This is a genomic window from Vibrio sp. H11, from assembly GCF_004804295.1.
In the GTDB taxonomy this organism is placed as follows: domain Bacteria; phylum Pseudomonadota; class Gammaproteobacteria; order Enterobacterales; family Vibrionaceae; genus Vibrio; species Vibrio ostreae.
Window position 1 is genome coordinate 57,672 of sequence record NZ_SSHN01000004.1, and the last position, 230,686, is coordinate 288,357.

193 protein-coding genes, 1 tRNA gene, 1 pseudogene, 1 riboswitch and 1 other annotated feature (1 of these 197 running past the window's edge) are annotated in these 230,686 nt (G+C 49.3%); of the genes and pseudogenes, 92 read left to right on the forward strand and 103 right to left on the reverse strand.

Annotation, left to right across the window (positions count from 1 at the left end; genetic code table 11):
- From E6C74_RS07375 to E6C74_RS07395, 5 genes are all read left to right on the forward strand, one after another.
- Positions 1-590, forward strand: the 3' portion of a protein-coding gene (locus tag E6C74_RS07375; protein WP_168796994.1) for a DUF2786 domain-containing protein. The gene continues 94 nt to the left of window position 1, outside the view; 590 of the gene's 684 nt are visible here — the last part of the coding sequence; its start codon lies off the left edge, out of view; the stop codon is at positions 588-590.
- 186 nt (positions 591-776) lie between these two features.
- Positions 777-1,445 carry an OmpA family protein gene (locus tag E6C74_RS07380; protein WP_136484068.1) on the forward strand — a complete coding sequence of 223 codons (669 nt, stop codon included), beginning with the start codon at positions 777-779 and terminating at the stop codon, positions 1,443-1,445.
- 226 nt (positions 1,446-1,671) lie between these two features.
- Positions 1,672-2,700: an SEL1-like repeat protein gene (locus E6C74_RS07385; protein ID WP_136484069.1), complete on the forward strand. Its 1,029-nt coding sequence runs from the start codon at positions 1,672-1,674 to the stop codon at positions 2,698-2,700.
- Between the two features lie 142 nt (positions 2,701-2,842).
- Positions 2,843-3,037: a hypothetical protein gene (locus E6C74_RS07390; RefSeq protein WP_136484070.1), complete on the forward strand. Its 195-nt coding sequence runs from the start codon at positions 2,843-2,845 to the stop codon at positions 3,035-3,037.
- A 420-nt stretch (positions 3,038-3,457) separates the two neighbouring features.
- Entirely contained in the window at positions 3,458-3,853 is a 396-nt protein-coding gene (locus tag E6C74_RS07395; RefSeq protein ID WP_136484071.1) for a SulA-like leucine-rich domain-containing protein, read from the forward strand.
- A 272-nt stretch (positions 3,854-4,125) separates the two neighbouring features.
- Here E6C74_RS07395 and E6C74_RS07400 read toward each other — a convergent pair whose 3' ends face one another.
- Complete coding sequence (locus E6C74_RS07400) at positions 4,126-4,539, reverse strand: hypothetical protein (RefSeq protein ID WP_031817702.1); 414 nt, start codon at positions 4,537-4,539, stop codon at positions 4,126-4,128.
- A gap of 149 nt (positions 4,540-4,688) precedes the next feature.
- Here E6C74_RS07400 and E6C74_RS07405 point away from each other — a divergent pair.
- Positions 4,689-5,887 (forward strand): annotated as a pseudogene (locus tag E6C74_RS07405) (IS4 family transposase).
- 129 nt (positions 5,888-6,016) lie between these two features.
- Here the strand turns inward: E6C74_RS07405 and E6C74_RS07410 are convergent.
- The 3 genes from E6C74_RS07410 to E6C74_RS07420 form a co-directional block, all read right to left on the reverse strand.
- Positions 6,017-6,472, reverse strand: coding sequence for a GNAT family N-acetyltransferase (locus E6C74_RS07410; RefSeq protein WP_136484388.1), 456 nt, complete (start codon positions 6,470-6,472; stop codon positions 6,017-6,019).
- A gap of 84 nt (positions 6,473-6,556) precedes the next feature.
- Positions 6,557-7,579 carry a hypothetical protein gene (locus E6C74_RS07415; protein WP_136484072.1) on the reverse strand — a complete coding sequence of 341 codons (1,023 nt, stop codon included), beginning with the start codon at positions 7,577-7,579 and terminating at the stop codon, positions 6,557-6,559.
- A gap of 645 nt (positions 7,580-8,224) precedes the next feature.
- Entirely contained in the window at positions 8,225-8,704 is a 480-nt protein-coding gene (locus E6C74_RS07420; RefSeq protein WP_020329986.1) for a DUF1456 family protein, read from the reverse strand.
- Between the two features lie 437 nt (positions 8,705-9,141).
- On the opposite strand from E6C74_RS07420, the gene E6C74_RS07425 reads away from it, so the two are divergent.
- A complete protein-coding gene (locus E6C74_RS07425) occupies positions 9,142-9,600 on the forward strand; it encodes a MerR family transcriptional regulator (protein ID WP_240798147.1) in 459 nt (152 codons plus the stop codon).
- A gap of 84 nt (positions 9,601-9,684) precedes the next feature.
- Positions 9,685-10,611 (forward strand): SDR family oxidoreductase, encoded by a 927-nt coding sequence (locus E6C74_RS07430; protein WP_136484073.1) that lies wholly within the window; start codon positions 9,685-9,687, stop codon positions 10,609-10,611.
- A gap of 285 nt (positions 10,612-10,896) precedes the next feature.
- Here the strand turns inward: E6C74_RS07430 and alsE are convergent, their stop codons facing one another.
- The 10 genes from alsE to E6C74_RS07480 all read right to left on the reverse strand — a co-directional run bounded on the left by alsE (position 10,897) and on the right by E6C74_RS07480 (position 20,714).
- On the reverse strand, positions 10,897-11,589 hold the full coding sequence (alsE, locus tag E6C74_RS07435; RefSeq protein WP_136484074.1) for a D-allulose 6-phosphate 3-epimerase: 693 nt from the start codon (positions 11,587-11,589) through the stop codon (positions 10,897-10,899).
- Positions 11,590-11,706: 117 nt separating this feature from the next.
- Positions 11,707-12,813 (reverse strand): PTS fructose transporter subunit IIC, encoded by a 1,107-nt coding sequence (locus tag E6C74_RS07440; RefSeq protein ID WP_136484075.1) that lies wholly within the window; start codon positions 12,811-12,813, stop codon positions 11,707-11,709.
- Between the two features lie 43 nt (positions 12,814-12,856).
- Positions 12,857-13,171: a PTS fructose transporter subunit IIB gene (locus tag E6C74_RS07445; protein ID WP_240798148.1), complete on the reverse strand. Its 315-nt coding sequence runs from the start codon at positions 13,169-13,171 to the stop codon at positions 12,857-12,859.
- A 64-nt stretch (positions 13,172-13,235) separates the two neighbouring features.
- The gene (locus tag E6C74_RS07450; RefSeq protein ID WP_136484076.1) at positions 13,236-13,700 is read right to left on the reverse strand and encodes a PTS sugar transporter subunit IIA; all 465 of its coding nucleotides are present in this window, start codon (positions 13,698-13,700) and stop codon (positions 13,236-13,238) included.
- Positions 13,701-13,723: 23 nt separating this feature from the next.
- Positions 13,724-15,289 carry a transcription antiterminator gene (locus E6C74_RS07455; RefSeq protein WP_136484077.1) on the reverse strand — a complete coding sequence of 522 codons (1,566 nt, stop codon included), beginning with the start codon at positions 15,287-15,289 and terminating at the stop codon, positions 13,724-13,726.
- A gap of 410 nt (positions 15,290-15,699) precedes the next feature.
- Positions 15,700-16,629, reverse strand: coding sequence for an isoaspartyl peptidase/L-asparaginase (locus tag E6C74_RS07460; RefSeq protein WP_136484078.1), 930 nt, complete (start codon positions 16,627-16,629; stop codon positions 15,700-15,702).
- 8 nt (positions 16,630-16,637) lie between these two features.
- A complete protein-coding gene (locus E6C74_RS07465; RefSeq protein WP_136484079.1) occupies positions 16,638-17,372 on the reverse strand; it encodes an amino acid ABC transporter ATP-binding protein in 735 nt (244 codons plus the stop codon).
- Positions 17,373-17,391: 19 nt separating this feature from the next.
- On the reverse strand, positions 17,392-18,477 hold the full coding sequence (locus E6C74_RS07470) for an amino acid ABC transporter permease (RefSeq protein ID WP_136484080.1): 1,086 nt from the start codon (positions 18,475-18,477) through the stop codon (positions 17,392-17,394).
- Positions 18,478-18,479: 2 nt separating this feature from the next.
- Positions 18,480-19,628, reverse strand: a complete 1,149-nt coding sequence (locus tag E6C74_RS07475; protein ID WP_136484081.1) for an ABC transporter permease subunit — start codon at positions 19,626-19,628, stop codon at positions 18,480-18,482.
- 63 nt (positions 19,629-19,691) lie between these two features.
- Positions 19,692-20,714 carry an amino acid ABC transporter substrate-binding protein gene (locus tag E6C74_RS07480; protein ID WP_136484082.1) on the reverse strand — a complete coding sequence of 341 codons (1,023 nt, stop codon included), beginning with the start codon at positions 20,712-20,714 and terminating at the stop codon, positions 19,692-19,694.
- Positions 20,715-20,879: 165 nt separating this feature from the next.
- Between E6C74_RS07480 and E6C74_RS07485 the strand changes: the two genes are divergently transcribed.
- From E6C74_RS07485 to E6C74_RS07495, 3 genes are all read left to right on the forward strand, one after another.
- Positions 20,880-21,785: a LysR family transcriptional regulator gene (locus tag E6C74_RS07485; protein WP_136484083.1), complete on the forward strand. Its 906-nt coding sequence runs from the start codon at positions 20,880-20,882 to the stop codon at positions 21,783-21,785.
- Between the two features lie 258 nt (positions 21,786-22,043).
- Positions 22,044-23,015, forward strand: a complete 972-nt coding sequence (locus E6C74_RS07490; RefSeq protein WP_136484084.1) for a ParB/Srx family N-terminal domain-containing protein — start codon at positions 22,044-22,046, stop codon at positions 23,013-23,015.
- A gap of 394 nt (positions 23,016-23,409) precedes the next feature.
- Positions 23,410-24,513 carry a phosphoribosylaminoimidazolesuccinocarboxamide synthase gene (locus tag E6C74_RS07495; protein WP_136484085.1) on the forward strand — a complete coding sequence of 368 codons (1,104 nt, stop codon included), beginning with the start codon at positions 23,410-23,412 and terminating at the stop codon, positions 24,511-24,513.
- Positions 24,514-24,606: 93 nt separating this feature from the next.
- On the opposite strand, the gene E6C74_RS07500 is transcribed toward E6C74_RS07495, so the two are convergent.
- Complete coding sequence (locus E6C74_RS07500; protein ID WP_136484086.1) at positions 24,607-24,984, reverse strand: transporter; 378 nt, start codon at positions 24,982-24,984, stop codon at positions 24,607-24,609.
- Between the two features lie 207 nt (positions 24,985-25,191).
- On the reverse strand, positions 25,192-27,540 hold the full coding sequence (locus E6C74_RS07505; RefSeq protein WP_136484087.1) for a helicase-related protein: 2,349 nt from the start codon (positions 27,538-27,540) through the stop codon (positions 25,192-25,194).
- Positions 27,541-27,759: 219 nt separating this feature from the next.
- On the opposite strand from E6C74_RS07505, the gene E6C74_RS07510 reads away from it, so the two are divergent.
- From E6C74_RS07510 to E6C74_RS07525, 4 genes are all read left to right on the forward strand, one after another.
- Positions 27,760-29,448, forward strand: a complete 1,689-nt coding sequence (locus E6C74_RS07510) for an NAD-dependent malic enzyme (RefSeq protein ID WP_136484088.1) — start codon at positions 27,760-27,762, stop codon at positions 29,446-29,448.
- Positions 29,449-29,584: 136 nt separating this feature from the next.
- Entirely contained in the window at positions 29,585-29,908 is a 324-nt protein-coding gene (locus tag E6C74_RS07515) for a DUF3392 domain-containing protein (RefSeq protein ID WP_168796980.1), read from the forward strand.
- Positions 29,881-30,720, forward strand: coding sequence for an ElyC/SanA/YdcF family protein (locus tag E6C74_RS07520; RefSeq protein WP_168796981.1), 840 nt, complete (start codon positions 29,881-29,883; stop codon positions 30,718-30,720). Before E6C74_RS07515 ends, E6C74_RS07520 begins: the two co-directional genes overlap by 28 nt.
- A 123-nt stretch (positions 30,721-30,843) precedes the next feature.
- Positions 30,844-31,674, forward strand: a complete 831-nt coding sequence (locus E6C74_RS07525) for a DUF2797 domain-containing protein (protein WP_136484090.1) — start codon at positions 30,844-30,846, stop codon at positions 31,672-31,674.
- A gap of 91 nt (positions 31,675-31,765) precedes the next feature.
- Here the strand turns inward: E6C74_RS07525 and E6C74_RS07530 are convergent, their stop codons facing one another.
- The 4 genes from E6C74_RS07530 to E6C74_RS07545 all read right to left on the reverse strand — a co-directional run bounded on the left by E6C74_RS07530 (position 31,766) and on the right by E6C74_RS07545 (position 35,060).
- Complete coding sequence (locus tag E6C74_RS07530) at positions 31,766-32,419, reverse strand: 2OG-Fe dioxygenase family protein (RefSeq protein ID WP_136484392.1); 654 nt, start codon at positions 32,417-32,419, stop codon at positions 31,766-31,768.
- 531 nt (positions 32,420-32,950) lie between these two features.
- Positions 32,951-34,144: a sugar efflux transporter gene (locus E6C74_RS07535; protein ID WP_136484091.1), complete on the reverse strand. Its 1,194-nt coding sequence runs from the start codon at positions 34,142-34,144 to the stop codon at positions 32,951-32,953.
- Between the two features lie 134 nt (positions 34,145-34,278).
- Entirely contained in the window at positions 34,279-34,680 is a 402-nt protein-coding gene (locus tag E6C74_RS07540) for an ACT domain-containing protein (RefSeq protein ID WP_136484092.1), read from the reverse strand.
- 38 nt (positions 34,681-34,718) lie between these two features.
- Positions 34,719-35,060 carry a DUF4144 family protein gene (locus tag E6C74_RS07545; protein ID WP_136484093.1) on the reverse strand — a complete coding sequence of 114 codons (342 nt, stop codon included), beginning with the start codon at positions 35,058-35,060 and terminating at the stop codon, positions 34,719-34,721.
- A 375-nt stretch (positions 35,061-35,435) separates the two neighbouring features.
- Between E6C74_RS07545 and trxB the strand changes: the two genes are divergently transcribed.
- From trxB to cydC, 3 genes are all read left to right on the forward strand, one after another.
- Positions 35,436-36,395, forward strand: a complete 960-nt coding sequence (gene trxB, locus E6C74_RS07550; RefSeq protein ID WP_136484094.1) for a thioredoxin-disulfide reductase — start codon at positions 35,436-35,438, stop codon at positions 36,393-36,395.
- Between the two features lie 123 nt (positions 36,396-36,518).
- Entirely contained in the window at positions 36,519-38,306 is a 1,788-nt protein-coding gene (gene cydD / locus E6C74_RS07555; protein ID WP_136484095.1) for a cysteine/glutathione ABC transporter permease/ATP-binding protein CydD, read from the forward strand.
- Positions 38,299-40,020 (forward strand): cysteine/glutathione ABC transporter ATP-binding protein/permease CydC, encoded by a 1,722-nt coding sequence (cydC, locus tag E6C74_RS07560; RefSeq protein ID WP_136484096.1) that lies wholly within the window; start codon positions 38,299-38,301, stop codon positions 40,018-40,020. Before cydD ends, cydC begins: the two co-directional genes overlap by 8 nt.
- A gap of 216 nt (positions 40,021-40,236) precedes the next feature.
- Here the strand turns inward: cydC and rluB are convergent, their stop codons facing one another.
- The 3 genes from rluB to E6C74_RS07575 all read right to left on the reverse strand — a co-directional run bounded on the left by rluB (position 40,237) and on the right by E6C74_RS07575 (position 42,791).
- Entirely contained in the window at positions 40,237-41,175 is a 939-nt protein-coding gene (gene rluB / locus E6C74_RS07565; RefSeq protein WP_136484097.1) for a 23S rRNA pseudouridine(2605) synthase RluB, read from the reverse strand.
- Positions 41,176-41,295: 120 nt separating this feature from the next.
- Positions 41,296-41,916, reverse strand: a complete 621-nt coding sequence (locus E6C74_RS07570) for an L-threonylcarbamoyladenylate synthase (protein ID WP_136484098.1) — start codon at positions 41,914-41,916, stop codon at positions 41,296-41,298.
- The gene (locus E6C74_RS07575; RefSeq protein ID WP_136484099.1) at positions 41,913-42,791 is read right to left on the reverse strand and encodes a PHP domain-containing protein; all 879 of its coding nucleotides are present in this window, start codon (positions 42,789-42,791) and stop codon (positions 41,913-41,915) included. The genes E6C74_RS07570 and E6C74_RS07575 overlap by 4 nt, the downstream gene beginning before the upstream one ends.
- 93 nt (positions 42,792-42,884) lie before the next feature.
- Here E6C74_RS07575 and E6C74_RS21265 point away from each other — a divergent pair, with 93 nt between their 5' ends.
- From E6C74_RS21265 to E6C74_RS07640, 13 genes are all read left to right on the forward strand, one after another.
- Positions 42,885-42,974 carry a Trp operon leader peptide gene (locus E6C74_RS21265; RefSeq protein ID WP_136484100.1) on the forward strand — a complete coding sequence of 30 codons (90 nt, stop codon included), beginning with the start codon at positions 42,885-42,887 and terminating at the stop codon, positions 42,972-42,974.
- Positions 42,942-43,044: a sequence feature (Trp leader region), on the forward strand. Its footprint overlaps the gene before it by 33 nt.
- Before the next feature lie 103 nt (positions 43,045-43,147).
- Complete coding sequence (locus E6C74_RS07585) at positions 43,148-44,713, forward strand: anthranilate synthase component 1 (protein ID WP_136484101.1); 1,566 nt, start codon at positions 43,148-43,150, stop codon at positions 44,711-44,713.
- A gap of 11 nt (positions 44,714-44,724) precedes the next feature.
- Complete coding sequence (locus E6C74_RS07590; protein WP_136484102.1) at positions 44,725-45,327, forward strand: aminodeoxychorismate/anthranilate synthase component II; 603 nt, start codon at positions 44,725-44,727, stop codon at positions 45,325-45,327.
- 134 nt (positions 45,328-45,461) lie between these two features.
- Positions 45,462-46,460, forward strand: a complete 999-nt coding sequence (trpD, locus tag E6C74_RS07595) for an anthranilate phosphoribosyltransferase (protein WP_136484103.1) — start codon at positions 45,462-45,464, stop codon at positions 46,458-46,460.
- A 7-nt stretch (positions 46,461-46,467) separates the two neighbouring features.
- Positions 46,468-47,919, forward strand: a complete 1,452-nt coding sequence (gene trpCF / locus E6C74_RS07600) for a bifunctional indole-3-glycerol-phosphate synthase TrpC/phosphoribosylanthranilate isomerase TrpF (protein ID WP_136484104.1) — start codon at positions 46,468-46,470, stop codon at positions 47,917-47,919.
- Positions 47,920-47,968: 49 nt separating this feature from the next.
- On the forward strand, positions 47,969-49,159 hold the full coding sequence (gene trpB / locus E6C74_RS07605) for a tryptophan synthase subunit beta (protein ID WP_136484105.1): 1,191 nt from the start codon (positions 47,969-47,971) through the stop codon (positions 49,157-49,159).
- Positions 49,159-49,965 (forward strand): tryptophan synthase subunit alpha, encoded by an 807-nt coding sequence (trpA, locus tag E6C74_RS07610; RefSeq protein WP_136484106.1) that lies wholly within the window; start codon positions 49,159-49,161, stop codon positions 49,963-49,965. Before trpB ends, trpA begins: the two co-directional genes overlap by 1 nt.
- A 320-nt stretch (positions 49,966-50,285) precedes the next feature.
- Positions 50,286-51,548 (forward strand): dicarboxylate/amino acid:cation symporter, encoded by a 1,263-nt coding sequence (locus E6C74_RS07615; RefSeq protein WP_136484107.1) that lies wholly within the window; start codon positions 50,286-50,288, stop codon positions 51,546-51,548.
- A 166-nt stretch (positions 51,549-51,714) separates the two neighbouring features.
- Complete coding sequence (locus E6C74_RS07620) at positions 51,715-51,945, forward strand: phage protein GemA/Gp16 family protein (RefSeq protein WP_136484108.1); 231 nt, start codon at positions 51,715-51,717, stop codon at positions 51,943-51,945.
- A 107-nt stretch (positions 51,946-52,052) separates the two neighbouring features.
- Positions 52,053-52,598, forward strand: a complete 546-nt coding sequence (locus E6C74_RS07625; RefSeq protein WP_136484109.1) for a septation protein A — start codon at positions 52,053-52,055, stop codon at positions 52,596-52,598.
- 114 nt (positions 52,599-52,712) lie between these two features.
- On the forward strand, positions 52,713-53,114 hold the full coding sequence (gene yciA, locus E6C74_RS07630) for an acyl-CoA thioester hydrolase YciA (protein ID WP_136484110.1): 402 nt from the start codon (positions 52,713-52,715) through the stop codon (positions 53,112-53,114).
- Positions 53,115-53,224: 110 nt separating this feature from the next.
- Complete coding sequence (locus E6C74_RS07635; protein ID WP_136484111.1) at positions 53,225-53,521, forward strand: YciI family protein; 297 nt, start codon at positions 53,225-53,227, stop codon at positions 53,519-53,521.
- 1 nt (position 53,522) lies between these two features.
- Complete coding sequence (locus E6C74_RS07640; protein ID WP_136484112.1) at positions 53,523-53,912, forward strand: GspS/AspS pilotin family protein; 390 nt, start codon at positions 53,523-53,525, stop codon at positions 53,910-53,912.
- A 60-nt stretch (positions 53,913-53,972) separates the two neighbouring features.
- Here E6C74_RS07640 and E6C74_RS07645 read toward each other — a convergent pair whose 3' ends face one another.
- On the reverse strand, positions 53,973-55,895 hold the full coding sequence (locus E6C74_RS07645) for a methyl-accepting chemotaxis protein (RefSeq protein WP_136484113.1): 1,923 nt from the start codon (positions 55,893-55,895) through the stop codon (positions 53,973-53,975).
- Between the two features lie 393 nt (positions 55,896-56,288).
- On the opposite strand from E6C74_RS07645, the gene metR reads away from it, so the two are divergent.
- A complete protein-coding gene (gene metR / locus E6C74_RS07650; RefSeq protein WP_136484114.1) occupies positions 56,289-57,200 on the forward strand; it encodes an HTH-type transcriptional regulator MetR in 912 nt (303 codons plus the stop codon).
- Between the two features lie 58 nt (positions 57,201-57,258).
- Here the strand turns inward: metR and E6C74_RS07655 are convergent, their stop codons facing one another.
- Both E6C74_RS07655 and E6C74_RS07660 read right to left on the reverse strand, forming a co-directional pair.
- Entirely contained in the window at positions 57,259-57,462 is a 204-nt protein-coding gene (locus E6C74_RS07655; RefSeq protein ID WP_168796995.1) for a DUF4250 domain-containing protein, read from the reverse strand.
- A 230-nt stretch (positions 57,463-57,692) separates the two neighbouring features.
- Complete coding sequence (locus E6C74_RS07660) at positions 57,693-58,373, reverse strand: hypothetical protein (protein WP_136484116.1); 681 nt, start codon at positions 58,371-58,373, stop codon at positions 57,693-57,695.
- A gap of 377 nt (positions 58,374-58,750) precedes the next feature.
- Between E6C74_RS07660 and E6C74_RS07665 the strand changes: the two genes are divergently transcribed.
- The gene (locus E6C74_RS07665; RefSeq protein WP_136484117.1) at positions 58,751-60,280 is read left to right on the forward strand and encodes an EAL domain-containing protein; all 1,530 of its coding nucleotides are present in this window, start codon (positions 58,751-58,753) and stop codon (positions 60,278-60,280) included.
- A 175-nt stretch (positions 60,281-60,455) separates the two neighbouring features.
- On the opposite strand, the gene E6C74_RS07670 is transcribed toward E6C74_RS07665, so the two are convergent.
- The 4 genes from E6C74_RS07670 to E6C74_RS07685 form a co-directional block, all read right to left on the reverse strand.
- On the reverse strand, positions 60,456-61,154 hold the full coding sequence (locus E6C74_RS07670) for an aspartate/glutamate racemase family protein (protein WP_136484118.1): 699 nt from the start codon (positions 61,152-61,154) through the stop codon (positions 60,456-60,458).
- Positions 61,155-61,241: 87 nt separating this feature from the next.
- Entirely contained in the window at positions 61,242-62,549 is a 1,308-nt protein-coding gene (locus tag E6C74_RS07675) for a TRAP transporter large permease (RefSeq protein ID WP_206208390.1), read from the reverse strand.
- A 17-nt stretch (positions 62,550-62,566) separates the two neighbouring features.
- Positions 62,567-63,052, reverse strand: a complete 486-nt coding sequence (locus tag E6C74_RS07680; protein ID WP_136484119.1) for a TRAP transporter small permease subunit — start codon at positions 63,050-63,052, stop codon at positions 62,567-62,569.
- Positions 63,053-63,179: 127 nt separating this feature from the next.
- Entirely contained in the window at positions 63,180-64,163 is a 984-nt protein-coding gene (locus tag E6C74_RS07685; RefSeq protein ID WP_136484120.1) for a DctP family TRAP transporter solute-binding subunit, read from the reverse strand.
- A gap of 487 nt (positions 64,164-64,650) precedes the next feature.
- Between E6C74_RS07685 and E6C74_RS07690 the strand changes: the two genes are divergently transcribed.
- The 5 genes from E6C74_RS07690 to codA all read left to right on the forward strand — a co-directional run bounded on the left by E6C74_RS07690 (position 64,651) and on the right by codA (position 69,536).
- The gene (locus E6C74_RS07690) at positions 64,651-65,160 is read left to right on the forward strand and encodes a GNAT family N-acetyltransferase (RefSeq protein WP_136484121.1); all 510 of its coding nucleotides are present in this window, start codon (positions 64,651-64,653) and stop codon (positions 65,158-65,160) included.
- Between the two features lie 125 nt (positions 65,161-65,285).
- Positions 65,286-65,453, forward strand: a complete 168-nt coding sequence (locus tag E6C74_RS21065) for an entericidin EcnAB (protein WP_206208391.1) — start codon at positions 65,286-65,288, stop codon at positions 65,451-65,453.
- A gap of 369 nt (positions 65,454-65,822) precedes the next feature.
- Entirely contained in the window at positions 65,823-67,082 is a 1,260-nt protein-coding gene (gene codB / locus E6C74_RS07700) for a cytosine permease (protein WP_136484122.1), read from the forward strand.
- A 1-nt stretch (position 67,083) separates the two neighbouring features.
- Positions 67,084-68,277 (forward strand): PucR family transcriptional regulator, encoded by a 1,194-nt coding sequence (locus E6C74_RS07705; protein WP_136484123.1) that lies wholly within the window; start codon positions 67,084-67,086, stop codon positions 68,275-68,277.
- An 11-nt stretch (positions 68,278-68,288) separates the two neighbouring features.
- A complete protein-coding gene (codA, locus tag E6C74_RS07710; protein WP_136484124.1) occupies positions 68,289-69,536 on the forward strand; it encodes a cytosine deaminase in 1,248 nt (415 codons plus the stop codon).
- Positions 69,537-69,588: 52 nt separating this feature from the next.
- Here the strand turns inward: codA and E6C74_RS07715 are convergent, their stop codons facing one another.
- Positions 69,589-71,175: a glycoside hydrolase family 68 protein gene (locus E6C74_RS07715; protein WP_136484125.1), complete on the reverse strand. Its 1,587-nt coding sequence runs from the start codon at positions 71,173-71,175 to the stop codon at positions 69,589-69,591.
- 180 nt (positions 71,176-71,355) lie between these two features.
- Positions 71,356-71,441: riboswitch (cyclic di-GMP riboswitch) on the reverse strand.
- 938 nt (positions 71,442-72,379) lie between these two features.
- Between E6C74_RS07715 and E6C74_RS07720 the strand changes: the two genes are divergently transcribed.
- The 4 genes from E6C74_RS07720 to E6C74_RS07735 all read left to right on the forward strand — a co-directional run bounded on the left by E6C74_RS07720 (position 72,380) and on the right by E6C74_RS07735 (position 78,159).
- The gene (locus E6C74_RS07720) at positions 72,380-74,725 is read left to right on the forward strand and encodes a YgiQ family radical SAM protein (RefSeq protein WP_136484126.1); all 2,346 of its coding nucleotides are present in this window, start codon (positions 72,380-72,382) and stop codon (positions 74,723-74,725) included.
- A gap of 447 nt (positions 74,726-75,172) precedes the next feature.
- Positions 75,173-76,567 (forward strand): MFS transporter, encoded by a 1,395-nt coding sequence (locus E6C74_RS07725; protein WP_136484127.1) that lies wholly within the window; start codon positions 75,173-75,175, stop codon positions 76,565-76,567.
- 10 nt (positions 76,568-76,577) lie between these two features.
- The gene (locus tag E6C74_RS07730) at positions 76,578-77,516 is read left to right on the forward strand and encodes a glycoside hydrolase family 43 protein (protein ID WP_136484128.1); all 939 of its coding nucleotides are present in this window, start codon (positions 76,578-76,580) and stop codon (positions 77,514-77,516) included.
- A gap of 73 nt (positions 77,517-77,589) precedes the next feature.
- Complete coding sequence (locus E6C74_RS07735; protein WP_168796982.1) at positions 77,590-78,159, forward strand: sugar O-acetyltransferase; 570 nt, start codon at positions 77,590-77,592, stop codon at positions 78,157-78,159.
- 130 nt (positions 78,160-78,289) lie between these two features.
- Here E6C74_RS07735 and serC read toward each other — a convergent pair whose 3' ends face one another.
- On the reverse strand, positions 78,290-79,384 hold the full coding sequence (serC, locus tag E6C74_RS07740; protein ID WP_168796983.1) for a 3-phosphoserine/phosphohydroxythreonine transaminase: 1,095 nt from the start codon (positions 79,382-79,384) through the stop codon (positions 78,290-78,292).
- A gap of 122 nt (positions 79,385-79,506) precedes the next feature.
- The gene (locus E6C74_RS07745) at positions 79,507-80,775 is read right to left on the reverse strand and encodes a DUF945 family protein (RefSeq protein WP_136484130.1); all 1,269 of its coding nucleotides are present in this window, start codon (positions 80,773-80,775) and stop codon (positions 79,507-79,509) included.
- Between the two features lie 217 nt (positions 80,776-80,992).
- Between E6C74_RS07745 and E6C74_RS07750 the strand changes: the two genes are divergently transcribed.
- The 3 genes from E6C74_RS07750 to E6C74_RS07760 all read left to right on the forward strand — a co-directional run bounded on the left by E6C74_RS07750 (position 80,993) and on the right by E6C74_RS07760 (position 84,344).
- Positions 80,993-82,912 (forward strand): ATP-binding protein, encoded by a 1,920-nt coding sequence (locus E6C74_RS07750; protein ID WP_136484131.1) that lies wholly within the window; start codon positions 80,993-80,995, stop codon positions 82,910-82,912.
- 128 nt (positions 82,913-83,040) lie between these two features.
- Positions 83,041-83,538 (forward strand): response regulator, encoded by a 498-nt coding sequence (locus E6C74_RS07755; protein WP_136484132.1) that lies wholly within the window; start codon positions 83,041-83,043, stop codon positions 83,536-83,538.
- A 257-nt stretch (positions 83,539-83,795) separates the two neighbouring features.
- Complete coding sequence (locus E6C74_RS07760) at positions 83,796-84,344, forward strand: hypothetical protein (RefSeq protein WP_136484133.1); 549 nt, start codon at positions 83,796-83,798, stop codon at positions 84,342-84,344.
- Positions 84,345-84,443: 99 nt separating this feature from the next.
- Here the strand turns inward: E6C74_RS07760 and E6C74_RS07765 are convergent, their stop codons facing one another.
- On the reverse strand, positions 84,444-85,028 hold the full coding sequence (locus tag E6C74_RS07765; protein WP_136484134.1) for a TfoX/Sxy family DNA transformation protein: 585 nt from the start codon (positions 85,026-85,028) through the stop codon (positions 84,444-84,446).
- Between the two features lie 363 nt (positions 85,029-85,391).
- Between E6C74_RS07765 and E6C74_RS07770 the strand changes: the two genes are divergently transcribed.
- The 7 genes from E6C74_RS07770 (at position 85,392) to E6C74_RS07800 (ending at position 93,281) form a co-directional block, all read left to right on the forward strand.
- A complete protein-coding gene (locus E6C74_RS07770; RefSeq protein ID WP_136484135.1) occupies positions 85,392-86,312 on the forward strand; it encodes an HDOD domain-containing protein in 921 nt (306 codons plus the stop codon).
- A 20-nt stretch (positions 86,313-86,332) separates the two neighbouring features.
- Positions 86,333-87,238, forward strand: a complete 906-nt coding sequence (locus E6C74_RS07775; RefSeq protein WP_136484136.1) for a lysine exporter LysO family protein — start codon at positions 86,333-86,335, stop codon at positions 87,236-87,238.
- A 160-nt stretch (positions 87,239-87,398) separates the two neighbouring features.
- Entirely contained in the window at positions 87,399-87,911 is a 513-nt protein-coding gene (locus E6C74_RS07780) for a hypothetical protein (protein ID WP_136484137.1), read from the forward strand.
- Positions 87,912-88,052: 141 nt separating this feature from the next.
- Positions 88,053-89,696 carry a pyridoxal-dependent aspartate 1-decarboxylase PanP gene (panP, locus tag E6C74_RS07785; protein WP_136484138.1) on the forward strand — a complete coding sequence of 548 codons (1,644 nt, stop codon included), beginning with the start codon at positions 88,053-88,055 and terminating at the stop codon, positions 89,694-89,696.
- A gap of 305 nt (positions 89,697-90,001) precedes the next feature.
- Complete coding sequence (locus E6C74_RS07790) at positions 90,002-90,856, forward strand: MurR/RpiR family transcriptional regulator (RefSeq protein WP_136484139.1); 855 nt, start codon at positions 90,002-90,004, stop codon at positions 90,854-90,856.
- Positions 90,857-91,147: 291 nt separating this feature from the next.
- Positions 91,148-91,411 (forward strand): GrxA family glutaredoxin, encoded by a 264-nt coding sequence (locus tag E6C74_RS07795; RefSeq protein ID WP_136484140.1) that lies wholly within the window; start codon positions 91,148-91,150, stop codon positions 91,409-91,411.
- Positions 91,412-91,598: 187 nt separating this feature from the next.
- Entirely contained in the window at positions 91,599-93,281 is a 1,683-nt protein-coding gene (locus tag E6C74_RS07800; protein ID WP_136484141.1) for an aspartate:alanine antiporter, read from the forward strand.
- Between the two features lie 274 nt (positions 93,282-93,555).
- On the opposite strand, the gene fabV is transcribed toward E6C74_RS07800, so the two are convergent.
- The 3 genes from fabV to E6C74_RS07815 all read right to left on the reverse strand — a co-directional run bounded on the left by fabV (position 93,556) and on the right by E6C74_RS07815 (position 98,046).
- Complete coding sequence (gene fabV, locus E6C74_RS07805; RefSeq protein WP_136484142.1) at positions 93,556-94,758, reverse strand: enoyl-ACP reductase FabV; 1,203 nt, start codon at positions 94,756-94,758, stop codon at positions 93,556-93,558.
- A gap of 240 nt (positions 94,759-94,998) precedes the next feature.
- Entirely contained in the window at positions 94,999-97,281 is a 2,283-nt protein-coding gene (locus tag E6C74_RS07810) for an acyl-CoA dehydrogenase (protein ID WP_136484143.1), read from the reverse strand.
- A 138-nt stretch (positions 97,282-97,419) separates the two neighbouring features.
- The gene (locus E6C74_RS07815; protein ID WP_136484144.1) at positions 97,420-98,046 is read right to left on the reverse strand and encodes a TetR/AcrR family transcriptional regulator; all 627 of its coding nucleotides are present in this window, start codon (positions 98,044-98,046) and stop codon (positions 97,420-97,422) included.
- A gap of 445 nt (positions 98,047-98,491) precedes the next feature.
- Between E6C74_RS07815 and E6C74_RS07820 the strand changes: the two genes are divergently transcribed.
- A complete protein-coding gene (locus E6C74_RS07820; RefSeq protein ID WP_136484145.1) occupies positions 98,492-99,433 on the forward strand; it encodes a 1-aminocyclopropane-1-carboxylate deaminase/D-cysteine desulfhydrase in 942 nt (313 codons plus the stop codon).
- Positions 99,434-99,559: 126 nt separating this feature from the next.
- Positions 99,560-99,850 carry a DUF1496 domain-containing protein gene (locus E6C74_RS07825; RefSeq protein WP_240798149.1) on the forward strand — a complete coding sequence of 97 codons (291 nt, stop codon included), beginning with the start codon at positions 99,560-99,562 and terminating at the stop codon, positions 99,848-99,850.
- Between the two features lie 13 nt (positions 99,851-99,863).
- On the opposite strand, the gene E6C74_RS07830 is transcribed toward E6C74_RS07825, so the two are convergent.
- Positions 99,864-101,312, reverse strand: a complete 1,449-nt coding sequence (locus tag E6C74_RS07830) for an NAD-dependent succinate-semialdehyde dehydrogenase (RefSeq protein ID WP_136484146.1) — start codon at positions 101,310-101,312, stop codon at positions 99,864-99,866.
- 302 nt (positions 101,313-101,614) lie between these two features.
- Positions 101,615-102,595: a DHH family phosphoesterase gene (locus E6C74_RS07835; RefSeq protein ID WP_136484147.1), complete on the reverse strand. Its 981-nt coding sequence runs from the start codon at positions 102,593-102,595 to the stop codon at positions 101,615-101,617.
- Between the two features lie 546 nt (positions 102,596-103,141).
- Between E6C74_RS07835 and fdhA the strand changes: the two genes are divergently transcribed.
- Positions 103,142-104,344, forward strand: a complete 1,203-nt coding sequence (gene fdhA / locus E6C74_RS07840) for a formaldehyde dehydrogenase, glutathione-independent (protein ID WP_136484148.1) — start codon at positions 103,142-103,144, stop codon at positions 104,342-104,344.
- 437 nt (positions 104,345-104,781) lie between these two features.
- On the opposite strand, the gene nhaC is transcribed toward fdhA, so the two are convergent.
- A complete protein-coding gene (gene nhaC / locus E6C74_RS07845; protein WP_136484149.1) occupies positions 104,782-106,365 on the reverse strand; it encodes a Na+/H+ antiporter NhaC in 1,584 nt (527 codons plus the stop codon).
- A gap of 754 nt (positions 106,366-107,119) precedes the next feature.
- Between nhaC and E6C74_RS07850 the strand changes: the two genes are divergently transcribed.
- Genes E6C74_RS07850 through E6C74_RS07860 form a run of 3 tightly spaced genes read left to right on the forward strand, consistent with a single transcriptional unit; the run spans position 107,120 to position 110,997 of the window.
- Positions 107,120-107,851 carry a response regulator gene (locus E6C74_RS07850; protein ID WP_136484150.1) on the forward strand — a complete coding sequence of 244 codons (732 nt, stop codon included), beginning with the start codon at positions 107,120-107,122 and terminating at the stop codon, positions 107,849-107,851.
- A gap of 10 nt (positions 107,852-107,861) precedes the next feature.
- Positions 107,862-108,653 carry a transporter substrate-binding domain-containing protein gene (locus E6C74_RS07855; protein WP_136484151.1) on the forward strand — a complete coding sequence of 264 codons (792 nt, stop codon included), beginning with the start codon at positions 107,862-107,864 and terminating at the stop codon, positions 108,651-108,653.
- Entirely contained in the window at positions 108,646-110,997 is a 2,352-nt protein-coding gene (locus tag E6C74_RS07860; protein ID WP_136484152.1) for an ATP-binding protein, read from the forward strand. Before E6C74_RS07855 ends, E6C74_RS07860 begins: the two co-directional genes overlap by 8 nt.
- A gap of 200 nt (positions 110,998-111,197) precedes the next feature.
- Here the strand turns inward: E6C74_RS07860 and E6C74_RS07865 are convergent, their stop codons facing one another.
- From E6C74_RS07865 to E6C74_RS07880, 4 genes are all read right to left on the reverse strand, one after another.
- On the reverse strand, positions 111,198-112,556 hold the full coding sequence (locus tag E6C74_RS07865; RefSeq protein ID WP_136484153.1) for a SidA/IucD/PvdA family monooxygenase: 1,359 nt from the start codon (positions 112,554-112,556) through the stop codon (positions 111,198-111,200).
- 10 nt (positions 112,557-112,566) lie between these two features.
- Positions 112,567-115,242, reverse strand: a complete 2,676-nt coding sequence (locus E6C74_RS07870) for a GNAT family N-acetyltransferase (protein WP_168796984.1) — start codon at positions 115,240-115,242, stop codon at positions 112,567-112,569.
- A 308-nt stretch (positions 115,243-115,550) separates the two neighbouring features.
- Positions 115,551-117,740 carry a TonB-dependent receptor gene (locus E6C74_RS07875; protein ID WP_136484155.1) on the reverse strand — a complete coding sequence of 730 codons (2,190 nt, stop codon included), beginning with the start codon at positions 117,738-117,740 and terminating at the stop codon, positions 115,551-115,553.
- A gap of 20 nt (positions 117,741-117,760) precedes the next feature.
- Positions 117,761-118,954 carry an MFS transporter gene (locus tag E6C74_RS07880; RefSeq protein WP_136484156.1) on the reverse strand — a complete coding sequence of 398 codons (1,194 nt, stop codon included), beginning with the start codon at positions 118,952-118,954 and terminating at the stop codon, positions 117,761-117,763.
- A gap of 181 nt (positions 118,955-119,135) precedes the next feature.
- Between E6C74_RS07880 and E6C74_RS07885 the strand changes: the two genes are divergently transcribed.
- Positions 119,136-120,851, forward strand: coding sequence for an IucA/IucC family protein (locus E6C74_RS07885; protein WP_136484157.1), 1,716 nt, complete (start codon positions 119,136-119,138; stop codon positions 120,849-120,851).
- A gap of 311 nt (positions 120,852-121,162) precedes the next feature.
- On the opposite strand, the gene E6C74_RS07890 is transcribed toward E6C74_RS07885, so the two are convergent.
- A complete protein-coding gene (locus E6C74_RS07890; RefSeq protein ID WP_136484158.1) occupies positions 121,163-121,627 on the reverse strand; it encodes a MarR family transcriptional regulator in 465 nt (154 codons plus the stop codon).
- A gap of 394 nt (positions 121,628-122,021) precedes the next feature.
- Here E6C74_RS07890 and E6C74_RS07895 point away from each other — a divergent pair, with 394 nt between their 5' ends.
- On the forward strand, positions 122,022-122,216 hold the full coding sequence (locus E6C74_RS07895; protein WP_136484159.1) for a hypothetical protein: 195 nt from the start codon (positions 122,022-122,024) through the stop codon (positions 122,214-122,216).
- 188 nt (positions 122,217-122,404) lie between these two features.
- Here E6C74_RS07895 and E6C74_RS07900 read toward each other — a convergent pair whose 3' ends face one another.
- The 4 genes from E6C74_RS07900 to E6C74_RS07915 form a co-directional block, all read right to left on the reverse strand.
- On the reverse strand, positions 122,405-122,548 hold the full coding sequence (locus tag E6C74_RS07900) for a DUF2474 domain-containing protein (protein ID WP_136484160.1): 144 nt from the start codon (positions 122,546-122,548) through the stop codon (positions 122,405-122,407).
- 18 nt (positions 122,549-122,566) lie between these two features.
- Entirely contained in the window at positions 122,567-123,574 is a 1,008-nt protein-coding gene (gene cydB / locus E6C74_RS07905) for a cytochrome d ubiquinol oxidase subunit II (RefSeq protein ID WP_136484161.1), read from the reverse strand.
- Between the two features lies 1 nt (position 123,575).
- On the reverse strand, positions 123,576-124,991 hold the full coding sequence (locus tag E6C74_RS07910; RefSeq protein ID WP_136484162.1) for a cytochrome ubiquinol oxidase subunit I: 1,416 nt from the start codon (positions 124,989-124,991) through the stop codon (positions 123,576-123,578).
- Positions 124,992-125,455: 464 nt separating this feature from the next.
- A complete protein-coding gene (locus E6C74_RS07915; protein WP_136484163.1) occupies positions 125,456-126,361 on the reverse strand; it encodes a YeeE/YedE thiosulfate transporter family protein in 906 nt (301 codons plus the stop codon).
- Positions 126,362-126,614: 253 nt separating this feature from the next.
- On the opposite strand from E6C74_RS07915, the gene E6C74_RS07920 reads away from it, so the two are divergent.
- A complete protein-coding gene (locus tag E6C74_RS07920; protein WP_136484164.1) occupies positions 126,615-128,651 on the forward strand; it encodes a DNA phosphorothioation-associated putative methyltransferase in 2,037 nt (678 codons plus the stop codon).
- Here E6C74_RS07920 and E6C74_RS07925 read toward each other — a convergent pair.
- Positions 128,644-129,447 carry a restriction endonuclease gene (locus E6C74_RS07925; protein ID WP_136484165.1) on the reverse strand — a complete coding sequence of 268 codons (804 nt, stop codon included), beginning with the start codon at positions 129,445-129,447 and terminating at the stop codon, positions 128,644-128,646. The genes E6C74_RS07920 and E6C74_RS07925 overlap by 8 nt on opposite strands.
- Positions 129,448-129,453: 6 nt before the next feature.
- Positions 129,454-130,578: a cysteine desulfurase DndA gene (gene dndA, locus E6C74_RS07930; RefSeq protein ID WP_136484166.1), complete on the reverse strand. Its 1,125-nt coding sequence runs from the start codon at positions 130,576-130,578 to the stop codon at positions 129,454-129,456.
- Between the two features lie 114 nt (positions 130,579-130,692).
- Between dndA and dndB the strand changes: the two genes are divergently transcribed.
- The 4 genes from dndB to dndE are packed head-to-tail and all read left to right on the forward strand — an operon-like array spanning position 130,693 to position 136,104.
- Positions 130,693-131,787, forward strand: coding sequence for a DNA sulfur modification protein DndB (gene dndB, locus E6C74_RS07935; protein ID WP_136484167.1), 1,095 nt, complete (start codon positions 130,693-130,695; stop codon positions 131,785-131,787).
- A gap of 20 nt (positions 131,788-131,807) precedes the next feature.
- Complete coding sequence (gene dndC, locus E6C74_RS07940; RefSeq protein ID WP_136484168.1) at positions 131,808-133,769, forward strand: DNA phosphorothioation system sulfurtransferase DndC; 1,962 nt, start codon at positions 131,808-131,810, stop codon at positions 133,767-133,769.
- Positions 133,769-135,739 (forward strand): DNA sulfur modification protein DndD, encoded by a 1,971-nt coding sequence (gene dndD / locus E6C74_RS07945; protein ID WP_136484169.1) that lies wholly within the window; start codon positions 133,769-133,771, stop codon positions 135,737-135,739. The genes dndC and dndD overlap by 1 nt, the downstream gene beginning before the upstream one ends.
- A complete protein-coding gene (gene dndE, locus E6C74_RS07950; RefSeq protein WP_136484170.1) occupies positions 135,736-136,104 on the forward strand; it encodes a DNA sulfur modification protein DndE in 369 nt (122 codons plus the stop codon). The genes dndD and dndE overlap by 4 nt, the downstream gene beginning before the upstream one ends.
- Before the next feature lie 45 nt (positions 136,105-136,149).
- On the opposite strand, the gene E6C74_RS07955 is transcribed toward dndE, so the two are convergent.
- The 7 genes from E6C74_RS07955 to E6C74_RS07985 form a co-directional block, all read right to left on the reverse strand.
- Entirely contained in the window at positions 136,150-138,024 is a 1,875-nt protein-coding gene (locus E6C74_RS07955; RefSeq protein ID WP_136484171.1) for a DUF262 domain-containing protein, read from the reverse strand.
- A 240-nt stretch (positions 138,025-138,264) separates the two neighbouring features.
- Positions 138,265-143,403 carry a DNA phosphorothioation-dependent restriction protein DptH gene (dptH, locus tag E6C74_RS07960; RefSeq protein ID WP_136484172.1) on the reverse strand — a complete coding sequence of 1,713 codons (5,139 nt, stop codon included), beginning with the start codon at positions 143,401-143,403 and terminating at the stop codon, positions 138,265-138,267.
- Positions 143,384-144,724, reverse strand: a complete 1,341-nt coding sequence (gene dptG, locus E6C74_RS07965; RefSeq protein WP_136484173.1) for a DNA phosphorothioation-dependent restriction protein DptG — start codon at positions 144,722-144,724, stop codon at positions 143,384-143,386. Before dptG ends, dptH begins: the two co-directional genes overlap by 20 nt.
- A gap of 1 nt (position 144,725) precedes the next feature.
- On the reverse strand, positions 144,726-146,321 hold the full coding sequence (gene dptF, locus E6C74_RS07970; RefSeq protein ID WP_136484174.1) for a DNA phosphorothioation-dependent restriction protein DptF: 1,596 nt from the start codon (positions 146,319-146,321) through the stop codon (positions 144,726-144,728).
- A gap of 351 nt (positions 146,322-146,672) precedes the next feature.
- Positions 146,673-146,760, reverse strand: a tRNA-Ser gene (locus E6C74_RS07975).
- Positions 146,761-146,896: 136 nt separating this feature from the next.
- Positions 146,897-147,346: an L-alanine exporter AlaE gene (locus tag E6C74_RS07980; RefSeq protein WP_136484175.1), complete on the reverse strand. Its 450-nt coding sequence runs from the start codon at positions 147,344-147,346 to the stop codon at positions 146,897-146,899.
- A 237-nt stretch (positions 147,347-147,583) separates the two neighbouring features.
- Entirely contained in the window at positions 147,584-150,007 is a 2,424-nt protein-coding gene (locus E6C74_RS07985; RefSeq protein ID WP_206208393.1) for a hybrid sensor histidine kinase/response regulator, read from the reverse strand.
- Positions 150,008-150,222: 215 nt separating this feature from the next.
- Between E6C74_RS07985 and E6C74_RS07990 the strand changes: the two genes are divergently transcribed.
- Positions 150,223-150,792, forward strand: coding sequence for a UPF0149 family protein (locus E6C74_RS07990; protein WP_136484176.1), 570 nt, complete (start codon positions 150,223-150,225; stop codon positions 150,790-150,792).
- A 165-nt stretch (positions 150,793-150,957) separates the two neighbouring features.
- On the opposite strand, the gene nadA is transcribed toward E6C74_RS07990, so the two are convergent.
- The 17 genes from nadA to cysS all read right to left on the reverse strand — a co-directional run bounded on the left by nadA (position 150,958) and on the right by cysS (position 166,257).
- Complete coding sequence (gene nadA / locus E6C74_RS07995; RefSeq protein WP_136484177.1) at positions 150,958-152,019, reverse strand: quinolinate synthase NadA; 1,062 nt, start codon at positions 152,017-152,019, stop codon at positions 150,958-150,960.
- Positions 152,020-152,187: 168 nt separating this feature from the next.
- Positions 152,188-152,964 carry a tol-pal system protein YbgF gene (ybgF, locus tag E6C74_RS08000; RefSeq protein ID WP_136484397.1) on the reverse strand — a complete coding sequence of 259 codons (777 nt, stop codon included), beginning with the start codon at positions 152,962-152,964 and terminating at the stop codon, positions 152,188-152,190.
- Between the two features lie 18 nt (positions 152,965-152,982).
- Positions 152,983-153,522: a peptidoglycan-associated lipoprotein Pal gene (gene pal / locus E6C74_RS08005; protein ID WP_136484178.1), complete on the reverse strand. Its 540-nt coding sequence runs from the start codon at positions 153,520-153,522 to the stop codon at positions 152,983-152,985.
- A gap of 31 nt (positions 153,523-153,553) precedes the next feature.
- Positions 153,554-154,906: a Tol-Pal system beta propeller repeat protein TolB gene (gene tolB, locus E6C74_RS08010; protein WP_136484179.1), complete on the reverse strand. Its 1,353-nt coding sequence runs from the start codon at positions 154,904-154,906 to the stop codon at positions 153,554-153,556.
- Between the two features lie 12 nt (positions 154,907-154,918).
- Positions 154,919-156,019, reverse strand: a complete 1,101-nt coding sequence (gene tolA, locus E6C74_RS08015) for a cell envelope integrity protein TolA (RefSeq protein WP_136484180.1) — start codon at positions 156,017-156,019, stop codon at positions 154,919-154,921.
- A 14-nt stretch (positions 156,020-156,033) separates the two neighbouring features.
- Entirely contained in the window at positions 156,034-156,477 is a 444-nt protein-coding gene (gene tolR / locus E6C74_RS08020) for a protein TolR (protein WP_136484181.1), read from the reverse strand.
- A 3-nt stretch (positions 156,478-156,480) separates the two neighbouring features.
- Complete coding sequence (gene tolQ / locus E6C74_RS08025; RefSeq protein WP_136484182.1) at positions 156,481-157,164, reverse strand: protein TolQ; 684 nt, start codon at positions 157,162-157,164, stop codon at positions 156,481-156,483.
- Positions 157,154-157,561: a tol-pal system-associated acyl-CoA thioesterase gene (ybgC, locus tag E6C74_RS08030; protein WP_136484183.1), complete on the reverse strand. Its 408-nt coding sequence runs from the start codon at positions 157,559-157,561 to the stop codon at positions 157,154-157,156. The genes tolQ and ybgC overlap by 11 nt, the downstream gene beginning before the upstream one ends.
- A 191-nt stretch (positions 157,562-157,752) precedes the next feature.
- Complete coding sequence (gene ybgE / locus E6C74_RS08035; RefSeq protein WP_136484184.1) at positions 157,753-158,055, reverse strand: cyd operon protein YbgE; 303 nt, start codon at positions 158,053-158,055, stop codon at positions 157,753-157,755.
- Complete coding sequence (cydX, locus tag E6C74_RS08040) at positions 158,048-158,155, reverse strand: cytochrome bd-I oxidase subunit CydX (RefSeq protein ID WP_000270284.1); 108 nt, start codon at positions 158,153-158,155, stop codon at positions 158,048-158,050. The genes ybgE and cydX overlap by 8 nt, the downstream gene beginning before the upstream one ends.
- 12 nt (positions 158,156-158,167) lie before the next feature.
- The gene (gene cydB / locus E6C74_RS08045; RefSeq protein WP_136484185.1) at positions 158,168-159,304 is read right to left on the reverse strand and encodes a cytochrome d ubiquinol oxidase subunit II; all 1,137 of its coding nucleotides are present in this window, start codon (positions 159,302-159,304) and stop codon (positions 158,168-158,170) included.
- A 17-nt stretch (positions 159,305-159,321) separates the two neighbouring features.
- On the reverse strand, positions 159,322-160,908 hold the full coding sequence (gene cydA / locus E6C74_RS08050) for a cytochrome ubiquinol oxidase subunit I (RefSeq protein ID WP_168796985.1): 1,587 nt from the start codon (positions 160,906-160,908) through the stop codon (positions 159,322-159,324).
- Between the two features lie 460 nt (positions 160,909-161,368).
- Complete coding sequence (gene ruvB / locus E6C74_RS08055) at positions 161,369-162,373, reverse strand: Holliday junction branch migration DNA helicase RuvB (protein WP_136484187.1); 1,005 nt, start codon at positions 162,371-162,373, stop codon at positions 161,369-161,371.
- Positions 162,374-162,491: 118 nt separating this feature from the next.
- Positions 162,492-163,109 carry a Holliday junction branch migration protein RuvA gene (ruvA, locus tag E6C74_RS08060; protein WP_136484188.1) on the reverse strand — a complete coding sequence of 206 codons (618 nt, stop codon included), beginning with the start codon at positions 163,107-163,109 and terminating at the stop codon, positions 162,492-162,494.
- Between the two features lie 127 nt (positions 163,110-163,236).
- On the reverse strand, positions 163,237-163,758 hold the full coding sequence (gene ruvC, locus E6C74_RS08065; RefSeq protein ID WP_136484189.1) for a crossover junction endodeoxyribonuclease RuvC: 522 nt from the start codon (positions 163,756-163,758) through the stop codon (positions 163,237-163,239).
- Positions 163,759-163,772: 14 nt separating this feature from the next.
- On the reverse strand, positions 163,773-164,522 hold the full coding sequence (locus tag E6C74_RS08070) for a YebC/PmpR family DNA-binding transcriptional regulator (protein ID WP_136484190.1): 750 nt from the start codon (positions 164,520-164,522) through the stop codon (positions 163,773-163,775).
- A gap of 352 nt (positions 164,523-164,874) precedes the next feature.
- Entirely contained in the window at positions 164,875-166,257 is a 1,383-nt protein-coding gene (gene cysS, locus E6C74_RS08075; protein WP_136484191.1) for a cysteine--tRNA ligase, read from the reverse strand.
- 145 nt (positions 166,258-166,402) lie between these two features.
- On the opposite strand from cysS, the gene E6C74_RS08080 reads away from it, so the two are divergent.
- The 4 genes from E6C74_RS08080 (at position 166,403) to E6C74_RS08095 (ending at position 169,611) form a co-directional block, all read left to right on the forward strand.
- Positions 166,403-166,897 carry a peptidylprolyl isomerase gene (locus E6C74_RS08080; protein ID WP_136484192.1) on the forward strand — a complete coding sequence of 165 codons (495 nt, stop codon included), beginning with the start codon at positions 166,403-166,405 and terminating at the stop codon, positions 166,895-166,897.
- A 42-nt stretch (positions 166,898-166,939) separates the two neighbouring features.
- A complete protein-coding gene (gene lpxH / locus E6C74_RS08085; RefSeq protein WP_136484193.1) occupies positions 166,940-167,677 on the forward strand; it encodes a UDP-2,3-diacylglucosamine diphosphatase in 738 nt (245 codons plus the stop codon).
- Between the two features lie 154 nt (positions 167,678-167,831).
- Positions 167,832-169,049, forward strand: a complete 1,218-nt coding sequence (locus E6C74_RS08090; protein ID WP_136484194.1) for an EAL and HDOD domain-containing protein — start codon at positions 167,832-167,834, stop codon at positions 169,047-169,049.
- A gap of 94 nt (positions 169,050-169,143) precedes the next feature.
- A complete protein-coding gene (locus tag E6C74_RS08095) occupies positions 169,144-169,611 on the forward strand; it encodes a YchJ family protein (RefSeq protein WP_136484195.1) in 468 nt (155 codons plus the stop codon).
- A gap of 79 nt (positions 169,612-169,690) precedes the next feature.
- Here the strand turns inward: E6C74_RS08095 and E6C74_RS08100 are convergent, their stop codons facing one another.
- Both E6C74_RS08100 and E6C74_RS08105 read right to left on the reverse strand, forming a co-directional pair.
- Positions 169,691-170,407 carry a DUF2057 family protein gene (locus E6C74_RS08100; protein WP_168796986.1) on the reverse strand — a complete coding sequence of 239 codons (717 nt, stop codon included), beginning with the start codon at positions 170,405-170,407 and terminating at the stop codon, positions 169,691-169,693.
- A gap of 63 nt (positions 170,408-170,470) precedes the next feature.
- Positions 170,471-171,418, reverse strand: a complete 948-nt coding sequence (locus E6C74_RS08105; RefSeq protein ID WP_136484197.1) for a porin — start codon at positions 171,416-171,418, stop codon at positions 170,471-170,473.
- A gap of 512 nt (positions 171,419-171,930) precedes the next feature.
- On the opposite strand from E6C74_RS08105, the gene dinG reads away from it, so the two are divergent.
- The 3 genes from dinG to rsmS all read left to right on the forward strand — a co-directional run bounded on the left by dinG (position 171,931) and on the right by rsmS (position 174,854).
- Complete coding sequence (gene dinG / locus E6C74_RS08110) at positions 171,931-174,006, forward strand: ATP-dependent DNA helicase DinG (RefSeq protein ID WP_136484198.1); 2,076 nt, start codon at positions 171,931-171,933, stop codon at positions 174,004-174,006.
- Between the two features lie 135 nt (positions 174,007-174,141).
- Positions 174,142-174,690: a primosomal replication protein gene (locus E6C74_RS08115; RefSeq protein ID WP_136484199.1), complete on the forward strand. Its 549-nt coding sequence runs from the start codon at positions 174,142-174,144 to the stop codon at positions 174,688-174,690.
- The gene (gene rsmS / locus E6C74_RS08120; protein ID WP_136484200.1) at positions 174,690-174,854 is read left to right on the forward strand and encodes a pleiotropic regulatory protein RsmS; all 165 of its coding nucleotides are present in this window, start codon (positions 174,690-174,692) and stop codon (positions 174,852-174,854) included. Before E6C74_RS08115 ends, rsmS begins: the two co-directional genes overlap by 1 nt.
- 153 nt (positions 174,855-175,007) lie before the next feature.
- Here the strand turns inward: rsmS and E6C74_RS08125 are convergent, their stop codons facing one another.
- Positions 175,008-176,021: an NAD(P)-dependent alcohol dehydrogenase gene (locus E6C74_RS08125; protein ID WP_136484201.1), complete on the reverse strand. Its 1,014-nt coding sequence runs from the start codon at positions 176,019-176,021 to the stop codon at positions 175,008-175,010.
- 247 nt (positions 176,022-176,268) lie between these two features.
- On the opposite strand from E6C74_RS08125, the gene xthA reads away from it, so the two are divergent.
- Positions 176,269-177,078 (forward strand): exodeoxyribonuclease III, encoded by an 810-nt coding sequence (xthA, locus tag E6C74_RS08130; RefSeq protein ID WP_136484202.1) that lies wholly within the window; start codon positions 176,269-176,271, stop codon positions 177,076-177,078.
- A gap of 95 nt (positions 177,079-177,173) precedes the next feature.
- Here xthA and E6C74_RS08135 read toward each other — a convergent pair whose 3' ends face one another.
- The 4 genes from E6C74_RS08135 to E6C74_RS08150 all read right to left on the reverse strand — a co-directional run bounded on the left by E6C74_RS08135 (position 177,174) and on the right by E6C74_RS08150 (position 180,507).
- Positions 177,174-177,851: an ABC transporter permease gene (locus E6C74_RS08135; protein ID WP_136484203.1), complete on the reverse strand. Its 678-nt coding sequence runs from the start codon at positions 177,849-177,851 to the stop codon at positions 177,174-177,176.
- Between the two features lie 2 nt (positions 177,852-177,853).
- The gene (locus tag E6C74_RS08140) at positions 177,854-178,594 is read right to left on the reverse strand and encodes an ABC transporter permease (RefSeq protein ID WP_136484204.1); all 741 of its coding nucleotides are present in this window, start codon (positions 178,592-178,594) and stop codon (positions 177,854-177,856) included.
- A gap of 219 nt (positions 178,595-178,813) precedes the next feature.
- Positions 178,814-179,590, reverse strand: coding sequence for an ABC transporter substrate-binding protein (locus tag E6C74_RS08145; protein WP_168796987.1), 777 nt, complete (start codon positions 179,588-179,590; stop codon positions 178,814-178,816).
- Between the two features lie 146 nt (positions 179,591-179,736).
- Positions 179,737-180,507: an ABC transporter ATP-binding protein gene (locus tag E6C74_RS08150; protein ID WP_136484206.1), complete on the reverse strand. Its 771-nt coding sequence runs from the start codon at positions 180,505-180,507 to the stop codon at positions 179,737-179,739.
- A gap of 605 nt (positions 180,508-181,112) precedes the next feature.
- Here E6C74_RS08150 and E6C74_RS08155 point away from each other — a divergent pair.
- The 5 genes from E6C74_RS08155 to E6C74_RS08175 all read left to right on the forward strand — a co-directional run bounded on the left by E6C74_RS08155 (position 181,113) and on the right by E6C74_RS08175 (position 187,799).
- A complete protein-coding gene (locus E6C74_RS08155; RefSeq protein WP_136484207.1) occupies positions 181,113-182,657 on the forward strand; it encodes a DUF3360 family protein in 1,545 nt (514 codons plus the stop codon).
- A gap of 375 nt (positions 182,658-183,032) precedes the next feature.
- Positions 183,033-185,309 (forward strand): formate C-acetyltransferase, encoded by a 2,277-nt coding sequence (gene pflB, locus E6C74_RS08160; RefSeq protein ID WP_136484208.1) that lies wholly within the window; start codon positions 183,033-183,035, stop codon positions 185,307-185,309.
- A gap of 305 nt (positions 185,310-185,614) precedes the next feature.
- Positions 185,615-186,355: a pyruvate formate lyase 1-activating protein gene (gene pflA, locus E6C74_RS08165; RefSeq protein ID WP_136484209.1), complete on the forward strand. Its 741-nt coding sequence runs from the start codon at positions 185,615-185,617 to the stop codon at positions 186,353-186,355.
- An 87-nt stretch (positions 186,356-186,442) separates the two neighbouring features.
- Entirely contained in the window at positions 186,443-187,084 is a 642-nt protein-coding gene (locus E6C74_RS08170; RefSeq protein WP_240798156.1) for a hypothetical protein, read from the forward strand.
- 214 nt (positions 187,085-187,298) lie between these two features.
- Positions 187,299-187,799, forward strand: a complete 501-nt coding sequence (locus tag E6C74_RS08175; RefSeq protein ID WP_136484211.1) for a YfbU family protein — start codon at positions 187,299-187,301, stop codon at positions 187,797-187,799.
- 91 nt (positions 187,800-187,890) lie between these two features.
- On the opposite strand, the gene E6C74_RS08180 is transcribed toward E6C74_RS08175, so the two are convergent.
- On the reverse strand, positions 187,891-188,646 hold the full coding sequence (locus E6C74_RS08180) for a MipA/OmpV family protein (protein WP_136484212.1): 756 nt from the start codon (positions 188,644-188,646) through the stop codon (positions 187,891-187,893).
- A gap of 356 nt (positions 188,647-189,002) precedes the next feature.
- On the opposite strand from E6C74_RS08180, the gene E6C74_RS08185 reads away from it, so the two are divergent.
- The 3 genes from E6C74_RS08185 to E6C74_RS08195 all read left to right on the forward strand — a co-directional run bounded on the left by E6C74_RS08185 (position 189,003) and on the right by E6C74_RS08195 (position 193,933).
- The gene (locus E6C74_RS08185) at positions 189,003-190,937 is read left to right on the forward strand and encodes a PrkA family serine protein kinase (RefSeq protein WP_136484213.1); all 1,935 of its coding nucleotides are present in this window, start codon (positions 189,003-189,005) and stop codon (positions 190,935-190,937) included.
- Between the two features lie 167 nt (positions 190,938-191,104).
- Positions 191,105-192,373 carry a YeaH/YhbH family protein gene (locus tag E6C74_RS08190; protein WP_136484214.1) on the forward strand — a complete coding sequence of 423 codons (1,269 nt, stop codon included), beginning with the start codon at positions 191,105-191,107 and terminating at the stop codon, positions 192,371-192,373.
- 12 nt (positions 192,374-192,385) lie between these two features.
- A complete protein-coding gene (locus tag E6C74_RS08195; RefSeq protein WP_136484215.1) occupies positions 192,386-193,933 on the forward strand; it encodes a SpoVR family protein in 1,548 nt (515 codons plus the stop codon).
- Positions 193,934-194,056: 123 nt separating this feature from the next.
- Here the strand turns inward: E6C74_RS08195 and kdsB are convergent, their stop codons facing one another.
- Genes kdsB through E6C74_RS08220 form a run of 5 tightly spaced genes read right to left on the reverse strand, consistent with a single transcriptional unit; the run spans position 194,057 to position 200,029 of the window.
- A complete protein-coding gene (kdsB, locus tag E6C74_RS08200; RefSeq protein WP_136484216.1) occupies positions 194,057-194,803 on the reverse strand; it encodes a 3-deoxy-manno-octulosonate cytidylyltransferase in 747 nt (248 codons plus the stop codon).
- Positions 194,803-194,982 carry a Trm112 family protein gene (locus E6C74_RS08205; protein ID WP_136484217.1) on the reverse strand — a complete coding sequence of 60 codons (180 nt, stop codon included), beginning with the start codon at positions 194,980-194,982 and terminating at the stop codon, positions 194,803-194,805. Before E6C74_RS08205 ends, kdsB begins: the two co-directional genes overlap by 1 nt.
- Positions 194,963-195,970: a tetraacyldisaccharide 4'-kinase gene (gene lpxK, locus E6C74_RS08210; RefSeq protein ID WP_136484218.1), complete on the reverse strand. Its 1,008-nt coding sequence runs from the start codon at positions 195,968-195,970 to the stop codon at positions 194,963-194,965. Before lpxK ends, E6C74_RS08205 begins: the two co-directional genes overlap by 20 nt.
- Positions 195,971-195,991: 21 nt before the next feature.
- Positions 195,992-197,743 (reverse strand): lipid A ABC transporter ATP-binding protein/permease MsbA, encoded by a 1,752-nt coding sequence (msbA, locus tag E6C74_RS08215; RefSeq protein WP_136484219.1) that lies wholly within the window; start codon positions 197,741-197,743, stop codon positions 195,992-195,994.
- A gap of 33 nt (positions 197,744-197,776) precedes the next feature.
- A complete protein-coding gene (locus E6C74_RS08220; RefSeq protein WP_136484220.1) occupies positions 197,777-200,029 on the reverse strand; it encodes a DNA internalization-related competence protein ComEC/Rec2 in 2,253 nt (750 codons plus the stop codon).
- A gap of 8 nt (positions 200,030-200,037) precedes the next feature.
- On the opposite strand from E6C74_RS08220, the gene E6C74_RS08225 reads away from it, so the two are divergent.
- On the forward strand, positions 200,038-200,568 hold the full coding sequence (locus E6C74_RS08225; RefSeq protein WP_136484221.1) for a DUF2062 domain-containing protein: 531 nt from the start codon (positions 200,038-200,040) through the stop codon (positions 200,566-200,568).
- Positions 200,569-200,808: 240 nt separating this feature from the next.
- Here the strand turns inward: E6C74_RS08225 and lolE are convergent, their stop codons facing one another.
- Genes lolE through lolC form a run of 3 tightly spaced genes read right to left on the reverse strand, consistent with a single transcriptional unit; the run spans position 200,809 to position 203,941 of the window.
- The gene (lolE, locus tag E6C74_RS08230) at positions 200,809-202,053 is read right to left on the reverse strand and encodes a lipoprotein-releasing ABC transporter permease subunit LolE (RefSeq protein ID WP_136484222.1); all 1,245 of its coding nucleotides are present in this window, start codon (positions 202,051-202,053) and stop codon (positions 200,809-200,811) included.
- Positions 202,054-202,740 carry a lipoprotein-releasing ABC transporter ATP-binding protein LolD gene (gene lolD, locus E6C74_RS08235; protein ID WP_136484223.1) on the reverse strand — a complete coding sequence of 229 codons (687 nt, stop codon included), beginning with the start codon at positions 202,738-202,740 and terminating at the stop codon, positions 202,054-202,056.
- Positions 202,733-203,941 (reverse strand): lipoprotein-releasing ABC transporter permease subunit LolC, encoded by a 1,209-nt coding sequence (lolC, locus tag E6C74_RS08240; RefSeq protein WP_168796988.1) that lies wholly within the window; start codon positions 203,939-203,941, stop codon positions 202,733-202,735. The genes lolD and lolC overlap by 8 nt, the downstream gene beginning before the upstream one ends.
- A 175-nt stretch (positions 203,942-204,116) precedes the next feature.
- Here lolC and E6C74_RS08245 point away from each other — a divergent pair, with 175 nt between their 5' ends.
- From E6C74_RS08245 to E6C74_RS08260, 4 genes are all read left to right on the forward strand, one after another.
- Entirely contained in the window at positions 204,117-204,686 is a 570-nt protein-coding gene (locus E6C74_RS08245; protein ID WP_136484225.1) for a PilZ domain-containing protein, read from the forward strand.
- An 8-nt stretch (positions 204,687-204,694) separates the two neighbouring features.
- A complete protein-coding gene (gene mfd, locus E6C74_RS08250; protein WP_136484226.1) occupies positions 204,695-208,156 on the forward strand; it encodes a transcription-repair coupling factor in 3,462 nt (1,153 codons plus the stop codon).
- Positions 208,157-208,226: 70 nt separating this feature from the next.
- Positions 208,227-209,003: a peptidoglycan binding protein CsiV gene (locus E6C74_RS08255; RefSeq protein WP_136484227.1), complete on the forward strand. Its 777-nt coding sequence runs from the start codon at positions 208,227-208,229 to the stop codon at positions 209,001-209,003.
- Positions 209,004-209,066: 63 nt separating this feature from the next.
- On the forward strand, positions 209,067-209,603 hold the full coding sequence (locus E6C74_RS08260; RefSeq protein WP_136484228.1) for a GNAT family protein: 537 nt from the start codon (positions 209,067-209,069) through the stop codon (positions 209,601-209,603).
- Positions 209,604-209,725: 122 nt separating this feature from the next.
- Here E6C74_RS08260 and E6C74_RS08265 read toward each other — a convergent pair whose 3' ends face one another.
- From E6C74_RS08265 to hinT, 7 genes are all read right to left on the reverse strand, one after another.
- Positions 209,726-211,015 (reverse strand): NAD(P)/FAD-dependent oxidoreductase, encoded by a 1,290-nt coding sequence (locus E6C74_RS08265; protein ID WP_136484229.1) that lies wholly within the window; start codon positions 211,013-211,015, stop codon positions 209,726-209,728.
- Between the two features lie 353 nt (positions 211,016-211,368).
- Positions 211,369-211,908, reverse strand: coding sequence for an alpha/beta hydrolase YcfP (gene ycfP / locus E6C74_RS08270; protein WP_136484230.1), 540 nt, complete (start codon positions 211,906-211,908; stop codon positions 211,369-211,371).
- A gap of 130 nt (positions 211,909-212,038) precedes the next feature.
- Positions 212,039-212,890, reverse strand: a complete 852-nt coding sequence (locus E6C74_RS08275) for a phosphotransferase (protein ID WP_136484231.1) — start codon at positions 212,888-212,890, stop codon at positions 212,039-212,041.
- Positions 212,891-212,930: 40 nt separating this feature from the next.
- Positions 212,931-213,521 carry a penicillin-binding protein activator LpoB gene (gene lpoB / locus E6C74_RS08280; RefSeq protein ID WP_136484232.1) on the reverse strand — a complete coding sequence of 197 codons (591 nt, stop codon included), beginning with the start codon at positions 213,519-213,521 and terminating at the stop codon, positions 212,931-212,933.
- Between the two features lie 28 nt (positions 213,522-213,549).
- Positions 213,550-213,939 carry a YcfL family protein gene (locus tag E6C74_RS08285; protein ID WP_136484233.1) on the reverse strand — a complete coding sequence of 130 codons (390 nt, stop codon included), beginning with the start codon at positions 213,937-213,939 and terminating at the stop codon, positions 213,550-213,552.
- Positions 213,939-215,288, reverse strand: coding sequence for a hypothetical protein (locus E6C74_RS08290; RefSeq protein WP_240798157.1), 1,350 nt, complete (start codon positions 215,286-215,288; stop codon positions 213,939-213,941). Before E6C74_RS08290 ends, E6C74_RS08285 begins: the two co-directional genes overlap by 1 nt.
- 103 nt (positions 215,289-215,391) lie before the next feature.
- A complete protein-coding gene (gene hinT, locus E6C74_RS08295; RefSeq protein WP_136484235.1) occupies positions 215,392-215,742 on the reverse strand; it encodes a purine nucleoside phosphoramidase in 351 nt (116 codons plus the stop codon).
- Between the two features lie 253 nt (positions 215,743-215,995).
- Here hinT and E6C74_RS08300 point away from each other — a divergent pair, with 253 nt between their 5' ends.
- Both E6C74_RS08300 and E6C74_RS08305 read left to right on the forward strand, forming a co-directional pair.
- Positions 215,996-217,987 (forward strand): methyl-accepting chemotaxis protein, encoded by a 1,992-nt coding sequence (locus E6C74_RS08300; protein WP_136484236.1) that lies wholly within the window; start codon positions 215,996-215,998, stop codon positions 217,985-217,987.
- A 175-nt stretch (positions 217,988-218,162) separates the two neighbouring features.
- Entirely contained in the window at positions 218,163-219,323 is a 1,161-nt protein-coding gene (locus E6C74_RS08305; RefSeq protein ID WP_136484237.1) for a DUF1887 family protein, read from the forward strand.
- Between the two features lie 113 nt (positions 219,324-219,436).
- Here E6C74_RS08305 and fadR read toward each other — a convergent pair whose 3' ends face one another.
- Positions 219,437-220,276: a fatty acid metabolism transcriptional regulator FadR gene (fadR, locus tag E6C74_RS08310; RefSeq protein WP_136484238.1), complete on the reverse strand. Its 840-nt coding sequence runs from the start codon at positions 220,274-220,276 to the stop codon at positions 219,437-219,439.
- A 667-nt stretch (positions 220,277-220,943) separates the two neighbouring features.
- Here fadR and nhaB point away from each other — a divergent pair.
- Together nhaB and dsbB are read left to right on the forward strand one after the other, a co-directional pair.
- Positions 220,944-222,536 carry a Na(+)/H(+) antiporter NhaB gene (gene nhaB / locus E6C74_RS08315; RefSeq protein ID WP_136484239.1) on the forward strand — a complete coding sequence of 531 codons (1,593 nt, stop codon included), beginning with the start codon at positions 220,944-220,946 and terminating at the stop codon, positions 222,534-222,536.
- A gap of 82 nt (positions 222,537-222,618) precedes the next feature.
- A complete protein-coding gene (dsbB, locus tag E6C74_RS08320) occupies positions 222,619-223,140 on the forward strand; it encodes a disulfide bond formation protein DsbB (protein WP_136484240.1) in 522 nt (173 codons plus the stop codon).
- Between the two features lie 107 nt (positions 223,141-223,247).
- Here dsbB and E6C74_RS08325 read toward each other — a convergent pair whose 3' ends face one another.
- Positions 223,248-226,253: a DNA translocase FtsK gene (locus E6C74_RS08325; RefSeq protein WP_136484241.1), complete on the reverse strand. Its 3,006-nt coding sequence runs from the start codon at positions 226,251-226,253 to the stop codon at positions 223,248-223,250.
- 183 nt (positions 226,254-226,436) lie between these two features.
- Complete coding sequence (gene lrp, locus E6C74_RS08330; protein WP_004726475.1) at positions 226,437-226,931, reverse strand: leucine-responsive transcriptional regulator Lrp; 495 nt, start codon at positions 226,929-226,931, stop codon at positions 226,437-226,439.
- 155 nt (positions 226,932-227,086) lie between these two features.
- Between lrp and ald the strand changes: the two genes are divergently transcribed.
- On the forward strand, positions 227,087-228,211 hold the full coding sequence (ald, locus tag E6C74_RS08335) for an alanine dehydrogenase (protein ID WP_136484242.1): 1,125 nt from the start codon (positions 227,087-227,089) through the stop codon (positions 228,209-228,211).
- A 135-nt stretch (positions 228,212-228,346) separates the two neighbouring features.
- On the opposite strand, the gene E6C74_RS08340 is transcribed toward ald, so the two are convergent.
- Positions 228,347-229,534, reverse strand: coding sequence for a methyltransferase (locus tag E6C74_RS08340; protein WP_136484243.1), 1,188 nt, complete (start codon positions 229,532-229,534; stop codon positions 228,347-228,349).
- Between the two features lie 167 nt (positions 229,535-229,701).
- A complete protein-coding gene (cysB, locus tag E6C74_RS08345) occupies positions 229,702-230,676 on the reverse strand; it encodes an HTH-type transcriptional regulator CysB (RefSeq protein ID WP_136484244.1) in 975 nt (324 codons plus the stop codon).
- Positions 230,677-230,686: the final 10 nt, after the last annotated feature.

A 230,686-nucleotide genomic window follows, 5' to 3' on the forward strand; every position in this document is an offset into this window, starting at 1 on the left:
CGCACCGGCTGATGCTCAAGTATGGTCTGGATAAAGATGACATCGAGTTCATCAAAATGGGCAAAACCCAGTCCACCCACCTGCTGCCAGCCTCCATCTCATCCGCCATCTTGCGCGTGATCCGCGGCATCAATACCAAATTTGGCGTAGAAGCCGTGCTGCTTAACCATAAAGGCTTGAAACGAGTTGAATTTATCGGCGAAGCAGACCGGGCGATTTTTGCCGCTTTCGCCTTTGATATCATCTATCGGGAAATGAACGAGCAAACCGGGCAATTTCGTAACAGTTTTGCCGGTAGCGGCACACCAAATACCGAAGTCCAGCGCCGGGTAAACTCCTTTTTGTCCGGCTGGGTAGAAGGTGCGCTAGAGAAGCTGCCAGAGATAGCGCCAGACGATGAATCAGCCAACAAAATCAATAACTATATTGATAAAGAGTTTCAAAACATCGACCGGGAAACCTTCAAGCAACAGCTGCGGGAAGCCATGAAGAATCTGACTGAAGATTACGAAGTCGGACTTAAAAAAGGACGCCGGGTATCTGTAAGCCGTCCGATTGATGGTGGCCAGGCGCCGAAACTCCTTAAGTAAACGAATTTGAATCGACCGGCGGCCGATATGATTAAGCCGCTAATCGATAAGTTACTCAGTTGAATACGGTATTTAAGTAAATCCTAAGTCAAGAGTGAGTAAATTCGTCTATGCTTGCATTGACGTATGATCACTTTTTTCGTTTATTGCAATCCGGAAAACTGAATAACTCACGGAGATGAAGTTGTGAAAAAAATTACATTGGCTCTTGCAGTGTTAATTGCACTTTCTGGTTGTGCCGCCACACAACGCCAAAATGCGACCACGGGTGAAAACGAAACTAACTCAACCACCAAAGGGGCACTGTTAGGTGCGCTGGCAGGTGCTGCGGTTGGTTTAGCATCTGGTGATGACGCTAAAGAGCGACGCCAGAGAGCGCTGATCGGCGCGGCAGGCGGTGCTGCTGTCGGTGGTGGTGTTGGTTACTACTTTGACCAGCAAGAAGAAGCGCTGCGCCAGGAACTATTGAACTCAGGTGTTCAGGTACAGCGTGTAGGCGAAAACCAGCTACTGCTGCGCATGGAAAACGGCATCGGATTCCAGACCAACTCTTACCAGCTTGACTCTTCTATCCACAACACACTACGTGGCGTGGCACGCATTTTGGTTGAATACCCGGATACCAGCCTGGTGATTGATGGCCATACCGACAGCACAGGCAGCGACACCACCAACCAGGTTCTGTCTGAGCGTCGTGCTGAGTCCGTACGTTCATTCCTGTTGTCTCAGGGCGTAGCGGCAGGTCGTGCGGTAGCGCGTGGTAATGGTGAACGCTACCCGTTATGCAGCAACAGCACAGCAGATGGCCGTGCATGTAACCGCCGTGTAGAGATTCAAATCTTACCGCTGAAATGATTTAATAGGCGGGTGAGCAACGAATTGCACCATTCTGCCTGAATCGTTTAGTCGATACCCGTATGGATGTAGCCCGGCCTCAGTGCCGGGCTTTTTTGTTTTGTGGTGTGCCGTCCGCAATGTATTGACACATTGGCGGAGTATCATGACCACTTCTGATATCCCGGCCAGTTGCATACCGTCGCTCACACGCAATTCACATCATGATAAAGGGAAACCAACCACAATGAAGAAAGCGCTTCAGGCATGGATAATCACATTGGGGTTACTGCTCTCAAGCCAGGCTGTGGCTGATCCTTCCGAGCTGATCCAACTGGCGAATCAAGGGGATCGCGCAGCACAATACCAACTAGGGGTCGATTATCAAACCGGCCACAACTTAACCATCAATCTGAACGATGCATTTTACTGGTTTCAGCAAGCGGCGCAGCAAGGTCATCCGCAAGCCATGCAGCAACTCGCCAACGCTTACCAGCACGGATTAGGCACCGAAGCCGATACGACTCAGGCGTTGTACTGGCTGACGCGCCAACTGCTCAGCGGTGACAGCAACGCAGCCATGGCCATCGGACAGCTTTATGAAAGCCTTGACAGCTCCCCTGCCCCGTCAGCGATGGCAGAGCTGTGGTATCACAGTCTGGCTGACCAGAATCCACAGGCAGAGCAGCGCTACAGCGCCATTTTGCAACAGCAGTTTGACCAGCAGCGTGCCCGCCAGGTCGCGTCAATTGAGCAACTCGAGAGTGCCATCAACCAAACCACTGCAGCCGCACAGAACCAAAACTCCACTCAGTCCGCCCCACAAACGCCAAGCCTGATGAGCGACTATCTGTTTGTCGTACTGTGCATTGTGGTTTTGATCGCGGGTCTATCCGTCTACCGCTACGTCAAAAAATCCAACAAACAGCAGACCCAGCACCAGAATTCACTCAATGAAAGCCTATCCCAGAAAGACAACCTGCTTAAACAGCAAAAGCGCCAGTTGGACACGCTGTATCATCAGTTGAAGAAGATGCAAAACCATCAGCTCCGTCAGACTCAGGATCAAAAGCTGCACCTGGCCTGCGCGATGTTTGGATTTGCACCGGGACAGTTACCAGAAGAGCGGCAAATCAAAATTCGTTACAAACAATTGTCGAAAATTTATCATCCGGATATGAAAGGCAGTGAAGAGGAAATGAAGCGTCTTAACGGCGCGATGAAGGTGCTCATCAATGAAGTTAATAAATCGTTAAATAAAGTTTCATCCAACTGATATAAAACCCTCAAAGCCCCAATTACGCTTGACTACGCAATCGATTACTCTCTCAATATTTACAACAAACGGTTAACAGGCAAGCCTGTGATATGCGATAATTCTGCGCGAATTTGGCACCTGCTTCAGGTGAGGAGACAACATGTTCACTATCTACGGTATTTGCGATTGGTGTAAAAAACCAAATCAGTTGACCAAACTCGAGTATCTCGACGGCAAAACCAATCACGCTTGTGAAAACTGTAATGACTTTGCTCGCATGGACGTAAGACAATTTAATATTGCCGAGCAAGCACAGCGTGAACGTCTGGCCAGCCAAAACGCAAACCGACCATAAACCCGATAAAAGCGCCAGGACGGCGCTTTTTTGATCGCGCGATTCATCCCCTGCAGTACACACGCTTATACCAACGCCAATACTAACCACTGTATAACAACTCGTATCCATCTCTGCCCCGTCACTTAGGCGCAGCCGTTGTTCATATACAGCTAACCGCCAGTACTGGATAGAAACTACTGTATAAGCCCACTGTTCATGCGCTAAAAAGTTAGTTAGATAGATCACAGAAAATCACACTAATCAGCGACTTTACCCCAGCATTCAAATATTTAATTTATGATTAAAAATCAGTTATTTATATTTAATCATTTAAAGAAAAAGACAAAATAAGGTCAATTTTCCATCAAATCTAAACTTGATCAGCACGATATTTAGGGATACTGTATAGACATACAGCATGTATGAAAGGACAGTGTTATGCTTCATGTAGATTTCGATACCACACGTTTTGGCACCCAAACTTACACGACCGATAGCTACCGCCCGGTAAGCGTTAATCAGGACATGATGTCCCGCCTGGCGCAGCTTTCACAGCAGCAACAATGGATTTTGTACACCGCGCAATGCCCGCGCCCTCAATACGATGCCCTCGCCGCCCATCAGGTGCAGTGCGGAAAAATCATTCATATGAAACCCTCACAATCCCAATCTGAGCTGGAGATCGTGATGAAAGCGATTCAGTCCGGCAATGCGAGCGCCATCGTCGCCTCCGGCGCGATCGATTTCGTCAACCAAAAACTGCTGCAACAGCTGGCTCGTGATCACCAGTGTGAAGTGTTTTTCTTGCACCGTACGCAGCACCATTTTCATTAACTTCTTATGTGAGTACTCACGGTGATTTTGCGCAATACACAGCAAATTTGAAGCGGGCAGCCGTATGTCCCGCTTAGATTTGGAGTCTGCTTTTTCACTGGATTTAGGTGAATCCACCTGCACCACAAACCTAATTTCCGTCCTAGTTTTTTGCCCTATGTATGAGTTCAAAACTGGCGCTCTAGCGCACTTTTGGACAGAAGTGTTTTAGACCAGATGCTCTAAAGCGTTTCAGTCACATTAGAAAAGTACGTTGATTCCTTGATCGTTTGTTAAGCGTTTTTCTCAGCGATCACCAACAAACTGTCTGTATACGAATAGCCGTAACCATACCCGTAACTAGCGCCACCTTTCACGCTTTCAGTTTCACTCAATACACGCTTTGAACTCGATATACCTTGTGCCTGATACTTGTACGCATAATCACCAGAGATTACTGGAGTAATCATTTTTACACTAAAACCGTCATGATTTAGGCTTTCAATTGCTTTCTGTAAATCTGCTGCTAACCGCTCTGAGTCAACGATACAATCCGAGTAACCAGTCTGCTCCCATTTCTTTTCTTTACGATAAATATCCTTTTCACCACCGAAGAAGCCGGCTTTTTTCTCACCGGTAGGCACTTTGACCATGACTTCTTTACCAACAGGTACAAAATAACTTTTAACTAATACTACTTTTTCCATATTTCCCTCTGACGCTTAACGCCCTGTTCTTACGAATCCCCTCATAATTTCTATATAAAACAATGAGTAGACGCACATCGCTCATTCTGATCTAATGAATTTCGCCAAAAACACACCTGATTAAATGGATTTAATAGGGAGCCCTAACGATGCGCGACATTCAAATTCTACAGCAAACTCTCGAGAATCAATGCCCTGACATTCACAAAAAACGACTGAGATCTCTGATGCTTGCAACCAAAACTGTACTCGACGGCTCTGATCTCACATTGACCAAAATTGGGCGCGCACTCGACACCGATACCACCGTAATCATGCGATTAAACGCATCGACCGATTGCTCGGTAATCGCAACCTACACCGTGAAAAAGACACCATTTATAAGTGGCATGCGTCCTTTATTACCCGTGCCAACCCTTTTCCTGTGGTGCTCGTTGATTGGTCAGATGTTCGCGAGCAGCTACGTTATATGACATTGCGCGCTTCAGTTGCCGTTAAAGGTCGAGCCGCCACGCTTTATGAGCAGGCGTTTGAATACAAAAACTACAACTCTCCAAAGATCCATCAATACTTTCTCGATAAGCTTCAAACGCTCCTGCCCGAAGGCTGCACTCCCATCATTGTCTCGGATGCTGGATTTAGAAATACATGGTTTCGGCAAGTCGCCAACAAAGGTTGGTTCTGGTTGGGACGCGTACGTGGCGAAGTCTCGATCAAATGTGGTGATGCCCTTTGGCTATGGAACAAGACCTTCTATCCTCAGGAAACTGACAAACCGCAGTTTTTAGGGGAAAGCCAATTAGCACGGCGTTCGCCGCTTACATGCTTTGCCTATTTATACAAGAGCCAACCTAAAGGCAGAAACCCCCATCGACACAGCCGAACCTGCCAAAAGCATTCAGCAGGAAAAGTATTCCACAGAGGTGCAAAAGAGCCCTGGCTTCTAGTAACAAACCTCCCCAATCAGGTATTGAATGGCGTTAAAATCACTCGCTTATACGCCAAAAAAATGCAGATTGAAGAGTCGTTTCGAGATCTAAAAAGCCCCGCTTACGGATTGGCACTGCGCCACAATCGAACTCGCTGTACGAATCGTATCGATATCCTACTCCTCATGGCGCTAATGGCAGAAATCATCATGTGGTGGAATGGCTTAATCGCCATGCAAGCTCAATGGCATTATGACTTCCAAGCCAACACTATCAAACATCGCCGAGTACTATCCATCCCTAGATTGGGTAAAGAGGTACGTTGTCATCGAAGATACCAAATAAAAGGGTCCCAATATCATTGGGCTATGATGGAATATCAACGTCTCACACACACTTGTGGCTTAGGTGAATTATGAGGGGATCCGCCAGCGCCCTGTTAAGGGGTGAACAACGCCACCACCTAACCTAAGCTATTATGCCGTAAACACTAAATTTGAAGTAGAAGCAAAAATGCCAAGCGTTGAGAATCCCTTTTAAATTGCTTGTTATGAGGCAACTTGAAGCGACAAAGAAAGGAAGTTTTCATCGCATTCAGTCACCTTATAGCCGAGAGATTCGTAAAACCTTACCGCTGACTCATTTCTAGTGAAGCTTGATAAGGTTACGTGACTACGCCCTTGATCTCGCGCTCTTTTGTGAATCATATTCATGACGCTTTCACCCAATTTTTGATTTTGAAATTCTGGGAACACAATGAGTAAATGTACATGAAGTGCATTATCGTAAGGCTTGAAGCATAGCATTCCAACTCGCGTCTCATGCAGGTAAACCCAGTGAAACCAATGCGGCTCATAGTCACTTTGTAAACGATTGACCTGAAACTCATCACACCAACCAAAGACGGCATCAACATGCGAATAAAGCCCCTGTTTCACAACAGAAAACAGACTTTCAAATTCATCACTTTCTATTTGTATTAGCTGAATATCCATATGCCTCATAACGATTAGCTCAGTAGCCGAGCTCTGGCGCGTCATTTTGCTCTGCAAAATGCGTGACATTGCGAGGTCTAATGCAGCGCCTTGTTAGGCGCTTGCAAAGTCCCGTGACAGCATTTGAGACGCTGTCGACGCATTGTATTTTCCCAATCCTTTTAGTTGTTTAGTTATTTCTTGTGCCTCTTGATGGAATTGACCAAGCATGTCCTTTAAAGTTTCAAGCTTTGAAGTATCTAGAACCATTTTTACAGCAGTTCCTTTATAGTGAAAGCCGAGGTCTACATGATGCTTGCCGGAATCATCTAGAAGAATCCCATGATCACCACTACAAATGAAAAACTCACCTCCGTTCCGGCATAAGCGATTTGTCATATACAACCCATACCCTGAGTTACGCCAAGGATCATTCTTATCAACCCTAGCGCCTTTATAACTTTTACTCGATATTTCTGGCATTAACACTTGTTGGATAGCATCTGCATCACATGAAACCTCTACGAATGGGTTTTGAGAGATAGAAGCTTTTAAACCGATTCCAGCGTCCAATATTGCCACCTCAACTTTTTCATATTGAGGCCAATATTGAGCGCAATAGGCAACTTGCTTTGACCCGCTATGTTCCACAACATTTCTAACAATTTCTCGAATAGAATATGTTAGTGCGTCAACTAGATTTCCACTTTCTTGCTGAGAAAGAATTTTAGCTAGTTCCTCAGACCTACTCTCTACGATGTCTTGCTCTGGCTTCCATTCTTTATTCGCTTCATCTCTGATACTTTGGGTTCTATAAATAGTTATAGGCAGGTAAGTTTTATTTCCCGTGGCTTCCCCTGGTGCTTTACCAAAATCCAAGCCAAAAGCTTTGAAGAACCCCATATGCCCCACATAAGATTTAGAGTCGTAATTCCTATAAAATACTTCCACTTGTCTATTATCTACTTCAAACGAGCGGAGGCGTCGAGCTACGAATAACATTGAGAAAGGTTCTACCCTTCCCATATGTGAAAAGTCAATTATTACTTCATCTTCTTCAGCCGAAGAATCTAAATCTGCACAAAAATCTAATATTGAGTCAATGGAGCAGCAATTTGGATAATATAAAGTTTTCATAACCAACGTCCTTGTACCTTTGATGTGAATTGGCGCCTAACAGTGCTTTTTCAGCAGACACTGTCTGTATAATATTTTCAGAAAATATAGACACGATATCAGCAACATACTGTTCTAACTGTCTTTATAATCCTTGCACCCACAAATTACAGAACATGTCTGTATAATCATAATTGCTCAACTAGACTCATAATCTGCTATTAGTAAATGTAGGTCAAGAACTGGCATGAGAAAGTGGTCAGGAATTGGATGCTGAATGATTTTAGGGCAAATTCGTGTTACCAATGGCGTCAGTCGTGACTCTGCACGCATGACCAAAAGTATGGAAAAACTCTATATACGTGGCCAGTTTTAGTTAATCACTACAAGATGTCTGGAACATCTTGACCAGAATAGTGGCCCCTAACTGGCTTAAGGTTTTAGCTTGGGTTTATCTTGGTAGGGTCATAGGGGGGCGGTGTGTGTCTTGATTCTAAAAGCCGACCAGATTTCAGCGTGGTTTGATAGGTATCTACTTGAAGAAAGACAAAGAGTAGACGTGATTGTGAAGCTCTAATATCGATCTTTAGCATGATAAAAGCGAGTAGCCAAATAAAATGGTTCTCGCTTTTTTAATCAATTACCACGTTCGATTCGAGATAAAAATTACCCAGTAAACTCTTCAGAATCGGGACGATTGGTAAACTGCACACCATTTAAGAAGTCGCACAGCAGTTGATCTTCACACTGTTTGTAGTTTTTGTTGTTTGGCTTGCGGAAATACGCACCAATTTCGTATTTACTCAAACTAGTACCAACCACTTCTAATACGTCCAACACATCTTCTGCTTTCATGTCTAGCGCAATGCGCAGCTTCATGAGAATCATGTTGTTGGTCAACGTGACTTCTGGCTTAGGTTGCTCGCCGTCTTTTTTTCCTCGCTTGAGGTTAATAAAGCCATTTAAGAATACCGCTAACTCTTGATCCTTCATCTTAACGCAAGATTTGTCGCTTTCATCTTTTAACCAGTTTGCCACTTTATCGTGAGCCACAGTGACTTCGGCCTGCCCGAAAGCTTTCATTATCTGCGCGTTTTTAAGGTTTAACGCGTGTTGGATACGACGTAAAATTTCGTTGTTAGTCACTAGGGATTCCTAAAATGAGTTCTAAGGGTGAATAAAAATCCATCAATGACATGCGATCTGTGGGTGTCTTTATTCAATAGCGTAGTTGACGGTGACTCTAACAGAGAACACGTTTCTTCGGTAGGTTAAAAAATAGAAATAAGACGGCCTATTCGAACTAGTTGGCTAAGTTGGTAAGACTCCACTTTCATAGACACTATGCTGATTAGAAGAAGTAGGTCAAACCACATCACTGTTATTTGTCAGGTAGAAGGTTACTGGCAAAGAATGGGGCAAAATCCATTTAGGTAAGTAACTGAAACCACTCCGCTAAGGCAAAAAATCAGGACGATTTTTTAGGTTTTCGGCGGCGGGAACGCCTAAAACCGTTCCACGCCTAGCCACCAGCGCAACGAAATTGTGTTAGTGTTGTTGCAGGCAATCACAGCACGAAGAGCATGATGAATATAGGTGAACTAGCAAAAAGAACCGGTTTAACTGCATCCAAGATCCGCTTTTACGAAAAGATTGGGTTACTCAAAACCGTGAAACGTAAAGCCAACGGTTATCGAACCTACCCGCCTGAAGCGGTGATGGTGCTGGATATGATTACCACCGGACAGCAAGCCGGATTCAGCCTGGATGAGTTACGCACTCTGCTGCCCGGCGACTTATCGCAATGGGACCACCATCAACTGCTCGGTACGTTACAGCAGAAAGTGAAAGAGCTGGAAGACATCGAACAAAAGATCGCTCATAACAAGGCAAAATTACTGGCCGTGCTGAATGAAATCGAAGCCAAACCACAAGACATGGACTGCGCGCAAAATGCCGAGCGCGTGATGTCCCAGTTTGGCTGGGATATATTAACCCCCCATGCCACTTGCCCCGACGCCGCCAAATACAAATCATCCTGAGCAACATGCAACTTCGCCTTGACCTTAAACTAAGCTTTAATCTTACGATGCTGACTAAAGAATGCACATCAGGAGAAATCATCTATGCAAACCATTTTGGGAGCAAACGGGCAGATTGGCCGGGAACTGGCACTCAGTTTAAAACGCGACTACACCAGCCACATTCGCTTAGTCAGCCGACGTCCGCAGAAAGTGAACGAAAGCGATGAACTGGTTCAGGCCGATCTGCTCGATGCACAGCAAACCAGCGATGCGGTTAAAGGCTCAGAGATTGTCTATCTGACTGCCGGGTTACCTATGGATACGCAGTTATGGATAGAGCAATGGCCGGTTCTGATGAGTAATGTTATTGCAGCATGCCAAACTCACAACGCAAAACTGGTTTACTTTGATAATACTTATATGTATCCGCAAACCAGTACTCCACAGGCAGAAGATGCACCGTTTGTACCGAATGGCGGTAAAGGCAAAGTACGCGCTCAGATCACGACGATGCTACTGGACGCTATGCAACGTGGGTCGATCAACGCTGTCATTTGCCGCGCCCCCGAGTTTTACGGACCGGGCAAAACGCAGAGTATCACGAACTCAACCGTGATTGATGCGCTGTCAGCGGGCAAGCCGGCCAAAGTATTTTTACGTGACGATGTCAAACGCAGCCTGATTTTCACGCCGGACGCCAGCCGGGCGATGGCGCTGATCGGGAATACGCCTGATGCTTACGGTCAGACCTGGCATTTACCTTGTGACGATAATCGGCTCACCTATCGTCAGTTCATCGAACTGGCGGCCGGCATTTTCAACGTGCAACCGAAGTACCGGGTGCTGAAACGCTGGCAGTTATGGCTGGCGGGTAAATTCAACCCCACGGTCAGAGACGCGGCAGAACTGCTGCCTCGTTATCAGACGGATAATATTTTTGTATCGGATAAGTTCAAACGCCGCTTCCCGGACTTTGCAGTCACGACGTTTGCCCAGGGGTTAACCACCATCAGGGATGAACGACAATAATCTTAGCCATGAGCCAGCCGTCAGGCTAGCTTGTTTGAATCATTCATCATTGCTCGGAAAGTAATACGGACAGTGGCTGAGGCGCATGTTGAGCTCGCAACGGCTCCAGAGTAACAAACGCCCCTTCAATTGTTTTTCCTTTAATCCACATAACGTTCCTATTGTGCTTATCACTCGTGTTTAGTCCGCTGGCAACCAGCGTACGATGAGTTGTAGCCATAAAGACAAGGAGAGCATCCGCAGATGCTCTCCTTTTATATCGCGGCGCTATGACGGCACGCTCAATCAGGCAAATTTTTCGCCGGTTGCCTGTTCAAACTCCGTTACCATCATCTCCCACGAGCTGTGGATATTATCAGCCAGGTTAAACAACCCGCTGCGCCCAATCACATAAATGTCCGGCTTGGCATCGTGAATCACTTTCCAGTGCTTCTTGTTGGTCGATCCATCCATCTCAATCTGATACTGGTAACCATACTCTTCACGCAGTTGACGCAGTTCGGTAATTTTATCCAGCATATTGACCAGGAAGCGCTGACCAGCAAAGCCAGGATCGACCGTCATCACTGTAACTTTGTCCAGCAGATCGATATACGGCAGAATCTCACTAACCGGTGTCTCCGGGTTTAAGATGATACCTGCCTTTAGACCCGCATCATGGATTTGGTCAATCAGTCTGAAAGCGATGCCATTGACGCGCTCAGCAGGCATGCAAATGACCTCACATCGAATATCAATCAGTTGCTGCACCCAGAATGACGGATCCGTCACCATCAAATGGGCGGACATCTCTTTATTAGTCAGCTTGCGGGTTTGTTCAATAAACCACGGCGATAAGCTGAGGTTAGGCACAAAATGGCCATCCATAATATCAATATGGAATGAATCGACATGGTCGTTTAAAAAAGTAATCTGCTCTTTGAACTGATCCAGGTCCATCGTCATTAACGATGGCGAAATATTAATATGTTCACTCATGGTTATATAATCCGTTCGTTAAAGAAAAGATAATCTGTTTTTCAGGGTGCAGAGACCCATCGACCGAAAAATTAATTAAGGCCGTTAAATAAACCGGATTGAAAGTTAAAAAGATATTTAGCTGATTTTTATATCGTCTAGGTCGATATCTTCCTCTTCATCATCGTTATTTATAACAACGTCACGAGGAACATCTTTCTTGATTAGCGCATAAACCGTGCCGGTCACTAGTATATTGACGACCAGCGCCATAATACCGGCCATGGGATTGGACATGGTCGGAATCATAAAAATGCCGCCGAAAGGTACTGTTGCGTCCGCACCGTAAACCATGGTCACCGCACCACCACAAGCACCGCCGATGGCCGCCGCAGAGATACCGCGCACAATATCATTCATCACGATAGGTATTGACCCCTCAACAATGTTCACCACGCCCATCGGTACCGCCGATTTTAAAGTTTCGATTTCTTCATTGTTATAAATGTTCTTGCGCAGAAGTTTACTAATGAAGTACGCCAGTCCGAAGCCGATAGGTGTGGCCGTATTGACTAACTGCAGTGCAGTAATCGGCTCGTTGATACCCTGCGCCTGAAGCGTGAGTACGAAGGCAAAACAGGTTTTATTGATCGGTCCGCCAAAATCCAGGATGCACAGAGCACCAATCACTGCGCCCAATACCAGATTGGATGATGTCCCCATGCTTCTCAGGAAACCGGTCAGGGTATCGGTGAAGATGCCAATTGGCGTGCCGACGATATAGACCATAATTAAGCCACTGATCACCGAGGCAAAAAACGGCACAATCAGTGTCGGCATTAAGCCTCTGGCCCAACTCGGCACTTTGACATTTTTAATGATACCCAGCGCGATATAACCGGCAATATAACCACCCAGAATCCCGCCAATAAAACCAGCAGAAATGGTATTTGCCGCAAGGCCGACCACAAAACCTGGTGCGATGCCGGGTTTACCCGCAATTGAGCCGGCAATACCACAGGCAATCACAACGGGTAACAGTCCGAGCGCTTTGGCCCCCATGGTCGCCATTGACGTCCACAAATCAAACTCACCCAGTACCAAGGCGTCCTGAGGCTTGCCTCCCATCGCCATGCCGATGGCAATAATAAAGCCGGCACCACAGACAATCGGAATCAAAAACGAGATAGCGGTCAGCAGATGACCTTTAGGGTTAGCTGCTCTCCAGATGTCCTTTATACTCATAGATAAAACCCTCTGTTTGTTATTGTAATTCGTCTGGCTGAAATTACTCCGTCACTAACTGCTGGAGTTTTTCGATAAGCTTGTTAGGCGATTTAATAGCGACTTCTGTGGACACTTTAACGACTTTTTTTCCGGCAAATCGTTCTTCACCGGTGACATTAACATCGGCGGCTAACAGCACAATATCCGCTTGGGCAATATCTTCATCGGTCAATTTATTTTCGATACCGATCGTCCCCTGAGTTTCAATTTTTACGTTATTTCCCGCTTTTTTAGCGGCTAATTCAATTTTCTTTTGCGCAATATACGTGTGAGCAATACCGACAGTGCATGCGGTAATTCCTACAATATTCATCATTAACCTCGACAAGTTTATTTTTGGTTTAAACCACTAACGGATAGTTGAAAATAAATGAAAACCGTTATTCCGTTACCGTTTCCGGATTAAACAGCTCAACGATTTTTTGCGGATCTTGTTCTTGCAGCAACTGCTCGATGATCTCTTCATCTGCCAATGCGCTTGAAACTTGCGATAACAGACGAATATGCGTGGTATTCTGGTCAACCATGCGAACAGCAAACAAGATAATGCAGCGAATGTCACTGCCATCCATGGTTTCCCAAGGGATGTCGTTCTGGGTACGGCCAATCGCCAACGTAGTCTGGCGTACCGCCTCAGATTTACCATGTGGAATCGCAATGTGGTTTTCAAAACCGGTTGAGCCTTGTTCCTCGCGCAACCATACATCGCGGACAAAATGCTCTTTATCAATCACAGCCCCATCGTCAACCAATAAATCGGTCAGTTCTTCAATCGCTTCTTTTTTGGTTGTAGCCACCATGTTTAATTTGATGTGCTTTACGCTGAGTACTTTTGAAATGTCCATAAATCACCTTCGATATCCTGGGATTAAGATTGAGTAACGTTGTATACATCGCTTGCGAGATGTAGCTTTTCTGTTATGAGTTTTTCTGTAATTCGCTGCAGATCTGCATCGTTGAGAAACGCAGTGACATACACCACCGGAGTGTCAATTTCTGCCACATGAACCGTCGAGATAATCAGATCAGGCGCGAGTTTCTGATTGACGCTTTGTAAGTGGCTCGATGGCACCGTCGCCACGATTTCCCAATCGGGAAATGCCCGTACAATGCGGCTTTTGAGCAGGTGTGACGTCCCTACCCCGGTTGAACACACCAGTAATACGCGCTTGTGCGTGATCTGGCGTTCAATGGCAGCCTGAAAATGGACCGCCAGATAACCGACTTCATCATCAGAAACGGCCGCTGATATATCAGTGGTAAACACATCATTCACCGCAATACGAGTCAAATGATAGACATCCGCCAGCTCATTTTTAATTTCATCTAGCAGTGGATTACGAATAATAATTTGATAATGAAGACGGTTTATCAGCGGACGTATATGCACTTCCATGCCATCCAATAACTGTTTATCTGCAGCCAGATCAATATTAATCAGCTGCGAGAATCGTGTGACCAGTTGTAGGGAAATATCCCGTGCCTGATAACTGCATAATTCAGTATGCAATACACTGTTGTTTTGATTTTCAGACACCAATATTCCTGATGAAATAATGTACTGGTAAATAAACCACACCTCATTTTCCGGTAAAGATAAATCGATGTGCTGCTCGATTTTATCCACCATTTTACCCGCCACCCTGAATGCTGAATCCTTAGGATGCTGGCGCGCTTCATAGCATGGATTTCCCAGTAAATTACCCTTGATACGCCGGTGCATCATGATCAATATATGGGTGAAAATATTGATGTAGTAAGGTTCACCTAACGGATAGGCAAGATCTTCTTCCATGTCCTGTAGCAGAGCCTGAACAAACCCCACCTCGCCTTCGCCAAAATAGTGAACCAAGGCTTTATAGCTGCCCGGGTCAAGTCTTGAATGGTTCACCAAACCGGGATCCTGATGGTTGATTAGCCCGTTAATCAATGCCGCCATGGCCTGACGCACACTGTTCTCATCACCTTGAATTCGAGTGCCGCTTTGGCTGCGAATCAGTTCAAGCCCAAGTGGTGTGATCCAGTCTTCGATAACCTTTAAATCATTGACGATTGACGCATTGCTGATGTGGTGGCGCTCGGAAAGCTTGTTAATTGACGTTTCTTTAGGGGTTTCACTCAATAACCATGAGGCAATTTTTATCCGCCGCGCATGGCCCAGAACACCGTCGGAATCTTCATTGTCATCACTCAGTTGCAACTCCAGTTGCAACAGGTCGGCGGTACTCTCAGCCACCAGCAAAACACCAGCACCTACTTTTTTATCGATTTGCACGTTCAAATCAGCCAGGTAGGCCGTAATAATATTCAGGTCACGCTGGATAGTTTTTGTCGACACACCAAGTTGTTCTGCCAGATTGAATAAAGTGACGTATTCCCGATGTTGTAGCAGGAATCGTAATAATCGATGTTGTCGAGAGGTAATCATTTTCATTTTTTACCTTGAGTTACAGATCAAATTAGTAAGTGTGACTATTTTTAGTATTTATTTTTATCTGAGTGTTTATGCATCCTATGATGTTCAATCTAATGAGAATGTTCTAACACCACAATACTAAATAGTGTCCATAAGACGGGACAAAGGACAAACACGCAAGCATTGAATCAAGATAACGAATGAGGCGGAAGAAAAAGTATAAAGAGGAGGGAAACTGGCTTAAGAAGCACGTATTTTAAGACAATTCTATTTAACAAGATAAATAGATCACAAATTTAAAAGTTTATTAACTGAGCCATTTAAAACAGATCAGAGGGAAATAGCAAAAGATAGGGTGCCGAAGATGCCACTCCCGGTAAAAGGTAAAGTGGCATCGTTCAGGCTGAGCTCAGCGAGGTGCGAGTGACTTATTCGTATATCTTCGATTGTGCCGGCTGATTGGCGCGGCCCCAGCCACGGTACATGCCCTCGGTATTAAATGGCAGCGTCAACTGACCTTGGCTGTCGACCGCAATGACCCCGCCACTGCCACCGGTACTGGGTAGATCGTTAAATACAACGTGGTTGGCGGCTTGCTCCAGGCTCTCTCCGGCTAACGCCATACGTGAGGAAATATTGTAGCCCACAACGTGGCGGAGAAAATGTTCACCGTGGCCGGTTGCAGAAACCGCGCAAGTCTGGTTATTGGCATAAGTGCCGGCACCAATGACCGGAGAGTCGCCGATACGACCGTACTGTTTATTGGTAATACCGCCGGTTGATGTCGCTGCCGCCAGATTGCCGTGTTTATCTTTTGCGACCGCGCCGACCGTACCGTATTTGTAGTCGTTATCGGTCGGCTCCAGAATCACTTCCTGCACAAGCAGTGCAGACTGCAGTTGCTGATAACGCATCTCGGTCGAGAAATAGCTGTTATCAACCTGAGCCAGCCCCAGATCGCGGGCAAACTGCTCCGCCCCGTCACCACCTAAATAAACATGCGGGGATTTGTCCATGACAGCACGCGCCACATCGATCGGATTCGGGCTGAAACGGATACCGGACACCGCGCCGGCATCCAGCGTCTTGCCGCACATAATGGAGGCGTCCAGCTCATGTTTGCCCTGATGATTGAACACCGCGCCTTTGCCCGCGTTAAACCAGGTGCAATCTTCTAACCGGTTAACCGCCGCCTGAACGACATCAAGCGCATCCGCGCCTTGCTCAAGGCTGGCTAATCCCTCTTCAATAATGGCTTTAAGCACGCCTTCAATTTCAAGCTCCTGCTCGGGAGTCAACTTCCCTTTCGACATCGCTCCGGCACCACCATGAATGGCGATGGAATATTCGTTGGACATAAACTTCCTTAGTGGTGAATCAACTGATTTAAAAATTCGCGCGTACGTGGCGACTCAGGCGCAGAGAAAAAGGCTTCGGGATTGTTTTCTTCGACAATCTGGCCCTGGTCCATAAAGATGACGCGGTCAGCGACCCGGCGCGCAAAGCCCATTTCATGGGTCACACACAGCATGGTCATACCTTCGCTGGCCAGGTCGGTCATCACATCCAGAACTTCAGAAATCATCTCCGGGTCTAAGGCCGATGTCGGCTCATCAAACAGCATCACTTGCGGGTTCATACACAGCGCACGGGCAATCGCGACACGCTGTTGCTGTCCGCCGGACAACTGGCTTGGGTATTTATTCGCCTGCTCTTTAATTTTGACCTTATTCAGCAGCCCTAACGCGATTTCAATCGCCACTTCTTCTTTCACCCCAAGGTTGGAGGTCTGCGGCAATACACAGTTTTCCAGCACAGTAAGATGCGGAAACAGATTAAAGGACTGGAAACACATCCCGACTTGTTTACGCAGAGCAATCAACTCTTTCGGCGTGTCACTCACTTCCTGTCCAAATACGTTTAGTGCGCCTGACTGGTGTTTCTCCAGTTGGTTGATACAACGAATCAGCGTTGACTTGCCGGACCCGGATGGGCCGCAGATCACGATGCGCTCACCTTTTTTCACGCTTAAGTTGATATCGCGTAACGCGTGGTAGGAGTCGTACCACTTGTTGAGATTTTTTATGTTGATGACTTCCATGACATTCTCCTGATGAGCGTTATTTCAAGCGGCGTTCCAGATGCGCTGCGTATTGGGAAAGAGAAAAACAACAGATAAAGAAAAAGACCGCTAAAAATGCGTACATTTCATTTTCTAATCCAACCCATTTCGCGTTGGATAAGGTGCTTGAAGCAACACCGACAATATCTAGCACACCGACAATCATGACCAGTGTGGTCTCTTTTAAAATGCCGACAAAGTGATTGAGCAATGATGGAATCGAGTTCTTCAGGACTTGCGGCAGAATGATCTGCCCCATCATTTTCCAGTAACCAAAACCAAGCGCCTGTGCCGCTTCAAACTGTCCCTGCGGAATCGACTGCAGGCCGCCGCGAATGGTTTCCGCCATATACGCAGCAGTGAACAGAACAAGTACCGAGACAACGCGCAGTAATACGTCAAACTCCTGGCCGGGAGGTAAGAAAAGCTGAATCATCAGTGATGCCATAAACAGCAGCGTGATGACCGGTACTGAGCGCACCAATTCGATATAAGCCACACTGAGCCAATGAATCACCGGGCGTTGAGAACGTCGGCCCAGCGCCAGCAAAATGCCCAGCGGAAGCGCGAACACCATGCCAAAAATAGCCAGGAACAGCGTCAGCATGATGCCGGCAAATTTGGTGGTCGAAATCGTTTCAAGGCCAAACGTGCCGCCTTTTAACAGCATCCACATCGCAAAAGGCAACACGGCGATGTAGCACAGCATCACCCGTTTGTTAAAACGCTTGATGTACAGCATGGGAATCGCGATAGCCGCCAGTCCGAAGGCCACATCCACGCGCCACTGCTGAGCGTCCGGATACATACCGTAGGTGAACAACTCAATCCGGTTGATGACCGGCAGCCAGCATGCGCCTGCTGAGGTACAGTCTGCTTGTGAGGACCCCACAAACGTAGCGCTGAAAATAAACCAGTTCAGCAGTGTCGGCACCAACCACAACACAAACATCAGCCCGACGACCGTGAGCAGTGTGTTAAAGGCGGATGAGAATAAGTTTTTCCGGCACCAGGTTTTCCAGTCTGATTTCATCACAATGGCCGGACGTGGTTCGATATATTGCATGATATTTTCACTTTGCATGATCACTTCCCTATCGCAACATGTGAGTTATACCAGTTCATCAGCACACTGGTGACCAGACTGAATACACAGTAGGTTCCCATCACAATCAAAATACATTCAATCGCTTGCCCGGTATTATTCAGAGTGGTGCCGCCGGTTGAAGAGACCAGCTCCATAAAGCCGATGACTACGCCTAACGAGGAGTTTTTGATGATGTTGAGATACACGCTGGTGATCTGCGGAATCATAGGGTAAACGGCTTGCGGGACAATCAGTTTCCACATAATCGCCGAGTCATTGAATCCGAGCGCTTTGCCCGCTTCGTGCTGACCTTTGGCGATGGACTGAATGCAGCCGCGCACAATTTCAGCGATGTAACTGGCGCTGTATACCGCCAGAGCAATCCAGAGTGCCACCAGCTCAGGGATGACGATCATGCCGCCACGAAAGTTAAAGCCGGTCAGTTTTGGCGCGCTAAATTCCATATTTCCCAGTGCGATAGCCACAATCAGAACCAGCAAAGGCGGCAATACAATGATCGCCAGCAAACGCGGCCACAAGACCGGGTGAAAGCCGGTCCATCTGACCTGACTGACCACACGACGGCGGTACAGAAATGCCAGCAGGCATGAGAGCAGCAGCGCGCAAAAGACATAACCGCCCCAGCCCTGCAACGACAAATGAGGGATTGCCAAACCACGGTTCGAGAGGTAAACATCATCGAAGATCTGAATGCTGCTACGCACCGGCGGCAGGCTCAAAAACAGCGCGTACCACCACACAAGCTGGACCACTAAAGGCACATTACGGATGAACTCAACGTACGTGCGGCTGAGTTTACTGATCACCCAGTTATTCGACACCCGGCCAACACCGATGATAAAACCGAGAATGGTGGCTGAAATAATGCTTAAAAAGGAAACAAGCAGAGTGTTAGCCACACCGACGTAATACGCCTGGAGATAAGTATCATTCTGGTCGTAATCGAGCAGGCTGAAGGAAATATCGTAGCCGGCGCGCTCATGCAGAAAATCAAATCCTGTGGTGATACCGAGCTTGGCGATATTCTCCGAGGCGTTGGTGCCCAGATATAAAAATAGTAGCGTGACGGTAATTAACAGCAGGGCTTGCTGCCCCCAGCCAATTAACGTCCCTTTGGTGAGTTTCATTACATTTCTCTCCTATCCGTGGATGGTCAGCCCGCGCAAACGCAGGCTGACATGACGATGTGATTAACGGAAAGGAGGGGCATACATCAAGCCGCCTTCGGTATACAAGGCGTTTGCACCACGTTCAAATTTCAGTTGTGAGTTCTGCCCGACATGGCGCGCGAAGATCTCGCCGTAGTTGCCGGTCGCCTCGATCGCTTTCAAAGCCCAGTCCTGGCTCAGGCCCAAATCTGTACCTAGGCTGCCTTCCGTACCGAGCAGACGTTTGATGCCCGGCTTGTTGGTTGTTTTGGCCAGCTTGGCCGCATTGGCCTGGGTCACATTGAGCTCTTCCGCTTCAATCAGTGCGTTCCCCACCATGGTAACGATGTCGCGCCATTCGTTTTCACCCTGTTTCACATACGGGCCGAGTGGCTCTTTGGAGATAACCTCAGGAAGAATCATGTGTTCATCCGGATTTTTAAACAGCGTGCGGCGCGCAGCCAGGCCGGTCACATCATTGGTCAGCGCGTCACAACGCCCTTTCTGATAAGCAGCGTAAAGCTCTTCGGTTTTTTCAAACACCACCGAACGGTAAGTCAGCCCTTTTGAGCCAAAGTAATCCGCCAGGTTGTGTTCAGAAGTGGTGCCAGGCGATAAGCAGAAGGTTGCGCCATCCAGTTCCGTGGCCGATTTCACTCCCAGCGATTTACGCACCATAAAGCCCTGGCCGTCATAGAACCAGATTGTAGTGAAGTCAGCCCCGAGTTTTGCATCACGTGATACAGTCCAGGTCGTCGAGCGGGAAAGGATGTCAATTTCGCCGGATGCCAGCGAGGTGAAGCGGTTTTTCGACGTGGTGGTAATGAACTCGACTTTGTCCGGCGAACCCAACACAGCAGCCGAGACTGCACGGCAGTAGTCCACGTCCATCCCGGTCCACTTGCCCTGGTCATTAATGTACGAGAAACCCATTTTGTCGCTGGAAATGCCACATTTCAGGCTGCCCCGTTCAATGATGTCGTCTTTAAGATTGGCATAGCTGTGCGTCGCAACGCTGCTGGCCAGCAGCCCAGAAACAATCATGGCTAACGTATTCAGTTTCATATTAAGTCCTTTTATTACTCAGCTTGCGCTGACAGTCCGAATCAGATTCGTTGTTCACATAGTGACAACATAGGCGTTTACATGGGTCAATTGAAAGGATTTAATGTCTCGTATTTTGCATAGGTTATGCAAAAATTCGATAACAGGTTCAAATGGAGACAGGCAATGAACATTCGCTGGTTAAAGGATTTTATCACACTCGCAGACTGCCAGAAATTTTCGTTGGCGGCCCAGCTAAACGCCTCGTCCCAGGCGGCATTCAGCAGAAGAATTCAGCAATTAGAACAACACCTTAATGTAGAATTATTCGACCGAAGCCAAACACCGATCCGGCTAACACCCGAAGGAAAGAGGCTCTATCCGATCGCGGCTGAAATGGTACAAATGGCAGACAGATGCGAGGAAATGGTCGCCAACAAGCCCAACCCGATGACGATTGCATCTTTGCATACTCTCGCCTGTAACTTTTTCCCCCAATGGTTTACCCGGGTATTAAGCCAGATGACCAGCCCTATGGTCACCAGTATCGATTCAGGCGTGCGCTCCGTGACCGGTTATCAGGCGGCTTTACAGTCTCAAAGAGCGGATTGTCTGCTGTTCTATCGCGGCTCTGGCGAGACCAAGTATTTCGAATCGGATGAATTTGAAGTGGTTAAGTTAGTTGATGATGCGCTTATCTGGGTATGCGGAGCTTCCTTTCCTGTCGAGCGGCTCGAGGACAGTCTCATTCCTCACCTCACGTATGCGCCCTCCTCACAGTTGCAGGAACTCTCGCTTCCGTTGTTCAGTAAAACGCCGCAAGCGAAAAAGCTGTCTGTCGTGTTCCAGTCAACGATTTCTGAGTCACTGCTGCCGATGGCGATTCATGGTAATGGCGTGGCTTGTGTGCCCCGCTCTGTTGCCAGCGAACATATTAGCCAAGGTCATCTTGTGCACATTTGGACGGAATACAGCGAACCGCTCGAAATTATTCTGATTCGTCTGCACGATTCAAAAAAACCGCATCCTTACATCAAAGAGTTTTTTGATACCGCAAAAATGATTTCGCACCAGGAGACACAGCAGGATTAGCCGCCACTATCAGTTCGTATCGCAAACAGAGACCAGCCATGAATCCGGATACGGGCCACGTTATAAACCGGATACAGCCATTCGGTTTCGGCGGTCTCCCCGCGTACACGCTGCAGGGCAAGTGCACGTCCAGAGTATGGTCATATATAACCTCGCACCTTGATACACTCTCAGCACTCAATGAAATAATCCCGACACTTTACTGCAATAGACTCTCATTAATTTATTCGTTTACTTTCCAGAAAAACCGAGAACCCTATGAATCACAAAGTCATTGTTACCGCCCTTGGTGCCTTGAGCCTGTTCATCCTGCCGGCACACGCCAGCAATGTAAGCGAAGGCAATGTAAGCGAAGGCGATGTCATCAGCGTCACTTTACACCAATTGAAACCCACGCAACCTTCCGTCGGGTACGATCAAATCATGTATAAACTTGGCCGCTACCAGTTTGACCGGGAGAAAATGTTTGATGAGATCTGTGAAGCCAATGGTCAGAAAGGGGTAAAAAGCATTCAAGACAATGCCCAACCGAATGTACCTGCCACGTTCAAGTGCGAGTCAGAAGTCGGAACCCGTAAAAAAGACATGAAGACCATAGTGATTGCCCCAAATGGCGAATACTTTTTAACGGACGGCCACCACACCTTCAACGTCTTTTACCAGATGCCTCAGGGCGGCCCTGATTTCAATATCCATGTCACGGTAGATAAAGATTACCGTGATTTAAAAAACATGGATGAGTTCTGGAAGGCGATGGTAAAGGATGGCAACACCTGGCTATTTGACCAAAACGATCAGGCCATCACTTATCAGCAGCTCCCTACATCCCTTGGACTGAGTAACTTTGCCAATGATCCGTATCGTTCACTGATGTACTTTACCCGGGATATCAGCTGGGATAAGCCACCGCAACCTGTGCCATTTTTGGAGTTTTACTGGTCTAAACAACTACGCAAAGAGGTCAATACCGCCGCCTTCGATTTAAACTCAACGGACGGTTACGCCAAAGCAGTCACCCGTGTGAGCGAACAGATACTGACGATGAAAAGCAGCAATGTGGGTGGATCTAACCGCAGCGTGAAAGAGATGGGACAGTTTGACCAGTTCAGCCAAAAAGGCTTCGATAAACTGTTCAAAAAAGGCGGCAAAATCGACTACATGCTGCGCTATAAAAACGCTTTAGGCTCAAATACCCACAGCAAAGAGTTAGCGGAAACCGCGGCCCATTAGGCTGTAAACGGGCCTGGCTTATAGGCTTGGTTCACTCCCCCCCCTCAATACCAACCTATGTCTTGGTATTGAGGGGGAACAGCAGAAAAGGCGCACGATGGCAGGTGTTGTGGGTGAACGCTGGGTTAAAGCAGCACATACCATTCAGCTGAGCTGAGATAAATGGTAAAACCGGAGCGGCGATGCGATACAAATTCAATCTCCCCGCTCGGCTGAACCCAGAATCACCGCATAATATAAACACTATCCTCGGCAAATCAGGCAAACGTTTGCTTTTTCTCTGGCGACAGAAAATAGTTCTGGTATGATGCGCTCAGTATTCGATATCTCATCCCGTTTTTACGCTACGGATATCTTCTCTCAACGACGTTTGAAACAAGATAGGAATGTCTAAATGAGCCTTGCTGACCAAGTTCTTGCCGTCAATGACGACCTCCCGATCCGCACCAACCAGCCGGTACACAGTGGTAAAGTCCGCTCTGTTTACTGGTTAACCGAACAAGACAGCCGTCGCCTGATCAAAGAGAAAGGCTACAACGTGGCTGAAGATGCGCCGCTGGCGATCATGGTCATCAGTGATCGTATCTCAGCGTTTGACTGTATCTGGCATGCCGAAGGTGGTGTGCAGGGCGTTCCGGGCAAAGGCGCGGCGCTGAACGCAATCTCTAATCACTGGTTTAAACTGTTTAAAGACAACGGCCTGGCTGACAGCCACATTCTTGATATTCCTCATCCGTTTGTCTGGATCGTACAAAAAGCCAAACCTATCAAGATTGAAGCGATTTGCCGTCAGTACATCACAGGTTCCATGTGGCGTGCTTATTCCAAGGGCGAACGTGAGTTCTGTGGTATTGAACTGCCGGAAGGTCTGGAAAAAGATAAAGCACTGCCAGAACTGCTGATGACTCCGTCGACCAAAGGCATTCTGAAAGGCATTCCGGGCGTGCCGGAAGCGGACGATGTCAACATCACCCGTAAGAACATTGAAGACAACTTTGCGGCATTCAACTTCAGCAAAGCGTCAGACATCGCGCTGTACGAAAAACTGCTGAAAGAAGGTTTCGGCGTGATCAGCAATGCGCTGCAGGCGATCGACCAGATTTTTGTCGATACCAAATTTGAATTTGGTTACGTCAACGATGCCAACGGCGTTGAAAAACTGATCTACATGGACGAAGTGGGCACGCCTGATTCATCACGTATCTGGGATGCGAAAGAGTATCAGGCCGGTAACATCGTCGAAAACTCGAAAGAAGGTTTCCGTCAGTTCCTGCTCAACTATTTCCCGGATCCGGATATCCTGCTGAACAAAGAGCGTATGCCGGAGCGAGAAGCACTGGCGCGTGATAACGCTCTGCCGCTGGAAGCACTGATGGATATCTCACGCACCTACCTTGGTATTGCCGAGAAGATTGTCGGTCATAAGATTGAGCTGAGCAGCAATCCGAAACAGGAAATCATCGACGTACTGAACAAAGAGTACGGCCTTATCGACTGAGTGCTGAGCAGCGTCAGGTGAAAGATAAAAAACGGGGCCGATCATCGGCCCCGTTTTGTTTTACCCGTTGGCACTGAAAGCCTTCATCGTCACTTAAAGCGTAATAATGAACTCTTCCGGTGCGGTGGCTTTGATTTCAGCCTCGCCGCGCGCCTGGATGGCATTAATCTGCTCCGGTTCGAGCGAATAAGGCATCACTAATTTCAGTTCCTGAATCCCTTCCAGCTTGGCCAGTTTGACCAGAGTGACCAGATTGGATTCATCACTGCGACGGCTCGATAAGCGCTGCAGTGCCATTTCCCATAATCGCTCTTCATGGCTTTTGCCATCTCTGACCGTATCGTGCCATACGGTTCCGAATACAGGGGCGAATGAAACCAGGGCATCGGAAAACGTCCATTTTTTCGTGCAGGATGTGCCCAGGAAACTGGTGTAATCAAACACGACAGAGATTCGATTTGTGTTCGCCATTCTGTCCTCCGGCAGCTTTGGTTTCTCTTAACATCATCATATGCCGGATTTCTTATATAGCAATGCGATATATAAAAACGTTCTTTTATGCATCGTCTTCAACACTTAGTGCTATATAAAAATCAAAATGGTAACAATATTTGATCAAAGACAATAAACTCTCACTCCGCTTGGTTAATATTTCAGGCCGCTAACAAAATGGGGCGCTCAGACGATATCCACAATGCGGCTTGCTTTCTTAAACTGTACCTTGTAACCGGGCCACCGTGGCAGTTCCCAGCGTTTGGGCAGGGTTTTACGTAACCCGTTTTTGTATACCACATGGATAAGCTTACGTTTAATGTAATACTCCACGGTGAGATTCAAATCACCCAACTGAAGTTCAAACGGGTACGATTGTGCGAACTCATCCAGCTCCCAGTACGGTATGCCTTCAAACGGCAAATCGTCGGCCTCAAATAGTGCCAAATCGTCCGCGCTTTCCACACCAAGCGTTTCCAGTTGCTGTGCAAACCACTGTTCGAAGGTAAGATCATGATGCTGACTGGTGTTGGGATCCAGGCCGAGTTCGACATAGAGTTTCCACCAGGAAATCTGCTGCTGGCGCAAAGTAGCGAAACCGGGCAGGCACTCACCGGCCACCACCGCATCAACCAGAGGTTTGAGGGCCAGCTCACCGCTCGCTTCGACCATGCGGCTGGCGACCACGCGTCCGGCATAAACCAGGTTGAGCACAGTCTTTAACTGATGCTGTTCCTGCACGGTATCGGCCTGCTGCCACTCCCCCAGCTTAAGCTCTTCAATCACGGTAAAGGAAAGCGGCATCATCACGGTGGCGAGAGTCAGCGTCTGTTTTACCCCACGCCCGGGCAGGCTGTGCTGATCGAGCACCAGAGCCGCCTGTGCGCTGGCAGGCAGGCGACTGTGACGGCCGCACATCACTTCCATCCGGCCATTTGCCAACGCTTCGGTGCGGCGTTCGCGGCGCACAAACAGCAGCTCCGGATGCAAAGCGGCAATCGCACGCGCCAGATCGGGCTGTTGATAGCGGGAAGCGACGTCTAAGTCCGGTAGCTGGTAGATATCGCGCATCTGCTGCGCCAGTCCGCGCGCTTCGCGCAGCGCTTCTGCATCCGGGTTGACGCCGGCAAATGACGCACCACGCACCAATTGGATCAGTAGATGAGCGTCGCAGCCCAGCGGTTCATCCCGCGCCAGTTGCTCTAGCTGCTCTTCACTGCCTGATAGCGTATACAAGCTGGCCGGTACCGCTAATGCCGCCGTCAGGTCAACCATGGCTTCTTTGAGTGCCTTGGGTGCAATACGCGCCACCAGGTCGGCATATAAGGCATCGACCGGCAACGGAGCCAGCTGACGGCCATGTTCGGTAATCTTGCCCTCATCATCAAGCGCTCCCATGCCGGTGAGCCTGTCGCGCGCCTGAAGCAAGGTTTTATCCGGCAGAGTTTCGAGAAACTCAATCTGGTCCAGCTGTACACCACAACTGGCAGCGGCCAGCATCGCTTCGGTCAGGTCTTCGCGCTGCAATTGTGGCGGCGTCACCGCATCCAGAGCCGCGTGCTGGCCGTATAAACGAATCGCCCGCCCCTGCATCACACGTCCGGCACGTCCGGCGCGCTGCTTGGCGCTGGCCTCGGAGATGGATTTGAGCACCAGCGCTGTGCGGCCATTACGTTGTTCATTGCGCCGCTCCAGTCCGCTGTCAATCACACAAGCAATATTGGGGATAGTGAGGGAGGTTTCTGCCACGTTGGTGGCCAGCACCACCTTCTGACGCGATTGCGGATTAAGCGCCAAGTGACGCTCACTATCGCTGACCGAGGCATGCAGAGGCACCACCAGCAGATCATTGTGGCTGCCAAGCAACTGCTGGCACTGCTGAATCTCTTTTCGCCCCGGCAGAAATACCAGAATATCCGCGTCCGTCTGCTGCAAGGCGGCCAGCACTTCCTGTTTAACCCGAATAGCGAGATCCCGGCTGTCCGGCAGTTGGCGGCTCTCTGTAGCGCGGTATTCAATATTGACGTCATACACTCGCCCGCTGGCCTGCAGCCGCTCGGCAGCCAGATAGGATGTAAGACGCTGTGCTTGCAGGGTCGCTGAAGTAATGACCAGGCGATGAGACGCGCTTTGCTTGAGCAGCGCAACCAGTAAGTCCGTATCCCAGCGCCGTTCGTGAAACTCATCCACCATAATGGTCTCAAAGCGGACCAGCCGATCTTGTGCAAACCAACGCAGCGCGACACCCGGCGTTACAAACACGACCGACGAGGCGTCACTAAAACGGTTTTCCAGTTTGATCGCGTAACCAATCGACGCTCCGACTTTCTCCTCGCGTTGCCCGGCGAGAAATTCAGCCAGCGATGTACAGGCGATGCGGCGCGGCTCGATGACCAGTACCCGGCCTTTTTCTGCCGCCCAAACAGGCAAACGGGTTGATTTACCTGAGCCAGTTTCCGCTTCAACCACCAAATCGTGATCGTTGAGCTGAGTCAGAAAAGTGGCTTTTAGCGTATCTATTGGTAATGAGTGCATAGTTAAACAAAAAACGTGAGTGAATAAGGATACTTATCAGATTGAATATGGCCTGCACCACATCAAAGCAGTGTTAACTGGCTATTTCTGACCTGTAATGAAAATATTGCTTATTTTTAGCAGAATAATCGCCTGATGGAGGCCGGTTGTCTATTTACAAGGTGCTGGCTAAGCCGTTATCATTTTTAAGTTTCCCGTTCATCCCTACAAAGGTCGAAAATGAATAACGACAAACGTCCGCTATATATCCCTTATGCCGGCCCAGCTCTTATGGGTACCCCTCTTTTAAACAAAGGCAGTGCATTTTCCGCTGAAGAGCGCGCCTCATTTAACCTTGAAGGGCTTCTGCCTGAAGCCACGGAAACAATACAGGAACAAGTCGTTCGTGCCTACCAGCAATATCGCAGCTTTGAAAGCGATATGGACAAGCACATCTACCTGCGCAACATCCAGGATACAAACGAAACCTTATTCTACCGTCTGGTACAAAACCACATCACAGAGATGATGCCGATCATCTACACACCGACCGTTGGTGCTGCATGTGAAAACTTCTCTAACATTTACCGCCGTGGCCGTGGCCTGTTCATCTCTTACGCCAACCGTGACCGTATCGATGATCTGCTGAACAACGCAGCCAACCACAACGTCAAAGTGATCGTTGTGACCGACGGCGAACGTATTCTTGGTCTGGGTGACCAGGGGATCGGCGGTATGGGTATTCCAATCGGTAAACTGTCGCTGTACACCGCGTGTGGCGGCATCAGCCCGGCTTACACTCTGCCTATCGTGCTCGATGTCGGTACTAACAACCCGCAACGTCTGGCTGACCCTATGTACATGGGCTGGCGTCATCCGCGTATTACCGGCGCTGAATACGATGCGTTCGTGGAAGATTTCATCCAGGCAGTGCAACACCGCTGGCCGGAAGCACTGATCCAGTTCGAAGATTTCGCACAGAAAAACGCGATGCCGCTGCTGGAGCGCTACAAGAACCGCATCTGTTGTTTCAACGATGACATTCAGGGCACTGCGGCCGTCACGGTAGGTTCTCTGCTGGCTGCATGTCGCGCGGCAGGCAGCAAACTGTCTGAGCAGCGTATCACCTTCCTGGGCGCTGGCTCGGCTGGTTGTGGTATTGCTGAAGCGATTATCGCGCAAATGGTCTCAGAAGGTATTTCAGACGAGCAGGCACGCTCTCAGGTTTACATGGTTGATCGTTGGGGTCTGCTGGAAGAGGGCATGATTAACCTGCTCGACTTCCAACAACGTCTGGTACAGAAGAAAGCCAACATCGCCGAGTGGACCACTGAAGGCAGCGGTTACTCACTGCTGGACGTCGTCCGTCAAGCAAAACCAACGGTTCTGATTGGTGTATCCGGTGCGCCTGGCCTGTTCAGTGAAGATGTGATTAAAGAGATGCATCAGCACTGCCCGCGCCCGATTATCTTCCCGCTGTCTAACCCGACCAGCCGTGTTGAAGCGACACCAAGCGACATCATTCGCTGGACCAATGGTGAAGCGCTGGTTGCGACCGGCAGCCCGTTCGATCCTGTGATCAACGAAGGTAAGACTTACCCTATCGCTCAATGTAACAACAGCTACATCTTCCCGGGTATCGGCCTGGGCGTACTGGCGGTTGGCGCAAAGCGTGTTACCGACGAAATGCTGATGGAATCAAGCCGTGCTCTGGCACTGTGTTCTCCGCTGGCGATTAATGGTCACGGCCCGCTGTTGCCGCCTCTGGAATCTATCCATTCGGTATCGAAGAAGATTGCTTTTGCGGTTGCGAAGAAAGCCATTGAGCAAGGTGTTGCGCTGGAAATCACAGATGAAGCACTGGAAGTAGCCATTGACCAGCACTTCTGGCAACCTGTTTACCGTCGCTATAAGCGTACATCGTTCTAATCAGAACGCTGACAGCACCCTAATCTCTCATGCTGACTGAGCATGGTTAAGTCGCGGCACTGTGAATTGCATCCTTTTGCATACCATAGTGCCGCGATTTTTTCCGTCACAGGGATCATTAAAGACAGATACGGATATGATGAGTTTTTTCGCCCCGGCCGGGCATTACATCGCGCCCTACCTCAGTGAAATTTCTACCGCACTGATCGCCTGCTTGCTGGTGATGTGTGGCGGTGAAATCAACGCCCTGCTGCGCCGTCTGCTGCGCAACCAGCACTTTATCGTGCGTACCGTAATTTTTATTATGATTAACGCGTTTGGTTATGGATTAATCATAATTAAAGCAAGCCCTTACCTGACTCGGACACTTTCTGATTTAGAGCAAGGCATGATGTTTGCCATTATTTTCATCAGCTTTGTTGTAATTGGCCTATGGGCACAAAGAAACCGTCAAATTTAAACCCCAGAGTCATCCTGACTCGCTGCACAACCCTGCTGCGTCGCATGCGGTGGCGTGTGTGGCTGCGCCGCGCCCTGCTCAGCCTGCTGGCCGGTGTTGTATTAATCTTCTCAATTGACCGTTGGGTGAGTTGGCAAGCCAGCGATAAAATCATTAATGATATTACCCAGGTTCCTAAGTTTCAGGTAGCGGTGGTGCTCGGCACCAGCAAGTACCTGGGACGCACGCTTAACGATTACTACACGCACCGCATTAGCGCTGCGATTGAGCTTTACCAGCAGGGCAAAGTGAACGGCTTTCTGCTCAGCGGTGACAATGCTCATCGCTCGTATAATGAGCCGTGGACTATGAAGCGCGATCTGCTCAAAGCCGGCGTACCGGATCAGCAGATTTATCTCGATTACGCCGGGTTCCGTACTCTCGACTCGATCGTACGCGCCAAACGGATTTTCGATACTGATGATTTTCTGATCATCACCCAGCGTTTCCACTGCGAACGGGCACTGTTTATTGCCGAGCACCATGACATTCATGCCAAGTGTCTTGCCGTCGCCGGCCCGTCGAATCACTCTGGCTTCCAGGTGCGTCTGCGCGAAGTGTTTGCCCGCACCAAGGCGTTTTTTGATCTGTATATCTTCGATACCCAGCCAAAATTCCTCGGCCCGAAAGAGCCGATCGAGATACAGGATCCCGCGCAGCCGCCGCAAACCACAGTTTCAGCTGCAGAAACCAGCGCGGACTCCGCCGCGGACGGTGCGGCTCAGTCCGCGACAGATACCGTTCCCTCATCAGCCACAGACAGCGCGCGATAGCAGACACACTGCCGCCTACCCGCTGTTTTCTGATAAACTATCCTAAGAGCTGGGCGCCGCAGGCCGATGCTGACCTTAGCGAGCGCTCAGCCAATAATAAATACATCAACCAAGAGTAATGTCATGTCACTAATCGCAACCGGCGTACTGGATAAAATGCGCGCCGATTTAGATGGAGTTGTCTCGTACCGACTGCCAGTCGGTGATGCCGAAGTCGATCTTAACCCTTTGATCGGCCACACCATCACTTTGCAACACACCGGCAATATCTACTGCTGTTCATGCGGGAAAAAAACCAAAAAGAGTTACTCGCAGGGTCACTGCTTTGTGTGCATGAAAAAGCTGGCCAGCTGCGACATGTGTATCATGAAGCCTGAAACCTGCCACTTTGACCAGGGCACCTGCCGCGAACCGGACTGGGCACTGAGCCATTGTATGGTTGACCATTACGTCTACCTCTCGAACACCTCAAGCCTGAAGGTCGGCATCACCCGCCATACCCAGATCCCGACGCGCTGGATTGACCAAGGGGCCACACAGGGCCTGCCGCTGTATAAAGTTAAAACCCGTCAGATTTCCGGCTTGTTGGAAGTAGAACTGGCGCAGCACATCGCCGACAAAACCAACTGGCGTACCCTGCTGAAAGGCGATGGTGAACCACTGCCGCTGGAAGAGCGCGCAGCCGAGCTGAAACCTTTGCTGGCAGATAAAATCGCCGAGCTGAAACAGCGCTTTGGTGATGATGCGATTGTCGAAGTGAGTGATGCGCCAACTGAACTGGCTTATCCGGTTGAAGCGCACCCGACCAAGATCACCTCGCACAATTTTGACAAAGAGCCGCTGGTCAGCGGCGTGCTGCAAGGCATCAAAGGACAATACCTGATCCTCGATACCGGCGTGATTAACATTCGCAAATTCACCTCATACGAAGTCGAAGTGAGCAGCGACGTCTGACTGAGCTATTGAGCCAATGACAAGGTGAGCTGTCGAGTAATCAGCAAGGGCCCGCGAACGGGCCCTTGTTATTCGTCCCGATCCCCACAGTTCATGAACGTAGCGCGCATCGCCCCTGCTTTGCCGTCAGCACGAACAAATCCATGTGGCCGCGGTTGTCATTACAGGCTCGAATCGGCTGAGCATTGTGCCACAACTGGTTATCCGCCAGCATCGCAATTTCACCATTGCTCAACACTTTACGGAAGAAAGGCTCTTCATCACAATTCTGGTACAGCAGAATATCTCCGCCCTCGATGTTATGACGATCGATAGCCACAATAGCGATGTGATCGAACCCGTCCTGATGGACACCTTCAGGCGCTACTTGCGTTTCCTGGTACACGGTCGCGATGCGAATCTGATGAATCTCAATCTCCTGACCATCCGGTAAACCATTGGCCGCCACAAACAGTGCACACATTTCCCGCATGCCCTCACTGTCTAATGTAGCCGCAAGAACTGGTTCAAACTGACGGGCGATATTGCCTTGAAAGTGATTAAATTTGTCGGTCTGCATGAACTCATTTTTACCAGTATCAACCACCTGACCAGCGATAAAATTGATCACTGAGTAACGGCGCAGACGGTACTGTCCGTCCGCATGAGCGGTATGAGGCAAATCGACAAAAGAGGGAGCCAGCTGGCTCACTGAGTTAAGACTTAATTTGGTTATATGTAGCGTATTCTGGTGAGAATGTAACATCATCGACTCCATGAGGAATATACATTGATCAGCGAGTGAATTAACAAATATTTCACAACCAAGAATACGCAATCATGTCGTAAGATCAACTTTAAACAATAAATAAAACCAATATATTAAATAAATTAACATTATTAACTAATATACAAGGAAATATTAGCATTTAGGACCAATTTAGCGGTATCGATAGCTAAGAAAGCAAAGCTTTTCACCAATAAAATAATAAATCAATATTAATCAGTAATATAAATAAGATCAGACTTTATTAACCAATATTATTCCGTTTACGACTTTCGATTAGCACTGCAGAATTAAATTCTGCACAAATCGCAATATAACCACACATCATCAGATCAATCAGAATAAAACACTGTTTGGGGCTCGGCGCAGCCGCTTCGGGATACGCGCTCCGGGGTAAGCACAGCGACTCGGAGGATAAACGCAACCGCCGGGATGACCAGGGATAAAAAAGCCCGGCACAACCGGCCGGGCTTGAGGTCACCCGCTTCTCAACCGGGCGATCGACAAAATTTACTCGGTCTGCGTTTGCGCTTGCTCGCCGCCGACCCGCTTCTCAAACCCGCTCATCACCACAAAGGCCAGCACGATACTCAGCAGGCAAAGCAAAAATGGCGCTTTGAAACCAAAATACTGCGACACCAGCCCCATACAGCTCGTCCCCAGCATGGTACCGACTAACATCGCGTTGGTGTAAAACGCCGATGCTTTACCGATATTTTTGCCGGCATAGTCCTGCATCAACGTCACGCCGAGACCGGCAAAAATACCGAAAAACAGGCCGTTTAGCAGTTGCAGTGCCAAAATAGTCCAGACCGAGGAGCTAAAATAAACCGAGACATAATAGACCATGGCGCACACAAAGGCGGCCTTCATAATCCATAATTTACCTACTTTCACGGCCCATCCGGCCACCAGCAGCATGACCGGGATTTCCACTGCCGCGGCCGCTCCCATCAACCAGCCCGGATAAGCCGTCGACAAGCCAAGATCTTTGGTAAGATACAACGGCATAGTGTTGATATAAGCGCTGTTGGCCATGTTGGCCAGTAACATCACCGCGCCCAACATCCAGACCTCATAACCCAGCCGGCTGTCAGCGACAGCACCCGTTTTGCTCTGTTGCTGATGATCCTCTTGCTCTGGCTTGGGCTGCTGCAAAACCAAAGTCACCCATATCATCACCAGTACCGCGATCAGCGCAGAAGTGCGAAAGTTGGCGGCAAAACCAAGCTGGTCGACTGAGAGAAATGCCAATGGCGGGCCAAACACCCACAACATGGAAACCGATGAACGCATTTGTGAGTTGAGCTTAGTGCTGTTTTTACCACTCGCGTCAGCGTAATGACGAATGATGGTCAGGATCAACGGAATCGATGACGAGGCGAACGGCATCAGCAAACACCCGACCAGTAACGCCTGCCAGAATTCGCTGGCCACAGAAAACCCTAACGCCGCAGCCACAATCCCCGTCAGAGAGATCAGCAGCAACCGTTTACCCGGAACCCCTTTGTCAATCAGCCCGGTCATTTTCTGACTGACCAGTACCGTCATTAAAGCCGTCAGCGTAGTATAAATACCAATATACGCAGGCTCGGTGTGCAGCCCACTGACCAGAAACAGACTCATGACCGGTAACACCAGCGCGAACGCCAGCGCTGTAATGCCATTGGTTAAAAACAGCACCACGGTTTGGTTTTTTAACAACTGAGTATCCTTTGCGCTTAGCTGCGCGGTTAATGACGCCAACCGAGATGGTTCGCGCTTTATTAGTCAGGCAGTAAATTGGGGGGCAGACGGTAAATTATGTGTCGAACGGTAAACCATGCTCGGTTGAGCATTTACCTCTCTGATGACAAAGCCTGCAATGCCGCTAAAGCCTGCCCGGCCTGATGCGCCGGAACAAAAATATGGTCATGATAATAGGCCGCAATGATATTGGCACTGATCCCGCGCTGCGCCAGACAAGATGCCACCGCCGCGGTTAACCCGACCGCTTCCAGGCTGGAATGAACCGAGAGTGAAATCTGACGAAAGCAGCTTTCCACCGGCCAACCCTGTTGCTCAGCCTGCGCTTTACTGACCAGCAGCGTCAGACCTTCCCTTTCACGAATCATCGCCACAGGCTCCAAGCCGACATAATCTGCCATTTGACCCGCCACTGTACAGAAGACCATCTCACCGTTTAATAGTTCAGGTTGCATACTACGCAGCAGTTCATCGAGTGCGGTGATACCGGTCATATTAGGTTCCTGTCTGGTCAGTACGGCTCTGTCGCTATTCAGAATGCCATCGCTTTAACGGCTTGCTCGACGGTAGGGAAATAAATTTTGGTCACACATACCTGAGCAGCAGCAAACTCATGAGCCTGAATTAACTGACACACTTGTTCCGCACCATAGCGCTTACCGGTCGGGCGCAATTCAATGTCTTGTGCGCTGTTCGCGCAACTCACAATGGCCGCACAACTCACAATGGCAAAGCTCTGACCACAACAATCAATCACATGATCGCCCTCACCGACGATCATGTCTGCACATTCTTCAATAAATTGCTGCTCGGAGGCGAGATAAAGCAGTTCATCATCACCGTCTAGTTTGAGCAGCGCAGGCCATTTTATCATGGGTACACTCCGCTTAGCATCAGCGCCAAACATACGCCTGATTACAACAGCTGTGCAAGTAATAACTCAACCTCCGTGCGTTACTGACAACAGCAACGATGAAAACCAAGGACTTACCACGCGCCGCAGTTCACCATCGATAACGTTGACTGGCAACAAATCCAGCGTAGGTTAACAATTACTCACTAAAATGCAGAACCGGACCACTTGGGCAAAAAAACGACAACCCTATTGAATTTAAACATATTTTGCTAAGCATCAAGTTCTATCTAATAACGATTAATTACAGTTACGATGCCCCTTTATGCTTTTATTACCGTCCCAGATTTCCTACAATCGTTGCAATTTACTGAGCACTTCTAAAGTGGAGCAATCATGAGCGACGTGAAACATTGCAAACTTCTTATTCTGGGTTCGGGCCCTGCAGGCTACACGGCAGCCGTGTACGCAGCGCGCGCTAACCTTAACCCTGTTCTGGTAACAGGTATGCAGCAAGGTGGTCAGTTGACCACAACGACTGAAGTCGAAAACTGGCCGGGCGATGCAGAAGGCCTGACCGGCCCTGCTCTGATGGACCGTATGAAAGAACACGCCGAACGTTTTGAAACTGAAATCGTGTTTGACCACATCAACCAGGTTGATTTTTCACAGCGCCCTTTCCGCCTTAAAGGCGACAGCAGCGAATACACTTGTGATGCACTGATCATCTCGACCGGCGCATCAGCCAAGTACCTGGGTCTGGAATCAGAGCAAGCTTTCCAGGGCCGCGGCGTCTCTGCGTGTGCAACCTGTGACGGTTTCTTTTACCGTAACCAGAAAGTTGCCGTAGTCGGCGGCGGTAACACAGCAGTAGAAGAAGCGCTTTACCTGTCGAACATCGCCAGCGAAGTGCACCTGATTCACCGCCGTGACACGTTCCGCGCGGAAAAAATCCTGATTAACCGTCTGATGGATAAAGTGGAAAGCGGCAACATCGTGCTGCACACCAACCGTACTCTGGAAGAAGTGCTGGGCGACGACATGGGTGTCACCGGTGTGCGCCTGAAAGACACTCAGTCAGAACAGACGGAAGAATTTGATGTTATGGGTACCTTCATCGCCATCGGCCACCAGCCAAATACGGCGATTTTCGAAGGTCAGCTGGAAATGAAAGACGGCTACATCGTGGTTAAATCGGGTCTGGAAGGCAACGCAACCCAAACCAGCATCGAAGGTGTGTTTGCCGCGGGCGACGTGATGGATCACAACTACCGTCAGGCGATTACTTCAGCCGGAACCGGTTGTATGGCTGCACTGGATGCAGAGCGTTTCCTGGACGGTTTGAACGACAAATAATTACAAGATTATTTTTCAGTTTTGACAAGTTAGCAGCAAACCCGGTGGTATATCCACCGGGTTTTCTTTTGTATACTAGCCCACTTTCAAAATCATAAGAATTCAAGATAAGCCTTCAAGTATATGGATAAGAAAAAGCAACGGAGCTTGAATATCTGGCTCAAACAGCAGAGCAAACTGGCCAAGCGCTGGTTAATGCTGGCTATTGGGCTAGGCGTATTATCCAGTGTGTTTTTGCTCGCGCAAGCCGCTCTGCTCGCCTCGGTATTACATCAGCTCATCATTCAACATGTCGACAAGTATGAGTTAGTCCCCTACTTTGCGGGACTGATCGTCATCATTGCAATACGCGCCGCGTGCTCCTGGGGCCGCGAACTGGCTGGCTTTCGTGCCGGCAAAGAGATCCGGATCTACATCCGGCAACTGATTTTCGACAAACTGCGCACCCTTGGGCCTGCCTATATTAAAGGCAAACCGGCGGGTGCCTGGGCGACGCTGACCCTGGAACAGGTCGAAAATATGCATGACTTCTTTGCCCGCTACCTGCCGCAAATGTCCTTGTCTGTGCTGATCCCGTTTGTGATTCTTGTCGTGGTATTCCCGGTCAACTGGGCTGCGGGTTTGATCTTCCTGATCACCGCGCCATTGGTGCCGCTGTTTATGGCACTGGTCGGTATTAAAGCGGCCGACGCAGGGCGCAAAAACTTCAAAGCGCTGCAGCGCCTGTCCGGCCATTTTTACGACCGCCTGCAATCAATGACCACCATTCGTCTGTTTGACCGCACTGCTGCGGAAACCGAGCAGATGCGGGGCGCTTCGGAAGTATTCCGTAAGCGTACGATGGATGTGTTGCGGATAGCGTTTCTCTCCTCCGCTGTACTGGAGTTTTTCACTTCGGTTTCTATCGCCATTACCGCGGTTTACTTTGGTTTCAGCTTCATCGGTGAACTGGACTTTGGCTACTACGGCGCTGGTGTGACCCTGTTTGCCGGTATTTTCATTCTGGTGCTGGCACCGGAATTTTATCAACCGCTGCGCGATCTGGGTACGTTCTACCATGCCAGACAGCAAGCCGTTGGCGCCGCTGAAAGCATCGTCGAGTTTCTTGATATCGACGTCAGCAAAGTCCAATCCGGCTCTGCGCAAATGCAGGATGCGGATGATGTCGAAATCATTGCCACTGATCTGCAGGTGTTCAGCCCCGAAGGTCAGCGCCTGGTTGGTCCGGTCTCATTCCGCCTCAATCGCGGCGAGACAACCGCCCTGGTCGGCCCGAGTGGTGCCGGTAAAACCAGCCTGATTAACGCGCTTCTCGGTTTTATGCCTTATGACGGCAGCCTGACCATCAACGGCACCGAGCTTAGTCAGCTTGATCACGCCAGCTGGCGTAAACACATCAGCTGGGTCGGTCAGAACCCGCTACTGGTACACGGCACCATTCGTGAAAACATTACCCTCGGCAAATCCAACATCAGTGACAACCAGGTGCAAGAGGTACTTGAGCACTCCTTTGCCGCTGAGTTTGTCAACAAACAGGGCCTGGATTACCCGATCAGCGACCGCTCCGGAGGCCTGTCAGTCGGTCAGGCTCAACGTCTTGCTCTGGCGCGTGCGATGCTGCAACAAGGCCGCTTCTGGCTGCTGGATGAACCTACCGCCAGTCTGGATGCCCGCAGTGAGCAACTGGTAATGCAAGGTCTGACTCAACAAATCACCCACAAAACCGCGCTGCTGGTGACACACCAGTTACTGCCACTGCAATCTGTCAGTCAGATTCTGGTGATGCAGGATGGCGCCCTGGTCCAGGCCGGCGATTTTACTGCGCTGAGCCAGCAACCAGGACTGTTTGCCGATATGCTGGCGTCTAACCAGGCGCTGCACGAAGCCGATAAGGGGAACTTAGATGCGTGATTTATTACCCTACCTGAAACTGTATAAAAAGCACTGGTTTGGTCTGACGCTGGGCATGCTGCTTGGCCTCGCCACTCTGGGCGCGTCTATCGGCCTGCTTACCCTGTCCGGCTGGTTCTTGTCCGCCGCTGCGGTGGCCGGCCTGACCGTTGCGCGCGAAACCTTTAACTACATGCTGCCCGGCGCATTTGTGCGTGGTTTTGCAATGGGCCGTACTGCCGGCCGCTGGGGTGAGCGCGTGGTCAGCCACAACGCCACGTTTAAGCTGCTGACCGATCTGCGCATCTTTTTCTTCCAGAAACTGGCGCCAATGATCCCGGGCCGCGTGTCTAACCTGCGCGATGCGGATCTGCTCAACCGTCTGGTGGCAGATATCGATGCGATGGACCATGTTTACCTGCGCCTTATCAGCCCGGTCACCATTGGTGTACTCGGTGTAGCCGGCCTGACCGCGTTAATCTGCTGGTTTGATCAAACCCTTGGCCTGACGCTGGGCGCCATCCTGCTGCTTCTGCTGCTGACCTGGCCGGTGCTGTTTTACAAACTGGGTAAACGCAATGGTGCCGAGCTGACCCAAAATAAAGCCGACATGCGTGTCGCGACCCTGGACTGGCTGCAAGGTTACAGCGAACTGACCATCTTTGGCGCTGAAGCACGCTATCGCGCAGCGATTTACACCGCACAGGAAAAACTGCTGGCTAACCAGAAACTCAACGCCAGCTTTAACGGCCTGGCCTCTGCCCTGCTGATGCTGGCTAACGGCTGGACTCTGGTCCTGATGCTATGGCTCGCCGCAGACGGCGTTAACGGTCAGGCACCGGATCCTATGATTGCGCTAGTGGTATTCGCGACGATGGCCAGTGTTGAGCTGCTGATGCCGATTGCCGGAGCGTTCCAATATCTGGGCCAAACCCTGACTTCAGCGCGTCGTCTTAATGAGGTGATTTTAGCCGAACCGGATGTGGTATTCCCAACGGACACTACCCGCCACTCGGGCCAGTTTGATATCGCGTTTGATAACATCGGCTTTGCGTACAACGACAGCGAGCAGCCAGTCCTGCGTGATGTCAGCCTGACCATTCCGGCCGGCCACAAAACCGCCATCGTCGGTCAGACGGGCTCGGGTAAATCGACCCTGATCCAGCTGCTGTGCCGCTACTGGGATGTACAGCAAGGTGAAGTCCGCATTGCCGGAACCCGACTGCAAGACTGGAATGAAAGCGACCTGCGCGCGGCGATCAGCGTGGTCAGCCAGCGCGTTGATATCCTGAACGGCACGCTACGTGACAATTTGATCATGGCCAAACCGGATGCCGATGATGCCCTGCTGCGTGAAACTCTGCAACGAGTCGGCCTTGGTAAACTGCTTGATGCTCCGGGATTGGATGCCTGGCTGGGTGACGCGGGTCGTCAGCTGTCCGGGGGTGAAAAACGCCGTATCGGTATCGCCCGTGCACTGCTGCACAACGGCCCGATTCTGCTGCTTGATGAGCCAACCGAAGGTCTCGACAAGCAGACCGAAAAGCAAATCATGGCGCTGTTTGAGTCGCACTTTACCAACAAAACGGTCATCTTCATCACCCACCGTCTGGTGGAACTGGAAAAGATGGATACCATTTGCCTGATTGAACAGGGCGAGATTGTCGAGCATGGCAACCATCATCAGTTGCTGGCCGAGCAAGGCCGTTACTTCCAGCTCAATCAGACGCTGTAACCTAAACCGTATCAGTGCTGCTTAACCTCAGCCCCGCTTATCCGCGGGGCTTTTTCTTGCCTGAACAACGCCAGTCTTAAAACGATCCAGCGGCAGTAAAATAATCCAACGGCAATAAAAAACCCGAGCATGGCCCGGGCTTTGCTATTCAATATGTTTTATCACTGCTGCTGTCATCAGGTTACGATTAACCAGACTCAGACCAGAGCGGCTGACTTAACGGCCTTTACGTGGTTCACTGGCTGCTTTACCGCGAGAGCCACCCTCTTTACGACGAGAGTTGGCACGACCGCCGGCTGGTGTGCTGACGCGCTCTTCATGGCGACGAACTGCACGACGAATCTTCTGGCTGCGTGAACGCTCACGTTTACGAGAAGTGTTGTCTTTCGACAGATCCAGCATAGTGCTGTTTTCCGGCTTCAGTTCGACCAACTCACGCAGATAGTTAACGTCTTTCAGTGACAGTTCCATCCAGCCGCCACGAGGCAGTTTTTTATCCAAGAAGATGTCACCGTAGCGCACACGCTTCAGTCGGCTTACTGTCGTTTCCTGTGATTCCCACAGACGACGAACTTCACGGTTACGGCCTTCGTTGATCACCACGTAGAACGTATGGTTCATGCCTTCACCGCCAGCGTAGACTACGTCTTCAAAACGAGCCATACCATCGTCCAGCTCAACGCCGCGTACCAGGTTGCGTACTTTGTCTTCAGTCACATCACCGAACACACGCACCAGATACTCACGTTCAACCTGACGACTTGGGTGCATCAGACGGTTTGCCAGCTCACCATCAGTGGTAAACAGCAGCAGACCCGAGGTGTTGGCATCCAGACGGCCCACCGAAATCCAGCGCGAGCCACGAATTTTTGGTAGACGATCAAACACCGTACGACGACCTTCCGGGTCGTGACGGGTACAAAGTTCACCTTCCGGCTTGTAGTAAGCCAGAACGCGACATACAACTTCTTCCTGCGCTTTAGCTGACACAACGTGTCCGTCTATACGCACGATGGCGTTTTCATCATCCAGGCGTTCGCCCAGGACAGCTACCTTGCCATTAACACTTACGCGCCCAGCTCGGATCAGAGCTTCCAACTCACGACGAGAACCATGACCAGCACGTGCTAAAACCTTTTGTAACTTTTCGCTCATTTATCTACCTATGATGTCGTCTTCTCAGACGTCGAATAACAAGATGCGACCTCAAAATCGCGGTCGCGTATTATCGCAAAAAATCCGCGAAAAAGCATCTTTTTATTAGCGCCTGTTCGATTACTCAAATGGTGTCGGATCGCCCGCACCTAAACGCACCACTTGCATTTCATCTTCGCTGAAATCAATCACTGTGGTTGGTTGTTCGCCCAGATAGCCGCCGGCCAGAATGACATCAACCGCATGCTCAAGGCGATCGCGAATCTCTTCCGGATCCGATTCCGTGGTTTGGTTACCCGGCAGAATCAGCGAAGTGGACATCAGCGGCTCACCCAGTGCCTCCAGCAGATCCAGCGCGATCTTATTGTCTGGCACGCGGATACCTATCGTCTTACGCTTTGCATTCATCAGGCGACGCGGCACTTCTTTGGTGCCCTTAAAAATAAAGGTGTAGGGACCCGGCGTGTTGTTCTTCAGCAGGCGGAAAGCCGTGTTATCAACGCGTGCATATAAAGATAGCTCAGATAAATCGCGGCACAGCAGAGTAAAATTATGTTTGTCGTCCAGACGGCGGATCTGACAGATACGCTCCAGGGCATGTTTATTTTCTAACTGGCAACCCAGCGCATAACCGGAATCGGTCGGGTATACGATGACACCGCCATTGCGAATAATTGCTACCGCCTGATTGATCAAACGGGTCTGTGGATTCTCAGGATGCACATAAAAAAACTGGCTCATTGTGATACCTCATCATTGAGTCTCTCGACTGGATGTTTGGAAAGATTGGTCCAATCTTTCCAAACAGGTTCTACTCCGGAAGGCAACCAAAGATTGCGCCCTAATTCCATCCACGGGGACGGGTAATGAAAGTCGCTGCCTTGAGAAGCTAATAGATTGTATTGTATCGCATAATCGGCAAGATTGCGTTTTTCTTGCGGCGCTTGTTGTGGCTGAGCCACTTCCATCGCATCGCCACCCGCTTCACTGAACGCCTCGATAAGGCGTTTCAGCCATTTCGTGGTCAGATCGTAACGGGCCGGATGGGCCAGCACCGCCTGGCCGCCGGCAGCATGGATAGCATCAATCGCGTCCTTCATTGTACACCAGTTCGGTGGCACATAACCGGGATTGTTGCGGGTCAGATATTTTTTAAATACCTGCTGCATATTCTTCACATAGCCGGCATCCACCAGCCATTTGGCAAAATGGGCACGCGTGATCGGCGCATCGCCGGCAATGGCTTGCACTTCTTCTAAAACACCTTCACGGGTCGCCTTTTCCAGACGCTCGGCAATCATTTCCGCCCGCGCCACGCGGTGCGCTTTTTGCGCTTCAATTAAACGCAGCAGCTCCGGCGTTTGGATATCGATATTCAGGCCGACAATATGAATGTCTTTGTTTTGCCACACGGTCGAGAATTCAATCCCGTTGATCAGGGTAATCGCATGTTGCCGGGACTGAATATACTCACGTGCCGGTTGCAGTGAATCGACCGTATCGTGGTCAGTGATCGCCAGCACATCGATGTTAAATTCAACCGCTCTTTCAATCAGTTGCTCGAAACTCAGACGACCATCAGATGCCGTGGTGTGACTGTGTAGGTCAATTTTCATAATTTTTTTAATTTGCCGGTTATTTGGGCTTGACTTTCGACCTTCGCACTAGTTTACTAGTACACAAATACGAGAGCACAGTTTAAGGTTCCCATGTTACTAGAAATTACAGCAAACCATAATCCCCAATTCAGCCCTACTGTTGCAGCGCTAAACTGGTGGCACACTTGGACAAGTTCTTAGTGGGCTCGCGTATACCTGTCTGACAGGAAACGTCTTTCAAGAAGCCCGCTGACTTAGCGGGCTTTTTATTTTATTTTTCATTATATTATTCGTCGGGTTTCGCTCCATACATCAGTCTGCATTACAGCGAACAAACCCAACCGGCAAACGCAAAATTCAGATAAGGAGGTCTTGTGAACAAGGCCATTGAAATCAAAAATCGCGCAACCATTGAAGTACTGAATACGACGTTGCCCTACACCCAGGATCCAACCGCACTGTTTCACGCTTTGTGTGACGGTAAAACAGACTGCCTGTTGCTGGAATCTGCCGAAATCGACTCAAAACAAAACCTGAAAAGCCTGCTGTTGGTTGATGCCGCTGCACGCATCATCTGTTACGGCCACGAAGTAACCTTTCAGGCATTAAGTGATAACGGCCGTGCTCTGATCGACGTTCTGGCGCAAAACGTTGTGGCAGACATCCCGAGCCAGCGCAGCGAGTCAACCCTGACGCTGACGTTTACCACACCATGCGATACATTAGATGAAGATTCGCGCCTGCGTGAAGCGTCATCATTTGATGCGCTGCGCCTGGTGCAGCACAGCTTTGATCTGAGCGATAAAGATAAATACGCGCTCTTCCTTGGTGGTCTGTTTGCTTACGATATGGTGGCAAACTTTGAACCACTCGGTGAAGTCGCGGCAATCAACGACTGTCCGGATTACGTGTTCTATGTGTCTGAGAACCTGATGATCATCGACCACCAGACCGCGACCTGCCAGTTACAGGCAACGGCGTTTACCTCTGACAGTGCCGTCAAAGCAACGCTGCGTGCCCGTCAGGAAGAAATCAAAGCGCAAACGTCGCAGAACCTGACTCTGCCGCAGGCCACTAAGCTGCCAAACGTTGAACTGACCACTAATATTGAAGACGCACACTTCTGCGATATCGTGCGCGATCTGAAAGATCACGTGATTAAAGGCGATATTTTCCAGGTCGTCCCATCACGCCGTTTCTTCCTGCCTTGCCCTTCCCCTCTGGCCGCTTACCAGCGCCTGAAAGAGAGCAATCCGAGCCCGTACATGTTCTACATGCAGGATGAACGCTTCACCCTGTTCGGTGCTTCACCGGAGAGCGCGCTGAAATACGCAACAGACACCAACCAGATTGAAATCTACCCGATCGCCGGTACCCGCCCGCGCGGTAAAAATGCGGATGGTTCGATTAACTTCGATCTCGACAGCCGTCTGGAACTGGAACTGCGCTGCGACAAGAAAGAGAACGCCGAACATATGATGCTGGTTGACTTGGCCCGTAATGATGTGGCGCGTATTGCCGAAGCCGGCAGCCGTCACGTGGCGGACCTGCTCAAAGTTGATCGCTACAGCCACGTGATGCACCTCGTTTCCCGCGTAGTTGGCCAACTGCGCAGTGACTTGGATGCCCTGCACGCTTACCAGGCCTGCATGAACATGGGCACCCTGACCGGCGCGCCGAAAATCCGCGCCATGCAGCTGATTCGTGATGTTGAGAAAGAACGCCGTGGCAGCTACGGCGGCGCGGTGGGTTACTTGACTGGTGAAGGTGATTTAGACACCTGTATCGTCATTCGCTCTGCGTTTGTTGAAAACGGTATTGCTCAGGTTCAGGCTGGTGCGGGCGTGGTGTATGACTCTGACCCACAATCAGAAGCCGATGAAACCCGAGGCAAAGCTCAGGCGGTGATTTCCGCGATTCAATTTGCACACCAGGCGTAAGGAGACTCAACATGACGCAAACAACTCAAACCGCCAATATCGTTTTTATCGATAACTTTGACTCTTTTACCTACAACCTGGTTGATCAATTCCGTTCTCTTGGCCATCAAGTGACCATCTACCGTAATCACATCCCGGCCGATGTGATTGAGCAGGCGGTGGCCAAACTCGACAACCCAGTCGTGGTTCTGTCACCAGGTCCGGGGGCGCCATCGGACGCGGGTTCCATGCCGGAAATCCTGCAACGCCTGAAAGGCAAAGTACCGATGATCGGTATTTGTCTCGGACACCAGGCTATGGTGGAAGCCTACGGCGGCGTTGTGGCTGGTGCCGGTGAAATCGTACACGGTAAAGTTTCTATGATGGAGCATAACCAGCACCCGATTTATCAGGGGCTGCCTTCTCCGCTGGCCATTGCCCGTTATCACTCTCTGGTTGCGACCGAAGTGCCGGACAGCCTGACCGTCACCGCTGAAGTGGATGGCCTGGCGATGTCGATCGTCAATGATGCCGACAAACTGTGCGGTTTCCAGTTCCACCCGGAATCCATCATGACCACTCAGGGTGCGACTCTGCTCGCGAACGCGATTAACTGGGCGATGGATAAAGCATAACGACGTCCCTTTCATTTGACGTCAGACCCAATTCGCAGACGACAGATCCGGCGCGAACACGACAGACAAAAGATTAACCGCTCGCTGAATAACTGATATACATCAACGAGCTGGCAGGATACGGAGAGAAAGCAATGCAAGCGATCATTAATAAGCTGTATGAACAGCAGGCGCTGACTCAGGATGAGAGCCAGGCACTATTTGACTACATTATCCGTGGTGAGTGTGAGCAACCTCTGATGGCTGCCGCGCTGACCGCACTGAAAATCAAAGGTGAAACACCAGACGAAATCGTCGGTGCAGTACGCGCCTTGGTAGCGAATGCCAGCCCCTTCCCACGCCCGGATTATGACTTTGCCGACATCGTCGGTACCGGTGGCGACGGCGCTAACACCATCAACATTTCAACCACCTCAGCGTTCGTTGCGGCAGCTTGTGGGGTCAAAGTGGCCAAACACGGCAACCGCGGCGTATCGAGCAAATCCGGTTCATCGGATCTGCTCAGCGCATTTGGTATCAACATGGAAATGAGCGCACAGAATACCCGTCAGGCTCTGGACGATCTCGGCGTCGCCTTCCTGTTTGCGCCGCAATATCACGGTGGCTTCCGCCATGCGGCACCAGTGCGTCAGAGCATGAAAACCCGCACCATTTTCAACATTCTCGGCCCGCTGATTAACCCGGCTCGCCCGAATATCCAACTAATGGGCGTATACAGCCCAGAATTGGTTCGTCCTATCGCCGAAACCATGGTACAAATGGGTCTGAAACGAGCCGCTGTGGTTCATGGTTCAGGATTGGACGAAGTGGCAATTCATGGAGAGACACTGGTTGCCGAAATCAAAGATGGTAAAATTGTCGAGTACACCCTTACGCCGCGAGACTTTGGCCTGGACAGCTACCCGCTGCAAGCCATTGAAGGTGGCGATCCACAGGAAAACCGCCTCATCATCGAAAACATTCTGACTGGCAAGGGGACATCTGCTCAGGTCGCCGCAGTGGCGGTGAACGTTGCCCTGTTGCTGCGCATGTTTGGCTTTGAAGATTTGAAAGCCAACGCACAACAAGCCATTGATGTCATGAACTCAGGCAAAGCGTTTGATCTGGTACAACAACTAGCAGAGCGAGGTTAATCCCCTGATGTCTGAACAAAACGTGTCTGAACAGAACAAAGCACACACCCCATCATCCGGACAATTGTCTGAGCACATTTCGGTGCACAATGCCCAGATGGCCGAAGTACTGGCAAAAATCGTCACTGACAAAGTGACCTGGGTTGCTGAGCGCAAAGCCTCACAACCACTGGAAACCTTCAAATCTCTGCTGACTGCTTCCGATCGTAGCTTCTACGATGCGCTCAGCGGCGACAACACCGTATTCATTCTGGAATGCAAAAAAGCATCGCCATCGAAGGGATTGATTCGTCAGCATTTCGATCTGGACTACATCGCGTCAGTCTACAACCAGTACGCGAATGCCATCTCTGTACTGACTGATGAGAAGTACTTTCAGGGCAGTTTTGACTTCCTGCCACGCGTGCGTGCCCAGGTTTCCCAGCCAGTGCTGTGCAAAGATTTCATGATCGACACTTACCAGGTTTATCTTGCTCGTCACTACGGCGCCGATGCTATTCTGCTGATGTTATCTGTACTGGATGACGACACTTACCGTGAGCTGGCTAACGTGGCTCACGAGCTGGGCATGGGCGTGCTGACAGAAGTCAGCAACGATGAAGAGCTGGAGCGCGCCGTGGCACTACAGGCACGAGTTATCGGTATCAACAACCGAAACCTGCGCGATTTGACGACGGATCTTAACCGTACCAAACAAATGGCACCGAAATTGCCAAAAGGTACCACAGTGATTTCCGAGTCCGGTATCTACACTCACCAGCAAGTACGTGACCTGTCCCGCTTCGCCAATGGCTTCTTGATCGGCAGCTCACTGATGAGTCAGGACAATGTTGAACTGGCCGTACGTAAAGTGGTGCTGGGTGAAAACAAAGTATGTGGGCTGACTCATGCCGACGACGCGGTGAAAGCGTATCAGGCTGGCGCGGCATTTGGTGGTCTGATTTTTGTGGAAAAATCGAAACGCTACGTTGATATCGAGACCGCACGTATGACCATGAGCGGTGCGCCGCTGCAATACGTGGGTGTGTTCCAGAATCACAGTATCGATGCTGTCGTTGATATCGCAACTGACCTGGGTCTGTTTGCCGTCCAACTGCACGGTGATGAAGACCAGGCTTATGTCGATGAACTCAACGCCCGTCTGCCGGAGCAGACTGAAGTATGGAAGGCGTACGGCATCGAAGACACGTTACCAGCCATGCTGAATAACGTCGATCGTCACTTGCTTGATGCCAAAGTGGGCAACCAGAGTGGCGGCACCGGCCGTGTGTTTGACTGGAACCTGATCGACAACCCACAACGCATTATGCTGGCCGGCGGCCTTAATCCGGACAATGTCAAACAAGCGGCCCAGCTGGGCTGCCTCGGTCTGGACCTCAACTCAGGAGTTGAGAGCGAGCCGGGTAAAAAAGACATGGCCAAACTGCGCCAGGCATTCAACGAAATCCGTAATTACTAATTGACCATAACCATAAATCGCAAGAAACGGTTATTGAAGGAATAAGATCATGGCAAAATTAAACGCCTACTTTGGCGAATACGGTGGTCAGTTTGTACCACAAATCCTGGTTCCGGCACTCGACCAGCTGGAACAGGCTTTTATCGACGCACAGGAAGATCCTGAATTTCGTTCTGAATTTATGTCCCTGCTGCAAGAGTATGCGGGTCGTCCGACCGCGCTGACTCTGACGCAAAACATCACCAAGGGTACCAAAACCAAGCTGTACCTGAAGCGCGAAGATCTGCTGCACGGCGGCGCGCACAAAACCAACCAGGTACTGGGTCAGGCTCTGCTGGCTAAACGCATGGGAAAAACGGAAATCATTGCAGAGACAGGGGCAGGTCAGCACGGCGTTGCCACCGCTCTGGCTTGTGCGCTGATGGGGCTGAAATGCCGCGTTTACATGGGGGCGAAAGACGTCGAGCGCCAAAGCCCGAACGTATTCCGTATGCGCCTGATGGGAGCGGAAGTGATCCCGGTTCATTCCGGTTCCGCAACGCTGAAAGATGCGTGTAACGAAGCGCTGCGTGACTGGTCTGGCAGCTACGAAACTGCGCACTACCTGCTGGGTACTGCCGCAGGCCCTCACCCGTTTCCGACTATCGTACGTGAATTTCAGCGCATTATCGGTGAAGAAACCAAGAACCAAATCCTGGCGCGTGAAGGGCGTCTGCCGGATGCAGTGATTGCCTGTGTCGGCGGCGGTTCAAACGCTATCGGTATGTTCGCCGATTTCATCGAAGAAGAGTCAGTGCGCCTGATTGGTGTTGAACCAGCGGGTAAAGGTATTGATACCGACATGCACGGCGCGCCGCTGAAACACGGTAAAACTGGCATTTACTTCGGCATGAAAGCACCGATGATGCAGGACGAAGACGGTCAGATTGAAGAGTCTTACTCTGTGTCTGCTGGTCTGGACTTCCCGTCAGTCGGCCCGCAGCATGCGCACCTGAACGCGATTGGCCGCGCCGAATACGAAAGCATTACCGATGATGAAGCGCTGGAAGCGTTCCAGAAACTGGCCCGCAATGAAGGCATCATCCCTGCGCTGGAGTCTTCGCATGCACTGGCTCAGGCAGTGAAAATGGCGTACGCCGAACCTGAAAAAGAACAATTGCTGGTGGTTAACCTTTCCGGCCGTGGTGACAAAGATATCTTCACCGTATTGAAGATTTTAGAAGAAAAAGGAGAGATCTAATGGACCGCTATCAATCGCTATTCCAGCGTCTGGCTGACAACAAACAGGGGGCTTTCGTTCCGTTTGTCACCATCGGCGATCCGAATCCGGAGCAATCACTGCGTATCATGCAAACGCTGGTCGAATCAGGTGCTGATGCTCTGGAACTGGGTATCCCGTTCTCTGACCCTTTGGCGGACGGTCCGACCATTCAGGGCGCAAATATTCGTGCTCTGGACGCCCAAACGACTCCGAGTGTCTGCTTTGAGCTGATTGGTAAAATCCGTGCTCAGTATCCGGAACTGCCAATTGGCCTGCTGATGTATGCGAACCTGGTTTACGCACGTGGTGTTGACAACTTCTACCAACGTTGCCAGCAAGCGGGCATCGATTCGGTGTTGGTGGCGGACGTCCCGACCAACGAAAGTGAAGAATTTGTCGCAGCGGCAAATAAATACGGTATCAAGCCAATTTTCATCGCACCGCCGACAGCGAGTGATGAAACATTGCAATCGGTAGCCAAACTCGGTGGTGGTTACACTTACCTGCTGTCTCGTGCCGGTGTCACCGGTACCGAAACTAAAGCTAAGATGCCGGTCCTGACTCAGCTGGAAAAACTCAACCAGTATAATGCGCCACCCTCTCTGCTTGGCTTTGGCATTTCCGAACCGGAGCAGGTTAAACAGGCTATCGCTTCCGGCGCAGCCGGCGCTATCTCGGGTTCAGCCGTGGTAAAAATTATCGAGACCAACCAGGGTGACGATGAGAAAATGTTAACAGAGTTAGCACAATTCACCCGTAATATGAAAGCAGCAACTTATCGGTAAATGCTGTTAAGATAAGTGTTTGGTTTCTTACTCATGTCAGAAACCAAACACTTTACTAACAAGTCCCCGTTTTATTCCTTCCTTATACTGTGCTAGTTCATTGACATTTCACTTACTTAAAACTTCAAAGCAAACGTTTTCGTGTGCTTAAAAATCCTACTCACGTCAATAAAATAGTTGTTTGATGCCAAATTCCCCCTGATTACATATTGCCAATTGTGACAGGAACGTGTAAAAAGCGGGAACAATACAATTATCCACTGAATATATTATGCACAGAGGGTAATACTGGATATTTCAATATTGTTAGCACAGAGGTTATGGAAGTGTTAAAAGAAAAGAACTTATTAAGCAACATCGGCGTTCAGGTCGTGATTGCGATGATCCTGGGTACTGCAATCGGTGCCACCATGGGTCAAGACGCCGCAATGTTTGCACCTCTGGGTGCCATTTTCATTAATTTAATCAAAATGCTGGTGATCCCACTGGTCGCCGTTGCCCTGATTTCAGGTGCAGCCGGTCTGGGTGACAGCCAGTCCGCAGGTAAAGTCGGCTTCGTAACTCTGGGTTACTTTGCTGTGACTTCAGCGCTGGCGGTAGCTCTGGCTCTGGTAATGGGTGCCGTATTCCAACCAGGTCTAGGCATTGATGTCTCCGGCGTGGAAGGCATGTTCTCTTCTGAATATGCATCAAAAGGTGAACTACCAACTTTCTGGGCCACCATCATTGGTATGATCCCAACCAACGTTTTCCAGTCACTGAATGATGCGAACATCCTGCAGATTCTGGTCTTCTGCCTGTTCCTGGGCGTAGCGATTTCTAAGCAGCCAAAGAACAAACGTGAGCCAGTGATCAATGGCGTAAATACTCTTGTTGATGCCATGGTATGGATGATCAACAAGGTCATGATTATCGCCCCTATCGGTGTATTTGGCCTGATGGCTGAAGCCGTGGGTACATTCGGTTTCGGCGCACTGATGGTGGTGTTCAAGCTGTTTGTTGTGTACGTAGCCGCTATACTGATCTTCGGTTTCGTGGTTTACCCGCTGATGATCCAACTGTTCACTAAGACTTCAGCGAAGAACTTCATCAAAGCGATGAAGAAACCGCAAGCCGTGGCACTGTCTACTGCATCATCAATGGCCACTCTGCCAGTAACGATGGACACCGTTGAAAACGAACTGGGTGTGCGTAACTCTACCGCGTCATTCGTATTGCCTCTGGGCGCAACCATCAATATGTCCGGTAACGCGATTTACTACGGTCTGGTTGCTGTCTTCTTCGCACAACTGTTCCATATTGACTTGAGCATGGGCGCTTACGTTGCGATCATCGTCACTGCAACTCTGGGCGCTGTTGGTCAGGCAGGTGTACCGGGTCCGTCATTCCTGGTTGTTGCTGTACTGCTAGCGGCAGGTATTCCAATCGAAGGTCTGCCACTGCTGTTCGCTCTGGACCGTATCTTCGATATGATCCGTACTGCGCTGAACATCACTGGTGACGCCGCGTGTGCGGTTATCGTTGATGCTCTGATCAAAGAAGAAGCAGAAGCTGAAAAAGAGTACCAGAATCAGGAAGCATAATTCTGATTGAGCGGGCACTGCACCGACAAAATTGCCAAAGCCACTCTTCGGAGTGGCTTTTTCATATCTGCTATTTTCTCCTGACCGTTGCACCTTTTACGTCACCCGCACGTAGAAAACTTTGAAACCAGACTTCGCCTGAGTGGCTTTACTAAGGAGGTCTGCCATGACCATGCAACGCCACTGCTATTATGCTCTGATTCACCAAGGTATCGAAACCCTGCTGCACGAGCGATTCGGAGCCAGCGACAATAGTGCCTACCATCAAACCTTACGTGACATGACCGGTAAGTCGAGCTGTTTTAACTTGTCCGATGACGAGTTGGAGCAACTGGTCGAAAACCTGAGCAATGAAGGCTACTTGCACAACGCTCAAGCACTCTCCTGCCAGTTGTAACCAAGCGCAAACGCCGACAAATTTGTTTCAAATTATCATTTAATGTTTAGCTGGCGGTCTTAATTCGTTAGACTGTCAGCAAGCTACTATTCGGACGTATCGACACCATGAAACAATTGCTCGACTTTATCCCACTGATCATCTTTTTTGCCCTGTTCAAGTTCTATGACATCTATGTCGCCACCGGCGCACTTATTGCCGCAACGGCAGTGCAGATAGTGGTGACTTACTTCCTGTTTAAGAAAGTGGAAAAAATGCAGATCATCACCTTTTTGTTGGTGGCGGTTTTTGGTGGCATGACCATCTTCCTGCACGATGATAACTTCATCAAATGGAAAGTAACTATTGTCTACATGATTTTCGCGCTGGGACTGACGATCAGCCATTTAATGGGCAAATCAGCGATTAAAGGCATGCTGGGCAAAGAAATCACTCTGCCGGAAGCGGTATGGAGCAAGGTAAACTGGGCCTGGGTGGGTTTCTTCTCTGTGTGTGCGGTCCTCAATATTTACATCGCGTACCAGCTGCCGCTCGACACCTGGGTCAACTTTAAAGTGTTCGGCCTGCTGGCGGCGACTTTTGCTTACACTCTGCTGACCGGTGTCTATATTTATAAGCACCTGCCTAAAGAGCAGAACAACTCTGGCGAGTAAAACAGCAAACAGTGCCCGAAAGGTGAATCACTGATACTTTTGTTGTTATAATTCCTATTATTGTTGTTACAGCGACCTATACGGTCGCTGTTTTGTTTATTGCGGATATCAAGAATGAATCAGGAAGTACACTCACCGAAGGGCCAGATGCTGCTCAGAACCCTGGCAATGCCAGCCGATACCAACGCAAACGGCGATATTTTTGGTGGCTGGATTATGTCTCAGCTCGATTTGGCCGGCGGCATTCTGGCCAAAGAAATCTCCTGCGGACGTATCGTTACTGTGTCGGTGTCGAGCATTACCTTTAAGAAACCGGTCCGGGTGGGCGACGTCGTCTGTTGCTACGGCGAATGCACCAAAATAGGCCGTACATCGATGTCAATTAATCTGGAAGTATGGGTAAAACCTGTCAAAGAAAACGGAGTATTGGACCGTTTTCAAGTCTGCGAAGCGACGTTTAACTACGTGGCCATTGATGCCGATGGCCGTCCACGTCCGATTAAGCCAGGCAAATAATCAAAAAATCTGTTTTTTGCCCTTTAAAACTCAATCTGTTTCAGTACATTAGTATCTCTGACCTAATTTAGGTATACACTTACCGATAAGCAACTTATAAGGAAATTAATATGTGGTACGTCATCTTCTCACAAGATGTTGAAAACTCGCTGGAGAAACGTATGAGTGTTCGCCCGGCTCACCTTGAGCGACTGACAACTCTCCAGGATGAAGGCCGCTTGTTAACAGCAGGTCCGATGCCAGCGATCGATTCAGATAATCCCGGTGAGGCAGGATTCACGGGGTCAACTGTGATCGCAGAGTTCAATTCACTGGATGACGCCAAAGCCTGGGCAGATGCAGATCCTTATGTAACTGCCGGTGTTTATGCTAACGTTATCGTGAAACCATTCAAAAAAGTATTCTGATATGAAAAAATCATCCTTTGGTCTGGCGCTGATCAGCCTGGCGTTACTGGCCGGTTGCAGCTCAACGGCTGAACGTGAAAAAAATCTGGAACTGCTGGCCGCGAATCGCGCCAGTATTCTGAGTGCAGAGTTGCCACTTGAACTCGGTCCGCTGAATATTATGCGTGCCAGCTCCACAGGCAGTATGATTGAGATGATGATGGTCTATAACATCGACCATCCGAAAGCCAAACCGGCCAGCCAGGTGCTGCAAAACAGCATTCACAGCTTCTGCAATGACAAAGACATCCGTGCCAATCTGGATGTTGGTCTAAGCTACCGGATTAAGATGCGCAATACGCGCGGTCAGCTGATGATTGACCAAACGGTGACTGAAAAAGATTGTCCATAGAATACAGGAGGCCTGAGCCTCCTTTTTTATCTGTCGGTTAACGTATTTGCAGGTTAACCATCAAAGCTTAAAGCGGCTGATGGTCGAGACGATCTGCTGGTTGACCTGAGTGATGTCACTCATACCCGCCAGAGTGCGTGACCCAATCTCATCCAGCTCGGTGACAATCTGGTTGAGCTCGTTCATACTCTCGCTGACACCATGCGTGACGCTGCTCTGTTCCTCCGCTGCGGTCGCAATCTGAGTGCTGAGGTCGTTGATGTCGTCAATGTAGCTTGCCATTGTTTCCAGGCTGTCAGCAACGTTCTGTGAACTGCTGGCCGTGTCGTGACAACGCTGCTTGGTTTTACTCATTGCATCAACCACAACCTGGTTGCCCTGCAATAAACGGCCAATCGCATTCTCGATTTCCTGAGTACTGTCTTTGGTGCGGTTAGCCAGATTGCGCACTTCATCCGCAACTACGGCAAAACCACGCCCCTGCTCACCAGCTCGCGCCGCTTCTATGGCCGCATTCAGCGCCAGCAGATTGGTTTGTTCTGCAATTTCGCCAATCACAGTCAGAACCGAATGAATACTCTGAGTTTCTTCACTCATGCTGCGCACACTGTCGACCGTCATGTCCACGTCTTTAATCAGTGCATCCACAGTCGCCAGTGAACGAGCCATAATCTGACGTGACTCAACACTGGTATGGTTAGCCTGCTGGGTAATATTGGACGTGTTGGCAGCGTCCGACGCGGTTGAACCGGCGGTCGCATTCATTTCTTCCAGCGCGGTGACGATCTGCTCAGTCTCAACAACGTGATGGCGCAGCTTGTCGGCGTTACGCTGTGACAATGTCTCGACCGAACCGACGTTCGACTGCAGCGTTTGTGAAGCCTGCTTGATCTCCAGCATCATACTTTGTAACTGGCTGATGAAGTTGTTCACACCCTGAGCTATCTGACCAAGCTCATCTTGTGATTTCACCTCAAGACGTTGGGTCAAATCGCCATTGCCGCTCGACAGGCTGTGGATGGTCTGTTTGAGCGATAAAATCGGACGGTACAGCATCTGAATCACCAGATAAGCAATCAACACGCTGACCAGGGTAGCGACCAGGCCTATCACAATCGCAGAGTGCTTAGAGTCGGTAAGATTGGCAAAAGCGATACCCTTACTTTGTCCAATCACAAAGTACCAGTTTTTATTAGCCACTTTAATCTGGCTTGAGTAAAAGATTTTGTCTTCACCGTTCAGTTGGTACTCCTGCACGCTGTGCTCAGAACCAATAATGCTCTTAGCTGCACCTTTAAACCAGTCGCTTTCCAGAGTCTTGTCACCGGGTTTTAGCGCGCTATTTTGTGAAGACGCAAGCACCGTACCATCATGGTTGATGATCATGGCAGCACTGCCGGCCAGATCGGTCGATTGTTCCACCAGCTTGTTGAGAAAACCCAGTTTCATGTCGACACCCAACATGCCATCCTGAGTTCGCTGCACAATACTGACCCAGTAAGTGTTCGGATCAGCGGAATCCGGATACGGATCCGTCAGTGAAGGGGTCATCGACTGACGTCCTTCCTTGTAGTAACTCATGGTGCGAATATCACCATTGAATTTATGTCCGGGCCATGCATCGGTAATCTGGTTCCAGTAGGCATCACCGTTGGATTCAAAGCCGATAAAAGAGCTGCCGGTCGCCAGCGTGGTGGCAAACAGCTCGGTCAGATCGATGTAATCCTGCGCCGAATTACCCGGATAAGGCTGATCTTTATACAGCTCGCCTATTCCTTTCACCGCCGTGATTTTTTCCTGAATGAAGGTCTGCACCAGGTTGGCTTTATCCTGGGTGTAGATCTCGCCGCTGCGGGTGATCATTGCACTAATCACTTCCGATTCCTTCAGGTAGGAGATGGTACTGGATATCGCGACTGATGCCGCGACCAAGGCCATGACCGAAACAAGAAGGATTTGTTTAAGTCCGAATGATTTTGTCATATTACTGCTTTCCCTAAGAGTGCTGAACAGTGGAAATACTCCTTATCCACCATGTGTCATATTATCGTTGCTTTATTGACCTTGGCAGAATAGCATTCGTTACCGCCATATTGAATAACAAAAGGTGGCTTCAATGAGGCCTCTCGCTTTTTTATGTAACACGGTGACTCCCTCACACGACAGATTAGGTGTATACAGACCAAAGTCCGCTCACTGAACACCCTCACCGTAAAATGAACCCTCGCTTTGATATTCAACTTGTTTATTAAAATAATTCATGGTGAACTACTCCTACTTTAAGTTTATTTAGATTAAATAGACGTCTAGATGTTTACACACCTATAGAAACGGCGTAAATTCAAAAATATAATTCCAAGTTGGACTAGGCAACTCATGATAGAACTCAAGCACCTGCGTACACTGGTATCACTGCGGGACACTGGTTCGCTGACTTCCACGGCTACAGCGCTGCATTTAACCCAGTCTGCCCTATCGCATCAGATTAAAGATCTCGAAGCCCGCATCGGCGGACAGCTGTTTCTGCGTAAGACCCGTCCGGTGCGCTTTACCTCCGAAGGAGAAATCTTACTTAAACTGGCCGATGAGGTACTCCCTAAACTCGCCAAAGCAGAAAATGAGCTGGCCAGTCTGAAAGAAGATGTGAACGGACGCCTGCACATGGCGATCGAATGCCACTCTTGTTTTCAGTGGCTGATGCCTGCTTTGCGTGAATATCAGATTGCCTGGCCAAGTGTGGCACTGGATTTCTCATCCGGTTTCGGCTTTGAACCTCTGCCAGCCCTGCTGGCCGGTGAGTTGGACCTGGTGATTACTTCCGATATTCTGCCGCGTTCCGAAGTGCATTATGAGCCGCTGTTCGATTTCGAAATGCGTTTGGTGACGGCAACAAATCATCCGCTGGCGGAAAAAGAGTTCATTACACCACAAGATTTAGCCGGACAAACCATGCTCAGCTATCCGGTGCAAAAACAGCGCCTCGACGTGGTGAAACATTTTCTGCAGCCAGCAGGTATTGAGCCGGCCAAATGGAAACAAGCCGATAATACGCTGATGCTGGTTCAGATGGTCTCGGCCGGACTTGGCGTGGCGGCATTACCAAACTGGGCCATCAGTGAGTTTTCGCGCCAAGGTCTGGTTACCAGTAAACCACTTGGTAAAGGACTATGGCGCCGCTTGTTTGCCGCAACCCGTAACAGTGAGAAAGATAAACGTTATCTGCAGGCCTTTTTTGCGACTGCCCGTCAGCAATGCAAAAGCCACCTTGATGGCATCAAGATGGCCTGACTGGATACATTTGCCAATGGGCCTGCTCTTAAGCAGGCCCATTGATTGACTCGCTGCCCTAGCTAGTGCCGGCACATTTAAACTGATTGGTCAGCGGATCGTACTGAAATCCGAGAGCGCTCAGTTTGTCGACCATATGATCCACATCCATTTCATAAGTGGTCACCAACTCGTCAAGGCTGTCACATTCAAGACGTAACTTTTCATTGACGATTCCCAACAGAATGGCACTGTCTAACTTACCGGCATTACTCAAATCCATCATGGTGCTCCTCAGGTTACAGGACGATAGGACGCGCAGACCTGCAGGTCGGCTTCAACCAGGTTAATTGGTCATGTCATACAACGCCCTTTCTCCGTATAAGCTTAGAACGAAATCCCGACCTGCGGGGTGAATTTACACCCCCTGACGGAGAGCAGAGTGGCGCAGCAAAAACAAAAAGCGCCCGAAGGCGCTTTCTCAATATCTCTCACTTTTCATCCAGGACCCTATTACATCAGGTAAAGGCCGTGGAAACCGGTCGATGCCGCAAGAATCATAACCTGAGCCACAGCAAGCTGCACTTTATCAACCGTCTTTGACATCATGATATGCCAACTCCAGACTATGATACCGGCAACCAACAGTGCAAAACTGACAAGCAATGGCTGAGTCATGGCATACAAGCTGTCACTATCGAGACTGTGCGCATAAGGCACGATGCATAACGTGGTTAACATGGCAGAAAGAATACCAGCCACGGGCAGAATACGATGGAAAGCCTGTAAACGAGTTCGGGCAATGGTCATCAGCAGGTGACCGAACATCGCCCCCAATAGCGCAACCATGGTCAGCAGAGAGAGCGCAGCCGACCAGCTGTGCGCGTCTCCCAGCAAAATTGCCACGTAAGCAATCGCCAGTCCATCAGCCAGATACAGCACCCACATCGGCCCGCTGTCACGGGTTTTCTTGGTCTGAACCTGAGAATAAAAATAGAAAAGCGCAGCAACAATCAAAAAGGCTTCGATTTTAATTGAAGTGACAGCCAACCAAAGTACAGCAATGGCCGGTAGTACTTTATGAATGCGTCCGCGCTGTCCGGGGCAGATGTCCCCTTTAACTAAAACCAGCGTCAGCAAAATTTGTGCACCCAGTAACATAGGCGCAAACACAGTGAGTAGTGAATACAACATAAACCCAACCATCAATGGCGTAAAATCTGGCGCTGATGATATCAAAACCTGCCCTGTCGTGCCTACTGTTGACTGCTTTTGGTTGGTAATTCATCGGCCCTATTGACGGCCCGGCCATTAGCCGCACAGTTTAAGCCGAACTATTGCAATATAAATATTTACCCTCTTGGCGCTATACCGCTATAGAGACGCAGCGCCAAACATAATTTTAAATCATTAATTGCCGTCGTCACATGGAGATTCGTGTTGAGTTGAGCTTTAATAGAAGCACAGATTTCAGGTACACTATCATGTTGTAGCACAAATAAATTGTGTTATAAGCTAGGCAGTAGTCCGGTATTGAGCCTTTAACTTGTTGTCTTGCAGGAATAAACCATTTGTCTACAGCCACTTTAAGCAGTTATCGTCTGTCCAGAATAAAAAAAGCCCGGTTCTACACTGGCTTACTCTTTATTGTCCTGACACTGTCTTCCTTTGTTGCCGCCTACCAATGGGTTACCTATCAATTAGCCGAACAAGCCAGAGCTGAAATCCGTAATGTGATTGAACAAATAGACCAGTTGTTTATCCAGTTGGATAAGATAAGCCGAGATATCAGCGCATACCCGGATCAGGATTGTGCCTCGCTGCAGCCAGTTTTGTTACGCGAAATGCTCAAAATCCCCGGCGGACTCTCGGCGACAAAAAGTCAGCCTCAAGGCTACTGTCATTCAATGCAAGGTAGCCTGGCTGCACTACCTTTGACCATGCAGGGACCTTCGATTGAACTCACAAACGGTATGCTCGAAGCTGAATCTGTACTGTATCGGACTGATGGAATGTTGTATGAGGTTTCCGAGCGCTACTTTCTGTCCCTGCTCGATATTAATCCGGCCTTTATTAAACCTTCGCTACTGATCAATCACAGGAGTGTACTGAGTCTGGATCAAAACAGCGCTCTGGTCAGAGGAGGAATACTCAAGTCGAATCTCTACGACTATAGTTTGCAGTTCAACTACGACAGCAACATGTATCACTGGCGGATAATCAAGCAGGTAACTTACTATCTGCTGATCCCTCTGATGCTGTATGTGTTTGCCAGTTTCAGGATCTATCGTTTTTTGTGTCAGCCGGCATGGCTGGCCGGAGAGCTGGCTTCGGGCATCGCCCACCAACAATTTAAACCTTACATCCAGCCTATTTTTGATAGTGGCGGGCGCATGGTGGGCGGTGAAATTCTGGTGCGCTGGCACCACCCGACGCGTGGAATTGTTGGTCCGTACGAGTTCATTTCTATTATCGAACGTGGCGGGCTGTCACAAAAGCTGACCGAGGCGCTGCTCGAACAGACTGCGACGCATCTTGCCCCGGTAGCCAAACAGCTTCCGGACAATTTCCATATCGCATTCAACATCAGCGCCGAGCAGTTAATCAACGATAAAATCGTCCAAAGCTGCCAGCGTTTTCGCCAGCTGATGAATGCCCCGCATATCAACCTGGTGCTGGAACTGACTGAACGTGAGCAGGCCTTTCAGGTAGCCGAGGTCATGGACACCTACCAGGTCCTGAAAAATGAACATGTCCGCATCTCAATTGATGATTTCGGTACCGGCCATTCGAGTCTGCTCTATCTGCAGATGTTTCAGGCCGATTACCTGAAAATAGACAAGAGTTTTATCGACTTGATTGGTGAGAATGAGCTGTCCAATCACATTGTCAATAACGTACTGGATCTCGCCCGGCGCCTGAATATCCCGACGGTTGCCGAAGGAGTGGAACGTAACGACCAGCTGGACTACCTCACTGTGCATGGTGTCGATTATTTCCAGGGTTACCTGTTCAGTAAGCCGGTAAGCATGGAAACCTTTATTGAGCATTACTGCGCTGAACAGGCGAGTGAGACAAAACCACTACATGACGATATTTAAATCGACCGGGAGCAGGAAGAGGTATTTTCGGGTGCATCCGGTATGGATGCCTGATTGTGCCTCACCTTGAGCAGCATGAAAAATCCGCATGCAGCTCTTTTGGCCCGGGTCGGCTGTTCCCAGGCTGAACTGGCGACACTAACCTCAATAATCTATTGTCCTCTCCCCGCCCCATCTAATCCTCAGACAATGCGAACTGCACCGCCTGTTCAGCGTGAATGCGGGTCGTATCGTACAACGGAACCGCTGTATGCGCTTGCTGTACCAACAGCGCGATTTCCGTACACCCCAAAATCACCGCTTGCGCGCCCCGGCGCTGCAAATCCTCGATAACCGTCAGATACTGCTGACGTGAATCGGGATTTATTTTACCCAGACACAACTCCTGATATATCACCTGATGGACGATGTCACGTTGTTCTGCATCAGGAATTAATACATCAATAGCAAAATTGTCGCGCAACCGGCTGCGATAGAAATCCTGTTCCATAGTAAAACGGGTACCGAGCAGCCCTACCCGGCTGACACCATCTTTGATCAGCTGCTGCGCCGTAGCATCCGCAATATGCAGGATCGGGATATCGATATGGGCTTCAATTTCAGCGGCGACTTTATGCATCGTATTGGTGCAGATCAGTAAGAAATCGGCTCCGCCCGCCTGAACCGACATCGCCGCCTCGGTCAACAGTTGTGCCGTCTCCGACCACTTCCCCTGATGCTGAAGTTTTTCAATCGGATCAAAATTAACACTATGCAGGCAAATTTTGGCAGAGTTCAGTCCGCCCAGCCGCTCTTTCACTCCCTGATTGATTGCGCTGTAGTAACTGACCGTGGATTCCCAACTCATGCCACCTAACATACCGATGGTTTTCATCTCCCTTTCCTCTCCTGACGTAGTCGCTTGCAAATAGAAACAGCGAAATTAAAGTACAAACAACAAAATTAGAGTAAAACAACGAAATTAAAGTAAAAACAACGAAATTTGCGGGAACCAGACTAACAGGCACAGGCCAAAAATTGAAACCAGCAAGAACGGAATCACCCCTCTGGCGATAGAAGCAAGTGAGCAGTTGGTAATATTGGCAGCCACAAACAGGTTGATACCAACCGGCGGCGTAATCAGCCCAATCGACAACGCTGTCATCAGCAGGACACCGAACCAGGTCAAATCAATATTCAGCTCACGTACCACAGGCAAAAAGATCGGTAGGGTGATATACATGATAGTCACCGCGTCCATAAACATGCCCACTGTCAGCAAAATAGCCAGAATCACAAATAAAATCATCTGGGGATTTTCGCTGATGGTCAGCATCACTTCGGAGTAATCAATCACCAGCCCGTCTATCTCAATCACCCAGCCAAACAGGCCGGCAAAGGCGACCACGATCATCACTACCGCAGATGAACACGCGGAATGGGCAAATGCGGCATAAATCTGTTTGAGATTAATGGTGCGATAAATCAGGCTGCCGACAATAATGGCATACACAGAAGCAATGATGGCGGCTTCGGTCGGGGTAAATATACCGCCGTAAATGCCGCCGAGAATCAGTACCGGCGTAAATAAGCCCCAAAAAGCGTGGGTAAACGCCTGGTAAAGACGCTGCAGATAAGTACCTTCCTGATTGTTGGCAACACGCAGTGAAATGGCCTGATCCGCCTCTGAATCTGCCTGATAATGGCGCGACAACGGCAACATGAGCAGCATCAAGCAGCCCAGCAGAATACCCGGCACTATCGTGGCCAGAAACAAATCACTGATCGACGTCTCGGCAATCACACCGTAAATGACCAGCCCGATCGAAGGCGGAATGATCAGCGATAACGCGGCTCCGGTCGATACCAGCCCAGCGGCAAACGGTTTACTGTAGCCGTCTTCGACCATGCCTTTAATAATAAGCGGACCTATAGCAGCAACAGAAGCCGGACCGGAACCGCTCACCGACCCCCAGAACAGACACACAACCGTACCAACCAGCCCCATATTGCCGGGCAGTTTTTCAACCAGTACCCGGAAAAACAGAATCATCCTTTCGGCAATACCGCTGATGCCCATGATGTTGCCGGCCAGAATGAAAAAGGGAATCGCCAGCAAGGTATACTTTGAGCTGCTGGCAATGACTAAATCGGCCACCATATCGAGGCCGAAGTCCATCTGCCACATGGCAAACAACGCAGACAGCCCTAAACAAAACGCCACTGGCACACCAAAGATGATCAGAGCGAAGAACAAAATGATCATCTGGCTCCCAACAGATATATCCACAACTACCACCTTATTTTTTAATTCGTATGCCGCTTTAACTGGGTAAACAACCACTCAATCTGACGAATGATCATCAGAACAAACGCCAGAGGCAGGATGGTTGTGTAGTACCAGGCTTTAATCTGAAGTGCACTGGTGAGAGTTTGCGATTGGTATTGGTTCATCAACAGATCGACCATGTAATACAGCATCACCACCAGGGTAAAGACAATCGCGCCGCTAATAGCGACCTGAAGCAGCTTGCGAACACTTGGAGTGACCTTATCGATCAGAAAATCAACCGAAAGCAGTTGGCTGCGCTTAATGGCAATAGCGGTACCAAACAGAGTCAGAGCCACCATACCGTTGATGACAATCTCTTGAGTTGAAGCTAAGGAATAGTTGGTAAAGGTACGCACGATGACATTAGCAAAACCCAGTACCAGCATAACCACGAAAATCATTACGCAGATGGTTTCTTCTAATTGCCGCCATGCTTTGTTGAACAGTTTGGCTGTAGTCATTTTATATTTTTAATCGAGTATGAATGAGTATGAAAGACTTGCATGGAGTGGGATGACAGGGCCTGTTGAACAGCTGAGACAAGGCTCAGGCAGGCAGATCGCGGGTTCAACAGCCCCTGCAGGCTAATTAGCCCTCAAATAAGCCGACAATATCTGTACCGACTTTTTCTTTCCACTTATTGTAAGAAGGTTTGGTTTTTTGACGGAACGCGTCGATCTGCTCCGGCGTCAGCTCCATCACATGCATATTGTTGTCACGCAGCACCTGAACACCATCGGCGGTTTTCTGGCGAGAAATCTCTCTTTGATATTGCATCGCTTCTTGCGCCGCCTTGGATACTTTCTGCTGCGTCTCTGCATCCAGGCTGTCCCAGACTTTGCGGCTTACCGCCAGGAAAATCGGGTCATAAGAGTAGTGCCACAAGGTGATGTTGTTCTGAATTTCATACAAACGCTGCGGAACAATAATCGCGCCTACCGGGTTTTCCTGACCATCCACAACCCCCTGCTGCAGAGCCGGGAAAGTTTCAGCCCACTGGATTTGTTGCGGGTTAGCGCCCAAATCCGTAAACACATCAATATACATAGGGCCGGCAACACGCACTGACATACCTTGCAGATCGTCCGGCGATTTAACCGCTTTCACGCTGTTGGTCAGTTCGCGAAAACCATTCTCACCCCAGGCCAGAATAATAATATTTTTATCCAGCGCGATTTGTTCGATCTTTTTACCGCCCGGGCCATTAATCGCGTCATCGACAGCTTTATAGTCATCAAATAAGTAAGGCAGCGAGAATACTGCCATTTCCGGAATTAATGGCGTCACGTTAATAGCAGAAGTCAGGACAAAATCGATTTTGTTTGCACCCAGCATTTCTGCCTGCTTGATTTGATCACCACCGGTCAGGACCGAGTTCGGAAAAATGCGCACCTTCATATCACCGTCAGTTGCTTCAGAAAGCAACTCGTTAAACTTTTCCGCTCCTTCCTGCCAGGTCGTGGTATTCGAAACGTTGTGTGATAAACGGTAGGTCTTAGCCTGGACAGAAAAACCAATCGTTGAGCAGGCAAATAAAATGCTGAAGCATTTTATGGCAAGGCGTGAATACATAATAACATCCCTATTATTGAGCTTTTTAATATTAAATTAATGGTAATAATGAGGTATTTTCGATAGATAAGGATATAAGTGTCAATCAGGGAACCTGAATTCTGTGAAGTAATATAACTTGTAAATCAAACTGTTAAAGCAATCAAAGCTTATATTATGTTGCCTTTATTCTGAAATTAAAAACAACATTGTATACAAATTTAGATTGGTGATATTTAAATTTGCAAATGAAGCAATAAGCCCGTATTTATATCGAAATTCTCTATGCAACTCCCAGCCGGGTTCAAATGGGAAAACCGGACCCTATCTGTACGCACAGCAGACACCGTTAGCGCACGATATCTTCATTGCATCACACCTTTATTGCGTAACAAACGGTTAAATCAAACAATGACTACCCTGCATTATCTATTTGGTTTAATGTATAACGCCTTTTCACGCAGTTCGCTCTGCTCTGATAGCTGAGTAAAAAAGACCCCAACCCAGTATGAATATCGTCAGCGTTGATAGTAGTAACCAGTATATTTATCTTAATTTAGCCCAGGCTTACGAAGCAGAATTTTCGCAGATCATGCAAAAGAAACCGGATGAGCACGGACGTTTCGGCCTCGACACCGAAATAGGCGGTGTGGTCAGCGGTTATCTGCTTTTTATCAACGGAATCCCGGCCGGTCATTGTGCGATTGCCGAAGAAACAGACGGCCATTTTGAAGTGTGTGACTTTTATGTGGTGCCCTACTTCCGTGGCCGGCAGACCGGCCAGCGTTTTATCACCAAGTTGTTCGAAGACTTGGGGGGGCGCTGGGAAATAAAACAGGTCGCAGGAGCCGAGCACGCCATTCATTTCTGGCGTAAAGTGATCAGCCACTATACGCGTGGCCACTTTACAGAAGATGTATTCGATGACCCGAAATGGGGTATGGTTACCCGCCAGCGTTTTGATCATCAGCAGTCATTCACTGCTCACCGTGAACGATCACGCGCAGCACTGGCGTGATGCAACATCGCATTGCTTCGACATAGTTCTGACACAGTCATAGCGCAATTTGGTAATACCCGTATTACTCTTTAAGCAATTTATTGTTATTTTATCTTCCATATTGATAATTTAAGGAATAAGCCATGAAAACTGCACTGACTGCCATCACTCTGGCTCTGCTGCTAAGCGGCTGCGCAGAAACCTGGAAAGGCGTGAAACAAGACTCTTCTACTATCTGGAATGAGACCAAAGAAGCGACTCAGGCCGGGGTACAAAACACGAAAGAAGCCATTCACGAAGCCACCGAATAACCTCGCCAGCCGGTAATCCAATACCGGCTTTTTATTGTCGGTAATTGCTGATCTGACAGTCACTCAATAGTGTCTCACATCGCTCACCACTCATGGCGTCATGTTGTGCACTCGGCCTACCCAGCCACATCACCAGCTCGCACCAAAATGACTCTTTTTCACCTTGGTGGTGCAAATTCAACGCATTATGCTTCTCAGCTCAAAATATCAACCCAAGCCACAATCTCGCAATGTGTGCAAATGGTACAGTTATCCGTGCTACTAGTGTCCCTTGCGCACAGTGCAAACCGAAGTGGGGACTGCTTACGGGTTTTGGCACAAATGTTGTTTTGAATCGGGAGTTAAACATCAATTCAAGGAATGAATGTTATGAATACGACAAGTGATTATCCGTTAAGTGCTGTACCCGCCGACCAGCGTAAGGGAATGTGGTCAATGATGTCAGTATTGCTCGGCTTTACCTTTTTTACTTCCACTATGTGGGCCGGCGGTACACTGGGCAGCGCGTTTAGTTTTTATGAGATGTTGGCCATCATCCTGATTGGCAACGCTTTACTGGGCATCTACGCGGCGGCCCTGGCTTATATTGCCTGCAAGACTGGTCTCAATACCGTGTTACTCGGACGCTACAGCTTCGGCTTGAATGGCAGTAAGCTGTCCGATTTTGTGCTCGGCTTCACCCAGATAGGCTGGTATGCATGGGGCACAGCAACGATCGCTTTAATTCTGGTCAAGCTGCTCGAGCTGCCAGAATCCTGGACCGTACCGTTGATGGTTGTGTTTGGTTTTGGCTTTTGTATCAGTGCTTCCATCGGCTACAAAGCGCTCGAGCTGCTATCAAAAATTTCTGTACCGGCGATGCTGTTTTTCATTGGCCTGAGTTTTTACAAAGGTTTGATCGATGTCGGCGGCATCGGTGAACTCATCAGCAAGCAACCAAGCGACAGCATGCCGGTAGCCGCAGCCATTACTCTGGTGTTTGGCACTTTTGTCAGCGGCGGCACTCAGGCCACCAACTGGAGCCGTTTTGCCAAAAACGGCAAGGTCGCCGTGCTCACGACCCTGGCCGCTTTCTTTGTCGGTAACGGCCTGATGGTGTTTGTCGGCGCATTCGGCGCATCGATTTATCAGCAGTCGGACATTGTCGATGTTCTGGTGTCACAAGGCTTTATGCTGGCTGCAGTATTGATGCTGTTTACCAATATCTGGACCACTCAGGACAACACTATTTATAACTTTGCGGCGGCAGGCTGTAACATTCTGCGCACCGACAAACGTCGCCTCATCACCTGGATTGGCGCCGCTATCGGTACCGCTATGGCGATCATGGGGATGTATAATATGCTGATCCCTTTCCTGATCCTGCTCGGTACCTTTATCCCGCCGATTGGCGCCATCATCATGACCGATTTCTGGGTCAAATACCGTACGCAAATGCCGGATTTAGCCACCGCTAACCTGCCACAATACAATTGGTCAGGTCTTTTGGCTTACGCTATCGGCTCCGGCTGCGCTTATTTCTCGCCTTGGGTCGCACCGCTGGTCGGCATTCTGGTCTCCGCCGCAAGCTATACCCTTTTGTTGTCGCTGTCGGGAGCTAAACAACGCGCGATGCAGAGTGCACAGTAAGATGGTCACCATTGAGTCATTAGCGTGTATTCCCGGTCTGGAGCCTTTGCAGCTCCGGGCCGGGCAACAAGGCCGGCACAATATCATCCGCTGGCCCTACGTCGCAGAAAATGCAGATATCAAAGACTGGATCGAAGGCGGCGAGCTTATCTTCGTGACCGGTTTAAACTGGAACTGGCAAGCCAATGATTTTATCCAGCTGATTACGACTGCAAAAGCGAGAAATGCCAGCGGTCTGGTACTGCTGACTCACTCTCCTTATTTGGATGAGATACCACACAACGTTTTGGCATTCGCCGACCAGTGCGGCTTTCCCGTGATTGAGCAGCCATGGGCACTGCCCATGGTCAAAGTCACCGAACTGCTGTCGAATGCGATCATCATGACCGATCTGCAACACAAGTCGACCCGCTGGCTGATTCAACACCTGCTGGAATCGGCCGTGCCATCAGACATGACGTTGCTCAAAGCCAGCGAGCACGGCATAGAGGTTCACAGAATCTGGTCTGTAGCGGTCATTAACCCGGCTTCGAATCAGACCAGCGATCTGATACGCAGCCAGCATTTAATCAGCCAGTTCCTGGCTGATTTTAGCGGCGCTCTCCCCGTACTCGAATATCACCAGGGCTGGCTGGCGTGTCTGCCACTTACCTCCAACAGCCCCGACACTCTTACGGTGTGGCAACAACTGGCACAGTATCTTGCCCGTCAGGGGATTGATTGCCATATTGGCCTGAGCGAAGCCAGAACGCTGCGCAGCCTGCGTCAGGCGGTGTTACAAGCGCGGCAAAGTGCCGATTTCAGTGCCGCCCATCAGGGGTATCCGGTAGTCCACTATAACAGCCTTGGCATCGCGCAAATTTTCAGTCGCCTTGAGGACCCGCAATTTCTGGCTGACTTTTGCAAGCAACACTTGGGCGGACTGTATGGCGATCAAGACAAACAGAATCAGTTACTCAAACACACGCTAAGCTGCTATCTCGACCACCTGGGATCGCTGCGCCAAACCGCCGCTCACCTCAATATTCATCGTAATACGCTCAGCAACCGGCTAAGTAAGATAGAGCAACTAACCGATCTGAGCCTCAACAATGCCCAGCAAAGGTTGAGTATCCAATCCGCACTGATCGCAGAACGTCTGCTGTTGTCATCGGTAACCAATACGCAGCCATCGGCTGACAAATTGCACTTTTGAAGGAAGGAACCATGATTATTATTAACGCCAGCCTGAGAGGCAAACAAGGACTGTACAGCTTAGAATGTGAACAGGGCCAGTTTACCGCTATCACACCGCAATCAGGCATGATCAGTGACGCCCGGGCTGAGATTGATGCGGCAGGTAACCTACTGTGCGCCCCTTTCGTTGAACCTCATATTCACCTGGACGCAGTACTGACCGCCGGGCAACCCAACTGGAACATGAGCGGAACGCTGTTTGAAGGCATTGAGCGCTGGGCGGAACGTAAGCCGATGCTGAGCCGGGAAGATGTGCAGTCGCGGGTACTGAAAACCATTGAACTGCTGCTGGAAAATGGCATTCAGCATATTCGTACGCACGTCGATGTGACGGACCCTGATTTAGTGGCTCTGAAGGCCATTAACGAATTACGCCCGCAGCTGGCGCCTTTTATTGATTTGCAAATCGTGGCCTTTCCGCAGGAGGGAATCCTGTCCTACCCTAACGGCACCGAGTTGATGAAAAAAGCCCTTGAACACGGTGCGGATGTTATCGGTGGTATTCCCCATTTTGAATTCACGCGCGAATATGGCGTGCAGTCGGTGGAATGGTTAATGGATCTGGCGCAAAAACACGACAAACTGGTTGATGTGCATTGTGATGAAATCGATGATGAAGCATCACGTTTCCTCGAAGTGTTGGCAACCGTGGCACTGGAAAAAAATATGGGCGAACGGGTCACCGCCAGTCACACCACGGCCATGCACTCTTACAACAACGCATACTGCTCTAAGCTATTCCGCCTGCTCAAGAAATCAAAGATTAACTTTATTTCCTGTCCGACAGAAAGCATCCACTTACAAGGTCGCTTTGATACCTATCCGAAACGACGCGGCATCACACGGGTAAAAGAAATTCGCGCGGCCGGTATGAACATCTGTTTTGGCGAAGATTCCATTCAGGATCCCTGGTATCCGGTCGGAAACGGTAAGCTGCTACGTGTACTCGATTCCGGGCTGCATTCCTGCCATATGATGGGCTATGAAGACCTGGCAACCGCGCTGGATTTAATCACCGATAACGGCGCCAAAGCGCTGCATATCTCAGATCGCTACGGTATTGAGGTGGGTAAACCGGCCAACTTTATTGTCCTGCAAGGCAGCAATGATGTAGAAGTGATTCAGAAACAGGGTGAGGTGCTGTATTCGGTGCGTTACGGTGAGATCCTGATTGCCCGCCAACCGGCCCTCCTGACTCATCGCGTGGCACTGACCTGATAAAAAGCCTTGCGGTGCACTCTCCGCAAGGCTTGATTCAGAACGCTGCTAATTATTTGCCGTGGCGGCCATGAATACCACTCGGATTGACGTCGCGATTGGCCGGAATATCGGCCCAACCGCCCAGACCATCTCCATACAGGCCGTAGGTATAATCCACTTCTGAACTGTCACCGTCGATCAGTATTTTTACCGTTGGTGCCAAGGTACCGCCGCGGCGGAAGTTTTCTTTAAAGCCCACCGTATCAATAAACGACTGCACCAACCCATCAGGCATCACATAGTGAGAATAAGACTGAAAATGTCCAGCTGGCTGGTTGTAGTCCGGATCGTAAGGGGTGCCCGGATAGAAGTTCAGGTTGGTCGGATTACCCAACACCAGGCCAGAGCCCTGGTTCATGGGTTGATAATCACTGCGGATACCGTTGCCGACAAAGCCATATACTCCTTCCGGTCCCGTAATGCCATTGGCAAAAGTGGTACTGTGGCTGATAGTAAACAGATAATATTTACCATCTTTTTGCACGATTTGCGGACGCTCAGTCTGGTCGGTCACACAGTTGGCGGACAGGATCGGCGGCAGGAATTCCCATTCCGTCAGATCATCGTTCGTCGCGCGTGCCAGTCCTATGTTACCAATCTGATAAGTGGCACCGGAGGCATTCACCTCGCGCGGCGTTTCGGCGTACGGGTCACCAATCTGATACCCCAGGTCTTCCTCAGTACACTTCGCTTCACCACGTTTCATCGCTGAATTACCTTCAAACACCATAAATGTCTCACCTGGATGTGCCGGATCAGTGAAGGTAAACGGATCACGGAAGTTAAAGTAGGGGTTCTGTTCAGCGGTCTGGTAATATGTACCGTCTGCTTCCAGCAGCGTAGTCACCTTTTTGAAACCGGTGAACTTCACTCCGTTTTTGTTCGCATGGATTTTACCGACACTCAGGGCAATACGCGGATCGTAGGGTTTGATATCGTTCCCATTTTCATCTCGATAAAAGGCCACGTCGGTGAAAAACAGTTTTACCTCACCGCCGCGGAAAATACGCGCCGAGCCGGACCATTGTGTTTGATGACTGAAAGACTGATCCTCAAAAATTTGCCCGGTCACCCCTTCATCAAAGATCTGTCCACCATAGGTCCAGCCGCCGTTTGCCGGACGATCTTCATCCGGAATGCCCGCCGGACGGTAAAAATAGCCAATGCGGGCGTAGACGTGACGATCATCAAAACCCAAGCTACGATCAGCCACCAGTGAAAAGATCACCTCCTGGCCATTGATACTATATTGGTTACCATCCTCATCCGTTAACGGCCATGAATCCCACACCCAAACCTGCTCATTGGACATATCCGGAAAATCGAGCGGAATAGGTGGCATGGTGTACTCTTCTGGCATGGAGTTTTCACGTGATAATGCCAAAGGATCAGACATCCGCTTAATCTGGCGAGCATCAGCACGAGTCCACTTAGCGGTAAAATCGCTATCTGGTGCATAAGCTTGCTGAGTGTGTGCTGTGGGCTCAGGACCAGGTTGAAGCTGCGCTGCTAAAGCGGATTGGCCGGCTCCAGCAAGCAGTAACCCCAGCATAATATGTGACACCGGCATGACCGGTTTTCGACTGTTTGTACTCATTATTTACCTCTGCTTGTTTAACATTGTTATCTGTTTTCTTTCCAGAGATAGTGACCACAACTTGGTTTATCTTTTCATCTAAATATCTTTCGAGAACGTTCCCAATTTTTGGCAACAAGTTACCTATCTCGGGTAGCCCCTTCGTATAGGTTCGAAACAAATAGAAATCGTAGATACACAACTGGCGGTCCCGCTATCTTAGGAAAATATCCGTTAGACCGGAGACTTTGCGTCACCTCCTTTCGAAGGCTTTGCCTTTACAATCGTCGACAGCTCAAAGAAGAGAGCGTATTGACTGGACTCAGACAGCGCGTGCTGACTAAGTAACGGGAGCATATCCGGAGAATGTTACAAAACAAGCCGCCATAACTAAAACTTACCCAAGCCTGACCGTGAGCCAACATAACAAGCAAGAAGGTAACTTTTTGATTTGGTGGTCAAACCTGATTAAGTAAGTTGTGGTACCGGTCTCAAGGCCACCAGTTGCATCCGATTCATAGCGCCGTATCACAACCAGGGTATTTGGCGAACAAATGACCTTAACATGACACAAAGTAAATAATTACCCACTTTGAAGTTGCACAAGTACGCAAACGACTTCGGACTCCAAACGATCAGCGAACCATACGATGGATGAACTTCTACGAGACACTGGCCCCCGCAGCCCATGGTCCAGCCAATCGAATGAGTGACCGAACCATGATACTCAGTCCGGCCTTCCGCCTGCGTTTGCTCTATGTTGCGCTGCCGTTTTACTGGCATATATCCGGCACACTTGCTGTTGATATGCGCCAGAATGAATATGAACTGTTGTGTTTATTAACAACAGAAACAGAGCGACTTCGCTGAGAACGTGATACACTCCAGCGCTATTTTGTCTGGCGTCTTTTTTCACCTGCTATTATTGCAAGATTGAGGAAAGAAGATTTCCATTCAGACCGGTTTGAGCACAGGTTGAACAAGCCTGCTCTAAGCCAGCCAACAGAGCTGACAGCGGATGTCTTCGGCTCTCAACACGCGCAATGTATGCGGCCAGGAGTGGTCGTCAGTGACTGTTTCAGACCATTCGGGTTACAAACAGATCGGCGCGGAAAGAATTTCGGGCGTTGAGTGTGCGACCACACAACACAGGCACAAAGCCATATTACAACCATGGTCATGCAGCCGCTCAGCCCTTAGCGTAAAGTGAGCACGTTTTAAACATATGAATACACCAAAGATTAACGAATACAAAAAGTACTGGGCCGAATGTTTTGGCACAGCGCCTTTCCTTCCCACCTCACGTCAAGAGATGGATGCTCTGGGTTGGGACAGTTGTGACATCATCATCGTGACCGGTGATGCGTATGTTGATCACCCAAGTTTTGGTATGGCGATCATTGGCCGTTTGCTGGAATCCCAGGGCTTTCGGGTTGGTATCATTACTCAGCCGGAATGGCAGAACAAAGAGGCCTTCACCAGTCTGGGTAAACCGAACCTGTTCTTCGGTATCACTGCCGGCAACATGGACTCGATGATCAACCGCTACACCTCAGATAAAAAGCTGCGTCATGACGATGCCTATACTCCGAATAATGAGGGGGGCAAACGTCCGGACCGCGCCACTCTGGTGTATTCACAGCGTTGTCGTGAAGCCTATAAAGATGTGCCTATTGTACTGGGCGGCATCGAAGCCAGCCTGCGTCGTGTCGCGCATTACGACTACTGGTCAGATAAGATCCGTCGTTCAGTGCTGTTTGATGCCAAAGCCGACATCCTGCTGTTTGGTAACGCCGAGCGAGCGCTGGTCGAAGTCGCCCATCGTCTGGCGAATGGCGAAAATATTGCTGACATGACCAATGTGCGCGGCACCGCCGTGAACCTGCCGGCTGCACCGGAAGGTTACACCGTGATCGACTCATCACGGATTGATAAGCCAAGCAAACCGTTTGTGCCGACCAACCCGTACGAAGTTGAAACCCAGTGCGAAACCAATAAGAAAGAAGAAGTCGAAGCCAAGCCGATTACCATTCGTCCGTCGCGCCACGATGCTAAAACCACCGCGGTGCGTCTGCCATCGTACGAAAAACTGCAAAACGACCGTATTCTGTACGCGCACGCCAGCCGTGTTCTGCATCTGGAAACCAACCCGTATTCCGGCCGCGCCCTGCTGCAGAGCCATGGCAACCGTGAACTGTGGGTTAACCAGGCACCTATCCCGCTGACGACAGAAGAGATGGACTTTGTGTTTGGCCTGCCTTACGCACGGGTTCCGCACCCGATGTATGGCAAAGCAAAAATTCCGGCTTACGATATGATCAAGACCTCAGTCAACATCATGCGTGGCTGTTTTGGTGGCTGCTCTTTCTGTTCGATTACCGAGCACGAAGGACGAATCATCCAGAACCGTTCGCAAGAGTCGATCATTAACGAAGTCAAAGAGATTCGTGACAAAGTACCGGGCTTTACCGGCACCATTTCCGACTTGGGTGGTCCAACGGCTAACATGTACCGTCTGGGCTGTTCTGATCCAAAAGCGGAGGCAAACTGTCGCCGTCCGTCGTGTGTGTTCCCGGGTATCTGTCATAAACTCAATACCGACCACAAACACACCATCGACCTGTACCGTGAAGCACGTAAAGTTGAAGGTGTGAAGAAGATCTTGATCGCGTCCGGGGTACGGTATGACCTGGCAATCGAATCACCAGAATACGTTAAAGAGCTGGTGACGCACCACGTCGGTGGTTATCTAAAGATTGCGCCGGAGCATACTGAAAAATCACCGCTTGATCTGATGATGAAACCGGGCATGGGTACTTATGACCGCTTTAAAGAGATGTTCGAGAAGTTCAGTGCCGAAGCGGGTAAGAAACAGTACCTGATCCCTTACTTCATTTCTGCTCACCCGGGCACCAAAGATGAAGATATGCTCAACCTGGCATTGTGGCTGAAACAGAACAACTTTGAGTGTGACCAGGTACAGAACTTCTACCCGTCACCGATGTGTAACGCAACCGCGATGTATCACTCAGAAGTGAACCCGCTGAAACGAGTGAAGTACAAGAAACGTGAAGACATTACGGTACCGAAAGGTGAGCGTCAGCGTCGCCTGCATAAAGCTCTGCTGCGTTACCACGACCCGCTCAACTGGCCTTTGATCCGTGAAGCACTGATCGACATGGGTAAAAAACACCTGATCGGTGACAAACCAAGTTGTCTGGTACCGGCCGAAGACAGTGACCGCAGCACGCCGGCTCAACGCCGTAAATCAGGCCGCCACGGTGCCAACCGCTTTGCCACCAAGCATACCAAGTCACAGCCAGGCTTCGATGCACTGCGCGGCGACCAACCCAAAGGTCAACGCAAAGGCGGAAAGGCCGCAGGACAGGGGCAGCAAGGCGGCCCAGGCAAACAAGATGGTTCAAATAAGCAAGGTGGAGCCGGTAAACAAGGTGGCCGTAACCAGGCACCAAATGGTAAAACAAGCGGCAACCGCGGTCAGGGTAACAACCCAACCCGTGCCCGTGGTAAAGACCAGTCTCAGGGACGCAGCGGGCAGCGTGCTAACTGATACCGGTACCCCTGGTTAACCCAAACTACCGCCAACGGTGGTAGTTTGGGGATGTAATCGAAAGCCGCCGCCCTGGCGGCTTTATTATTGTCTTTCACTCCCCCGTGAGAAGTTTATTCACGCCTTCTCTCTACCTAATAAAACGTTATTTCATCTGGCGTTTTTAAGACTCTTTGTCTTTATTTCCCTGCTGTAACTACAGACGGCCAAAATAGCCATAACCGCACTTTTAATATATTAATCACTAAGAAACAAATGCTTATAAACAGTACGACTATTACTCTTTGATAGCACTTCATTGAGAAAATAGCCTGTTTAGTCATAACCAGATTAGCTAAAAATATGTACAAAAATGCTGCATACCTGGATATTTGAGACTTATAACAGTACCAGAACGCTATGCCCATTACATTATTCATCAGTTGTAAATCAACGGATGAAAATACAATGTATAAATATAAGCTGCCTGTATTAGAAAAAGTGGGATTTGGTGCCGGTGATATGGCCGTCAACGTGGTCATCTCTTCGATGATGTTGATCATCACCTTTTTCTACACCGATATCTTTGGGATCAAACCCCAGGATCTCGCCCTGCTGTTCATCGTAGTACGCCTGATTGATGCGGTCACTGATCCGTTAATGGGCATGCTGACCGATAAAATTCATACTCGCTGGGGTCGCTACCGGCCCTATCTGCTGTTTCTTTCTGTACCGTTCGGTTTATCGGTGTATCTGGCTTTCAGTACCCCGGATGCCGACTACAACAGTAAACTCATCTACGCCTACGCGACCTACATTCTGGTCACGATTATGTTTACCGCGGTGACGATTCCTTACATCTCGCTCATTAGCGTACTAACGGACGATCCAAAAGAGCGCCTGTCTGCCAACGGTTACCGGCTGTTTTTTGCCAAGATTGCCGCGTTTCTGGTCACCATTATCGTGCCGCAACTGTCCGAATTCTGGGGGCAAGACAATATCCAGCTCGGCTACCAATATGCGATGGGACTGATGGGATTGATGGGCACACTACTGTTCCTGTTCTGCTTTATGACCACCAAAGAACGGATTGAGCACAAGGTGGAGCAGCGCAGTTTCACTCAGCAGGTCAAATTGCTGGTCAGTAACGACCAATGGCTGGTGCTGTGCGCTGTGTGCGTCACTGGTACGGTGGGTTATGTGATACGCGGCTCTGTTGCCGCCTATTACGCCAAGTATTATCTGGGGGGCGATGCCGGTACGATTTCAGCCTTTCTGGCGACTGGTGTGGTAGCGGCAATTCTGGCCATGGTCGCCTCGACCTGGATCACCAAACGCTACTGTAAAATTAAGCTGTTCCGCTACAGCCAGATTGCCGTACTGTTGATCAGCGCCCTGCTCTATCTGCTGGTTGGGCGCGGCGATTTTGCCTTGGCGTTCATGCTCTATTTCCTGCTCTCATTTGTGGTGGATTTGCATGCGCCGGTATTCTGGTCGGCGATTGCCGAAGCGGTCGATTATGGCACCTACAAAACCGGCCAGCGCGTTTCCGGCCTCGCCTTTGGCGGAATTTCTTTCTGTCAGAAATTTGGTATGGGCATTGCCGGCGCCATCGTCGGCTGGCTGCTGACCACGTTCAACTATGTCCCTAACCAGGATCAATCGGACTATACCCTGACCGGCATCGCCCTGATGCTGACGGTCATTCCCGGTCTGTTCCACTTTTTGATGGGCGCGTTAATGTTCAAGTACAAAGTCACCGATCGTTTCTACCACTCGATGACCGCAACCAATATTCTCGAGCAGGATGAAAACCTCAGTACGGTTACTCCGGATAAGCCACTGAAAGGTCTCACTCATTAAGGTTCACATTATGCAAACCCTGACTAATCCAATCATTGAGCAGCGGGCCGACCCGCATATCTACCGCCACAGTGACGGTTACTATTATTTCACTGCGTCCGTGCCTGAATATGACCGGATTGAAATTCGCCGCGCGCGTTCCATTGCCGAACTCGCCACCAGCAATGAACTTATTGATGCGTGGCACAAACCGTCCAGCGGCCCTTACAGCGACCTGATCTGGGCGCCTGAACTGCATTATATTAATGACTGCTGGTATGTTTACTTCGCCGCCGCGCCGTCACGGGAGATAGTCGACGGCCTGTTCCAGCACCGCATGTACGCTATTTCAAACCGCAACGCCAACCCCATTAGCGACAACTGGGTGTTTGAAGGGCAGATTGAGACCGGAATGGATACCTTTTGCCTGGATGCAACCGCGTTTTCTCATCGCGGACACAACTACTACGTCTGGGCGCAGAAAGAGAATGGCATTGGCGGTAATTCCAATCTGTATATCGCCGAACTGGAAACACCTTTGCTACTCAAGACTCCGCCGCAGCGGTTAAGTATCCCCGAGTTTGACTGGGAACAACGTGGCTTCTGGGTCAATGAAGGCCCTTCAGTACTGCACCGCCACGGTAAGTTCTGGATGACCTATTCGGCCAGCGCGACAGATGAAAACTACTGCATGGGCCTGCTCTGGGCCGATGAAGAGAGTGACTTACTCGACCCTGCCAGCTGGCATAAGTCTACCCAGCCGGTCTTTGCCACCAACTGGCACCTCAAGGTGTATGGACCGGGTCACAACAGCTTTACTCAGGATGAGCACGGTAACGATTTATTGGTCTATCACGCCCGCGATTACACCGACATTGAGGGTGACCCGCTCTGGGATCCCAACCGCCACACCCGGGTTAAAGTGCTTGAATGGCAGGATGGTCAGCCACATTTTGGCGATGCCGTCTAAGTCATGAACATGCCCGGCAGGCCCCTGCCGGGCGGGCTAACTAGTAACAGAACCACTTCAGACAGGAGTCCTGATGAGTGCACTGCAACAAATGCGCGCCGGTGAGCGCTACTGGATTAATGATCCCGAACTGATTGAGATCCGCGATACCACACGGGATTTAGCCGCCGAATATAACCAGTTGCCCCGAAGTGCCCGTGAACAGCAACGTACGATTTTGCAGCGCCTGTTTGCAGCGATTGGCGACGATGTGCATTTCGAAAAACAGATCAATATCGATTACGGCATCAATACCACGATTGGCAGCCATGTCTTTATCAATTTCAACTTCACGCTGCTCGATTGCGCCCCGGTTACCATCGGTGACCACGTATTTATTGGCCCGAACGTGCAGGTTTATACCGCTCATCACCCGCTCGACCGTGCCAGCCGCGACCAACATATCGGCTGGGCCGAGCCGATTACTATCGGCAGCCATGTCTGGATCGGCGGCAACTGTGTGATCATGCCCGGCGTATCGATAGGTGACGGTGCGGTGATCGGCGCGGGCAGTGTCGTCACCCGCGATATTCCCGCGAATACACTGGCGTTTGGTCATCCGTGCCGGGTGCAAAAGAGCATTACACAGACTGACACGCCCTAGAGCTGCCCGCCAAACCATTCCCTCGGGTCTAAAACGGGGCAATTGCCAGGCACAAAAAAAACCCGGTGAAATCACCGGGTTTTGCATGAGAGTAACTCAGTCACAACCGAGCTGCCATTGTTCAACAAGCTTAGGCGTATTTCGCTTCAAACTCTTGCATAAAGTCTACCAGCGCCTGCACACCTTCAAGTGGCATTGCGTTGTAGATAGAGGCGCGCATACCGCCAACCGCACGGTGGCCTTTCAAAGAGGTCAAACCACGTGCTTCAGCCAGCTCCAGGAAGGTGGCGTCCAGTTCTGGTTTCGCCAGTTGGAATGGTACGTTCATCAGAGAACGGTTATCCGGGTGGATATCGTTACGGTAGAACGGAGAAGCATCAATTTGTCCGTACAGCAGCGCCGCTTTGGCACGGTTAGTCTTTTCAATCGCCGCCACACCGCCGTTCTCTTTCAGCCATTTGAACACCTGACCAGACAGGTACCAGGCGTAGGTTGGTGGCGTATTGAACATAGAATCCTGCTCCGCCAGCAGCGTGTAGTTCAGAATGCTTGGCAGCGTTTGCTGCGCAACACCCAGCAGATCGTCACGTACGATGGCAATACAGATGCCTGCCGGACCGATGTTCTTCTGTGCACCTGCGTAGATCACGCCATATTTAGAAACGTCGATCTCACGGGACAGAATCGTTGAAGACATGTCTGCCACGATTGGCTTATCAGTCACAGGCAGGTCGTTAATTTCAATACCGTCGATAGTCTCGTTCGGGCAGAAGTGAACGTATGCGGAGTCCGAATCAATGTTCCACTCGCTCGCTGGCAGAATACCGGTTTTGCCGTCTTTAACGATTTTTGCGTCGAAAACGTCCGGTGTACAGTATTTGTCCGCTTCTTTTACTGCGCTTGCAGCCCAGTATCCACCGTCGATGTAAGTCGCTTTAGTCTTGTCACCCAGCAGGTTCTGCGGCACAGCAGCAAACTGCGCGCGCGCACCACCCTGACAGAACAACACCTTGTAGTTGTCCGGGATATTCAGTAAATCGCGCAAATCCTGTTCCGCTTCCTCTGCGACCTTGATAAAAGGTTTGCTGCGGTGGCTGATTTCCATCACTGAAACACCCATGTTGTTCCAGTTAACAAATTCAGCCTGTGCTTTTTGCATTACAGCTTTGGGTAACGCTGCTGGGCCAGCACTAAAGTTAAAGACAGTGTCCGTGATCGGCTCCATGTGTTCTTTGCTCCTGCTATCGAAAATTAGTGTGATTAATACCACTTTTTTAGCTGGATAAAAAGTGAGAAAAGAGGTCTTAAGACCTCTTTTCGTTAATAAGCACAAAATTCCTTTCGCTACTAACCTTGTTGCATCATCAAAGTCATAAATAATGCCACCAGCGGGACTTTCGTGCCGTTGGAAAATTGCAGATTACCGTCTTTCACATCCGCTTTTAACTGATAACCTTTATCATCCTGAGTCGCCATTTCCATCACAACCAACTCATCTGCTCCCTGCTGTATCATCGGATATGCCGCCGCAAGTTGATTAGAAACGGACGATTCCAGATGCCCGGTGAGCGCGGACAGCACGATACCGGGATCCTGCATCACATTGTCCGTCCCTTCAGGAATAGACAAACTCCAGCTGGAAGTAAACTCGCCTTCGCCCAGAGATGCAGACAGCTTGTCCATCGTCAAACGAAAGCCTTTAGAAAATAAGGTGTCCAGATATGGCATCGCCTGTCCCATCGCTTCATGGGTCATTTCAGGATAGCTTTGGTAAATATTCGACAGTTGCTCAAACGAATCACTGTCAACATCCGCCAGAGTAAAATCAAGCTGCACATCACGCAGAATGTTGTCCTGATTGACCACCTGGCCGATATTCACCACATGCTGGCTGCTGAAACGCTGAGTAGCCTCATCTAACGTTGAAGTGAACTGGTAACTGGCTTTGTCAGCACTGAATGGCGTCGTGCCATCAATATCTGTGGTGGTCAGCGCATCCAGAGTCAGGCTCTGTTTACCGATCCAGAAACCTTTGATTTGCTTGCCCTGTCCGTCAATACGCAGATGGCTGAGCTGGGCTTTTTCCCCATTGGTAAAGTCCATATCAATCGATGGAACAGAGAGTGAATAAGTCAGCTCACCCAAGCGGGTTGCACTGCCCTCCAGCACCGCCGGAGTCAGAGAAATGGTGAACGGCGTTTCACCTTGATTCTGGTAATGCCAGTTGTCACTCTCCACTTTAAAACGGGTATTGCCGTTTAAGCTAGTCGTGCTGGTGATGGTAAGCGGTAACTCGGGATACTCAGGAAAATCCGACACCGCCGTTAAACTTATCAGCCCATGGGAGATTTCACTGTCCAGTAAAAATTGGGCCGGAATACCCTGTTCGGCCAGTTGCGCTTTCAACTGAGGATCAAGAATGGTGTAGCGGGTTTCAACATGGGAAGAAAGATAGCCGCGATCATAACTGACCAGTTCAGCCGTCACCTGTTCGTTACTGAAATGAGCAATACCATCGGTGATGACATTTTGTCCAATCTGACCGACTGCCAGTGGCCAGCACAGTACCAGGACGACCGCGCCACCCACTGCGCCCATGCGTTTTATCGTATTCATGTGTTCGGGATTCCTTATTGTTTGGCTCAGTCTACCGTAGATGCCCAAAGGACGAAACAGTAACAGCTGCCTGTCAGAAACGAGTAAGCAAAGTATGAAGTAAATCAGGGAATTGGTTGCCTTTGTGTCAGGATTTTTTGACTTCTAACCAGGCTCGCAAATTTGGTGGCTAAAGCCTGATAAAGTCATGGATAGTGATAGCCCGTGCGAGAGTCTTGTGAACCGATATGCCCTGCTCTGTTTAGACAACAATCCGCTCAGCGTGCAACACTGGCGTAACGAGCTGAGCGTGTTCGCCAGCCGCTTTGATGTGCTGAGCGCGGCTTCTTTGCAGCAAGCTCATCAGATCCTCGAGCAGGTTGAGCAACACCATCAGGTCGTAGCTCTGGTGGTGGCCAGTCATCATTCTGCTGTGGACGGTGCCGACTTTCTTATCCAGTTAGATAAGATGCCGCACACTCGTAACGCCCGCAAAATACTCATCAGCAGTGGCCTGGATATTCAGGCAATCGTTAATGCCGTCAATGAAGGCAGGCTCGATTACTGTCTGACCGAGCCACTGGCGGATAACCTGCTGCGCAAAACCGTGCAACAGGAACTCACCACCTATCTGCTCGACCACGATAGCGACAACGTGCTCACTTATAGCAGTGTGCTGGACCAGTCGCGTATTCTGCGTACTCATATCGACAATAAGATGCGCAGTTACCGCGAGGGCTTCATCAGTGATTATCATCAGATGTCAGATATGGAACTGGCCGAGCAAGTGATTGGTGCCCTGTACCAGTTTTTTGAACACAATGACGAGACTCGCGCCTGTCGTACTTACTCGGCCCAACACCTGCTGACGGAAGAAGGCAGCGAAAACCGTTTTTTATGGTTCATTACCTCAGGCGAAGTCGCGCTGTACAAAAAAGATGACCAGGGCCAGCAGCGAGAAGTCGTGCGACATCCGAAAGGCAATATTGTCGGCGGCATGTCTTTTGTCACCGGTGAACCCTCGTTTTCAACCGCCATCACACTGACGCAGACCGAAGTGATCAAACTCGACAGAAGCGTATTTGCCAAAGTAATGCACTCCGACACCCGTCTGCTGCCGTTGTTCACCAATTTACTGTTACGCCATTTTAACCGCCGGTTGCAGCGCAGTATCACCACTAAAATCACACTGCAAAAAACGCTGGAGTCGCTGGAAAGTGCCCATCAACAATTGATAGAGCGTGAAAAAATGGCCATGCTGGGCCAACTGGTGGCCGGTGTCGCCCATGAGCTGAACAACCCCGTCGCCGCCATACTGCGCGGCGCAGAAGCGCTGGCCCGTAACATTGAATCGATTGTTGAACACTCCCGCCATCTGCCCATCGACCATCACGGCGCGCAATTGTTACGCCAGGCGCTGCGGGTCAACCCGCTCTCAACGGCGGAGGTACGCGCGAAAGCGCAGGCTCTGGAGACGCGTATCCAGCACAGGTTACTGGCTAAAAAGCTGGTCACTCTCGGGCTGGATGCAGACCAGGCCATAATCACCGTGGCACAGCAGGATGCAGAGCAAGCCTTGCAACTGGTCAGCGAGCTGGAAAGTTACCACCTCGCCGGGAGCAATTTACGCTCAATTACCGTCTGCTCGCAACGGATTGCCGATATGGTCAAAAGCCTCAAGGGTTATGCCCGCCCGGACGATGAAACCTTTCATCTGGTCGATATTCATGAAGGACTGGAAGATACCCTGGTGATCTTTGAAAACCGGCTCAAAATGCACCGGGTAGAGAAAGAATACGCAGAGTTGCCCCTTGTTCGCTGTCAGCCGATCGCTTTGCAACAGATCTGGACTAATCTTATCGCCAATGCGATTGACGCCCTGCCGGAGCGCGGCACACTTCATATACGAACCAGGCTGGCCGTTAAAGAGGACAAAACCTACGTGGTGGTCAGTATTACCGATGATGGCTGTGGCATCCCAGCACCATTGCGGGACAAAATTTTTGCTCTCAATTTCACCACCAAACGCGAAGGCAATTTTGGCCTGGGGATCGGTTTATCGGTCTGTCAGCAAATCGCCCTGCAGCATCAGGGCTGGATTGAGGTCGACAGTAAGATTAACGCCTATACCTCAATGAGCTTATGGCTACCGTTATAGTTTTAACGGTGCCCTGGTGATTTTTCGGTATACGATGAGTTTGCAGCTAACACTCTGACTCAGTAAATACTACAGCCACATACCGTCACGCTGACCACGCATCAGGATTAAGTATTAAGGAGAACAACATGAATAAATACATGATTTTATGTGTTGATGATGAAAGAGAAGTGCTGGATAGCGTGGTACAGGATCTTGACTGTTTCGAGCAGGATTTTGTACTGGAAGCTGCCGAGTCGGTCAGTGAAGCAAGACAGGTTATTGACGATTATTGTCAGCAGGATATTCATCTGGCACTGATTCTGTGCGACCACATTATGCCCGAGCAAACCGGGATTCAGTTTTTGATCGAGATGAACCAGAATCCGGATACGGCCGCAACCCGCAAGGTACTGCTGACCGGTCAGGCCGGACTGGAAGATACCATTGAGGCGGTCAACCATGCCAGCCTTGATTTCTATGTTGCTAAACCCTGGCAGGGTGACCAGTTGCGCCAGATGGTCAAAGATCAACTGACCCAGTACATCATCGACCATGAAACGGATTTGATGGCTTGGGTACAAATTCTGGATGCCGAGAAGATCCTCAATGCCATGGCAGCAAAACGCACCACTTTTGGAGAGTAAGCATCCAATCTCACCAATAAACTGCAAATTTGGCTGTCGAGTCAGACAATAAACACAAAAGTTTCATATATTTGGCATTTAAATTGCTTATTTTTTACCTGAACGACAAAACAATGACATTTTTCGGTAGAGCTCGGCAACACCGTGAATTATGATGTCGACACTTTTAGAGCTTGGTTATCTTGCAAGGCATTACGTTTATATGACCTCACCGTTGACCATGGAATTAATCATAAAGAGATAGGTTTATCGTGATTATGCGTAAAACAATCATTGCATCAGCACTTCTTCTTGCTTCAGCCCATTCAATGGCTGCGGTCAATCCTAACAGCCCGGCCGTGATGAGTAACTTCAGCTACGACTACGTTGAAGCGCGCATCGGCGCGAGCCCGGTTACCTATGGTGCGGCAATCAGCACTTCTATTCACCCTAATGCTCACATTATCGGCCGTGTGGATTCTGAGTTCGAAGACGACTACGACGCAGCCGCTGGTTTCGGCTTCCACGCGCCAATCAACAACTGGGCTGACTTCACTGGTGAGATGCTGTTCCGCATTCATGATGACGAATCTCGCAGCAGCGCGGATACCGGTATGGAACTCAACCTTGGCGTACGCCAGTGGCTTGGTCCGCAACTGGAAGTGGGGGGTAAAGCCGGTTACGTTTCTATTGATGATAACGACGACTGGATTGGTTCGGTTTACGGTCGTTTCCACTCAACAGAGCTGTTTTCTATCGGCGCTGAAGCCCGCTTCAACGATGCGTACGGCGACCAACTGATGTTTACCGCTCGTTTCAAATACTAAACAGCACTCTGCGCACTGCCGACAACTGTACGTAAAGCTGGCGTCGTATATTTGTGTCAAAAAAACCGAGGCTTGCCTCGGTTTTTTTGGGTTTGAACGTCACTGCCGACAACTGTCGAGCAACTGGCGTTTACGCGGTTCCTGGAGCAGTTCCCAATGCACTCCTTCGATAGCGCCAGCAAACTTCCACAGCAGACTGACATCCAGATCATTGCCGTAAATATCGCGGACTTTATTAAAGACCTTTGGCGCTCCCAGATCAACGAAAGTCGCCACGTCCTTGATGCCCGCTTTTTTTACCATGCGCTCCAGTCTGAAATGCATATTCGGCATATCTCTTAAACGCTTCACTTCACCCTGGTTCTGGCGACAGCGCGATGCCACTGCATACTCAATCGAACGATGGATCAAATCGTCAAGGCAAGCCTTCTCAGCACGGTATAAATCCGTCACGTCATAATAATTAACTGTCGCCGTGGTCTGCTTTTTTATATGACGGAATTTTTCACATCCTAAAGCCAGAAACTCATCATCCAACACACAGCTGCCACGAATAAACAAGCGCCCTTGTGCCAATAATGCAAACATTGAGTTATGCCGGAACAATCCTGTACCACCGAACATGGAACGCTTCTCCAACGGACCAAATTGATTGAGGAATGAGATGTATCTGTTTGTACTCATTGTGGTAACACCTTCTTATTGAATGAATAAAGAGGTCACCAGACAGCAATAAATAGTATCGGCTAGCCAACCGATTAAAGTGCAAAGTCCATTTATCGAACGTTTGCTTATATTTTCCTTTATCATAATGAACTGACAAAAAATAATACCATACGAAATTCACAGCAATTTATTCTCAAGTTGGCAAAAAAGAGATATGCATCACGGCGCATTAAATCTCATACTTTTGCAGTAACTTACCGGGGAAAATGCACAACAGATCATCGAAATGCTCATAAACGGTGAATTTGTACTTGATATGAGTTGCGTATATTTGTCACCACTTTGTAGAATGGGGTTCACTAAAACGATTAATAATTAAAAATGAATCATCTATCTTTTTTTTGGCTTCCGGAAAACCGCCACAAACTCATTGAAGGGCTAGAAAGTGAGTTCGCACAGATGGTTAAAAATTCCATCAGTACCGGTAAGATCTCCTTACCACCGATTCCTGAGGTGGTAGTGAAAATTCAGAAACTGTGCACGTTAGAATCGACAGGTATATCTGACGTGGCCGACTGTCTGACCGATGACCCAGGCCTGGCGGCTATTGTGATCAGGGTTGCAAACTCTGTGGTCTTTAATCGCCGCAATATTACCTGCAACGATTTGTTCACTGCGGTATCACGCCTTGGCATTATGCGGGTTCGTGACATTGTCACAGCTCAGGCAATAGAACAGCTCAAGCACTCCATCAATCTGAGCAAAGAATGCAATGCCATGCTGGTCAACAGCGCTTCGGTATCCCGTGAATTGGGCGCAACCATGGTCATAGTGGTGCAAAGTTTTAAAGCGCTCGAGCCGGGACGTTACACCTATCTTGAGCAGGAAAAAGCACTCTTGGTTGGCCTGCTGGCGGATATCGGCCTGTTCTGCCTGGTGAATGAGTACTACCTCTATCTGGAGAGCGGCAACTATCTTGATCAGGATATCGCGCTGCAAATTTTCCAATCCAGTTGTTCTCAGACCAGTAAACAAGTGCTTAACCATTGGGGATTCGATCGTGATTTCCTTGAAGTGGCCTGTAATCAGTCGCTGATTCAGCATGAAGAAGAAGTGAGTTATCTCGATGTCGCTCGCATCGCCCACCATCTGTTGCTGTACAGAAAGCAAGACGATGCGTATGACGAGCATGAAGTCGAGATCAACGCTACTGGTGCCGAAGTACTGTTTGAACTCAGCAACCTGAGCGAACTCGATTTTAAAGACAAACTCAGTGCGGTAATCAACGCCAGCGGTTTCTGACCCCGACTTTTGAGGATTTTATGATTTCAGGGATGCTGTTTATCTTTGCCCCGCTTGTCGTGGGCTATCTGTTTAGCGTGCGCAATAAAAACTGGCTCAATAAGCTCAATCAGGTGACGTCTAACCTGGTCTATATCATGCTGTTTCTGATGGGACTGAGCTTAGCGGCTCTGGACAACCTAGGCGACAATCTGCAACTGATCATTAAGTTTGTCAGTGTCTTTTTCGTGGCTCTCGGGGCGGCTAATTTGCTCTTCCTGCCGCTGATTGATCGCTTCATGCCACTCCAGACCGACTCTTCCCACAGCCAGTTGCCTCTTTCAAGCATGGCGCTGGAATCACTTAAACTGATTGTGGTTGTCGGTGGAGGCCTGTTATTGGGCGTAGTGCTGAATCTGAACTTGCCCTGGGTCGACAATGCGATGGAATGGTGTTTATCGCTGCTACTGTTTTTTATTGGTATCCAGCTGCGCAACTGCGGCCTGACACTGGGACAAATCCTGATTAACAAGCTCGGAATGATGATTGCGGCCGTCATGATTATCACCAGTTGGCTGGGTGGCTTAGTGGCGGCATTGGTACTCGACATTCCCGTTTATAAAGCGCTGGCAATGGCGTCAGGTTTTGGCTGGTATTCGCTGGCCGGCATTCTGATGGGTGATGCATTTGGGCCGGTCTATGGCGGCGCGTCATTCCTGATCGAGTTAATGCGTGAACTGGTTTCTCTGGTGATGATCCCGATGCTGATTGGGCGTAAACCGTGCACCACTATCGGCTATGCTGGCGCCACGTCCATGGACTTCACTTTGCCGCTAATCCAGACCACCGGTGGTGTACGATGTGTGCCAGTCGCTATCGTTAGCGGCTTTATACTCAGCGTGTTAGTTCCGGTATTGATGCTTTTCTTTGTGTCACTTGCAGGCTAGATCGCAGGAATAGTGTTACTTATCTTATACAATGGGCATCTTTTACAGTAGACCATCTTACATAGCAACGGCCTACGGTGAAATGAGCAATCCAAACTGGACGTAAACCTGTAGCTCCCTAAGCGAAAGGGAGGTCGATACAAGTCAGAAAGGAACTTTTATGAAACGCTTTCTTGTCACTCTGCTGTTATCAGCCGGTTCGATGAGCGCCGCAGCAGCGGACAATTCGTGCTTTGCGCAAAAGTATGACGCCTACATTGATGCTTCCCTGACGTGGTATACCGACCTGGCTGAGATGACAACACAAAAGTATCCAGATTTAGCGGAAGTCAGCCAATGGTTCCTGCAAGGTCGTAAGCACCATTTTGAACTCAATCGCGCCGCTGTTCACTACTACCTTGAGCACGATCCGTCCAAAGTTGCCACCGGGCAACCGGTCGAAGCCTGGCTGCAGCTAGAGCAACAGGATGTCAAAGTCCTCGCTTCGCGTAGTGATGAACTGGGTCAAATCGCGAAAACGACGTTTGATGATCGCCAGGCAGAACCACATGCCAAGAACTACGAGCTGCGTTCTGCTTTTGCCGATTTACTCAGCCATCCGAAACAGATTGAATCTGCGCTCGACAAATACAATCAGGCGATAGCCAAAACTGAGCAGATCACCTGTAACTAATTTACCTGTAACTTATCCCGCATGGCTATCATGACGGGTATCCGGGCACAGTCACCAACCGAATAAACACGGGACAAGAGTCCCGTTTTCGTTTAGATTGTTGTACTTAAAATCGGAAGATGAAACTTAAAACGACGCTGTATGGTATCTGAACACAAAACCGCAAATGCGAACTTTGAATCTTTACTTCGCATATTTACGGTGCCAGAAGGGCCGGACTCAACACTGACCCGCATCGAAGAAGAGCTCTCCCGCAATCTGAATCAGTTTTTGCGTGAACACATAGTGGCCGAAGAAAAGCCGCTCAAGCAGATCGAAAAAGATTTCTGTGATGCGCGTATTCCTGATGAACCTGTCTTTGTCTCAGACCATACCCAGCATCTGCTTGATACTCTGGTGGCACAGTCAGTACACACCGCCTCACCCAGCTTTATCGGTCATATGACATCGGCACTGCCCTACTTCATGATGCCGCTGTCCAAGATCATGATTGCCCTTAACCAGAATCTGGTCAAAATCGAAACCTCCAAAGCCTTTACCCCATTGGAACGGCAAGTGTTGGGCATGCTGCACCGCCTGATCTACGGTAACGATGACAGCTTCTATCAACAGTGGATGCACAGTGCTGAGCACTCACTCGGCGCATTTTGCTCAGGGGGCACGATTGCCAACATTACCGCGTTATGGGTAGCCCGTAACAGTGCACTCAAAGCCGATGGTGATTTCCACGGCGTTGAAAAAGAAGGCCTGTTTAAGGCGATGCGTCACTACAATTATGACGGTCTGGCGATTCTGGTGTCTGAACGTGGTCACTATTCACTCAAGAAAGCGGCGGATGTACTCGGGATTGGCCAGGACGGCCTGGTTTTAGTCCGTACCGATGAGCACAACCGGATCTGCCCGGACGATCTGCAGGCTAAAATCACCGAGTTAAAAGCGCGCAACATCAAACCGTTTGCCGTTGTCGGCGTCGCCGGCACCACTGAAACCGGTAATATTGATCCCCTGCAGGCGATTGCCCGCATCTGTCAGCAAGAGCAGTGCCATTTCCACGTTGACGCCGCCTGGGGTGGCGCCACTCTGATGTCGGGGAATTACCGCCATCTTCTGGATGGAATCGAACTGGCTGACTCAGTGACCATTGATGCCCATAAGCAGCTTTATATCCCGATGGGAGCCGGCATGGTGCTGTTTAAAGATCCGCACGCGATGAACTCGATTGAACACCACGCGCAGTATATTTTGCGTAAAGGCTCCAAAGATCTCGGCAGTCACACCCTAGAAGGTTCGCGCTCTGGCATCGCGATGCTGGTGTATGCCAGTATGCACATCATCAGCCGTGCCGGTTATGAACTGCTGATTGATCAGAGCATTGCCAAAGCCCGCTATTTTGCTGATCTGATTCGTGCACAAGCCGATTTTGAGCTGGTTTCACAACCTGAATTATGCCTGTTGACCTACCGCTATCTGCCGCAGCAGGTCAAGACAGCGATGCACCAAGCAGACAGCTCGCAACGTGCGCAATTAAATGCACTATTGAATGAACTGACCAAGTTTATTCAGAAAAAACAACGTGAAACCGGCAAGTCCTTTGTTTCACGTACCCGTTTGAATCCGATTTGTTGGGATAAGCTTGATACCATCGTTTTTCGTGTCGTACTTGCTAATCCACTGACAACAAACGAAATTCTACACTCGGTCCTGGAAGAGCAAAGAGAAATTGCAACTCTGGCACCACTTCTGATGGGCAGAATTGAGCGTTTAACGCAACAAATTCTGGCATAACCTGCTCGGAGAGAATTACAGCAAACTGAAAATTTATTTCGTTTTGCTGTAATTCACATATCAAGACGATGCGTCTCGTTCGTATTTTGGATAAGTTTCGCGCCTAAAGCTGTAGTTTTTATGAAATTTAGTTTGAGGCTTGTCATATTCTCATCATTTGATACGTCGTTTCATTTCTGGATTATCCCTGCTTAGGTTTATACTCATCCCATGGCGTTGGTAAATGGGCTTTTGGAAACGATTATTTCCCTCCCCCTTAATGGTTACCTTACCAACGAGTTGTTCTCTACGCCCGCGTGAACACTATGAATACATTAGAAAAAATTCAAAAGAACCTGGAAAATTTTAGCAAGTCGGAACGTAAAGTAGCGGAAGTTATTATGGCTTCTCCGCAGACTGCCATTCATTCGAGCATAGCCACCCTTGCTAAGATGGCGGATGTCAGTGAGCCTACCGTTAACCGCTTCTGCCGTCGCCTGGACACCAAAGGCTTCCCCGATTTTAAATTGCATCTGGCTCAGAGCCTGGCAAACGGTACCCCTTATGTGAACCGTAACGTCGAGGAAGATGATGGTCCGGATGCATACACTCATAAAATCTTCGAATCGACTATGGCGTGTCTGGATGTGGCGAAAAACAGCCTGGATCCGATGCAGATTAACCGTGCCGTCGATTTGCTGACACAGGCGAAACGTATCTCATTCTTTGGTCTTGGCGCCTCTTCTGCCGTGGCTCGTGATGCACAAAACAAGTTTATTCGCTTTAATATTCCGATTACCTGTTTTGAAGATGTGGTGATGCAACGTATGAGTTGTATTAACTGCACCGACAACGATGTGATCGTGCTGATTTCACACACCGGCCGGACCAAAAGCCTGGTTGAAGTGGCGAATCTGGGGCGTGAAAACGGCGCAACCGTGATTGCCATTACCGCCAAGGAATCACCATTAGACCGAGCCAGTTCGCTGTCTATCTGTCTCGATGTGCCGGAAGACACCGATGTGTATATGCCAATGGCAAGTCGCGTGGTGCAGATGACCGTTATCGATGTCCTGGCGACCGGGTTTACCCTGCGCCGCGGCTCTGGTTTCCGTGAAAACCTGAAACGAGTCAAAGAAGTGCTGAAAGATTCGCGCTACGACAAATTGTCCAGTATCTGATAACGCACTCGCCTACTGAACAAAAAACGGATCACAATGTGATCCGTTTTTTTATTGTCATTCAAATATTGTCGCAACGAGTCTTCACCAAAAATAATCCGGACTGCTGTCATAAACTGCAACATGCGACCTCCCTTAGTTCACACACCTCACCACAACGATGACACTTTGTACGGCTCTGGGCGCAAATCGCACCGATAGCTTTTACCTATTAAAAGAACAGGTAATTGCCGCTTTATTTTCTATGTTGGATCGGGCATAGTGACGTCAATCGAAACAAAGGAGAAAGCTATGTTCGTAGTGATTTTTGGTCGCCCTGGTTGCCCATATTGTGTTCGTGCGAAAGAGCACGCTGATACGCTGAAAGAGAAACGTGACGACTTCAACTACCGTTATGTTGATATCCACGCTGAAGGCATCACCAAAGCTGATCTGGAAAAAACCGTTGGTAAACCAGTAGAGACTGTGCCACAGATCTTCATCGACCAAGAGCACATTGGTGGTTGCACTGAGTTTGAAGCTTACGCAAAAGAAAACCTGGGTCTGTTCGACTAATTGGTCAATGATGTGACGACAGTACTAATACATGAGAGCCCGCTGCACTGCCAGCGGGCTTTTTTCATAAATAGTTATTTCATAGAACTGTAAAACCTTAAAATTTTCACTTAATTTTTTAATTAATTACGCTACAATCCGCATAATTTAACTACACCCCTCTTCCGCGCTTGAATTGAGCTAAATTGTGAACATCGACGTCGTACTTTTGCTAGACCAAAACCCTATTCTTCTCATCTTTGTTGTTCTGGCCATAGGCCTTGCTTTTGGCAAAATCCGCTTTGGCAGCCTGCAGTTAGGTAACTCTATCGGTGTATTGATCACGTCGTTGATCATGGGACACCTCGGTTTCTCCTTCAATGCAGAAGCCCTTACCATTGGCTTTATGCTGTTTATCTACTGCGTCGGTATTGAAGCTGGCCCCAACTTTTTCAGTATTTTCTTTCGTGACGGCAAACATTACCTCATTTTAAGTCTGGTTGTGCTTATTACGGCGACCGTGCTGACCTACCTGGCCAATCATTACCTGAATCTCGATTTAGGCCTGGCAGCCGGTATGATGGCCGGAGCCCTGACTTCCACTCCGGTGCTGGTTGGCGCGCAGGATGCTCTGAACTCGGGTTTGTCGTCCGTGCCGCGTAACCTGGATATTTCTCTGGTACTGGAAAATGTCTCGGTCGGCTATGCAATGGCGTATTTGATCGGCCTTATCAGTATGATCATGTTCGCGAAACTGCTGCCGAACCTGCAAAAACAGAACCTGTCTGATTCTGCCCAGCAAATCGCTCAGGAACGCGGCCTGGGTGGCAGCGGACAACGTAAAGTATACCTGCCGATCATTCGTGCCTACCGGGTCGGGCCGGAACTGGTGCAATGGGTCGACGGACGTAATCTGCGCGAACTGGGCATTTATCGTCAGACCGGTTGTTACATCGAGCGTATCCGACGTAACGGCATTCTCGCCCACCCTGATGGTGATGCGATTTTGCAGGAAGGCGACGAAATTGCCCTGGTGGGTTTCCCGGACAGTCACGCCAGACTGGAACCCAGTTTTCGTAACGGCAAAGAGGTGTTCGACCGTAACCTGCTTGACCTGCGTGTGGTAGAAGAAGAAATCGTTGTCAAAAGCGATACCATTGCCAGCAAGCGCCTGTCTGATCTGAACCTGTCTGAGGATGGCTGTTTCCTTAACCGCGTAGTACGGGCTCAAATCGAAATGCCGATGGACCTGGATATCGTGCTGGCCAAAGGCGATGTTCTGCAGGTCAGTGGTGAACGCAGCCGCGTTAAAGGCCTGGCAGACAAAATCGGTTTTATCTCGATTCACAGTCAGATGGCGGACCTGCTGGCATTCTGCAGCTTCTTTATTCTGGGTATTCTGTTTGGTCTGGTCACCATGACCTTCGGCCAGGTCTCATTCAGTCTGGGTAACGCGGTCGGTCTTCTGCTGGCCGGAATCACGCTGGGCTTTTTACGTGCCAATCACCCGACCTTTGGCTACGTACCGCAAGGTGCACTGAATATGGTCAAAGATTTAGGTCTGATGATCTTTATGGTCGGTATTGGCCTGAGCGCCGGTGGGCGCATGTTTGAACACTTGTCCGAAGTCGGCCCCCAGGTGATCGGCCTGGCCTTTGTGGTCAGTGTGCTGCCGGTTGTCTTCGCTTATCTGGTGGGCGCACACATTCTGAAAATGAACCGTGCGCTGCTGTTTGGCGCTATCATTGGCGCACGTACGTGTGCACCGGCGATGGACATTGTCAATGATTACGCCAAATCCACCATTCCGGCGCTGGGCTATGCGGGTACTTATGCGATTGCCAATATTCTGATGACGCTGGCGGGTACTCTGCTCATTCTACTTAGTTAACAGATTTAACTCATAAAACGACAAGCGTCGCCATCGAGCGGCGCTTTTTTATATCGGTCAGAACAAGCGCGTTGATTTTATCTTTTCCAGATCACCAGAGCGCTTATCGGTACGCAAGCTCAACGATAACTCTCATTAACGATAACTCTCATTGACCATAAATCTCATAGACCGTTAAATCGCAATAGCCGTAAATCGCAGAGACAAAAAAAGGCGCTGAAGCAATCAGCGCCTTTGGCGAGTTATCTGGTTATCGATGTATCAAACCATACAATTAGATATCGATAACGTCGAATTCAACCTGTGGGTTTACGTCAGCATCGTAATCAACGCCTTCGATACCGAAACCGAACAGTTGCAGGAACTCTTCTTTATATGCTTCGTAATCGGTCAGCTCTTTCAGATTCTCTGTCGTAATCTGTGGCCACAAATCACGACAGTGTTGCTGAACGTCTTCACGCAGTTCCCAGTCATCCAGGCGCAGACGGTTCTTGTCGTCTGTTTCTGGCTTGCTGGCGTCGTCTTTGTACAGACGCTGGCTGAACATGCGGTAGATCTGCTCCATACAACCTTCATGGATGCCTTCTTCACGCATTTTCTTGAATACCATCGCGATGTACAGTGGCATCACAGGAATTGCCGAACTTGCCTGAGTCACAACTGACTTAAGCACTGCCACGTTTGCCGTGCCGCCTTTCGCTGCCAGTTTATCGTTCAGAGCGGCTGATGCACGGTCCAGGTCCATTTTGGCACGGCCCAGAGCGCCGTCCCAGTAGATTGGCCAAGTCAGTTCAGTACCGATGTAGCTGTAAGCAACGGTTTTGCAACCTTCTGCCAGCACGCCAGCTTCATCCAGGGCCTGCATCCACAGTTCCCAGTCCTGACCGCCCATTACAGTGATGGTGTCTTCGATTTCCTGCTCTGTCGCCGGCTCTACACTTGCTTCGATGATGACATCTTTGTTGGTGTCAACCGCAGTAGAAGTGTAAGTTTCGCCGATAGGTTTCAGTGCTGAACGTACCAGCTCGCCAGTTTCAGGCAGCTTACGTACTGGCGATGCCAGTGAGTAGACGACCAGGTCAATCTGACCCAGATCTTCTTTAATCAGTTCGATCGCTTTCTGTTTAGCTTCGTTCGAGAACGCATCGCCGTTCAGGCTTTTTGCATACAGACCTTCTTCATGCGCCAGCTTATCGAAAGCTGCTGCATTGTAGAAACCTGCTGTGCCTGGCTTCTTCTCAGTACCTGGTTTTTCAAAAAACACACCGATGGTGGCTGCACCGCCGCCAAATGCCGCAGCGATACGTGAAGACAAACCATAACCACTTGAAGAGCCGACAACAAGCACACGCTTAGGCGCGTTCTTGATTGGACCTTGTGCTTTAGTGTAAGCAATTTGTTCTTTTACATTAGCTTCACAACCCACTGGGTGCGTTGTTGTACAGATAAATCCGCGAATTTTAGGTTTGATGATCATATTCAACTTCCTTCAAAAATCTCCGCTAGGATAAAAGTTTCGCCCGCAGATCGCATCCTATTTCTGTCAAAATGGCGGTATTTTATAAGTGGTTGGATCACTGTGTGGCGTTTTTTAACCCACGCACCCCGTAATTTGGCCATGATAGATGGTCAGCCAAGCGCGAATCCGGGTTAACCTGCCAGAAAAAAGAAGGCTTCCTGTCAGAAGCCTTACTGTTGATTATCCCGCTGAGCAATCTCAGGCCACGTGATTAAGCTTAAGCTTACCACTGGTGTGGGTCAAAACCTCGGACAGGTCATGACTGAAGTGATCGACCTGAATGGCTTGATAACGCAGTTTATCGGCAGCGACAATCGCATCCACTTCATCCTGACTCAGCACGCCCGCGTCAAGGGCCTGCTGCAATCGTTCAGTGAGCGGGCCTTTGCGGGCCACTTTGCCCTCTTTCACGCCCTTGTTGAGCTTACGTTCCAGCCCCTGCACGCCATAGAGCTGCAAAAATGCCCGTTCCATCAAACCAACGCTGTCATCAGGATCTGCTCCGATATAACACAAATGGGTCAGACGATCGCGATGCGCTCCCGGCGTCATCAAGCTCTGCGCGATTTGAGTCGTCAACTCATCACCCGGTGGCTGGAAGTGATTACCGAGCGGGAACAGCAGCCCCTTCATCACCCGACCAACCGACTTGATTGGATAATTACGGTAAGCATCATTGAGTGACTTCGCCGCATGGTGCAAACAGTATTGCATCGCAAAATGGACATAGTTCAGATCCGCCTGCTGCCGTCCTTCATCTTCATAGCGTTTTAGTACCGCCGATGCCATATACAAGTAACTCAGGCCATCGCCCAAACGGGCCGAAATCATCTCTTTGCGTTTCAGTTCACCGCCCAGGGTCAGCATGGCAAAATCAGCACTAACGGCCAGAGCCCGGCTCAGGCGTGTCATGTGACGGTAATAGTGCTTGGTTTCGCCACTCATATCGGCACGGATGAAACGTGAGCCGGTCAAAGCGGCGCCCAGCGCCCCAAAGGTGTTTCTGGCCGCATGGCCAATATGTTTAAACAGCAGCTTATCGAACTCTTTCGCTCCCTGCTCCTGATCAGGATTGGCAGCGGCAGCCATCTCTTGCAGCACATACGGGTGGCAACGCGTCGCACCCTGACCGAAAATCATTAGGTTGCGGGTCAGGATATTGGCCCCTTCCACAGTAATTGCAACCGGTATGCCCAGGTAGTGCGTCGCGAGATAGTTCATCGGGCCGTCCTGAATCGCGCGGCCGGCATGGATGTCCATCGCATCGTTCAGAATGCTGCGGCCAATCTCAGTCATATGATACTTGGCAATCGCGGTCACGATGCCGGGCTTTTCTTTCATGTCCAGCGACGTGGTCGTCAAAGTACGGGTGGCTTCCAGCAGGTAAGTCAGGCCGCCGATACGCCCCAGCGCCTCTTCAACCCCTTCAAACTTACCGATCGGCATGCCGAACTGCTTACGCACATAAGCATAAGCACCGGTAGTGCGCGAAGTCAGGTGACCAATCGCGGTGCCCAGCGCCGGCAGTGAAATACCGCGCCCGGCCGATAAACATTCCACCAGCATACGCCAGCCTTTACCGGCGTAGTCAACTCCACCAATCAACCACTCCATCGGAATAAACACATCCTGACCACGCGTCGGGCCGTTCATAAACGCCAAGCCAATCGGGTCGTGACGTTCGCCAATTTCGACCCCGTCATGATCCGCAGGAATCAACGCACAGGTAATGCCAATATCTTGTTTATCACCCAGCAGGTTGTCCGGGTCGTACATCTTAAATGCCAGCCCCAGCACAGTTGCCACTGGTGCCAACGTGATGTAACGCTTATTCCAGTTAAGACGCACACCCAGTACCTCTTTACCTTCATGCTTGCCGTAACACACGATGCCCTGGTCGGGAATACCGCCTGCGTCTGAGCCTGCTTCCGGCCCGGTCAGTGCAAAGCAGGGAATATCAGTACCGTCTGCCAGGCGCGGTAACCAGTAATCTTTTTGCTCCTGAGTACCATAGTGCGACAGCAGCTCACCCGGGCCGAGTGAGTTCGGCACCATCACAGTCACCGCGGTACTGATACTTCTGGTGGCGATACGCGACACTATGGTCGAGTTAGCCAATGCAGAAAACTGACGACCACCGAATTTCTTGGCAATAATCAGTGAGAAGAAGCGCTCTTTACGCAGATACTGCCATACCTCCGGCGGTAAATCGCGGTCCTGTTTGATGATTTTATGGTCATCAAGCATAGCAAGCAGTGTTTCGAGTTCATTGTCCATGAACGACTGCTCTTCTTCACTCAGGGTTGGCTTGGGATAATGGTGCAGCTTTTTGAAATCTGGTTTACCAGAAAACAATTCCCCGTCCCACCAGACACTACCGGCTTCCATCGCCTCTTTCTCTGTTTCAGAGAGCGGTGGCAGCACTTGCCTGAACAGTTTGAAAGCGGGGTCGCTTATCCATTTTCTTCGTAGAGAGCACATAGTTCAGATCCTTTTGTTCACTGGTCTTTTAAACTGATTGTGTTTACTTAATACGTAAACTTATTATGTTTTGCTTTGTGTTAGGCTGAGGTTCTCCGACCTTTAACCTTCGGTTAGTTTGTCTCGGACAAGTCACCCTTATCCGGCCGCCATACCAGCCGCAAGATACGGAATAATCTGGTCGACCATCACCTTGGCATCGACCTGAGTACCAAAATCATTCTCGGCAATCTCAGTCAGCGCCTGACTCGATGCCATCGTGAATACACAGGTCCCCAGAGTGAAATGTAGCCGCCAGAACAGGGTTTCACGGGTCAACTGCGGATTGGCTTTTAACACCGACTGGGTAAACAGTGTGAGTACGTCGTCATAACGGGTAGTGATAAACCAACGTAAATGGCCTTGCACATCGGTGTAACCGCGTCCAATCAGCAGCATAAAACGGCTGGTACCATTCGGACGTAACTCGTTCAGCGCCCGGAGCGGACTGCGCAGCGACTCAAATACATCCGCCATCTTATACTCATCGCGCAGATTGAGCGTGATCAGTGCATCCTTGACGGCCGGCATAAACGCTTCCAGATAACGGTTCAGTACTGCCCGCACCAACGTTTTCTTATCCCCAAAGTGATAATTGACCGAAGCCAGATTCACGTTGGCCTTGCTGGTTATCGTTCGTAGCGACGTATCATTAAAGCCGTGCTCAGCAAACAGGCCTTCCGCTACATCGAGTATTTTTTCCTTGGTACTACTTCTTGGTGCCATTACTAACCCACTTACCCAAAACGTTAATCACTTGTATAAAACATCTGTTTGAAAATATACTCCGCACATTGAGGGTTAACAAGTAATTAACATCACACTTTTCAATAATGGTCAGACCAGACAGTATTCATTCGGTGTAATAGCTTGTCCCGACTCGCATTTTGAAAAATGTGAATTTTTTTTCTCTTTATTGGGAACTCTTTTTATGGGGCCCGGTCTGAATTATCGTAGTTGACAGAGTTTTAAAAGTTTTACAGATCGTCGAACTGTCTGTGGTACTGACAGCTATACCTATGCTGCTTTTTCTTATTAACTCCTATGTTTGTATCAGCCCAAAACGACCTTGTTTTGGGCTTTTTTTCGCTCCGGATTCAGGGCACACTGGGCACCCATTTGCCAAAACCCCATGTTTGCCACAGCGCATTTTTTGCTGAGACCGAATGTTATGAAACTTGCCGACAGTCCCGTTACCGTCCATCAGTTTGATGAATTTCCCTTTCATCTCAAGCGTGACGATCAGCTTCACGCACAGTTCAGCGGGAACAAAGCACGTAAATTTATGCCCTTGCTGGATCAGGCATTACCTAACATTCAGACCTTAATCTGTTACGGTTCCGCGCAAGCCAACTCGCTCTATTCACTGGCCGCTCTGGCCAATCTGCGCGGCTGGCAGCTGGAGTTTTATGTAGACCACGTACCGGGCTGGCTGAAACAGAACCCGAACGGCAACTATCGTGCAGCGCTGGCGCTGGGCGCACAAATCATCGAAACCCGCGCGCTGAGTGACTTACCCCCCAAACAATACATTGACCAATATCGCCACCCGGACAGTCACTGCCTGATGTTGGAAGAAGGTGGCCGCAGCCCAATCGCAAAACAAGGGGTGACGGCACTGGCTAACGAGCTGATCAACTGGATTGCCCGGCAACCAGAGCAGCCATGGCGAGTTGCGCTGCCCTCGGGGACCGGGACAACGGCGCTCTATCTGCATCAGACATTAGCACCGCATGGGATTGAAGTGGTGACCTGCCCGTGTGTCGGCGATCAAGACTATCTGCTTGAGCAGTTTGACCAGCTCATCGGGCAAACCCAACCTATCGCTCACAACCAAACTCCGGCTGAGCGCTACCCAACCATCATCAGCCCTTCATCCAAACATCATTTTGGTCGCCTATATGCAGAGGATTACCGGATTTGGCGGCAGTTACGTGCCCAAACTGAAGTGGAATTCGATTTGCTTTACGACCCTTTGATGTGGCGTTTATTACGGCACTGGCTGCCAACGCAGCCTGATAAGTCACTGCTGTATATTCATCAGGGCGGATTGCTGGGCAATGAGAGTATGCTCGCACGTTATCAGCGTCAGTTTGGTCATTCGCTGGCTTGAGCTTAAGCTGCAAGTATGGCGGTGCAGGGCTGGGTGGTGCTACAAATCAGGCCGCTACTTATCTCACCGGCAGAGGCGCGCAGGCAATGACGCACAGACAGCTATCGGGTTTAAACGGAGAATACAATGAATCATAAACTCATCATGGCACAAGCCATAGCGCTGCTTAGCAGTACGCTGAATTCCGCTGCGGCGCAAGCCAACAGCATTTCCGTCAGCACGCCAAAACCGGCCATCGTGCTTGATGGCGGTGACATGGGTAAACGGGTCTGCTACTACGAAGATAAAGCCTATTCGGAGGGCGCGGTACTGCAGGTCGGAGAAGTGTATATGTTGTGTCAGCGGGCCAGTCAGATTGAAACCAACGGCCCGCTGAAATGGCGAGTGTTTAAGGCGCCGGAAACGAAAACGCCCTAAACAGCTCTGAGGGTTACAGACCACCCATCAGGGTATATTTCATTTCCAGGTACTCTTCCATCCCCTGGCGTGCGCCTTCACGGCCCAAACCGGATTCTTTCACGCCACCAAATGGCGCCAGCGTGGTTGAGATCAGCCCTTCGTTAATGCCGACGATACCGCTTTCCAGTGCTTCACTCATGCGCCAAGCACGCGCCAGGTTCTGAGTGTAGCAATAAGCGGCCAGACCAAAATCGGTCGCATTAGCCCGTTCGATCACTTCGTCTTCCGCGCTGAAACGGAACAAACCAGCCAGCGGGCCGAACGTTTCTTCGTGGGCAACCAGCATGTCATCACTCATATTGGTCAGTACATGTGGCACAAGCAGACGACTGCCGTGTTGCGGCAGAGTACCGAACTCCACTTTCGCCCCTTTCTGCACCGCATCCTCAATATGACTGCGTACTTTAGCCACCGCGGCATCGTTAATCATCGGGCCGATGTGAGTCCCTTCTTCCAGGCCATTACCCACTTTCAGTTGGCTGACCCGCTCGACCAGTTTTGCAGTGAAGGTGTCGTACACGCTGTCATGAACATAAATCCGGTTAGCGCACACACAGGTCTGTCCCGCATTACGGAATTTGGCGATCATTGCCCCCTCAACCGCAGCATCGATATCAGCATCGTCAAAGACGATAAACGGTGCGTTACCACCGAGCTCCAGCGAGAGCTTCTTCACATTCGCTGCCGACTGCTCCATCAGGATCTTACCCACACGGGTTGAGCCCGTGAATGAGAGTTTACGCACCAGCTTGCTCTTGGTCAGCACCCGGCCCAGGCTTACAGCATCTCCGGTCACAACCTGCAGCAGGCCATCCGGTAATCCGGCACGTTTGGCAAGCTCGGCCAGTGCCAGCGCGGTAAACGGCGTATCCGGCGCCGGTTTGAGCACCACAGCACAACCTGCAGCCAGAGCTGGTCCGGCTTTGCGGGTAATCATTGCAGCCGGAAAATTCCATGGTGTGATCGCAGCGACAACTCCAACCGGCTCTTTGGCCACCAGAATTCGTGCATCTGCCTTGTGACTTGGAATCATCTCACCGTAAGCACGTTTGGCTTCTTCGGCATACCACTCGATAAAACTGGCGGCGTAGGTGATTTCACCTTTAGCTTCGGCCAGCGCTTTGCCTTGCTCGACCGTCATCATCTGTGCCAGATCATCTTTATGCTGTTCAATCAGATTGAACCAGCGACGCAACACCGCTGCGCGCATGCTTGCGGTCTCTTTCGCCCACAGACGCTGCGCCTTGTCGGCCGAGGCAATAGCACGCTTAACCTGCTCGTCCGTCAATTGCGGTACTGTTCCGATCACCGAACCATCGTAAGGATTGGTCACCGTCGTCGCCTGGCCATCCTCACTGGCAACCCATTGTCCGTCGATAAAGCAGTGCTGCTGGAATAATCCAGAATCTGATAATTGCATTCCCATCTCCTTAACGATTGATTTCTTTTAACACGCCTGAGTGTGACACCCGTTATATCACTAATACACTACAAGTGCCGTCATCACAGGGAAATTTGTGTGCAACAGAATAAAAAAAACACAGTTCAATAGAAGCCAAAAATAAAAAAAATCCCACTCATAAATCGGGCGGGATCTTGTTCATGAAACGCTAGCATTTGACTCCTAAAGCAACCCGACAGCCAATCAGCTATTTCAACGGTGCGCTTTCCAAAGTAATATACCAACCAACACGGAAATACTCATAAAACTGAAGATGACTGTTAAGCCTGTTTGAGTCTCAGTTGAGGCTTTATCAGGTCATACACGTATTCAAATTCATCCGCCAGCTGGTACATATGGTTAATAATGCCGCCCGCCATGTGAGGATGACCGCCGCCAAAACCAATACCGCTGTCATTGAGAGCACGGCGCACAATCTTAGCGACGTCATTGTGCTTACATTCAGAACGCAGTGACAAAAATGTCTTTTCTTTACTGCGTGCGCTCAGTACCACCATATCGATTTCATCCACGCCGAGCAGGAAATCCCCCAGCACACCGAGCATATTTTTGCTGCAACCTTCTGGCAGCGCCGCAAATGCACAGTTTTTCTCGCGTTTCATATTCGCCAGCAAGGTATCAAACAGCTTTAACTCATGAAACTCAATCTGGTTACGACAGATGCGATTCACCATCGTCATGTCCGCTTTGGCTTGTAATTGCAGTAACGCATTGATATCCGCCGCGCCGACCGCGCGGGTGAAATTGGCGGTATCAAAAGTCAGTCCCACCAGCAGCGCTGTGGCAATCTTGGCCGGAATCTCCAGCCCAAACTGATTAAAGTATTCGACCATGATTGTGGCGGTAGAGCCATAATCCGGGCGGATGTCAGCAAACCAGACAAAATCCGGCGCGTTAACCTGATGGTGATCAATGACGCCGACTTCCAGACCGGGAAAATCGGTGACATTCTTTTCACCGATGCAGCCGTCCACCACAATGATTTTATCGTTCGGAGTCAAAGTCAGCTGATGCGGCTGGACAATCGGTATATTGAGCCAATGAATCAGATTACGCAGTGAAATGCGGTCAATAAATCCATTGTAGGTAATGAATGGATTCAGTCCTTGTTTGCGCAGCAAATAGGCCATAGCAAACGCCGATGACAACGCATCGTGATCGGGAAAATCATGCGCCTGGACAATCACCCGCGGCTCATTTTTCAGACTGGCTATCAGCTGTTCAAATTCAAAAAATTTCATGACGTTGTTGTACTACTCTTCGAATAGAGACCTGAATAAAAGCGCTTACATCCCATGAGGCTATTAGGATTACGCATTGTTATGTATAGCCAGATTACACGCTTCACACGGTAAAAACACAACATTAATTCCAAAATGACCGACATTAAATTGACAAAAGTCTCACATCATCACCTCTCAGCCAATTTACGTGCCTGTTTTTTCTTTTTCCGACTAAATCACTCAACTTTTTCACACCTCTGTGAGCGCACTCTCAGCATCTCTTTTTATCCTTCCCCGGCGTCGTAAATGCACCATTACGCGGCGCATTGCGACATATGGGTGCAGCACTTGAGGGCTATTTTCGGTATGCAAAGCAAGCAGATAAACCAAACAAAGTTTGTAGTCGCTCGAATAACGCCGCTTTATGGGGCAGTCATTGTCCGTCACATTCTCGTCCGAATGACGACCTTGACTGCCCTGCCCATCGCGCCGCTAACCAAACAAAATGAATTTGTCTGGTTAAAGGAACGCTACAACTATAAAAAGCCTCAACAAGGAGACCCTATGTCCTACGAAAAATCCAACCGTGGTGTTGTCTACAAAGGCCCAGGAAAAGTTGCTGTAGAATCTATCCCTTATCCTGAACTGGCACTTGGTAACCGCAAGTGCGAGCACGGTGTTATCCTTAAAGTTCTGACCACCAACATCTGTGGTAGTGACCAGCACATGGTGCGTGGCCGTACAACTGCTGAAGAAGGTCTGGTACTGGGTCACGAAATCACAGGTATCATCCTGGAAAAAGGTCGTGACGTAGAATTCGTGGATGTGGGCGATATCGTATCGGTACCGTTTAACATCGCCTGTGGTCGTTGCCGCAACTGTAAATCTGGTTTGACCGGTATCTGTCTGAATGTAAACCCTGCTCGCCCTGGCGCCGCTTACGGTTACGTTGACATGGGTGGTTGGGTCGGTGGCCAGGCTGAATACGTCATGGTGCCATACGCAGACTTCAACCTGCTGAAATTCCCGGATCCGGATCAGGCACGTGAAAAAATTCAGGATCTGACTCTGCTGTCTGACATCTTCCCAACCGGTTTCCACGGTTGTGTAACGGCAGGTGTTGGCCCGGGTTCAACCGTATACATCGCTGGTGCAGGCCCAGTCGGTCTGGCAGCGGCGGTATCTGCTCAACTGCTGGGTGCAGCGTGTGTTATCGTCGGCGACATGATTGAAGATCGTCTGGCTCAGGCACGCAGCTTCGGTTGTGAAACCATCGACCTTCGTGAAGAAGGCAGCATGGAAGACAAACTGGAAGCGATTCTGAACGAACGCGAAGTTGACTGTTTCGTTGACTGTGTCGGCTTTGAAGCGCACGGCTGTGGCTGTGGTCACAAAGAAGAAGCACCAGCGACAGTACTGAACTCTGCCATGCAGATCACCCGCGCAGGTGGCTCTATCGGTATCCCTGGTCTGTACGTGACTGACGACCCGGGCGCTAAAGATGAAGCGGCACGAGAAGGGGCACTTAGCATGCGCTTTGGTCTGGGCTGGGCTAAATCTCACTCATTCCACACTGGTCAGTGTCCGACCATGAAGTACCACCGTGGTCTGATGCAATCTATCCTGTTTGATAAGGTGAAGATTGCAGACGCAGTAAACGTGCAGATGATCTCTCTGGATCAGGCACCACAAGGCTACGCAGACTTCGACGGCGGTGCAGCGAAGAAATTCGTTATCGACCCGCACGGTGAGTTCATCTCTAAATAATATGACCCAACCTCTTCTCGGAAGTTAAGTCATGAAAAACCGCAGACCTGTTCTGCGGTTTTTTATACCTGTCTTTTAACAGAAACCTGTCAGTTATGAAATGCCTGCCAGACTTTGTGCTCTCTAAGCGTGTCTTCTCTGTCAACCTTTACCACCTTTCAGCCACTTGAAAAAGCAGCTGGCGCTACTGCATGAGGCCAAATTACGATGCTAAAACACCAGCCGCACCATCAGTGCAAAGTGCAGCGCTCAATAAGCGCAGTCAAACGCACTCAGCAAGCAGAGTCTTCGGAGAGGCGCCGCAAAGAAGAGTTGCGCACCGTGCAAATGGCAAACACAAGCCGTACAAGTACAGGAAGAAAATACAGCGCACCAGCTCACACCTGCAAAAAAGCCGCTGCGAGTGCAGCGGCTTAGCGTGTTCAAAACAGTGAGAATCAGTATTGCACCGCCGGTTTACCCAGCGGACGCTCTTCATTAATCGGCTCAAGGATCAATTCACCCTGTTCGGCCCACTGACGTTTTTCTTCTTCCGTCGCTTTCGGGCAAAATTTACCAAACGCCGCGTAGATTATGCCCAGTAACGGCGAAGCCCAACATGCCACGGCACAGACGATGTAGAGCAGGTTTTCGGTTTGGCCGGCAGCGATGCCAAGGCCCAGCGCATGAATCACAAACGCGCCACCTGCGTTCCACGGAATGAGCGGAGAAATCAGGGTTCCGCCCTCTTCTACCGAACGGGACAGACACAAGGTTGAGTAACCCATACCGCGATACGCCTGGCTGAACATACGTCCCGGCAGCGCAATCGACAGATATGGGTCACCTGCGACCAGGTTGGTACCAGCGGCGGTCATGGTTGATGCCAGTTGCAAGCCAAAGATAGTGCGTACGCGGCTCATAATCGACAGAACAATTGTTTCCAGACAGCGGGTTTGCTCCAGAACGCCCCCCAATGCCAAAGCAATCAGTACCAGAGTAATGATCCAGGACATCGATTGTATTCCGCCGCGGTTAAGCAAGGCATCAGCGGTAGCGTTGCCAGTTTCAACACTAAAACCATTTTGTAGGAACGTCAGCGCATCGTGGACTGATACCCCCTGCACCACCACCGCAATCAGCATACTGAACAGCACGCTCGCCATCAGGCTCGGAATCGCAGGCATCTTCATCAATGCCAGGCCAAACACGACCACTGCCGGTGTCAGCACCAACCAGTTAAATTCAAAGTGATCATTGAGGGCAGTACTCAGCGCTTCAATCTTAGCGATATCCACTTGCTGGGCATCAATGATGTTAAAGCCAACAAACAGATAGACCACCAGTGCAATACACATCGCCGGGAAGGTGGTTGGCAGCATGTTACGAATATGGGCAAACAGGTTGGTGCCCGTGACAGCCGGAGCCAGGTTGGTGGTATCAGACAGCGGCGACATTTTGTCGCCAAAGAAAGCGCCGGAAACCACAGCGCCGGCAGTCCAGTACATCGGTATACCAAACCCTTCACCAACGCCCATCAGCGCCAGGCCAACCGTCGCGGTTGTGGTCCAGGATGTACCCAGTGACACAGAAATCACCGCACACAAGAGCATTGCCGCCGCCAGGAACGTTTGCGGGGTCAGCACCTGAAAACCGTAATAGATCATCATAGGGACGGTACCACTGGCGATCCAAATCCCGATAATCATACCGATGATCAACATAATCACGATCGCCGACGTGGCGACCTTAATCACGTGGAACAAGCCCTGCTCCATATGATTCCAGCGATAACCGCGCAACCAGGCAATCGCACAGGCAAACACAATCCCGATCGCTAACGGGGTATGCGGGGTAAAGTCACCAAAGTAAAACAGCTGGATACCGAGCAACCCTATCGTGATAGCGATCGGCAAAATTGCCAAAAATAGTCCCGGACGTTCAATTTGCTCTTGATAAGACTGCTGATCTTTAGACCGAGTTGCTTGTTCTGTAGACCGCGTTGTTTGTTCTTTAGACCGACTTATTTGCTCTTTAGACATAATGCCTCCTTGCGCAGAGCAGAAAATGATTCAGATGCCAGTACACCGGAAGTACACAAGGATTGATCCTCAATCTGTTGTTGCTTAAACGCATCAGCACTCTGCCCGCGTTTATCCTCCGGCTTGGTAGGTTAAGTTGTAGCCCTATCCTGTCCACAAGTCTCAAACCACGCGTAACAGCTTGTAATTAAGTTGTAAATCAAGCCAAGCACCACAAGGACAGCCATATCCACCAAATATACAACAAATAGCAGTATTAAAACCCATTAAGTAACCGTTGATTAACATCGTATTATTTGCCTGTAGCACAACATTCATGCAGGCATCCGTTGTCCCTGCCTCTGACCTATCTCCCGTCATGATTGGGATTCCCACCACCTCCTGCCCGGCCGCCGGATATCCGGCACTAACCTGGTGCGAATGTTGCACTTTTGTAGGAAATCCGTTTCAGCGCGTTGACCGCCATGCAATCCTCCTGGGTACTCGTTAAACAGTGGTTGACAGCCATCAACCATAAGTAATAACAAGTAAAATTCAGCCAACAGATTGTGAAAGTATGTAAACCAAACGGATTAAAATGTAGACTGCTTCATCTCTGGCGGGCAGCAAGCTTGCTTATCAAGCAAATTAATATTTACAGTTGGTATAAAGGGAACGGCACTTGCTACTTATACGATTGCAAACCTGTATATCTGCAGACGCATAAACGTGTAAACAAGCCAGTAAATCAGCCGCACTAGAAAGGATTCTGATTATGACCCCCGTGGTAAACGCACAAGCTCAGATACTGGTGATCGACGATTCCGATGTCACCAGAGAAACGCTGGTCAGCTATTTTGAGGAAGAGGGCTTTATTGTCCATTCGGCAGAAACCGCCGAGCACGGCGAAGAGCTGCTGGCGATACATGATATCGACATGGTGCTGCTCGACATTCGCCTGCCCGGCAAAGATGGCCTGACCCTGACACGCGAATTACGCAGTGCATCAGAGATTGGCATTATTCTGGTCACCGGTCGTCAGGATCAGATTGACCGTATCATCGGCCTGGAATGCGGCGCCGATGAATACGTCACCAAGCCTTTCAATCCGCGCGAAATTCTGGCACGTAGCAAAAACCTGATTCGCCGGGTCCGAAAGCTCAAGACGCTGGAACGCAGTGCGGAAAAAGAACCTGGTGGTTTTATCGACATCGGACCGTGGAAAATGGACATCCATCGCCGCTGGCTGAAAAAAGCGGACGGCGATGAACCGGTCCAGCTGACCGAAGCGGAATTTCAGTTGCTCAACGCGCTGGCCACCAACCCGGGCCGCTCTCTGTCGCGCGATGAACTGATGGACAGATTAAGGAACCGCTCCTGGAACGCCACCGATCGTACCATAGATGTTCTGATCGGCCGTATTCGCCGCAAACTGCAGGATGACAGTTACAGTCCGAAATGGCTGATCACCGTGCACGGTGTCGGTTACCTCTACTCACCTGAATAACGCAGCCGGTATGAAAACGTTACTGGCTTTCGTTTGCCTGCTACTGATACCGCTCGCGCAGGCAAACCATTTTGATCATAACCGCACTTATAGAGCGTGCGGGCTGCCGATCTATCCGCCGATTTCCTGGGTCGATAACCATCAGGTAAAAGGCGTCGGCGCTCATCTGCTGCAACAGTTGTTTCAGCGCTTTAACCTCACCCTCTCATTTGAGCAGGACTTTAACTGGCAACGCTGTTTAAAGGAAATGGAACTGGGCCATATTGATATCGCCACTGCGATGTATAAGGTCGCCGGGCGGCAAAACTACAACCATTATCTCTCGACGCCGATCGTCAAAGAGCCGATTGTGCTGTTTTACAATCGCCAGCACCCCCAAAAGTTTAGCCAACTGAGCGATTTGAAAGGCAAAACCTTAGGCGTCATTCTGGGTGACTCCTACGGGGATGAAATGGACGACTGGATAGCGCGCCATATGCAGGTCGACTATGTGTCCAGTGGCGAGCAGAACTTCGCTAAACTGCTGCGCGGACGTATTGATATGATGCCTCTCGGTCGCTATGGCGGCCAGTTGCAAAACGAGCGCCTGGGTTATCAAGACATCATCGTCCCGCTGGAGCGTCCGTTGACCACCGATTACTGGTATATTGCGATTGCGAAAAAATCACCGCTCTCTGCTCATCTGACTGAACTGGATCAGGCCCTGCAACAGATCACCCGCCAGACTGATATTGGTGAATTGATGGCACAATACGCCGAACAATACCGGATATCGACCCGGTACGGAGGTGCGCATGACTGACACTTCTGCCTCCTGGCTTGGTAAAGCACGTGGTTACCATACCGATCACCCTCTGGTTTATCAGGTACTTAAACGCTTTCTGCTCTGTGGCCTGGTGCTGATTGTGGTCACTACTGCGCTACAGGTATGGGCCGAATACCGCCGTGAACAACACAGCCTGCAGACTCGCCTGAGCCTGATCGCTTCTTCCCAGTTAGACGGTATCGCTAAGAGCGTGTGGAATCTGGATAAAGAGCAGGTCAACCTGCAACTGCAGGGCATCATGAACTTTCCCGATATTCAGGCCGTGACTCTCGACAGGGCTGACTGGCCGGAGAAGCTGCAGTTTGGCACGCTACCTGCCAAAGCCGCGGCCTCCAACCAGTTTGCGATTGTTTATCACACCTTGCAGCGCAAGCCGCGTCAGTTAGGTATCTTGACTGTCTTTCACGATGTGGCGGCAGTGCATAACCGGCTGATTGAATCTGCGCTGTGGAGCTTTCTGGTACAGTCGCTGATGATTTTGGCCACCAGCGTGGTGCTGTTTGGCATCGTACACTTTAATATCACCCGTCATCTGGAACGGATGGCACAGTTCACCCGTCAAATCAGTAAAAGTCATCTCCGGCAACCGCTCACTTTGCAAAAACGCGCCCGCCAGCGCAGCAGTAATGAACTGGATCAGGTGGTCGAAGCGATCAATGAAATGCGCCTGGCCATTTTGCGTGATATTGAGCGGCGTGAGTCGGAGCAACAGGAGCTGAGGTACAGCCGGGACCAGTTGCAGGAACAGGTCGAACAACGTACCCGGAACCTGCTCGAAGCCAAAGAAAATGCCGAAGCCGCCAGTCAGGCCAAAACCAAGTTTCTCGCCACCATGAGTCATGAGATCCGCACCCCGCTCAATGGCATCCTGGGGATGGTGCAGCTACTGGGTCGCACTGAACTTTCGGCGGAACAACAAGAGCGTCTTAATACCATTTATCAGTCCGGTGACGCACTGCTGGAAATCCTCAATGGCCTGCTCGACTATGCCCGATTAGAAGAAGGCGCTTATATTCCGGAGAACCAGTTGTTTTCCCTGCATGAACTGGTCAGAACCAGCTGCCACCTGTTTTCTGCTGGTGCGCTGGAAAAAGGCCTGGATTTACAATTTGATATTGACCCGGCGGTGACAGATGTTTGCCAGAGTGCACCGGGCGCGCTGCGCCAGATGCTGGCCAATATGATCTCCAATGCCATTAAGTTTACCCAGCAGGGCTTTGTGCATGTCACCCTCACCCGCTTCCGTACCGGGCCAGATCAGCAGTGGGTGCGTTTTGCCGTCAGCGACAGCGGAATCGGCATCGAACAAAATGATTTAGCACGTATTTTTGAACGTTTCAGCCAGGCCGACGACAGCATTACCCGCCGATTTGGCGGGACCGGGCTTGGCCTCGCGATCACCGAAAAACTGGTACACAGCCTCGGCGGAGAAATTGGGGTGACCAGCCAGCCCGCCTGCGGCAGCACATTCTGGTTTGAACTGCCGCTCAGCACACCACCTGAATTGGCGCAGTACCCGGCGTTAACCCAAGCCAGTCATCCAGCCAGGCTGGACGGGCTTCAAATTTTGTTGGTGGAAGACACGCCGGTGAATCAGGAAGTGACCATGGCACTGCTCAGTCAGGACGGTCACCAGGTCGAACTGGCACAGACGGGCAGTCAGGCTCTACTGGCGGCCAGCGAGCGTAAGTTTGATGTCATCCTGCTAGATGTCCACTTGCCGGACATCAGCGGAGTAGATATTGCCCGCCACATCACCAGCCAGTCCGGGCTCAACACCAATACGCCTGTCATTGCACTGACTGCCAATATTCAGCCCGGGCTGATTCAGAAATATCACGCTGCCGGTATGGTTGCCATTGAACCAAAACCGCTCAAAATCGGGCGATTGTATAAAGTGATCAATCAGGTGATCGCCAAAGCAGAAATTCTGCCAGAGACAGAACCGCCTGACACCGCTGCGGCATTGATTGACTTCGCCGTTTTTCAGTCGCACAGCACGATTCTGGGCCCCGCCCGGGTAACCAATCTTATCCACACACTGCAACGCAGCTGTGACAAGATCCTGCCCCGGATTGAACAAGCCATGCAACGCGGCGATCACTATGACATCGCAGAGCAGGCCCACCGTCTGGCCGGTGATGCGGAGTCTCTCGGCGCCAGTCAGTTAGCACACCAGTTACGGGAGCTGGAAGATTTAGCCCGGCAGGGTTTAGAAGAAGCATTGACATCTCAGCGTGGCAGGGACTTGGCTCAGTACAGTCGTGCCAGCCTGGCCGAATTGACGCGCTTAACCGCCGCATTAAACGCACCAACATAAGATTCGTTGCCTGGCAGCATTTCGTTTTCTGGACGCTTTTGGTTTCCTGAAAGCTTTTGATCTGCTGAAAAACAGGGGATCGCCCTAGAACATCGCGCCAAATAAAGTAAAGCCTGAGCCCGGTAAACCGGGCTCAGGCTTGGCTATTTTGCTCTAAGTTCGCTTTATAAACACAACAGTCCAGACAAACCGCGTGCCTGTCAGGAGATTAAACGACTGCTTACGCGCTCCTGGCTCGCCTGGGTCGCCATGCCCCAGTCAAGCATATTACGGTGCTCGACCGGATCATATACGGTGTAACCGGCGACATGGTTAAGGATACGTGCCGCGCGCCAGCAGGCCAGGCTCAGTTGCGGCTCGGCAATCCCATGCGAGGCGATCCCGGCATTGACCATATAGATCCGGTTGTGCGGCGCGCCCTGCCAGTCGACACAGAAATCCGCCGACAAGATTGGCCGGCCATGTTCATCCCAGGATATCTGATCCTGCAGATCGCGCAGACAATGCGGCACGATGCGCTTAAATCCGGTACACATGATCACCACATCGGCGCTGATCTCACGGGTTTCTCCGGTCAGGCCGTGGGCCAGAGTGATGTGGTAACCGTCTTCATCCTGACGCATCGCCACCAGCGACTGGTTCGGGCAAATGTTCCACCAGTTAGGCTTACGCAATACATACTTATCGTGATACAGACGCTGGTAAATGCCTTGCAGACAGTCGCTGGTAATGCCGTCACTGGTCAGCTTCTGGCGTGCCACCTCGCGCTGTTTAGTGGCCTGATCAAGCTGATAGAAATCGTTAACATAGTCCGGCATGAAGTACTGGTCGGTAAAACAGGCTTCATCCAGCACTTCAATATTGGCGCGGCGTGAAATCCAGTTCAGCTCGCGCGCGTGGCCGAATTCGCCGTCAAACGCATGCTGGAAGACGTCCGCACCTGTTTGTCCGCCACCAATAATCGCTACCCGCTTATCGGTCAGCTGCGGATCGCGCAGCGCCAGTTCGCTGGCGTGGAAACAGTGCTTACCAACAAACGGCGTCACACACTCCGGCATACTCGGGGTCAGGCCGGTGCCCATCACCAGATGTCGGGTCAGGTACTGCTGCTGCTCGACTGAGACTTTGAACACGCCGTCGCTCTGTTCAATCGCCGTCACTTCCTGATTAAAGGCAACGTTCGGCAGTTGACTGACCACCCAGCCCAGATAGTCCGAAAACTCAAGACGGCTGATGGTCGTCTGGCCGGAGGCCATAAACGGATAGAATTTACGGTTGGTGACCAGGTAGTTGAGAAAACTGTAACGACTGGTCGGATCCACCGCCGAAACCAGGTCTTTAAGGAATGACGTCTGCATCTTGGCATCATTCAGCAGCAATCCCGGATGCCAGGCGAAATGTGCTTTCTTATCGAGGAACAGCGTCGACAATGACGCTTTCTCCGCCGCCAGTGCCGCAATACTGAGATTGAACGGCCCCAGGCCAACGCCGATCACATCATAGATATGTGCAGACTGGGGTTGAGTATCGTGACCTTTCCTTGTGTGTGTGCCTTGCATGATGAGCTCCTTAAAAAGCGAATTGCTGGAAAAAGCGTTCTCGACCGCACTGGATCAATGCTGAACGTTTGTGTGGAAAATCAAATTCGAACTGAACCTGCATACCCACCCGGGCATTCAGTTTCAGTACGCGCTGGTTATCGGCACGTGGTTCTCCGACCACAGATTCAGTGCGCGGCTCTTGCTGGAAGCAGTAATGGACAATCGATTTCGCCCAGGTATCAAAGTAAGTACCGCCACGATAGGCAAAGTTGCCCACCAGCATGTGCACACCTTTATCAAACAAGCCGTATTGGTAATGCGGTCCGATGCGGTCTTCTGCCGCCCAGTACACTTCAAGATATCCAAAGGATACGCCGTCAAATTCTGCGATTAAGCCGTAAATATGGTCATCTTGTTTCTGCTTATTGAGATACTGGCGATGCTCCTCCAGGCTGCCCTCCAGTTCCCACATCTGAGCCACCACCGGATGATTGTGCCAGCGATGGAAGGTTGGCAGATCGCGCTCAATCTCAATCACACGGAAAGTGAGCGTGCGTTTGAGGTGATAAAAATAACGCTGGAACACAACGCCGGTCGGGTGCAGCGGGCGCAGCGGATGACGGGAACCATTCACCGCCGTGGTCATAGTGACAGCGCAAGTATCCTGCGCGGCATGCAGCCACAATGGCGAGTGCTCGAGAAATTCGGCTTTACTCAGCAGTTTGCTGCCCTGCGGCCAGCCGGGAATTCGAATCTGATCCAAACGGGCGGTATAAAACGCATGCTCAATCGCGCTCCACCACAGCATGGCATCGCTGACATCGACACTCTCGTTGTGCAGTTCAGTGACATCATCACCACAGGTACGCAGCGAGAACGCCGCCACGCTGCGGCCATGCTCCAGCAGTTCGAACTGCGCCGTAGCGTCGGTATGCTGTTTTTCAGCAATCGTGATACGGCGCCCGCCCGGCAGCGGTTTGTGCACTCGTGACAAACTATTGTCGCCTGCAGGCCATTGCAGCGGGTTAGCAATATCACAGTAGATGATCGAAGGATCTTTCAGCGTTGCTTCATTGTGCGCTGACAGGAAGCAGAAGAAGTTACGTTTCCAGCGCAGGGTTGGCGATTGCAATACGTACTGATAAAAAGAACTGTCTTTCGGATGCTGTTTGGCCAGCGCATCCAGTTCCAGACGGCACAGTTGCCACAAATCGGCTTCACTGATGATGCCGGACACCGCAATAGATGCGATGGTATTGAGCAGGGTATTACCGATGACGTAATAGGCGTGATAAGGATTGAGTTCATCCCATTCCATAAAATACTGCGGCGCTTCGTTATCAAGCACGTCAGCGAAACGCTCTTTGGCCAGCGTGGTCAGGCCAAATCCCTGACAATCACGCACCGCCACACCGACCGGCATGCCGTGCTCAATTTCCAGCAGCAGATTCTGCTGATGGGCCAGCATCACAATGCCGTAATCGCTGCGCGCCACACACAGTGGCGCCATCACGCGCTGCATAAACGCGCTCATCCAGTGGCGAGCGGCCAGCTCATTGGTGTAACCGTGTTGTGCGGCGTACGCTTTAATCCAGGCGGTGAGACGATTGTCCTTGCCAGCACCGGCATCCTGATTGAGGCTGGCCAGCATATAGAAGCGCTCACCATTAAGCGGCGCTTGCTCATCCTGCGCGGCATAAAACGGGTTATGGCGAAAGCTGACCAGCGGCAAATCCAGCGTCTGGCCATCATCATCCCGCACCGAACACCACATCGGCTCTTGGATAAAACAGGCATGTTCAAAGCGCTGCTGCAGCTCTTCACCCGCTGGGGTGGCCATCAGTTTGCTGAACTGGGTGCCACGCCGTGCTTCCGGCTCGGTCATCAAACGCAGTGAGTTGGTGAGGCGCACCGGCAGCGACACTTTCAGCATCCACGGACAGTGCGGATGGTAAATGGCGCGCGAAGATGACGTCGCGGTCCAGCCGCCACTGCTCAGCTTCAGATCCTGCACCGCATCGGCCGCAAGGTGATATTGTCCTCGGGTACGGCGCCACTCTCTGGCCTGCAGCGGATGCAGCGGCAGCGGCAGCCACTCAGCGCCGGGCAACGCCGCCACACTCTGCCCTGTCTGCTGTTCAAACAGGGCCATCAGCGCCTGCGCCATATCACCACCAACATACTCACCCACCAGGCAAGAACGCTTGACCGCGAACCATTCAATCGCAAACTGAGCGCCAAATTCCGGCAGATAGGCCTCTTGTTCCTGCTCGCTGAGCGGCTCATTGCACTTCGGTGCCGGGTGCATACTGTGCCCCCCGCTCAGGCTCTGCTCTGAAGCAATAAAGCCCTGCGCCGCGGCACGCGCGTGCAGCGCGGCATCCGCGCGCTGGACATAACTATCCGAGTCCAGCACACGCTGAACAAACTTAGCCTTATCGCTTGCCGCAACCGAATCAAAATAATGCTCGACAATCTCAGCCATAGCACTGTCAAAATCGACCGACTGCTGGCCTTGCGGTGTCGATAACAGCAGCTCGCCGCGATAACGGTGCCTGCCCGCCGCCGATACATAAGCCAGGGGGATCACCAGTTCACGCCCTGCATTCAGAGGTAACCGAACCACCTGCTCTTCTACTCGCGCCGCTCCGGTTTCGAGCAAAAAGCTGTTTAAAAAGTGCTGCATGGTCAAAGCATGAGTCATAAAGTAATCCTTCATCGTTTGTAAGGTTAGTTAAGGCCTGGCCTGTAAAATGTGTGTCCTGAAAAATGTAAAAGTCTCTGTTGGCTGCCCACCGCCCCAAATTAGGGATGCACGAAGCCAAAGCTGGTCGTTACTGACAGCCGCACAGGGAGGTAAACAGAGAAAAAGTTGAAAGCTGGCCAGATAAGCCAATGGCGGAACCGACCGGGTCAGGCCGGTTCCGCCATTGAGATCAGCACGAGCGGCTAAGTCGTCATACCAACAACTCCTGAGCTTTGGTAAACGTTAACGGCTTCATGCTGCACACCTTAGAAGGTCGCGCTGTAACTGACCGCAAGAGTCCGGCCCAAACCATTGTGGGAGTAGATCTCCGGTGATGAGCTTGCGCCGTACAGCATCTGTGCACGTTGGCTCCAGATGGTTTCGTAGTCGCGGTCAAACAGGTTCTGAATACCGACGTTAAGGCGGCCTACCGGCAGTGCGTAGTACGCACTCAGGTTTGCCAGGGTGAAACTCTCCAGTTTCTCACCATCTTCATCTTCGTAGCTGATGAAGCTGTTGACACGCAGTTCAGCGCCATACTGGTAGTTATCAAAACCAAACCAGGCACTGCCTGAGCTCGGGCTGGCCGACGCGGCTTCCAGCTTCTCCCAGCTGCCGTCGACCTTGGTTTCACTTTTCACGTAATGCGCCTGAACACCGGTGTAGAAATCATCGTTGATCTGGTAAACAGTCTGACCTTCGATACCGTAGATACGCTTATCGTCATCTTCAACGCCGACAGCAAAGGTGGTGCGGTCATAAGACACCGTTTTATCTGACAGAGACAGGTAACCGGCGACCTGCACATCCCACGCTCCCTGCGACATACGCCAGCCGAGTTCGTAAGAGTTGGTTTTCACGCCCTGTAAACTTGCGTTGTCGACCGAAGTTGACCCAGACAGAGATCCGTCTAACTGGTACGTGCCCTGGCCAAAGAAGCGAGCCGGATCCGGCACGTCAAAGCCTTGCGAGAAGTTGCCCCATACCTGCATATTGTCAGTAAGGTGATAAACCGACCCTAAATTGAACAACCATTCATCGTAATCAATATCACCACCGGTAATCGCTTCCGGCTGATTTGGCAGCAAGCCTGCATCGTAGGCGTACTGCGCTTCAACACCGACATGGTCACTGATCTCATGTTCCATAATCGCATAACGGAAACCACCGCTGACCGACCAGTCCGGCATCACTTCCCAGTCCACCTGAGAGAACAGCGCATAGTAGTTACTGTCGATATCCGGATAACGCGAAACCGTATCGACCGGATCAAACACCAATCCGCCGGAAGCGAGAGCCTGGTTTGCATCAAAAATAGTCTGGTCCGCTTCAAATGAATCGCGCGAGGCGTCCATACCGTAAGTCAGTTTGACTTGTTCCCAGCGCTTGATTAACGCCAGATTCAGGCCATATACGGTCGATTTCTGCTCCGATGCGCCGTACAGAGGAATCGGCACTCCGCCAATCCGTCCGGTTGAAGGGTACGGGAAGTAACGCAGCGATTCAGTACGAAAATATGCCTGTGCCAGAAGTTGCTGCCCCAGCACATCATCGTGGCTGTATTGAGCATTCAGCATGACACGTTCAGTATTCGGCTGCTTGTCGAGTTGTAAACCTTTACGGGTTTCTACCACCGATGGGTCAGTAATACCCGTCAGGTTCGGACCGAGATACGTCGCATAATCCGAGTCCTGCTCACTGTTGTAATACTGCGCCGTTACCGACAGCTTCTGGTGATCGTCCGGCGTGAATTCGACATTACCCATCACATCAATGGTTTCATTAAACTGCAGGTCTGTCTGAGTAATATCCGGGCGAATCATTTCACCGTGAGAATCGTAAGCCCCACCGTTTTTTGAATACGCCACAGACGCACGACCACGTAAGGTATCGGTACCGCCGGACAGCGCCACCGCAACATTTTTATTGAGGTCATTGCTGTCATTAAAGCCGGTCTGGCCACCCACTTTGGTTTCAACCGTCAGTTCATTGCCGGTCGCTTTCTTGGTGATGATGTTGATGATACCGCCAGCCGCACCCGCGCCGTAAATAGACGTGGCACCTGACAGCACTTCCACCCGGGCAATGTTGAACGGGTCGATGCTGTCGAGCTGACGGCTGATGTTACGAGTTGAGTTAAGAGACACACCGTCAATCATCACCAGTGCCGAACGGCCACGCAGGTTTTGCGAATAGTTGGTACGAGCGTTACTCCCGAAATCAAACCCCGGGATCAGCTCGCCCAGCGCATTCTTCAGATCAGCACCTGAATTGAGAGCACGCTCAAGTTTTTCCTGATCAACGACCCACATCGTTGAAGCCACATCTGCGATGGCTGTTTCCGAACGGCTGCCGGTGACCACGATAGTATCCGGTGATGCTGCCTGACTGACACTGGCAAAGATCATTAAAGCGATCGGGCTTAACTTCGCCACACATCGAGTGGTATTTTTCATAATGTTAGATATCCATTCTTCTAATTAGATTGCATAAAGGAACAAGTGCCGGACTCAGTGTTTTTCCTGAGTTTTAGCACGGTGAAGAGCAATAACAGGACCAGGGCAGAAATAAGCACGGATAAGCTCCATTGCTGATGTAAAAACAGCGAAGCCAACCCGGTTCCGACCATGTGTCCGGTTGTGTGAGAGCGCGTCAGATAGCCACTGCTTTTGGCTTGCCGGGCAGGTTCAGATTCCCGCTCCAACAAACGACTGGTATACCAGGCCGGTAAACCAGCGACAGCTAATAACAACCCCACCACTGCGAAAAACAAGCCCCACCAGTTCGCACCGCCTGTCACCAGTATTATCCAGCCAATAACGAGAGAGAGGAGTAAAACGGGCAACAATGCAGAGGAATAACTGCGACTTATTTTCGGGATCACGCGCAGTTGATAGACCACCAGCAGCACACTGGTTGCCAACATCATCAGCGCGTAAACTTTAGAACCTTCTTCACCCTCATAGCCGTGCGAGGTGATAAACTGCAGCACATAAAGCTGAAATGCCGCAACAAATCCGGTCGTCAGTAATGCAGCGCTGTATACCACTCGTGCGTAACCGCTTTGTCCCCGGGCTTTTGTCTCCTCTGACGGACGAGCAAGTTGCGCAGACTGGCCAGAGGCATGACATTGACCCGGCAGGGCCATGAAGAGCACAGGCACCACCAGGGCAATCGGGACCAACAAGATGACCGGAATCGATACCGGCAACAGAACCAACGCTGGTCCGGCCAGGCGACCGATAGTCAAACCACCACTCAATGCCGACAGCGCACCGGGGGTCGCTTTGCCCTGCGCGGCAAGTTGCGCCTGGCTAAGCGGCAAAAACGCGCTGCTGAATCCACCAATCGCAAAACGGCACACGCCAATCAGCCAGATGTTGCCTGGCGCCAGCAGCAACAGACAGATAAAACTCAGGTTAGCCACTATGTAGCCGCAAGATGCCAGACGAATCGCTCGGCCGAATCCCAGCTTTTCAGCCACTCCGCCCCACCAACCGGCTCCCAGCCAGTAGCTGACCAAATTCATGTTCACCATCGCGACCAGCAAGCCAACCGAAGCTGCGGAATCACTCTGACCGACCCACTCAACCAAGGTGGGGATTGCGGACAGCAGTACAGTTTGGTTGATACCAAGCGATATCAAAGCCAGGGTTAAAACAGGCATCATGGAACGCAAACTTAAATCTAAATGATAATAGTTACTATTATGATTGCCTGATATGTAAAGATATGTCAATAATAACGTAAAGGTATGTCAGCGGTTTTGTAGCAACAACACACAGTGCAACGTTAAAAAACCGTTGAATATGTCATTGATTCAATCCACTAACGACACGGAATTGCCCCTAATGAATAAGCAATACTGGCTTTCAGCCAACCAGCATCTTTGCGCTAAAATCATCACCGAATTGCACTATGAGGAGCGGCTTCAGCCCAGAGCTGCAGGCGCAGGTTGGGTGCTTGCCACCGCCGATCGTGAGTGGCGCTTTAAGGCTGGCGTGACGGTGTGGGGCATGCTGAATATTGATGAGGCTTCACTGCATTGCTCGGACCTTCGCGAGCCACTCGCTGCGCAGCTACTGCTCGATGTCCAGGCCGATCTGGAAATCAACGATATCAATCTGGCCAATTTGTTAGAAGAAGTGCAGCAAACCCTGTACAGCGATATGCAGCGCTTAGCTCAGTTGCAGCACGTGACCGCGAGTGACATGGCGCAAATGCCTGAAACGCTGCGTCAGCGTTATATCGACTCTCATCCGAAAGCGATTGCCAACAAAGGGCGCCTTGGCTGGGGAGCCGACGATCTGCAGCGCTACGCGCCCGAATCCGGAGCGGCATTCAAACTGCGCTGGCTGGCGGTGAGAAAATCCTTGTGTCAGTCTGGTATTGCGGCCGGGCTGGAGTATCAGCAGTTACTGGAAAATGTGCTTGAAGCGGAGACTCTGCGCGCATTACAGCACTCGCTTGGCAAGCAAGCGCAAAATTTCTGGCTGATCGCCGTTCATCCGTGGCAATACCAACGTTTTCTGACCGGACAATACGCCGGCCTGTTTGCTGATGGGGATCTGATTGATTTGGGCGAACATGGCCCGGACTGGCTGGCACAACAGTCGATTCGCACCCTGAGCGCAGAAGATACAGCCGTCCAGTACGACGCTAAAACCGCGCTGAGTATTCTCAATACCTCCAGTTATCGCGGTATTCCGGGCAAGTTTATCGTTCAGGGACCAGAGCTTTCTGCCTGGCTGGCCAAAACCGCCGCCAGCGATCCAACCCTTGCTCAGCACGGATTGAAAGTGCAGCAGGAGGTGGCCGGATTCTACTGTGCTCACCCGTTTCAGGCGCAGATCAAACAAGGTCCGTATCGCTATGATGAAATGCTGGGCTGCATCTGGCGTGAGCGGGCCGAAGCCGTAGTCGGCGCCAGTCAGCGCCCGATGACCATGGCGGCGTTAATGCAAACCGATCAAAACGGTACACCGCTTATCGGCGCACTCATTGACGCTTCAGAACTCAGCGCCAAAGCCTGGCTGGCGAAACTGTTTAACCATGTGGTGGTACCGCTCTACCATCTGATGTGTAAATACGGCGTTGCGCTGGTGGCTCATGGCCAGAACATCACCCTGATCCTGGAAAACAATCAGCCGGCCGGCTGCATTATCAAGGACTTTCACGGTGACCTGCGCCTGGTCGATCAAGCCTATCCCGAGCTGGAAAGTCTTAACGCCGATATCCGTAATACCCTGACCCGCTTGCCGCCTAAATACCTGGTGCATGACCTGCTGACCGGCCATTTTGTTACCGTGCTACGTTTTATCTCACCGCATCTGATTGGCCTTGGCGTTACTGAACAGGAGTTTTATCAACTGCTGCGTCAGACACTGACCGACTATCAGCAACAACATCCGGATTTAGCCGAACGTTACGCTCAGTTCGACCTGCTATCGCCGACCATCGATAAAATCTGTATCAACCGGGTGCGCTTCCGCATCGGTTATGGCGACAGCAATGAGCGACCTCTGCCGGATATCGGCCAACCGATACCTAACCCGCTTAACCCTTAGAGCGGTCTAAAACACAACGGGCCATTTCTGCACAGGAAATGGCCCGTCAATACATCGGACATGAAGCAACGAATTTTCTTCAGGCAAAAAAAAGTCATCTCCGAGGTATAGGACTTAACTACCCCGAGATGACACGTTTCCGTATATACGGAACAACTCGTATATTAATAGGTTTGCAGTGGATTAATATTAATATGGGAGAAGAACTCCCCAACTTTGTTGACGAGAAAGGAAAAACTAGGCGGACAAGCGCTTAGGCACATCATCCACAGCCGCCGCTCAACGCCACGACTGACTATTCGGTTTCACTCTCATTTATCGCATTTACAGTGCTGTACATATTCCGTCGCGCGAGTTTCAAACTGTCTTAACACCCGGGTGGCGCATTCAATGTCTTCAGCAGAGACATCGGCCATCAGCTCCTGACGTAACTCATCGGCGACTTTAACCAGTTTTTGTGCTAATTCCGTACCCCGAGGTAATACATGCAGCGTTTTTACCCGGCGATCACCGGCCACTTCACATCGTTCCAGCCACTGCTCTTCTGCAGCCTGGTCCAGCAAACGCACCAGTGCACCTGGGTTAATCCCCAGCTCCTCGGCCAGCAATTTCTGGTTAATGCCGTTCGGATGTCGGTACACCAGCACCATTAGCATCGCCAGAGACATCGAAATATCGTATTCAGCAATCACTTCCGAGACGGCTCGTTGCCAAGCTCTTTTTACTGGCTGAAGGCTGTTGGTCAGCTCACATAAAAGCAACGCTTTGTCTGGCATTTTTTCTTCCTAGAGCCCGTAAAGTTTGTGTAACTGCGATTCGGAGTACAGCATAATAGAACATACTTGCTTAAGCAATTATTTTTTAGGCAACTATATTTACACCACAATCATTCACTTTATGAATAACTCATTAAAAACCACCACGCCATCATGAAACAACATGCGGTAAAATTCCGAAAAAAGATCGGGAATTCAGGCTGATAACACATCACTTACCAGCGCTCTACGCGATACCCACTGCCTGCGGTGAGTGTTTCCATACTGTCATAAAAGCCAGTCCTATCTATACTCATTAGTAGTTCAAACACCGGTACGGCTAAAAAGCCCAAACCGGGTACCCTTTGCTGGCATAAAACAATAATCAACAGCAATGCGAACTTGAGGAGCACTTATGTACAAAGTTAAAGACGAGGGATATACACCACTGTTTTTAGCTGGCCTGTTTGTCGCCTTAATGCTTTATGAATTACTGGTGCAGGACGGCAGCGCATGGCTGTGGATTCCGACCCTACTGCTGGCGGGCGTAACGGCCTCACTGACCTACGTGGTGCACTGGCATCGCCAACATCAGGGGGGTGGAGAATGATCCTGCTTATCAGTGCCATCGGGCTGGTAGCCGGTCTAATCGCCCTCTACGCCGACATGATCCTGGTCTGGCTCGATTCGGTGATTTGACCTATTCATCCTGAACATCATAAGACAAACCCCGGCTACTAAACCGGGGTTCTATTCGCTTGACTGAGATGATTATGATATGAGTAACGCACCTTCTACTTAAGCACGCAGCCCTGCGGCATTCATAAAGCTTTTCAGCAACAGAGAGACCACAAACAAGGCCGCCACACTGCCACTCCAGATAACCACCAGCCACATGACCTTTTTCCACCATGGACCCGGTGTTTTTTCAGTCGTGTTCATCGTGTCACCCCCGACGCGTTAATGGTAGTTCTCGCCTGGTTTCACTTTGCCGCGGAACACGTAATAGCTCCACGAGGTGTAAACCAGAATGACCGGAATAATCAACAAGCCTCCGACCAGCATAAAGCCCTGACTTTGCGGTGGTGACGCAGCCTGCCAGATACTGATCGCCGGCGGAATAATATTCGGCCACAGGCTGATACCCAGCCCGGTAAAACCCAGGAACATCAGCAGCAAGGTCAGCATGAAAGGCAGATAGTGAGCATGATTATAGACCGAACGAATCAACCACCAAGAGCAGAGCACGACCAGAATCGGCACCGGCGCAAACCACAGAATCTGCGGCCAGGTAAACCAGCGCGCGGCGATGTCACTGTGCATCAGCGGTGTCCAGATACTGACAATAACAATCGCGGCGAGCATCACGTAGGTCAACGGCACAGCAAGTTCACACATACGCTTATGCAGGTCACCTTCGCTTTTGAGAATAAGCCAGGTACAGCCCAGCAACGCGTAAGCAACCAATAGTCCGAAGCCACAAAACAGCGGGAATGGTGCCAGCCAGATCAACGACGGGCCGCTGTAGGTTCGCCCAGTGACTTCCAGCCCGTTGATGATGGTGCCGAGCACAACGCCCTGGCTGAACGTCGCAACAATCGACCCACCGATAAACGCTTTATCCCAAAAGGCACGGTGCTCAGGAATGGCTTTAAATCGGAACTCAAATGCCACCCCGCGGAAGATAAGACCAATCAACATGATCGTCAGCGGGATAGCCAGCGCATCAGCTATCACCGCATAAGCAAGCGGGAATGCGCCGTACAAGGCTGCGCCACCAAGCACCAGCCAGGTTTCGTTCCCATCCCACACTGGCGCGACCGTGTTAACCATAACGTCACGATGCGTTTCATCTTTATTGAACGGGAACAGGATGCCTATCCCCAAATCAAAGCCATCCATCAAAATGTACATCAGGGTCGAGAAAACAATAATCACAAACCAGATAATCGAGAGATCAATACCCATGTTATTTCCCCCCTTCCGGACCATCAATTCTGTCACGCACCGCCGACAACGGCCGTGCTGGCGTGTGTGAGATATCCGGCTCGTCATGATGAACATCACCTTCTTCCGGCCCGATTTTAATCAGTTTCATCAGATAGACGTACCCAACACCAAACACCGAGGTGTACACCACAATAAACGCCACCAAGGTGAACGACATGTGTAACTCAGAATGCAGTGAGACCGCATCACGAGTGCGCTGCAAGCCATACACAACCCACGGCTGACGGCCAATTTCAGTGGTAAACCAGCCAGCCAGAATCGCAATCAATCCGGATGGCCCCATGTAAAGCGCAAAGCGATGAAACGCCCGGTTTTGATACAGTGTTCCTTTGCGCCGTAACCATAACCCGATAACACCCAGCAGTATCATCAGCATGCCGAGCGCGACCATAATTCTGAACGACCAGAAGATGATGGTAGAATTTGGACGGTCCTCTTTAGGGAAACTTTTCAGCGCCGGAATTTGTTTATCCAGGCTGTGGGTGAGAATTAAGCTGCCAAGATACGGGATCTCAAGCGCGTATTTGGTGCGTTCCTCTTCCATATCCGGAATACCAAACAAAATCAGCGGCGTCGGCTCACCGGGTTCGTTCTCCCAGTGCCCTTCTATCGCAGCGATTTTAGCCGGCTGATGCTCAAGCGTATTCAGGCCATGCGCATCGCCCACCACCGCCTGAATCGGAGCGACAATCAACGCCATCCAGAGCGACATTGAAAACATCTTTCTTATTGCGGGACTATCATTGCCTTTCAGCAGGTGCCAGGCAGCAGAGGCACCAACAAACAGAGCACTGGACAGGAAGGCTGCAATCGTCATGTGAAACAGTCGATACGGGAAAGAAGGGTTAAAAATGATTTCCATCCAGCTTTCCGGGATCACCACGCCATCCTGAATACTAAAGCCCTGTGGCGTGTGCATCCAACTGTTGGAGGACAGGATCCAGAAGGTCGACATCAGCGTGCCCAGTGCCACCATGCAGGTTGCAAAGAAGTGCAAACCTCTGCCGACCCGATTCCAGCCAAACAGCATCACACCGAGAAAGCCCGCTTCAAGGAAAAAAGCGGTCAGCACCTCATACGTCAGCAGCGGCCCGGTGACACTACCGGCAAACTCCGAGAACCCGCTCCAGTTGGTGCCGAACTGGTAGGCCATCACCAATCCGGATACCACCCCCATACCGAAGTTAACCGCAAAAATCTTCGACCAGAAATGATAAAGCGACAGGTACGTTTTATCGTTTGTTTTCAGCCACAGCCCTTCCAGCACGGCCAGGTAGCTGGCCACACCGATGGTAAGTGCAGGAAAAATAATGTGAAACGAAACGGTAAACGCAAACTGTATTCTGGCAAGTTCAAATGCATCCAGTCCAAACATTACCAACCCCTGTATTATTCGAGTTATAACCCTTAAACCCTAATTCAAGACCTCAGGATTTGCCAAAATTAGTAACAAATTTAACAAAGCAATACAGCGCTTTCTGGCTATTTCAGGACCAGAAAATCACACTTACAGAATATTATTCAATAAAGTCATAGTGTTAATCTGCATTTTTGCAAAACTGCTCTGCATATTGGATACGAAGGTTTAGCTGTAAAGGTTCACAGTGAATAACAACTTAGTTTGTGTGGGTAATTCGTGATTTAATATAAATTTTAAACTTGGACTGACTCCCTTCTTATTAAAAAGATATAACTATAAAATGAAGTGAAACATTATTAACTATCTAAAGGAATAAAATATATCACCGGAATAGACCAACTAAATTTCAGAAGATTTAGTTCCGTAGACTTCGCCAAAATTTTACCTTGCTGGTATTCCTAAACTGTTTTATTCAAACTTTAGCCTGTAGATTTTGAGAGCTTTAATCCCACGTAGATACCAACAATAATGCTGAACACGGCGGTGTACCCTGCTAGGGATAAAGCAGGCATAGCAACCAGTAGCTGTGTATCATTACCACCATTTGCCATAACGGCTCCACACCCCATCGAGATACCTGCACAGAGATGTCTCACCAGGTCCGAGAGTCGAAATCCTCTCAAATCAAATGTCTTAGCAACTAAAGAGGCTGAAATCATGCCAGCTAGAAGTGCTGCGATGAGATAAAATCGCGGCAACTCAGGCCAAGATGATTCATCGTTAAACCATATAGATACGCTAATTGATTTTAGTAGACCACTAGGTGTCCAATGCGGTTCGGTGACAAACACAATACCCGCCATCAGCCCAATGCCGAGCATAGATAACCAAAGCTTTTTATTATCATTCTGCATTCGGTATATAGCGATTCCAATAACCAATGTAAGCGGAATAAGCAACAAGTGCTGACGACCATCAAGCAAGATAATTTCACTTCTCGCCTCAGGAAAAGATAACAGTGGTAAAAATATTATCCAGCCGACTAGCCAGCCTACAATAGTAGAACTCATCACAAGATCTCCTCTGGCAAAACGGCTAACCGTTGATACTCCACAACCGTCATTCAAAGACGATCCAACACCAAAAAGTACTCCGCCGATAAAGGAATAGATACTTGGCCAGTGCGCCTGGACATGCCCATCTGCCAGAGTGTCTCCGCTTAGCTCTATTGCAATCCAAGTAAGTGAACCACTAAAGAGTATCGCGATTAAAAAACTCGGCTGACCCAAAATTGCCTGCTTCACTCCTCTAACCATGCACAGACCAGTAGTTTGCGCTAAATATCCTAGAGCGAAAATAGAAACGACGGAAAGATAGAACAACATATACACTCCAAACTTGAACTGCCTTGAGTACACTGGTCTATTAAATATAGCCACAAGTGCACATCTGAAGGGCTATCTTGTTTGGTACGCTAGTGAGCTGTAGTTACGCGCATTCTGGCTCGAAAAAAGATAATCCTCTTCCCAAAAACAGCAGAGCAGCTTATATCGACACTATCTGCTTTTATGGCGAAGTTGGGTTACATAGATAATTAATTCAACAGTTTAAACCAGAATATATTACAAGGGACTGAGAATGAATGAAAAACAGTTTACTGATCTTGTCGCACAGATCGAGATAGGGAAACAACTGCCAGAGGCAATCTATATTCACAAAGATGCATTTGTTACCTTACCCAGTGTTTTGGCTCAGTTTATTCCTGCAGTCGCAAAAGCAGTAAACTTGAACGACGATAGTTGGAATCTAGTGAAACTGTTTAAAAAAGAGTTTCGTTTGTCCTTACTGCATTATCCCGACTTTTACTCAGATTCTTACCCTGCTTTGAGCCAAAGCGTGAACGTTAACCTCTCCAAGTTAAGCCATAAGATTACAAGCTATCAAGGCTCAGATAATCCGCCGATATTGCATCGAAAAGAAACCATGATCTTACCCGATAGTGACTACTACGAGTACTTCGCCACTATTACGCAAGAAGGTGAAAATGCCGGTCTTTACGAGAAAAGTCGTTTGATTGGTTTTAAACGTTCATGGGAAAACATCATTGAGCAGCACGGATATCAACTCGTTGAAGGACGTTTGTTTCGTACTTCTTCGGAAACTCAGGTTACGGTATCTGGAATCGATAGGCATAAAACAGCTTTAGTCAGACACGAGCTTTCTACACCAATGAAAACATTAGTAAAACATGGTTATCTTGAAGGTGCTCACTCCATTTTCGATTATGGATGCGGACGAGGAGATGATTTAAGAGAGCTCGAAGCTCACGGATTAGATGCTCTTGGTTGGGATCCCAACTTTAACCCCGATAATGAAAAGATAAACTCAGACATTGTTAACTTAGGATTCGTACTCAATGTTATTGAAGATCAAGATGAAAGGCTTGCAGCCTTACTAGATGCATGGGAGTTAACGGATAAGTTTCTCGTTATCTCTGTTATGCTCGCAAGTGAACACTACATAGCTCAATTCAAGCCATACAAAGATGGAGTAATCACCAGTCGCAATACCTTCCAGAAATACTACGCGCAAGCTGAAATTAAGGCGTATATCGCCCGAAGCTTACAAGAGGATGTAATTACTGTAGCTCCCGGAATTTTCTACATTTTCAAAGATAAAATCGAAGAACAGAACTACCTACAGCGCAAGTATAAACGGCACTATAATTGGCAACAACTGACGTCTCCGGAACCTGTAGAGGCAAGCGACAAAGCTAAACTCCTTATCACTCAACATCCAGACTTATTTAATGAATTTTGGAATACATGCCTGGAGTTGGGTCGTATTCCTGCAAATGATGAATTTGAGCGTTCAGACCAAATCAAGCAGCTAATAGGTTCACACAAGAAAGCATTTGGATTACTACGAGATATGTTTGATACCAAAGAGTTTGAACATGCACAAAAGAGCCGTAAAGAAGACCTGTTACTTTACTTTGCTATGGGGCTATTTGAAAAAAGAAAGCCTTACACTCAACAGGCAGAATCGCTTAAACGTGACATTAAAGCTCTTTTTGATGATTACAAAACCACTCTAAACCTGGCTGCGGAGCTGTTGTTTGCGATAGCCGATACAGACTTGCTCAAGACACAATGCGAAAAGGCCCATCAACAGTTACCCGCAAGTTTACTTAATGAAGGACATTCACTGATTCTGCATAGAGACTTTATCGATGACTTGCCATTACTACTGCGAGTATATGTTGGGGCCGGCTTGCAAATGTATGGTGAACTGGATGAAGAGATAGACCTTATAAAAATCCATATCACGTCAGGCAAGCTCACTTTAACAGCGTACGATGACTACGAAAAATCAGTCCCTTTCTTAGTCGAACGCATCAAAATAAAAATGGCTGAGCAGGGCATCGACTTCTTTGATTACATCAACGAGAATCGCAGGCCGCCCCTACTCAACAAACACCTCTACATGCCACAAGAGCACGAAAACTACAGCAAGCAACTCCGTTTTGATAAGCGATTAGCGGCATTGATGGAATTTGAACCAACCGAGGAGACTCAAATGATTCGTCCTGAGTTTGACATCTTACTTGGGAAATACAATAAGGAAATCAAAGGGTTTACACTTAGTTCCAGAGAGAAAAAGAGAATTAACTAAAAATCAGATCTGCATCAAAGTCATAAATTTCAACTTGCTGCCTTTGAATTCCTATACCTTTCTCAATAATAATTTCAGCCAACTGCTCACCGTCAATTAAGACAATAGGCACACAACCAGGCTTAAATGAGACCTCTTGGGCTTCCTTGGTGAAACTACTGGTAGTGATAAAAATACCTTGCTCATACTCGCCGGTTATGTCGCCTCTAAACTGGGAGACATCTGGGCGACCAACCTTATTACTTTCAGCGTATCGTTTACACTGAGCCGCTACTCGCATCTCAGCTATACCAATTTTTAAAGCGCCTTTCACATCGATCCCACCGTCTCGGCTGTCTGATGTGACAGTCATACTTTTAAAGCCATATCGGTTTAAAAACAGTTCACTAAACTCTTCGAACTCGCTCGGAGACAAAGCTCGTAGATAAGCAAGTATTTCAGCTTTACACTTCTCTTTCTGCTGGGCAGCTAGTTCAAAAATTTGCTCCGAACAATCATCACTTTGAAGCTCCTCAGGAGAAGGCTCTTTAATTTCATAGTCTGCAGTAAACTCACAATACTGCTCTAGAAGTTCATACTTTCCATTTGTATGCTTGTAAAAATACCTGTCTGCATTCATTGTTGTAAATGCTTTATTCTTAGAGTGTTTGTCCATCGTAACCCTAAGAACTTCAATTGGTTTTTTAGCCCCAAAAACATACAACTGCTTATCTACAATAGCTTCGAACACTTCCGATGCTGTGGCCGGCTCTTTTATATAGTTAAGTGCCGCTATCGCAGCTTCATAAATTTTCATGGCGATTTATAAGTATTGCTTTAGCTTTTCAATCATTTCCGCCAATGGTAACTCTTTTGTCTGGTAGCACCAAGACATACGTATCGCGTTATCAATACGTTCTTCATCGAAACCCATCGCACTCAAAACATGACTCGGTGTATAACTAGAAGAAGTACAAGCAGAACCATTCGACACAGCAGCGATCCCCTTCAAAGCCACCATAGCAGCCTCCGAGTTAACTTCTGGAATGGAAAAATTAAGCACATGTGGTGCCGTCTTCTGACCATTAACCTCTATTCCAATTTCAGCAAGAGCACTCAGTGCTTCATCTTTCAGAGATTGACAGTGCTGCGACCAAATTTCGGAGTTTTTATCCGCCAAAGAACATGCTGTACCTAAACCTGCTATCAAAGCTACAGGAAGTGTTCCAGGTCTTAGACCACGCTCTTGCCCTCCTCCAAACATCAATGGTTTTAAAGGGACTTTTTTAAACCCTCGACGTTTAACAATAAGCGCACCAATACCCTTTGGTCCATACAACTTATGACCGCTTACACTAATCATATCTATACGATCATTCTTTAGTGGATCACTGTATTTACCGAAGCCTTGCGCGGCATCTACATGGAAATACGCAGTATGGTTTTCTAGAACCTCACAATAACCCAAAATATCCTGGATCGAGCCCGTTTCATTATTGACATGCATGATGCTGACTAAAAATGTGTCACTTCTCAAAGCATTAGCGAGTGATTCTTTTGATATAATACCTGACTCATCGCAGTCTAGATAAGTGACATCAAAACCTTCCTTTTCTAGCTGCTCAACAGGCTCCAACACCGCTTTATGTTCGATTTTGGTAGTTATAATGTGTTTCTTACCTTGACTACATGCCCATGATTGAAGGCCTAAAATAGCAATATTATTGCTTTCCGTTGCACCACTGGTGAATACAACTTCACTCTTCTCGGCACCAATCACATCAGCAACTTGTTGCCTTGCTATTTCGGTAGCTTGCTTTGCTCTCACTCCAAATTCATGAGTTCGACTTCCAGCGTTCCCATACTCTTCAAGCATGTATTTACTTACAATTTCAGCGACTTCTGGCGCCATTGGAGTGGTTGCATTGCAATCTAGATATGTAGTCATTGGCAAGCCTTAACAAATGGGAAGACATTGATACTGGAGTAGCGTATAGTACACGCCATTGTTCGTACGAACAAATAATATTGTTCGTAAAAACACCAATAAATAGATAAAGATATGACTGATGTAATTTCGGGAACTTCATTCCCAGCCATAAAAGGCATACAAGCAGACACTGAATTCTACACGGTGATGTGTCCCTTAAAAAGGCTTAAGCGCATATTTACATTTGATGAAAGCACGCTCCCTGTCAATGAGCGTGCTCAACGAATATTGAACCCTGAGCGTATCCCTGAGATAAGCAACTATATCCTTGAGAACCGAGATAGTTATGTATTTTCGGCTTTAACTGCATGTATTGACGGCGAAACAGATTTTGTTCCGATTGGGGCAAGTAAACACCAACAAAAAATTGGAACTTTAACCATTGATGATGATGCTGAAGTCTATATTACTGATGGCCAGCATCGAAATGCTGCGATTCAAGAAGCGTTGAAGCAAGATCCATCACTTGGTGAAGAAAATATTTCAGTTGTATTTTTTGTTGGGAAGTCTTTGCCTGAACGGCAGAAGATCTTTAAAGACCTGAACCTGTACCCCGTAAAGACGGACAGCTCTCTGAGCATTACGTACGATGGTAAGCCAGATGCCCTCCTTTCCAAAAGTGTTGTCTTCGAAAGTAAAGTACTTTCGAAGTTAATACACATGGAGAACAGCAACTTAGGAAAACGTTCTAAGAAACTGGTTAGTCACAGTGCATTAAACAAAGCGACAAAGGAGCTCTTCGATGTTATTGACGAGAGCACTTACCAAAAACAATCGATAATTGCTCGCGAGTTTTGGGAACATTTAGTCGAAATGATACCAGCGTGGCAATTAGTCTTTAAAGAGAAAGTCTCAGGTGGAGAAGTAAGAGAAGAGTCAATTCATGCATACTCTGTTACTTTCCAAGCATTAGGGATTGTGGGCCATTGGCTGCTAAATAACGATCCCTCATGGAAAAAAACAACAGAAGCACTCAAAGATATTGATTGGGCAAGAAGCAATAAAGCAGACTGGGAAGGTCGTTGTGTCGTGAATGGCTCAATGAGAAACTCGTCCGTTGCCATGAAGCTGACGGCAAATAGAATCAAGCACTATCTTTCGATACCTTTAAATGCGAAAGAACAAGCAGAAGAAGCCAAATTCAGCCAAGCGAAGCAAAGCAAGTAAGCCCACGGGTAAATCAAATTATGACAGTAAATACTCAACAAGCACGTTATTCTGCATTCAACGAGCTTGGGTTCAAAGAAACAATCAAACGCTTAGTTACAAAAACAAAAGAACTCTACCAAAAGGATGATATTCCTTGGGTAATTGGATACAGCGGCGGAAAAGACTCAACAGCTATCCTTCAAATAGTTTGGAATGCATTAGCAGAACTAAAAGAAGAAGGGAAAGCAACAAAGCCAGTACACGTAATTAGTACAGATACATTAGTTGAAAACCCTATCGTTGCACTTTGGGTTGATCGCTCTCTCAAGCAAATGAAAAAAGCCGTGGATGAACAAGGCTTACCAATTCAGCCCCATCGCTTAACCCCAAAAACCGAAGATAGATTCTGGGTAAACTTAATTGGTAAAGGTTATCCAGCCCCACGTTACAAGTTTCGTTGGTGTACCGACAGACTAAAGATTAGCCCTTCAAATACGTTCATCCAAGATGTAGTGAAAAAGAATGGAGAAGCTATCTTAGTATTGGGAACTCGAAAGCATGAAAGTACCGTTCGTGCAGCAAGCATGGAGAGTATTGAAAGCCGATCCGACAATACTCGTAAAAATGATGGGCTAAATGTAAATACGCAACTCGATCGTGTGTGGGTGTATACACCTATAGAAGATTGGACAAATGATGATGTCTGGTCCTTTCTAACCCAACAAAAGAATCCTTGGGGTTATCGAAATACCGACTTATTGGGTATGTATCAGGGCGCTACTGACGGTGGTGAATGCCCACTTGTCGTTGATAAATCAACCCCAAGCTGTGGTGACAGCCGTTTCGGCTGTTACGTATGTACCATGGTTGGTGAGGATAAATCTATGGCTGCAATGATTGCAAATGACGAAGAAAAAGAGTGGATGTTACCACTACTTGCTCTTCGCAATGAAATAGACATCAACGACGCTAACAAAGACGCTAAAGCAAATAAGATAGCAAGAGACAAGCACAATCGAGATTTCCGACGAATGAATGGTAACCTTACCGTTCATATCAGTATGAAAGAGTTCAGTGAGCAGAAAGATCTTTCTGATGTCGAGGATGTATTTGAACTCCTCGCTCAATACGAAGACAACACCAACTTTAAGTACGAGAACTTACCAGCTGATATTGTTCGAGGCCCTTATAAACAGGCATTTAGAGAGTCAATGCTTCGAAAAGTTCTCCAAGCCCAGATGGAAGTAAGAGAATGCGGACCAGAGGAGGTTAAAGGCTTAGAACTTCTAACCATTGAGGATTTAGAGGAAATTCGCCGTATCTGGGTTGATGAAAAAAACGAGGCGGAGGATAGCGTCCCTCGAATCTATCAAGAAGTCACTGGAGAAAAATATCAAGGGGCTCCTAGAGCTTACAGCCCTGTCGTTAATCACGACATTCTGAGCAAACTCAAAGAGTTTTGTATGAAATACGAAGACCCAGATCAACTAAAATACCAACAACTTAGGACTCTGCTTTCTATCGAGGACCGATATAAGCACCAATTACGAAGAGCAAAAATATCAGATGATCTAGAGTCAGCTATCGACAAAGGTGCATTTGCAAGTATCGACAATGCACGTAGATTCGCGTTGGATAAAGTTAGAAATGAAACACTTGTAAAGCTAAACCGCCTAAAAAGTGTTGGTACAGAACCCGAGTTCTTAATGAATATTGTATCCAATATTCAGATCTTAGACGCAAAGAAAGAACTAAGTAAAGTAAAAAAGTACAAAGAATATTATTCCGAAATAACTTCAGGAAACTACCAGCCAGATGAAGCGTTTTCACTTGAATCAAAACTGGTAAGTGGGCTAATCAAGTTGTACGAATATTATATTCATCAAATCGATAAATCTTTCGCTCTATTAGATCACAAAGCACAAGAACAGCTAGAAATGAAGAATCGCAACGACAAATTACTATCTGCAGACAACTTAATTATGACAGGAGGCAAATAGTGATTTTTGAACAAGTAAAACTGTATAACTTCGGCATCTATAGAGGGGAGCACACGGTAGACCTTGATGTAGAGGATCATAAAAAACCAATCATTTTGTTTGGTGGTCTAAATGGTGGAGGAAAAACCACTTTCCTAGATTCTCTACAGCTTGCTCTGTACGGAAAAAATGCAAAGTGCTCTAACCGAGGTAAGTTGTCATACAGCGATTATCTAAAGCAAGCGATCAATAGGTATAGCGAAGACAAGTCCGCTTTTGTTGCTCTGACCTTCCGTCATACTCAAAGGACGGAAGCCAATCGATATGAAGTAATTCGCTCCTGGGAAGTTAGTTCAAATAAAGAGATTGCAGACAAAGTCCAAGTTCTTGTCAATGGCGAACTAGATAATCTCCTGACTGATAATTGGAGTGATTTTGTATCAGAATTTATTCCTCAAAGTATGTCTGAGCTGTTCTTTTTTGATGGTGAAAAAATTGAGGATCTAGCTGACCCTTCACGCTCTGCACAATTGTTAAAAACGGGTATTGAAGCGCTGTTAGGCTTAGAATTATTCACTCAGTTATCTAAAGACCTCAACACTCAAAAACGTCGTCGTCAAGAACGTAACTTAGATAGCTCTTCGAGTAAAAAGGTTGATGAGCTGAAGCAAAGAAAAGAGCTTCTAGAAAATAATCTGCTAAGTGTCGAAGAGAATATTCAGAAAATTCTAGATGATGAGAACGATCTAGCGAAACAGTTAAAAGACATCGAGGTCCAAATGCAAACCTCTGGTGCAAATTTGCTAGACGATGTTAATAACATTCAGCTTGAACGAAAGGCAGTGGCTTCCAAGCTAGAGGCGATTGATCACAACCTTATCAAACTAGCAGCTGGCGCGATGCCACTGGCTATTGCACACAGCTTACTGAAGGAAACGAAAGAACAAGCTTTATTAGAAGATGAAGTTATTGGTTTTGATAATGCACAGAAACATATCAAAGCCAACAATGATGAGCTTATTAAACGTTTAAAAGCTTCGACAACAGACGATATGGCCGAGCAAGTAAACAAACTACTTAGTTCAATATGGCAAGAGTCTAAAGATTGTTTAAACCAAGAAAAGTACCTAAACGTTAATCCTGTCATATTTGACTTTGCCGAGAGCGCGATAGAGTCAGATACAACAGAAAGTGCAGAACTATTAAAGCAGAAAAGAGAACTACAAGAGACACTAGCTCTGTTAGATAAGAAGCTAGATGCCGTGCCGGACTCAGAGTCAGTTAAGGAACAAATTGAGGCAAAAGGCAGGATTGAAGCGTCGATTGCCCACTCTAAAACAACATTAGAATCCCTAATGGAAGAACTAGCTCAATGTAAAACCCAAATTAATGAAAATGAAGCACGTCTAGACGCAACTTTGATCCAACAAAATGCTGAAGACTTCGAAAATAAACGAAATCTACAAGTTGCGGAACACCTTGTTGAAATGAAAGATATTGTTGATGCATTTAAAGCACAACTGATCAAAGAAAACATTTCAACACTCGAAAAACGTATAAAGAGTAAATTTGACTCGCTAGAGCGAAAATCCGAACTTGTTGCAAAAGTAAACATCAATCCAATGACGTTTAACCTCACGCTTTTAGGCGTAGATGGTCTGCCCCTAGATACCAAGCGGCTTTCTGCTGGTGAGCGCCAGTTGCTATCAGTTGCCATCCTCTGGGCACTGGCAGACGCTTCAGGTAAGGAAATTCCAACCATCATTGATACGCCTATGGGCAGATTAGATGGTAAGCATAGAACAAAACTTGTTGAAAACTATTTCCCAGAAGCTGCTGGTCAAGTAATTCTACTATCCACTGATGAAGAGATCGCTGGACAGTATTTCAAAAAACTAAAGCGCTCCGTAGCTAAGGAATACCATATTAGTTATGAAGAGGCAGCCAAAACATCAACTATTACTGAAGGCTACTTTGGAGAATTAGCATGAGCATAGAGACAGTTCGCTTATCAGAGAAGGCTAAAGGGCAGCTCATCACGGTCAAAAAGAACACCAAGATCGATAACTGGAATGTTCTTTGCCGTTGGGCATTAATGCTTTCCTTGAAAGAGGAAAGTATCCCACCACATGAAGATATCGTTACCAATAGTAATGTTGAAATGACTTGGAAAGTGTTCGGTGGGGAGTTTTCAGATATCTATCTAGCGATGCTACGTCAGAGAATCAAAGCAGATTTTGACAAAATCGATGAAGATGAGCTTAGTTATCACTTTAAGCTTCACCTTCATCGAGGTATATCTTATTTACTTCAAAAGTCCAAAGATATAGGCAGTCTATTGAATATAGTAATATAGCTATATTGCTTATAATACCTCTGGTAATATATCAGAGGTATTTAGTTATATTCTCCATACTTCAGCCGCATATTCAGCTAGGTGTCGCTGTCTTTGCTCAATAATTTCAAAGCTCCATGATGAATAAGATTCTTCTACAAAAAGTTCCTTAACCATAGGTAACTCTGAATCTTTGAAAGACTTCTTGATTGTACCATCTTTACGTTTAGCCAATTTTTCTGGATACTCACCAAATCGCTTAGCATTCCAATCAAAGTTCGATACATCTCGGTTGATATCACCCTCTAAAAGACAGAGATTACCCAACCTATTTACCATTTGTTTATGTTTTTCTGGCTCTTTTGCAGCCCATTCCCACTCACCTGGACGTTTATCTGTTGCCAGATTTTTAGGCAAAATATGCTCAACATTAAACTCTTGACTGTGCTTAGCAATCTTCAAGCCCGAAGACTTCAACAAGTAACTATCAATTTTAGACAAGATGTAAAACTGTAAAGTCGCGTTTCTCGCACTAAATAGAGAAAAGTTTTGATAAAAATCTGTTGGAGAACTATTATCTCTTAGATACTTCCTGACTTCTTTTATTGGTTTTCCATCCTTAATGTCCCTAGCTGCTTTACCTAAGTAACTTTCCAGCTGAGATGTATCTCTTTTCATTATTGTCAAGTTTCTAAAACAAAAGTTTTCAGTTACTCTTAAAACTTCAAGAAAGTCTTCTCTTCTAGTCTCAAATAGAAATTTATGCGCCGAAAATAAAAGTATTTCAGATAATCCAACATTTAAGCTTTTAATGTTTTTTAGGATAGAAACCTCTTCTTCTTTATAAGCGGCATTTCCTGTTTCCATTCTGTGCATTGAAATTCGAGAGTATATTTCAGAATCACTTCGCCATAAACCGACCACTTGTGGAACTTTAGCATTTTCGAGTTCTTTCTCGGTAATAATGCTATGCATTTTAGTTGAACCACACTCTCCAAACAACGCAACATGCCGTAGTCGTATAAACTGTGCAACTGCACCATTTGGTATATTCCCTTGCATTTCTGACCAAGCATTTTTTATTTCTTCATGTTCAGAAAGTTTACTTTGGGTAAATAATTCATTTTTCAATTTGTCAGCCTCACTCAAAGGAAGGCCTTTTGCGTTCAAACATTTGAAAACTTCGTAAGAGAATGATTCTTTTTTGACGTTAGAAGAAATGCATATAAAACACTCCTCAATTGTCGAGAATATTGATTTAATTGCTTTATATTTGAGAGCAGGGTCCGAAAACTTATCAAAAAAATTACTTACCTTACTATCTACATAGTCAAAAGACTTCTTTATTGCCTTTATATTAGGTTCATTATCTAAATCGATACCAGCTTCTTCTAAGTACTCTTGTCGTTCTATTTCACATACACTCTCAACAATATAAAAACTAAAAAATTCCTCTATGTTTTTATCAACTTGAAGACGAGTTAAAAGTTGATCATCATCGAAGGAAGCCACTAACCATGCTTTATACGAATCCAAATGGTGACCAACAGTTCGTTTTAGTTTTCCTGTCGTATTATCTTTTAACTGTTCACATTGATTTCGTAGTGCAGCTACAACCATTGATATAGATGTAATTCTCTGTTGCCCATCAACAACATAATAATTGTTATCTTTTTCTTCGAAGACAAAAGCACCAATAAAATGAGGGTCACTAATCGGAGTTTCTCTTTCTTCCCAACTATCATTCTCATCACATGCATGAAAGTATCCGTTAGAAGTTTTGAGAATATCTTGCCATAGTTCATCAATGTTCTTATTCTTCCAACTCCATGGTCTTTGGTTGTATGGAATTACGAATCGTTTTTTTCCTTGACAGAACATCGACACTAAGCTCTGCTCGTTTACCGTAAAAAAATGCGAAGGAATTATTTTATTTTTCATTTTAATCTCATATTTTTAAAGGGAACACCCATCAAATCCAACATGACATCAAGTGTATTTTTATGTTTACATCCACTTGAAAAATGTTCTACTAGTCATTTAGACAGTACTTTATCGCTATTCTGATGTGTCATTTTATTAGTGACATCCGATTATACATATGACTTAATGCATTAGTATTAGTATTAGTATTAGTAAGGTCAAAAACTCCCTAAAAGGGCGTTTTAAATCAAAGTTTTGCTACAGTAGTTCCCAAAACGCCCTATCGCGCATCTTAACGATCTTCTTAGCCCCATCAATATAAAGGCTATAGTGCTTCTCTAGCTTATTGATGGTTTCCATCAGCTTCTCTTGCTCGGCTTTCTCGTTTACACCAAACATGGCTTTAAGCTCTTGCGGGCGAATCTTCGCGACGCGATGGATTACCCATGTCAGTACGTAACTTGAGTAGTCGTTCTCGCCTGTTTGGAAGTGAGTGATATCTTGGGTAGAAAGAATCATACCAACACCGTACTCACGGCCTTCCTTTAAGATCTTACGCAAGCTTGGGAAGTTTTGAGACATGAAGTTATCGGCTTCATCCACCAAAATCATCTTAGTTATTTGTCGGAAATCGCCTTGTACTTCTGGCTTACCTTTCTTCTGCATTTGTGAGTAGAACAAATCCAGTGTTAATGCTACTACGAGGTTTTGGATCTCTGACGGGTACCCTGCCAGCTCAACAACTGTAATGCCATCGACAAGATCGAAAAGACTCATACACTTGGTGTTGTCGTCTTCGAAAATCTCCAGCTCATACAAACTTTCAAGTGCCGCATATAATGAGTCTTCATCTGGATCAGTTTCAATAAACAACGCCCAAACATCTGCGATTGTTGGCGCTGGTTTTGTCCAAGTGCTTGGATCCGCCTTGCGAATACCAGCCAACTCATAAGCTTCACCCACCAGCTTACGTAAACGCAGTTGCTGTTTTTGACCTAAGCCAAAAGCTTTACCCATGGTTTCAGAGAAGCCTCGTGCGGTGTGCACAGGCAACATTGGCGTATCACCAAATAAACTCAATGGGTTATATGGCAGTTTATGAAGCTTAAACTTCTTACCCGCTGTCGCTTGTTGGAACTTGTCGTCTACATAATCGGATTTGTAGTCGAAAATAAGCATACCAATTGGCGCACCATTTACGTTGTCTGCCCGATTGCGATAAAGCTGTGTAATCACCGATTTAGTGAACTGGGTTTTACCCGTACCCATAGTGCCTATGATACCAGTATTGGTATTCATAAACTTAGCCGTATTGGTTGGCTCCCAGTTCAGCGGTGCTTGCGTCAAAGCATTGTGACCAAAGAGTACATTTAAGTTAGTACTCGATGGTTGTGACTTGAAGGTATCTACTGCTTCAGCACCTTGCACCGAAACGTCTTTCTCTGGAGCTGTTTTTCCTTCTTCTACCTCAGTGCAATGCTCTTCAGCTTCGGTGTCTAGCCCAATATCAGAGTCACCTGATTCTTTGGGTACGTAATCACTCGTATCGTCCACTTTACTGTCAGCTTCGATCACTTCTGCTTGAGTTTTACCACATAGGACATATTCAGTCGGTACGTGACATAACTTAACGATATCTAACTCGTTAAGCACTTCTTGCAATGGCGTTTCGACCAAACAAGGAAGCAAACCCATCGGAAGGTTGACTTTTAGCACGCCTTCCAACATTTGGTATTCAGGTTGCAAGCAACTTGCGCCCTCAAGATGGCTGACAACAAATCCATCTGGGTAATCAGCAACTTTTGCTAGAGAGTAATCGCCTTTCAGCCACTCTTCTTTGTTGTCTAGCAGTGCGTCGAAGTAGTCTGGAGCGAACACGTTGTACAAGCGGTACTTGTCTACCTGCATTAGCACTTGACGCATGAACAGACCGCGGTAAAGTTTGCTTGCAAGGTTGTCATTACCAAGCAGATCTTCGCTCAGATAGCGCAACAACTCTTTTGATTGCTTAACGGCTTTTTTGTAGTCAGGAATTGAACCCGTTTTTACTTCCACTGGCAGCATGTACATGTCTTGCCCTTTAAAGCCAACGAGTAATACATCATCAGAAATCTCACCTTTTTTGTAGCCATGAACGTTACGCGAGAATTCACTATCTGACATTTTCAGGCCAATGTTACCTGAAACACGGTTCATTTCTGCCACAGAAAGCGGAACCCAGGTGATGTCTGAGTTATGCACTAAGCTGGTCACAAACTTATAAGCCCCAATGACACCTTTACGCTCTTTGTTGATGGTTGGCGAGCAGGTCATCATCTTCAACAGCCAATCGCCATTAAAGGCATTGAACTCGTTGATTTGCCCACCATCCCCCTGCTTAATGACTTTTTCGAACAGACCACGCTGCGCCGTGACGGTAATCGCATCGTAGCTCGATGAGCTGGTGTACTGATCGGAATAGTGAATCAACACCACATCTTCATTGCTATGGAAGAAGTCTAACGTCACTTTTGGATCAATGATGGTTGTCCATATGGAGCTGTCGTATGAGCGCTCTAGTAAGCCTTTAAAATCTTCACTCACTGCAAGCGCAACTGCGTTTGCACCGTGATATTGCGTGTTTGGTTTTAACGCCGGCTTGAGTAAAGCACCAACGTATTTGGCCATCATCAGGTGTGGATGGTCTTGATAATCCGTGTCCTTCAAACCAAAACCAGTAAAGTAAGATCCAGATTTACTCTCAGACGCCTCGCCCGTTAATAGGCCATCACATGCAATACCAGAAGCCATGTCTTCGATTGCAATGTCTGAGCAATCCACTTTGTCGTTATTACGGAAGAACGAGAGATGCGCGTATGACTGGCCGTCTTTATTCGCCTGCTCATTGGTAAACTTACTGTAGGTTAAACGAGTGCGAAGAATATCAATGATGGTATCCGCCACTTCACGTACTCTGCCTTTGTTCAGCTCTAACCACTCTTTCAGTTCGTCGTAATTGGCAGTTTCTGCAAAGCGATCAAAAGCATTGAACGTCAGTTTGTCATCATAAAGGTTAATGTGAATCGAAGCCGCTTGTTCTTGATTGCTACGGATGTAATCCACCAGCCCCATAAACAGCTCTTCAGCGCTGTCTTGATTCACTGCATTAATGATGATGCTTTTTTCAGAACCTGTGAATAATTGACTAAATGCGGTTTGGAACTCGTCGATTTTTTCTTTGACGAGTTTACGAACGAATGTCAGTGAGCTCTTCTCTTGAGGGACACTCTTGAGCCAAAACGCGTTTTCTTTCACTTGTTGGTTGTAAGCAAACTCGTACCGAGGATGATAGACGTATGGCAACAAACCTTTTGGTGATAGCCGCTCAAACGTCACATCTGGCAAACGAGCGAAGCTTTCATCTTTACAAATCATGTTGCGTAGATTTAGGTAGTAAGCCAAGATTAGCGGGTGGAACGGAGAGTAATATTCTTCGCCTTCAGATTTAACCAAACCAATTTTCAGCGCGGCTTTTTGCTCTTTGGTCAGCATACTACCCGTTGGAATCGCTTCAAAATAAGCAAGGCTGGCATCTACTACATTTTGAACAAGTGCCGTGAAATCATCCCCCCAAGAAGCTAGGGATGGTGTACTACGACACTGTTCGAGGTAATAATACAATTCGACATAGGATGAATGTATAGCGTCATCAATGGCTCGTACGTCATCCAACTTGATTGTGTCGGAGTCAGAAATAGACACGACTTTGTCATTGATGAAGGCTTCTTCCCAGCGCAGCAGCTTTAAACGAACACCAGGTACAACAAATTCGCTGTTATCGATGCCAACTTTACCTTTTTGGGAGTAGAACTCGCCATTGTATTCATCTTTGAATAACTTGTGGTAGCGGCCTCGATTGAGCAACAATGGCAAGCTCAACGAGTCTGTCGCTACTGCTCCTTCAACATTGAACTTAAGCTGGTTATCGCCTGATTTAACAGCGAAGTCAATCTCATCCGCTTCATTGGCAAGCGCCTCAAAGTCCACCAGAGAATACTCTGCTACGTCTACGACTTGTTTTGCATCTGTCAAAGAACAAGCCATACCCTCTTCATCTCGAATCTGAAGTTTGTTCTCTTCCATATTCAACGTTAAACGCTGCTTCGCAGGTGCTGGCTCGACTAAAAAGATGTTTTTAAACGGTTCGAGGTAAAACTCACCTTTGCGAACAACGAGACAACGGAAGTTGTAAGCCTCGGATTTATTCTCGCGTTTCAACGCCAAAGTGAAGAACAAGGGCTCGTTATTGTAAGTACCTTTTAAGCTGGCTCGTGTCGTCTTAAGGCCATTCAGCGTTGAAATCACTTCTCGATTACCAAGTGCTTTGGCTGGCTGAATTTTAAACTGGCTTTTTTCCAGATTGCTTGCACCTTGGAAAATTAGTTTCAATTCGAAGTCATTGACGCCTTCATCGAGCTCAATGATAAGATGACGATCACGCATACCGGCTTTAGTTTCTGCACGGTTACGCGCAGTGAGAGTCATACCTTCACTAGCTTGCTCTTCTTCAAGAATAAGTTGCTGTTGTGCATTTCGTTTTTTCTCTTGGAGAAACGCTTCAAATTCAACATCTTTCCACACATCAGTTTCGGAGAAGTTTTCGTTAATGAATTTTTCACTAAACGACTTCAAACGGTCCTGAAGCTGATCACCGAAGTGTTCCACTTCAAAAGAAAGTTCTTCATAGAGTGCACGGTTGTCTTCCAAACGTTTTTTTATTTGTTTCGGATTACCACTCATCTCTGCAACAAGCGGATCTTCAAACATACCAAGTTCATTAAAGCGCAGATCACCATCTTCCACTGCTTTATATAGTGATTCAAAACCGAACATGGTCGCACCATCTTCAAGGATCGCATCAAACTGGTCATCCAAAAGACAATTAGACACATCACGGCCTTTGTCTTGTTGGTCAATCAGCCCTTTCATCGCCGTTTTTATCTTGCTTGGGCTCCACACCTGACCAAGCTGAGCCAGATCATCTGCCGAGTTAATCAAGGTATCCAACAAGCTATTATGAATCACCACCAGCGCGCAGCCCTTCAAGTAGCCTGACTGGCTTGCAACTTCATCACGTAGATGGGAGATATAGTTTTCTGTAAAGCCTTGATACTCAGCAGAGTCTTCACTATGAATAACAGGTACGATCTTACAGTGAGACAACTGAATAAATGGCAGCTCAATACCGTTGCTCGCACTAATGCTATATTGTGAATGTGCGATCATAGCTTGATACAAACGCACACTGTTTTCGCTATCTGGTGACTTGAACTGATAACGGAAGCCTGCCTTGATGTGAGTTTCAGCATTCGCTAGAAACTGCTCAACTAGAAAGGTCTCAAATTGTTTTACGGACATAAACTGCGTCTCCACTATCACTCATGCGCTCAACGTTACCAATGCGCTCATAGAATTTAATTAGTTCTTGTTCGGTTTGTTTATCAACGAAAATGCCACGTTGTTTAAATGCGGCAATCAGTTCATGGAAACGGAGTTTGTCCTTTTCTCCAACAACAAGGTTGGTTAATAAAATAATGTAGTCTTGGTTAAGTACCAGCACTCGGCCACTGCGGCCCCTACTTTGAATAAAGTGAGCAGCGAGATACTTTTCTACCTCAGAAACGAATTTTTTGTTGATATTAAATCGCTCGCCGACACTAAACTGTGCCATAGCCAAATTCATAATGTTACCAAGCCAGTCCAGCGCATACTCCGATTCATCAAGTGCTGTATCAAGTCCGCGCTGTGCTTTAAATGCTCGCGCAAAGTGCTCTAAGTCACTCTTGAGATGTTCATAGTGCGATTCTTGAATGCCTTTTGAAATCGTCCACAGTGGTACTTTGGCGGTATTCTTATCCCCCGTACCAGGTTGGAGAAGTTCTAGCATTGTTAGCATTGGAAACAAACGAGTCGCCGATTCATTGAAAAGCTTGTAACCATGATTTTTGATGTGGGTACGTTCACTACTAGCTCGCTCATGATCCATGATGAAGTACAATGGCTTCGCAGTTGGCTCCTCACCAGAACGCCAATCTGTGAGCGAAAGGCTTAATTGAGCGGTGTAAGCAAAACCATAAAAAGACAAGAAGGATTCAATCTCGCTTAACAGGTACTTAGGGCGACTTGCCAAAAACTTCAAATCATCACGAAATGCTTTAGATAGATATGGCAGATATGGATGCTCACTTGCTTGCATCGATGAATCGCTTTTCATCTTGCCACGCAGAGTTGAAAGCATTTCTCGCTCGATAAAGTTGAGTTTTGCATCAAACACTTCAACACGCATGTTCTGAAGTAAATTGGTAAACATAGAAGCAACACGAGAGTCACCTGCTGCAAATTCACCTTTTTGCGCACGAAATAGTAAAAGCTCAGGACTAACAGAAAAGATATCTTTGTTATCAAAGTACATCTCTCTTAATACATCCCAAAACTCTTCTTCGCCTAATTTTTTTTCAAACGCAGACTGACAATCAGAGACAAAATCCTCGTATTTGTAGCCTTCAATCTTCTTACGTAATAACCCACGCAATACAAGACCAATCACTGCATCGCTATCAAAATCATTACCTTTGGTACGAATTGGCAAATAGCTGTTCAAGCTGTTTTTATTGGGTATATGTTCCGCCGTTTGTGGCAACTTCGGATTAAACGGTTTGATGTATTGATCCATTGTCATCTTAAATACCACTCACTTCGAAATACTCGTCATCTTCATTGACGATCTTGTAGCGCTTATCATTTTTCAGGATAAACAGGGTGTTCTTCTCGTTTGCAACAGTGATGATCTGTTCAACCACCTCATCTAACAAAAGCACCGCATTTTTATCGTGCTTGTTAGGTCGATACCCCAGGTTAATCTTTTCTAGCAACTCGAGTAAGTTGATACTGATTGGCATAGGAATAAGAGAGTTATCATCAACTTTAATGTGAGCATTGAACGCCCCGATTTTAGTCACGCCTTGCTTCTGAATCGATTCAAAATCAGGCTTGACCTCTAACTCTGCCGCTGTTTTAAATCCATTGTATTCCGAGATAAAAAACTGGTCTTTATCAAGCGTTGGGGAATTACGGTTGCAATAACGGTGGATAGCCGCAATGAGGATGTCTTTATAGAACTTGTTGAGATCTCTTCTCTGCTTTGCCGAGCCATCAAACTCACGATGAAGCAACCAAGTATTTGCGTACTTATTCACTAAAGAGTTATCAAAATCGACTTTTAGCTCGTTGATGTACTCATTTGCAAACTGATCTTCATCTTTGAGCAAGTAAACCATTCGCAGGTAAGAAGCAGCATTTGATACGTCAAATACACCGAGCGGCTTTACTTGTTCTTTCAACTGAGTAAAGCCCTCTTCTTCAATGCCTAAACCAAATTGCAGAACAAACTCATCAATCTTGCGAGTATGAATATTGCTTGGGTCAAAGCGATAAAGGTGTTCAAGTAGTTCGTTGTCTTTCCCCTCAAACAAATTATCAAAAAGATAGCCGTCCATCGCTAAAAGTTGAAAAACGAAGTCTAAGAAGGTGCGTGCGGTTAGGAATTGTTCATTAACTAAGCGTACTTTGAGTAATAATGAAATCAGAGTACTTTGTACTGACTTCAAACTAAGCAAAGCAAAATTTGCGGTGAGATTAGAATGACCCGTTTTTTTTACTTCACTATCGTACAATGCATAAAACGGATTATCTAATGACGCCTCGGTCAAACGAGAAAGTAGCAGCGAAGCGAACTTGGACGTATTTTCATCATAATCTAGTGTGAACTTAGGGTAATGCTCAAAATCTAGATATATGTGAGACTCAGGAATATCTTCTTTTCGGTTTTCCAAGAATGCGGAGATGGACTGCTTAATATATCTATGCTTTTCACTCCCCTCTTGAGCATAGTTCGCCATCATTCCGATATTGATACCTATGACCAACGGCTTGTCTGAAACGTCAAATTCACTAAATCGATCATCTAAAGTCTGAATTGCCGTTTGATTTGGATTAAAGCTGTGAGTTGCATCTAGATGAAAATCATGTGTGGATTTATATTTTTGACTATATCGAGTCAAAATCTCTGACTTTCCATCGCCACTACTACCACACAGAAAGATAATTTCGTTCAATTTTGCCGAGGTAAGTGCTTTTGCAAAATCAGCTTCTATATCAGTTTTTATATAAATATGTTCTTTATATGAAGCTAGTATGTCATGCTCTTCATCTCTCTCTGTACTTACTGCATAAGGAGAGGATTTCGATAGGATACTCAACGCTTGGGATAAATTCATAGAGCTTCGCCAATAGTAATAAAATCAAATGTGAAACAAGGCTACATTTAGGCGCAATAACGATACTCAAAGCATTATTTACGGAGATCCGATAATAAAGCTCCCGTCAAATGATATCCACAAAGAATTAAAAAAGGCTCAAAAGTGTTGACTTGCTTCACTTAATAGGCGGAGTTTAATGACAACTTAATCATTAAGTTTAAAACTAAAGATTTATAGATAAATAATTTATAAAAGAAAAAAACTATCTATGGTGAAATTTTCTACCGGTTCATCAGCGAAGTATGACAAGTCGATTTAGCAGGCGATAAAACGCAAAAAAGACGCCCTAGGACGTCTTTTTTTAGAATGTGGCGGTGAGTGAGAGATTCGAACTCTCGATACGTTGCCGTATACACACTTTCCAGGCGTGCTCCTTCAGCCACTCGGACAACTCACCGGTGCGTTAACCTCATCGGCTAACGAGGCGCTAATTTAATGATTATGCTGGGAATGGTCAAGTGCAAAACCAAAAAAAATCGCCCCTAGTGGTTTGTTTGTCTACTAATTGTCTGATTCGTGCAATTAAACGACGATTACACACTCTGATAGTAGCCAGGCACGCGAAACCAGCGGCGGCATAGATCGAGGAAATGGCCGTACAACACACCCATACCGCATGAAATGACCGCGTTACTCGCCACCGCCGTGATGATTTGGTCAGTCGATGCGCCCACTGTATAAAGAATCGCGGCATATACCGGGGACTGAAACAGCACGTAAGCCACCAGGTCCGCGATATTCTTCATAACGCTACCCTCAGACAGCCTTCTCCCCTGACGCAGGAAAAAGTCGCGAAACACACCATAGGGCCATGCAATCGCGATATTGACCGGAATGGATAAGGTGCGTGAAGCCAGGGATTGCTCAAAACTCATCCCGGAAACAAAAATTTCGATGATCATGCCGGCTACAAAGCAAAACACCACCATAGCGAAAGTGTCCGCCGCCGCGTGCCTGATACAAAAAGGACCACGTGCTTTCATTTACATCCTCAAATAAAACATAAAACTATAAAATTGCGACTTTTGTAAAACATATTACTGGATATTATTTTTATTCCAGTTTATGGCGCTATTAAATCACAACAATAATAGTTTTAGGTTCCGTTTTTAAATTCGAATGGTAAATAAACTACCAAAAAGAAAGCACGAAGTAGCATCTAACGCTGATTTTACAAGCGTTTAACAAGCAATCGTTTATCTAAATGCCGGTTATGTAATTTAATTACAAAAATCCGTCAGCAGTACGGTCAGAACGTCCAGTTCTTTGGCTGGAGGCAGGCGTTTCCGACACAGGTGAGAAAGCAAAGACTGTATACTCTGCGACAGAGAATGATTGTCAGGCAGTTCCAGCGACTGCTGCAAGTTGTGCAGTATGCTGACGGCTTCTTCGGTCGAACGGTTATCCAGCGCAATATAGAGCTGAACCAGCAGCTCTTCAGTGTTCCCAGAGAAGGTCGGTAAACTGGCACCAGAGCGGAACTGATACAGTTTGTTGGTGAATCGGTACAGCGCATCATCCAGCTCGTTCTCATCGATAGGCTTAGCGATAATGGCATCCGCACCGGCATTAAGCATCTGCTCACGGGTTTCACGAAACACATCAGCGGTGCAACCAAAGATGAGCACACCAGACTGTCGGACATTAAGACGCCGGATACCATCAATGGCGGAAATGCCATCTTTGACCGGCATATGGTTATCCATTAACACCAAATCGAAGCAGCGCTCCTGCACCGCTTTGATCGCCAGAGCGCCATTATCCACACAGGTGCAGTCGAAACCTTTATTCTTCATAAAGGCTTCGAGAATGATGCTGTTGGTGCGGTTGTCTTCAACGATCAGCACGCTCAACCCGGTGCAGTGAATATGGCGTGAGGGCTTATCTGCCGCGACTTGAGGCTCTGCCTTATCCACGGCGACCCGGACGATAAAATTACTGCCGATGCCGATTTCGCTGATAACGCTGACGCTGCCTCCCAACACCTCGGCGATTTGTTTAACGATGGCCAGCCCAAGTCCGGTGCCGCCAAAGCGCCGGGTGGTGGAAGACTCTTCCTGTTCAAACGGCTTGAAGATTTTGTCCTGCGCCTCTTTGGCAATCCCGATCCCAGTGTCACGAATTTGCATACTCAGATAGAGCTGTTCATGTTGCTGCTCTTCAGTAAACGTCACTTCAACCAGGCCGCGATGGGTAAATTTCACGGCATTGTTGAGGAGGTTAAACAGAATCTGGCGCAGGCGGGCTTTATCCGAGTAATACCAGCGATTGTCTTCTATATGGTTATAGACTTTGAACTGTAGCCCTTTTTCGTTACACAGGGTCGAATAAACACTGGTGATACTGCCTATGATCGATTCCAGTGAAAAGGCGCTGTAATCGAGCTCGAGGCGCCCCTGCTCGATTTTTGAGAAATCCAGAATTTCGTTCAGCAGCGTCATCATGTGCTCGCCTGATTCATACAAGCTTTTCATTTGCTGGCGCTGGCGAGGTTGCAGATCGCCTTTTAGCAGGATCTGTGCGGTGCCCAGTACTCCGTTCATTGGCGTACGGATTTCATGAGAGAGCGTGGCGAGAAAGGCACTTTTCGCCTGCGTTGAAGCCTGGGCCTTGATTCGCTCTGCCTCGAGATACACGGTTTTCTGGTTAAATGTATCGATCAGATAGCGAATCTCGTCCTGACTGTTGTAGTTCACCTCTATGATTCCCCCCTCGCGGGATTCATCGACCTGGCGCGCAATCACCACCACCGGGTTAATCAGGTAGCGATTGATCAGGTAATAGCCCAGCATGACGCACAACAACAACAACGGGATCAGCCCCTGCTCTACCCGGGTGACCAGTTCAAACACTTGATCCTTAATTAATCTATCGGCATTGACCACATCGAGATGCCAATCATATTCACTGAATGGGTAGTGGGTGATATAAGCATCTTCACGTAAGCGAAAATTATGCTCGGTGATAATCGAGCCCATCGCATCGCGCAGCCTGACTCCCAGACCATACTCTTCTGTCTGCGCTTTGATGAAATCCGTAAAGCCTTCCAGGGAAATATCAACCGTTGCGACTCCGGCAGATTCGCCCTGTACGTAATAAGGCATGGAAGCGGTGATCATCGGCACCTGGGTGTAAGAGTCGACATAGACTGGTGACCAAACAACCTTGCCGGGACGTTTATCGACTGCGGACAAATACCAGTCTTCCCCGCTATAACCGCCAGCGGCGGGGTTATTCCAGGAAATGAGCTGATCGACCTGGCCGTCCGCCGCTTTGTTAAAAAACAGGCTGGCAAATTCCTTATTGGTAGAAACAGTGCCCGCTTTTGGCCAGATTCCACCGCTAATCACAACCCCGTCCAGCACTTCAAACAGAGAGCGCAGCATACGTCCCTGCTCACTTTGATCCCGCCCGCTCTGGCCAATACTGACAATACTCTGCAGTACACCGAGCGAGCTCTCGAGTGGCTGGCGAATCTCCGTCGCCAGCATCTGGGTTCGTAAATCAAAATTTTGTTGCGCCTGTTGGCGCAACGGCGCTTCCACAACCCAATACGTTACCGAGCCGGCGGTGACCAGAAAGAGAAACAGGTACACCGCCAGCGCTATCATACTTTTGCGTTTGAGTGAGGAGTGAATTTGCATAACTGTTTGAATTATTTCCGTTTGAGGCTGGCATCCTGCAACCAGTATAGTGAAAAACTGCCTCAGTTATACCAGGCTGGATCTGAATTCGTGACTAAAGCAGTGCTTACTTGTCCTGCCGTTCGTCGCCGCAAGGCCAAACTCACTCGCGTTAAGCGGTGGTTTAAGGTTAATATGGGCGCTTTATTTCCACCAGATAAGCATGGAACTCTATTTTGACCCTAAACGACATTCTTTCCTTACCTGAACTTGAAGGCCGCCTGCTGGGCGAAGCGAAAACCCGTGGTTTTGTCACCGCAATGGCCTCCGCGCCGAATATTCTGCCACCGGAAGAGTGGTTGCCATTTTTGTGGGGCGGCGAAGAGGTCGCACCGTTCAAAGATGCTGAACTGATGGAAAGCTATTTTCAAACTATCATCGATATGTGGAATCTGTATCGCGCGGCACTGCTGGAAGGCAGCTGGGCCTGGCCGGAAGGCTGTGAGCTGGACGAAGCTGAGATTGTAAATCAGGCTGCACGTGATTTGTGTGAAGGCGTTCTGCAAGGCTGGCAATTAACCCGTGACGACTGGGAAGTGCTGATGCCACAAGAGAGCCAGGACAACGCGCTGCTGGGTGGTGTCCTGCTGTCACTGAGCATGCTGTTCGATCCGGAAACCTCGCTGGCGACCTTGTCTGAGCAAGGTCTGGAAGGTCTCGACCAATTCGAAGAAATTTACCACGCCATTCCGGTCATGCTGTGCGGCCTGACCCAGCGTGGCGTGGCGCTGGCAGAACAAATGTAAGCTCCGGCCTAGCAGGCTATTTTGCGTTTTTGCTTTAAGACTGCGCATCATAGAAAAAGCCCGCTTCAACAAAAGCGGGCTTTATAATGTTTGCTGTCTAGATAATGTTTGCTGTCTGGCAGTCAGATGCCGCGCCAGATTGTGTCACGGCGATAACAAATCAAGTCAGGCGTTGCCTTTGACTTGCATGTTGAGCTGCTCAGCAAAATCGAGCATGCGGTTCAGCGGGATCAGCGATTTCACTCGCAGCGCTTCATCAACAAAGATTTCGTGCTCTTCGCCGCCATCACGCAGTGCTTTCTCAATCGCTTTCAGGCCGTTCATCGCCATCCAGGGGCAATGCGCACAGCTGCGGCACGTCGCGCCGGCACCGGCGGTTGGGGCTTCAATCAGCTCTTTTTCCGGCACCATTTGCTGCATCTTGAAGAAGATGCCTTTATCGGTAGCAACGATCATTTTTTGCTGTGGCAGTGATTTAGCCGCCTTGATCAACTGGCTGGTTGAACCAACCGCGTCCGCCAGTTCGACCACACTGGATGGTGATTCAGGGTGAACCAGAATTGCCGCATCCGGATAGAGCGCTTTCATTTTTTTCAGCGCGTCAGCGGAGAACTCATCGTGCACCACGCACTCACCCTGCCACAACAGCATGTCAGCACCGGTTTTATCAGCGATGTAAGAACCCAGGTGACGATCCGGGCCCCAGATAATTTTTTTATCTTCGCCATCAAGATGCTCAACGATTTCCAGGGCGATGCTCGAGGTAACAACCCAGTCCGCACGCGCTTTCACTGCGGCTGAGGTGTTGGCATAAACCACAACGGTATGGTCAGGGTGCGCATCACAGAACTCGGTAAACTTGTCCGCCGGGCAACCCAGATCCAGTGAACACTCGGCATCAAGCGTCGGCATCAGGATCCGTTTTTCCGGAGTCAGGATTTTTGCCGACTCACCCATAAAACGCACACCGGCAATAATCAGTGTGCTGGCCGGGTGGCGGTTACCGAACTTAGCCATTTCCAGAGAATCACCGACGAAGCCGCCAGTCTCTTCCGCCAGAGCCTGAATTTCAGGGTCCGTGTAATAGTGGGCAATCAGCACAGCGTCTTTTTCTTGCAGCAGCTGTTTGATGCTCGCGATATAGGTCTGTTTTTCTTGATCTGTTAACGGGATCGGTTTTGGTGGGAACGGGTAAACCGTATCAATTTTATCCAGTATATGACTCATTGCTCTGCTCTACGCAACTTCCTTTAATCCGCGCATTGTACACTGTAACCTCAGCGATAGGCAAAAGTGATTCCGGCCTGGGTTGGCAATTCAGGCAATCAATAATTCACAATATTCAGATAACAAAAAGGCCGCATACGCGGCCTTCGCAGAATCAACAAATCAGCATCACTTAAGATTTTCTTTGGCCAGGCTGGCCGAAGCGCTGTCGGGATATTCATCCACAACTTGCTGGTAATATTTGTTTGCCTGCTCTGCATTATTATTACGTTTGGCGATATCGCCTAGCTTCACCATCGCATCCGCACGTTTGTTTGAGTCTTTGTAGGCTAGCACAGCGCCAAAGCTCTTCGCGGCGTCGGTGTCTTGCTTCTTGGCAAAGTAAAGTTGTCCCAGCCAATAGTGCGTATTAGGCGCAAATGAGGAGTCAGGGTAGTCGCTCTGAAATTTTTTAAACGCGGCAATTGCGCCAGCATAATCACGCTTTTTCAAAATCAAATCGACGGCGTTCTGATAAGCGGCCTGTTCATCCGCATCGCTGCTGAACGTACCATCCACAAGTTCCTGTTGCGCGCTGTTAGCGGCGGCAGCAGGCGCTGGTCGGGATTTGATTTCACTACGAACTTTGTCGAGCTCAACAAACAGTTCACGCTGGCGCTGTTGCATCTGCTGCATATCGTAGTTATTACGTTCGATTTGACCGCGTAAATTGTTCATTTCCAGGGACATATCGTCCAATTGCTTTTGCATTTGCAACTGAACACGATTGCGGTTATCCAGCAGACGCTCTAACCGTTGCACATCGCTTTCGGACGAAGCCGAACGAGTGGAGGAAAGTTGGCTACTGTTACTAAGGTCCGATACTGGAGCTGGTGCAGCGAACGAAGCGCTCGCTGCACTTGCCAGTAACGTAAGCGTGAATACGCGCTTTAAGTTACTGAACATGAGGTTCATCCTCGATTATTAGTACACTAGAACTGCACGGCGGTTCTTAGAGTATACTTCTTCGCTCTGGCCAAGAAGTAGTGGCTTCTCTTCACCGTAGCTTACGATAGAGATTTGCTCAGCCTGAACACCCAGCGCCTGCAGGTATTTAGATACGGCTTGTGCACGACGCTCGCCCAGTGCGATGTTGTACTCTGGCGTACCACGTTCATCAGCGTGACCTTCGATAGTCACCTTCATGCCTGGGTTTTTGCTCAGGTATGCTGCGTGTGCAGCCAGCATGTCTTCGTAATCGCTCGCGATAGTTGCGTTGTCGAATGCGAAGTAAATAGTTTGAGTTTCACGCAGAGCCTGTTCTTTCAGCTCTTGCTCAGAAAGTTGTGCATTCTCATCCATTGGCGAAACAACCGTGGTGTCCATGTTGTTTGCTGAACCTGATGTAGTTTGGTTGGTTTCAGAACCAGCGGCGCCTGTTGCTTCGTCGCTTGAACTACATGCAGTCACTGCTAGAACAGGTAGCGCAATCAGTAGCCCTTTAAGAACTTTGTTAAGTTGCATCTTATTTTCCTTACTATGTAATAGTTAGTTGCTATAAAAACGGAGACCAAGCAGGAGCTCTTACGCGCCCGTTTGTTGCCGGTAATCTAGCTTTAAATCGTCCATCTATTGAAACCATCGACAATACGTTTGTTTTGTTATAGATAGAACTGTAAACGACCATGCCACCATTCGGTGCAATGCTTGGCGATTCATCCAACAGCGTCTTGGTCAGAATTTGTACCGAACCGGTCTCAAGATCTTGTTTTGCCAAATTGAAACCGGAATTGCTGCGATTCACCATAACCAGGAATCGACCATCCGGTGTAATTTGACCACCCAAGTTTTGACTACCTTGCCAAGTCAGACGTTTTGTCGAACCATCAGCCAAATTTACTTGATAAATCTGTGGTTTACCACCCCGATCCGAAGTAAATATCAATGACTGACCATTCGGATTCCAAAATGGTTCGGTATTGTTCGAACGACCATGCGTGACCTGAGTCAGCTTACGGGTCGCCAGATCCAGAGTATACACTTGCAGGGTTCCGGTTTTCGACAACACCAATGCCATGGTTTTACCATCCGGTGAGAATTTTGGTGCACCATTGTGACGTGGGTATGAAGTCAGTTTCTCACGCTTACCGGTATAGATGTTCATCATGAAGATTTCGGCCTGGCCGTTCTGGAAACTCACGTACGCCAGAGTCTTGCCGTCCGGTGACCAGGAAGGTGACATCAGCGGCTGTTTAGAACGCAGTACCAGGCGTTCGTTGTAGCCGTCGTAGTCTGCCACACGCAGCTGGTACGGGTAGTCATCCTTATCGTTGACAACCACGTAAGCAATACGGGTCAGAAACGCTCCACGCTCTCCGGTTAGCTCTTCGTAGACCAGATCAGAGATGCGGTGTGCGTATTCACGCATGCGCTGCGCCGGAACCGTCGCGACCTTGTTCAGCAGAACATGATCTTTAGACTCCACCAGGTTACCGTCTGCGCTTAAAGCGCGGCTCTGACCTTGGGTCAGCTGGCCACGCACCACATCGACCAGCTGGTAGCGAATCACATAGTTACCTTCCGCATTTTGGCTGATGCTGCCGGTCAGCAGTGCGTCCACACCCAGACCACTCCAGGCATCAAATTTTACATCGCTCTCGGTGTATGGGGTTTGCGGCATTTTGTTGGTCGGAATCGGACTGAACTTACCACTGCGCTGTAAGTCAGAGGCAATCACACCCGAGACATCCTGAGGTAATCGATTGGCGCCTTCCCATTTGAACGGGACAATCGCGATTGGACGTGCTGAGTTGATACCATCGGTGATCACCAGCTCCAGTGCCGCATTGGCAAATTGTACGCTGCTCGTGACCACGAGCAGGCATCCTAATATTAGTCGCTTAAACACAAGCTTTTCCTTTTACTCTGGTACTACAGTTAAGTTAATGTTTTTCAGCTTTTCGATGATGTCAGCTTCATCTTTCTTCGGTAGCGGGAAAGTCCCTACCTGAGCGACAGCACGCTTGGTTGCAGAGCACAACCGGCTATCGCCATCCAGAATTTTGAGTTCACCCACAATCGCGCCGGTCCCGGTCGGAATCAGACGCAGATTCACCTTACACTGCTTGCCCTTAAAGCTATCTTCCAACAACAAGTTCTGCTGGATAAGTTGAGTGTAGATGGCTCCCCAACGCTGTGCTTCACTGGTCACGTATTGTGAGCGAGCTGCAGAGTTACTTTGTGCTTCAGATTCCAGGCCGGAGAAAATATCATTCAAAGCCGCTTCCTGCTCTTTACGCTCACGTTCGGCACGCGCCGCCCGCTCTTTCTCCAGACGAGCCTTTTCAGCCGCTTCTTTCGCGGCTTTCTCTTTCGCTAATCGTTCCTGCTCAGCTTTGGCGGCAGCAGCTTCACGCTCACGACGCGCTTTTTCTTCCGCTTCTTTTGCGGCTTTCTCACGCGCGATGCGCTCTTGTTCTGCTTTCGCTTCAGCGGCGGCTTTTGCTTCAGCAGCGGCTTTCGCTTTAGCGGCACGCTCTGCTTCGGCTTTGGCCGCAGCTTGTTCTTTGGCTTTGCGATCAGCTTCTGCTTTTGCAGCACGTTCCTGCTCAGCTCGGGCTTTTTCGGCCGCTGCTTTGCGTTCCTGTTCTTTCTGCTGGCGCTCTTTTTCAGCCTCACGGGCCGCTTTCGCTTCGTTGGCTTGCTGCTCTTTCAACTGGCGAATTCGTTCTTCTTCCGCTTTGCGGCTTTTTTCCAGTTGTTCGCTTTCACGGCGCAATTTGTCCAGGCGCTCCTGCTCCTGTTTTGCTGCCGCTTCACGCTGGTTGCGGATCTGCTGCGCCTGCTGTTTGACCAGATTTGGGTCAATCACCACAGCTTCAACCATGTTGCCACTCGGCTCAGGTTTGGACATATTAAAATCAGTGCCCCACAGCAGCGCCGCGACTAATGCCGCATGTAATGCAACCGAAACAACCAGCGGTTTCTTGAAATCGTTGTTTTTCGATTTGTTCTCTTTCATGGGCAGTCTGTGGCCTATTCCTTGATATCCGTCAGCAAGCCCACTTTCGGGATACCTGCCTGACTCAATTCATCCAGCACCAGGACCACATCCGCGTACGGCGTCGCCCGATCACCACCGACCGCAACCGGTGAATTCGGATTGATGGAGCGTTCCGCCTTGATGCGCACAATGACATCTTGCAGCGACAAACCACGTTGCACATCTTCATCGTTCACGCTCAGGCCAAGATTGCCGTCTTTATCAATTTCAACAATGATAAAGCTGGCATCGCTGTCACCAGCGAGTTCCGAGGCCGGCTTGGCGGTGGAAGTTTTTGGCAGTTCAACGTCGACACCCTGGGTAATAAAAGGCGATGTGACCATAAAAATGATTAACAGTACCAACATCACATCGATATAGGGCACGACGTTAATCTCAGCCGTCATCTTCCGTTTTTTCGGTTGATAACCTGCCATCGCTTATTCCTTACCTGCCATCGCCTGACGGTGCAAGATGCTGTGAAACTCTTCCGAGAACGTGGCGTAACCGTGTTCCAGTTTGCCGACTTTGTTACTCAGGCGGTTGTAGGCCATCACCGCGGGAATCGCAGCAAACAGTCCCATTGCCGTCGCGATCAACGCCTCAGCAATACCCGGTGCGACCATCGCCAGCGTCGCCTGCTTCACTTCGCCCAGTGCGATAAACGCATGCATGATGCCCCATACAGTACCGAACAGGCCGATATACGGGCTGATCGAGCCAACCGTCGCCAGAAACGGCAAGCTGGTTTCCAGTTCGTCCACTTCACGCGCAACGGCAACACGCATCGCGCGGCCGGTGCCTTCCATAACATAATCAGGGTGAGCTGCGTTGGTTTTACGCAGGCGGGCAAATTCGGTGAAACCTGAATAGAAAATCTCTTCGGTTCCGAACAGTTCATCACGACGCTTTTTGACATCCTGGTACAGTACCGACAAATCACTGCCAGACCAGAATTTATCTTCAAATGCTTCCGCGCTGCGGGTAGCCTGTGCAAGCACCTTACTGCGTTTGATGATCATGGCCCATGACACAATCGACATTCCCAAAAGGATAAGCATCACCACTTTCACCAGGAAACTGGCCTGCAAAAATAGGTCGAGGATTGAAATATCAGCAGTCACTATGGGTTAACTCCAAAATAATTGATTGAGGCATCGCCTTGGGTTTCATCTTCTCATTGTCGATACATGCTACCTTAACTATTGCTTTACACAATAGTTGCCCTTCAGGATTGACCAGCTCTTGACAGAAGGTCAGAGAGGCCTTTTTTAAGTCAGCAATTGAGGTTACGACGGTCAGTTGATCGTCAAGACGTGCGCCTTGCTTAAAGTCGATCTCAGCATGTCGGACAACAAAACCTACCCTTTGTTCCAGCAAAACCTGCTGTGACACGCCGATGGCGCGCAGCATTTCGGTTCGGGCACGTTCAAAAAATTTGAGGTAATTGGAATGGTACACCACGCCGCCGGCGTCGGTATCTTCATAATAAATGGTAATGGGCCAGTGAAATACTTGCATAATGGGCGTATACCGAGTCACTCGATGTTTGATCAATAGGTTACTATAACGCATCTGATCGCGGTTAGTACAAGGGCCTGAACCAGATTTAGCGGCTCAGGACTAAAATTTCACGGACAATTGCTAAAAAAATAAGCGCTGACTCAGAGAGAAAGCGCTTATTCAGATAAATCATCAACAATATGCCTGTATCAGCTGAGACGTAAACCCAGCAGATACAGCAAAATCGGCAGTGAAATGTAAGGGCTGAACACTAACTGCCAAATCCAGCTGCGCGGTTTAAAGCCAACACCGAACACCATGCTGGAGCACACGGCCCATATCAGCAACGGGGCGACAAAAGCGTTAAAACCACCAATACTGCTGCTGTACGCCGCCGGATCCCACATCACCATAGCAACGTGATAGAAACCCAGTACCAGGGACAAAACCTTAATTAACGTCTTGTCCACCGGGGCGTGCAGATTGGCCAGTTGTGTCGACCAGTTACTCACTGTCTTTGTCCATCATCTCTGAATGCTCTAACCAAAGAGCGTTGATGATGCCGAACGCGCAGGCAAGCAATACACCCAGAATCCACGCAAAATACCACATAAATCAGGCTCCTTAGTACAGTGAGTTTTTGTTTTCTTCGATGAATTTGTCATCCAGGCGACCGAACATCTTGTAGTAACACCAAGTGGTGTAACCCAAAATGATAGGTACCATGACAAACGCAACACCAGTCATCAGGTTCAGCGTCATCTCACTTGAAGTCGCATCCCACATGGTCAGGCTATGGCTTGGCTCCAGGCTGGAAGGCATCACAAACGGGAACATCGCCAGGCCGGCCGTGAAGATCACGCCAGCGTTACCCAGGCTGGACGCCAGGAATGCAAGGCCGCCTTTCTCAACTCGGGAAGCAATCACCGCCAGCAGCGGCATCACTACGCCCAGCACCGGAGCCGCCCACAGCAGTGGGTACTGCTCAAAGTTATGCATCCAGGCACCAGCTTCCCGCACCACTTCTTTGCTGAGTGGATTCGACGGGCCAGCCGTATCGATCACGCTGGTGATCACATAGCCTTCAATGCCCTGCACCCAGAAACCGGCCGCAACAAACAGAATCACCGTCAGCAGGCCCATCGCCTGTGCCACGTTGCGGGCACGGACATGCACGGCGTCAGTGGTTTTCATCTGCAGCCAGGTCGCGCCCTGCATCAGGATCATCGCCAGGCTGACCAGACCACACAACAGTGCAAACGGATTCAGCAAGCCAAAGAATGAACCATGGTACGACGGCATAGAGAACTCATTGAGCTGGAACGGTACGCCTTGCAGCAAGTTACCAAAGGCCACACCAAAAATGATTGGCGGTACAAAGCCACTGATCGAGATACAGATATCCCACACCTGACGCCATTTCGCGTCTTCCAGTTTAGAACGGTAGTCCAGACCAATCGGGCGCAGCCAAAGCGCAGCCAGAGTCACGATCATCGCCAGGTAAAAACCTGAGAATGACGTCGCATATACCAGCGGCCATGCAGCAAACAGCGCACCACCGGCGGTGATAAGCCATACCTGGTTGCCGTCCCAGTGCGGTGCGATTGAGTTGATCATCACACGGCGTTCATTGTCGTTTTTACCGATCACAGGGAGCAGTGCGCCGACACCCATGTCAAAACCATCGGTAATGGCGAAGCCAACCAGTAACACACCAATCAGCACCCACCAGATAAATCGTAGGATTTCGTAATCAAACATAATCTTATCTCCCTGCCTTACGCTTCGACTTGACGGCTAACTTTGTCTTCGACACTGTTACCAGCCTGCTCGAAGTGGTAGCGACCTGTTTTCAGGCTGCTTGGACCTTTACGCGCAAATTTCACCATCAGGTACACTTCTGCAATCAGGAACACAGTGTACAGTGCCACAATCGCAATCAGTGATGTCCACAGCTCTGCTGCACTTAATGCAGAAGCAGCAACATGAACCGGCAAAATTTCACCCACCGCCCAAGGCTGGCGACCAAACTCAGCCACAAACCAACCCGTCTCGATTGCGATCCATGGTAGTGGAATACTGAATAGCGCCGCTTTGAGGACCCAGCTCTTCTGTGTGATCTTCTGACGACAGGTCTGTACGAACGCAGCGCCAAACACCAACAGCATAATAAATCCACAGGCAACCATGATACGGAATGACCAGAATAGCGGCCATACTGTAGGAATAGAGTCGTCAGCAGCAGCCTGGATTTGCTCTTCTGAAGCATCGGTCACCTTGTCGGTGTAACGTTTCAGCAGCAGACCGTAGCCCAGATCTTCTTTCACTTCATCGAATGCCGCGACGTTTTCTGGTGTTTTATTACCAGCGCGCAGTTGCTCAAGCAGTTCGTAAGCGTACATACCGTTACGAATACGATCGACGTGCTCTTCACGCAGGTCACGCAGTCCCGTCACCGGTGTATCAATAGAGCGTGTGGCAATAATCCCCATCAGGTAAGGAATTTTGATTGCATAATCAGTGTGCATATCTTCCTGATTCGGCAAACCAAACAGGGTAAATGCCGCCGGAGCTGGCTCGGTGTGCCATTCGGCTTCAATCGCAGCCAGTTTCACTTTCTGAACTTCACCGACTTCGTATCCGGATTCATCACCCAGTACGATAACCGACAGCACTGAAGCCATACCGAATGACGCGGCAATAGCAAATGAACGACGGGCGAAGGCAATGTCACGGCCTTTCAACAGGTAGTATGCGCTGATGCCTAAAATGAACATAGCACCTGTTGTGTAGCCAGCTGCAACGGTGTGAACGAATTTAACCTGGGCAACCGGGTTAAACACCACTTCCGCAAAGCTGACCATTTCCATACGCATGGTTTCAAAGTTGAAGTTCGCACCCACCGGGTTTTGCATCCAGCCGTTGGCGATAAGGATCCACAGCGCAGAGAAGTTAGAGCCGAGAGCCACCAGCCAGGTTACTGCTAAGTGCTGGCGTTTTGACAGGCGATCCCAACCAAAGAAGAATAAACCAACAAATGTCGATTCCAGGAAGAACGCAACCAGGGCTTCGATCGCCAAAGGAGCACCGAAGATGTCGCCTACATAGTGAGAATAGTATGACCAGTTAGTACCAAACTGGAACTCCATGGTCAGACCGGTGGCCACACCCAGAGCAAAGTTAATACCGAACAGCTTACCCCAGAACTTGGTCATGTCCTTGTAGATTTGCTTATCAGTCATTACATACAAAGACTCCATGATGGCAAGCAGGAATGCCATGCCTAGAGTCAGTGGAACGAACAAGAAGTGATACATCGCGGTCATTGCGAACTGCAATCGCGACAGATCAACTACGTCAATCATGGTAACTCCTTTGTGTCGGCTGAGTGACACTTTCGACATAAAGCAACCATAACTTACCTGGTTAATAACAAATCACATTTGTTAGTTATGCCACGTAAGTTGTTGCAATTATGTACCATTGTGGTTAGTTAATTGTTTAAGCATCAGCTAATATAGCTGCGGTGATATTACTGCCAAAAACCTCTTGTTTCAAAAGGTTTATAGGAAGAAAGCGCCTTGATACTAATCAATTTTTGCCTTCCAAAACTGTACAGAAATCACACAAAATGATGCAGATCAATGAAAGGCAAAATATCTTGTTAGGAATAGGTAAAATACGCCCTTGGTTCCACGAATCTGAAAACAAAGGGTTAACAACTACCCCCAAATAACTAACCCCTACTCATTAAGGGAAAATACCAAAATGTGATCTAGATCCACACATTGACGTTCTTAGTCTTTAGTAAACTTAATTGTAACCTTATTTTTCCAAGCCGAAATGCAGGTAAGCACGGTCTGTCGCAATCCGTCCGCGCGGCGTACGCTGCAGATAACCCTGCTGGATCAAAAACGGCTCCAACACATCTTCAATGGTATCTTTTTCTTCACCGATGGCCGCTGCCAGGTTATCCAGCCCGACCGGTCCACCGCTGAACTTTTCCATGATCGCCAAAAGCAGTTTACGGTCCATATAGTCAAAGCCCTGATGGTCTACATCCAGCATATTCAACGCTTTATCGGCGATGTCGGCACTAATGTGACCATCACTTTTCACTTCCGCGTAATCTCGCACCCGGCGCAGCAAACGGTTAGCAATTCGCGGCGTACCACGCGCACGGCGTGCTACCTCAAGCGCGCCTTCGGCGTCCATGGATAAACCCAGGCAATCGGCACTGCGCTGCACAATGTGCTGCAAATCTTCGATCTTGTAGTACTCAAGGCGCTGGACAATACCAAAGCGGTCACGCAGCGGTGAGGTCAGCGAACCGGCTCGCGTGGTGGCGCCGATCAAGGTAAACGGCGGCAAATCAATTTTAATCGAACGTGCCGCGGGTCCCTCACCGATCATAATATCCAGTTGATAGTCTTCCATCGCCGGATACAACACTTCTTCCACCATCGGGCTAAGACGATGAATCTCGTCGATGAACAGCACATCGTTCTCTTCCAGGTTGGTGAGCAGCGCTGCCAGATCACCGGCCTTTTCCAGCACCGGGCCGGATGTGGTGCGAATATTGACTTCCATCTCGTTGGCGACAATGTTGGCCAGCGTGGTCTTCCCCAGTCCGGGAGGACCAAATATCAGCAAATGGTCGAGCGCTTCACTACGACGCTGCGCAGCCTGGATAAAAATATCCATCTGATCACGCACGTGATCCTGACCTCGGTAGTCAGCCAGTTTCTTAGGGCGAATCGCGCGGTCGATAACTTCTTCATCTTTAAATGAAGGGTTGCTCGGAGCAATTAGGCGATCGGCTTCAATCATTACAGAGTTCCTGTCGGCACACAGATGATGACTTTGACCATCATCTCAGTAAAAGTTAACAGACGTCGAAACAGAAAGCGGCCCTTCCAGCCGCTTTCTGTTTCACTCAGTCTTCTGGCTACACCATAGATTTTAGTGCTTCTCTGATCAGCTGTTCACTGCTCATCTCTGGTTTCGCTACCTGAGAGACCGCCTTCGAGGCTTGTGCCGGTTTGTAACCCAACGCCAACAGCGCGCTCACCGCTTCTTCCTCGGCGCTCTGGTCTGCAATACCAGACACAGAATCTAACGGTGCGGCATCGGTTGCCGGAGTAAACAGGTCACCCGCGCCCCATCCTTTAAGGCGATCTTTCATTTCGACCACCAAACGTTCGGCGGTCTTTTTACCTACGCCAGGCAGTTTGACCAAGGTTGAAATATCTTCCCGTTCAACACAGGCGACAAACTGACTGGCTGTCATGCCAGACAGGATCGCCAGCCCCATTTTCGGGCCGACGCCATTCGCTTTTATCACTTCACGAAACAGTGCTCGTTCATTGACAGTATTGAATCCATACAGAAGTTGTGCATCTTCCCGAACGACAAAATGGGTATAAATCACGACCTCGGTTCCAACATTGTCGAGCTCGTAAAAGCAGCTCATTGGCATTTGAACTTCATAACCGATGCCACCGACATCAATCAATACTTGAGGAGGTTGTTTTTCTATCAGGGTGCCACGAAGACGTCCAATCACAGGGAAAATCCTTGGTTTTTTATCAGTACGAATGGCAACGATGATAATCAATAACTGGATGGATAGCCAGTGAAAGATAGGTAACCGGCGCTGGGGACGCCGGCTTTATCAAGGCTGGAAACGAGAGTTAACGGTATCGGCCGCGTCGGGCACTGGTCGCATGTCCGGCCAGTGCCACCAGGGTTTTATTGGTGTTGGCATGACAAATTGCCACCCCAAGCGCATCCGCGGCATCGGCCTGCGGCTTAGCCGGCAACTTGAGCATCTGCTGCACCATGTGCTGGACCTGCGCTTTGTCGGCGCCACCAGTTCCCACCACCGCCTGTTTAATCAGACGGGCTGCGTATTCAAACACCGGCAATTCGGCATTCACGGCAGCCACAATCGCACTGCCGCGCGCCTGGCCGAGTTTGAGCGCTGAATCGGCGTTCTTGGCCATAAACACCTGTTCAATGGCAAATACATCCGGCTGAAACTGAGTGATGATCTCGCTTACGCCAGCATAAATCTGCTTGAGGCGCAGCGGCAGCTCTTTTTCCGACATTCGAATACAACCACTGCCGAGATAGTGCAGATGCCGTCCTTGCTGACGAATCACACCGTAACCCGTGATGCGTGAACCCGGGTCAATGCCCAGAATAATCGACATATTGTCTTCCTGTCCTAAAGCGAGAGCGTTGCGGCAATCTCATCAGAGATATCACCGTTATGATAGACTTCCTGCACGTCATCGAGATCTTCCAGCGCATCAATAAGGCGCAGCAATTTAGGGGCTGTGTCCTCATCGAGTTCAGATTTGGTTGCAGGAACCAGGGTCACTTCAGCGTTGTCGGCGGCAAAACCGGCCTCATCCAGTGCGTCTTTCACCGCGCCAAACTCGTCCGGTGTGGTGTACACATCAATCGCACCGTCTGCTGCGGTGTCGATGTCTTCTGCACCGCTCTCCAGTGCCACTTCCATCACCTCATCTTCTTCCAGTCCAGGCAGATAAGAGATGACGCCTTTTTTGTCGAACAGGTAATTAACACTACCGTCGGTACCCAGGTTACCGCCCGCTTTGGAGAAGGCATGACGAACACCGGACACGGTGCGGTTGCGGTTGTCGGTCAGACACTCGACCATTACCGCCGTGCCGCCCGGACCATAACCTTCATAAATGACGGTTTCCATACCTTCATCACCTTCACCGCCAGCGCCACGCGCGACCGCTCGGTTGATAGTGTCACGGGTCATGTTGTTGGAGAGCGCTTTGTCTATCGCTGCACGCAAGCGCGGGTTATTTTCGACCTCTGCACCGCCCTCTTTGGCTGATACCACAATTTCGCGGATCAGCTTAGTGAAAATTTTACCGCGTTTGGCGTCTTGCGCCGCTTTGCGATGTCGGATGTTTGCCCACTTACTGTGACCTGCCATAGGATTTCCTTACTGCTTGGTGTCATGACTGGTGACGTTTGTGCGTGCTCGCAATCGTTGTCACAATGTTGTTGGTTGAGAGTTGTACGGATAAGCGCCATTGCATTGCACTGCCCCGCACAAGCTTGAAGACTTTACCGGCTGCAACCAGAGAGCCCGGTAAATACGATGATTGATGACTGAATCGTTATGATAATCACTGTATCGTTTTAGTGATAGCGGAAGCGTTCTAATGATAACCAATCGGCTGACTGTAATTCACCCGGCACTATTCACCTGGAACTATTCACCTGGAACTATTCGCCCGGAACTAAAAGCAAAAGTGGGCGATAACGCCCACTTTATACAGCTGTTACTTACGACGCCAGGTCGTACCGTCCGGACCATCTTCAAGGACGATGCCCAGCTCGTTGAGTTTATCTCGTGCCATATCCGCGTTCGCCCAATCTTTGGCAGCGCGCGAATCGTTACGCAACTTGATCAGAGCTTCAATTTCAGCCACTTCATCATCACTGCCTGCATCACCCTGCAGGAAGGCTTCAGGATCCTGATACAGAATGCCGATAACATCAGCCAGTTCACGCATCAGTGCACCCAGAGCGCTGGCTTTATCCATATCTTCGGTTTTAAGGCGGTTAACTTCACGCGCCATATCAAACAGCACTGAGTACGCTTCCGGAGTATTGAAATCATCGTTCATAGCGCTGGTAAAGCGGCTGAGGTATTCCTCACCACCGGCCGCCGCAACCGTCATGTCCAGACCACGCAGCGCGGTGTACAGGCGTTCCAGTGAAGCACGAGACTGATTCAGGTTCTCTTCACTGTAGTTGAGCTGGCTGCGGTAGTGACCGGACATCAGGAAGTAACGTACCGTTTCAGCATCGTAATGTTTCAGAACATCACGGATGGTGAAGAAGTTGCCCAGTGATTTAGACATCTTCTCACGGTCCACCATTACCATGCCGCTGTGCATCCAGGTATTAACATACTGAGTGCCGTGCGCGCAGCAAGACTGGGCGATTTCGTTCTCATGGTGCGGGAACTGCAGATCAGAACCGCCGCCGTGGATATCAAAGTGATTACCCAGAATCGACGAGTTCATCGCTGAACATTCGATATGCCATCCCGGACGACCCGGGCCCCAAGGCGATTCCCAGGTTGGCTCACCCGGTTTGGACATTTTCCACAGTACGAAATCCAGCGGGCTGCGCTTCGCGGTTTCGATGTCCACACGGGCACCAGCTTGCAGCTGATCCAGATCCTGCTTTGATAGCTTGCCGTACTGATCAAACTTATTGACTTCAAACATCACGTCGCCGTTGTCGGCAACATAAGCGAAACCACGTTCAATCAAACGTTCAACCAGAGCAATGATCTCTTCGATGTAAGCCGTTGCGCGCGGCTCAACATCCGGGCGTTTGATGTTCAGTGCATCAAAGTCTGCGTACATTTCCTCGATCAGGCGCTCTGTGAGCGAATCACAGGATTCCTGATTTTCCGCCGCACGCTTGATGATTTTGTCGTCGATGTCGGTAATGTTACGCACGAAGGTCAGGTCGTAACCCAGGTAACGCAGGTAACGGGACACCACGTCGAATGAGACGAAGGTACGGCCGTGCCCGATATGACAGAGATCGTATATTGTGACTCCACACACGTACATGCCAACTTTACCGGCAGTGATGGGTTTGAATTCCTCTTTCTGTCTCGTGAGTGTGTTATAAATCTTCAACATGATCGCTATCTAATTACCGTTAAAACCAAAATAGTGCCACAGTATAACAACTCTGTTATCGTCTGGTCATCCATTTGATGTTTTGAATGGACAAAAAGTTAGGCTAAAATCGCCTATTCACACAAAACAAGCAAAGGTAATGCACATGATCACCCTTCACACAAACTTTGGTGACATTAAAATTCAACTGAACGAGGAAAAAGCGCCGGAAACCAGCGCAAACTTTCTGCAATACTGCCGTGACGGTTTCTACGACAACACTCTGTTCCACCGTGTTATCGATGGCTTTATGGTTCAGGGCGGCGGCATGACGTCTGGTCTGCGTGAAAAGCCAACTCGTGCACCGATTCGCAACGAAGCGAATAACGGCCTGAGCAACAAAGTTGGTACGCTGGCAATGGCGCGTACCATGGAACCGCACTCTGCAAGTTCTCAGTTCTTCATCAACGTAAACAACAACACTTTCCTGGATTTCCGCTCAGAAAGCCTGGATGGTTGGGGTTACTGTGTATTTGGTGAAGTGGTTGAAGGCATGGACGTGGTTAACCAAATCAAAGGTGTAAGCACCGGTTCTTACGGCATGCACCAGGACGTACCACTGGATGAAGTGGTCATTACTGGCACCACCATCGAAGAATAATCGACACAGGAGCGCCGCCCGCGGCGCTCCGAATCAAACTCTATGCATACTTTATTTATTTCAGATCTCCACCTGACCCCCCATCGCCCGGACATTACCGGTTGTTTCATTCAGTTTATGCGTAACGAAGCCGTCAATGCCGATGCGCTTTACGTGCTGGGAGACCTGTTTGATTTTTGGATTGGTGATGATGACCCGACCGACTTTGCCAACCAAATCAGGCAGGAATTCAAACGTCTGACTCAACATGGCGTACCCTGTTATTTTATCCACGGTAATCGTGATTTTTTGGTCGGCCGTCGCTTCGCCAGACAAACAGGCGTCACCTTACTTGACGAAGAAGCCACCATCGATCTTTATGGTACCAAAGCCGTTATTCTGCATGGCGACACGTTATGTACTCACGATGTGCGCTATTTGGCATTTCGGGAAAAAGTCCATCAGCCCTGGCTACAGTGGCTGTTTAACCGCTTACCTTATTGGGTTAAAAAGCGTATTGTGGCGAAAATTCAGACAGACATCCGCAGTGATAAAAGTCAGAAAGCGATGGAGATTATGGATGTGACCCCAGACGAGGTTATCCGCGTGATGGAGCGCCATCAGGTAAACCTGATGATTCATGGTCATACTCACCGTCCGGCCATTCATCAGTTAAGTGATGACCCGCAAAAAACCAGGATCGTTTTAGGCGACTGGTACACACAGGGCTCAGTATTGGTCTATTCTGACAGTGGTTATTCACTGGAAAATCGGTTATTCACTCAGCAATCGTCGCCCTAATCGCCAGCGCCTCAACATCGTTTCTGGCCTCAATCGTTTCTGAAGTTTGTCGCCGCTGGCACGATTTTATTGCAGTAGTAACACGTTATTATATTCTGCCTGGATTAAGTTCAACCTAGTTTCGACAACGTCAATTTTTGGGGTAAATGCTGCCTTGGCCAATTCATATATCGCACGTCAGCCTATTCTTGATAGCAACCGAAAAACCATTGGTTACGAACTGCTGTTTCGTGATGGGCCTAAGAATACGTTTCCGGAGATCGATCCGGATTTAGCCACCAGCCGACTGCTGTCAGATCACTTTCTTTCCACCCATTACAGTACCCTGGGTAAGCATCTCGGCTTTGTTAATTTTCCTTATCAAAGCCTGATCAACTTAGTGCCGACGCTGTTCCCAACCAATAGCCTGGTGGTCGAAGTGCTGGAAGATTGCCCTCCGACTCCTGAGCTTTTAGAAGCGGTGCGCAAGATGGCACGCATGGGCTACAAAATCGCCTTGGATGATTTTGTCCCAAGTGTTGAGTGGAAGCCCTTTCTGCCCTACGTTTCTATCATCAAGTTCGATATCCGGATTGTTCCGATCGAAAAGGCCAGACAGTTTATCTATAAACTGCGTGAGTCCAAGATTGTATTTCTGGCGGAAAAAGTTGAAACTTATCAGGAATTTGAGCAAGCAAAAGCGGCAGGATTCAGCTATTTCCAAGGCTACTTTTTCAGTAAGCCCGAGGTGGTACAGCGCAAAGCATTAGAACCGGCTTTCTGGACCATGGTTCAGTTGTGTAAAGAAGTCGCCAGCGAGGAAATTGACTACAAGAAGCTTGAGTCGTTGATCGTTCAAGACGTCACCCTGTCTTACAAACTGCTTGCTCTGGTGAACTCCTCATCCGTGGTCAGCTCTAAAATTCAGTCTTTTAAACAGGCACTGGTTTATCTGGGTGAAGAGCGACTACGCAAGTTTGTCTCACTGGTGGCTATCGCATCCACTCAATCAGACAAACCGGATTACCTGTATGGCTTGTCCATTCAGCGCGCTCGTTACTGCGAGCAGCTCTACGCCACGCTTAACAAGAATGGCGAAACCGGTAACGCTTTTCTGACCGGAATGTTCTCCCTACTCGACAGCCTGCTGGATCAAACCCTCGAGTCAATCGTCAGCGAGATCCCGCTCGAAGCTCAAGTCAAAGAGGCGCTATTGGAAGAGAAAGGCGTGTTAGGAACGATACTGGCACTAACCAAAGCGTATGAACAGGCACAATGGCAGAAGGTGTCGGAACTTGCCAGCCAACTCGGCATCGCCGATGCAGAACTGAGTGCCTGTTACGACGATGCCGTAAAATGGACTGCGGACTTGCTCAATATCAGTCCAGAATAACCCCTACGACTGATGACCAAACACCAATTCTCGACATGCGCACAGGTAGCTCATACACTGTGCGTCATTATTTTGTTACGTCAGAGAGTAGAACATGACTCAATGTTACTGCGGCAGTCACAGCAGTTACGCTGATTGTTGCCAGCCGATCCATCAGGATCACCGTCAGGCAAACACACCGGAGCAGTTAATGCGCTCCCGTTACAGCGCCCATGTCCTCGGCCTGGTCGATTTTGTTGTCGCCACTTACCACCCAAGTTGTGAAGCCGAGTCCGAACGTGAGGCAATCGCCCAGTCGATTGATAGTGACTGGCAGAAGCTGGAAGTGATCGGCGCCAGTCCGGGTAGCCATGCGGACGAGGGATTTGTTCACTTCAAAGCCTATTTTAGCGATGACAGCCAAAGCTATTGCCTGGAGGAGCGTTCGCGCTTTATCCGTGAAAACGGCCTGTGGTTTTATATCGACGGCGAATTTCCGCAACAAAAGCCAAACGTAAAAGCAGGCCGTAATGATCCTTGCCCGTGTGGCAGCGGTAAAAAATTCAAAAAGTGCTGCGGCTAACCTCAGACGATAATAAAGACTGCACCAGAACAACAAAGGGCCGGATAATCCGGCCCTTTGTCTATCAATCTTATCAGTATTATTCCTGATCGATCATCCACTTACGGAATGCTTTACGCTCTTCTTTAGATGCCTGCAGGTAAAGTCGCTGCAGGCCGCCCAGCACACTACCTTGTGGTGCAGGCTGCGTATCTACGATCTGGGTGCTTACTGCCGCTGTAGGACGCGCAGAAGCCGCTTGCGGAGCGGTCGCCATGTTGGCCGCTGGATTCGCGATGGTGACGTAAGTCAGGCCTACGGCCGCTTTACCACCTTTTTTGTTGTAGCTCTCGACTTCATCACTGAAGTTTTGGCCAAATACAAAACCGGACACTTCAACTTCATCGGTGACCAGTTTGATATCTTTGTTGGTCTGAGCATCAACCAGACCCCAGTTATAATCATTGATGTCACGCTCAGCTTCTTTAGCATCACGGTATTCAGGCACACGGAAAGTCAGCTCTTGATCCGTGGCTTCGAATTTCATAATAATTAATTTACTGTATACACGTTCTGCTTTATCACGCTGAACAAAATTATGTGAATAACGGAATGCGACTTGGTTTAAACCATCCGGTAGTTCAATACTGCGCACCGAATCAAATGCACTGCCGCTTAATTTTGGTTTTTCCAGGTTCACCACTTGTAAGTCTATTTCTTCCGGAACATTGACTTTCACCGCTGCTTGAGCGGTGGCTGACAACATCAAACTTACTACGAATGCACTACCTATATTTTTCAAAGAAGAAATAGCCACTTTTTTGTCTCCTACTAAAAAGCCCAGCTTTGCTGGGCTTTATATTAACAGTAACCGGTTGAATTACCAGTATACGCGAGCACCTAGTGCTAGCTTGTTAGAATCGTCTGAACCTTCTTCTGAGTGGAAGTTGTACTCAGCGTAAGTACGAGCCCAAGAAGCGAAGATGTATTCTACACCCAGTACAACGTTCTGAGTTTCATCAACGTTCTCGTCGAAGTCCCAGTACTGGTACTGACCGTATACAGAAGTTTTCTCAGCAACTTCGAACTTAGCACCCAGGTGGAAGCTGTTTGACTCAGAGTCGTTCGCTGAATCGTTGTTGTCATCCAGTTTGTTGTACGCGTAAGTCAGACCGATAACGCCTTTACCGATTGCGTATTCAGCAGTCGCTTCTGCGTAGGTAGATTCACGATCCAGAGTACCTACTTGGTTGTCCATGAATGCACCACCAACGTGTACAGACAGGTCGCCGAATGCAGTACCTACGTACGCTTCACCCATTTCTGCGTTCGTATTGTTTTCTGGCAGGTTGTACATAGCTTTTACCCAGAACTGATCAGTAGACAGTTGGTAAGCCATTGCGCTTGATTGCCAGAAAGTGTCATCACCTGAGAAGTCGTTCGCGTATGGTGACATATCGTATTGGTACGGGTAGATCGCACCGTAGATGTCATCGTAGAATGGTAGGTGTTGACCGAAAGTGATCGTGCCGTATGCATCAGATGCAAAACCGATGTAGTGTTGACGAAGCTCTGCGTCGTCTACGTATACTTCAGCTTTACCCAGAACAGCCAGGTCGTCGTTTGCTTGGTAGCTTACGTTTAGACCCCAACGAGAAGAACTCTTGTCGATTTTCGCGTCATCTTCGCCATCTACGTCTGAGAACTCAACGTATTGACGTAGTTGACCGTAGAAATCTACAGTTGCGTCGTCAGTTTTGTATACTTCAGCTGCATTCGCTGAACCGGCTGCTGCCATAACAGCAAGCGCTAGTAGCGTCTTTTTCATATTAATCCACTGCCTTTTCTTAGATGGGAAGTCCGTTTCGATTCCCTATTGTTTTTATTGATGATGGTTGCATGACTCTGCGTTCACTTACCATCGCCACTAATTTCGAGGTTTAGATTGCAAAAGATAATGCTGGCTGTCAAATGGCTTATAAAAATTTTATAAAAAGCAAAAAAATAAATATAAATCAATAATTTAAAGATAAAGCACATCTAAAAAAGGCCAATTTATAAGCAAAAAACTAAGAAAGCCTAAATGTTAAATACTTTAACATTGCAGAATTTAAAACCAAGAAGTGCGGTTTATAGAGACTTACACAGAATAATATACATGCAACTGTCCTTTTTTGGGGTTTTATATTTTTCATATTTCAAATTAAATTTAAGTGTATGAAGGTTCAGTTTTTTTTTGTGAACGGGATCTAGATTTAATGTAAAAGCATTCAATTTCGTGAACTACTTATCGCTTAGCAAAGTGTGCTAACATCCCGCTCCCGATATGCAGGTCCCGTTATGCTCACAACAAAAATTCAAAAATCGATCAAAACCAGCTACCAAAACCTCCAAAGTCAGCTGGACAATTTCGTCCCGCGACGCGCTCAAAATTTTCTGGTGGCGGAAATTGCCAAAACATTATGTGGCAATTATCACAAATCGACCCGAATGCTGGTTGCTGAAGCCGGGACCGGGATTGGCAAATCGCTCTCGTATCTGATGGGCGTGATTCCTGTCGCGGTGAACAACAACCGCAAAGTGGTGATTTCCACCGCGACAGTGGCACTGCAAGAACAGCTGATAAACAAAGATTTGCCTCTGTTTCGCCGCATCACAGACCAAAATTTCTCTTTTATTCTGGCCAAAGGTCGTCAACGTTACTGCTGCGCGGAAAAACTGGCCGTGGCGAGCGGAGCCGATGGCGGTCAGATGGCGATGTTTGAATCCAAGCCATCGCAAAACGACATCGAAACGCTGCAGGAGCTCTACAGCCAGCTTTCACAAGGTAAATGGGACGGTGACCGGGATTCATGGCCAGATACCCTGTCTGACGCGATTTGGAGCACTATTGTCAGTGACAAGCACAGCTGCAACGGCAGCTTTAGTGCCCACCGTCAGTGTCCGTTCCAGAAAGCGCGCTCAGAACTGGATAAAACCGATGTCATTATTGCCAACCATAGCCTGGTAATGGCTGATGCCGATCTCGGCGGCGGAGTGATCTTGCCTGAGCCGGAAAACACGATTTACGTGTTTGACGAAGCCCACCACCTTCCTCACGTAGCGCGCGAGCACGCTTCTGCAGCCGCAACCATGAAAGGTGCCGCTTCCTGGCTGGAAAAACTCAATCAAACGCTGACCAAATTTGCCGGTCTGGCAGACGAGAAACGCGTGGCCCGCTTTCGTAATGAAACCCAGGTCGCCTTACAGCACCTGATTCCGACCCTGACCCAGATGCCCAAACAATTTGACCCGATGGCCTTTGAAGAGAAACGCTATCGGTTTGAGCACGGCGATTTACCAGCCTGGCTGGAAGAGGAATCAAAAGAGCTCAAGCGTCAGAGCCAGAAAGCCAATCAGGCGGTGGCTAAAATTGCCGATTTGATTGCCGAACGGGTCAAAGAAGGTGAACTGGCTTCACGCCTGGCAGAACCTGCCCTGGCCGAACTTGGGTTTTATATTCAGCGCCTGGAAAACCTGGCTCAGGTATGGCATTTAATGGCGGAACCAAAACGTGAAAAAGGCGCTCCCCTCGCCCGTTGGCTTGAATTAAGCCCGGAACGCGAGGGGGACTATGTGGTCAACGTATCCCCGTTAGAGATTGGCTGGCAACTGGATCAACAGATCTGGAGCCGCTGTGTTGGCGCAGTCCTGGTATCGGCCACCATGCGCGCACTCAATTCATTCAGTTTTTTCTGCCGTCAGGCCGGCATCAGTGATAGAGCAGAAGATGGCGTGCAATTTCTCGCTTTAGCCTCGCCGTTTGATTATCAGAATCAGGCAGAGCTGCTGATACCAGTGATGAAATATGAACCGCAGGCTCCGGAGTACACCCGTTATCTGGCCGATAAAATCGACACTTACATCCAAGATGGCAAAGCCAATCTGGTGCTTTTCGCCTCTTACTGGCAGATGAAAGAAGTCGCGGAGATTGTTTCCAAGTTATTCATCAAAAAAGGCTGGGCGCTGCAAGTTCAGGGTGAAAAATCGAGGAAAGAAATTCTCAATAAACATAAAAACCTGATCGAAAAAGGTAAAACCAGCGTGCTTTTTGGCACCGGAAGTTTCTCAGAAGGCCTTGATCTCCCGGGGGAATTACTGGAAAACCTGATTATCACCAAGATTCCGTTTGCGGTACCAACCTCGCCGGTAGAACAAGCGCACGCAGAATACATCCAGAACCGCGGCGGTAACCCTTTTTTACAGATTACCGTACCAGAAGCGAGTAAAAAGCTGATTCAGTCAGTGGGGCGTTTGCTGCGTAAGGAGCGCGATTGCGGTAGAGTGGTGCTACTCGACCGCCGCATCGTTTCCAAGCGATACGGTAAGTCTCTGCTCGACTCTTTGCCGCCGTTTAAACGTAAAATAGAATATTGATCGGTTCGGATTCATACAGACACAGTACAATGGTGGGTTACCCTTGTCGGACGCCAGATGTGAACGCATTACGTACTTTTAACGCATAACGCACCTTGAACGCAAAACGTACCTGAACGGACAATAAGCTAAATTATGAGTGATTTTTCCCGTTTAAATAACCTGTTAGAGCAGCTTAAACAGAACGCTGCGCAATTAGATCGCCGCCGTGGTGAGCATCACCAACCGCTGTTTGATGAGGTGCTATTTCACTGCCACGGCAAACTGCTGACGCCATGTGTTCAGGAAGCGCAAAGTACCCTGACCACTATTTTGCGTGAACAGGAGGCGGGTAAACTGACTCAGCCGCGCGCTGAGTATCTGACCGAACGTCTTCTGGCCCAGATTAGTGCTATTCAGCGCGAGTTATCCACCCAGGCAATCCGCAAAAGCGAACCGAAACACAGCAGTTATTATCGCAAACCCATCAGCGACCTGTATCAGGAGCTTGCCCAGCACCAGGAATGGGAACGCCGTCTGATGGAGATGGTCAGAGACAAACAATACGCCCTCGATAGCGCCCCGGCCTTCCAAAAACAAGTGGCCCAGACAGCATTGCTGACTGTTGAGCAGAGACTAAAACGCTGTCAGGATGCCAAAGCTAAAATTGAAAAACAGATTACTTACAGAGAGAAGAACCAGTAATGAACGAGCCTAATGTTCCCCTCAGTGATGCACCGGATGAAATTAAACTGGCCGTTGATTTGATTTACCTGCTGGAAAGCAATGAGGTTGACCCTGAAGTTGCGCTCAAAGCCCTCGAATTCGTCAAGGCTGATCTGGAACACAAGATTGCTCAGTCATCCTGATAAACGAGTTTATAGCCAGAGAGTTCTTAGGCACGAGCACAACCCGCCTTCCTGCGGTCAAAAAAGAAAAAGCGAGAGTAGCCTCTACGCCACCCTCGCTTTTCGCACTGTCAGTAATTCAGCTCACTATGGGCAGAACGTCCGTCAACAGACTTACCATTCCACACACACCTTTCCAAAGTGTTGCCCGCTGGCCTGATAAGCAAAAGCTTCGGCCAGTTGCTCAAACCGGAACGTTTTGTCGATAACCGGGCGCAAACCATTTTGCTCAAGCGCAGTGATAAACTCCTGCTGATCCTGGCGACTGGCAACGATCAACCCCTGCAAACGGCCCTGTTTAGCCATCAGGGTCGCGGTCGGTAAATCACCCTGCACGCCGGTCAGCACACCAATCAGGGCGATATGACCGCCGACTCTGATTGCATTGATTGACTGAGCAAGGGTGCCGGGACCACCCACTTCCACCACATGATCCACACCGATTCCGCCGGTCAGGCGCATGACCTCTTGTGCCCACTCAGGGTGGGTGCGATAGTTGATCACGTCATCGGCGCCAAGCGCTTTTACCTTGGCCAGTTTTTCATCCGAAGACGACGTCGCAATTACCCGGGCACCCATTGCTTTAGCTATCTGAATCGCTGCGATCGAAACTCCGCCGGTGCCCAGGGTTAACACAGTGGCCCCCGCTTTCAGCTGGCCATCAACCACCAACGCACGCCATGCTGTCAGTGCAGCCGTCGTAATCGTGGCTGATTCAGCATGACTCCAGCCTTGCGGCGCTTTGGTGAATGCGTTAACCGGTCGCACAACAAACTCAGCCGCCATTCCGTCCACACCATCACCCGGCGTATGCCCAAAGTGACCAACACCCGCAAATGCTTTACCCGCCACCCAGTTGGGAAAGAAGGTCGACACCACACTGTCACCCACAGCAAATTCCATCACACCATCACCGATAGCTTCAACAATACCTGCGCCATCCGACATCAGGATACGATCCGCTTCTGTCGGTACTGTGCCATTTGCAACCAGCAGATCATGGAAATTCAGTGAACTTGCTTTGATCGCGACCCGGATCTCGCCCGGACCAGGCTGACCAGGATCGGCAACTTCACTGACAACTATCTGTTCAAGACCACCGGGTTGAGTCAACGTTAACGCTTTCATGAAACCTTCCTTCAATTGTAATTACGCCTATTCAGGACCAAGAATGCAATGGGCATCACTGTAGCAATGGATAGCACTGTAGCAATAAATACCGCAGTTTTCGAATGCCAGCGGATTCAGTGATGCATGCAAAAGCCGTTCATTTCTCTTCATCCGCAATGCGGCGATTGTCTGTAAACAACAGCGAAAAGTGTTACTATTCCGGCTAATAGAAAACCACCACAGCATTCAAGGGGTTCCAGTTTATATGAAAGTGATAAGCTTTAACATCAACGGCTTGCGAGCACGCTTGCATCAACTGCAGGCGGTGATCGACAAACACCAGCCGGACGTGATCGGCCTGCAGGAAATTAAAGTACACGATGAGGCATTCCCGTTAGCGGATGTCGAAGCGATGGGCTACAAAGTTTACTTCCACGGCCAGAAAGCACATTACGGAGTGGCCATGCTATGTAAGCAAGAGCCGATTGAAGTGCGCAAAGGTTTCCCGACCGACAGTGAAGAACACCAGAAGCGCATGATTATGGCCACCTTCCTCAATGAGCAAGGTGAAAAAGTGACCGTGCTCAACGGTTACTTCCCGCAAGGCGACAGCATTCATCACGAAACTAAGTTTCCGTACAAGCGTCAGTTCTACCGCGACCTCATGACCTACCTGCATGATTACCATACCCCTGATGACCAGTTAATCGTGATGGGTGATATCAACATCAGCCCTATCGATCTTGATATCGGTATTGGCGAACCGAACCGTAAGCGCTGGCTGAAAACCGGTAAGTGCTCGTTCCAGCCGGAAGAGCGCGAGTGGTTGCATACATTGCTGAACTGGGGCTTTGAGGACACATTCCGGAAGTTGCACCCTTCAGTCGACGACCAGTTTTCGTGGTTTGATTACCGCTCTCGCGGCTTCGATGATAACCGCGGACTACGGATTGACGTGATTCTGGCGACACCGGCCTTGGCAGCGAAATGTAGCGAATCCGGAATTGATTATGAGCTGCGTGGTATCGATAAGCCATCCGATCACGCGCCGATCTGGTCGACCTTCAGCGCTTAATCTGGGTTCAACCCTCACGTGAGCACAAATACAAATAGCCCTGCAGATGCAGGGCTATTTTTTTCTGTCTCTTTCTGTTCACTAACCGATAGGCATTAACTCAGTGGGCGCAAATAAGCCAGAAAACGTTTTTCGGCTTGTTTGAAACACCAGATGATGATAAAGGTCAGGCACATGTAGAACAGACCTGCCGTCAGGAAAGACTCAAAAGGTGCATAGTAGCGCGAGTTAACCAGACGAGCGGCGCCGGTTAAATCCATAATGGTTACGATACCCGCGACCGCACTACCGTGAACCATAAAGATCACTTCATTGCTGTAGGCCGGCAGTGCGCGGCGTAATGCACTTGGTAAGATAATGCGGCGATAAATCTTCCAGGTCCCCATACCGTACGCTTTAGCGGCTTCCACTTCACCTTTTGGCAGGCCATTGATGGCGCCGCGGATGATTTCTGCTGTATAAGCAGAGGTGTTAAACACAAATGACACCAGCGCGCAGAACCAGGCGTTTTCCCACAAAGTATCTTTCACCGGGAAAAACTGGTCCATACCGTAATAAATCAGGTACAGCTGCACCAGCAGCGGGGTACCGCGGAAAAAGTAGATGTAAGCCCATGCCGGAGCGTTAAACAGATAATTGCGGCTGTTGCGTGCAATCGCTAACGGAATAGCAATGCTCAGACCGATAATTAACGACAGACCAACCAGCCATACCGTAGTCCACAGGCCGCTGAAGTAGATAGGTAAACTATCAATGATTAATGAAAAGTCCATATCTACCTCATATGAATACTGAATTTGCGTTCAACCAGTTTCAGTAAACCGGTAGAAATGCTGGTAAAGACCAAAAAGATGATCGACACCGCCATGTAAAAAGTGAACGGCATTTTCGTTGAACCGGCAGCGAGCGAGCTGACCCGCACCATGTCTTCCAGACCGATGATTGAAACCAGAGCGGTGGTTTTCAGCAGTACCAGCCAGTTGTTACCGAAACCCGGTAAGGCGTGACGTACCATCTGCGGCAGCAGAATACGGCGGAACGCCAGCACTGAGCTCATGCCATACGCTTTAGCGGCTTCCATTTCGCCTTTGTCGACCGCCATGATCGCACCACGAAATGTCTCAGCCATGTAGGCACCGAAGATAAATCCGATCGTCAGTACACCGGCGATAAACGGACTGACATCAATGTAATCCGGCAGATAAGAAACCCACTCGTGATTCGGATCACTGGAAGTGAACCAGTTATTCAGCCACTCATTGATGGCATACAAGCTGTTGTTAAGCAGGATCTGTCCGCCAAAGAAAATCAACATCATCAGCACCAGATCCGGGATGCCGCGAATAATAGTGGTGTAAACGGTCGCGACTGCGCGCGCCGAACGATAAGGTGACATTTTGGCAAGTGCACCCAACATACCAAGTACCATCGCAAGCAGCAGTGATAACAACGCCACTTCGATGGTCAGAACCGCCCCTTTTAGAATAGAGGCTTCATATCCCTGTAAATCCAGCATAAAAAAATGTTTCCTAGTCCTAGGGTCAATCCGGTTAACTCAATGGATTCGCTGTTCTCTCGAAAGAGTCATGTTAGTCACACAGGATCACCTGACCCTAAACACCTGGTTGCCGGGTACTGCTACGAACTAGGAGCCAGCAACCAGGAATGCCTTTTGTCTTTCAGCGCGGCCTTATGGCCGGCAGCCCAGCATTACCACTGGAGACAAGCGGGCTAATTATTCACCGTAAACGTCGTACTTAAAGTACTTCGCCGCGATCTTCTGGTATTCACCTTTGCTACGCAGCGCGTCGATTGCTGCGTTCAGTTTGTCCGTCAGATCTTTATCTTGTTTGCGAGTCGCGATACCGAAACCTTCACCAAACCATTTTGGATCAGTCAAAGAAGGGCCAACGAATTCGTAGTTTTCGCCACCTTCTTTGTTCAGCACGCCATCTTCCAGCGCTGAAGCATCGCCCAGTACAGCGGCAATACGACCGTTTGCCAAGTCAAGGTAAGCTTCATCAAATGAACCGTAACGAACAATTTCTACCGAGTCACCGTAGTTATCTGTCAGGTATTTGTCGTGAGTAGTCGCACGCTGCACACCAATTTTCACACCTTTCAGACCATCAGCAGAAAAATCCAGGTTAGCGCCTTTCTTAGCGATAAATTTATTTGGAATCAACGCGTACTTATGAGTAAAGTCGACCTTCTTACGACGTTCGTCAGTGATAGACATCGCCGCAATAATCGCATCGTACTTACGCGCCAGCAGTGACGGAATAATACCGTCCCAGTCCTGAGGGACGATCTTACATTGCACCTGCATTTCTGCGCACAGTGCATTGGCCATATCCACATCAAAACCCTGCAGTGAACCATCTGCTTCAGTCCAGCTGAACGGCGGGTACGCGCCTTCAATACCGAAACGTACGGTTGTCCATTCTTTAGCCTGTGCAACACCTGTTGCAGCTGTCGCGGCTAATGCTGCCACTAGTAACCACTTTTTCATTTCCATACTCCTGTGATCGTATTGTTTTGTTTATAAAATTTTTAATTAAAAAAATTAGTATAGGTGAACTGTCCGTCGCTGCCGTCTTACATCCTGTGCAGACCACATGACTCCTCTGCTTTATCGTCGGTACGAAGGCAATAAACTCAGTAAATCGAGGAAATAAACTGCTTCAGACGCTGTGAATCCGGATTCTTAAATAATTTAGCCGGATCACCCTGCTCTTCAACCCGTCCCTGATGCAAGAACATCACGTGGTTAGACACATCGCGGGCAAACGCCATTTCATGCGTCACCACCAGCATGGTGCGGCCTTCTTCGGCCAAGTCCCGCATTACGCCTAAAACCTCACCAACCAACTCGGGATCGAGAGCTGATGTCGGTTCATCAAACAGCATCACTTCCGGATCGACAGCTAAAGCCCGCGCAATCGCGGCACGTTGCTGCTGACCACCGGACAGGTGACCCGGATAATAATCACGCCGTTCGTATAAACCTACTTTTTTCAGCAATAGTTCGGCATTTTCAATAGCTTGTGCTTTAGGTACACCAAGAACGTGCACCGGAGCTTCAATCACGTTCTCCAGTACCGTCATGTGTGACCACAGATTGAAGCCCTGAAAAACCATCGCCAGGCGTGAACGGATACGCTGCACCTGTTTTTCATTGGCTGGTGAAGAGTGACCCTGACGGTCTTTCTTCATCTGAATTTGTTCGCCCTTAACCCAAATATCCCCTGCTGTCGGGGTTTCGAGCAAGTTAATGCATCTTAGAAAGGTACTTTTACCCGAGCCGGATGATCCGATAATCGAAATTACGTCACCCTTGTGAGCCTGAAGAGAAATGCCCTTCAGTACTTCATTCTGGCCAAAAGTTTTGTGCAGGTCTTTTATATCCAGCGCTGGTACATCTGTCATGCGCTCTAACTCCCTGAATTTTATATCTGTCGAGCTTTCGCTCTTAATTTTCGATACAAACTAGCATTGTCACCCTTAACATGCAACAAATTATTAACCTGCAAAACAATGATATTTAGTTGTTTTATCTGAGTATAAATTCATATTTTAGCCAATTCATCTTCAAAATACGCATATAAACACATTGTACAAGCACAATATTCCACTCAGATTCATTAACATTTTCGTAAAAACACGAACTGGTACTAAATTTATCATTAACACATTTCACGTTTTGCTAAATGTCTGTGTTCCACTTTGGAAATGGTAGTAAACATTACACACTGAAATATATTTTCCTGATGACTGAACGTTATGTGGCTGATTTCTCTCCCAATATGTAGCTTTCTTTCATTTCGGTTCTTTACCTGATCAAGATCAATCAGCCTCCGATTTAAGCACGTTAAACTCGCCACTAATAAAAGTATTAATAATACCATCCACTTTATAGGGTTAACTGTCTCCACACCGGCTCTCAGCCCGTGCGGTCAAGGTTTCCCCCTGTGACAACGACGTGTTTTTCAAAATTAAATCAAAAATTACTTACTTTTAAATATGAGGAATCTATGTCAGACGTAGCCAACCTAGAGCGCTCAGACATCGACACACAGAGCTACAGTGAGCTCCATCGTCCTGCATCTGAGTTTGCAAGCCGTTCCGATTATCTTGATCACGAACTGCAGATCATGAAACCGCGCCGTTTCGGTCTCAATTTGCCCGGACGTGATTTTCGTTTTGAACTGGAAGACCTGGTCCCCGCTCTGGCTGGTACTATCGGTATTATCGCGATGTATTCTGCGGTGATGATGTCCTGGGCCGATGGTCTGACTCAGGCCTGGGACCATATTAACCTCGGTAAAGAGTTCGCCATCGAAGTCTCCCGGGTAGAAATGCTGCTGCCAGCACTGTTTTTCTGTGTGCTGGCCTCTGGCTTTATTAACCCCAAAGCCAACCTGGCAGGCAACCACGGACCAATGATCCCTCTTATCGGCTCTATTGCACTGGCCGGTGCCCACCCTCTTGCATTGGCTATCCTGCTTGGCGTATTCGGTTTACTGCTGAGCTACTTTAAGGGTGGCTCCAAGCTGGTCAACCTGACCTCTGAAGGCACTGCCGGTGGTCTGCTCATCTTCCTTGGTTTTACCGGTACCATGAGTCAGATTACTTCGATTCAAACCTGGGCCACCAACCTGCAGTCTGCAGATGTCGTGGCGGGAAGCATGGGCTATGTCGGCTTAGTCGTACTGGGCATCAACATCGTTATCTACGCGATTCTGGCCAAGTTAAGTCTGCGCTGGCTGGCTATCCCGGTCTGTGCAATGAGCGGGCTGCTGATCGCCATGGTATTTGGCGCGGGGTTTGATTTGCGTTTTGAAACCCAGATGGGTCTGCCAAACCTGAACCCGGTCTACTGGTGGGGATCAACGACAGAAGGCTGGATGCTGGGTCTGCCAAATCTGCAACACTTCATCGCTTCGCTGCCGTTTGCCATCCTCGCCGTTGCAATGTGGTCACCGGACTTTCTGGGTCACCGAATCTTCCAGGAGCTCAACTATCCGCGTAAGACTGAAAAAGTGCTGATGGACGTCGATGACACCATGACCATGTGTTCCGTTCGTCAAATGGTGGGCACTGCACTGGGTGGCGGTAACATCACTTCGTCATGGGGCACCTATATGATTCCTGCGGCTATCGCTAAACGTCCGATTCCCGGTGGCGCCATTATTCTCGGTCTGCTGGTCATGACCATCGCTATTCTTGGCTTCCCGATGGACGTTGCCGTCTGGCCACCGGTCATGCGCTGTGCCCTGCTGGTTGGCGTGTTCCTGCCCCTGCTGGAAGCAGGCATGCAAATGATTAAAGACACTAAATCGTCACAAGCAGCTGGTATCTGTATTTTCGGCTCAGCCGTGGTTAACCCGGTTCTTGCCTGGGCACTGACGATGCTGCTGGATAACAACGGTTTGATTGGTGACAAAGAGCGCGCCGCTAAGCTTTCCTTTGTTGATAAAGTGGTCATTCCGGGTGGTGTGTTAATTATCTGTTTAGTGGCTATGCTTGCTGTGGGCATGCTAGAGAGCCAGTACGGCTTGCAAGCATGGCTGCACTGATAGGCAACATGAATCAACCGCATTGATAGCGCTTCGGCCTGTGACTTTAAAGTGGCTGACCGCAGTGAATTCAGCAACATTCTTGGGTAGTGCCAGTCACTACCCAAACTTTATTTTAATTTTTTAACTTTTATTGATTTAGTTTAAGGTTTGCGGATTTTTTTTAGCTTAAATTGTCAATCAAGGGAAACAAATACCAATATCTATATTCAAACAGGTGAGTATCTTTTTCGTGAAGTGAACTAGGATACCGAATTAAATTTGAATACAGATATTGTTATTAAGAGTGTACTGCTTCTCTCCTGTCAGAGAGATAGCTGGCTCAACGGCGAAACAGTACGTATATTTTTTTGCTACTAAAAAGGTAGGTATGTCATGGCAGAGCAATTTGCTAAAGCTTGGGAAGGTTTTGCAGCAGGTGACTGGCAAAACGAAGTAAACGTTCGTGATTTCATTCAGAAGAACTACACACCGTACGAAGGCGACGAATCTTTCCTTGTTTCTGAAGGTACTGAAGCAACCAACAAGCTTTGGGCACAGGTAATGGAAGGCATCAAACAGGAAAACTCCACCCACGCTCCTGTTGATTTTGATACTTCAGTTATCTCTACCATCACTGCTCACGATGCAGGCTACATCAATAAAGATCTGGAAACGATTGTTGGTCTTCAGACTGAAAAACCACTGAAACGTGCCATCATCCCTAACGGCGGTATCCGCATGGTTGAGGGTTCTTGTAAAGTGTACGGCCGTGAGCTGGATCCTCAAGTCTCAAAAATCTACTCCGAGTACCGTAAAACTCACAACCAGGGTGTATTTGATATCTACACACCTGACATCATCAAATGTCGTAAGTCCGGCGTTCTGACCGGTCTGCCAGATGCCTACGGACGTGGCCGTATCATCGGTGACTACCGTCGTATCGCTCTGTACGGTATCGACTTCCTGATGAAAGACAAATTTGCTCAGTTCAGCTCTCTGCAAGCGAAATTCGAAAATGGCGAAGATCTGCAACTGACCATGCAACTGCGTGAAGAAGTGGCTGAACAGCACCGTGCGCTTGGCCAAATCAAAGAGATGGCAGCAAAATACGGCTACGATATTTCTCGTCCGGCTGAAACCGCACAAGAAGCGATTCAGTGGACTTACTTCGGCTACCTGGCTGCAGTGAAATCGCAAAACGGCGCGGCCATGTCTCTGGGTCGTACTTCAACCTTCCTGGATGTGTACATTCAGCGTGATATCGAAGCGGGTAAACTGACTGAAGAACAAGCTCAGGAAATGATCGACCACTTCGTGATGAAACTGCGTATGGTACGTTTCCTGCGCACTCCTGAGTACGATGAACTGTTCTCTGGCGACCCAATCTGGGCAACGGAATCTATGGGCGGTATGGGCCTTGACGGCCGTACACTGGTCACTCGTACTAACTTCCGCTTCCTGAACAGCCTGTACACCATGGGTCCTTCTCCAGAGCCAAACATCACTGTGCTTTGGTCTGAAAGCCTGCCTGAAGGCTTCAAGAAGTTCTGTGCGAAAGTGTCTATCGACACCTCATCTATCCAGTATGAGAACGATGACCTGATGCGTCCGGACATGGAATCTGACGACTACGCCATTGCATGTTGTGTATCACCAATGGTGGTCGGCAAACAGATGCAGTTCTTCGGTGCTCGTGCCAACCTGGCAAAAACCATGCTGTACACCATCAACGGTGGTGTGGATGAGAAACTGAAAATCCAGGTCGGCCCTAAGATGGAAAAAATCAGCGCCGAAGTTCTGGACTACGATGACCTGATGCAACGCATGGACCACTTCATGGACTGGCTGGCAAAACAGTACGTTACTGCACTGAACGCGATTCACTTCATGCATGACAAATACAGCTATGAAGCGTCTCTGATGGCTCTGCATGATCTGGACGTGAAACGTACTATGGCATGCGGTATTGCTGGTCTGTCTGTTGCGGCTGACTCTCTGTCTGCTATCAAGTACGCGAAAGTGAAACCAGTACGTGACGAAGACGGCGTAGCGATCGACTTCCAAATCGAAGGCGATTACCCTAAATTTGGTAACAACGACCCTCGTGTTGATGATATCGCTTGCCAGCTGGTCACCATGTTCATGAACAAGATTCGTGCACTGAAAACTTACCGCAATGCGATTCCGACTCAGTCTATCCTGACTATCACTTCAAACGTGGTATACGGTAAGAAAACAGGTACGACACCTGACGGTCGTAAAGCAGGCGCGCCATTTGCACCGGGTGCTAACCCAATGCACGGCCGTGATGAGAAAGGCGCCGTCGCCTCTCTGACTTCAGTCGGTAAACTGCCGTTTGCAGATGCGAAAGATGGTATCTCGTACACCTTCTCTATCGTACCAAATGCACTGGGTAAAGATACTGAAGCGCAGAAAGCGAACCTGGCGGGTCTAATGGATGGTTACTTCCACCACGAAGCGGGTATCGAAGGTGGTCAGCACCTGAACGTGAACGTACTGAACCGTGAAACGCTGCTTGATGCAGTGAAACATCCAGAGAAATATCCGCAGCTGACTATCCGTGTATCCGGTTACGCAGTGCGCTTTAACTCTCTGACTACTGAGCAGCAACAAGACGTTATCGCTCGTACTTTCACTGACTCACTGTAATCGCTGAGCTGATTAACACACTCTGTTAATGCGCAATCCCCGCTCCTGGAGCGGGGATTTTTTCTTATCAACAGGCATCACCGCCTGCGCTCTGTATTCGATACCAACAACAGCAGCGCCCGGAGATTTGTTTAACGCAGTGAAAGTAACAACCTACTGATTCATAAAAAGTTCAATACTGAGAATGCACCCTCAGTGGCGAGATGTCGCACGCAAATTTAACCTCACTTAAGGTAAGGTAAAGCTATTTTCACCCCCCTTTTTGTAATAAAATAACGAAAACAGTCAGCAAACGAGAGCAGCTTATGTCTACTACTGGTCGTATCCATTCTTTTGAGTCTTGCGGTACCGTTGATGGTCCGGGAATCCGATTCATTATTTTTCTGCAGGGTTGCTTATTCCGTTGCAAATATTGTCATAACCGCGATACCTGGGATACCCATGTCGGCAAGGAAGTGACGGTCGATGAAATCATCACAGAAGCCAAATCCTACCGCCACTTTATGCGCGCATCCGGCGGTGGCGTCACCTGTTCCGGTGGCGAATCTATGCTACAACCTGAATTTGTGCGTGACTTTTTCCGCGCAGCTCAGGCTGAGGGCATGCACACTTGCCTCGATACCAACGGTTATATTCGTAAATACACGCCTGTTATTGATGAAGTACTTGAAGCAACCGATCTGGTGATGCTGGACATCAAACAGATGCAGGATGAAATTCATCAGAATCTGGTGGGAGTCTCCAACAAACGTACCCTGGATTTTGCCCGTTATCTGCATAAACTGGGTAAAACCACGTGGCTGCGTTATGTCGTGGTACCGGGGTATACCGATGACGAAGAGTCAGCCCACCTGCTTGGCCAGTTTATCCAAGATATGGACAATATAGAGAAAATTGAACTGCTGCCTTATCACAAACTGGGGGCACACAAATGGGAAGCGATGGGCGAAGAGTATCCGCTTGAAGGCGTTAATCCGCCGAGCAAAGAAACCATGGATAACATCGTAGCAGTTCTTGAGCAGTATCACTCAAACGTAAAATACTGATTTAATCTGCGCCGCGAATCGTAAACAATACCAGCCTGATGCTGGTATTGTTTTGGAGTTTACGTGGCGCCTGAAACTGTCTTCTCTCTGATCATCGCCCTGACCTTTGTTGTCATTGCCTTGCGCGATGTGCGGACCAATTTCTGGCCCAAGTTTAGCGCTGATAAATCATTTCAGCATCTGACCTTTTTTGTCATCTTCGCCCTGTTTCTGCTCTGGTCAGCGCGCGCCAGCGTCAAGCAAGACCTGCACATTCATTTTCTCGCCCTGACAACATTAACCATGATGTACGGCTGGCGCTGTGCTTATTTCCTAACCATCCCTGTGATTGGCGCCCTGATGACAGTTGGCAGCCTCAGTGCTGCTGACGCCCTGCATACGCTGATGATTTCTGCGCTGCTGCCAATTTTAATCAGCTACGCAGTTTTTGCTCTCAGTTATCATTATCTGCCACGTAATATTTTTGTATTTATTTTCGTGGCCGGCTTCTTCAATGGCGGTCTTACCGCGCTGCTGCACCTGCTGTTCAACTCGCTGTATCAATACACATTCACTCGCTACGACTGGGCGACCATCGTCGATAATTACCTGATGCTGGCCCCATTGATCGCTTTTCCGGAGGGGCTACTTAACGGCATGGCCCTGGCCATCCTGTCGGTATTCAAGCCTGAATGGCTGAGAGTCTTTTCAGATCGGGATTACATTTACAATCACTATCACAACAAGTAATCCGCAACTCTGTTTTCGTTACCTTTTGTGCCTGTAATAAGAGCATGCGTGACTGGGTAGCCTGTATCGGACCAAAGCAGAATTTGATCAAAGACGGGAAAGATAATTTTGATTTTCTGACGCAGATAGGTGGTCAGATCAAGATTGACCAATCATGAAAACTGGTAATCTTAATTTAGCAAAATTACACAATTTAACTTTAGTGAGGCCAGCGATGGAAATGACTAACGCACAACGTCTTATCCTGTCTAACCAGTACCAGTTAATGTCTCAGCTCGATCCGGCCAATGCCGCTCAGTACAAACGTCTGCGCACCATTGTAGAGCGTGGTTACGAGCTGCAGATGCGTGAACTCAATAAAGAGTTCGGATGTCTGTCTGAAGCACAATGCCGTGAAGTCATCGATATTATGGAGATGTATCACGCGATGCAGGAATCCCATAACCTGCTCAAAGATGCCGAGCGCGCTGACGTGGATAGCCGTCGCCTGAACTTCCTCGGTTTTGATCTCGCAGCCGAAGCATCGTTGGTCAATTATGTGCGCTTTCTGGTGAATTCAGAAGGACTGTACCCACAATTTGAACAAGGCGACCACCACTTTAACAGCCAGGTACCGATGTTGGATAAATATCGCCGTATGCTGGTGACATGGCATACTTGCCCTCGTCAGTACCATTTATCCGCGGCTGAGCTGCGTCAGATCGTCAGTGCCTGAACACCCTTGTCTTAAGAGCTATACAGAATAAAGAAAAAGGCCGGATAAATTCCGGCCTTGTCACTATCAACATTGGTACATAATACCAATATCAGAACTGGTACATAATACCAATCGTACCCATGGTCGCAGCACTGGAACCGACCACCGGGCTGTCAGATACTGTACTGTCCAGGTTCGAATAACGGATACCACCGTTAACCTTAATATTCTGCGTCACCTGCCAATAGGCAGAAGCACCGATAAAGTATTGTCCGTCCCATCCGGCATCAAATTCTCTCAGCCCGGTGCGATCCGATTCCGCTTTCGACACTCCGTACAAATGGTTATTAAGCTGACTCGAGTTGTACGAGTAACCGATACTCGGGGTCAGGCCCCAGTTGCCGAAATTGAACGGCATGCGCCACGCAAGTTCACCGTACAAACCATTGTGCCGCCCGGCCACGTCACCACCAAAGGTCGCTTCCCATACACCAGCCAGGGTGCGCAATTGATAACTGACCCCACCAAGAGCGGTGGACTTACGTTTGTCCAGCTGGCGGATCTGCGCATCATCCGAATCTTCCGGCTGTAATGTACGAGGATCATAAGCAAGGCGGAAAATGATATTTTGCTGTGAGCCGCGAGGGAACAGACGGTACCCTGCATTGAAGCCGCGCAAAAACAGGTGTTCGCCTTCATAGCCAATCACAGGGATCACCGTGCGATCCGAGTCTGTGTCCTTATAAACCGCTGGCGAGTACGCCGCCGCCACCCCTACAGACCACGGAGAAGTGTCGGCTTGAGCTGCTGTAGCCATCAGCAACGCAGCCGCAGCCACGCTTAACGAAGTAGAGTTTAATCGCATACTTTGTGAACTCGTTGCATATGTTTAAGAGCTAACGATGATATATCCTGCCCTGTGCAGACACAATCTTTGCCCCGTTTTTTCTCGGTTTTCCGCCCCAATCCGGTGATTTCTCATCCTGACCGCCCCTTCATGGCACTGCTTTTGCTGAGGATATATCCAGCATAACCATTGAACATTTAGTTCCTATTCATCGTAAAAACATTGTGAGCGTAAGACGTAATTTCAATCACGAAATTGAAATAAATACATAATCTCTAAGCAAAATCGACAATACCGAACTAGGCTTAAGTTGTTAGGGAATTGTGTTTTTAAGCGGTTGTATGTCACTACGACATTTTTAGAGGGGAATTACTATGAGTATTTTTGACCACTTTCAGGCACGCTACGAAGCAGCCAAGGACGAAGAGCTTTCCATTCAGGAATTTCTTGCTCTGTGTAAAGAAGACAAAAGTGCTTACGCCAATGCTGCCGAGCGCTTACTGATGGCCATTGGCGAACCCAAGCTTGTGGATACGTCCAAAGACTCTCGCCTGAGCCGACTTTTCTCCAACCGGGTCATTTCGCGCTATAAAACGTTCGAAGACTTCTACGGTATGGAGGAAGCCATTGAACAAATCGTTTCTTATCTGAAACATGCGGCCCAAGGCCTTGAAGAACGCAAACAAATTCTGTACTTACTCGGCCCGGTGGGCGGCGGTAAGTCATCGCTGGCTGAAAAACTGAAAGCATTAATGCAACAGATGCCGATTTACGTCTTGTCAGTCAACGGTAAACGCAGTCCGGTCAACGACCATCCATTTTGTCTGTTCGATGTCAACGAAGACGGCGACCTGCTGCAAAAAGAGTATGGTATCGAAAAACGTTACCTGCGCTCAATTATGTCTCCTTGGGCGGCTAAGCGCCTGCATGAATTTGGCGGCGACATCACCAAATTTAAAGTGGTCAAAGTACGTCCTTCCATTCTCGACCAGATTGCCGTGGCGAAAACTGAACCAGGCGATGAAAATAACCAAGACATCTCATCTCTGGTCGGTAAGGTCGACATTCGTCAACTTGAGCACTTCTCACAAGACGATCCTGATGCCTACAGCTACTCAGGCGCGCTGTGTCGTGCCAACCAGGGGTTGATGGAATTCGTCGAGATGTTCAAAGCGCCAATTAAGGTGCTGCACCCGTTACTGACTGCCACACAGGAAGGTAACTATAACGGTACCGAAGGCCTGTCTGCGCTGCCGTTTGACGGCATGATTCTGGCCCACTCTAATGAATCGGAATGGCAGACTTTCCGCAACAACAAGAACAACGAAGCATTTCTCGACCGGGTTTACATTGTGAAAGTGCCATACTGTCTGCGTGTGTCTGAAGAGGTGAAAATTTATCAGAAACTGCTCGACCACAGTGAACTGTCCAACGCGCCGTGCGCGCCAAGCACTCTGGATCTGCTCGCCCAATTCAGTGTGCTGTCACGCTTGAAAGCCCCGGAAAATTCGTCAATCTTCTCGAAGATGCGGGTTTATGACGGTGAAACACTGAAAGACACTGACCCGAAAGCGAAAAGCTATCAGGAATATCGCGATTACGCTGGTGTTGACGAAGGGATGTCCGGCCTGTCGACTCGTTTCGCCTTTAAGATCCTGTCGCGCGTGTTCAACTTCGACCAAATCGAAGTGGCCGCAAACCCGGTCCACCTGTTCTACGTGATTGAACAACAGGTTGAACGCGAACAATTCCCGCAGGAAACCGCCGATCGCTACCTGGAATTTGTGAAAGGTTATCTGGTACCGCGTTATGTCGAGTTCATTGGTAAAGAGATTCAGACCGCTTATCTTGAGTCTTACTCCGAATACGGTCAGAACATCTTCGACCGCTACGTGACGTATGCTGATTTCTGGATTCAGGATCAGGAATACCGTGATCCGGAAACCGGCCAGCTATTCGACCGCTCAGCCCTGAACAGTGAACTGGAAAAAATTGAAAAAACCGCCGGTATCAGTAATCCGAAGGATTTCCGTAATGAGATCGTTAACTTCGTATTGCGTGCCCGCGCCAACAACAATGGCCAAAATCCGGTTTGGACCAGTTACGAAAAACTGCGTACGGTCATCGAGAAGAAAATGTTCTCCAATACAGAAGAGTTACTTCCTGTTATCTCTTTCAATGCGAAAACCTCTTCTGAAGATCAGAAGAAACACGACAACTTTGTCGCTCGTATGATGGAGAAAGGCTATACAGAGAAGCAAGTACGCTTGCTGTCTGAGTGGTATTTACGCGTGCGTAAATCCTCTTAACAGCTAGCCACCCCTGAGCAAAAAGGTGACGGCGCCCCAAGCGCCTCACCTGACTCCGGTCAGATGATGGTGACGGCACAACCGTCCCTCATCCATGAGTTCAGGGAATGCCCCAGGCGGTAGGAGCAAGTGATTGCTCACTGAGGGATGTTTACAGGGAGAATCTCATGGCGCAGTTTATCGATAGAAGGTTGAACGGTAAGAACAAGAGCGCAGTCAACAGACAGCGCTTCTTACGCCGTTACAAGGAGCAGATTAAGGAATCGGTTGCCGATGCCGTTAATCGTCGCTCAATCACCAATACCGAAACCGGTGAAGATGTCTCGATTCCGAACCGTGACATCAAAGAGCCCTCTTTCCATCAAGGCAAAGGCGGGCACAGAGAACGCGTTCACCCCGGCAATGACCAGTTCACCCGCGGTGACAAAATTGAACGGCCAAAAAGTGGCCAGGGAGGCGGTTCGGGTGAAGGTGAAGCCAGCCCGGACGGCGAAGGTCAGGACGATTTTGTATTTCAGATTTCCAAAGATGAGTATCTCGATATTCTGTTTGAAGATCTGGAACTGCCTAACCTGGAAAAAAACCAACTCAACAAGATTACCGAGTGGAAAAATCATCGCTCAGGTTTCCAGACAGCAGGTGTGCCTGCCAATATCGCTATCGTGCGGTCACTGCAGCAATCGCTGGCCCGTCGTACTGCGATGACGGCAGGCAAACGCCGTTTGATGCGTGAACTTGAACTTGAGCTGGATCGCATTCAAAACAGTGAACCGGCACAGTTACTTGAAGAGCGTCGCATCAGGCAGGAGATCGAGGATCTGCGCAAAAAAATCGACAGTGTCCCGTTCATTGACACCTTCGACTTACGCTTTAAGAACTATGAGAAACGCCCGGTACCCTCTAGCCAGGCAGTGATGTTCTGTCTAATGGACGTTTCCGGCTCAATGGATCAGGCGACCAAAGATATCGCCAAACGTTTTTATGTTTTGCTCTATCTGTTCCTGACCAGAACCTATGAAAACGTGGAAGTGGTGTTTATTCGCCACCACACCCAAGCAAAAGAAGTCGATGAACACGAGTTTTTCTACTCGCAGGAAACCGGCGGTACCATAGTCTCCAGCGCACTGAAACTGATGGATGAAATCATCCGGGAACGCTATCCGCTTGGTGAATGGAACATCTATGGCGCACAGGCCTCGGACGGCGATAACTGGGCCGATGACTCGCCGCGCTGTAAAGAGCTGCTGACCAATAAGCTGTTACCGTGTTGTCAGTATTACGCTTACATCGAGATCACGCGTCGTTCACATCAGACACTTTGGCACGAGTACGAAAAACTCCAGCCTTCATTTGGTAATTTTGCCATGAAAAATATCCGCAGTGTGGAAGACATTTTCCCTGTGTTCAGAGAATTGTTCCACAAGGAAACGGCATAAGGGGGAGCGCATATGACGACGAAAACCAAAGCCGCGCCGAAGCGTAAGCCAAAAAGTAAGCTGCTGCCGGATGGTCCGGACTGGACCTTCGACCTGCTGGAGCGTTACCACACCGAAATTAAACGGGTGGCAGAACATTACCGGTTAGACACCTATCAGAACCAGATTGAGGTGATCACCTCTGAGCAAATGATGGATGCCTACTCGAGCATTGGTATGCCGATTAACTATAACCACTGGTCATTCGGTAAAAAGTTCATCCAGACCGAGCAAAACTACAAACATGGCCAGATGGGTCTGGCTTATGAGATCGTAATTAACTCCGATCCGTGTATTGCCTATTTAATGGAGGAAAATACGGTCACCATGCAGGCACTGGTTATGGCCCACGCCTGTTATGGTCACAATTCGTTTTTCAAAGGGAACTACCTATTCCAGACCTGGACCGATGCCAGTTCGATCATCGACTATCTACTGTTCGCGAAAAATTACATCGCCGAATGTGAAGAGAAGTACGGTGTCGCGGACGTAGAAAAACTGCTCGACTCCTGTCATGCGCTGATGAATTACGGTGTCGACCGTTACAAACGTCCGGAAAAGATCTCGATAGCGGAAGAAAAAGCGCGTCAGGAAGAGCGTGAGGCCTATCTGCAATCCCAGGTTAACGCCTTGTGGCGCACCGTGCCGAAAAAGGCCCAGGAAGAAGAAGTCCAGCGCCACTTCCCGAGTGAACCGCAGGAAAACATTCTCTATTTTGTCGAGAAGCATGCACCGCTACTCGAGCCCTGGCAGCGCGAAATCGTGCGCATCGTGCGTAAAGTCAGCCAGTATTTCTATCCTCAGAAACAGACTCAGGTAATGAACGAAGGTTGGGCGACCTTCTGGCATTATACCATCCTCAACCATATGTACGACGAAGGCTTGGTTTCAGATAAGTTTATTCTGGAGTTTCTGCACAGCCACACCAGTGTGGTGGCGCAGCCGCCTTATAACAGCCCTTACTACAGCGGTATCAACCCTTATGCACTGGGTTTTGCTATGTTCCGCGACATCCGCCGCATCTGTGAAGAGCCCACTGATGAAGACCGGGAATGGTTTCCTGATCTGGCCGGCAGTGACTGGCTGGACGCCGTGCACTTTGCGATGCATAACTTCAAAGATGAAAGCTTTATCAGTCAGTACTTATCACCCAAACTGATCCGCGATTTTAAACTGTTTGCGATCAGCGATGATGACCATAAAAACTTTATCGAGGTGAGTGCCATCCACGATGACCTGGGCTATCGCCAGATCCGAGAAAAACTGGCGTCCCAATACAATCTCAGTAACTTAGAACCAAACATTCAAGTCTACAACGTGGATGTCAGAGGTGACCGTTCGCTCACGCTGCAATACATTCCACAAGATAGAATTCCTTTAGATCCAAGCTACGAGGAGGTGCTGAAACATATGCACCGTCTATGGGGTTTTGAAGTCAAACTAGAGGAGGTCAAAGAAACAGGAAGACGAGAGATCCTCTCAACCTGCCCAAAGAAGAATGATCACGACAGTAACGTGTGATCTGGGCAAAAAACACAACATCTAACACTCACTTTAATAACAAAGCCCCAGGATTCTGGGGCTTTGCATTTATTAGGTCGAGTTGTCAGGTAACCACAAAGGTCAATTGCCGTCAAAGACCGTTCAACCAGCAACTATCTTGCGTACTGCGGCCAAATCTTCCGGAGTATCGACCCCCGCCGGAGGGGCTTCCAGGGCCACGGCTACGTGAATCTTTTCGCCGTACCAGAGAACCCGCAACTGCTCGAGGCTTTCGATTTTTTCCAGCTGACTCGGCTGCCAGTTTATATAGGTATTAATGAAGCCTGCACGGTAAGCATAGATACCAATATGGCGCATCAGCGGTTGCACAATGTTCTTGTCCTGAGCGAAATTATCGCGATCCCAGGGAATCGTGGCACGGCTGAAGTACAGCGCATAGCCATCCTTGTCAGTGACAACTTTAACCGCGTTTGGATTAAACACTTCTTCCGCATCGCTGATTTCCACGGCCAGCGTGGCCATTGGCGCGCTGCTGGCAGCCAGATTATCCGCGACCTGGCGCACAATGCTCGGCGGGATCAGTGGCTCGTCGCCCTGCACATTAACAATGATGTGATCATCTTCGATGCCCATCAGTTGCACCACTTCTGCCAGGCGCTCAGTGCCTGACTGATGGTCAGCAGAGGTCATGCACACCGTACCACCAAACGCTTCAACGGCACTTTTCACCCGCTCATCATCTGTTGCGACGATGACACGTTCCGCACCAGCTTGCATTGCCTGTTCGTAAACCCACTGCACCATCGGCTTACCACCAATGTCCGCCAGTGGTTTACCCGGCAAACGGGTTGACTGGTAACGAGACGGAATAACGACCGTAAAAGACATTAGCGTCCCTCATCCATCGACATGGTACGCGCTTCAGTTTCAAGCAGGACCGGGATGCCCTCTTTGATTGGATAAGCCAGGCGGTCTAATTTGCAAATCAGTTCCTGATTATCTTTGTCGTAAGTCAGTTTGCCTTTACATACCGGGCAAGCGACAATCTCAAGCAGACGGTGATCCATACTGTTCCATTACCTCTTTAATAGTTTCCACAATGCACTGTTCATCTTCGGCGGCAATCTGCGCAGATACCGGTAGATACCACCAGTTATCCTGGGCAAAGCCGGTGCATTTCACGGCATCTTTTTCTGTCATTATGACGTTGTCTCCGCGCATGGCGAGCGCCTTCAGCTCGGAGACATCAAAATTCTTATGGTCGGCAAAACTGTGCGTGACTACAGGCGTCGCGCCCAGTTGCTGCAGGGTGTTAAAAAATCGTGGTGGATGACCGATACCGGCCCAGGCCACTACGTTACCCAACTCACTCACCGGCAACTGCTGTTTGGTCACCAGATTGACGGCTAAATCTGCCTGCAGTGTCATGGCAATTTCGCCATCCTGCGCTTCACCGCCATTGGTGATGATAAAATCCACTTCTTTCAGGCGTCGCAAGGATTCGCGCAGTGGTCCCAGAGGGATCATCTGTTCATTGCCAAACCGGCGTACGCCATCCACAACCACAAATTCGATATCACGTTCCAGGGCATAATGTTGCAGCCCGTCATCGGTCACCACTATATCCACACCCTGGGCCAACAAGGTTTTCACCGCGTTGGCCCGCACCGGATCGACGGCAACCGGCACTCCGGTACGCTGCTGAATCAGTTTCGGTTCATCACCGCAGTGCGCAGTCGGCGTCGTGTTCTGTACCAGCAATGGATAACGCGGTGCTTTGGCACCATAACCGCGTGATACCACACCCGGCTTATAGCCTAACTTTTGCAACGTCTCCACCAGCCAGATCACAACCGGTGTTTTACCGTTACCACCCGCGGTGATATTACCCACCACAATCACAGGAATCGGCGCGTGATAACGCTTTTTCTTTCCCGATTCAAAGTCGCGACGGCGTGAGCGGCTTATCATGCCGAACACCCGACTCAGTGGCCACAACAGGGGCCACAATACATATCGCATCGGATGTTGGTGAAACCAAATTTTCTCGATCATGCTCTGTTCACCAGCCAGCGCTTAGCCTTCACCAAACTGGATACGGTGCAGTTGTGCATAAGCGCCGTCTTGTTGCAATAACTCGGCGTGTTTACCACGTTCAATAATTTCACCTTCATCCACAACCAGAATTTCATCTGCTTGTTCGATAGTAGACAAACGGTGCGCAATAACCAGCACAGTTTTGTTCTTCTGCAGTTCATCCAGCGCCGCCTGAATCGCACGTTCTGATTCAGTATCCAGCGCAGACGTCGCCTCATCCAGAATCAGTACCGGCGCATCACGCAGTAAGGCACGGGCAATTGCAATACGCTGACGCTGGCCACCGGACAAGCTGGCCCCGTTCTCACCAATCATAGTGTCCAGACCATCGGCCATGTTATCGATAAAGTCCATCGCATGCGCCAGACGCGCCGCCGCTTCAATCTGCTCGCGACTGTATTCACCTTCCGCTGCATAAGCAATGTTATTGGCAATGGTGTCATTGAACAGATGGACATTTTGCGAAACCAGCGCGAAGTGCTGACGCAGATTAGTCAGTTTATAATCGCGTACATCGTGCCCATCGAGCTCAATGGAGCCAGAATCGACATCATAAAAACGGGTAAACAGGTTCGCTATGGTTGATTTACCCGATCCCGAACGCCCCACCAGAGCCACGGTTTTGCCTTGCGGAATATGGAAACTCACGTGCGATAAAGCCGGCTTTTCTTTACCCTGGTAGGTAAACGTCACATCGTTCACCGCAATGTCACCACGCGCTTTTTCAGTGTGGAAAGAGCCGTTGTCACGTTCTGTCTCCAGCGCCATCAGGTCAAACAGCGTCGAGCTTGCCGCCATACCGCGCTGGAAATCTGAAGTAACGTTGGTCAGTGCTTTTAGTGGACGCATCAAGCCAAACATCGCCGAGAAAATCACGGTAAAGGTGCCCGGAGTCAGTTGGTCACGAATCGAGTCGAAACTTGCCAGATAAAGCACCGCAACCAGCGCCATCGACGCGATCATCTGAATCACAGGGTTGGCGATGGCCTGGGCAGAAACCAGCTTCATCGTTTGCTGACGCATCTTATTGCTGACCGCTTCAAACCGTTTGCGCTCAACATCCTGACCACCATAGCTCAGCACCACTTTATGGCCTTTGAGCATCTGCTCAGCCGATGCCGTGACGTGGCCCATGGTGGTCTGCATGTTTTTCGAGATCTTACGAAAACGTTTCGAGACCACACGGATGCCGACCGCAACCAGAGGAGCCACCACCAGCAGGACCAGCGATAACTCCCAGCTGTTCCAGAACATCAGTACTAACAAGCCGACAATACTGGCACCTTCACGCACAATACTGACCAGCGCTTTACTGGTTGCTCCTGCAACCTGTTCAGTGTCGTAAGTAATGCGCGACAGCAGACCGCCCGTCGATTCACGGTCAAAAAAGCTGACCGGCATGTGCATAAACTGATTAAAAATCCGGCGACGCATCAGCATCACCACGTTGCCTGACACCCAGCTCAGACAGTAGGACGAGACAAAACCACTCATACCGCGCACAAACATCAGGCCGAGAATAATAAATGGCAGAGTCTTAAGAAAGTTGGACTCACTGTTGCCAAAACCTTCGTCCAGCAGAGGCTTCAGCAGGGAAATCATATAAGTATCAGAGACCGCATTAACAACCAGTGCGATAACAGCAACCACGAGCCCTGACTTGTACAGGCGAATGTAGGTCCACAAACGTTTAAAGGTTTGCCAGGTTGTTTCGTCAGAATTCAGTGACATAGATAGGCTTTATTTTGATGACAATATTGGCGCTCATTCTACCTCTTTACGCAGCATCTGCCTATACCAAGTCGAAGCTGTACTTTGGCGCATAGTCGATAAGTGGCGAGTTTGTGCGCGATATATCAATGAAACCTGGCCGCTCGCGCCGGTATCAATCCATTGTGCACCGGCCGCCTGATAGCGGGCAACCACCCGTGGATGAGGCAGATTCCATTGGTTGCCTTTAGCCAGTGACGCAATCGCAATCTTCGGTTGTACCCGTTCAATGAAGCCGGAGCTGGAAGAAGTCTGGCTGCCATGATGTGGTACGATCATCACATCACTCTTTACCACCGAAGGCTCGCGACTAAGTAACCACTCACCGACAGCCGTCACATCACCGGACAGCAGCAGCGAGTGACCAAATGTTTTATCTTCAATCCGAATCACACAGGAATGCAGATTGTCAGCCCGCGATACTTGCGCAGGAGGCCACAAGGCCGTCAACTCCAGCCCCTGCCAATGCCAGCGCTGCCCTTTCGTACAAGCCAGCCAGTCAGGATGCTGCTGACTGGCAATAATCCAGCCAGGCTGCAGACGCTCAATAACATCGGCCAGGCCTCCGGCGTGATCATTGTCAGTGTGGCTGATGATTACCCCATCGAGTTTCCCGGCCTGCCAGTAAACCAGCAGTGGCTCAATCAGGCTGCGCGCAAAACTGCCGCCGGGCCAGCTACGTGCGGTGTCATACAGCAGATAATGTCCGTGGCGCTCTATCATTACCGCCAGGCCATGCCCCACATCGAGCACTTCAACCCGCCAGCCGTCCTTATGCGGTATCGACAACCAGTGAGTCGCAAACAGCGCACCGATAGCCAGCAGCAAGCGCCGACTGATCACTTCACGTATGGCCCACAACACTAAGCCGGTCAGCAGCAGTAAGCTGCTGGTTTGGCTGACAGAGACCCAACTCGGCCCAACCCAATCCAAAGCATAATCGAGCGGGATAAAACTGATACCCACCCAATCCCATATCCATACGCTGTCAGGCAGTATCTGGCTCAGCAGTAACGCAATAAACAGTCCGGGCACAATCACCAGAGTAAACCAGGGAATAAACACCAGATTATACAGGGCTGAGCTGAGACTGAATCCGGCGAAGAAAAACGCGGAAACCGGTAACATTAGCAACGTAAGGCTGAACTGACTATAGAGCAGTTTTTTCCACCAGGGACGCTGTGAAGCCGCATCGCACACGTGATAAAGCACAATACCGACCGCGAGAAACGATAACCAGAAGCTGCGACTGAGCGAAGAGAATGGCACCAGCAGCAAAACCACAGCCAAAGTGAGCAGCAGACGCTGCGGGGCCGTAATAGTAACCCGGCTGAGCGTCAACGCTACGTTGAGCCAACACATGATAAGCGCACGTTGTGTGGGGATGGTAAAACCGGCCAGCCACGCGTACCCCAGAGCCAGACAAGCACCAAGTAGCATCGGGCTCCACAACAGATGGCGATGAATACGCATCAGAGGCAGGCCAAGCAGGTAACCGATGCCAAACGCCATACCGATATGCAGTCCGGAAATCGCCACCAGATGAATCAGGCCGCTGTCACGCAAAGAGAGCCACTGCTGGTCTGAAATCAGGTCACGCTCGCCAAATGTCAGTGCCAGCACCAGGCCCTTAGCCTGACTGTGCTCCATCCATTCCCGTACTTGCTGATAAAGCTCAGAGCGCCAACTGGCATTAGACACGATACGAAATGAGGATGCCCGTTGCACCGTTGCCCGGGCAACCCAACCCTGGCTCAAATAGAAAGATTCGAGGTCAAAACCGACCTGATTCAGGCGGCCGAACACAGGCTTTACCGTCACAGAAAATTCAAAATCATCGCCCGGATAAAGCAGCACGGGCGATATTAAGCGTATAGTTGGATATTGATACTCGGGCAAAGCTTGACCATTTATTGATCTGACTACCACACTTCCTTCATATCCGTAAGTAATTTGTTTAAAAAAGCTGTCAACTTCGCCTTTTATGGTAATATCTTGCCCTGCTTGAAAAATAGTGTTGGATTGAGATCTCACTAACTGTGCATGTGTTATGATAACCAGCACGGCGAACGCAATCCCTCCCACTCCTCTCAATCTGCCCGTCCATTGTGGCAGAGTAAGAGCAGCAAAGCACAATGCAAGGCATAAAAGTGCAACGCCCCATCCCGGCATCCACGGCCAGTAAGGCGCTGACAGTATGGTGAGCGAGAACGAAGCGAGCGTCCAGTAATTCGAAAAGAGAGTCATGTTCCCCGATGCCAAGAAAATACATTAAGCGGTTCATGCCTAACCCTGATGTCATCAGACGTCAAAAGGCATTAAAAGTTTTTGGCAATGTGCTGTATAACCCCAACCTGTGGTGTCTTAACCGACGCTCAGCGGCTGGTGCGTTTGCAGTTGGCCTGTTTATGGCGTTTGTGCCCCTTCCAAGCCAGATGATTATGTCCGCCGGACTTGCCATCGCCTGTGGCGTTAACCTGCCACTGTCTATCGCTCTGGTGTGGATCACAAACCCGATAACCATGCCGGTCATTTTTTATTTTGCGTATAAATTGGGTGCCTGGTTAATGAACGTACCCCCCCAGCCGTTCCATTTTGAACTCAATTGGGACTTCATCATGCAACAGATGAGTACCATTGGACCTCCGTTTTTACTCGGCTGTGGTGTATGCGCTGTGGTGTCATCAATCATCGGCTACTTTGGTATCCGCGGTTTGTGGCGTTATTCTGTGGTGCGCAGCTGGCAAAAACGCCGCGTCACCAAACTGCCGCAAAATCTAACCTGATTTGCAGCTGGCTTGGCGTGATTTTGCCGGGGGTACGACCGAGCAGGCATTTTGCTCTGCAACGCTTGTTGAGAAAAACTTGCTGAACCAGACCTGTTAAGCGCGAACCGGTTAGGCAAATGGTATTCGCCATTACACAGTGAGCGGATATAACCAGCAGTCACTCCATTCAGCGCTGACTAACAGGCACAAAAAAAGGACCGAAAGGTCCTTTTTTTGTGCCTGTTGACCCGTAAATAATTATTTACTGCTCAGTACACTGGCCGGATTGAGTTTGCTGGCCCGTTTCGCCGGATACCAGGTCGCAAGCAGACTGAGGACAATCGCCGTACCGGAAACCAGCAGCACATCGCCACTTTGTACCTGTGATGGCAGGAAATCGACGAAGTAAATGTCGCCGGACAGGAAGTGGTGACCAATCAGTGACTCCAGTCCTTTGATTAAAGTGGTCAGATTAAAGGCGACAAGTACCCCTAGGATACTGCCGACAATACTGCCCAGCACACCGGAAAAGACTCCCTGCCAGACAAAAATCCGTTTTACCAGGCCATCGGAAGCGCCCATGGTACGCAAAATCGCAATTTCTGCGGCCCGATCTTTGACCGCCATCATCAGCGTCGAAACAATATTAAAGCTCGCGACGCCAATCACCAGCACCATGACCAGATACATGATGGTACGCACCATCTGAATATCGCGGTACAGGAAGCCGAATTTCTGTTGCCAGCTACGCAGATAGACATATTCGTTCAGGGTCTGACCGACATCGCGCACAATGCGGCTGGCATTGAGCACATCCGTAACTTTAATCGCCACTCCCGAGACAGCATCGCCAATCCGGGCATACTGCTGCGCATCTTGCAGCGGTAACAGAGCCAGACTGTGATCAATCTGACCATTGAGCGCCAACAAGCCACTGACCTGAACCCGCACCCGGCGCGGTGCCTGCACTCGGGCCGAGCCGTCACTGGCGGGGATCATCAGAGTCAGATAATCACCGACACCGACGCCAAGCTGATCGGCCACACCTTTACCGAGAATGACCTGCTGCTGTCCGGGAGCAAACTGCACCCAGGCCTCATCAGTCACATACTCGGACAAACGAGACACCGCCCGCTCACGCTGCGGATCCACGCCGCGCACTTCGATCGCTTTAAGCTGAGTGCCTTTTTCCGCCAGCGCGGTAAATTTGACATAAGGCGCGGCGGCCACCACCTGCGGACTCTTGGTCGCCTGAGCCACCAGTGTCTGCCAGTCATTGATCGGGCCTTTCACGCCTTCAAATTCACCGTGCGGAATCACGGACAACACCCGGTTTTGCAGCTCACGTTCAAAACCGTTCATCGCCGATAAGCCAATGATGATCACGGCAACACCGACTGCAATCCCAATCGTCGATGAGAGTGAGATAAACGACACCATCTTGTTGCGCTGCTTGGCACGGCTAAAACGGCCACCGATAAACAGAGAGAGAGAACGAAACACTCACGCCCCCTCTGCATTGAGCAACAGACCATCTTGCATGTGCAACTGGCGATCCATTTTGGCCGCCAGCTCACCATCGTGAGTAACAACCAGAAATGCGGTGCCTGATTCGCGATTCAGCTCGCGCATCAGATCGTAAATCGATAGCGCGGTTTTATGATCCAGATTACCGGTCGGCTCATCTGCCAGCACCAGGTCCGGCTTGTTGACCAGCGCGCGCGCAATGGCAACACGCTGGCGTTCACCACCGGACAGCTCGGACGGGCGGTGCTCAAGACGATGTGACAAACCGACTCGGGCCAGCAGAGCTTCCGCTTCCTGTTTCGCGTGCGCCACTTTTTTACCACCGATCAGCAAAGGCATCGCGACATTTTCCAACGCAGTGAAATCAGCCAGCAGATGGTGAAACTGATAGACAAAACCCAGATGCTGGTTGCGAATTTTCGCCTGTTTGTTTGAACTCAGCGTACTGAGCTGCTGGTCAAGAAACTCGACCTGACCTTCGGACGCGTCATCCAGTGCGCCCAGAATGTGTAACAGGGTACTTTTACCCGAGCCGGATGAGCCGATAATCGACACCAACTCGCCGCGCTTGAGTTCAAAACTGACCCCTTTCAGCACTTGCGTTGCCAGATCCCCTTCCTGATAGGTTTTGCAAACTTGGTGACAACGTAAAAGGTTATTCATAACGTAAAGCCTCGGCGGGTTTAACAGAAGATGCCCGGTAAGAAGGGAATAAGGTCGCCAGCAGGCTGAGACAGATCGCCAGCACCACCACGATACAGATTTGCAATGGATTAATCACCACCGGCAGTTCGCCTCCCATCGGGAACAGCGCAACCCCGGTCGATTCCATTACTGCGTTAAGATTTTTGGCCAGTAATACCCCAAGGGTACCGCCTACAATAGCGCCAATCACGCCGCTGCTGGCGCCCTGCACCATAAAGATGGTCAGCACCTGACGGTTCGTCATGCCCTGAGTTTTGAGAATCGCGACTTCAGACTGCTTTTCCATCACAACCATGATCAGCGCAGAAATGATGTTGAATGCGGCAACGCCAACGATAAGCCCCAGCATCAACCCCATCATGTTCTTTTCCATCCGTACCGCCTGGAACAGTTCACCTCGCTGATCACGCCAGTCGCTCCACTGCCAGCCCTCGGGTAAGGGTTGCTGGGCCAGATCGCCAACCACAAACGGGTCATCGAAGAACAAACGCCAACCGGAAACGGTGTGATCATCAAAGCGCAGCAATTTACCCGCGTCATGCAAATGTGCGATCATCAGCTGGGCATCCACATCGGAACCGGTATTAAAAATCCCGGCAACGGTGAAATTACGCTGGCTCGGAATGCGCCCAAGCGGTGTAAACTGACTGGCGCTGGTCACCATCAGGCGCACTTTATCGCCCACCGACACATCGAGGTTGCGTGCCAGCGTGTGACCGAGGAAAACCCGGTACTCACCTTCCTGCAACGCCGCCAGACGGCCTGCGATCAGGAAATCACCAATCGGGTCGTCCTGATCCGGTGCAATCCCGACCAATAACCCGGCCGAGAGCTCAGACGCGCTCTGAATGACAGCTTCACTGCGCACCACAGGTTCGGGCTCGCGTTGCGTAGACAAGGTACGGATAAACTCAGGTGCCTGCTCAGTGAGCGCAGTTTTATCCTGCTGCTGCGAAATCACCGCCTGAGGCAGTACACCAAGGATACGGCTCTTCAACTGCGCTTCGAAGCCATTCATCACCGAAAGCACGGTCACTAAGGCCATCACGCCAATCGTAATACCGGCAGTGGACATGTAAGAGACGAATCGACTAAACCTGTCACCGGAGCGACCACGCAAATAACGCAGGCCGATAAAGGTCGAAATCGGATGAAACATAATTAAAACCAATCAAATAGGATGGCGCTACTGTAACGATAATCCGCGCAAGGTTGTAGTTTTTCTTTGCTAAATCTCTGTAAGAGCGCGCTTATTTCACACCAATAACAATGACATACCTTGATTAGTTGGACTGTATGACGATAATCAACACAGAGGTGAGAAGGAACCGACTATGACAGAACAAGAATATTTTACCGTACACCACGCACTGACAATCAATGTTGAGCCGTTAGCGGCGGACTATGACCTGCCTTCTCCCACCGATTTCGAAGCGGAAATTCCGGCACCTTTTGTTGTTGCCAGTGAATTCAGCCAGCTTGATCAACTCAGTGAAGCGGCGCGCCTGGAACTGAAAAACAGCGATTTCAAAAATGTCATCCAGTTACTGGAAACTCAGAACTCTAAACTCAATCTGTTGCTGAGTTTTATGCTGTCACAGCAGGATGACTCGCGCTTCCGTACTCATACTACCGGCTTTGGCGCCAGTCAGTTCACTTATAAGAGCCCTCAAGCCGTCAACCCGGGCCACTTGGTTCGTGCTAAGTTGTTTCTGGAATATCCGGCTGCCGCCATTTATTGTTATGGCCAGATAGTGACCTGCGAACCGGCTGACGACCACTTTATGGCAACGGTAAAATACACCCTACTGCGCGACACGGACCAGGACCTGCTGATTAAAGCGGCCCTGCATCAACAACAGAAGCTGCTGCGTCAACGCTCCTTAGACCGAGAAAAATCATAACTGTTAACATGACTACACATACTCTTTTTTCTTTGCCGTCGGCCACTAGGGCGGGCGATAAAAAACACATTGGTAATCTGCACGGCGCCAGTCTGGCGCTGGCGATCGCGGAACTGGCCAACCAGCATCCGGGCCATACCCTGCTCGCAGTGCCTGATCCGCAAACAGCACTAAAACTGCAACAAGAAATCGAGCAATTCTGCCAGGCCGGTGTGGCGCTGTTCCCGGATTGGGAAACCCTGCCCTACGATAGTTTTTCTCCCCATCAGGAGATCATATCGGAGCGTATTTCTCGCCTGTACCAACTGCCGGGGCAAAGCTGTGGTATCACCATCGTTCCGGTCAGTACTCTATTGCAACGCCAGTCACCGCGTGATTTCCTGCTGCAACACACCCTGATGGTGAAACAGGGTGACCGTTTCTCGCTCGACAAACTGCGTGTGCAACTGGATAACTCCGGCTATCGCCATGTTGATCAGGTGTTCGGGCCGGGTGAATACGCCAGCCGCGGCTCAATCCTGGATCTGTTCCCAATGGGTAGCAGCGATCCATACCGGATCGACTTTTTCGATGACGAAATAGACACCATCCGCACCTTCGATCCGGAAAACCAGCGCTCGATCGAAGAGATCCGTGAGATTTGTCTGCTGCCGGCGCATGAGTTTCCATCCAACGAGCAGGCCATTGAAGAGTTTCGCACCCGCTGGCGCCAGCGTTTTGAGGCGCGCCGCGAACCCGAATCTGTCTACATGCAGGTATCGAAAGGCACCTGGCCGGCCGGTATCGAATACTGGCAGCCGCTGTTTTTCGAGCATACCGAAACCCTGTTTGATTACCTGCCCGAGGGCAGTCAGCTCATCACCGTCGGCGCGCTGGAACAGTCCGTGGATCACTTCCTCAACGATGTTGATTACCGCTACGATCAGCGCAAAATTGACCCACTGCGTCCGCTGTTACCGCCGCACGAACTGTGGCTGAAAAAAGACGAACTGTTTGCGCGCTTTAAAACCCTGCCGCAACTGACCGTTTCGGTTGATGTGGTGGAAGAGAAAGCGGGCCGGGTCAATCCGGATATCCGCCCGCTGCCGGATGTTGCCGTACAACATCAGCACAAGGAGCCGCTGGCTGCACTGCGTCAATTCAGTGAACAGTTTGCCGGCAAAATCATCTTCTCGGTTGAGTCGGAAGGTCGCCGCGAAGCACTGCTGGAGCTGCTGCAACGTATCAAGCTACGCCCGATCAGCCAGCCTGATTTTGCCACGGCGTGCCATAGCGATGAAAAATTTGCCCTGATTCAGGGCTCGGCCGAACACGGCTTTATTTTCGGCGATCAGCAACTGGCGCTGATTTGCGAAAGCGACCTTCTCGGTGATCGCGTTGCCAAACGACGTAAAAAAGAGCGCAAAGCGACCAACAGCGATGCAGTCATCCGTAATCTGGCCGAACTTAAGCCTGGCCAGCCAGTGGTGCATATCGACCACGGTATCGGCCGTTACGTTGGTCTGCAGACACTGGAAGCGGGCGGCATGACCACCGAATACGTCACCCTCGAATATCAGAACGATGCCAAGTTGTATGTGCCGGTGTCGTCGCTCAATCTCATCAGCCGCTACTCCGGCGGTGCAGAAGAGGCTGCGCCGCTGCATAAACTGGGTGGCGAAGCCTGGGCTAAAGCGCGCCGTAAAGCGGCAGAGAAAGTACGCGATGTGGCCGCTGAACTGCTTGATGTCTACGCCAAACGCGAGCTCAAGCCAGGCTATAAATTCCAGCTTGACCGCGGCCAGTACGCCACCTTCAAATCCGGCTTCCCGTTTGAAGAGACCGACGATCAGGCGATGGCGATCAACGCGGTGCTGTCAGATATGTGCCAACCAAAAGCGATGGATCGTCTGGTGTGTGGCGATGTCGGCTTTGGTAAAACCGAAGTGGCGATGCGCGCGGCTTTTGTCTCGACCGACAACAGCAAGCAGGTTGCGGTGTTAGTACCGACAACCCTGCTCGCCCAGCAACATTTTGAAAACTTCCGGGACCGCTTTGCGAACCTGCCCATCCGGGTTGAGGTGCTATCGCGTTTTAAATCGGCCAAAGAGCAGAAGCTCATTCTGCAGGATGTAGCCGATGGTAAAGTCGATATCCTGGTCGGTACCCATAAACTGCTCTCCAGCGAGATCAAATTTGCCGATTTGGGTTTGCTGATCGTGGATGAAGAACACCGGTTCGGCGTACGCCAGAAGGAAAAAGTCAAAGCGATGCGCGCCGATGTCGATATTCTGACTCTGACCGCAACGCCGATCCCACGTACGCTGAATATGGCGATGAGCGGCATGCGCGATCTGTCTATCATTGCCACGCCGCCCGCGCGCCGCATGGCGATCAAGACCTTTGTCCGGGAAAGTGACGATAACGTCATCCGTGAAGCTGCACTGCGTGAAATCATGCGCGGCGGCCAGGTCTACTTCCTGCATAACCAGGTCGAGACGATTGAGAAAGTCGCCGCTGATCTGGAGAAGCTGATTCCGGAAGCGCGTATCACCATTGCCCACGGCCAGATGCGCGAGCGCGAGCTGGAACGGGTCATGAACGATTTTTACCACCAGCGCTTTAACTTGTTGGTGTGTACCACCATCATCGAGACCGGTATCGATGTTCCGACCGCCAACACCATCATCATGAATCGGGCGGATTCACTGGGCCTGGCGCAATTACACCAGTTGCGTGGACGGGTTGGCCGCTCGCATCACCAGGCGTACGCGTATCTGCTGACACCGCATCCGAAAGCGATGACCAAGGATGCGCAGAAACGCCTCGAAGCGATCGCCTCACTGGAAGATCTCGGTGCCGGTTTCACGCTCGCGACGCACGATTTGGAAATTCGTGGTGCCGGTGAACTGCTCGGCGATGAACAAAGCGGCCAGATTCAGTCGATCGGTTTCACGCTGTACATGGAAATGCTCGAACAAGCGGTTGAAGCGTTGAAGTCAGGCAAAGAGCCGTCGCTGGATGATTTGCTGCGTGAGCAAACCGAAGTGGAACTGCGCATCCCGGCCCTGCTGCCGGACGATTACATCCCGGACATCAACACGCGCCTGTCGATGTATAAACAGATCGCCAGCGTCGGCCACAGTGATGAACTGGCCGAGCTGAAAGTCGAGCTTATCGACCGTTTTGGTAAGTTACCTGATGCCGCAATGAATCTGCTCTCGGTTGCCGAATTGAAACTGGATGCAGCCACGCTGAAAATCCGTAAAATTGAAGCACACGAGAAAGGCGGCTACATTGAGTTCTATCCGAATGCTGACATTAACCCGATGTTTTTGGTTAAACTATTGCAGTCTCAACCGAAACAATTTTCGATGGAAGGGCCGACCAAGTTCAAATTTGCCATACCTTTGGTCGATCGCCGAGAGCGAATTCAGTTCGTAGCAAATATGCTGGAAGAGTTTCAGCAAAATCTGCTACCAGCAGCTTAAACGTACCGGCGCAGCGCAAGCGCCGGACGCATAATGAACCAAGTGCGTTGCACTGAATGACGGAGTCATAATGAAAAAACTGATCCCACTACTGCTTTTGCTTGTCTCTATGCCAAGCTTGGCTCAACGACAGTTTGATATTGAAGTGATCATTTTCAAACGGGCAGTTGATGCAGAGAAAGTCAGTGAATCCTGGCCGGATGACCTGCCAGAAATTAGCATGAAACGTGCTGGCAGCTTTAACGACGCCAGTTATCGCCAGAGTAAAGGCGTGACCATGCTGCCTGCTTCGCAATATCAGCTCAATGATCAGGAACAGCGCCTGAAAAACCACGCCGGTTTTAAAGTGCTGATGCACACAGCATGGCGTCAGGGTGATGAAGGACGCTCCGCCGCACCGGTGTTTCATATCCGTGCTGGCCGCGACTATTCAGAACAGTTTCGCGCAGACGGCAGCCTGGCGGGACAAAGAAATGCGGCAATACCCGTTAATGATGTCATCGAACAGAGCGTCGCTAAACCTTTGTACGAACTCGATGGGACGCTGCAGATCTATGTTCAGCATTACTTGTACGCCGAAACCACTCTCGATCTGAAAGAGCCGAGTGTACGTGACGTTGTCATCAAAGACGCGCCGTTAAGCCTGGCACTAAACCCGCAAGACGAAGGCGCGACCGTGCAGTCCGGTAATCTCGAATCCGTCTCTCCGCAGGTAGAAACTGAGTCTTTCCTGAAAAGTTACCGCATGGACCAGAAGCGCCGCATGCGCAGCAGCGAAACCCACTATCTGGATCACCCACTGATGGGCATGATCATTCAGGTACGTAAAGTCGCCGACAGCCAGTAAAGATATCGGTGTAAACGCCCCATGCGGGCGTTTATGTTATCGGCACAAAACCAGGTTATCACTATGAGCCCTGATTTTCAGATAGTCACCCAACACCTGCAACTGCGCTTAATCACACTCGATGAAACTGAGCAGTTAGCCAAGTGTGTGCGCCAGTCACCGTCGCTGCATCAGTGGGTAGACTGGTGCAGTGCTGACTTTTCTGCTCAGGAAGCCGAGCGCTTTGTGCTGGCGACCCGCCTCAACTGGGTTAAGGCCGATTCTTACGGCTTTGGTATTTTCGACAAACGGCAGCAAACGTTGCTTGGCATGGTCGCCATTAACGAGTTCTATCACACCTTTAATATGGCCAGCCTTGGCTACTGGGTTGCTGACCATCATCAGCAACAAGGCGTCGGACGTGAGGCGCTGAACGCTCTGATTGAGTACTGCTTCAGTCACCTGAAACTGACCCGGCTGGAAATCGTCTGTGACCCGGACAATGTCCCCAGCCAGCGTCTGGCTATAGCCTGTGGCGCACAACAAGAGAGCCTGGCCCATAACCGCTACCTGTTTAACGGCCAGCCCAGAGATGGCATTGTGTTTGCCCTGATCCCCTGAAGCCGTCATTCTCTTTACTGCAACCAGAGTGAACCAAGAGCAGCTTAAGACATAATAACCTATGAACTTAAGAATTTTGGATATAAAAAAAGCCCCTTCCGGGGCTTTTTACGTTTCAGCCATCAATGCAACTTCAGGTTTGGTCGCAGTACGCGGTTAATGCGTCCGACCAGCATCATCAGGCCGGTTTTAAACACACCGTGCAGCGCCATCTGGTGCATACGATACAGCGAGATGTACACAACGCGGGCAATGCGGCCTTCGACCATCATCGAACCTTTGGTCAGGTTACCCATCAGGCTGCCGACTGTGGAGAAACGGCTCAGAGAAACCAGAGAACCGTGGTCTTTGTACACGTACGCTTTCATTTCACGCCCGTTGAGCTTAGCCACGATATTTCTGAACGCCTGAGACGCCATCTGATGCGCAGCCTGAGCACGAGGCGGAACGAATGAGCCGTTCGCCTGGGTGCACTGGGCCAAATCGCCGATAACAAAAATATTGTCATCACGTGTGGTCTGCAATGTGTCTTTCACCACCAGTTGATTAATGCGGTTGGTTTCCAGACCGGCGATATCTTTCATAAAATCCGGAGCTTTAATGCCTGCCGCCCACACCATGATTTGCGCCGAAATTTTCTCGCCATCTTTCGTCGTCAGGCCATCTTCGTCCGCCTGAGTAACCATAGTGGCAGTGCGCACGGTCACTCCAAGCTTAGTCAGCTCACTGTGAGCCGCAGCAGAAATACGTGGCGGCAGTGCAGGCAGGATACGTTCACCGGCTTCAATCAGGTTAACATTCAGCTTGCTGGAATCCAGATCGCCAAAGCCATAGGTACGCAGCTCTTTCACCGCGTTGTGCAGCTCCGCCGACAATTCAACACCAGTCGCACCTGCGCCAACGATCGCGATATCGACGGTACCGTTACCGTTCTTCGCATGCAGCTTGAGGAACTCGTTGTTCATTTCGGTACGGAAACGGTGGGCTTGTTCAGGGCTGTCCAGGAAAATACAGTGTTGACGTACACCCGGCGTGTTGAAGTCGTTAGAAGTGGAACCGATCGCCATCACCAGCAGGTCATAGCTTAGTTTGCGGGTTGGCATCAGCAGTTCACCGTGCTCGTCGCGCAGTTCGCTTAACTGAATGGTTTTATTGTCCCGGTCAATGCCTTCCAGGCTACCCCATTGGAAATCAAAACAGTGGTTTTTAGCATGCGCACGGTAACTCAGTGCGTCCACGCCTTCATCAAGAGAACCCGTGGCTACTTCATGTAACAAAGGTTTCCACAGATGGCTTGAATTACGGTCTACCAGCGTGATTTCTGCGCGGTTTTTACGGCCAAGGGTACGTCCCAGCTTGGTTGCAAGCTCAAGACCACCCGCGCCACCGCCTACTACGATAATGCGTGTCACAACAACAATCCTCAAAAAACATAGATCAATTTTTATGGTTCGGCACGAAAACTCATACCGAGCGGAATCTGTTTAAACTGTCGTTTGGGTATCAATGCCTGTCTGAGGTTTCACTGTGTTCTATCGACACAAATATTGGCCTGAATATCGGCTAAAAGGCGTCTCGGGACGCGAATTTCGGGCAAGTTTGCTTTCTTGCTCTTGCTGTATTTTTTTGACGGCTATCAAATTTTTTTGTTAGTCCGACATTATATAGAGCTAAATGCGCCACGCAAGCCAATAATCACAGCTCGAAAGCGACACGACTAGAACAAAAAGCGGCCCATAACGCGGACCGCTGCAACTCAATATCATCAGGCATTTTTAAACGCTTTCATCGCCTGGAGATGATGGGAAATCTTCTTGAATTTGTGTGACTGGGCATCATCCCAGATGATCTGATAGTAATCTTGTAATTCAGCGGCTGTCTGACTGTTATCCAGTCGTTCATCATTGCGTGACAGCACCACCAGACAGCGACCTTTATTCTTAACCCGATACTGCTCAACACACTTGGTTGCGATGTCGTCGTACTCTTCCGGACGATCAATACGACCGACCATGTTACGTTCCGGATGCAGATTCGGGTTGAATATTACCTGTTTAATACCACACAGAAAGCCGATACGTTCAGACCAGTAGCCCCCCAGGCCAACACCACAAATGAGCGGATGCGGATCATCCGACTGCTCGATGGCTTTATGGACCTCTTTGAGCAGATGCTGCATATCATGTTTGGGATGTAACGTACTGTAGTTGATGAAACGTACATCGTCGTCGATGAACTGAAGTTGCAAAACTTTCTCGTGGTTTCCCGGGCTGGTTGAATCAAACCCATGCAAATAAATAATCATACTATCCCCCAATTCCCTTAAGGTTTTAATCTACCACGAAAAGTAAGGCTTTGATGAATCTTTTACCGGATTGACGGCGCAAAGCCCGCAAAGCCCGCAAAGCCCGCAAAGCCCGCAAAGCGTGATCCTATCAACAGAACGTTTCCTGCAAATGACACGCCTGTCGGTAGTACTCTTCATCACCCCACAACTGGTAAGCGAGCAGATACCACAGCAAAGCCATCATATTGGTTCTTGGCAGCCAGGCTTTCACCCCGCTGACCCACTTATCGACATCTTCAATTTCACGCAGCTGGCAATAACGGAACACCGCATCGAGTATCTTCTCTCCTGCCACATTGATGCTTAATGCCAAATCGAGGCGCGGATCGGCAATCCCGGCATACTCCCAGTCAATCACCTTGTAACCCGATTCGGTTTTGACCATGTTATAGCCCGCCAGATCAAAGTGACACAGGCACTGGGCAACCTCAGCCAGATTGGGGGGATTACGCCAGTCCTCATATAAGGCCCGGACTTGCTCCGTTTTCAGCTCTGGCTTTATCTGCATCCAGTAGTGATCAACCCGGGCGGTAAAACTAAACGGCACCACCGGAATATGATTGATGGCCAGTTCATGAATACGCGCCTGCATACGCAGCAGGCCATCAAAGGAGGGCTTATCGGTAAGCGAGTCACCTTCTATCCATTCCACCAGCAATCCCCACTCGTTGACCAGCATTGCGGCCGGACTGAGCTGGCTGGATTGGATAGCTTTAAGAATTTGGTATTCCTGATAACGGGAAATGGAAAAGGCTTTGGTGATGAGTGTCGTCGGCCGCCAGACATACGATTTGCCTTGCGAACAGACCACTTTCCAGCAGCGATTGGTGAGGCCGCCTGTCAGCGTTTGCGCGTATTCAGGCGGAAAACTAAAAAAATGAGTCAACCCTTGCAGGGTCGGATCCAGCTTGCATGCTTCTTTCCATGACATTCTTGCCATGACTCACCTCATAGTATTCAGTCACCGGGTTACTGACGGTTTACAGTCCGAACAGACTCTTAGACTGCTGTTTACGAATTTCGGTTTCGTCTGCCCATTCAATCAGGCCAGTCTTCAGATCCATCAGACGCATGGTCATTTTGTAGTAAACGTCTTTGTCACTACCAGCATTTTTCACAATGCTCGACAGGTTGCCGTACAGCATGTATTCCGCGCCGACCATTTTACCAAACTGGATAGCGGTGCTCTGGTTGACCAGTTCATCATTGTTCTGGAACTTGAGCTGATCACGAACTGATTCGACGCGGCCCATATCAACAAAACGGAATTTACCCGAGTTGAGAAGCTTAGTGCTGATAGTGTCAGTCACAGATTCGGTATCGATATGCTCACTGGTTTTGTTCTTAATCCGTTCAACAAACACAATCGGACGGGAATCACGGGTAATGGCGGCCACTGAGCCTGACATCATCATGCTGTCGACCATGTCCGCCGCTATTTTTTGCAGATCGGTAGAACCAAAATCCGCAGTAACGGTTTCAACCGCTTGTGCATCACCATAGCTGACTCGGTTAGCACAGCCACCTAACAGCATTACCAGACCCAGCAATGCAATAACACTTTTTTTCATGACGCTTCCTCTAAACTTAAACTACAAATTAATCATTTGCTGCACGAATTTGGACCCGGAACTGAGTACCGTCCGGTTTAACCGACACTTCAGACAGCGACACTGTTTCTTCACCATGGATCACGATCTGTTTCCAGGCACCAGGCTGAGTGTTCACTTCCAATCCCTGAGCGTCATACCAGTAAAAGCGGTATTGCAGATTCTGATCACCCCGGTAATTACTCAAAAGACGAACCACACCCCGGGTATGCCCGTTAACCATGCTGGATGAGATATCTTCGATATGCAGACGTCCGGCCAGAACGTTATCTCCGATCAGCACTCGCTGAGTCGCGCCGTCCACCCGTAAACCTGCGGTATTATCGGCACAGCCCAGTAGAGCCAGAGCGGCCAATACACTGACAAACCAATTTTTCATCACAATCTTCCCAGTTGTTTATGCCATATTGTGGCGTTACGCCCCTGACGCGACAGCCACACCAAGGTTGTACCCTGTTGCGGTACATTGAAAGTATAGGTACGCCCTTCCACCTCGAGAACTTGCTCACCAGCCGCAACAGTTTGCTCTGTCGCATTCACTGCCGCAGGCAGCGTCAGCCAGCTACGCGTATCCGGTTGCTCGGTTAGCGTGTTGAAGACGTTAAAGAGCAGATTGCCAAGGCCGTCACCCTTGGTCGTTTCTTTACGAACCTGATCTTTGGCCACCACGCGTAATGCCTGACGAATCACCATTTTGGGCATGCGTTCGGACAAATCACGTTGCGCCATCAGATCCACGTCGGTCAGCCGCTCACTGTTCAGCGGCTGCTTATTCAATATTAGCGGTGCAAATTGAGACCGTGACTGCTTGGGATAATACGGTAACGCTATAGAGTACAACGCGGTATTGCCCCGGCTGTCAAAAAGCGGTAAAGATAAACGCCAGCTGTCGAGTGCCTGCACCACACCTTGTTCATCCAATACAATGACCCGGCCCTGTTGTTGCGACAAGGACGACACATCACCATAACGTGCTTTGAGTTGTTGCAAATCCTGCTGCATACCCAAGCGCCTGGCCACGCGCAAAGTGCCGTCGATCACCGCTCGGTTATCGGGTGCGACTGCCAGTGCGCGCCGGTAATCAACATAGGCGTTATTCGGGTCGTCCGCAGCCTCGTACAAAAGCGCCGATAAATAGAGCAAATAAGCGTTTTGTACCGCCTGCAAGGTTTTACCACCATCCGGATAACGGGCCAGCACACTACCAAGATTAGGCGTAACGCCTTTCTCTTCCAGCTCCTGCTGTGCCTGCTCAAGTTCGGCTTCACGAGTTTTACGCGCTTGTTCCTGCACTTGGTTAGCGCGGCGCATTTCCACCAGAGCATCTTCTAAACTGTTGTTTTGAATATAGTTCAAACCCAAATAAAGATGCAAAAAACCCAGTTCATAATCAGCCGGCGTGTAGCTATTCAAGTTATCATTCACCGCCAGAGCCCCAATACTGCTGGCGCTCTCACTCAGTGAAATGGTGGCTTGCTCCTGCTGCTCTCTGACTGCCTGATCCGACAGCTCTAATGCCGCCTGACTGTCCGGATACTGTTGGTTAAGAAAATAAACCCGGCCTTTTTCCAGGTTGTCCAGAATGCCACCGGCGACATAATCAGGCAGCTCTTCGCTCGCCTGCTGATAATCACCCGCTTGCAATGACTGGTAGAGATCTGAATTTTGCGCGCTGTAATGACTGAACAGATTGCCGGCGGTGAAATTGGCACAGGCACTGAGACACATACAGCTAAGCGAAACCGTCAGGTGTCGTAAATCAAACTTCACTGCACACTCCGCTTTAGGAAATGAAGACGGTTACCCGACTGGTACGGGTAACCGGCCGGAATTAGCTCATCAATAGCGGTCCTAGCGGGCGGCCACCCACCAGGTGCATATGAATGTGGTAAACCTCTTGGCCACCGTGTGAGTTACAGTTGACCAGCAGGCGATAGCCATCTTCGGCAATGCCTTCCTGCTCGGCAATTTTTTTTGCCACGGTAAACATACGGCCCAGCGCCAGTTCGTCAGCTTCCTGTACCTCGTTGACCGTCGGGATCAATTTGTTCGGGATGATCAGCACATGGCTTGGTGCGCGCGGATTGATGTCACGAAACGCCGTCACTAAATCATCCTGGTACAGGATATCAGCCGGAATTTCTTTGCGAATGATTTTGCTAAAAATTGTTTCTTCAGCCATGAAGGTCTCCACCAGACGTGTTTGCAATAATCGTTGTTGGAATGAGTATGCGACAAGGCGGATCAAAGCTCAATAATAAACACTGTTCAGTTAACAGAAACCGAGATTGCTTTACACAAAAAACTGCTTTTGTCGCCCCGATCATGAAATGTGCGCGTCTCAATTCATAGAATGTGACTCATTTTATTAATTTTTAGACAGTTTTTCTGTCTTTGTGAGACTTCAGAACATGAATGTAACAAGGGAGAGACGTATGCAAGGTTCAGTCATCAGGCGCATGTACGCCGGCTTTGCAATCATCATTGTAATGTTTGCCGTCACGGTCGCCATTATGATGAGCGGTATGAGTCAGATTCATGCCAATTTTGAGGGCGTGTCCAAAACCGCCTTACCTTTAGTTTCACTGTCGAATAAAACCAGTGTTCAGTTGCTGACTGCCGACAAATCTTTCAAAGATTTTCTGACGACCCAGGATGCCGGACGCATGGTCAGCATGCGTCAGGATTTCGATAAAGCCAAACAGGCTTTCAGTCAGGTATTGGGGCAACTGGAACAGGCCAGCGCCAGTCACCCTGATCTGCAGGAAAAAATGAATGCTCTCAATGCGCTGGAAACCCGTTACTTCAGTGAAGCCAATGATGCGATGAACAACTATCAGGCCATGTTTGCCGCTCAGAGCAAAGTGCAAAAATCGGTGCGTGAATTCCAGCGCCTGCATTCAGAGCTGAGCATTGGTATGAAGGAATACGTGGATGATCAAAGCAGCATTTCCGTTAAGGTGATGGCCAAAAGCTATTTCATCAAACTCAAAGATGCCGAGCTGATCACGTCTGATGCGCTGGCCAGTTCAGATATGGCGTTTGTCGACAGTGCGGTACAAAAAAATAATAAAGCCGTCAGTCACCTTAACTACGCCTATCGCGGACTGACCTCACAACTGCCTGAACTTAAAAAAGTATTTGATGAGCCGGTAAAAAAATTCACTCAGGATATCGGTGAGAAAGGTGGTGTTCTTGACCAGCACAACGAATATCTCAAAGCCCGTGCGGCTCTATACGCCAATATCACCAACCTGGCCAGGGAAGTCGACAATGCGATGGCACTGCTCGACAGCTTTAACCAGAGTGCGTCACAGGATCTCGACCGGGCCCTGGCTGATGCCGGCCAAGTCTATCAGCAAGGCGTTTACAAAGCCGTTGGTATCGGTTTGCTTGTGGTCCTGGTGGCAGGCGCTATCGGTTACCACATCGCAAGCAGCGTTCGTTCACCTCTCAAACAGATCCTGACCACACTGGAAAGCCTGACAGAAGGCGATATGACTCAGCGCATTCGCATCACGCATAATAATGAGTTCGCGCGCCTGAGCCGTCATATCAACTCGCTGGCTGACAGCCTGCAAGATATTCTGCTTAAGCTCAATGACGCGTCCGATAACCTGACCAAAACGGCAGGACACAACCAGGCCACCTCACAGCACGCGCAATCGCAACTCAACAATCAGCGTGAACAAACCGCCAATGTAGCGACGGCAATGACCCAGATGGCGCACTCAGTCCAAGAAGTCGCACAAAGTGCACAAAGCTCGTTGCAGATGGTACAGCAAGTCGAAAACGCGGCCCAGTCCGGTCGTCAGGTGATGAGTGATAACATCAGTACCGTCAAGCAGCTTGAGGTCCGCCTGAATGACTCGGTGGCAGCAGTGACCGAGTTGCAGAACATGAGCAGCCAGATTGGTTCCATTCTGGATGTGATTCGCGGCGTAGCCGAACAGACCAACCTGCTGGCTCTTAATGCGGCGATTGAAGCAGCGCGCGCGGGTGAACAAGGGCGTGGTTTTGCCGTCGTGGCTGATGAAGTACGGGTACTGGCGCAACGCACTACCGACTCAACCACTGAAATCGAAAACATGATCAGCCGGTTACAAAGCAGTTCGAATGCAGCCAGCCAGGTGATTGAAAGCTGTAAACAAGGCATGGAACAATCGGTACATCAGGCCTCCAACGCCAACAGCACCATGGAAGAAATTCAGGCTCTTATCATGGAGATAAGCCAGATGAGCACCCACATTTCCCAGGCCGCGGCGGAACAGAGTGATACCACCAGCGATATCGCGCAACGCATTGAGGATATCAATCATATTGCGGACGAAAGCTTGCAGGCCATGAGCAACATCGCACACACCAGTGGCGATCTCACCCAACTGGCAGGGCAGCAAAGTCATCTGGTGCACAGATTCAAGCTTTAGACAATTCCCCGTTGGTTTTGTAAGGACCAGGTCAATTATCGCTATCAAGGGTGACTTTTATCCGCAGTCACCCTTGTTTTTTGTGTGGGGGATCGTTATATGAATAGTATGGCTTGCATCACGCTTTTGCTCTACCTATTCCAAAAATTTCGCAAGCCAAACATGAGGATAACGTATGGCCGTTCATGTTGGCATCATAGATCAGGATCCGGTTCGCCTGATCACTCCTTTACTGGATAACCGAACCCAGAGTCGTCATATCGTCTTTATTGGCGACAATTCGCAACAAACCATGTATCAGCGGTTGCACGCCGTATTAACTCAACGCGGCATCACGTCTGAATTCTTTGAAATTTCCAACGGCTCTAATATCTCCGAAATCAAGGCTTCAATTAAACACTTAGCGGAAGATCTTAAACAACGCAATCTGGAAGTCCGGCTTAACGCCAGTTGTGGCTTACGCCACCGCCTTTTATCCGTCTATGAAGTGTTCCGCACTTATCACTGGCCGATTTTTGTTGTCGAACCAAGCAGCGACCGTTTGTGCTGGCTCTATCCGGATGGCAACAAAGATACCCAGGTACAGGATCGGATCACCATCTCTGACTATCTGACCATCTTTGGTGCGCGCGGCGAATTCAGCGAGCACAACCTGCCTCCGCAACTTGACCAGAAGCTGTATGAACTGGGCGAACGCTGGGCGAGCAACGCACTGGAATTGGGTCCGGGCCTGGCCACACTTAACTATCTTGCCACCACGTGTCGTAAAGAGCAGTGCCTCGATGTCGAGTTATCAGAAAAGCAACAAGGCTATCGTGAACTCAACATGTTGCTGACCGATCTGGTCGAGGCGAAGATCGCGACCTATGAGAATGGCATTCTGACCTTTGCGAACGAAGACGCCCGCCGCTTCTCTAACGGTGAATGGCTGGAAACCCTGGTTCACAGCACGGTACGCCAGATTCAGGACGACTTGCCAACCATTCAGGATCGCTCTCTCAACGTGCAGGTCTATCGCCAGCTTGGAGAACGCGAAGTACGCAACGAACTCGACGTCGCCACTGTCGTGAACAATAAGCTGCACATCATTGAATGTAAGACTAAAGGCATGCGTGATGACGGTGACGATACCCTGTATAAACTGGAATCGCTGCGTGATTTGCTTGGAGGTCTGCAGGCAAGAGCCATGTTGGTCAGCTTCCGCCCGCTGCGTTATAACGATATCACCCGCGCCGAAGATCTCGGCCTGGCACTGATTGGCCCGGATGAACTGAAAGATCTGAAAAACCATCTCAAAAACTGGTTTATGGCCGCCGGCGGCAGTGAAGACCTTTAATCGTCTTCAAAGTCGCAACGTTAGCTGCGCGGCATCGATGTGCGTAAACCAAAACAAAAAGCCCGCGTTGATCGCGGGCTTTATTATGTGTATCGATGACAGCTCAGATAAACTCAGCTGTCATCTTCTGTAAAGCTCGATGGCAGCGTGGTCTTCATCAGGTTCCAGACCTGTGCGCTGGCAATACCGTACTGACGAATCAGATTTGGCAGTTGTTCGCGATCACCGCTCTCACATACGTCCAGCAGATCACGATAAAAACGCAATGCCAACTGGCGCGCTTCCGGGTTAGAGAAGTAGTAACTGCCTACCCGGTCGTAAAGCTTTCTCAAGCCGTTAAAAATCAGGCCGTAAATTTGGTTTCCTGAGTGGAACGCCAGACGCTGGAACAACATGTAATCGTAGAAGTTAAACGTTTTAGCCAGCAGCAGTTGCTGACGTTTCTCTTCATCTTTCTCACCGTCATCTTTAACTTGCTGGAGAATCTTCTCTGCATAAGGTGACGAGGCGATAAACTCATCCCAGGATTCAGACGCAACCAGCGCTTCACACGATTCAATCACAGTGTGAATGGTACGAGCACTGTTTTCCTTATTTACTTTAAAAGCATAACGCATGAAAATCGGGCTGATGTTAGTACGAGCCGCCAGTAAGTCCTCAACGATGTTGGTCGCGTTATCCACGTCCAGCGTCATTAAGGTATCCAGAATATGCAAACCTGACGTTTCCATAAACTGGTTTACTTTGGTCGGTTTGCCGTGCTGGATGGTCAGCCATCCATCGCGAGCCAGACGCTGTAGCACTTCACGCAGCGTGGTTCGTGTCACACCAATCAATTCGGAGAGCTCTCGCTCGGCAGGCAGAATGGAACCCGGTGGAAAGCGACCATTCCAAATGCTTTCAATAATGTATTTCTCTGCAAAGCCTGCTGGGCTTTTTGCCTTGATGACCATTAAGTACTTATCCAGTTTTCTATTTTTTCGGGTCGAATGGCACTCATCATACCACTAGTTTTCATCCAGCGGAAACAAACCATTGGTAAACTGGTAACAACCGCTCAAATAGAGTAAAAACTTTATATGCACTTGATTTCGCTCAAAGTAAGCCCAACTTGCTCACAAAACAGCTGGTTAAATTTGTTTCAGAATGTATCAAAATAAAGTTTGTTTCACATTTAGTAAATATATAAAGAGAACTTGCTCACATAACTATTTTTTATTTATTTCAAAATAAACTTACTGAAAAGTGGTATTTTTAATCAGCTAAATGATATTTACTCAAACCTGCTCTTGCTCTAGCCTGCTCAATGAAATTTTCCGATGCTTTGTGTTATGCTAACGTCGCTTCAAACGATCTTTACTGCGAAATAGTTGAGGTAGGTATAGCATTTCGACCTTGATTATTGACTAAAAAACCGCCCGCTGTATTGTTGCTGACAACGTAAGGAAAGCGTATTTTTAGGGAATGACGGTTCAGGCAAAGAGGCAAAACCCGGCCATTTCTTGTTCTAAGTCATTGTTGATAAAGATTTTTGTTTAGACTTTCATCAGACGTTACTGCACAATTAAATGTGCAGCTACAGAGCTATGTCTATCTATAACTAATTTAAGAGTAATCACCATGCCCATGTCGCTTGGAAGCGCATTTATCAAAAATTTCTTAGGTAAAGCGCCAGATTGGTACAAAGTTGCCATCATCGCCTTTCTGATAATAAACCCGATCGTTTTCTTTTTAATAAATCCCTTTGTTGCCGGCTGGTTATTAGTCGCGGAATTTATTTTCACCCTGGCGATGGCATTAAAATGTTATCCGCTGCAACCTGGTGGTTTATTAGCTATCGAAGCCGTTGCGATTGGCATGACCAGTCCGGAGCAGGTAAAACACGAACTGGTTGCCAATATTGAGGTGCTGCTGTTACTGGTATTCATGGTAGCGGGCATCTACTTTATGAAGCATTTACTGCTGTTTATTTTTACCAAAATTTTACTTGGGATCCGCTCAAAAGCAATTTTATCGATCGCCTTTTGTGTGGCTGCCGCCTTCCTGTCAGCCTTCCTGGACGCGCTGACTGTTATCGCGGTAATCATCAGCGTAGCGGTAGGTTTCTACTCAATCTACCACAAAGTCGCTTCCGGACGGCCGTTTAACCAGCCCCATGACCATACTCAGGATGAACAGATCCCTGAACTGACCCGTGATGATCTTGAAAACTACCGTGCCTTCCTGCGTTCGCTGCTGATGCACGCTGGTGTCGGTACTGCACTGGGTGGCGTGACCACTATGGTTGGCGAACCGCAAAACCTGATCATCGCAGACCAGGCTGGCTGGTTTTTCGGTGAATTTCTGGTGCGTATGGCTCCGGTTACCCTGCCGGTATTTATCTGTGGTATCGCAACCTGCTTCCTGGTCGAGAAGTTCAAAGTATTTGGTTACGGCGCTAAGTTGCCGCCAAACGTACGCAAGATCCTGATCGACTTCGATACAGAAGAGCGTAAAACCCGTACTAAACAGGATGTGGCAAAACTGTGGATTCAAGGCCTTATCGCGCTCTGGTTGATCCTTGGCCTGGCGATGCATTTAGCCGCCGTGGGGCTGATTGGTCTGTCGGTGATTATTATGGCCACCGCGTTTACCGGCGTGATTGAAGAGCATTCACTGGGTAAAGCGTTTGAAGAAGCCCTGCCATTTACGGCTCTGCTGGCGGTCTTCTTCTCTATTGTGGCTGTGATTATCGATCAGGGACTGTTCAAACCGATTATCGATGCAGTTTTGCATATCCAGGACAACGAAACTCAGTTAGCGCTGTTTTACATCGCCAACGGTCTGTTGTCGATGGTCTCGGATAATGTGTTCGTCGGTACTGTGTATATTAACGAAGTGAAAACCGCGATGATGGAAGGCGTGATCTCACGTGACCAGTTTGACTTACTGGCGGTCGCGATCAATACCGGTACCAACCTGCCTTCTGTGGCTACACCGAATGGCCAGGCAGCGTTCCTGTTCCTGCTGACTTCAGCCCTGGCACCGCTCATCCGTCTCTCTTACGGTCGCATGGTGATCATGGCTCTGCCTTACACTGTGGTACTGACCTTGGTAGGCTTAGCCGGTATCATCTACCTGGTAGAGCCGATGACAGCACAGTTCTACGATTTGGGCTGGATTACTCATCACAGCGTGCCGCATATGGAAAGCGTTGTCTCCAGCGGCCATTAAAAATTGATTGAATAGGAAACTATTCCAAGATACAAAGCTCTGAGTAATCAGAGCTTTTTTATTATTATCCAAGGACTGTCCTGTGAATATTTTATCGAGCCTTAAAACCTTTTCTGAAACTCGTCTGGCCTGGCTGTTACTGCTGCTGTTTGTGGTCTTTTTTGAGGCCTGTGCCCTGTTCTTCCAGCATGTGATGATGCTGGCACCCTGTGTGATGTGTATCTATGAGCGTATTGCCATGCTCGGCATCGGAGTTGCCGCACTGATTGGTTTGGTTGCACCGCAGAATCCGGCTATACGCTGGATCGGATTAGCCGTTTGGGGCGGCAGTGCATATTCCGGCCTCAAACTCGCTTTGCAGCATGTCGATTACCAGTTTAATCCATCACCGTTTAAAACCTGCGACCTGTTTGTTACGTTTCCGGACTGGGCACCGCTCAACCAATGGGCGCCGTGGATGTTTGAAGCGTACGGCGATTGCAGCAAGGTAGTATGGCAATTTTTAAGCCTGTCTATGCCACAATGGCTGGTGATCATTTTTGCCGCCAACCTGGCAGCCGTGGCACTCTTTATCGTGGTGCAATACGCCAAACCAAAACGCTGAGCAGCTTGATAAACAGATGTTGCTTGAGACCAGAATGACAAAAAGGCGCCGGATGAGGCGCCTTCTTTATTTGCTCAGAATCAATGATCTGCAGCGATAGGGCTAACTCAGTCGCGGGGCGGCGCCGGAGCCAGAACCTCGCGGTTACCATTGTGACCTGGCGCGCTGACAATCCCCTGCGCTTCCAGCTGTTCTACGATACGCGCGGCACGGTTATAACCGATTTTGAAGCGGCGCTGAACACCGGACACTGAACCACGGCGGGTTTCCACCACGTGCTCGACCACCTGGTCAAACAGCGGGTCCACTTCTTCGTCACTCTCCATTTTTTCACCAGGCAACAAACCTTCCGGCCCTTGATCGCCATTGGTAATTTCAGTGATGTAGTTAGGTTTACCGCGTGCTTTCCAGTTATTCACCACCGCATGCACATCATCGTCTGAAGCAAACGCACCATGTACCCGAACCGTATGGCTTGAGCCAGGCGGTAAGTACAACATGTCACCCATGCCAAGCAGTGATTCTGCCCCACCCTGGTCAAGAATAGTACGCGAGTCCGTCTTAGTTGATACCGTAAATGCAACCCGGGTCGGAATGTTGGCTTTAATCAGGCCGGTGATCACATCCACTGACGGGCGCTGGGTCGCCAGAATCAGGTGAATACCGGCTGCACGAGCTTTCTGAGCCAGACGGGCAATCAGCTCTTCGACTTTCTTACCCACCACCATCATCAGATCAGCAAACTCGTCGACCACGACCACAATATAAGGCAGTTTCTCCAGCAGTGGCGCTTCAGGGTCCATGCTGTCACCAGGCTGCCACAATGGGTCATGGATCGGATGACCCGCTTCAGCTGCCATTTTAAGCTTGTCGTTGAAGCCTTTAATATTACGCACGCCCAAAGCAGACATCAGCTTGTAGCGGCGCTCCATCTCGCCCACACACCAGCGCAGGGCATTGGATGCGTCTTTCATGTCAGTCACCACCTCAGACAGCAGGTGCGGAATCCCTTCATAAATCGACAACTCGAGCATTTTCGGGTCAATCATGATGAAACGCACATCTTCCGGCGTGGATTTGTACAACATACTCAGGATCATCACGTTCACACCAACCGATTTACCGGATCCCGTGGTACCTGCCACTAATACGTGCGGCATCTTAGCCAGATCGGCCACCACAGCTTCGCCAGCGATATCCTGACCCAGTACCACAGTCGTTGGTGATTTAGACTGCTCAAACTGCGGGCTGTTAATCACGTCTGACAGATACACGGTCTGGCGGCTCATATTCGGCAGCTCAAGGCCAACGTATGGCTTACCGGGAATGACTTCCACCACCCGTACCGCCATCGCGGACAGAGAACGTGCTAAATCCATCGACAGACTGGAAATACGGCTAACTTTAACCCCCGGAGCCAAATCCAGCTCAAAACGGGTGATCACCGGACCAGGGAAGATATCGACAACCTCAGCCTGGATCTTGTAATCAGCCAGTTTGGACTCCACCAGACGGGCAATCTCTTCCAACGCTTCGCGGTCAATAAAGTCTTCCCGCTTTTCCGGATGATAGAGCAGTTCCAGAGTCGGCATCGGTTCAGCCGGCTTAGGCAGATTGACCTCTTGCTGAACCAGGAACGGGTTCTGTTTGCCGGCCATATTAGCCTGGGCCTCAGAGACCATAGTCTGGAAGGCTTTCACATCCTGATCCTGGTCGTCGTCCTCTTCTTCCAGCCACTCAGGTTGAGAGTCCTCAGCAGCATCCTGGTAGTCAGCAGACATCTCAGGCTGTTGCGACTCTTCGTCATCCAGCACATCAAAATTAGAAATCGTCGGCTCAATATGCGCGTCATCCTGCTCGACATCAGCGATGGTTTGATCGAATTCCTGCACATCAACGCGAGGTGCGCTGAACGGCTCTTCCTCAATGACAGGCTCTGCGGTGTATGCAGCAGGCTGTGACTGCACCGGCTCAGTTTGGTGCGCTTGGTTCACTTCATCCCAAGGCAAGGTATCGTCTGCCCAATCATCCTGCTCGCGGGCAGCAAATTCCAGCTCTTCAATCGTAGAACCCAACTGAGCCGTGCGCTCCGGCTCATCGGAGTCATCCTGCGCGTAATGGTAAACCGGTGCCGGCTTGCTCACAGGCTGAGCCTGAGCTGGCTGGCTTGGCGCTGGCTGCACTTTACGGACCGCAGGTTCGCTGCGTTCCGGCATATGAATATTAAAGCGGCGTTCATTGTCTGAAGCCCGCGGCGAACTAACCTGCGCTTGTGGCTCAGGATTCGCTTGTCGGGCAGGCTGCGCGCTCAACATCGGCTCTGACTTGCCGGCGAGCGGATCCGCCACTAAATCGTCGTCTTCTGAATCAAATCCATCCAACAAATGGTGATCGGCAGCAAAGGCAGGTTCACTGCGCTCGTCGATTCGGGCAGACATCAGCTGCGGTGAAACCAGTTCATCTTTTTCACCGCGCATGCGATTCAATAGACGATTAAAACCACGGATGCTCGCCTCACCAAGACGCTCAACAATACTCAGCCAGGAAATACCGGTCAGCAGAGTGAAACCCGCGCCCCACAGAAAAAGCAGCGCCAGCGTCGTGCCAAGCACGTTCAGAGTCGGCAGAGCCAGGCTGGAGAGTACATCCCCGACCACGCCACCGGAAGAGAAATACCAGATATCGTCAAAGTTGATATCCGCTAAGCCGCAACTGGTCAGCATCAGAACCACTAACCCCAGCAGGCGGGTACCCCACAACATAAAATCGATGTTTTCATCGGCATCGCGGTTACGCAGCAAAATCCAGGCTGTTGCGGTCAGGATGACCGGCAGCGGATAGGCCAGTGAGCCAAAAACAAAAAACAGGGTATCAGCCACCCAGGCACCGACGATACCACCGGCGTTCTGGATATCTGAGCCCCAGGCCGTTTGCGACCAGGAAGGATCCGCCGGATTGAAAGTCAACAGGGCGACAGCAAGAAGAATAGAAGCCAATACGGCCAGAATCAGACCGCATTCACGTAGACGTTGTGCACCATTGAGGCGAGAAGACTGAGGCTCTTCACTCGTCTTAATAATGGTCTCAACTTTATTGTTGTTCTCTTTGAACATAAACCAACTTGACTATGATGATGGCCAACCTGGCTAACACTATACGCAGGTTGGTCTGGTGAAAACAGTCCGAGCGGCAAAAGCCGCTCGGTTTGTTCGAAGATTTAACCATATCAAGCACAAAAACCCAATTGTACAAAGTCAGAATGTGGCAAGAAGTACCACTATTCTGACTTTTACTCTTTAGCGGGTCTTGATAACAAGCTGGTTAGTCTGCTTCACTTCTTCCATAACCACGTACGTACGCGTGTCGTTTACACCCGGCAAACGCAGCAGCGTATCACCCAGCAGTTTACGATACGCGCCCATGTCGGATACGCGAGTCTTGAGCAAGTAGTCGAAATCACCCGATACGAGGTGGCATTCCTGAATATCATCCAGTTTTTGAACCGCAGTATTAAACTGTTCAAATACATCCGGAGCACCACGGTTCAGCGTAATTTCGACAAACACCAAAAGCGAAGCATCAAGATATTGCGGATTCAGCAATGCTGTGTAGCCCGTAATATAACCCTGACGTTCTAAACGACGAACGCGTTCTAAACAGGGTGTTGGCGAAAGACCAACACGTTTAGACAATTCAACGTTCGAAATGCGACCGTCTTTCTGCAATTCATTCAAAATATTGCGATCGATACGGTCTAGATCCTTGGACGGCCTTTTATAGTTGTCTGCCATTTTTTATTCCACCTTATTACTTCCTTGCAAAAAAATATACTACAACTTTTTAATATTCGGTATCAAATCCCACATAACGCTGACTATACTAGCAATAAATTCGATACAAAAACCTGCTGATAGTCAATACAACCACGTAAAGATAAGGAGTCAGGATGATCATTGGCGTACCGAAGGAAATCAAAAACCACGAGTATCGTGTGGGCATGATTCCGGCAAGCGTGAGAGAAGTGCTCTCACACGGCCACCAAGTGTTTGTCGAAACAAACGCCGGAGCCGGTATCGGCTTTTCAGACGATGATTACATCGCCGTAGGCGCATCCATTCTTCCTACTGCCGCCGACGTTTTCACGCAGGCAGATATGATTGTAAAGGTTAAGGAACCTCAAGCTGTCGAACGAGCTATGCTCAGAGAAGGACAAATATTATTTACTTATTTGCACCTCGCTCCAGATTTTCCACAAACTGAAGAGCTAATCAAGAGCAAAGCTGTCTGCATAGCCTACGAGACTGTAACAGATAATATGGGTCGCTTACCACTATTAGCACCAATGTCTGAAGTCGCCGGGCGCATGTCTATTCAAGCGGGTGCACTTGTACTCGAAAAATCACGCGGTGGCAGTGGATTATTACTCGGTGGCGTCCCGGGTGTCGCCCCGGCCAAAGTGGTTATTCTCGGTGGTGGCGTCGTGGGTGCCAACGCGGCGCGCATGGCCATCGGTCTGCGTGCAGATGTGACGATTCTCGACCGTAATATCGATGTATTACGCCATCTTGATCAAGAGTTCCAGGGCCGGGCCAACGTGGTTTTTTCTACTGAAGATGCCATTGAACACCATGTGCTGAATGCTGATCTGGTTATCGGTGCGGTCCTTATCCCGGGAGCGGCAGCGCCCAAACTGGTGACTGAGCAGCATATCAAGGCCATGAAGCCTGGCTCTGCGGTAGTTGATGTCGCAATCGATCAGGGCGGCTGTTTTGCCACTTCTCACCCGACCACCCATGCCGACCCGACGTTTATCGTCGATGATGTGGTGCACTATTGTGTCGCCAATATGCCCGGTGCGGTCGCGCGGACTTCAACCTTTGCCCTCAATAATGCAACCCTGCCCTATATCATCAAACTGGCTAACCTGGGTTACCAGCGTGCACTGAGCCAGGATCCCGGCTTCCTCAAAGGGTTGAATGTGATATACGGGAAAGTGACCTGTCAGCAGGTCGCCGAAAACTTTAACCTCGACTACGTAGACCCGGCACGTGCGCTGACCATGATTAGTTAAACGAATGCGGTTCAGTTAAGCAAAAACAATTCAGCTAAACGACGACGCTCCTGCCGCAATGGAACGGCAGGAGCGTCGCGTTATTCGATAAATTAGTTATTAATTATGAGAAAAAAATCTGACAAGCCGGCTTCATCACCCGGACTTAACGGCATGAATCAGGATATTACGCGGCGTTGTGGCCCGGTCGCAGAATTCGCTCAGGGTCACCTGGTAACCTTGCTCGTTCAGGTAAAGCGCTTTATCCAGCACTAACCACATTTCCAGCAAACGTCTGAATCCCTGCTGAACCAGACTCAGTCGTTCCATTAACCAAAAGCGCTGCTCACCACGCTGCTGATAGCCCGCATAATCGACCTCAGGCAAACTGAGCTGTTTTTGCTGCGCCGCCCACTGGCAGAAAGCTTCAAAGCCTGCACTCAACTGAGATTTTTTAATGCTCGGCACAGGCAGGTATTGCTCCATGCTCAGTTCATACCTGAGCAGTTCATCCAGTCCGAGCCGATAACTCATCTCAGCAAAACGGTGACGTCGTACCCGTTCGCCTCCAGTGACCGTTTCCTGAAGCGGAATACGCAATTCGCTCCGTGAAAGATGCAGAGCTGAATTCCGGGCGAATTGTGATAGTGGCTGATACGTTTCATCTTCAATCAAATGGTAACAGCACGGGGATAAGGTAATCGCACTCAGTGATGCCCGGCTGGCATATTGCATCAGACGAACATGCAGATCGCCGCAGGCGTGCAACGCCACCGCGTGCTGCTGCCGATGAAAAACGGCCTGACTCGCGCCATCAAACGCATCGCCCTGAATAAAGTGCATCTCCAGTTGCAGTGCGTCCGCGTCTGCCTGACCACTCTCACACAGCGCTTGCTGAAACTCAAAACTGGTCACGCGCTGCTGACTGTTTTGTGCCAGCACCCGGCCCAGATAACCTTTACCGGAACACCACTCCAGCCACTCACTACCGTGATGGTGTGCTAACGCTGCCCCGCCCATTAACCGAACCTGATCGTATTTACGGCCCGGAACACCCTGCTCAATAGCGGTCAGCTCGGGCGCGCTGTGCTGACTCTTGTGCAGTGCCGTCAAAGTATGGAAATCAGTAAGATTGGCAATAAACGGCGCCAGTTGCTCAATCAGCGTATCCGGCTGCGCTTTGAATGTCTCTATCTGGCGCTCAGAGAGGCCAAGTAACCACTCTTTCAGCTTTGGCTCTGACCACGGCAGTGCAGGCTCTGCACTGTGATGAAATGGCTCGAAACGCCAGTAACTCTGGGTATGAGTCAGAAAGGTATCGAGCTGTTGAAATAGAGTTTGCATACGCATCGGTGTCGCCTTGCCGCAGGGAACGCTATTGTATGAATCCCGGCTACAAGATCAATCATTGCACCGCACAATCCGCACGGCTGTCGTTGACGAGCAACGATAATCGTAAACCAACCCATTCAATTGTTCGTAAACCAACTCAGTACTTAGCAAACTAATCGTCAACGTACCGGCAGGTCGATGTCGCGGAACATCTCTTCAATCTCGGCACCCGATTTAAGTGAAATGGCTTGTTCAACCACAGGACGAGTCAGATGAGGGGCAAAACGCTCCATAAAATCAAACATATAAGAACGCAGGAAAGTACCGCGACGAAAACCGATACTGGTTACGCTCGGGCCGAAGATATGGCTGGCATCAATCGCAACCAGATCTTTGTCCTGCTCTTTGTCCACGGCCATACTGGCAATCAGGCCGACACCAATCCCCATGCGGACATAGGTTTTAATCACGTCAGCATCGGTGGCCGTGAACACGACCCGCGGACTGAGACCAAAACGGTGAAACGCGGCATCCAGCTCTGAGCGGCCGGAAAAGCCGAACACATAAGTCACCAGCGGGTAAGCGGCCAGATCAGCGACACTGACCAGCTCCTTCTTTGCTAAAGGATGGTCTTTGCTGACCACAATCGCACGATTCCAATGATAACAAGGCAACATAATGGCATCCTGATACAGGTGCATGGCCTCGGTCGCAATGGCAAAATTGGCGCTGCCTTTGACTATCGCTTCTGACATCTGCGCCGGACTGCCCTGATGAAGATGCAGCGAGACTTTCGGATAGCGGGCAGTGAACCCCTTGATGACGCCCGGCAGGGCATAACGGGCCTGAGTGTGGGTGGTGGCAATATTTAAGGTACCCATTTCAGGATGGGTGTGTTCACCGGCCACCGATTTAATACTTTCCACCCGCGACAAAATCTCAGTTGCGATTCTGACAATATCTTCGCCGGCCTGGGTTACCTGAGTCAGGTGCTTACCACTGCGTTCAAAAATCTGGATACCCAGTTCATCTTCCAGCAAGCGAACTTGCTTACTGATGCCGGGCTGAGAGGTATAAAGACTTTCGGCGGTAGCTGATACGTTCAGATTGTGATTGACCACTTCAACAATGTATTTCAACTGCTGCAACTTCATAACCGACCCT

What these genes read in the sequence shown, in the direction of transcription:
- E6C74_RS07385 (WP_136484069.1), top strand. Translation starts at nt 1,672, where the DNA reads ATGAAGAAAGCGCTTCAGGCATGGATAATCACATTGGGGTTACTGCTC.
- E6C74_RS07390 (WP_136484070.1), top strand. Translation starts at nt 2,843, where the DNA reads ATGTTCACTATCTACGGTATTTGCGATTGGTGTAAAAAACCAAATCAG.
- E6C74_RS07395 (WP_136484071.1), top strand. Translation starts at nt 3,458, where the DNA reads ATGCTTCATGTAGATTTCGATACCACACGTTTTGGCACCCAAACTTAC.
- E6C74_RS07400 (WP_031817702.1), bottom strand. Translation starts at nt 4,539, where the DNA reads ATGGAAAAAGTAGTATTAGTTAAAAGTTATTTTGTACCTGTTGGTAAA.
- E6C74_RS07410 (WP_136484388.1), bottom strand. Translation starts at nt 6,472, where the DNA reads ATGAGGCATATGGATATTCAGCTAATACAAATAGAAAGTGATGAATTT.
- E6C74_RS07415 (WP_136484072.1), bottom strand. Translation starts at nt 7,579, where the DNA reads ATGAAAACTTTATATTATCCAAATTGCTGCTCCATTGACTCAATATTA.
- E6C74_RS07425 (WP_240798147.1), top strand. Translation starts at nt 9,142, where the DNA reads ATGATGAATATAGGTGAACTAGCAAAAAGAACCGGTTTAACTGCATCC.
- E6C74_RS07430 (WP_136484073.1), top strand. Translation starts at nt 9,685, where the DNA reads ATGCAAACCATTTTGGGAGCAAACGGGCAGATTGGCCGGGAACTGGCA.
- alsE (WP_136484074.1), bottom strand. Translation starts at nt 11,589, where the DNA reads ATGAGTGAACATATTAATATTTCGCCATCGTTAATGACGATGGACCTG.
- E6C74_RS07440 (WP_136484075.1), bottom strand. Translation starts at nt 12,813, where the DNA reads ATGAGTATAAAGGACATCTGGAGAGCAGCTAACCCTAAAGGTCATCTG.
- E6C74_RS07445 (WP_240798148.1), bottom strand. Translation starts at nt 13,171, where the DNA reads ATGATGAATATTGTAGGAATTACCGCATGCACTGTCGGTATTGCTCAC.
- E6C74_RS07450 (WP_136484076.1), bottom strand. Translation starts at nt 13,700, where the DNA reads ATGGACATTTCAAAAGTACTCAGCGTAAAGCACATCAAATTAAACATG.
- E6C74_RS07455 (WP_136484077.1), bottom strand. Translation starts at nt 15,289, where the DNA reads ATGAAAATGATTACCTCTCGACAACATCGATTATTACGATTCCTGCTA.
- E6C74_RS07460 (WP_136484078.1), bottom strand. Translation starts at nt 16,629, where the DNA reads ATGTCCAACGAATATTCCATCGCCATTCATGGTGGTGCCGGAGCGATG.
- E6C74_RS07465 (WP_136484079.1), bottom strand. Translation starts at nt 17,372, where the DNA reads ATGGAAGTCATCAACATAAAAAATCTCAACAAGTGGTACGACTCCTAC.
- E6C74_RS07470 (WP_136484080.1), bottom strand. Translation starts at nt 18,477, where the DNA reads ATGCAAAGTGAAAATATCATGCAATATATCGAACCACGTCCGGCCATT.
- E6C74_RS07475 (WP_136484081.1), bottom strand. Translation starts at nt 19,628, where the DNA reads ATGAAACTCACCAAAGGGACGTTAATTGGCTGGGGGCAGCAAGCCCTG.
- E6C74_RS07480 (WP_136484082.1), bottom strand. Translation starts at nt 20,714, where the DNA reads ATGAAACTGAATACGTTAGCCATGATTGTTTCTGGGCTGCTGGCCAGC.
- E6C74_RS07485 (WP_136484083.1), top strand. Translation starts at nt 20,880, where the DNA reads ATGAACATTCGCTGGTTAAAGGATTTTATCACACTCGCAGACTGCCAG.
- E6C74_RS07490 (WP_136484084.1), top strand. Translation starts at nt 22,044, where the DNA reads ATGAATCACAAAGTCATTGTTACCGCCCTTGGTGCCTTGAGCCTGTTC.
- E6C74_RS07495 (WP_136484085.1), top strand. Translation starts at nt 23,410, where the DNA reads ATGAGCCTTGCTGACCAAGTTCTTGCCGTCAATGACGACCTCCCGATC.
- E6C74_RS07500 (WP_136484086.1), bottom strand. Translation starts at nt 24,984, where the DNA reads ATGGCGAACACAAATCGAATCTCTGTCGTGTTTGATTACACCAGTTTC.
- E6C74_RS07505 (WP_136484087.1), bottom strand. Translation starts at nt 27,540, where the DNA reads ATGCACTCATTACCAATAGATACGCTAAAAGCCACTTTTCTGACTCAG.
- E6C74_RS07510 (WP_136484088.1), top strand. Translation starts at nt 27,760, where the DNA reads ATGAATAACGACAAACGTCCGCTATATATCCCTTATGCCGGCCCAGCT.
- E6C74_RS07515 (WP_168796980.1), top strand. Translation starts at nt 29,585, where the DNA reads ATGATGAGTTTTTTCGCCCCGGCCGGGCATTACATCGCGCCCTACCTC.
- E6C74_RS07520 (WP_168796981.1), top strand. Translation starts at nt 29,881, where the DNA reads ATGGGCACAAAGAAACCGTCAAATTTAAACCCCAGAGTCATCCTGACT.
- E6C74_RS07525 (WP_136484090.1), top strand. Translation starts at nt 30,844, where the DNA reads ATGTCACTAATCGCAACCGGCGTACTGGATAAAATGCGCGCCGATTTA.
- E6C74_RS07530 (WP_136484392.1), bottom strand. Translation starts at nt 32,419, where the DNA reads ATGTTACATTCTCACCAGAATACGCTACATATAACCAAATTAAGTCTT.
- E6C74_RS07540 (WP_136484092.1), bottom strand. Translation starts at nt 34,680, where the DNA reads ATGACCGGTATCACCGCACTCGATGAACTGCTGCGTAGTATGCAACCT.
- E6C74_RS07545 (WP_136484093.1), bottom strand. Translation starts at nt 35,060, where the DNA reads ATGATAAAATGGCCTGCGCTGCTCAAACTAGACGGTGATGATGAACTG.
- trxB (WP_136484094.1), top strand. Translation starts at nt 35,436, where the DNA reads ATGAGCGACGTGAAACATTGCAAACTTCTTATTCTGGGTTCGGGCCCT.
- cydD (WP_136484095.1), top strand. Translation starts at nt 36,519, where the DNA reads ATGGATAAGAAAAAGCAACGGAGCTTGAATATCTGGCTCAAACAGCAG.
- cydC (WP_136484096.1), top strand. Translation starts at nt 38,299, where the DNA reads ATGCGTGATTTATTACCCTACCTGAAACTGTATAAAAAGCACTGGTTT.
- rluB (WP_136484097.1), bottom strand. Translation starts at nt 41,175, where the DNA reads ATGAGCGAAAAGTTACAAAAGGTTTTAGCACGTGCTGGTCATGGTTCT.
- E6C74_RS07570 (WP_136484098.1), bottom strand. Translation starts at nt 41,916, where the DNA reads ATGAGCCAGTTTTTTTATGTGCATCCTGAGAATCCACAGACCCGTTTG.
- E6C74_RS07575 (WP_136484099.1), bottom strand. Translation starts at nt 42,791, where the DNA reads ATGAAAATTGACCTACACAGTCACACCACGGCATCTGATGGTCGTCTG.
- E6C74_RS21265 (WP_136484100.1), top strand. Translation starts at nt 42,885, where the DNA reads ATGTTACTAGAAATTACAGCAAACCATAATCCCCAATTCAGCCCTACT.
- E6C74_RS07590 (WP_136484102.1), top strand. Translation starts at nt 44,725, where the DNA reads ATGACGCAAACAACTCAAACCGCCAATATCGTTTTTATCGATAACTTT.
- trpD (WP_136484103.1), top strand. Translation starts at nt 45,462, where the DNA reads ATGCAAGCGATCATTAATAAGCTGTATGAACAGCAGGCGCTGACTCAG.
- trpCF (WP_136484104.1), top strand. Translation starts at nt 46,468, where the DNA reads ATGTCTGAACAAAACGTGTCTGAACAGAACAAAGCACACACCCCATCA.
- trpB (WP_136484105.1), top strand. Translation starts at nt 47,969, where the DNA reads ATGGCAAAATTAAACGCCTACTTTGGCGAATACGGTGGTCAGTTTGTA.
- trpA (WP_136484106.1), top strand. Translation starts at nt 49,159, where the DNA reads ATGGACCGCTATCAATCGCTATTCCAGCGTCTGGCTGACAACAAACAG.
- E6C74_RS07615 (WP_136484107.1), top strand. Translation starts at nt 50,286, where the DNA reads ATGGAAGTGTTAAAAGAAAAGAACTTATTAAGCAACATCGGCGTTCAG.
- E6C74_RS07620 (WP_136484108.1), top strand. Translation starts at nt 51,715, where the DNA reads ATGACCATGCAACGCCACTGCTATTATGCTCTGATTCACCAAGGTATC.
- E6C74_RS07625 (WP_136484109.1), top strand. Translation starts at nt 52,053, where the DNA reads ATGAAACAATTGCTCGACTTTATCCCACTGATCATCTTTTTTGCCCTG.
- yciA (WP_136484110.1), top strand. Translation starts at nt 52,713, where the DNA reads ATGAATCAGGAAGTACACTCACCGAAGGGCCAGATGCTGCTCAGAACC.
- E6C74_RS07635 (WP_136484111.1), top strand. Translation starts at nt 53,225, where the DNA reads ATGTGGTACGTCATCTTCTCACAAGATGTTGAAAACTCGCTGGAGAAA.
- E6C74_RS07640 (WP_136484112.1), top strand. Translation starts at nt 53,523, where the DNA reads ATGAAAAAATCATCCTTTGGTCTGGCGCTGATCAGCCTGGCGTTACTG.
- E6C74_RS07645 (WP_136484113.1), bottom strand. Translation starts at nt 55,895, where the DNA reads ATGACAAAATCATTCGGACTTAAACAAATCCTTCTTGTTTCGGTCATG.
- metR (WP_136484114.1), top strand. Translation starts at nt 56,289, where the DNA reads ATGATAGAACTCAAGCACCTGCGTACACTGGTATCACTGCGGGACACT.
- E6C74_RS07655 (WP_168796995.1), bottom strand. Translation starts at nt 57,462, where the DNA reads ATGGATTTGAGTAATGCCGGTAAGTTAGACAGTGCCATTCTGTTGGGA.
- E6C74_RS07660 (WP_136484116.1), bottom strand. Translation starts at nt 58,373, where the DNA reads ATGTTGTATTCACTACTCACTGTGTTTGCGCCTATGTTACTGGGTGCA.
- E6C74_RS07670 (WP_136484118.1), bottom strand. Translation starts at nt 61,154, where the DNA reads ATGAAAACCATCGGTATGTTAGGTGGCATGAGTTGGGAATCCACGGTC.
- E6C74_RS07680 (WP_136484119.1), bottom strand. Translation starts at nt 63,052, where the DNA reads ATGACTACAGCCAAACTGTTCAACAAAGCATGGCGGCAATTAGAAGAA.
- E6C74_RS07685 (WP_136484120.1), bottom strand. Translation starts at nt 64,163, where the DNA reads ATGTATTCACGCCTTGCCATAAAATGCTTCAGCATTTTATTTGCCTGC.
- E6C74_RS07690 (WP_136484121.1), top strand. Translation starts at nt 64,651, where the DNA reads ATGAATATCGTCAGCGTTGATAGTAGTAACCAGTATATTTATCTTAAT.
- E6C74_RS21065 (WP_206208391.1), top strand. Translation starts at nt 65,286, where the DNA reads ATGAAAACTGCACTGACTGCCATCACTCTGGCTCTGCTGCTAAGCGGC.
- codB (WP_136484122.1), top strand. Translation starts at nt 65,823, where the DNA reads ATGAATACGACAAGTGATTATCCGTTAAGTGCTGTACCCGCCGACCAG.
- E6C74_RS07705 (WP_136484123.1), top strand. Translation starts at nt 67,084, where the DNA reads ATGGTCACCATTGAGTCATTAGCGTGTATTCCCGGTCTGGAGCCTTTG.
- codA (WP_136484124.1), top strand. Translation starts at nt 68,289, where the DNA reads ATGATTATTATTAACGCCAGCCTGAGAGGCAAACAAGGACTGTACAGC.
- E6C74_RS07715 (WP_136484125.1), bottom strand. Translation starts at nt 71,175, where the DNA reads ATGAGTACAAACAGTCGAAAACCGGTCATGCCGGTGTCACATATTATG.
- E6C74_RS07720 (WP_136484126.1), top strand. Translation starts at nt 72,380, where the DNA reads ATGAATACACCAAAGATTAACGAATACAAAAAGTACTGGGCCGAATGT.
- E6C74_RS07725 (WP_136484127.1), top strand. Translation starts at nt 75,173, where the DNA reads ATGTATAAATATAAGCTGCCTGTATTAGAAAAAGTGGGATTTGGTGCC.
- E6C74_RS07730 (WP_136484128.1), top strand. Translation starts at nt 76,578, where the DNA reads ATGCAAACCCTGACTAATCCAATCATTGAGCAGCGGGCCGACCCGCAT.
- E6C74_RS07735 (WP_168796982.1), top strand. Translation starts at nt 77,590, where the DNA reads ATGAGTGCACTGCAACAAATGCGCGCCGGTGAGCGCTACTGGATTAAT.
- serC (WP_168796983.1), bottom strand. Translation starts at nt 79,384, where the DNA reads ATGGAGCCGATCACGGACACTGTCTTTAACTTTAGTGCTGGCCCAGCA.
- E6C74_RS07745 (WP_136484130.1), bottom strand. Translation starts at nt 80,775, where the DNA reads ATGAATACGATAAAACGCATGGGCGCAGTGGGTGGCGCGGTCGTCCTG.
- E6C74_RS07755 (WP_136484132.1), top strand. Translation starts at nt 83,041, where the DNA reads ATGAATAAATACATGATTTTATGTGTTGATGATGAAAGAGAAGTGCTG.
- E6C74_RS07760 (WP_136484133.1), top strand. Translation starts at nt 83,796, where the DNA reads ATGCGTAAAACAATCATTGCATCAGCACTTCTTCTTGCTTCAGCCCAT.
- E6C74_RS07765 (WP_136484134.1), bottom strand. Translation starts at nt 85,028, where the DNA reads ATGAGTACAAACAGATACATCTCATTCCTCAATCAATTTGGTCCGTTG.
- E6C74_RS07770 (WP_136484135.1), top strand. Translation starts at nt 85,392, where the DNA reads ATGAATCATCTATCTTTTTTTTGGCTTCCGGAAAACCGCCACAAACTC.
- E6C74_RS07775 (WP_136484136.1), top strand. Translation starts at nt 86,333, where the DNA reads ATGATTTCAGGGATGCTGTTTATCTTTGCCCCGCTTGTCGTGGGCTAT.
- E6C74_RS07780 (WP_136484137.1), top strand. Translation starts at nt 87,399, where the DNA reads ATGAAACGCTTTCTTGTCACTCTGCTGTTATCAGCCGGTTCGATGAGC.
- panP (WP_136484138.1), top strand. Translation starts at nt 88,053, where the DNA reads ATGGTATCTGAACACAAAACCGCAAATGCGAACTTTGAATCTTTACTT.
- E6C74_RS07790 (WP_136484139.1), top strand. Translation starts at nt 90,002, where the DNA reads ATGAATACATTAGAAAAAATTCAAAAGAACCTGGAAAATTTTAGCAAG.
- E6C74_RS07795 (WP_136484140.1), top strand. Translation starts at nt 91,148, where the DNA reads ATGTTCGTAGTGATTTTTGGTCGCCCTGGTTGCCCATATTGTGTTCGT.
- fabV (WP_136484142.1), bottom strand. Translation starts at nt 94,758, where the DNA reads ATGATCATCAAACCTAAAATTCGCGGATTTATCTGTACAACAACGCAC.
- E6C74_RS07810 (WP_136484143.1), bottom strand. Translation starts at nt 97,281, where the DNA reads ATGTGCTCTCTACGAAGAAAATGGATAAGCGACCCCGCTTTCAAACTG.
- E6C74_RS07815 (WP_136484144.1), bottom strand. Translation starts at nt 98,046, where the DNA reads ATGGCACCAAGAAGTAGTACCAAGGAAAAAATACTCGATGTAGCGGAA.
- E6C74_RS07820 (WP_136484145.1), top strand. Translation starts at nt 98,492, where the DNA reads ATGAAACTTGCCGACAGTCCCGTTACCGTCCATCAGTTTGATGAATTT.
- E6C74_RS07825 (WP_240798149.1), top strand. Translation starts at nt 99,560, where the DNA reads ATGAATCATAAACTCATCATGGCACAAGCCATAGCGCTGCTTAGCAGT.
- E6C74_RS07830 (WP_136484146.1), bottom strand. Translation starts at nt 101,312, where the DNA reads ATGCAATTATCAGATTCTGGATTATTCCAGCAGCACTGCTTTATCGAC.
- E6C74_RS07835 (WP_136484147.1), bottom strand. Translation starts at nt 102,595, where the DNA reads ATGAAATTTTTTGAATTTGAACAGCTGATAGCCAGTCTGAAAAATGAG.
- fdhA (WP_136484148.1), top strand. Translation starts at nt 103,142, where the DNA reads ATGTCCTACGAAAAATCCAACCGTGGTGTTGTCTACAAAGGCCCAGGA.
- nhaC (WP_136484149.1), bottom strand. Translation starts at nt 106,365, where the DNA reads ATGTCTAAAGAGCAAATAAGTCGGTCTAAAGAACAAACAACGCGGTCT.
- E6C74_RS07850 (WP_136484150.1), top strand. Translation starts at nt 107,120, where the DNA reads ATGACCCCCGTGGTAAACGCACAAGCTCAGATACTGGTGATCGACGAT.
- E6C74_RS07855 (WP_136484151.1), top strand. Translation starts at nt 107,862, where the DNA reads ATGAAAACGTTACTGGCTTTCGTTTGCCTGCTACTGATACCGCTCGCG.
- E6C74_RS07860 (WP_136484152.1), top strand. Translation starts at nt 108,646, where the DNA reads ATGACTGACACTTCTGCCTCCTGGCTTGGTAAAGCACGTGGTTACCAT.
- E6C74_RS07865 (WP_136484153.1), bottom strand. Translation starts at nt 112,556, where the DNA reads ATGCAAGGCACACACACAAGGAAAGGTCACGATACTCAACCCCAGTCT.
- E6C74_RS07870 (WP_168796984.1), bottom strand. Translation starts at nt 115,242, where the DNA reads ATGACTCATGCTTTGACCATGCAGCACTTTTTAAACAGCTTTTTGCTC.
- E6C74_RS07875 (WP_136484155.1), bottom strand. Translation starts at nt 117,740, where the DNA reads ATGAAAAATACCACTCGATGTGTGGCGAAGTTAAGCCCGATCGCTTTA.
- E6C74_RS07880 (WP_136484156.1), bottom strand. Translation starts at nt 118,954, where the DNA reads ATGATGCCTGTTTTAACCCTGGCTTTGATATCGCTTGGTATCAACCAA.
- E6C74_RS07885 (WP_136484157.1), top strand. Translation starts at nt 119,136, where the DNA reads ATGAATAAGCAATACTGGCTTTCAGCCAACCAGCATCTTTGCGCTAAA.
- E6C74_RS07890 (WP_136484158.1), bottom strand. Translation starts at nt 121,627, where the DNA reads ATGCCAGACAAAGCGTTGCTTTTATGTGAGCTGACCAACAGCCTTCAG.
- E6C74_RS07895 (WP_136484159.1), top strand. Translation starts at nt 122,022, where the DNA reads ATGTACAAAGTTAAAGACGAGGGATATACACCACTGTTTTTAGCTGGC.
- E6C74_RS07900 (WP_136484160.1), bottom strand. Translation starts at nt 122,548, where the DNA reads ATGAACACGACTGAAAAAACACCGGGTCCATGGTGGAAAAAGGTCATG.
- cydB (WP_136484161.1), bottom strand. Translation starts at nt 123,574, where the DNA reads ATGGGTATTGATCTCTCGATTATCTGGTTTGTGATTATTGTTTTCTCG.
- E6C74_RS07910 (WP_136484162.1), bottom strand. Translation starts at nt 124,991, where the DNA reads ATGTTTGGACTGGATGCATTTGAACTTGCCAGAATACAGTTTGCGTTT.
- E6C74_RS07915 (WP_136484163.1), bottom strand. Translation starts at nt 126,361, where the DNA reads ATGTTGTTCTATCTTTCCGTCGTTTCTATTTTCGCTCTAGGATATTTA.
- E6C74_RS07920 (WP_136484164.1), top strand. Translation starts at nt 126,615, where the DNA reads ATGAATGAAAAACAGTTTACTGATCTTGTCGCACAGATCGAGATAGGG.
- E6C74_RS07925 (WP_136484165.1), bottom strand. Translation starts at nt 129,447, where the DNA reads ATGAAAATTTATGAAGCTGCGATAGCGGCACTTAACTATATAAAAGAG.
- dndA (WP_136484166.1), bottom strand. Translation starts at nt 130,578, where the DNA reads ATGACTACATATCTAGATTGCAATGCAACCACTCCAATGGCGCCAGAA.
- dndB (WP_136484167.1), top strand. Translation starts at nt 130,693, where the DNA reads ATGACTGATGTAATTTCGGGAACTTCATTCCCAGCCATAAAAGGCATA.
- dndC (WP_136484168.1), top strand. Translation starts at nt 131,808, where the DNA reads ATGACAGTAAATACTCAACAAGCACGTTATTCTGCATTCAACGAGCTT.
- dndE (WP_136484170.1), top strand. Translation starts at nt 135,736, where the DNA reads ATGAGCATAGAGACAGTTCGCTTATCAGAGAAGGCTAAAGGGCAGCTC.
- E6C74_RS07955 (WP_136484171.1), bottom strand. Translation starts at nt 138,024, where the DNA reads ATGAAAAATAAAATAATTCCTTCGCATTTTTTTACGGTAAACGAGCAG.
- dptH (WP_136484172.1), bottom strand. Translation starts at nt 143,403, where the DNA reads ATGTCCGTAAAACAATTTGAGACCTTTCTAGTTGAGCAGTTTCTAGCG.
- dptG (WP_136484173.1), bottom strand. Translation starts at nt 144,724, where the DNA reads ATGACAATGGATCAATACATCAAACCGTTTAATCCGAAGTTGCCACAA.
- dptF (WP_136484174.1), bottom strand. Translation starts at nt 146,321, where the DNA reads ATGAATTTATCCCAAGCGTTGAGTATCCTATCGAAATCCTCTCCTTAT.
- E6C74_RS07980 (WP_136484175.1), bottom strand. Translation starts at nt 147,346, where the DNA reads ATGAAAGCACGTGGTCCTTTTTGTATCAGGCACGCGGCGGCGGACACT.
- E6C74_RS07985 (WP_206208393.1), bottom strand. Translation starts at nt 150,007, where the DNA reads ATGCAAATTCACTCCTCACTCAAACGCAAAAGTATGATAGCGCTGGCG.
- nadA (WP_136484177.1), bottom strand. Translation starts at nt 152,019, where the DNA reads ATGAGTCATATACTGGATAAAATTGATACGGTTTACCCGTTCCCACCA.
- ybgF (WP_136484397.1), bottom strand. Translation starts at nt 152,964, where the DNA reads ATGTTCAGTAACTTAAAGCGCGTATTCACGCTTACGTTACTGGCAAGT.
- pal (WP_136484178.1), bottom strand. Translation starts at nt 153,522, where the DNA reads ATGCAACTTAACAAAGTTCTTAAAGGGCTACTGATTGCGCTACCTGTT.
- tolA (WP_136484180.1), bottom strand. Translation starts at nt 156,019, where the DNA reads ATGAAAGAGAACAAATCGAAAAACAACGATTTCAAGAAACCGCTGGTT.
- tolR (WP_136484181.1), bottom strand. Translation starts at nt 156,477, where the DNA reads ATGGCAGGTTATCAACCGAAAAAACGGAAGATGACGGCTGAGATTAAC.
- ybgC (WP_136484183.1), bottom strand. Translation starts at nt 157,561, where the DNA reads ATGCAAGTATTTCACTGGCCCATTACCATTTATTATGAAGATACCGAC.
- cydX (WP_000270284.1), bottom strand. Translation starts at nt 158,155, where the DNA reads ATGTGGTATTTTGCGTGGATTCTGGGTGTATTGCTTGCCTGCGCGTTC.
- cydB (WP_136484185.1), bottom strand. Translation starts at nt 159,304, where the DNA reads ATGTTTGATTACGAAATCCTACGATTTATCTGGTGGGTGCTGATTGGT.
- cydA (WP_168796985.1), bottom strand. Translation starts at nt 160,908, where the DNA reads ATGATTGACGTAGTTGATCTGTCGCGATTGCAGTTCGCAATGACCGCG.
- ruvB (WP_136484187.1), bottom strand. Translation starts at nt 162,373, where the DNA reads ATGATTGAAGCCGATCGCCTAATTGCTCCGAGCAACCCTTCATTTAAA.
- ruvC (WP_136484189.1), bottom strand. Translation starts at nt 163,758, where the DNA reads ATGTCGATTATTCTGGGCATTGACCCGGGTTCACGCATCACGGGTTAC.
- E6C74_RS08070 (WP_136484190.1), bottom strand. Translation starts at nt 164,522, where the DNA reads ATGGCAGGTCACAGTAAGTGGGCAAACATCCGACATCGCAAAGCGGCG.
- cysS (WP_136484191.1), bottom strand. Translation starts at nt 166,257, where the DNA reads ATGTTGAAGATTTATAACACACTCACGAGACAGAAAGAGGAATTCAAA.
- E6C74_RS08080 (WP_136484192.1), top strand. Translation starts at nt 166,403, where the DNA reads ATGATCACCCTTCACACAAACTTTGGTGACATTAAAATTCAACTGAAC.
- lpxH (WP_136484193.1), top strand. Translation starts at nt 166,940, where the DNA reads ATGCATACTTTATTTATTTCAGATCTCCACCTGACCCCCCATCGCCCG.
- E6C74_RS08095 (WP_136484195.1), top strand. Translation starts at nt 169,144, where the DNA reads ATGACTCAATGTTACTGCGGCAGTCACAGCAGTTACGCTGATTGTTGC.
- E6C74_RS08105 (WP_136484197.1), bottom strand. Translation starts at nt 171,418, where the DNA reads ATGAAAAAGACGCTACTAGCGCTTGCTGTTATGGCAGCAGCCGGTTCA.
- dinG (WP_136484198.1), top strand. Translation starts at nt 171,931, where the DNA reads ATGCTCACAACAAAAATTCAAAAATCGATCAAAACCAGCTACCAAAAC.
- E6C74_RS08115 (WP_136484199.1), top strand. Translation starts at nt 174,142, where the DNA reads ATGAGTGATTTTTCCCGTTTAAATAACCTGTTAGAGCAGCTTAAACAG.
- rsmS (WP_136484200.1), top strand. Translation starts at nt 174,690, where the DNA reads ATGAACGAGCCTAATGTTCCCCTCAGTGATGCACCGGATGAAATTAAA.
- E6C74_RS08125 (WP_136484201.1), bottom strand. Translation starts at nt 176,021, where the DNA reads ATGAAAGCGTTAACGTTGACTCAACCCGGTGGTCTTGAACAGATAGTT.
- xthA (WP_136484202.1), top strand. Translation starts at nt 176,269, where the DNA reads ATGAAAGTGATAAGCTTTAACATCAACGGCTTGCGAGCACGCTTGCAT.
- E6C74_RS08135 (WP_136484203.1), bottom strand. Translation starts at nt 177,851, where the DNA reads ATGGACTTTTCATTAATCATTGATAGTTTACCTATCTACTTCAGCGGC.
- E6C74_RS08140 (WP_136484204.1), bottom strand. Translation starts at nt 178,594, where the DNA reads ATGCTGGATTTACAGGGATATGAAGCCTCTATTCTAAAAGGGGCGGTT.
- E6C74_RS08145 (WP_168796987.1), bottom strand. Translation starts at nt 179,590, where the DNA reads ATGAAAAAGTGGTTACTAGTGGCAGCATTAGCCGCGACAGCTGCAACA.
- E6C74_RS08150 (WP_136484206.1), bottom strand. Translation starts at nt 180,507, where the DNA reads ATGACAGATGTACCAGCGCTGGATATAAAAGACCTGCACAAAACTTTT.
- E6C74_RS08155 (WP_136484207.1), top strand. Translation starts at nt 181,113, where the DNA reads ATGTCAGACGTAGCCAACCTAGAGCGCTCAGACATCGACACACAGAGC.
- pflB (WP_136484208.1), top strand. Translation starts at nt 183,033, where the DNA reads ATGGCAGAGCAATTTGCTAAAGCTTGGGAAGGTTTTGCAGCAGGTGAC.
- pflA (WP_136484209.1), top strand. Translation starts at nt 185,615, where the DNA reads ATGTCTACTACTGGTCGTATCCATTCTTTTGAGTCTTGCGGTACCGTT.
- E6C74_RS08175 (WP_136484211.1), top strand. Translation starts at nt 187,299, where the DNA reads ATGGAAATGACTAACGCACAACGTCTTATCCTGTCTAACCAGTACCAG.
- E6C74_RS08180 (WP_136484212.1), bottom strand. Translation starts at nt 188,646, where the DNA reads ATGCGATTAAACTCTACTTCGTTAAGCGTGGCTGCGGCTGCGTTGCTG.
- E6C74_RS08185 (WP_136484213.1), top strand. Translation starts at nt 189,003, where the DNA reads ATGAGTATTTTTGACCACTTTCAGGCACGCTACGAAGCAGCCAAGGAC.
- E6C74_RS08190 (WP_136484214.1), top strand. Translation starts at nt 191,105, where the DNA reads ATGGCGCAGTTTATCGATAGAAGGTTGAACGGTAAGAACAAGAGCGCA.
- E6C74_RS08195 (WP_136484215.1), top strand. Translation starts at nt 192,386, where the DNA reads ATGACGACGAAAACCAAAGCCGCGCCGAAGCGTAAGCCAAAAAGTAAG.
- kdsB (WP_136484216.1), bottom strand. Translation starts at nt 194,803, where the DNA reads ATGTCTTTTACGGTCGTTATTCCGTCTCGTTACCAGTCAACCCGTTTG.
- E6C74_RS08205 (WP_136484217.1), bottom strand. Translation starts at nt 194,982, where the DNA reads ATGGATCACCGTCTGCTTGAGATTGTCGCTTGCCCGGTATGTAAAGGC.
- lpxK (WP_136484218.1), bottom strand. Translation starts at nt 195,970, where the DNA reads ATGATCGAGAAAATTTGGTTTCACCAACATCCGATGCGATATGTATTG.
- msbA (WP_136484219.1), bottom strand. Translation starts at nt 197,743, where the DNA reads ATGTCACTGAATTCTGACGAAACAACCTGGCAAACCTTTAAACGTTTG.
- E6C74_RS08220 (WP_136484220.1), bottom strand. Translation starts at nt 200,029, where the DNA reads ATGACTCTCTTTTCGAATTACTGGACGCTCGCTTCGTTCTCGCTCACC.
- E6C74_RS08225 (WP_136484221.1), top strand. Translation starts at nt 200,038, where the DNA reads ATGCCAAGAAAATACATTAAGCGGTTCATGCCTAACCCTGATGTCATC.
- lolD (WP_136484223.1), bottom strand. Translation starts at nt 202,740, where the DNA reads ATGAATAACCTTTTACGTTGTCACCAAGTTTGCAAAACCTATCAGGAA.
- lolC (WP_168796988.1), bottom strand. Translation starts at nt 203,941, where the DNA reads ATGTTTCATCCGATTTCGACCTTTATCGGCCTGCGTTATTTGCGTGGT.
- E6C74_RS08245 (WP_136484225.1), top strand. Translation starts at nt 204,117, where the DNA reads ATGACAGAACAAGAATATTTTACCGTACACCACGCACTGACAATCAAT.
- mfd (WP_136484226.1), top strand. Translation starts at nt 204,695, where the DNA reads ATGACTACACATACTCTTTTTTCTTTGCCGTCGGCCACTAGGGCGGGC.
- E6C74_RS08255 (WP_136484227.1), top strand. Translation starts at nt 208,227, where the DNA reads ATGAAAAAACTGATCCCACTACTGCTTTTGCTTGTCTCTATGCCAAGC.
- E6C74_RS08260 (WP_136484228.1), top strand. Translation starts at nt 209,067, where the DNA reads ATGAGCCCTGATTTTCAGATAGTCACCCAACACCTGCAACTGCGCTTA.
- ycfP (WP_136484230.1), bottom strand. Translation starts at nt 211,908, where the DNA reads ATGATTATTTATTTGCATGGGTTTGATTCAACCAGCCCGGGAAACCAC.
- E6C74_RS08275 (WP_136484231.1), bottom strand. Translation starts at nt 212,890, where the DNA reads ATGGCAAGAATGTCATGGAAAGAAGCATGCAAGCTGGATCCGACCCTG.
- lpoB (WP_136484232.1), bottom strand. Translation starts at nt 213,521, where the DNA reads ATGAAAAAAAGTGTTATTGCATTGCTGGGTCTGGTAATGCTGTTAGGT.
- E6C74_RS08285 (WP_136484233.1), bottom strand. Translation starts at nt 213,939, where the DNA reads ATGAAAAATTGGTTTGTCAGTGTATTGGCCGCTCTGGCTCTACTGGGC.
- E6C74_RS08290 (WP_240798157.1), bottom strand. Translation starts at nt 215,288, where the DNA reads ATGTGTCTCAGTGCCTGTGCCAATTTCACCGCCGGCAATCTGTTCAGT.
- hinT (WP_136484235.1), bottom strand. Translation starts at nt 215,742, where the DNA reads ATGGCTGAAGAAACAATTTTTAGCAAAATCATTCGCAAAGAAATTCCG.
- E6C74_RS08300 (WP_136484236.1), top strand. Translation starts at nt 215,996, where the DNA reads ATGCAAGGTTCAGTCATCAGGCGCATGTACGCCGGCTTTGCAATCATC.
- E6C74_RS08305 (WP_136484237.1), top strand. Translation starts at nt 218,163, where the DNA reads ATGGCCGTTCATGTTGGCATCATAGATCAGGATCCGGTTCGCCTGATC.
- fadR (WP_136484238.1), bottom strand. Translation starts at nt 220,276, where the DNA reads ATGGTCATCAAGGCAAAAAGCCCAGCAGGCTTTGCAGAGAAATACATT.
- nhaB (WP_136484239.1), top strand. Translation starts at nt 220,944, where the DNA reads ATGCCCATGTCGCTTGGAAGCGCATTTATCAAAAATTTCTTAGGTAAA.
- E6C74_RS08325 (WP_136484241.1), bottom strand. Translation starts at nt 226,253, where the DNA reads ATGTTCAAAGAGAACAACAATAAAGTTGAGACCATTATTAAGACGAGT.
- lrp (WP_004726475.1), bottom strand. Translation starts at nt 226,931, where the DNA reads ATGGCAGACAACTATAAAAGGCCGTCCAAGGATCTAGACCGTATCGAT.
- ald (WP_136484242.1), top strand. Translation starts at nt 227,087, where the DNA reads ATGATCATTGGCGTACCGAAGGAAATCAAAAACCACGAGTATCGTGTG.
- E6C74_RS08340 (WP_136484243.1), bottom strand. Translation starts at nt 229,534, where the DNA reads ATGCAAACTCTATTTCAACAGCTCGATACCTTTCTGACTCATACCCAG.
- cysB (WP_136484244.1), bottom strand. Translation starts at nt 230,676, where the DNA reads ATGAAGTTGCAGCAGTTGAAATACATTGTTGAAGTGGTCAATCACAAT.